121 protein-coding genes and 1 riboswitch are annotated in these 170,422 nt (G+C 46.2%); of the genes, 100 read left to right on the forward strand and 21 right to left on the reverse strand.

What is annotated here, in order from left to right; all coding sequences use genetic code 11:
* From PMI05_RS12040 to PMI05_RS12070, 7 genes are all read left to right on the forward strand, one after another.
* A partial coding sequence (locus tag PMI05_RS12040; RefSeq protein WP_007721642.1) for a substrate-binding domain-containing protein occupies positions 1–307 on the forward strand: 307 nt, incomplete at its 5' end.
* 64 nt (positions 308–371) lie between these two features.
* Positions 372–1,340 carry a sugar phosphate isomerase/epimerase gene (locus PMI05_RS12045; RefSeq protein WP_007721644.1) on the forward strand — a complete coding sequence of 323 codons (969 nt, stop codon included), beginning with the start codon at positions 372–374 and terminating at the stop codon, positions 1,338–1,340.
* Between the two features lie 11 nt (positions 1,341–1,351).
* Positions 1,352–2,416: a Gfo/Idh/MocA family protein gene (locus tag PMI05_RS12050; RefSeq protein WP_007721646.1), complete on the forward strand. Its 1,065-nt coding sequence runs from the start codon at positions 1,352–1,354 to the stop codon at positions 2,414–2,416.
* A gap of 18 nt (positions 2,417–2,434) precedes the next feature.
* On the forward strand, positions 2,435–3,772 hold the full coding sequence (locus tag PMI05_RS12055; RefSeq protein WP_007721648.1) for an ABC transporter substrate-binding protein: 1,338 nt from the start codon (positions 2,435–2,437) through the stop codon (positions 3,770–3,772).
* A gap of 108 nt (positions 3,773–3,880) precedes the next feature.
* Positions 3,881–5,191: a carbohydrate ABC transporter permease gene (locus PMI05_RS12060; protein ID WP_007721650.1), complete on the forward strand. Its 1,311-nt coding sequence runs from the start codon at positions 3,881–3,883 to the stop codon at positions 5,189–5,191.
* A 12-nt stretch (positions 5,192–5,203) separates the two neighbouring features.
* A complete protein-coding gene (locus PMI05_RS12065) occupies positions 5,204–6,031 on the forward strand; it encodes a carbohydrate ABC transporter permease (protein WP_007721651.1) in 828 nt (275 codons plus the stop codon).
* 19 nt (positions 6,032–6,050) lie between these two features.
* The gene (locus PMI05_RS12070) at positions 6,051–6,542 is read left to right on the forward strand and encodes an SRPBCC family protein (RefSeq protein ID WP_007721653.1); all 492 of its coding nucleotides are present in this window, start codon (positions 6,051–6,053) and stop codon (positions 6,540–6,542) included.
* A gap of 78 nt (positions 6,543–6,620) precedes the next feature.
* On the opposite strand, the gene PMI05_RS12075 is transcribed toward PMI05_RS12070, so the two are convergent.
* Entirely contained in the window at positions 6,621–8,030 is a 1,410-nt protein-coding gene (locus tag PMI05_RS12075) for a sigma-54-dependent Fis family transcriptional regulator (RefSeq protein ID WP_007721655.1), read from the reverse strand.
* 231 nt (positions 8,031–8,261) lie between these two features.
* Between PMI05_RS12075 and pdhA the strand changes: the two genes are divergently transcribed.
* From pdhA to PMI05_RS12100, 5 genes are all read left to right on the forward strand, one after another.
* The gene (pdhA, locus tag PMI05_RS12080) at positions 8,262–9,329 is read left to right on the forward strand and encodes a pyruvate dehydrogenase (acetyl-transferring) E1 component subunit alpha (RefSeq protein ID WP_007721657.1); all 1,068 of its coding nucleotides are present in this window, start codon (positions 8,262–8,264) and stop codon (positions 9,327–9,329) included.
* Complete coding sequence (locus PMI05_RS12085; RefSeq protein ID WP_007721659.1) at positions 9,326–10,309, forward strand: alpha-ketoacid dehydrogenase subunit beta; 984 nt, start codon at positions 9,326–9,328, stop codon at positions 10,307–10,309. Before pdhA ends, PMI05_RS12085 begins: the two co-directional genes overlap by 4 nt.
* Positions 10,310–10,326: 17 nt before the next feature.
* Entirely contained in the window at positions 10,327–11,628 is a 1,302-nt protein-coding gene (locus tag PMI05_RS12090) for a dihydrolipoamide acetyltransferase family protein (RefSeq protein WP_007721661.1), read from the forward strand.
* Positions 11,629–13,074: a dihydrolipoyl dehydrogenase gene (gene lpdA, locus PMI05_RS12095; protein WP_007721663.1), complete on the forward strand. Its 1,446-nt coding sequence runs from the start codon at positions 11,629–11,631 to the stop codon at positions 13,072–13,074.
* 131 nt (positions 13,075–13,205) lie between these two features.
* On the forward strand, positions 13,206–13,556 hold the full coding sequence (locus PMI05_RS12100) for a VOC family protein (protein WP_007721665.1): 351 nt from the start codon (positions 13,206–13,208) through the stop codon (positions 13,554–13,556).
* Between the two features lie 142 nt (positions 13,557–13,698).
* Here PMI05_RS12100 and PMI05_RS12105 read toward each other — a convergent pair whose 3' ends face one another.
* Positions 13,699–14,289, reverse strand: coding sequence for an NAD(P)H oxidoreductase (locus PMI05_RS12105; RefSeq protein WP_039960652.1), 591 nt, complete (start codon positions 14,287–14,289; stop codon positions 13,699–13,701).
* Positions 14,290–14,477: 188 nt separating this feature from the next.
* Between PMI05_RS12105 and PMI05_RS12110 the strand changes: the two genes are divergently transcribed.
* Together PMI05_RS12110 and PMI05_RS12115 are read left to right on the forward strand one after the other, a co-directional pair.
* Entirely contained in the window at positions 14,478–14,822 is a 345-nt protein-coding gene (locus tag PMI05_RS12110) for a helix-turn-helix domain-containing protein (protein WP_007721669.1), read from the forward strand.
* A 30-nt stretch (positions 14,823–14,852) separates the two neighbouring features.
* Positions 14,853–15,743, forward strand: a complete 891-nt coding sequence (locus PMI05_RS12115; RefSeq protein WP_007721671.1) for a serine hydrolase — start codon at positions 14,853–14,855, stop codon at positions 15,741–15,743.
* A 63-nt stretch (positions 15,744–15,806) separates the two neighbouring features.
* Here the strand turns inward: PMI05_RS12115 and PMI05_RS12120 are convergent, their stop codons facing one another.
* Positions 15,807–17,192, reverse strand: coding sequence for an MFS transporter (locus tag PMI05_RS12120; protein ID WP_007721676.1), 1,386 nt, complete (start codon positions 17,190–17,192; stop codon positions 15,807–15,809).
* Positions 17,193–17,402: 210 nt separating this feature from the next.
* Here PMI05_RS12120 and PMI05_RS12125 point away from each other — a divergent pair, with 210 nt between their 5' ends.
* On the forward strand, positions 17,403–17,882 hold the full coding sequence (locus PMI05_RS12125) for a MarR family winged helix-turn-helix transcriptional regulator (RefSeq protein WP_007721678.1): 480 nt from the start codon (positions 17,403–17,405) through the stop codon (positions 17,880–17,882).
* Between the two features lie 109 nt (positions 17,883–17,991).
* Positions 17,992–18,486, forward strand: a complete 495-nt coding sequence (locus tag PMI05_RS12130; protein ID WP_007721680.1) for a YdhK family protein — start codon at positions 17,992–17,994, stop codon at positions 18,484–18,486.
* A 90-nt stretch (positions 18,487–18,576) separates the two neighbouring features.
* Here PMI05_RS12130 and PMI05_RS12135 read toward each other — a convergent pair whose 3' ends face one another.
* The 3 genes from PMI05_RS12135 to PMI05_RS12145 all read right to left on the reverse strand — a co-directional run bounded on the left by PMI05_RS12135 (position 18,577) and on the right by PMI05_RS12145 (position 21,764).
* Positions 18,577–19,047 (reverse strand): GbsR/MarR family transcriptional regulator, encoded by a 471-nt coding sequence (locus PMI05_RS12135; protein WP_007721682.1) that lies wholly within the window; start codon positions 19,045–19,047, stop codon positions 18,577–18,579.
* Positions 19,048–19,180: 133 nt separating this feature from the next.
* Positions 19,181–20,575: a M14 family zinc carboxypeptidase gene (locus PMI05_RS12140; RefSeq protein ID WP_238543295.1), complete on the reverse strand. Its 1,395-nt coding sequence runs from the start codon at positions 20,573–20,575 to the stop codon at positions 19,181–19,183.
* On the reverse strand, positions 20,568–21,764 hold the full coding sequence (locus PMI05_RS12145) for an MFS transporter (RefSeq protein WP_007721686.1): 1,197 nt from the start codon (positions 21,762–21,764) through the stop codon (positions 20,568–20,570). Before PMI05_RS12145 ends, PMI05_RS12140 begins: the two co-directional genes overlap by 8 nt.
* Before the next feature lie 278 nt (positions 21,765–22,042).
* On the opposite strand from PMI05_RS12145, the gene PMI05_RS12150 reads away from it, so the two are divergent.
* Positions 22,043–22,891, forward strand: a complete 849-nt coding sequence (locus PMI05_RS12150) for a VOC family protein (protein ID WP_007721687.1) — start codon at positions 22,043–22,045, stop codon at positions 22,889–22,891.
* Between the two features lie 129 nt (positions 22,892–23,020).
* Here the strand turns inward: PMI05_RS12150 and PMI05_RS12155 are convergent, their stop codons facing one another.
* The gene (locus PMI05_RS12155; RefSeq protein WP_007721688.1) at positions 23,021–23,650 is read right to left on the reverse strand and encodes a hypothetical protein; all 630 of its coding nucleotides are present in this window, start codon (positions 23,648–23,650) and stop codon (positions 23,021–23,023) included.
* Between the two features lie 440 nt (positions 23,651–24,090).
* On the opposite strand from PMI05_RS12155, the gene PMI05_RS12160 reads away from it, so the two are divergent.
* Positions 24,091–25,569, forward strand: coding sequence for an Lsa family ABC-F type ribosomal protection protein (locus PMI05_RS12160; RefSeq protein ID WP_007721689.1), 1,479 nt, complete (start codon positions 24,091–24,093; stop codon positions 25,567–25,569).
* 57 nt (positions 25,570–25,626) lie between these two features.
* Here the strand turns inward: PMI05_RS12160 and PMI05_RS12165 are convergent, their stop codons facing one another.
* Positions 25,627–26,592, reverse strand: coding sequence for a DHH family phosphoesterase (locus PMI05_RS12165; RefSeq protein WP_007721691.1), 966 nt, complete (start codon positions 26,590–26,592; stop codon positions 25,627–25,629).
* A 273-nt stretch (positions 26,593–26,865) separates the two neighbouring features.
* On the opposite strand from PMI05_RS12165, the gene PMI05_RS12170 reads away from it, so the two are divergent.
* The gene (locus PMI05_RS12170) at positions 26,866–27,429 is read left to right on the forward strand and encodes a hypothetical protein (RefSeq protein ID WP_007721693.1); all 564 of its coding nucleotides are present in this window, start codon (positions 26,866–26,868) and stop codon (positions 27,427–27,429) included.
* A gap of 126 nt (positions 27,430–27,555) precedes the next feature.
* Here the strand turns inward: PMI05_RS12170 and PMI05_RS12175 are convergent, their stop codons facing one another.
* The 3 genes from PMI05_RS12175 to PMI05_RS12185 all read right to left on the reverse strand — a co-directional run bounded on the left by PMI05_RS12175 (position 27,556) and on the right by PMI05_RS12185 (position 29,270).
* Complete coding sequence (locus PMI05_RS12175; protein ID WP_007721695.1) at positions 27,556–27,927, reverse strand: helix-turn-helix transcriptional regulator; 372 nt, start codon at positions 27,925–27,927, stop codon at positions 27,556–27,558.
* Positions 27,928–28,347 carry an SRPBCC domain-containing protein gene (locus PMI05_RS12180; protein WP_007721697.1) on the reverse strand — a complete coding sequence of 140 codons (420 nt, stop codon included), beginning with the start codon at positions 28,345–28,347 and terminating at the stop codon, positions 27,928–27,930. It lies immediately after the preceding gene.
* Positions 28,348–28,466: 119 nt separating this feature from the next.
* A complete protein-coding gene (locus PMI05_RS12185; RefSeq protein WP_369751204.1) occupies positions 28,467–29,270 on the reverse strand; it encodes a LysR family transcriptional regulator in 804 nt (267 codons plus the stop codon).
* A 210-nt stretch (positions 29,271–29,480) separates the two neighbouring features.
* Here PMI05_RS12185 and PMI05_RS12190 point away from each other — a divergent pair, with 210 nt between their 5' ends.
* From PMI05_RS12190 to tyrS, 8 genes are all read left to right on the forward strand, one after another.
* The gene (locus PMI05_RS12190) at positions 29,481–30,956 is read left to right on the forward strand and encodes a YdiU family protein (RefSeq protein ID WP_007721700.1); all 1,476 of its coding nucleotides are present in this window, start codon (positions 29,481–29,483) and stop codon (positions 30,954–30,956) included.
* A gap of 107 nt (positions 30,957–31,063) precedes the next feature.
* Positions 31,064–31,882 (forward strand): hypothetical protein, encoded by an 819-nt coding sequence (locus PMI05_RS12195; protein WP_007721701.1) that lies wholly within the window; start codon positions 31,064–31,066, stop codon positions 31,880–31,882.
* A gap of 109 nt (positions 31,883–31,991) precedes the next feature.
* Complete coding sequence (locus tag PMI05_RS12200) at positions 31,992–32,954, forward strand: AAA family ATPase (protein WP_007721702.1); 963 nt, start codon at positions 31,992–31,994, stop codon at positions 32,952–32,954.
* Positions 32,955–32,968: 14 nt separating this feature from the next.
* Positions 32,969–33,607: an RNA ligase family protein gene (locus PMI05_RS12205; protein WP_007721703.1), complete on the forward strand. Its 639-nt coding sequence runs from the start codon at positions 32,969–32,971 to the stop codon at positions 33,605–33,607.
* A gap of 135 nt (positions 33,608–33,742) precedes the next feature.
* Positions 33,743–34,804 carry a suppressor of fused domain protein gene (locus PMI05_RS12210; RefSeq protein ID WP_039960673.1) on the forward strand — a complete coding sequence of 354 codons (1,062 nt, stop codon included), beginning with the start codon at positions 33,743–33,745 and terminating at the stop codon, positions 34,802–34,804.
* A 39-nt stretch (positions 34,805–34,843) separates the two neighbouring features.
* Positions 34,844–36,508 (forward strand): DUF6138 family protein, encoded by a 1,665-nt coding sequence (locus PMI05_RS12215; RefSeq protein WP_007721706.1) that lies wholly within the window; start codon positions 34,844–34,846, stop codon positions 36,506–36,508.
* A 279-nt stretch (positions 36,509–36,787) separates the two neighbouring features.
* Entirely contained in the window at positions 36,788–38,320 is a 1,533-nt protein-coding gene (locus PMI05_RS12220) for an ATP-binding cassette domain-containing protein (RefSeq protein ID WP_238543293.1), read from the forward strand.
* Between the two features lie 368 nt (positions 38,321–38,688).
* The gene (gene tyrS, locus PMI05_RS12225; RefSeq protein ID WP_007721708.1) at positions 38,689–39,951 is read left to right on the forward strand and encodes a tyrosine--tRNA ligase; all 1,263 of its coding nucleotides are present in this window, start codon (positions 38,689–38,691) and stop codon (positions 39,949–39,951) included.
* 58 nt (positions 39,952–40,009) lie between these two features.
* Here the strand turns inward: tyrS and PMI05_RS12230 are convergent, their stop codons facing one another.
* From PMI05_RS12230 to PMI05_RS12240, 3 genes are all read right to left on the reverse strand, one after another.
* Positions 40,010–41,221, reverse strand: coding sequence for an MFS transporter (locus PMI05_RS12230; protein WP_007721709.1), 1,212 nt, complete (start codon positions 41,219–41,221; stop codon positions 40,010–40,012).
* A 31-nt stretch (positions 41,222–41,252) separates the two neighbouring features.
* Positions 41,253–42,068: a MerR family transcriptional regulator gene (locus PMI05_RS12235; protein WP_007721711.1), complete on the reverse strand. Its 816-nt coding sequence runs from the start codon at positions 42,066–42,068 to the stop codon at positions 41,253–41,255.
* A 140-nt stretch (positions 42,069–42,208) separates the two neighbouring features.
* Positions 42,209–44,395: a hypothetical protein gene (locus PMI05_RS12240; protein ID WP_007721713.1), complete on the reverse strand. Its 2,187-nt coding sequence runs from the start codon at positions 44,393–44,395 to the stop codon at positions 42,209–42,211.
* A gap of 74 nt (positions 44,396–44,469) precedes the next feature.
* Between PMI05_RS12240 and PMI05_RS12245 the strand changes: the two genes are divergently transcribed.
* From PMI05_RS12245 to PMI05_RS12325, 18 genes are all read left to right on the forward strand, one after another.
* On the forward strand, positions 44,470–44,886 hold the full coding sequence (locus PMI05_RS12245) for a MarR family winged helix-turn-helix transcriptional regulator (RefSeq protein WP_007721715.1): 417 nt from the start codon (positions 44,470–44,472) through the stop codon (positions 44,884–44,886).
* A gap of 3 nt (positions 44,887–44,889) precedes the next feature.
* The gene (locus tag PMI05_RS12250; RefSeq protein ID WP_007721717.1) at positions 44,890–46,080 is read left to right on the forward strand and encodes an MFS transporter; all 1,191 of its coding nucleotides are present in this window, start codon (positions 44,890–44,892) and stop codon (positions 46,078–46,080) included.
* Positions 46,081–46,340: 260 nt separating this feature from the next.
* Entirely contained in the window at positions 46,341–47,489 is a 1,149-nt protein-coding gene (locus PMI05_RS12255; RefSeq protein WP_007721719.1) for an AI-2E family transporter, read from the forward strand.
* A 708-nt stretch (positions 47,490–48,197) separates the two neighbouring features.
* Entirely contained in the window at positions 48,198–51,476 is a 3,279-nt protein-coding gene (gene tycA, locus PMI05_RS12260; protein WP_007721721.1) for a tyrocidine non-ribosomal peptide synthetase TycA, read from the forward strand.
* A 94-nt stretch (positions 51,477–51,570) separates the two neighbouring features.
* On the forward strand, positions 51,571–62,340 hold the full coding sequence (gene tycB / locus PMI05_RS12265; RefSeq protein WP_007721724.1) for a tyrocidine non-ribosomal peptide synthetase TycB: 10,770 nt from the start codon (positions 51,571–51,573) through the stop codon (positions 62,338–62,340).
* Positions 62,341–62,444: 104 nt separating this feature from the next.
* On the forward strand, positions 62,445–81,908 hold the full coding sequence (gene tycC, locus PMI05_RS12270; RefSeq protein ID WP_007721726.1) for a tyrocidine non-ribosomal peptide synthetase TycC: 19,464 nt from the start codon (positions 62,445–62,447) through the stop codon (positions 81,906–81,908).
* A gap of 83 nt (positions 81,909–81,991) precedes the next feature.
* Positions 81,992–83,773, forward strand: coding sequence for an ABC transporter ATP-binding protein (locus PMI05_RS12275; RefSeq protein WP_007721728.1), 1,782 nt, complete (start codon positions 81,992–81,994; stop codon positions 83,771–83,773).
* A gap of 2 nt (positions 83,774–83,775) precedes the next feature.
* Positions 83,776–85,575 carry an ABC transporter ATP-binding protein gene (locus tag PMI05_RS12280; RefSeq protein WP_007721730.1) on the forward strand — a complete coding sequence of 600 codons (1,800 nt, stop codon included), beginning with the start codon at positions 83,776–83,778 and terminating at the stop codon, positions 85,573–85,575.
* Positions 85,572–86,279 (forward strand): 4'-phosphopantetheinyl transferase superfamily protein, encoded by a 708-nt coding sequence (locus PMI05_RS12285; protein WP_007721732.1) that lies wholly within the window; start codon positions 85,572–85,574, stop codon positions 86,277–86,279. The genes PMI05_RS12280 and PMI05_RS12285 overlap by 4 nt, the downstream gene beginning before the upstream one ends.
* A 30-nt stretch (positions 86,280–86,309) precedes the next feature.
* Positions 86,310–87,038, forward strand: coding sequence for a thioesterase II family protein (locus PMI05_RS12290; RefSeq protein WP_007721733.1), 729 nt, complete (start codon positions 86,310–86,312; stop codon positions 87,036–87,038).
* A 51-nt stretch (positions 87,039–87,089) separates the two neighbouring features.
* Positions 87,090–88,676, forward strand: coding sequence for a hypothetical protein (locus PMI05_RS12295; protein WP_007721735.1), 1,587 nt, complete (start codon positions 87,090–87,092; stop codon positions 88,674–88,676).
* 108 nt (positions 88,677–88,784) lie between these two features.
* Positions 88,785–90,524, forward strand: a complete 1,740-nt coding sequence (locus PMI05_RS12300) for an ABC transporter ATP-binding protein (RefSeq protein ID WP_007721737.1) — start codon at positions 88,785–88,787, stop codon at positions 90,522–90,524.
* Positions 90,521–92,395, forward strand: coding sequence for an ABC transporter ATP-binding protein (locus tag PMI05_RS12305; protein ID WP_007721738.1), 1,875 nt, complete (start codon positions 90,521–90,523; stop codon positions 92,393–92,395). Before PMI05_RS12300 ends, PMI05_RS12305 begins: the two co-directional genes overlap by 4 nt.
* A gap of 139 nt (positions 92,396–92,534) precedes the next feature.
* On the forward strand, positions 92,535–92,978 hold the full coding sequence (locus PMI05_RS12310) for a citrate/2-methylcitrate synthase (protein ID WP_007721739.1): 444 nt from the start codon (positions 92,535–92,537) through the stop codon (positions 92,976–92,978).
* Positions 92,975–93,133, forward strand: coding sequence for a hypothetical protein (locus PMI05_RS31355; protein ID WP_007721740.1), 159 nt, complete (start codon positions 92,975–92,977; stop codon positions 93,131–93,133). The genes PMI05_RS12310 and PMI05_RS31355 overlap by 4 nt, the downstream gene beginning before the upstream one ends.
* A gap of 36 nt (positions 93,134–93,169) precedes the next feature.
* Positions 93,170–94,318, forward strand: a complete 1,149-nt coding sequence (locus PMI05_RS12315; RefSeq protein ID WP_007721741.1) for an acyl-CoA dehydrogenase family protein — start codon at positions 93,170–93,172, stop codon at positions 94,316–94,318.
* Between the two features lie 209 nt (positions 94,319–94,527).
* On the forward strand, positions 94,528–95,949 hold the full coding sequence (locus tag PMI05_RS12320; protein WP_007721742.1) for a serine hydrolase: 1,422 nt from the start codon (positions 94,528–94,530) through the stop codon (positions 95,947–95,949).
* 24 nt (positions 95,950–95,973) lie between these two features.
* Positions 95,974–96,810: a M55 family metallopeptidase gene (locus PMI05_RS12325; RefSeq protein WP_007721744.1), complete on the forward strand. Its 837-nt coding sequence runs from the start codon at positions 95,974–95,976 to the stop codon at positions 96,808–96,810.
* A gap of 53 nt (positions 96,811–96,863) precedes the next feature.
* Here PMI05_RS12325 and PMI05_RS12330 read toward each other — a convergent pair whose 3' ends face one another.
* Positions 96,864–97,526, reverse strand: coding sequence for an S-layer homology domain-containing protein (locus PMI05_RS12330; protein WP_007721746.1), 663 nt, complete (start codon positions 97,524–97,526; stop codon positions 96,864–96,866).
* A 240-nt stretch (positions 97,527–97,766) separates the two neighbouring features.
* Here PMI05_RS12330 and PMI05_RS12335 point away from each other — a divergent pair, with 240 nt between their 5' ends.
* The gene (locus PMI05_RS12335) at positions 97,767–98,615 is read left to right on the forward strand and encodes a D-Ala-D-Ala carboxypeptidase VanY (protein WP_007721748.1); all 849 of its coding nucleotides are present in this window, start codon (positions 97,767–97,769) and stop codon (positions 98,613–98,615) included.
* 96 nt (positions 98,616–98,711) lie between these two features.
* On the opposite strand, the gene PMI05_RS12340 is transcribed toward PMI05_RS12335, so the two are convergent.
* Entirely contained in the window at positions 98,712–99,434 is a 723-nt protein-coding gene (locus PMI05_RS12340; protein WP_007721749.1) for a C40 family peptidase, read from the reverse strand.
* A gap of 147 nt (positions 99,435–99,581) precedes the next feature.
* On the opposite strand from PMI05_RS12340, the gene PMI05_RS12345 reads away from it, so the two are divergent.
* The 4 genes from PMI05_RS12345 (at position 99,582) to PMI05_RS12365 (ending at position 103,099) form a co-directional block, all read left to right on the forward strand.
* Entirely contained in the window at positions 99,582–100,268 is a 687-nt protein-coding gene (locus PMI05_RS12345) for a response regulator transcription factor (RefSeq protein ID WP_007721751.1), read from the forward strand.
* Between the two features lie 12 nt (positions 100,269–100,280).
* On the forward strand, positions 100,281–101,645 hold the full coding sequence (locus PMI05_RS12350; protein ID WP_007721753.1) for an ATP-binding protein: 1,365 nt from the start codon (positions 100,281–100,283) through the stop codon (positions 101,643–101,645).
* A 488-nt stretch (positions 101,646–102,133) separates the two neighbouring features.
* Complete coding sequence (locus PMI05_RS12360; RefSeq protein WP_007721758.1) at positions 102,134–102,373, forward strand: thioredoxin family protein; 240 nt, start codon at positions 102,134–102,136, stop codon at positions 102,371–102,373.
* 111 nt (positions 102,374–102,484) lie between these two features.
* Entirely contained in the window at positions 102,485–103,099 is a 615-nt protein-coding gene (locus PMI05_RS12365; RefSeq protein WP_007721760.1) for a MarR family winged helix-turn-helix transcriptional regulator, read from the forward strand.
* A gap of 88 nt (positions 103,100–103,187) precedes the next feature.
* On the opposite strand, the gene PMI05_RS12370 is transcribed toward PMI05_RS12365, so the two are convergent.
* Positions 103,188–104,084, reverse strand: a complete 897-nt coding sequence (locus PMI05_RS12370) for a LysR family transcriptional regulator (RefSeq protein ID WP_007721763.1) — start codon at positions 104,082–104,084, stop codon at positions 103,188–103,190.
* Positions 104,085–104,211: 127 nt separating this feature from the next.
* Here PMI05_RS12370 and PMI05_RS12375 point away from each other — a divergent pair, with 127 nt between their 5' ends.
* The 3 genes from PMI05_RS12375 to PMI05_RS12390 all read left to right on the forward strand — a co-directional run bounded on the left by PMI05_RS12375 (position 104,212) and on the right by PMI05_RS12390 (position 107,226).
* A complete protein-coding gene (locus PMI05_RS12375) occupies positions 104,212–104,895 on the forward strand; it encodes an MOSC domain-containing protein (protein ID WP_007721765.1) in 684 nt (227 codons plus the stop codon).
* A gap of 99 nt (positions 104,896–104,994) precedes the next feature.
* The gene (locus PMI05_RS12380) at positions 104,995–105,564 is read left to right on the forward strand and encodes a cupin domain-containing protein (protein ID WP_007721767.1); all 570 of its coding nucleotides are present in this window, start codon (positions 104,995–104,997) and stop codon (positions 105,562–105,564) included.
* A gap of 360 nt (positions 105,565–105,924) precedes the next feature.
* Complete coding sequence (locus PMI05_RS12390; protein WP_007721771.1) at positions 105,925–107,226, forward strand: alpha-glucosidase/alpha-galactosidase; 1,302 nt, start codon at positions 105,925–105,927, stop codon at positions 107,224–107,226.
* 50 nt (positions 107,227–107,276) lie between these two features.
* Here PMI05_RS12390 and PMI05_RS12395 read toward each other — a convergent pair whose 3' ends face one another.
* Positions 107,277–108,173 (reverse strand): AraC family transcriptional regulator, encoded by an 897-nt coding sequence (locus PMI05_RS12395; RefSeq protein ID WP_007721774.1) that lies wholly within the window; start codon positions 108,171–108,173, stop codon positions 107,277–107,279.
* A 133-nt stretch (positions 108,174–108,306) separates the two neighbouring features.
* On the opposite strand from PMI05_RS12395, the gene PMI05_RS12400 reads away from it, so the two are divergent.
* The 6 genes from PMI05_RS12400 (at position 108,307) to PMI05_RS12425 (ending at position 115,853) form a co-directional block, all read left to right on the forward strand.
* A complete protein-coding gene (locus PMI05_RS12400; protein ID WP_007721775.1) occupies positions 108,307–109,557 on the forward strand; it encodes a sugar ABC transporter substrate-binding protein in 1,251 nt (416 codons plus the stop codon).
* 20 nt (positions 109,558–109,577) lie between these two features.
* On the forward strand, positions 109,578–110,534 hold the full coding sequence (locus tag PMI05_RS12405) for a carbohydrate ABC transporter permease (protein WP_007721777.1): 957 nt from the start codon (positions 109,578–109,580) through the stop codon (positions 110,532–110,534).
* Between the two features lie 21 nt (positions 110,535–110,555).
* Positions 110,556–111,383: a carbohydrate ABC transporter permease gene (locus tag PMI05_RS12410; protein ID WP_007721779.1), complete on the forward strand. Its 828-nt coding sequence runs from the start codon at positions 110,556–110,558 to the stop codon at positions 111,381–111,383.
* A gap of 26 nt (positions 111,384–111,409) precedes the next feature.
* Positions 111,410–113,188, forward strand: a complete 1,779-nt coding sequence (locus tag PMI05_RS12415; protein ID WP_007721781.1) for a glycoside hydrolase family 36 protein — start codon at positions 111,410–111,412, stop codon at positions 113,186–113,188.
* Between the two features lie 104 nt (positions 113,189–113,292).
* On the forward strand, positions 113,293–115,113 hold the full coding sequence (locus PMI05_RS12420; RefSeq protein ID WP_007721784.1) for a PAS domain S-box protein: 1,821 nt from the start codon (positions 113,293–113,295) through the stop codon (positions 115,111–115,113).
* Positions 115,114–115,220: 107 nt separating this feature from the next.
* A complete protein-coding gene (locus PMI05_RS12425; RefSeq protein ID WP_007721786.1) occupies positions 115,221–115,853 on the forward strand; it encodes a YitT family protein in 633 nt (210 codons plus the stop codon).
* 23 nt (positions 115,854–115,876) lie between these two features.
* Here the strand turns inward: PMI05_RS12425 and PMI05_RS12430 are convergent, their stop codons facing one another.
* Complete coding sequence (locus PMI05_RS12430; protein WP_007721788.1) at positions 115,877–117,094, reverse strand: MFS transporter; 1,218 nt, start codon at positions 117,092–117,094, stop codon at positions 115,877–115,879.
* Between the two features lie 350 nt (positions 117,095–117,444).
* On the opposite strand from PMI05_RS12430, the gene PMI05_RS12435 reads away from it, so the two are divergent.
* The 24 genes from PMI05_RS12435 (at position 117,445) to PMI05_RS12555 (ending at position 144,832) form a co-directional block, all read left to right on the forward strand.
* The gene (locus PMI05_RS12435) at positions 117,445–118,290 is read left to right on the forward strand and encodes a hypothetical protein (protein ID WP_007721790.1); all 846 of its coding nucleotides are present in this window, start codon (positions 117,445–117,447) and stop codon (positions 118,288–118,290) included.
* Positions 118,291–118,324: 34 nt separating this feature from the next.
* A complete protein-coding gene (locus PMI05_RS12440; RefSeq protein WP_007721791.1) occupies positions 118,325–119,131 on the forward strand; it encodes a class I SAM-dependent methyltransferase in 807 nt (268 codons plus the stop codon).
* 18 nt (positions 119,132–119,149) lie between these two features.
* Positions 119,150–120,466, forward strand: a complete 1,317-nt coding sequence (locus tag PMI05_RS12445; protein ID WP_007721792.1) for an opine metallophore biosynthesis dehydrogenase — start codon at positions 119,150–119,152, stop codon at positions 120,464–120,466.
* 24 nt (positions 120,467–120,490) lie between these two features.
* Positions 120,491–122,098, forward strand: coding sequence for a nickel ABC transporter substrate-binding protein (nikA, locus tag PMI05_RS12450; RefSeq protein WP_007721793.1), 1,608 nt, complete (start codon positions 120,491–120,493; stop codon positions 122,096–122,098).
* 20 nt (positions 122,099–122,118) lie between these two features.
* On the forward strand, positions 122,119–123,051 hold the full coding sequence (gene opp1B, locus PMI05_RS12455; RefSeq protein ID WP_007721794.1) for a nickel/cobalt ABC transporter permease: 933 nt from the start codon (positions 122,119–122,121) through the stop codon (positions 123,049–123,051).
* The gene (gene opp1C / locus PMI05_RS12460; protein WP_007721796.1) at positions 123,052–123,945 is read left to right on the forward strand and encodes a nickel/cobalt ABC transporter permease; all 894 of its coding nucleotides are present in this window, start codon (positions 123,052–123,054) and stop codon (positions 123,943–123,945) included.
* Between the two features lie 7 nt (positions 123,946–123,952).
* The gene (locus PMI05_RS12465) at positions 123,953–124,774 is read left to right on the forward strand and encodes an ABC transporter ATP-binding protein (RefSeq protein WP_039960682.1); all 822 of its coding nucleotides are present in this window, start codon (positions 123,953–123,955) and stop codon (positions 124,772–124,774) included.
* Positions 124,761–125,504 carry an ABC transporter ATP-binding protein gene (locus PMI05_RS12470; protein WP_039960683.1) on the forward strand — a complete coding sequence of 248 codons (744 nt, stop codon included), beginning with the start codon at positions 124,761–124,763 and terminating at the stop codon, positions 125,502–125,504. Before PMI05_RS12465 ends, PMI05_RS12470 begins: the two co-directional genes overlap by 14 nt.
* Before the next feature lie 43 nt (positions 125,505–125,547).
* Positions 125,548–126,735: an MFS transporter gene (locus PMI05_RS12475; protein WP_007721802.1), complete on the forward strand. Its 1,188-nt coding sequence runs from the start codon at positions 125,548–125,550 to the stop codon at positions 126,733–126,735.
* Between the two features lie 233 nt (positions 126,736–126,968).
* Positions 126,969–128,045, forward strand: a complete 1,077-nt coding sequence (locus PMI05_RS12485; RefSeq protein WP_238543294.1) for a PAS domain-containing sensor histidine kinase — start codon at positions 126,969–126,971, stop codon at positions 128,043–128,045.
* Positions 128,042–128,686 (forward strand): response regulator transcription factor, encoded by a 645-nt coding sequence (locus tag PMI05_RS12490; protein WP_007721808.1) that lies wholly within the window; start codon positions 128,042–128,044, stop codon positions 128,684–128,686. The genes PMI05_RS12485 and PMI05_RS12490 overlap by 4 nt, the downstream gene beginning before the upstream one ends.
* A gap of 132 nt (positions 128,687–128,818) precedes the next feature.
* Positions 128,819–130,018, forward strand: coding sequence for an FAD/NAD(P)-binding oxidoreductase (locus tag PMI05_RS12495; protein WP_007721811.1), 1,200 nt, complete (start codon positions 128,819–128,821; stop codon positions 130,016–130,018).
* Positions 130,019–130,196: 178 nt separating this feature from the next.
* A complete protein-coding gene (locus tag PMI05_RS12500) occupies positions 130,197–131,615 on the forward strand; it encodes a rhodanese-like domain-containing protein (RefSeq protein WP_007721813.1) in 1,419 nt (472 codons plus the stop codon).
* Between the two features lie 31 nt (positions 131,616–131,646).
* Positions 131,647–132,438, forward strand: a complete 792-nt coding sequence (locus PMI05_RS12505) for a sulfite exporter TauE/SafE family protein (RefSeq protein WP_007721814.1) — start codon at positions 131,647–131,649, stop codon at positions 132,436–132,438.
* Between the two features lie 122 nt (positions 132,439–132,560).
* Positions 132,561–132,665: riboswitch (SAM riboswitch) on the forward strand.
* Between the two features lie 109 nt (positions 132,666–132,774).
* Positions 132,775–133,707, forward strand: coding sequence for an ABC transporter permease (locus tag PMI05_RS12510; RefSeq protein WP_007721817.1), 933 nt, complete (start codon positions 132,775–132,777; stop codon positions 133,705–133,707).
* A 4-nt stretch (positions 133,708–133,711) separates the two neighbouring features.
* Positions 133,712–134,659 (forward strand): ABC transporter permease, encoded by a 948-nt coding sequence (locus PMI05_RS12515; RefSeq protein ID WP_007721819.1) that lies wholly within the window; start codon positions 133,712–133,714, stop codon positions 134,657–134,659.
* 13 nt (positions 134,660–134,672) lie between these two features.
* Positions 134,673–135,695, forward strand: coding sequence for an ABC transporter ATP-binding protein (locus PMI05_RS12520; RefSeq protein WP_007721820.1), 1,023 nt, complete (start codon positions 134,673–134,675; stop codon positions 135,693–135,695).
* Entirely contained in the window at positions 135,688–136,644 is a 957-nt protein-coding gene (locus tag PMI05_RS12525) for an ABC transporter ATP-binding protein (RefSeq protein ID WP_007721822.1), read from the forward strand. Before PMI05_RS12520 ends, PMI05_RS12525 begins: the two co-directional genes overlap by 8 nt.
* Before the next feature lie 27 nt (positions 136,645–136,671).
* Positions 136,672–138,303: a peptide ABC transporter substrate-binding protein gene (locus PMI05_RS12530; protein WP_007721824.1), complete on the forward strand. Its 1,632-nt coding sequence runs from the start codon at positions 136,672–136,674 to the stop codon at positions 138,301–138,303.
* Between the two features lie 257 nt (positions 138,304–138,560).
* The gene (locus tag PMI05_RS12535; RefSeq protein ID WP_369751205.1) at positions 138,561–139,811 is read left to right on the forward strand and encodes an aminopeptidase P N-terminal domain-containing protein; all 1,251 of its coding nucleotides are present in this window, start codon (positions 138,561–138,563) and stop codon (positions 139,809–139,811) included.
* A 349-nt stretch (positions 139,812–140,160) separates the two neighbouring features.
* Positions 140,161–141,555 (forward strand): helix-turn-helix domain-containing protein, encoded by a 1,395-nt coding sequence (locus PMI05_RS12540; RefSeq protein WP_007721828.1) that lies wholly within the window; start codon positions 140,161–140,163, stop codon positions 141,553–141,555.
* A 355-nt stretch (positions 141,556–141,910) separates the two neighbouring features.
* Positions 141,911–142,165, forward strand: a complete 255-nt coding sequence (locus PMI05_RS12545; protein WP_007721830.1) for an aspartyl-phosphate phosphatase Spo0E family protein — start codon at positions 141,911–141,913, stop codon at positions 142,163–142,165.
* Between the two features lie 197 nt (positions 142,166–142,362).
* Positions 142,363–143,853 (forward strand): PLP-dependent aminotransferase family protein, encoded by a 1,491-nt coding sequence (locus tag PMI05_RS12550; protein WP_007721831.1) that lies wholly within the window; start codon positions 142,363–142,365, stop codon positions 143,851–143,853.
* A 46-nt stretch (positions 143,854–143,899) separates the two neighbouring features.
* Positions 143,900–144,832 carry a D-alanine--D-alanine ligase gene (locus PMI05_RS12555; protein ID WP_007721832.1) on the forward strand — a complete coding sequence of 311 codons (933 nt, stop codon included), beginning with the start codon at positions 143,900–143,902 and terminating at the stop codon, positions 144,830–144,832.
* 61 nt (positions 144,833–144,893) lie between these two features.
* On the opposite strand, the gene PMI05_RS12560 is transcribed toward PMI05_RS12555, so the two are convergent.
* The gene (locus PMI05_RS12560) at positions 144,894–145,451 is read right to left on the reverse strand and encodes a helix-turn-helix domain-containing protein (RefSeq protein ID WP_007721833.1); all 558 of its coding nucleotides are present in this window, start codon (positions 145,449–145,451) and stop codon (positions 144,894–144,896) included.
* 126 nt (positions 145,452–145,577) lie between these two features.
* Between PMI05_RS12560 and PMI05_RS12565 the strand changes: the two genes are divergently transcribed.
* The 5 genes from PMI05_RS12565 to PMI05_RS12585 all read left to right on the forward strand — a co-directional run bounded on the left by PMI05_RS12565 (position 145,578) and on the right by PMI05_RS12585 (position 151,961).
* Positions 145,578–146,534, forward strand: a complete 957-nt coding sequence (locus tag PMI05_RS12565; protein WP_007721835.1) for a PLP-dependent cysteine synthase family protein — start codon at positions 145,578–145,580, stop codon at positions 146,532–146,534.
* A gap of 130 nt (positions 146,535–146,664) precedes the next feature.
* On the forward strand, positions 146,665–147,687 hold the full coding sequence (locus PMI05_RS12570) for a MerR family transcriptional regulator (RefSeq protein WP_007721837.1): 1,023 nt from the start codon (positions 146,665–146,667) through the stop codon (positions 147,685–147,687).
* 96 nt (positions 147,688–147,783) lie between these two features.
* Positions 147,784–149,403, forward strand: a complete 1,620-nt coding sequence (locus tag PMI05_RS12575; protein WP_007721838.1) for an ABC transporter substrate-binding protein — start codon at positions 147,784–147,786, stop codon at positions 149,401–149,403.
* 27 nt (positions 149,404–149,430) lie between these two features.
* On the forward strand, positions 149,431–150,879 hold the full coding sequence (locus PMI05_RS12580; protein WP_007721839.1) for a serine hydrolase: 1,449 nt from the start codon (positions 149,431–149,433) through the stop codon (positions 150,877–150,879).
* Positions 150,876–151,961 (forward strand): serine hydrolase, encoded by a 1,086-nt coding sequence (locus tag PMI05_RS12585; RefSeq protein ID WP_007721840.1) that lies wholly within the window; start codon positions 150,876–150,878, stop codon positions 151,959–151,961. The genes PMI05_RS12580 and PMI05_RS12585 overlap by 4 nt, the downstream gene beginning before the upstream one ends.
* A gap of 46 nt (positions 151,962–152,007) precedes the next feature.
* Here the strand turns inward: PMI05_RS12585 and PMI05_RS12590 are convergent, their stop codons facing one another.
* Positions 152,008–154,065, reverse strand: coding sequence for a LuxR C-terminal-related transcriptional regulator (locus tag PMI05_RS12590; protein WP_007721841.1), 2,058 nt, complete (start codon positions 154,063–154,065; stop codon positions 152,008–152,010).
* Positions 154,066–154,253: 188 nt separating this feature from the next.
* Here PMI05_RS12590 and PMI05_RS12595 point away from each other — a divergent pair, with 188 nt between their 5' ends.
* From PMI05_RS12595 to PMI05_RS12650, 12 genes are all read left to right on the forward strand, one after another.
* Entirely contained in the window at positions 154,254–154,679 is a 426-nt protein-coding gene (locus PMI05_RS12595; protein ID WP_007721842.1) for a VOC family protein, read from the forward strand.
* Between the two features lie 69 nt (positions 154,680–154,748).
* Positions 154,749–157,412 carry an IPT/TIG domain-containing protein gene (locus tag PMI05_RS12600; RefSeq protein WP_007721843.1) on the forward strand — a complete coding sequence of 888 codons (2,664 nt, stop codon included), beginning with the start codon at positions 154,749–154,751 and terminating at the stop codon, positions 157,410–157,412.
* A 348-nt stretch (positions 157,413–157,760) separates the two neighbouring features.
* Entirely contained in the window at positions 157,761–158,768 is a 1,008-nt protein-coding gene (gene moaA / locus PMI05_RS12605) for a GTP 3',8-cyclase MoaA (protein ID WP_007721845.1), read from the forward strand.
* Positions 158,769–158,778: 10 nt separating this feature from the next.
* A complete protein-coding gene (gene glp, locus PMI05_RS12610; RefSeq protein WP_039960665.1) occupies positions 158,779–160,041 on the forward strand; it encodes a gephyrin-like molybdotransferase Glp in 1,263 nt (420 codons plus the stop codon).
* Between the two features lie 164 nt (positions 160,042–160,205).
* Positions 160,206–162,458, forward strand: coding sequence for an excinuclease ABC subunit UvrA (locus PMI05_RS12615; RefSeq protein WP_007721847.1), 2,253 nt, complete (start codon positions 160,206–160,208; stop codon positions 162,456–162,458).
* 289 nt (positions 162,459–162,747) lie between these two features.
* Entirely contained in the window at positions 162,748–163,410 is a 663-nt protein-coding gene (locus tag PMI05_RS12620; protein WP_007721848.1) for a TetR/AcrR family transcriptional regulator, read from the forward strand.
* Positions 163,397–164,281, forward strand: a complete 885-nt coding sequence (locus PMI05_RS12625; protein ID WP_007721854.1) for an amidohydrolase family protein — start codon at positions 163,397–163,399, stop codon at positions 164,279–164,281. Before PMI05_RS12620 ends, PMI05_RS12625 begins: the two co-directional genes overlap by 14 nt.
* Entirely contained in the window at positions 164,268–165,038 is a 771-nt protein-coding gene (locus tag PMI05_RS12630) for an enoyl-CoA hydratase/isomerase family protein (RefSeq protein ID WP_007721856.1), read from the forward strand. The genes PMI05_RS12625 and PMI05_RS12630 overlap by 14 nt, the downstream gene beginning before the upstream one ends.
* Before the next feature lie 26 nt (positions 165,039–165,064).
* Positions 165,065–166,630: an AMP-binding protein gene (locus PMI05_RS12635; RefSeq protein WP_039960687.1), complete on the forward strand. Its 1,566-nt coding sequence runs from the start codon at positions 165,065–165,067 to the stop codon at positions 166,628–166,630.
* Between the two features lie 25 nt (positions 166,631–166,655).
* A complete protein-coding gene (locus PMI05_RS12640) occupies positions 166,656–167,735 on the forward strand; it encodes a M42 family metallopeptidase (RefSeq protein WP_007721860.1) in 1,080 nt (359 codons plus the stop codon).
* 42 nt (positions 167,736–167,777) lie between these two features.
* On the forward strand, positions 167,778–169,421 hold the full coding sequence (locus PMI05_RS12645) for an ABC transporter substrate-binding protein (protein WP_007721862.1): 1,644 nt from the start codon (positions 167,778–167,780) through the stop codon (positions 169,419–169,421).
* A 31-nt stretch (positions 169,422–169,452) separates the two neighbouring features.
* Positions 169,453–170,422 (forward strand): serine hydrolase (locus PMI05_RS12650; RefSeq protein ID WP_007721864.1); only part of this gene is annotated, 970 nt, incomplete at its 3' end.

The following is a 170,422-nucleotide window of genomic DNA, read 5'->3' on the forward strand; positions in this document are numbered from 1 at the left end:
TGAAAAAAAAATTCGTCCACCAGCCGTTTTTGTCGCAACAGACCTAATGGCGGTTGGCGTCCTCAATTACTTGTACGACCATGGCGTTCGTGTACCAGAAGACATCTCCGTCATGGGCTTCGACAATTTGGAGCTTGCCTCACTTTCCCGCCCCATGCTCACCACCGTGCACAATGACCCGTTCATGTACGGAAAAGCCGCAGCAGAGCAACTACTCAGACAAATCCGCAATGAACCAGTAGAGAGAATGAGCACCGTCCCACACCATCTCGTGATTCGCCAAACTGTAAGCGCTTTACTGAAGTGAGGCAACAAGTCTTACCATATAGAAGAAGCAAACGAGTTTACGCATTCAAAAGGGGTGAAGAGATATGAAGCTTGGCGTATTTACCGTTCTTTTTAGCGAGAAGTCGTTCGAAGAAATGCTGGATCATGTGAAGGCAGCAGGTTTAGAGGCTGTGGAAATCGGCACAGGCTGCTATCCGGGCAATGCGCACTGCAATCTGGATGAGCTGTTGGAAAGTCCGGAAAAAAGACGAGCGTACAAAAAAGCAGTAGAGGATCGGGGATTGATAATCAGCGCGCTCAGTTGTCACGGCAACCCGTTGACACCAGATAAAAGCTTTGCGCAGCAGTCCCACGATACGTTTGTGAAAACGGTACAGCTAGCCGAGATGCTGGAGGTGCCTGTGGTCAATTGCTTTTCTGGCACGGCAGGCGACCACGAAGGAGCGAAGTACCCGAGCTGGCCCGTTGCTCCTTGGCCCAATGAGTATCGAGACGTGCTCCATTGGCAATGGAACGAGAAGCTCATTCCGTACTGGCGCGATTGGACTGCGTATGCGACTGAGCATCATGTCAAGGTTGCGTTGGAACTGCATGGCGGCTTTCTCGTCCACACACCTGGGACACTGCTGAAGCTGCGGGAACAGGTAGGCGAGGGGATTGGGGCAAACTTCGATCCAAGTCACATGTGGTGGCAAGGGATTGATCCGGTAGCTGCGATCAAAATCTTAGGCAAAGAAAAAGCCATCTATCATTTCCATGCCAAAGACACGTATATTGACCAGGAAAAAGTGAACATGTACGGGCTGACGGATATGAATTCCTACGCCAATCTACATGAACGTGCTTGGTATTTCCGAACCGTAGGCTATGGGCATTCACAGCAGACGTGGGTGGATATGATGAGTGCACTGCGCATGAATGGATACGATTATGTCGTGAGCATCGAGCACGAGGATGCCATCATGTCGATTGAGGAAGGCTTTCAGCGCGCTGTTCAAAACCTGCAGCAAGTCATCTTGCGGGAACCAGTCCAGAATCTATGGTGGGTGTAGGAGGGGAAAAAATGACGAATCGACGCAAATGGAAAATCGGAATCATCGGTGCAGGGGGAATTACAGAAGCACACTTGGAGGCGATTAAAGAAGAGCCGCGAGCAGAGGTAGTTGCCATTGCAGATATTTCCGCAGAAATGGCTTCTTATCGTGCGAAACGACATGACATTCCGCAGGTTTTCACTGAGTACGAGACGATGCTTCAAGAGTCTGATACCGACGCGATCATTGTTTGTGTCCCGAACTACTTGCATGCAGAAGCAACCAAAAGTGCGCTTGCAGCAGGCAAGCATTTGCTGTGCGAAAAGCCGATGGCGATGAATGCTCAGGAAGCAGAAGAAATGATCGAAGCCGCGAAGAAAGTAGACAAAATCCTCATGGTAGCACAAAATAACCGATTCCGAAGCGATTCCCTGCAAGTCAAAACATGGCTGAAGGAAGGAAAGCTGGGAAATATTTATCACGCCAAAACCGGTTGGGTCAGACGAAATGGGATTCCAGGATGGGGGAGCTGGTTTACGCAAAAAGAATGGGCAGGCGGCGGTCCGTTGATTGATATCGGCGTACATATGCTCGATTTGACCTTATGGCTCTTGGACCATCCAAAGCCTGTATCCGTCCTCGGGCAAACGTACGCGCAATTCGGGCCTCACAAACGCGGCTTGTCAGAGTGGGGAAGGATCGATGATAGCGGGAAGTTTGACGTGGAAGATATGGCAGTGGCGATGATCACCTTTGAGAACGGATTGTCGCTTACGCTCGACGCAAGCTGGGCTTCTCACATCGAAGAGGAAAACGTTTTCCTTCAACTATATGGACAAGAGGGTGGGGCATCCCTTCGTTTATTGGATAACCAGTTCACGCTTTACCACGAATGGAACGGCGTATCTGCCTCGACAGAATTAACACCAAAACCTCAAAAAGAACGCGTACTCTTATTCCGTAATTTCATCGACGCCATCGAAGGGAAGGCAGAGATTCTCTGCACACCGGAACAAGCCTTGTACATTAACAGATTGATCGAAGCCATCTACACATCCGCACAAAAAGGTGAAGCAGTCAAGTTTCTAACATGAGCATAGGGGGTTACTTAGATGAAAGTTGCGAAAAGACTTACATCCGTTGGACTTACCTTATTAATGGCCTTCTCATTGGCAGCATGTTCTTCCACACCTCAGCAAGCCTCTACAGATACAACCCCATCACAGCCTTCAACACCATCCGCAACTAAAACAGATCCAGCACCGCCCGCAGCCGAAAAAATTAAGCTTGTCTACGCACGAGGAAAAGACGCGACTGATTCCACCAAAAAGCTCGTAGAAGCTTTCCAAAAAGCCAATCCAAATATCGAAGTAGAAATCCGAGAGATGCCTGCCGATTCCGGGCAGAGTCATGATCAATACGTCACCATGTTCAGTGCACAATCATCTGAAATCGACGTGTTTGACCTGGACGTCATTTGGCCGGCTGAATTCGCACAAGCGGGTTATCTCCTGCCGCTCGATCGCCTGATGGAGCAAGATGGAATCGAAACCGGAAAATACATCAAAGGGGCAATGGATGCCGGGAACTTTGGCGGCCAGCAATGGACTATGCCCAAGTTTATCGACGCGGGACTCTTGTTTTACCGCAAAGATCTCGTAACCGAAGCACCAAAGACGTGGGATGAACTGATTACCCAAGCAAAAGCCACGAAGGGCAAGGGCGGCACGAAGTTCGGCTACTTGATGCAAGCCAAGCAATATGAAGGATTGGTTTGTAACTTTGTCGAGTTCAGTGCATCGTACGGCGGAAAAATTTTGGATGAGCAAGGCAAAGTAGCGGTCAACAATCCAGCTACGATCAAAGGATTGAAAAAAATGATCGAAGTCGTCAAATCCGATTTCGTCCCAACCAATATCACCACATTCATGGAGCCAGAATCACATACGGCATTCCTCGAGGGGCAGGCACCTTTTATCCGCAACTGGCCGTATCAGTTCGCGTTGGCGCAGGATCAGGCTCAGTCCAAAATCGTCGATCAAGTCGGGATCGCTCCACTGCCAGCAGGCGATGCAGGCTCCGCAGCAGCACTCGGCGGTTGGATGGGCGGAATCAACAAGTTTTCGAAGCACCCGAAAGAAGCATGGGAATTCCTTAAATTCATGACAGGTCCAGAAGGGCAGGAAATTTCAGCGGTAGAAGGTGGGCTCGCCCCAACCTACCTGCCAGCCTACGATGATGCCGATGTTCAAAAAGCCAGTCCGTTGTTTGCCAACAAAGATTTCGTCGATGGCGTAAGCGCTGCTGTATCTCGTCCAACAACTCCGATCTATCCAAAAATTTCGGAAGTGATCCAAATCGAGGTATCCAAAGCGCTCGTAGGGCAGCAAACAGCCGAGCAAGCGGTGCAAAACATGGAAACGCAGATGAACGACTTGATGAAAAAATAAGCGGCAACAAGTGGGGCTTCCAAGGGGGTCTAACCGGCTTCCTTGGAGGTTGCACAACGATCTGGCAAGCACAACCAAGCTTCTAGCGGGAAGGAAGGTGGTGAACGGATGAATCGATTAACCAAAATGTCTCTCTCAGAAAAACAGATGGGGTATTTGCTGATTTTTCCTGCACTGCTCATCATACTTGTTATCGCGATTTGGCCTGTCATGCGATCCTTTTGGATCAGTCTGCACGATATCCGGTTGAACGACCCGACGAAATCAGAGATTCACTCTTCATACGGACTAGATATGGAGCGCTACGTCAGCACGTTACCCAATCTGCTCCGGTATGTGAAGAGGGAGGTGGACTCTGCAGAAGGGTCATCAAAGGAAAAATTGAACGCGCTCCAAGCGCAAATCGAACAAATGAACACTTCCCTCAACCAAACAGGCGAGATCGCGAGCAGATACCAAATGATCGACCAGCTATTGCTGGACTTTAAACCAGTCCCCACAGAACTCAAATATGTGAGTCTCTCGAACGAACAAACAGACTCAATCAAAACCAGCTTGGCAGAAGTCAGAGCGGTCCTTTTACAAATGAGTGAACAAAAGCTGCTTTCGAAGCCAGAGGGTTCTCTAGGCGTGATCCAAGGCATTGAAGCTTCGATTATCGAGCCCAACTTTGTTGGTTTTGCCTACTACAAGAAGTTTTTAACGGACGCTCGGATGTGGGGGGCTCTGTATAATACTGCGTTTTTTACCGTTATCTCCGTTGCCATTGAATTGGTGCTCGGCATATTGATTGCACTGTTGATCAATCGACCTTTTCGTGGAAGGAGTCTTGTTCGAGCAACCGTGTTAATACCGTGGGCGATTCCGACTGTGATCTCCGCGATGATGTGGAAGTTTTTGTACGACGGGCAAAATGGCATCGTTGCCTATCTTTTTGAGCAGGCAGGGTTGATCTCAGATATGGGGATGCTCCTGACGACCAAGGCTGGAGCCATGTTTTCCGTCATTTTGGCAGATGTGTGGAAGACAACGCCGTTCATGGCTTTGCTCATATTCGCAGGCCTGCAAACGATCCCGCAAAGCTTGTATGAAGCAGCTTCTGTGGACGGTGCCACTCGCACCCAGCAATTTTTTCGTATTACGCTTCCTATGCTGAAATCAACCATTCTGGTGGCGCTATTGTTCCGTACGCTTGATGCATTCCGTGTATTTGATTTGATTTACACGCTGACAGGTGGGGCACCCGGGAACTCGACCGAGACCATTTCCATTTACGCGTATAAAACGATGTTTGCTCAAATGAGCTTCGGGGAAGGCTCAGCGCTTGCAGTCATTGTCTTTTTATGTGTGGCTTTGATCTCCATCGGCTATGTCAAAATATTGGGAGCTGATCTGCTGAGTGATGGCAGTGGCAAATAAGGAGGTGATTGGATGCGCAAACATACGGGTCCCTTGTTTTATGTGGGTTTACTGCTATTCGTTTTTCTTGTGATGTTCCCGTTTTTATGGATTCTCCTCGCAGCATTGAAGCCACCAGCGGAGCTGTTTGGAGAGCGAGCCTTTCATTTTATCATCCAAAATCCTTCTTTTGACAACTTTGTCCGCGTCTTCACAGAAAGACCGTTTGCCCGTTACTTGTGGAATTCAACTGTCGTGGCGACGTTAACTACTCTATACTCCATTACGATTGCTTCCTTTGCTGCATATGCGATTGCCTGGCTGTCCTTTCGGGGAAAGACGATTATTTTAGGTGTTGTACTGGCTGTGTCCATGTTTCCGCAGATCGCTACCATTTCACCAATTTTTATGTTCATGCAATCGATGGGCTTAACGAACAGCTACATAGGCCTGATCATTCCTTATACAACTTTTGCGCTGCCGCTTGCGATCTGGAATCTGACCATCTTTTTCCGCAAAATACCGAGTGATTTGGGCGAAGCAGCCAAAGTAGACGGCGCGAGCATTTGGCAGACGATGACCAAGGTATTTTTCCCACTCGCTATGCCTGGGGTTTTTACGACGGCCATCCTCGTTTTTATAGCAGCGTGGAATGAATTTTTGTTCGCCTTGACGTTGAATACACAGGAAGCGATGAAGACTGTGCCTGTGGGAATCGTCATGTTTCAAGGAATGTTTACAATCCCGTGGGGAGAAATATCTGCTGCCTCGATCATCGTGACGATCCCACTCGTAGTGATGGTATTGATTTTCCAAAAGCGGATTATCTCAGGATTGACTTCTGGGGCAGTAAAAGAATAAAAGGGAGTCATTCTATCATTTGTCCAGCAAGTGTGATTGTGATACGGTGGAAGCAGCAATCAGAAAGAGAGTTGACGGACGCATGAATAATCTTACAAAATTTCAGATTAACAGGCCTGCCCATGAAGTGTTCGAAGCTTTTGTGGACCCAGAGAAAATCGGCAACTTCTGGTTCTCTTCCAGCTCGGCAAGGTGGGAAGAAGGGAAGAACATTACGTTATTCTACGATATTTACAATGCAGAAGTAGGGATTACCGTTCACGAAATTGAAGTGAATAAACGAATCGTTTTCCAGTGGGCGGGAGAAGAAAATACTGTAACGATTACGTTAAAAGCGTTGGATGAAGCCACGACGATCATCGAAATGAACGAAGAGGGCTTTCAAGAAAATGATCCTGCGCTCCTGCAAAAAATGGTCGACAATAAAGAAGGCTGGGTTTACGTCTTAAGCTGTTTGAAGGGGTATCTGGAGCATGGGATCAACACATTAAGAGAAGGGCTTGTGAGATAGCCCCCGAATGTTTGCGAGACCATACTATGTAATAACGAGAAAGCCCGAACTTAAATGTATCGGGCTTTTCCTTTTGCACTATTTTATGCGGAGGCTGCGTTTTTTTCGCACGAGTGTGGATATGTTCACTTGCAGCTTATCCGCACACTGCTGCATGGTGTCTGTCTCTTTTAAGAGTCGTTGGATATACGCACGTTCAAACCGTTCAACCGCTTCTTTTAACGGCAACAGCTCATCCATTTTGGCGAGGTGGAGCGGCAGGGCAGTCTGCTGAGTATTGCGAATGGACGCCGGCAACTGATCAAATGTAATGCGCCCATTTTCACACATATGGAAAGAACGTTCCACCACATTTTTCAGCTCGCGAGTATTCCCTGGCCAATCATAATCCATCAGTGCCTCCAACGCATCTGTTTCGATGCGCATCTCTTGCTGGTACTTCCATTCGAGCTTTTTCAAATAGTAGAAAATGAGAGCTGGAATATCCTCGCGGCGTTCACGCAAGGGTGGAATGGTGAGGACAAGTACGTTTAGCCGGTAGAACAGATCCTGCCGAAAACGCTTTTGTTCGACCATCGCTTCCAAGTCGCTATTGGTGGCAGCAATGATTCGCATGTTAACCTGACGCGATGTTTTTCCCCCGAGTCTGCGAATCCGTCCATCCTGCAATACATTCAAGAGCTTCACCTGTAAAGGAAAAGGGAGGTCTCCAATCTCATCGAGAAAAATAGTTCCTCGATCCGCCAGCTCAAACAATCCCTCCTTCGATTGACTTGCCCCCGTAAAGGCGCCTTTCTCATAGCCAAACAATTCGGACTCGAGTAAATGCTCGGGAATGGCCCCACAGTTAATCTTAATGAATTCCCCTGTACGTCCGCTTTGGGCGTGAATGTAGTTCGCCATGACATCCTTACCGACACCAGATTCTCCTAGCAAGAGAACGGGGGAGTCGTTGGTCGCAAAGCGCTTGGCGAGTGAAGCTATTCGATGCATGAGCCCACTGCGATAAATGATCTGCTCGTCAAAGTCACTATCGGTTTGGATATGCTCCAAAGCCCTTTGATACGCGGAACTGATTTGACGTGTTTCCTCCAGCTCCCTCTGAAGCTGATTCAGCTCTGTGACGTCACGCACATTTCCCACCACAAACAATAATTCCTTGTTTGGATCGAGCAGCGGGGTAGCCGTATTGATCGCTTGCCGACCGTTCGCATAATCGATCACGACACTATGCGTTTGTTTTGTCAAAATCGTACGTACAGCAGAAGAGTCGGGAACAAGATGCATTTCTTTTTGCTCCATAAAGCTAAAATTGTTCAAGATGTCGGCGGGAACTCCCGTGATGTTCAAGTACGCCTCATTGTAGAGCAGGACGTAGCCGTTACGGTCACAGATCGCCAAGCCATCGTGGGATGTACTGAAGATGGTCGTCAGCAATTTTGCAAGCTCATGATTGTCACTGGTCTGGAAATACTTGGTTTGATACATCGAAGTCCTCCTCAGTAGGCTTGTAAACGGAATAGTCAGAATTAATCATCTATGTGCAATTATGCATATGCAAAAATGATCATTTTCGAATCGTTTTGTTGTGAAATCGCTTTCAAATGATTGGCATGCTATTTGCTCTTCTATAGGGACGAAAGTAGAAGCAAGACGATCAGAATCATATCTTCGAAAGACACCGCGGTGTTTTTCATTGAAAAAGAGAGGGATGTTTCCATGTCTTCATTATATCAGGTATTGAGTCCAGCGGGTGAGCTGGTAGGCGATCTCAAGGGGCAATTGGACGAGGCGACGATGATCAAGATGTATGAAAATATGGCGCTGGTTCGCCAGTTTGACCGCAAGTCGATTAACCTGCAGCGACAAGGAAGAATGGGCACGTATGCTCCCTTTGAAGGGCAGGAAGCTTCACAAGTAGGCAGCGCGATGGCATTAACACCTGGAGATTGGCTTTTCCCAACCTACCGAGACCATGCGGCAGCGATCGTCCATGGTCAATCCATGGCAAGGGTGTTCCTTTATTGGATGGGTCACATGGAAGGGAGTATTAGCCCGAAACATTTGAACATCATGCCGCCATGTGTGCCGATCGCGACTCAAATGGTCCATGCAGTAGGGACTGCTTGGGCGAGCAAGCTACAAAATGAAAAGCATGTCAGTATCGCCTACTTTGGTGACGGGGCAAGCTCAGAAGGCGATTTTCATGAGGCATTGAATTTTGCAGGCGTATTTCAAACACCGACCATCTTCTTCTGTCAAAACAACGGCTTCGCGATCAGTGTTCCGTTTTCACAGCAGTCTGCATCGAAAACGATTGCACAACGGTCGGCTGCTTATGACATCCCTGGGGTTCGGATTGACGGCAATGATATCTTCGCTGTTTGGCTGACCATGAAAGAAGCTATGCAACGTGGGTTAGAAGGTAAGGGACCGACATTAATTGAAGCAGTCACATTTCGCTATGGTGCACACACGACCGCAGATGATCCGAAGAAATACCGGGATCAAGAGAGTTTGTCTGAGGAATGGCGCCAAGAACGCGATCCACTCCAAAGGTTACGTGTGTATCTGGAGAATCAAGGGTTATGGAATGAAACGAAGGAAGCAGAGCTGGTTGCACGGGTGAATGAGCAGATCGACGCAGCTCTTGTCGAAGCAGAGAGCTATCCGAAGTCCAAACCGAAAGACATGTTCAAGCACGTCTACGCTGAACCATCGTGGATGGCAACCGAACAGGAGAGCGAGCTCGTCAAGCCATCGAAGCAGGAGGGAATCCCAGCATGAAACGCAAACTGACGATGATTCAAGCAATCACGGAGGCCATGGATCAAAAATTGGCAGATGATTCACGCATAATGCTACTCGGCGAGGATATCGGCGTGAATGGTGGTGTGTTCCGGGCGACGGAAGATTTGATTCACAAGTACGGTCCAGACCGTGTAGTGGACACGCCGCTAGCTGAGGCGGGAATAATCGGGGCGGCAATCGGTCTTGCCATGAACGGGAAAATTCCTGTGGTCGAGATTCAATTCCTTGCCTTTATTTATCCGGGCTTCGAACAAATAGTTTCTCATGCTGCACGCATGCGCTATCGGACTCGCGGTCAGTATCATGTACCGATGGTCATACGCACGCCGTACGGGGCAGGGATTCGCGGTCCTGAGCTGCATTCGGAGAGTGTCGAAACGTTTTTTGCCCATGTCCCGGGCTTAAAGGTTGTGGCACCAAGCACACCTTATGATGCAAAAGGCTTGCTGATTGCAGCAATGGAAGATCCTGACCCGGTCATTTTTTTGGAGCCGACCAAGCTCTATCGCGCATTTAAACAAGAGGTTCCGGAAGAAATGTATCGTGTACCCATCGGAAAAGCGAAGGTCGTCCAGGAAGGCTCGGATGTATCCATTTTTGCTTGGGGAGCGATGCTTCGTGTCGCAGAGGATGCTGCGAAACAGATCGAGCGCGAAAACGGCTTGAGCTGTGAAGTCATTGATTTGCGCACGCTCTATCCATTGGATCGGGATACGATCATAGCCTCGGTCAAAAAGACGGGACGTGCAGTTGTCGTACACGAAGCGCATAAGACTGCTGGGTTGGGTGCAGAGATCATTTCCATAATCAATGATGAAGCATTGATCTACATGAAGGCTCCCGTGAAACGAATTACCGGATTTGACGTGCCTGTCCCGCAATTCAGCATCGAGGATGATTATTTGCCAACGGCTGAACGCGTGAAGGACGGAATTATGGAAACGGCTACGTTTTAAGAGAAGGAGCGAGTCATATGGTTGAGTTCAAGCTTCCAGATGTGGGCGAAGGTATGCATGAAGGAGAAATCGTAAAAGTATTGGTTCGCACAGGTGAATCCGTTCTACAGGATCAGCCATTGCTCGAGGTGCAGACAGACAAGGTGAATGCTGAGTTGTCTGCGCCAGTGACTGGCATCATTCGTGAAATTTTGATATCGGAAGGGGAAACAGTAGAGGTCGGAACTACCCTTCTCGTGATAGATGCAGGAACGGAAGCAAAGAAGGAAGAGACAAAGCTTCCAGAAAAGGTCGTAAACCCGGATAAGACAGTCAATTTTGCACCAGCTCGTGCTGATCACCGCCGCTCATTGGCCACGCCATACGTTCGGCAGCTGGCACGGGAAATGAAGCTGGATATCGAGTTGGTCACGGGTACTGGAGCAGCGGGACGTGTGACGGAAGAAGATTTGCGACAATTCGCCAATCGACTGCAAAAATCAGCACCAGCTAAGTTTCCGACGACGGTTTCTGGCAATGAGCGTCTGTTGGAGGCAAGTACAGTGGCGGTTGAGACTGAACCGGTTGTTCAGCCGAAAACAGGGACAGCTACTCGTGTAGCCACTTCGTCGCAGGGAGATATCGAACGGCTACCATTAAAAGGCATCCGGAAAAAGATTGCCGAGCATATGGTGAAATCAGTTACCATCATCCCGCATGTTACTTCAGTTGATGAGCTGGAGATGGATCAGCTGCGTGCTTTGCGCGAAAAGTTAAAGCCACATGCGGATAAGCGAAATATCAAGCTGACCTTCCTGCCGTTCTTTATCAAGGCGCTGGTCATTGCACTAAAGGAATTCCCGACGCTGAACGCATCGATTGACGATCGTACGAATGAAATTTTGCTCAAGCGCTTTTACCATATCGGCATTGCAACCGATACGCCTGAGGGCTTGATCGTACCAGTCATCAAGGATGCAGACCACAAATCGATTTTTCAACTCGCAGAAGAAATCGATCAACTGGCACGCTTGGCTCGTGAAGGCAAATTGACCATGGAACACATAACAGGTGGCACCTTCACGATCAGCAATGTAGGTCCAATTGGGGGACTGCAAGCAACTCCAATCATTAATCACCCCGAGGTGGCGATTATCAGTTTGCACAAAATGGAGAAGCGCTGGGTCGTGCGTGAGGATGAAGGGGTCATTCGCTGGATGATGAACCTGTCACTTTCGTTTGATCACCGCCTGATCGATGGCGTGACAGCGGTACGTTTTACCAACCGGATCAAGGAGCTGCTGGAAGATCCGAATCTATTGTTTGCGGAGATGGTATAGATGGTAGTCGGCGAAGTAGCAGTCGAAACAGATGTGGTTGTTATCGGTGGTGGGCCAGGAGGTTATGCAGCCGCTATTCGTCTCGGACAGCTGGGGAAATCGGTCGTTCTGATTGAAAAAGAAGTACTGGGTGGGGTCTGCTTGAATCGCGGATGCATTCCGTCGAAAGCATTGATTCATACAGCAGGCGAATACCACAAGCTAAGTAGTCTGAATAAGCTTGGAATCCAACTGCCGGAAGGGAAAGCGACCTTCCATATGCCGAGCTGGCAAACGTGGAAGTCTTCTGTCGTTGCTCAACTGAACAAAGGGGTCGATTATCTCTGTCAGGCCAATGGAGTTACAGTCGTGAAGGGGACAGCGACATTTCTCTCGAGTGATCGGATAGGTGTCGAGACGGGTGGCGATTTTGAAACGTACAAATTTAAACAAGCGATTATCGCGACAGGATCACGTCCATTTATTCCATCATTTTTGAAAACAGATGGAGAATATATTCTGGATTCTACTGATATGCTGGCACTGGATGAAGTACCGGCGACACTGGCCATAATCGGCGGGGGCTATATTGGAATGGAGCTCGGGATGGCGTTCGCCAAGCTTGGATCGCAGGTGACCATCATTGAGGCAACCGAGCGCATTTTGCCGCAAACAGCTGCCCATCTCTCTCAGGAAGTGCTCAAGCAGGCGAAACAGCTCGGGATGACGGTAAAGATCGCGACAAAAGTAGAGAAGGCTGAAGTAGCGAACGGAAGAGTCACACTCGCGTGCACTTCGGAAAAGAACGGTTCCGAAAATATCACCGCACATAAAACGCTCGTCACTATAGGGCGAGTGCCTAACACAGGTGAACTCGGACTCGCGCAGGCGGGAGTAGAAATGGACGAGCGAGGCTATATTTCCGTGACGCCGACTGGCAGTACGAACAAGGCGCATATTTATGCCATCGGCGATGTAACACCTGGCCCTGCGTTAGCCCATCGTGCGACGAAGCAAGGGATTGTGGCAGCCGAGGTTATCGCAGGGCTGCCTAGTAGCGTAGATTCCCCGTATTTACCTTATGTGATTTTTACCGAGCCGCAAATAGCGGGTGTGGGGATGACACGCGAAGAGGCTGAGCTTCAAGGGTACAAAGTCAAGGCAGCGGTGTTCCCTTATCGGGCGAATGGCAGAGCACTCGCCATGGATGAAGGAGAAGGTTTTGCGGAAGTGATAGTGGATCACGAAAGTCATTTATTGTTGGGAATGCACGTTGTAGGTGCTGATGCATCGAACCTGATCGGGGAGGGTGTGCTGGCACTTGAGCTTGCTGCACGTGTAGAAGATGTGGCGTTAACCATGCATCCGCATCCGACTTTAAGCGAGGTATGGCTGGAGGCTGCCGAAGCGGTGTTAGGTCATGCCATTCATATCGTAAACAAAACAAAAGTAGCTGTGAACAAATAGAATGATCGTGAAACCTTAAAGAATAGTGACGGATATTCATGACAATGATCAGCCCCGGTGCCTATCAAGATTAGCATTTGCATGAATGTGCTACGCTTGAATTAATCTCGTGCAAAGGATGTGTGGTCATTATGAAATTGAATCACGTCAATCTTACCGTTACGGATGTTCCAGCTGCTTCGGATTTCTTGGAGAAATATTTTGGCCTGAAAAAGTTAGATACGTCGAATGATGCTCGTGGCGATAATTTTGGGGTCTTATTTGACGATAACGGCTTGGTGTTTACCTTAATGAAGGGTGCCGAAGTCCAATATCCCAAGACATTTCATATCGGTTTCATCCAGGAGAGCGAAGAGAAAGTAAATGAAATTAATCAACGCTTAAAAGAAGATGGTTTCAAAGTAGCATCGCCAGTAAGATCGCATGGTTGGACGTTTTATGTGAAAGCTCCTGGTGGATTTACGGTTGAGGTTCTTGCGTAACGCGTATACACATAGCCGAAAGCCTACTTTTTCGTATAAGAAAAGGGGGCTTTCTTTTTTATTGTTTAAACATCCAGTAAGTCAGAAGGGGTGGGCGATAAAGTTGCAACGCCCACCAATGGCTTCGATAGAGAGACATTTTTTATACCTGGAGGCTCTCTTTTCTCCCATAATGCAATCCCAGGTGATAAGCACGGTCCAACAACTGCTCAATATGCGCAGGATTTTGCGCCAAGGTGTCATAAAGGAACTCAACCCTCGAATCGTCGATCCCGACGTAACTGGAGATTCCTACATTGAGGTGATGCGTCATCATTTGGTCATAACGTCTTTTTTGAAAATGATCTTCAGGAGCAGCTGCGAGACCGATCCACAATGCATGCTTATGATGTAGTTTACGTGAACCATAGGCAAACCCGTTGTTCCAGACGCGATCGATATATCCTTTTAGCATGGCTGGCATGCTGAACCACCAGATCGGAAAAATAAAGGCTAACGCGTCGTGTTTTTTCATGCGCTCCATTTCAATCTCGACCTCTTCGGAATATTTCTTATCTCCATTGTTCCAATCTGGCTCATCTTCCTCCCATAAAACAGGGTGAAAACCACTGCGATACAAATCCAAAACTTCAACCTCATGTCCTGCCTCTTTTAGGCCCTGAACGAAACGTTCTGCAACGGCAAAGGTCAAGGAATTGGTTCGTGGATGGGTAACAACTGTCAGTACTTTCATTTTCATACCCACTCTATCTTTGTAGTCATTTGTACGTCCATCTTCTAAGGTGCTGGTATATCCGAATCATGCACCATATAATGGAATGTGAAAAGTACGCACTTTTTTGTGCTTTCGATACCAAAAAGTAACATAGGAACAAAAAGGTTCCTGAAAAATCGTAAGTAATGAGGGAGGATAGCCAATCGATGAGACCAAAGCTCAAACATACATACCAAATTCCTTCTGAAGCAACGCTAGATGTTTTAGGGGGCAAATGGAAAACCTTGATTTTATGTCAGTTATACTACGGCCCAAAAAGAACGAGCGAATTGAAAAAACAAATGCCGGACATTAGCCAAAAAATCCTGACACAGCAGCTTCGCGAGCTAGAAGAGGACGGAATTGTCATCAGGACTGTGTACAGCCAAGTACCGCCAAAGGTCGAGTATGAATTGAGTGAATTGGGTGAAACGCTCAAACCAATCATGGATCTCATGTGTGAATGGGGCGAACGATACCTTAGGGGGGAAATACCAGGGAAAGAGTCTTAAATACCAATCGGTCGGAGGAGGAACAATCACGTGCATTCACCCTTGTTTCCACTTGCAGACCCTGCAATAACGCGGTTAGATACAGAGCTTTTGAATGGATTTGACAGAAAGATCAGAAAAGAGAAGGTCGTCAGCTGCCTCATCATTCAAGACGGTTATCTGACTTACGAATATCATAAAAACAAGAAGCAAGCGCAAAAACTTCAAAAGATCAATTCTTGCACCAAAAGCTTTATCTCAGCGCTTATCGGGATTGCATTAGATCAAGGACTGATTGCTGGTTTAGATATACCTATCACTTCCTACTTTCCCTATTTAGAGCAAAAGTCTGTCGATCCCGTTAAACGATCCATTACCTTGTTTCATTTGCTCACGATGACACCCGGCTTTGATTGGCCAGAGTTCGGCGAGTGGCAATCATTTCCCCGGATGCTCCACAGTCCGGATTGGGTGCGATTTGTGCTGGATCGACCGTTGCTTGACCAACCGGGAGAGAAGATGAATTACAATTCTGGTTGTTCGCATTTATTGTCTGCCATCCTGCAAAAGGCAACAGGAATGAGCACATATGATTTTGCCAAAAAGTATCTCTTTCAGCCTTTGAACATCGAAGATTCGTATTGGTATTCGGACGGACAGGGGATTCATAACGGGGGAGACGGATTACGCCTTACTTCGCGTGATATGGGAAAGCTAGGATTACTCTATCTGCAAGTCGGTCAATGGCAAGACAAGCAAATCGTTCCAGCAGCATGGGTTCAAGAATCGATTCAGCCAAAATTTCGGACATACGAGAGGATTGGGTCTTACGGCTTGCATTGGTGGAGTGACAGAATCGATCCAAGCGATGACTGGACAGAGGACAACTTCTACTATTTTGCCCTTGGCTTTGGAGGGCAGTACATACTTGCAGCGGAATAGAACGAAAACCAGTTCAGGACACGAGGAGGTCCTTAGAACTGGTTTCTTTTTACATGAAACATTTTACTTGGATGGTTCGTCTGTATGGACAAGAGTTTTACTGGCATGGAATTGCAGTCGATACAGCATCCAAACTCCCATGATGAGAATGGCTAGCAGGAGGAAGATATTGCTGTACACAGATGCTGCCGGATTTGCCAGCGGATTGATCTTCATCGTTGCCGTTTGATTGTCTAGTGCTTTTCCAATCAGGCTCATAGCAACGGCACCTGAGATGAAGTTCAGCATCGAAAATAGTCCCATGCCGACGCCTGTCTGTTCCTTCACGAGCGTTCTCGAAAGTGTATTGGACAAGGCAATTTGCATGAAGGTTTGACCTACATTGCTCAAAATGAGAATGACAGCAATGGTGATTGGCGAGATGCCCACGAAGGTTGAGAGCAGGCTGAAGCTTACGAGCATTAAGAAAGCAGCTAGCGAGACAACGAAGAAGTTCCCGCGTTCATCTGCAAGCAAACCACCTTGGCGTCCCAAGAGTGCAGAGGCAATTGCGGCAGGGAAAAGTACAAAGCCGATGTTTCCAGCAGACAACTGATTGATTGCGCTCAAAAATTGTGGGGTCATGAACATGACACTAAAGCTCAGGGCTGTCGATAGAAAAGCGATGAACAAGCCTACTGAAAAGCTTCGGTTGCGGAATAATGCAGGTTGAATAAAGGGATGTTCGGCAGTCCGAATTCGGAGGATGAACATGGCCAACAGCACAATTCCCCCTGCGAATAACAGTCCGCTACTCTCAGTAATCGACAGGAGAAACAAAGCAACCGTTGAAGCCAGTAGTCCTCCTCCGAGAAAGTCTATTGATCCAGGTGCTCCCTTTTCATCGTCCAAATATTTGCGGAAGAAAGGGAGAGTAAAGAGCGGTAGCAAAGAAATAAGAAACAGCATGCGCCAGCTTCCAAAGCTAGCCATTAGGCCCGCCACCACCGGACCAACCGCATTTCCCAAGGCGAGTCCGACAGCAGACGTACCAAGTGCTCGTCCTCGTTGTTCAGGAGCGAAATAGCGAATCGGAATAATCATGGCGGTCGCTGGCAGAACCGATGCTCCAGAGGCTTGCAAGATACGTCCAAGAATGATCATCCAATATTCCGTGGCGAGCATCCCTGCAATGGAACCGACTGCGAAAATAAGGAGACCATATGTCAGAAGGTCCTTGAGCCTATATTGGTCAGCGAGCTTGCCAAAAACAACCGAGCCGATGGCATAGACGGTCATGTATCCTGTCATAATCCAACTAACCTGCGAAGGCATCAGATGGAATTCCTGTGCAATTTCCGGTAAAGCTACATTAAACATCGTTCCATTCATGACCGAAAAAATCAAGGTGACGACAAGGACTCGAAGGAGCTTGTTGCTATTCTCCATGGCAAAATCGGAGTGATTCATGTGTATTCCTCCATTTCCAGGGTAGTTCTCAAAAGGCATTCAGACCGCTCGAATTTGCAAATAGCGTAAGATTCGCTACAATAATGAGAATACCGACGAAGTTAGTGCGTTTCCTCATAGTGAGTTTCCTCACTAAATAACTATAAAATAGTGAGTAACCTCTGTAATAGAGGGTATTCGTTTTTCGCACAATTGTCAAGGAGGTCTACCATGTTCCCCAATCAAATGAGTCCACCAGCGATTGATATCATTCACATCCTGATTCGTGCCACCAATTCTATTCAGCGAGAATTCGAGACCAAATTGGCTGCGCTTGATATTCCATACCATATCTCTGGTCCAAGGCTACGTTTGCTTTCTATCGTTTCAGAAGCTGGAAAAATTCGCATGAACGAGCTCGCCGCAAAATTGGGTGTAAAGCCGCGCACGGTCACAGATTTTATTGATGCCTTGGAGCGTGACAAGCTGCTGGTGCGGATCCCTGATCCGACTGATCGCCGTGCCACCTTGATCCAGCTCACGGAATTAGCCCAATCCAGCATTGATCAAGTTTTGGCACTGCAAACGGATATTGCCGAAAATATTCTCGAGGATTTGCCAATTGAGCAGCGGAAGCAATTCTACGCTCTGCTTTTACAGTTGATTGAAAACAAGGATTTGTCAATCCCGTCCAAGGATGCATTTAAGTAAAGCAACAAACAGGATGAAAGTGGATAAGGAAGGTCTTGTGTACCCATAATACCTTACATCAAGAGGAAAACGACTACGGACAGACAACAAAGAATTCGAGGTGTTTGGAATGAAAAAATGGAAACTGATATCACTTATGCTGATTACCGCGATGGGGTTAAGTGCATGTGGCGGTGCTGCTGCACCGGATGTGCTGGAGCAAGTAGAGATTGTACCGAAACCTACGTTTACAGTAGGGAGTGAAGTCATCTTGAAAGCAAGTCACCAACCGGGGATGCAAGGGGCGAAAGCGAAAATTGTGGGGGCTTACGACACAACCGCCTATTCAGTGACCTATTCGCCTACAACGGGTGAGCCCCCTGTGAAGGGTTATAAATGGATCATTCAAGAAGAAATCAAGAACCATATCAAGCAACCGTATAATCCGGGAACGGAAGTCGTCTTGAAGGCGGATCATGTGAAAGGGATGCTCGATGCATCAGCCAAGCTTGATACGGCAAATACAACGACTGTGTATATGATCGATTACACTCCCACGACAGGGGGAGGAGAAGTTAAGAACTACAAATGGGTGACAGAAAACGAGCTATCACTAGTCAAATGATCGATGCCATCTCTATAAAAAAAGGCAGCCGTGGCTTTTTCAGCGCCAAAGCTGCCTTTCTGCTTTTCCATTGATACGAGCTGTTTGATGTTACATGCGACGAGACTTCCACTCAGCGAGCATTTGGTTGAGAGATTCCCTGTATAAATCAATTGCTTCCAGCGTCTCATTGAATCGCTGCATAACTAGCTCACTTTGCTTCAAACTATCAATTTGGATTCCTTTTTCTATGACATTCTTTAATGATAGGATTTGCTCTAACCCCTGTATAAGCTCTTCTTCGATTGCGTCTGGTGCCATGATGTAATAGCTCACACGGTCTCCTGTCACACTCTTTTTTTCCGCGAATCCAATTTTTAAAAGAATGCGCATATTGGTAGACACACTTCCTAGACTGACTTGCAATGTAGTGGCTATCTGTTCGGATGAAAGGGGTTCCTGAGAGACCATCAACAGTCCTATAATCCGGCCAGCAATTCTGGATAATCCTTGATTTTCGTGATGGAGAGCCATTTCTTCAATCAATTGCATCGTTTCCGCCGTTAATTTGTCCAACTTCATGACTCCTTTTTCCTCGTTTTGCCCGATTTCCATGCTTTTGTCTATTATACTACCAATCGACATCGCTTTCTTCAGAAAATACCAAAAGAAAATGCGCCTGCTCTGCTGACAGGCGCTCACGTCATTCATTATTTTATGGCGTGGCAGTGCTTTCATGGGTTTGACGAAGGTAATCCATGATCATCAAGGCAGAACCTAGCTGGACACCGCACAATTCGCGCAGCGGACGCATCGACCAGTTAAAAAAGGAGAGTAGCTCTTGCAAGCCTTGATCCAGCCATTTTTCTGAATCTGCTCGAATCTCTGAAAGGGTGATGTTGTCGGGCTGGGCGTCCAGCATACGGATCATCATGCTGCAGCAGCATAGAGAGCTCCATAAAGTGCGTAGTTTCAAGTCAAACATTTCAGCAACTGTTGCGAAGCGCGCTAAAGCTGCATCACTTTCAGCTGATTGTAAATGATGGGATCGAATTTCCTCCATACCGATCAGAAAATCCTCTACAGTTCGCTGAAATTTGGTTGGTACCGTTATGAATGCCTGTGCGCTTTGGTACTGTTTGGATAAAAAAGCAATCTGTTCACCTTCCAGTTTAGCTATATCCAGCGTAGCATCCTTGTAGGTATGAGTGGTTTCAGATTTATCTTCCATCCTAGGATCGGTAAACAACGATATTTCCGAAACAAGGCAAAAGGTATGGTAACGTGCCCCAGCATAATCTCGGGATGAGCCCCCCATGAGCATTGCTTTCGCAGGGTCTTCTCCAGTAGGTAGGATGCTTTGGTAGTAATCGTACATAGTAGACAACTCAGGCAGCTGATAAAAACCGTCTTGGATAGGGGGCATGAATGGTGCCTCCGGTTCGCCGATCATCAGCGGTAATTGATGATCATGGGTCAGTTTTACGATCTGTTGGCACAATGCGTCGGGAAGAGGAGTCGATACATAATAAAACGTTCCAGTTTGATCGGAGCTGTGCAAGCTGTTGAGGAAATGCGGCTTGGCTTCATCAATCGCCCGCATAAATGCTACGGTTTCAGGAATGGGCTCGTTGAAGCTGAACGTTTTATACGCATACGGGAATGTCCATTCAACTTGTTCGAGTATACTGGGACGATAGTAGCTGCGGATGTAACGATCGGGAGAAAATGGACCGCCGTACCAACCTTCATTCAGTCGGCAACCATCTACATCGATTTCTTTGATGATATAAAAGGTATAATCCATTTGCTCTAATAGGGCAGTATCCTCACATAGCTTTTTGCTGAGATACTCTAGCGATAGAGCTCCAATCGGCTCATTTGGATGCGGACAACCGACGAACAACGCGCGATGTTGGCCATTTCCAATTCGCAGCATGAGGATGGGGTGTCCTTCTGTTGAGTGACCGATGGTACTGAGCGTAACAAGATGTGGATAGGCGGCTGCTAATTCACGGGAAGAGGTGTCCAATTCCTCTATGGTTAGAAAATGTGAGAAATCAGGCATTTCTTGTAGCAGTTTTTGAATGGAATTAGTCAAACTACTCACTCCTTTTGAGATGGATAAGAAAGGCTGAAACAAAAGAGATTCCTGCACCTACTAGCAACAGGGAAAAACCGGCTTGAAAGGAGTACGCCTGAATGAATGCGCCCATCGCGATTGGTGTAAAAATACTTGCCACCTTTCCTCCGGTTAACAGAATTCCAGTAGCAGTGCCCAAAGCATCTGAGGGAATGAGACGCATGGTAAGTCCAATAATAGGTTGAGTGGTAAGGGATAGAAAAAACAAAGAAATAGACTCAAACAACATAAACAGGTTGACATCGTCAGATAGGATCATAAGCGTAAGGAAAATCGTTGAGACCAGAATGGACGGAATGACCATCATTCGAAACTTTTGATGAAAATAACGGTCAAATAACCAACCGCCTACCAAATAGCCAAGCATGGAAATGAGAAGAGGAAGTGATGCATATAAGCCAGTTTCGGTAATAGCGAGATGTTTTTCAGTTGTTAAGTAGGTAGGTACCCATGTCATGCATCCAATCATCACGATATTAATCCCGCTGAGCATACCTGTTAGTTTCCACAAATCCATGTTACGTAAAAGAGATAGTAAAGGGATAGGTTTCGATTTTGATGCTGAGCTTGAATCTGAGCTTGAAGGTTGTTCCATTACGAAAGGACGGGGAAGGAATATCAAGAGAATGGGGGCCAAGAGCAGGCCGATTGATGCTGTAACAAAAAGAGCTTCCTGCCATCCCAGTAGTGCAATCAATGGTGCTACGAGAAAAGGGGCAAGTCCAGACCCAAGTGGATCGGCTGATGAAACGATGGATAATGTGGTCGTACGGGTGTTTGCAGGTGTTCGTTCGGCAATCGCTTTATACATAGCAGGCATTAGTGGGGCATCGATAACCCCCAACAAAAAACGGACAACGAGTAAGGCTGCAAAACTTGTGACCGCTCCTGTAAGCGCAGTCAAAATTGCCCACAGTACCACGCTGATTATAATAATTTGCTTCGATCCTCGTTTATCAGCAATGATCCCTCCAGGAATGGTAAAAATCGCGAAGCCTAAAAAATAAACACTCATGATCGCACCTTGCTCCACTGGATTCAGATGTAATTCCTCTCCAATCAATGGTAGCGCAATCATGATGCTGTACGTGCCAAGAACCCCTACAAGCATAGTGATAAACAAGAGCACAGCACTAATCAAAGCAGACTTTTTCATGTGCATCACTTCCTAAAAGATGTTATGTATATTATATTAATTTTTTTCAGTTATTTTAGTCAATACTGAAATTACTGAAATGAATGAAAATATTGTCTCCGGTGAAACGTATTGCTCTTTTTTTCGTGACATTCCACAAATAATATATTATAGTAACTTTATTACAAATAGTAAGTAAAAGAAATGCAAGTTCATCACTGAATAGAGACAGTCGTTTATGGTCAGCTTGACTGTAGTACGAAAAACAACATTTTATAAAAACGAGGAGGAACACTCCCATGAATTTTCATCAAAGCCCGAATACATTTGTCCGACAAGTCAATCTCAAGGTGCAAAACCTGGATCGATCCCTGGCTTATTATCAGGAGGTGATCGGATTTAAAATCTTGAACCAATCTGCCACAAAGGCGGAACTGACTGCGGACGGCAAAACAGTGCTGCTATCCATTGAACAACTCCATGACGCTCTACCGAAACAAAATCATACGACAGGCTTGTATCATTTTGCGCTATTGTTGCCAAAACGCTCTGATTTGGCTAGCGTTGTGCGACGCTTCTCTGCGTTGAATTTGCGTATCGGGTCTTCGGATCATCTCGTTAGTGAAGCGTTATACTTATCGGACCCGGATGGAAATGGCATTGAAATTTACGTCGATCGTAATCCTAATCAATGGAGCTGGCATGAAGGCATCGTAGACATGGCAACAGAACCATTGAATTTTACAGATTTGCTGTCCAGTGGGGAACAGGTCGTCTGGAAGGGTCTGCCTGCTGGTACCATTATGGGACATATTCATTTGCATGTATCGAAGTTAAATGAAGCTGAACATTTTTATACCAAAGGACTTGGCTTTGAGGTAGTGAACCGATATGGAGCACAGGCACTGTTCATCTCCACTGGAAAGTACCATCATCATATCGGGTTGAACACGTGGGCCGGTGTCGGCGCTCCACGGCCACATCCTAAGAGCCCAGGACTCGAATCGTTTGTCCTGGTGCTCCCGAATGAGGAAGCGAGAAATCGTGTAATCACTCAGTTGAGAGAATTCGGTGCATCTGTTCAGGAGGAGAGCGGTCATTTTGTTACGGAGGATCCTTCTGGCAATCGGATTCAACTGCACATGTAATTGGAAGCCGCAGGAGAGTTTTCCTTTCAAATAACGAAAACGACCTGTGGGTTGCACGAATGGTTTTCCATCGTGCTACCTACAGGTCGTTTCATTATCTCATTTCATAACAGATGGTATCTGTTATGATTAGTACTTTCTTGTGAGAATTCGAGAATGCTCTCCGTCCACAGTGATTTCCCAGCCTCTTGGTATTTCATAAGCAAAGGATGGCGAAGGATGCTTGATCGCTTCAATGCTGGATTCAGTGGGGATACTGGTGATATTTACGATATGTTTTTCATAGAGACTAATATTTACCACGACCCAGCCATATGGTACAGACTGGCTGGTACCGACCCATTTATTCTCCAGCTCTTGAGGTTGGTACCGTTTTTTATTTTCATTTCTGATATCATAATAAGCCTGTCTCTTGCTGTTATAACCTCGACCGATTTCTACCCAACCAGAAGGGATGTTATAGCTTAAGCTTCTTTCCACTTGCCCATAATTAGCGCCATTAATATATTTCACTACTTCATATCCAAGCTGTGTTCCACGATGTGGCTCTTTTTCAATCGAAATCCATCCATTCGGTAAGAAAGTATCGTATGTCACTACTAACGTATCACCGTATCGCCAGTTTCCTTCAAAAATATTTTTTTGTGGACGAACGATAGAGTCTTTTCCCTTTGCTCCCGCATCTGCTGCTTGTGTCGGGACGATCAGGAATGAGGATGCCAAAACGAGAATACCCAAACTTTTTGCCAATTTTTTCATAGCTTTTCTCCTCCATATGTATGCAGAAATAAAATGAATTCAATTACGATTAGATTAATTCAAAATATTTTTGTAAATTCCTTCTCTGAATGGAAAAAATTAATAAAAATCGCGATGGTCAATGGAACTCCTATGCAGCACCGGGTAAGTTAAGTAAAATTAAGTTGCAACTAAATTATGGTTATGATAAAATCCAGTTAAATCAATGACAGGAGCTGAAAGGTATAATGGATTCTTTTCTTGCTTAAAAAATAAAACAGAAAAGCGATACTCATCGCATGTTTTATTCTTTCTACGCAAGAAAGTTACATTATCTTTTCACTCAATCAATATATCCTTATCTAACTCCATTTTGAGTTGGATTTGCTGTATTTATTTGAGCTACAAGAGAGGGTAACTTTCTTGTAGCTTTTTGATTTTTTTTACAGGAGGATGATTGTATGTCATTAATCAATGTGACGAACCTGACGTTTGCCTATGAGGGCAGCTTCGATAATATCTTTGAAAACGTGAGCTTCCAACTCGATACAGATTGGAAATTGGGCTTTACGGGAAGAAACGGGAGAGGGAAGACGACCTTCCTCAATCTGTTGCTGGGAAAATATGATTACAGCGGAAAGATCACAGCGCATGTCAGCTTTGAATACTTTCCTTTCCAAGTCGAGCATAAGGAATATCTTACGCTTGATATTATCGAAGAGATTATCCCAGACTATCAGCTTTGGGAATTAATGCGTGAGTTCTCACTCCTCAAGGTATCGGAGGATGTCCTGTATCGCCCCTTCGAATCCTTGTCCAACGGTGAGCAAACGAAAGTAATGCTAGCTGCCTTATTTCTTAAGGAAAATAGCTTTCTTTTAATTGATGAACCAACGAATCACTTAGATATGCATGCACGACAGCTCGTCAGTGATTACCTCAATAGTAAAAGCGGATATATTCTGGTGTCGCATGACCGAGCATTTCTTGATAACTGCGTCGATCACATCCTTTCCATCAATAAGACCAACATCGAAGTTCAAAAAGGCAATTTCTCCGATTGGTGGGAAAATAAACAGCGTCAGGATAACTATGAACTCGCTGAGAACGAGAAGCTCAAAAAAGACATTAAACGCTTATCGGATGCAGCGAAACGAACAAGCAACTGGTCGCACGCCGTGGAAAAAACGAAAAATGGTACCTTAAATTCCGGTTCCAAGGTAGATAAAGGATATATTGGACATAAGGCAGCGAAAATGATGCAACGCTCCAAATCGATTGAGCAAAGACAGCAATCCGCAATCGATGAAAAATCGAAGCTCCTGAAAAACATTGAAAACCAGGATAGCTTAAAGATTTCACAGCTTGCTTATCATAAAAATGAACTGGTCGAACTGGAGAAGGTTTCGATTTATTACGGAGAGAAGCTGGTTTGCTCAGATATCAATTTTAAGATTGAACAGGGGGAGCGTATTGCGCTGGCAGGCAAGAACGGCTCTGGAAAATCCAGCATTCTCAAGCTCATCATCGGGGAAAACATCAATCATACGGGCACCTTTCGAAAGGGGAGCCAACTGAAAATCTCTTACGTATCCCAAGATACTTCCCATCTAAAGGGGAATCTAACGGACTTTGCCCGCGATAATGGGATTGATGAAAGCCTGTTTAAATCGATTTTGCGAAAGCTGGACTTTTCCCGCGTGCAATTTGAGAAGGACATCTCCGCTTTTAGCGGCGGTCAGAAGAAGAAAGTATTGATTGCGAAAAGTCTTTGCGAGAAAGCCCATCTCCATATTTGGGATGAGCCGCTAAACTTTATTGATGTCATTTCGCGCATGCAAATTGAAGAGCTGCTTCTCGAACACTCGCCAACGATCCTTTTTGTGGAGCATGACAGGGAGTTTTGCAATAACATTGCTACGAAGATTGTTGAACTGTAATGTACAGCAACTGGAAACAAGAAGAGCCAAAGCAATTGCTTGGCTCTTTGTCTTGTTCTAGTTCGTTTTCAGAGCTGGGTACACGAAGGCTTTTAACGTAACGCCCGTAAAGGAGCAGCCTGAAGCTTTTGGATGACCGCCGCCCCCATAATGCTGTGCGATCACCGACAGATCCACATCATCTCGAATGGTACGAAAACTGATTCTGCCTTTCCCGGGATCGAGCATCGCGACGAAATCGATCATCTCGGCATTCTTACATAGGAAATTTCCTGTTGTGGAGTGATATTGTTCGAGGAACACAACGCCGACTTGATACGTTTTTGGCTCTTCTAAATCGATTTCTACGGGGATCACCTTCATTTGCTTCAGCTTTTTTTGCTCAAATTCATCGATTCGTTTTTCTTCTGTGTAGATGAGAATCGATTCTATTTCGTTAAAAACGAACTGATCCGTATGTACATCATCACCACGCAAGCGTCCGAGCACGTTTTGCACAAATGTATCCCGTTCGACCATATAGAATAAAATGTTGAGCTGGTTTGCTTGAACAAGCCCAGTCGCATCCCAGTCCCACGTATCAAAAGAACGAACCAGCTCCACATAGTCAGAGAGAATACCTGTAGGGGTCAGATGCCCCTGGTTTACTAGGTAATCATAATAAAGGCTGGTTGCCGAGGTCTTTTTTCCCGCTTCTTCCGTGATAACGTTTGCCCATTCGTACTTGGAAGCCAATGGCAATGCGGTAGGGTGATGATCAATCAAGACAAAAGCATGCCCGTCATCGACTTTTTTCTGAATCAGTGAACCCACCTCGTCACTGACACTCACATCGGTAATCACAACATACATATCGCGGGTAAGCTCTTCTTCCATAAACTTTTGTACTTCTTGATTGACCGTGTACGGAGTCACTCCGCAGGAAACGACTTCTTGATTGGAAAAAGCAAGATGACTCAGGATCGCACACGACTCGCCATCCAAGTCCTTATCACTGAAATGAACAACTTTTTGATGATTCATTTGGCATCTCCTTATGACACGAGTCCGTCATTTCTATTTTACTACCACGAAATATTTTCCCCATTCTACCCATCATCATTAAGGTATGTTTGCCTGGAGACTTCAACTGGTGATTATTTGCAATTTTATTTTGATTATAATATAATGCATGGGTTAAAAACACTCCATGTATCAGTTCAACCGCACGGGCGTGTCCGCGATTGTTCGCGATCGCCCTTATTTTAATTAACCGAGTAGAGCAATGGAGAGAAAATGTAAAAGGTGGTTCTCAACATGAAAAAGTCTACATTGATCCCAGCAGCACTTCTGCTAGCAGTCCTGACCGCTTGCGGCAACACGCAAACTGCTGAGCAACCAAATACTCAAAATCAAGCCCAGCAGCCAGCTGGTGAAGCAACGACACAAAAGCCAGAAGAAGCGAAGAAAGAGGAGCAGCAAGTACTTGTGGCTCCGCAAGAAATCGTGGTATACAAGCAGGGAGAGAAAACATCCCTGAAGCCAGAAGATGAAAAGTTCAAGGAAATTCTTTCTTTAACAGATAAACGCTTTGCGACACCGGCTTACGAAATGCGTTTTGATGAAAGCACGCAAGCGGTGGAAAAGGACAAGAAGGAAGCATTGGCTGTTGAATTCAATTACGCTGAAGTAACAACAAACACATTGCCGGCTCATGTAGGCACAGATAACAAAGCGGAAGTGAAGGCGAAGACATTGTTCTTCGTATTGAGCGGTGACAACAAAGACCATATGTTTGGTTCAGAAGATGGCAAAACGTATGGAACCGCACCGTTGCAATTGACCGAATCAAGCGAACTGACTGAGCTGTTGAATAAGTAATCGACTGTGTAATCAAACAACACCAGGCTGTCGAGATAATCGGCAGTCTTTTTGCTATTTCTTTCGATGGATCAAAAATCCCCCTTGATTTGCGTAAAACAATCAAGGGGGAAGAGCAAGACACACCTATTTCCTTTGTAGATCCGGCTCTGTTTGCACGACCGTAAGCTCCGTTTGTCCATCCGTCTCCACCAAATGCTTGAGCATGGACAGCTTGTTGTTCCAGAACTGTTCGTAAAAGGAAAGCCACTGTTTTACTTCGGTCAAGGGACCAGGATGCAACCGATAGATTTTCTCCCGACCTACCTTATGTCCCGTGACCAATTCTGCATCCGCAAGAATATGGAGATGCTTGACCACAGCAGTTCGGCTTATGGGGAAATGAGAGGTAATCGCTGAGATCGGCAAATCTTTTTCAGCTAGCAAGCGAAGTACTTCTCGACGAGTAGGGTCAGCGATCGCTTGAAATACATCAACTTTTTCTGCTGAAGCAGACATTTAGCCTTCCACAACCTTTTTCAGACGCTCGTGAACAATACCAACCCAACCTTGATTCATTCTGTCGCGGATCACTGCGCTCTTCTCGTTTGCTTTTCCTATGATCTCATCCGCTGCTTTCCAACCACCATGAATCAGGGTAAACTCCGTTTTATCACGCAAGTCTTTCAACAGAAACGAGACTACCCAACCGTCTGTATCCCAAGCAAAAGAAAGGCGATGAGGAGCTTCTACCTCCAACACTTTGCATGGCGAAGGTCCAAAAGGGGATTGGATATGAAACTCATGACCTACCACCGGCTGGAAATCGTTGGGCATAAACCATGTAGAAATCGCTTCAGCAGTCGATACTTTTTCCCATACCTTTTCGATAGGCGCCTCGAAAACGATCGTTTGTTTAATATCTTGCACTTGCTCCACAAAAATCTCTCCGTTTCGTTTTTGTAAATATAACACCTTTAGGTTTTACTTAATGATAATATAACACCTTTAGGTATCATGTAAATGGTAATTTTCCTCCAATTGGCGCTACCTATTCATTATTTGATTTGATTCGCTTGGGCTTGAAGTTCTTTTAAAAACTCCTTGCCTGCAACGGAATAATTTTGGTTTTTTAGCTTGATACAATAATAAGAGAGCTTTGGTTCTTTTGCGATGAGTGGCCTAACAACAATATCCTCACGCTGAAAAAAGGGATCGGATTTGGTTGTTAAGTCCGATTCAAGGCATAATGCCAATCCTTGCGAAATAAAATGCTTTTTTGTTTCATAGTTTTGCGACTGGACCAGGAAGTTTATTTTGTGATAGTCCCCAAAGATATAAGCGTGAAATTTTTTGGTGTCGCCCACGTTCGCGGAAGCAACAAAAGGGTATTTATGCAATTCCTCCATGTAAATTACATCTTTCTTTGCCAATGGAGAATCTTTTCGAAAACAAACCATCATGGAGCTGTCAATGATATGTGTGGCTGCCAGTTGCTGATTTTCTTCCTGGGAAGAGGGGAAAGAGTAGACGACTCCAATATCTGCCTCACCATTCAACACATCTTTCCGGACTTGAAAAAGATGTGTTTCTTTTATTTGCAAATGTACTTTCGGAAATTTTTCGTTAATGGCAGCCAATGTTTTCGGGACAATACTCCTACACATGCCCGGAACAGCAGAGATGGAGAGTTGTCCTTCGATTTCGGAGGCTTCACATTTTGCCTCGCTTTTAAATTCCTCAATACGGTTTATTATGTCCTGCGCTCTTTCGATTAGTTTTTTTCCTGTTTCGGTTGGCTCCAGTCCAGTTCGTGAGCGTTCGAAAATCTTTACACCGAGTTCTTCTTCCAGACTGCTGATCGCAAGGCTATTACAATGGTTCTCATGGTTTTAGTGGGCATCATATTGTTAACACCGAACTAAAACGTCGAGGAGAAATCTGGTGTTTTTTTGTTTTTTCACCTGACCAATGTGCTCCAATCTTGCATGAAAAGGGTATAATAAATTGGCAAAATGTATCAAGTGTACAGTTACTTCCATTCAAATACATCAATCGAAAAAGGAGATACAATGACAGACAAAAAAACAACGATCAAGCCGGGATGGAACTTCGACAACAGCTATACAACCCTGCCGAAATCATTTTACTCCCGACTGAGCCCACCTCCTGTGCATTCACCGAAGCTCGCTATTCTTAACGAGTCATTGGCAAAGTCGCTGGGGCTGAACGCAGAAGCTCTCCAAAGCGCCGATGCTGTAGCCATGCTCGCGGGAAACGAGGCACCAGAAGGCGCAATGCCTCTCGCACAAGCATATGCCGGACATCAGTTCGGTCATTTTACCATGCTGGGTGACGGACGGGCCCTCCTGCTTGGCGAGCAGATTACACCCTCCGGAGAGCGCTTTGATATTCAACTGAAAGGTTCCGGCAGAACACCTTATTCACGCGGCGGCGATGGTAGAGCAGCCCTTGGCCCGATGCTGCGCGAATACATCATTAGCGAGGCCATGCATGGCCTCGGGATTCCTACTACACGGAGCCTTGCAGTAGTGACAACCGGCGAGTCTATCTATCGTGAATCCGAGTTGCCTGGTGCCATTTTAACGCGTGTGGCTGCCAGTCATATCAGAGTGGGCACGTTCCAATTCGCGGCAAGGTGGTGCTCGATCGAAGATCTCCGAGCGTTAGCTGATTACACCTTGCAAAGACATTTTCCAGAGATAGAAGCAGAAGAAAATCGTTACCTTCTCCTGCTGAAAGGAGTCATCAAGCGTCAAGCGGAGTTGATTGCCAAGTGGCAGCTTGTTGGCTTTATACACGGGGTTATGAACACCGATAACATGGCGATCAGCGGCGAAACCATTGATTACGGTCCTTGTGCTTTCATGGACTCGTATGATCCTGCAACGGTATTTAGCTCCATTGACGTTCAAGGCCGCTACGCTTATGGAAATCAGCCGTACATTGCCGTGTGGAATCTTTCTCGTTTTGCGGAAAGCTTATTGCCGTTGCTGCATGAAAATGAAGAGCAGGCTGTGAAAATTGCCGAAGATGCCCTTACCGAATTTAGCAAGCTGTATCACAGCAATTGGCTTACAGGTATGCGGGCAAAGCTTGGATTGGTTAACGAAGAGGAGCAAGACGAAGCGTTGATCGAAGGTCTGCTCAACATGATGAAGGAGCACCGTGCAGACTATACGAATACATTCCGTGCGCTCACGACAAATCAACCAGAAGCTATCGTGCTGTTTGGCACGAAAGAATTCACGGAGTGGCATGAGCAGTGGAAAGCCCGACTAACGAGACAGCCAGAAGACACCGCAGCGACACAACAGTTGATGAAAAAGAGTAATCCGGCAGTCATCCCTCGGAACCATCGTGTAGAAGAAGCGTTGGAAGCAGCATGGAAAGAGGGCGACTACACCGTGATGGAACGGCTTTTGGCAGTCCTTTCTGATCCATATGCGTACACGCCTGAACAGGTAGAATATACGACTTTACCAGCGGAATCAGCATGTCGTTACCAAACGTTTTGCGGAACGTAGTAGCAACGCAATCAGAGTCCAACGATCTTTCACACGTTGGACTCTTTTTTCATACATACGATCCGCGCTAAAATATGGAAAGCAAAGAAAAAAGGAGCAATCGTTTTATGGATAAAAAAGCAAAGCAAATCTTGATGAAAACATTTTGGAGCAGCAACGGGTGGAAGAGTCGCCCATACGATTTTTCGGGAGAAGATTTCGAATACGCAAAAAGCAAAGGTCTCATGTTTGACCCGCTAACGATCAGTCACGAGGAGTGCATAGATAAAATCATTGCTCTGCATGAAAAAGTGACGAAAGAACAAGTCGCCGCAGCATTTTTGCACAGTCTATCGACGCGAAAGGCGTACCTGCGCAGCGCCTTGTCTAGCTGGGCCTTAACAGAGGCATTGACAGCCCATACGTTCGAAAGTAACGTCGGCAAATATATAAATCCAGAAAACGGCACCTATTTCGCTATGTACGGAGACTGCCATCTTTGCGACCGCTACCATATTGCAAGCCGAGAGCAGTATACGGATGAAGATTTGAATGTATTGAATTTTGAAAGAATCAAGTGGGGCGGCATCCGCCTGAATTACCTTTTGTACGTCATGCTTGATCTGGAGCTATTAAGCAAAGAAGATAATCTTACGGTACAGGAAGAAGATGTAGCCATTCTCCGTCAAGTGCTAGCCATTATCGCGAGCAGTGAACCAACCGATGCCGCCCGTCAATTGGAGAAGCGCCTCCATGGTATCTTTCCATCTAGCAAGAACGAACGTGATGTGTTCATGGAAATTCTTGCATCCGCAGGGATATTGGCTCCAAGCAAGGACAGACCAGGGCGTGGCGGGAAGAATGACTTTTTCGCTGTCGTGAATTGGCGGGGGGAAGATAGCTATTCCGAGCAAGCTGTACAAAATTTCTTTGGTCCGTGGCTGTAAAGAACGGAAAATCTAGGAATAAAGAAGGGTGCCATCTATACGCGAAGTGTGTATAATATTGGAAAAGCATGTCGAAATTATGCTTTTATTGAAAGGAGGTGAGATATAAGTGAAAAAGAAATTAATCGTCCTGTCAGGCATTGTGGGCAGTGGCAAAAGCAAGTGGGCACAAGAAATTGCCAAAAAGGAACGGGCAACCATCGTGTCTACGGATGAAATTCGCCAGAACTTATTCGGTGATGAGCGAAAACAAAAAAAGTCCGCGCAAGTATTTTTTGAGGTTTATTCGAAAATCGCAACGGAGCTGGCGAATGGAAAGAATGTCATCCTAGATGCAACTAATATTGACAGAGAGAAAAGAATGAAGGTCCTTGCCAAATTTCCCGATGTCCAAAAAGAATGCTATTACGTCGATGTTCCCTATTCTGTATGCCTGGAGAGAAATCGATCCCGAAAGAGAACCGTAGACGAATACATCGTGGCAAAGATGCGGAAGAACTTCCATTTTCCCATTAAGAATGAAGGCTGGGATCACATTCATCTCCTGCACGAACCAGTTCCTTATGCCATTGAAAAAGAAGAGTTCGTTCAATTGCTTCAAAATGAACCCTCCTATGAAGAGCTGTTCGACAGGTTGAATGCCATTCCGATTTTCAAAGAAATGTATCAGTTCAATCAGGAAAACCCTTATCATCAGTACCCTTTGTGCAAGCATACTTATCATGTTTTCGATTACGTAAACGCCTTTTACACGGAAGAAGACAAATTTCTCATGCAAGTGGTCGCCTTGTTTCACGATACAGGAAAACCATTTTGCAAAACCTACAAGCCGATGAAAGGCCATTACTCCTACTACGGACATGAGCATGTTTCTGCGCAAATTGCTTGCCATTTCTTAAAAGAATTAGGATTCGAAGATGATTTTATCTTCGAAGTCGTCAACCTGATTCAAATGCACATGAAGATTAACTACGGAACGCAGCAAGATATTTCCGAGATTTATCATTTGTTGGGCGATGAGTACCTATGGAAGCTGTACTTTTTCAAGGAAGGAGATGCCTATGCCAAATAAGGAGGTGAATAACGATGTTAAAAAAATACCCGAGAACCTTTCATTTACCCTGGTCAAGAAGTAGAACCGACGATGATAAAATCTTGCGAACGATTTGTCATTTCGAGGGAAAAGAAGTAGTCGTGACAGAGAAGCTGGATGGAGAAAATACCACGCTGTACCGAAACCATATTCACGCAAGGTCACTGGATAGCAAAGATCATGCCTCTAGACATTGGGTAAAGATGCTGCACGGGACGATTTCGTTTCATATCCCGGAAGGCTGGAGAATTTGCGGGGAGAATGTATATGCGCTGCATTCCATTTATTACGAACACCTAACGAGCTATTTCTATGTTTTCTCAATCTGGAATGAAAATAATGAATGCTTGTCATGGGATGAAACGGTAGAATGGGCCGATCTACTTGGCTTAGAAACAGCACCAGTCTTATACAAAGGGATTTGGAAGGAAGAGACCGTAAAAAGTTGCTACACCAAACAATCTGTCTTCGGCGGAGAACAAGAGGGGTACGTGGTACGAGTAACGGAGAGGTTTCCGTACGAAGATTTTAAAAAATCTGCCGCCAAGTTTGTGCGCAAAAATCATGTGCAAACTGATCAGCACTGGTTATCGAAGCCAGTCGTTCCGAATGGGGTAGCACAAACCGATTAAAGACTTTTGAATAGAAGGGAATGAGAACGATGTAATTTTCTAAGTGGTATTGACCGTCTAATAGAGTATCCAAATTTCATTTTGGCTATTGTTAAGACAGTCATTATATAGGAGGTAAGAGAGATGAGCGAAGAAATGAGCGAAGAATTGTCGTCAGCGGGCTGGGATGCCATTGATCAGGAGATGAGAAAGATTTATGGAGAGCAGGAGCCTAAGCATTACGGGACGCTCATCTCGTATGCGCTGGGTGGTCAAGATCCATTGGATGGAATAAGCGCCTACAAATCAGACGAGCCTTACCCGCATTGGCATTTTGTGACCTATGGATTTACAGAGTTGTATGAAAAAGAGTCCGAGAATGAAGAGGAAAGCGGTTTTGGCTTTGAATTGACGTTTCGATTGGCGCGAAAGGACGACGAGGAAGAACCACCTGCCTGGGCGTTGAATCTGCTTCAAAATATGGGGCGTTACGTCTTCAACACAGGCAATGTGTTTCAAGCGGGTGATCATTTGGATGCAAACGGTCCGATATGCTTGGACGCCGATACCCAACTGACTGCGCTTGCTTTTGTCACGGACCCACAGCTTGCCGAAATCGATACGCCGAATGGTCGTGTGCAATTCATGCAAATGGTCGGGATCACAGGTGATGAACTCGATGCGATGATGGCTTGGAATACACGTGGCGTACTCCAATCTGGCTTGCCGTACATGCCTTCTTACATAACCGATCTCGAGCGGGATTCTCTTCTTCGCAACGCTACAGTTTCTGATGCTGTTCAAAAAGGAATGGAAGAGGAAGGTTCCAACACTGCCTTTTTGTTTGTCAGCCAGCTAGGATGGGAGCCTGGTAAAAAGGGCTTCTTGAAAAAAACGCCTTCGACCCTGAGGTTAGGAGCTAAGCAAGCGGAAGTCATCGGAAAAATTCTCCGCGGACGTATGCGAAAAGGGGAAAGCCTGAGCCTGGTGGGATCTGATGTCCGAGTTGTATTTGAGGCAGGAGAAAAGCCTGGATGTATTCCAGGAGAGGATGTTATTCGCATTGTTCTTGATGATGCGACAACGATTGCACTTACCAAGCAGCTACTTCCAATGGAAAGCAGCTTTGAGATCCCTTCCCTGAATGGAATTGCCATCAACATTGTGAAAACCAATATTACCGATAGCGAGGGCAATGTCGTCAAGGTTATAGGTTAAGTCGGCAGCGCTGTTTTTGGCGAGGAGGAGAGTTAGTCAATGCATCAGGCAGCAGAAGCTTTTCTAAACGAAGTATGGACTTCCATCCAAGAAATTTATAAAAAAGAGAACCAGCGGATCAACGAGATCAACGACTGGAGTCTATTGCAGGCGGGAGTCAAAGACTATTTGAGAGTGGCGTGGAGAAAAGGAAAACTCAATTGGGCCAATGGCAAAATCCACGTGGATGTCCATGAACCATTCAGTTGGAGTGACGACTCATACAAATACGATGCGGGCTCTTACATGGAGGAGCTTACAGAGGAAATGCTCACGCAAGAGTTTTTTCCCGCACTGTGTGAACGAATGGAATCCCTTTTTCATTCCACCGACTATGATTCTCACTTTTTTGATTACCGCTTCGAGCTTGTCTTTGAATTTGAGTGGAAACAATCTGTGCAATGCCATTCTCGCCATTTCGTAAACGAGCGAAAACGCGAGAGTCTAAAACAAGCACTGGATCAATTTATCGAGACAAAAATTAAAGCGGAGCTTCCTGTACGTCCGAAAGAAAAAGACGATTTTTTCTTCGCCCAGTGTCTCGTCAATCCCGATTTAATGGAACAAAAGCAGGAGGTTATCGAACCGCTCATCCAGTGCCTTAGCGAAAAGCTGCGCTCCAATAAAGAACGCAGTGATTCGTGGATATACCACTCTACTTTGGCTTTAAGAGGCTGGGCGGATAAGCGTTTTTTAGTCAAATTTTTCGATCGTACCGGGCATTATGGATTGGATTGGGTTTTGAAACCTGAGCAGGAACGTCAGGAACCAAAAACAGAGGAGCTGGACTTTTTCCTGTACGTCGCTCTCGCAATAGGTAACAAGGAACCGGACACTCGCAAGAATTATCTGGACCTCGCTGTTCAGCTTGGCTCCAAGCAGGCTGCGGACTTTGTAAAACGGGGCAGCGGTCGCTTTGAAAACGAGTATAAAAGCAGTCTGATTCAAGCAAGCGCCAATGACGTTTTGCAAGCGATCGACATCCGGATCGTAACTGAGGAAGAAGCCGCGTACGGTGAAGCCATTGATTTTATCAACGGCCTTTTGCGTGAAGGCTTTCCCAAAGGGTACAAGCTCAAGCTGAAGAGCAGCGATAAGCACTACCTACCAGTAAAAAAGCTGGCGAAGTCAGGTCTCCACCAGTTTTTTGCCAATGCTTCTCATTATCCTGCGTTATATCCGAAAATCGCGGAATATGCTGAGCTTGCGATGGAGGAGTTCGCATGGTACGGGGATGTAGAGCCTAGTGAGAAATCGGTCATGCCTGGCACTTATGCTGTCTTGGCTCTCGGATTGTCTAGCAGCGATTATTTTCCACTTGTTCGTCGCTATATGGAGCTGGTCGACACGGAGCATCAGTCTGCCCAGGACGATTTTGCTATTGCTTTTATGGAGGCGCATGGTGTAACCGTAGAGAATATGCCGGTACTTGTCTCTCTGGTGCTTGGCAGTAGCGACTCGGCGAAGCCTTTGAAAAATATCACCATCGATCGTGCAGAACTGGTGGATGCCCTCATAGGAGAGCTTGCAGCGATGGAGGATTACCTGCGGGAAACCGTTATTTATCGCCTTTTTGGCGGGAACAAGAAGCTCGCACAGGCAGTAAAAAAGGAATCTTCCCCCATGAAAGACAAGCTTGCACAATTGCTATCCTTGGTCGAATAGCTTGATTGACATTATTTAGAAGGCCATGCTATATTGAGGACAACTAATTGGAACGGAGGGTGAATCATTTGCGCAATTGTTTATTTATTGGAAAAGCCAATCCTATAATAAATAAACAAGAAGCCAATTTCACCCGCAAAATTATATCTTGAATTCCTGTATGATCTATTTTTCATATAGCGATTTCTAGTACGAGAGCAAGATGCTTCTGTTTATTGGACAGAAGCATCTTTTTTTGTTGTCTAAAAAGGGGGGGTGATACAGATGAACAAAGAGTAAATGACGAGAAACGTAAAAACGAAATGGGGAATCCAAATGGTTGAACTGCACAATATCACGATTACCACCAAAAAAGACGACAGGACTCTCATTCAAAACTTGCATCTGACCCTGCAACTCGGCGACAAGATTGCTATCATCGGGGAAGAGGGAAATGGAAAAAGCAGCTTATTAAAATTGATTTGCGCGGACGAAATGATTGCCGAGTACTGCACATTTGAAGGTAACGTGTTGCGAAACGAATGTTCCATCGGTTTTCTTGCACAGGAGCTATCGGACGAAGAAAAACAAATGAACATCGTCGACTTTTTTGCCGAAAATCAATGGAGCAAAGAACTGGTGAGAGCGATGGATGATCTCGGCATCCATGCATTGGATTCAGATAAAAAGATGGGTGTTCTGTCCGGTGGTGAGCGTTTCAAATACCGCTTTTTAAGTCTGCTTGCTCATAAGCCTGATGTTCTATTGCTGGACGAACCGACGAATGATTTGGATATTCAAACGATGGAATGGCTGGAAGAGTTTATTCAACAGACATCTATTCCTGTCATATATGTATCGCATGACGAAACGTTTATTGCGAATACAGCAAACGGTATCCTTCATATGGAACTGACGAAGCGCAAACAAGTACCTAAATATACATTTTCAAGAGAACCATATGAGGTGTACCTTGCGAATCGGGAGAGCAACTTGAACAAACAAGAACAGATAGCCAGAAAGCAAGCTTCTGATCATAGGAAGCAAATGGAGAAATGGCATGACATTTGGAATAAGGCAGAGCATCTGCATCGGAACATACGGTCAGATCCGCGACTGCAAAAGAAAATCAAGTCTCTGAAAAATCAAAGAGAGCGCATGGAGAAAGCATCGGAAACGTTTGTAGAGGCACAAAGTGTGGAAGAAGCAAGCGAATTCCGATTTGATTCTGCGGTGCATGTGCCCGGTAGTAAACAAATCCTCGACTTTTCATTGGATGTACTGCAAATAGCGAACAAACTGCTATCGAAACAGATTCATTTATCTATCAAGGGGCCAGAAAAAGTCGCGATTATTGGGGAAAATGGGATCGGAAAAACGACGTTGTTGAAAAAGATCATGGATGAGTTAGTCCAGCAATCGTCATTAAAGATCGGGTACATGCCCCAAAACTATGAAGAGCGGCTGGATTCTACCAAAACACCGATTGAATACTTGGAAACAACGGGAATGAAGGATGCGATTACAAAAGCGTATACGCATTTAGGCAGTATGAAATTTACAAAAGATGAGATGCTTCAACCCATTAAAAACTTGTCTGGGGGACAGAAAGCGAAATTGCTCCTGGTAAAAATGATTTTGGATCAATGCGAAATATTGATACTGGATGAACCGACCCGAAACTTCAGTCCTTTGACGACTCCTGTTCTGTGCCGCGCCTTAATGGCTTTTGACGGTGTGATTATCAGTATTTCGCATGATCGACGGTATTTACATGAAGTCGCAACAACTGTTTATGAACTAACTTCCGACGGTCTCACGAAAATAAAATAAGGGATAGGAGCGGAATCATTGCTACATGGTTGACATTGCTATTTGAATTCAATATACTGACTTTAATTTCATATGAAACATACGTTGAAAGAGCCCAGTAGCAGCTTATTCCCTGTCCTAGAAAGCCGGGGGTTGATGGAACCCGGTACACAATAAGCGAGCGAATTACACTCTGGAGTATCTCGGGTAATGCCGAGCGGAATCGCGAACGATAACTCGCTTCGAGTGGCATGAATGGCCTGCGCTAACGCTTGGGTCCATTGGTGCAAGATGGGTGGTAACACGGTTATTCAATCGTCCCTATGTCTACAATAGACAAGGGGCGATTTTTTGTTTTTTACCATAGGAGATTGAAGGAGTGTATGGCAGTGAATATTATCGACGAACTCGAATGGCGCGAAGCCATCAATCAGCAAACAGATGCAGAAGGACTGCGAGAATTAACGAATGAAAAAGCAGTCTCGTTATATTGTGGTGTCGATCCAACAGGTGACAGCATGCATATCGGTCACTTGATTCCTTTCATGGTACTGAAACGCTTCCAGCTCGCTGGTCATCGCCCGGTCATTTTGATCGGTGGTGCAACAGGTACGATTGGCGATCCGAGTGGCCGTCAATCCGAGCGCTCTTTGCAAACACTGGAACAAATTCAGGAGAACGTAGACGCGCTCACAGCACAAATGAAGAAGCTATTCGTAACAGAAGGCGACAACCAAATCCGTTTGGTGAACAACTACGACTGGACGCACAAAATCAATGTCATTGAATTTTTGCGGGATTACGGTAAAAACTTCAGCATCAATACGATGCTTGCCAAGGATGTTGTGTCGAGCAGACTGGAAAGCGGCATTTCGTTTACGGAGTTTTCCTATCAAATTTTGCAATCGCTGGATTACCTGCATCTGTACAAACATGAAGATGTTCAGCTGCAAATCGGCGGTTCCGACCAATGGGGCAACATCACTAGCGGTCTCGATCTGATCCGCAAAAAAGAAGGACCAGAAGCAAAAGCATTCGGTCTCACTATTCCTCTGATGCTGAAGGCAGATGGTACGAAATTCGGGAAGACAGCAGGAGGAGCCATCTGGCTCGATCCAAACAAAACAACACCATTCGAATTCTACCAATTCTGGGCGAATACCGATGACCGCGATGTTGTGAAATACTTGAAATACTTTACGTTCCTCTCGAAAGAGCAGATTGAAGAGCTGGCTGAAAAAGTACAGTCTGAGCCACATAAACGTGAGGCGCAAAAAGCGCTGGCTGAGGAAATGACGAGATTTGTCCACGGCGAGGAATTGCTGGAGCAGGCGAAGCGCATTACAGCTGCTTTGTTTACTGGTGATATTAAATCGCTGTCGGCAGATGAGATCGAGCAAGGCTTCAAAGAAATGCCGACCTTCGAATCAACCCTCGAAACGAAGAACATTGTCGACTGGCTCGTCGAGGTCGGCATTGAGCCATCCAAGCGTCAAGCACGTGAGGATATTACAAAAGGCGCTATCTCCATGAATGGCGAGCGCGTTACCGATCTGGAACTGGAAGTAACGCCAAGTCTCGCTATCGGCGGCCGCTTCATCATTATCCGCAAAGGCAAGAAAAACTACAGCTTGGTAAAATTGTCTCAATAGATGAAGGAATAAGAAGCTTCCCTGGAAACATGAAGGGAAGCTTCTTCTTGTATCTGTATTATTTTCGTGTTTGACAGTCCTCCAACGTATGAGTGGGGAAGGACGTCGCATTGCGATCTAAACTGTAGCTGATAAAAGTCAGCAACGATGCCGCTATCGCGACAATCGCACCAACCCAGGAAACATCAATGAGTTCCCGGTTTGTCGTGATAAAACTACCAAATGCTGATCCGAGGGCGATCCCGACATTGACTGACACAGGAGTTAATGAAGAAGCCAAATCTCTGGCAGCCGGGTAATATTTATCCGCCAAATCAATAAAATACAATTGCATCGTGGAATTCATGATATAAACGACCAAGGCCATAAATGATAAGCTGATGAATCCACCGAGTAGGGAATGGGATGAAACATAAAGCGATGCAAGAATAACTGCTTGCATCAGATACACATACCGGAGCTTTCCAATCCCATTACGAGCTGCCAGTCTTCCACCAATCAGGGTGCTAAAGATCGAAATGACCCCGTACAGTAAAAATACGAGACTAATATATTGGTTCGGTACGAAGAGCACTTCTTGCAGCAAAGGAGTTAAATACGTAAATACCGTGTAGGTTGCCGCGATACTTAATGCCGGGATAAAGAACGCGATGATGATACGTTTATTGGTCAGTAACCCGATTTGTTTTTGCAAGGTGCTGTTCGATCCCTTCAATCCTTTTGGGATGGTCGCTGCACTTGCTTGGAGAGAAATGACGCCTAGTAGAGCCGCAAACCAAAAGGCCATTTGCCAACCACCCCATTGCCCAATAAAAGTACCAAGTGGCACCCCAATAACGCTGGCGATTGTGAAACCCGCAAAAATGATAGAAATAGCGGGCCCTCTTTTCTCAGCAGGCATCGTTTCACTGGCAACCGCCATGGCAAGTGCAATCAAAACCCCAGTCACAACGGCAGTCAAGATTCTGGAAACAAGAAGCAACACATACGTCTCGGATAGGGCAGTTAGAATATTCCCTGCAATAAAGACGCCGATCAACGTAAGCATAAGCGGATACTTGGCAAATCGGCTAAATAACGCCGTTAAAATTGGTGTACCGATGGCAAACGAAATGGCAAAGGATGATACGAGCGATCCTACTGTTGAAATCGATATGCCCAATTCGGATGCCACATCACTAAGCAGCGAGATGATCACAAATTCACTCGTACCCAGAACGAAGGTCAATAAAAATAAAGTAAAAGTTAAGAACTTTTGCTGTCTGTTCAAAAGCTGAATCTCCTCTCCACATGTTCGAACGTTACGCTTTTTCTACGGCAATCTGGAGCTCGGCGACATAAGAGTCCGGATCTTCGGGATTTTCACGACGAACACAAATTTCACGACGCGGTTCATTCTCTTTGATCCGATATCCATTTCGTTCAATCCACATCGCCAATTCGACACTCGCAGTGCAACGGCACGTCGTCCGGCAATGATGGATGAGCGTAGCCATCAACGGAATTTCCGGCAATTGCTTAACGGTAAAAGGAGGTTCGGGCTGTAAATCGTGAGAAAGCAGACGCGCCACTTCCACATCCATGTTGTCATCGCATTCCTCACAGCCATGCCAAAGAACCATTCTGGAAAGAGAAGATTGACCTAAACGCCCCAAGGAATCGTCCAACATTTGAAATAGCTCCGGAATTTTATTGAACGGAGTTCTCTGACGAAAGGATAGGACAAGTTGAGGTTCTACTTTTTTGAGAATAACATCATGGGAAGATAGGCTTTTCTCTTCATTTTCAATGGCGTACAGACGATCCTTGATGAGATTCAGTCTTACTTGCTCTTTATCTAGAATGGATTGAATCTCGCTTTGCTTGATTCGAAACATCCCCCTGATTTGTTCGAGTGGGATTTGCTCGCTCATCATCTGACGAATTTGATCCAAGGAGAACCCCAATTCTTTATAAGCCAAAATCCGATTAAGCTGAAACATTTGGTCAGCCGAATAATACCGATAGCCTGAAAATTTGTCGGTATGAGCTGGCTTGAGCAAATGGACTTGGTCATAGTAACGAAGTGTTTTGACGGAAACTTGACTAATTTTCGCAAATTCACTGATTTTAAACATGGTCCAACCTCCTTACTGACGTTTTTTCTGTACCGAGTATAACTTTCCAGTTAAGGGGAGAGTCAAGCGGCAAGGGAAGGGGAATGGGCAATGAAAAAACCGGTGGGTTTCGATACCACCGGTTGTGACTGATTTTTATTTTAATTGGGGAGTGCCATACTATCCACTTTGTTCGCAGCAATAACCGCAACTGCATTCGGCTCCAAATCGAACCAAAAGATAAGATCGCCATCCGCTTTCTTCTGCGACGGCTTCATCCCGTTCACATAGACTTCCGAAACTTTTGTCGCCATGGAAAGACCAGAAATTTTGAGCATGCCATCATTGTGCAGAACAATAGAGCCGTTTGGTGCATATTCCATTCTGACTTGAGAGAGGGCGAGCCAATAATCCATGATTTCACGCACGGTCGACAAATGCAATTTGCCTTGATCGCGCAGCGCATTCATTCGTTTCAATAAGCGGTCAAAATCGGGATGAATGATCCAGTTACCTTTGGCATCTCGAATGACAAATTTCCCGCCTTGCTTTTTGGAAGGAATTCTTGCCAAGTAGGTATGATTGATAAAAACCCCACGATTTTGAATGAGCTGCTGGAGATTTTGTTCCCGATACAGATACAGTGTATCTTCCGGAATGGGGGCAGCCGACCAGGAATAAAACGGGCCAGTCACAGTCGGATGCGTCCAATAAAGAGGGGTGCGCAGGGCGTCGCCTCTTTGGTTTTGGTACAGATCAAGTCCATTATTTGGATTGGCGATATCTTCTGAGCTGTAGTGCCAGAAATACGAGGTGCCGTATTTTTCCCATTGATGCGCTAAGTAATTCGCAGTTTGGTTGTCGAGCGCGTTAAACGCAAAGCTGGACTTCAAATACCCATGGTCAATCCATGTACGGCTTTGGAAATGATCTTTCATTACTTGCAACGCATCTTCCGTAGTCTTTTGATAGTGCCTTATTTCGTAAGGATAGAGGGTATGTAAACCAATATCATTACCGTTCCGATTCAGATCATCCAGAAACTGCAAAAATTCAGGGCTTTGCGCAATGGCGACATTGACAGGCGATTTCGCTTGAAAATACGGATTTGAGTAAAACACGCTTTTCGTAACCGGAATCCGGAGTTTGACAAAACCGCCTGTCGCTTGTGCCGACGATGTAATCTTTTCGGAGCCGAAATAAACAGCCCGATTCGTTTGTAGCGTCTGCTCGTCAGCATGCTCTGTCCATACGTGCGTCGCTAAAAAGCCAGAAGGCTGACTCATGAATCGCGGCATGAACTTCGGGTGATACCCAACTACCAGGGAGAATGAATTCGTCCGTTCATCATTTGCACGATATTCGGAAGCGTGGCGGACTTTTCCGACTTGATTCGTAGAGCCTTGCTGTACGTACCTGTGATCATTCATGTGATCCAGATTCACGATGAGCTGTTTTTGCGTTGCATTCAATTCAAGTGACGAAACGTTGGGGGCATGGTACAAAAAAGCTGCTTGCTTCCCTTGACCAAATTTCGCGCCTTGGCGATCTAGCCAGTAAGAAGCTTGGAATTTCTGTGTGTCCACTTTCCGATTCTTGCGGTATACCTCTGTTACTTTTGGCTTGAATTGCAGGGCGAACGCCTCTCGAAAAACTTTTGCCACTTGCTTGTAGCTGGTTTTTACGGTGACATCGATGGTAGGGCTATTTTTTTGCAATTTATATTGAGTAGTAACCACTGCAATCGGAGTATGACCTGTGACGATGACCGTGTTACCATTAGCCGTCTCCTGTTGTTCCACTTTTGCGTCATCCCATTTGCGAACCCATTGGCTACCCCGTTTGATAAAAATGTTCCGGTCGATGACTTTCGTCGTAGCAGGAGAGAAATACACGTCATTTCCACGGACGGCAGTCACTTTAGCCTGATGGACAAGTGGAGCATTCATTCTGCCGCCAAACGATTCGGAGCGAATTTCGATGGCTACCCCTGGCTGAAATCGTGCACTTTGATCCAACGTTATTTGATTGGCTCCTTTCGGAAGGGAAGGAGTCATTGCATTGTAGATGGTGCCATATTCGGCTTGGTATTGAATAGAAGAGAGGATTTCATTTTTCGCAAGATCGGTAATGCGGACATTGCCTGCCTCATCCCAGCTAAACACATAATACGGATTTTGAAAGGAGGATTCCTTTGCAAGCGTAGGTAATGGAAAATAAAATACCAAGAAAAGCAATAATAAGAAGTGAATGACGAAAAGCCTTTTTACCAGCATGATTTTCTCCTTTTGAATGATGATATAGGTTAGACGAATGTGCACGGAAAAACCCACAAGGTAACCCATCATGATTTAGACCTTCTCAAACAGCAAGAAAAGATATATAATTAATTAAATTAATTAACTAATACAAAGGAGCTAACATGTACCCGTTCTTTTCAAAAGTCGCATTCACACATCGTATGTACAATAACCAATTGCAAGAGGAGTTACTTCCATTCGGTATAACCGTCACGCAATGGGCGTTAATTCGTTATCTGAAAAACAACGGTTCGGCTACTTTTAGCGACGTCGCCGATTATTGGCAAGTAGAGAAGCCGGCCATAACACCCATTGCACAAAAATTAGCTGCGCGTGAAATCATATCGATATCATCAGGTGCAGATAAACGGCAAAAAATTATGTATTTATCAGAGAAAGGTGAAGCGCTACATAAGACGATTATGGAAGCGACTGATCCGTTCCTGGAAGAAATATTGGAGGGCATCTCACCAGAAGAAAGAGACGCAGCTGCCGCAGCTCTAGAAAAAATAATCATGAACCTAAAGAGAAGAGGGTAAGCAGTGAAAAAGGATAGGCTTTGGACGAAAGAGTTCGTTATTGTTTCTTTCATCAATTTTCTTTTGACACTTATGTTTTTCTTACTAATGGTTACGATTGCTTCGTATGCCAAAACAGAATTTCACGCTTCAACCAGTTTAGCCGGATTGGTCTCTAGTATCTTTATCATTGGTGCTTTGATTGGCCGACTACTCACCGGTAGAGCCATTAGTCATATTGGTACGAAAAAAACGCTTTGGATTGGGTTAGCATTTTTTGCTGTCACCTCGTTGCTTTACTTTTTTGCCGTCCATATCAGCTTTTTACTGGTAAATCGATTGCTGCAAGGGATTGCCGTTGGTATTGCGAGTACAGCAACAGGTACCATTATTGCTCAAATATTGCCAGCATCACGCAAGGGTGAGGGAATTGGCTATTACAGTTTAAGTGCGATTTTAGCCACCGCGATTGGTCCTTTTCTCGGTATGATCTTATTGCGGCTTGAAAATGGTTTCACCTGGATCTTTACGATGAATGTTGTGTTTTCCCTGATTTGTTTGCTGTTTTATGCCATGGCAAAAATCAATGTTCCGCTTCCTTCCACGAGTGTGAAAGAGGAAGCAAAAGGTTCTATGCTTTCGAAATTCATCGAGCCAAAAGCCTTGCCGATTTCATTCATTGCTTTATTAATCGGCTTCAGCTATTCGGGTGTCTTGTCATTTCTATCGTTTTATGCGGAAGAAATTAATCTCTCCCCAGCTTCGAGTTATTTCTTTTTGGTGTATGCCATTGTCATTATCCTCTCGCGACCATTCTCAGGAAAACTAATGGACGCAAGAGGGGCGAACATCGTGACATACCCCAGCCTGGTGATATTTGCTGTTGGGATGCTTCTATTCAGTCAAGCCTCAACTTCCTGGATGCTGCTGCTATCTGCTGCATTGATTGGAGTAGGCTTCGGTAACTTTAACTCCATTGCCCAAACGGTGGCTGTGAAGGTGACAGCTCCGCATCGCTTTGGATTAGCAACCTCTACTTACTACATTATGTATGATCTAGGATTAGGAATCGGGCCCTATCTACTCGGATTTATCGTACCGCATACAGGATATAATACGATTTTCGTCGGAATGGTTGCTTTCATCCTTTTCAGTATCCCACTTTATCACTGGCTACACGGCAAACGAGATCGGGAATTGATACGTGCTACCTAACTTATCCAAGTAAAAAAGGGGGAGTTTGGCCCCCTATAGTAGAAATGCAGGCTGCCGTTAGTCGGTAGCCTGTTATCTTTTCCAGCAGTGTTTTTGTTACGCATGTTTATGGAAAGTTAGAGGGAAGTTTTAGTGAAAGTAGAAAAATGATAACGAACGGTTGAAAAACATAGTATACTTTTGGGTGGACATATTAATGGAAAAGTTTATGAACAAACAGGTCAACTTAGAACTCACAAAAGTTAGGAGTCAGCTAGAAAATGATGGAGAAAGTACACTGGCGAGATATAAAGAAATACATAATGATCGCAACTTACACCGTATTGCTGTTTGCAGTGGTCTGGAATTTTCCTTCTGTAAAGTCATTTATCTATGAAATATTTGACTTGTTAGATCCTGTGATTTATGGGATTGCCATTGCTTACATCTTGAATATTTTAATGAGATTTTATGAAGAAAGACTCTTCTCACCCCTTAACCGCGGTAACAATCGAATCTGGTTAAAAGTGAGACGCTCTTTTTCAATCCTGTTAACACTGGCGACTGTCCTGGTATTTTTTACATTTCTCATGTGGTTTATTGTCCCTCAGCTTCTCACGAGTATTTCCATGCTCGCGGCAAGTATTCCGAATGACATGCAATCATTAAAGGCTTTCGTTGATGGTTTTGCAGAGAGGTTTAACTTGTCCGGTGATTTATGGAATACACTTATGGTGAAGTGGAATGAAATTGTAAATAAGTTAGGCCATTTTTTCCTAACTTCGATCCCTGTATTACTGACGTACACGAAAATGTTTACCGTTAGCTTTATCGATGTCATCATGGGATTGATGTTGTCCGTCTATTTGCTTCTCTATAAGGAAAAGTTGACGCTCATTGCGAAAAAACTCGTTTATGCCTATTCGTCAAAAGCAAAGGCGGATCGGGCTGTAGAAATTGGACAAATCACCAATCGCGCATTTAGTGGCTTTATCTCAGGCCAGCTAACAGAGGCTCTCATTCTTGGCGGGCTTTGTTTTGTAGGTATGTGGGCGTTTAACATGCCGTATGCACTCCTTGTGAGTGTGATCATTGGCGTAACGAGCATCATTCCGATTTTTGGTGCTTATATCGGGACGATTCCGAGTGCCTTTATTATTTTAATGATCGATCCAGTAAAGGCTATTTGGTTCATTGTCTTTATTCTTGTCTTGCAGCAAATTGAAGGTAATTTTATCTATCCAAGAGTGGTAGGTAATTCAATCGGATTGGATGGCTTATGGGTGATAGTAGCCTTATTGGTTGGGGGAGCATTGTTCGGGTTAATGGGAATGCTGCTTGGAATCCCTGCTTTTGCCGTCGTATATACCCTCGTCAGAAGCACGACGAACAAGCGACTGAAGGACAAAAGTATTTTCCTGAAAGAATAGGTGTCCACTGTTTCGATTCCGCAATGAAATCGTAAATCAAAAGGCTTACACTTTCGAATGAAACCAGAAAGTGTGAGTCTTTTTTGTAGGGATTGAAGAGTGGCTTAGGTAAAAAGTAATATGAATGACAAAAATTTCCTATTTTTTAACTGATTTCCAAAACACTCTCTGTTATAATGAATAACAGTTTCTCAAACAGGTGCATATGAATACGTTATTCTGCTGGATTGTAAGGAGGTGTGCAGGCCAGCACATTTGTTTTCAGGTAACGTATTTACATCGTTCGAAATGGTCAGGAATCATGTCCTGAATCCATTAGGCTAGAGGACTAGAGGACATGTTTTGACCAAAAAATGGAAAGTGACTTTTGTCCTGAAAACTGCTTTGAGCAAACAGGGAATTATCCCCATTGTGAAAAAATGTAAAATCGCGGAAAATTTGTAGGTGAAAATTGGTTCATGACCATAGTAATATAAAGTTGGGTAATACTTACAAAAAAGATACAAAAACCCACATATTTTGTTACATTGGGCCATTATATTAAATGGTGTTGATGAGGGAGTTTCCAATGTGAGCCATTCGTCACTGAGGCTTCATCTTCAGATTTAGCGGACCATTTCCTTGTAGTGTCGTTCACTTGTTTGGCCATCACATTGTATTGTCACACTTCATGATAGACAAAAGTTTGCCAATTATCGGAGGGGACATATGTTAGCAAATCAGGCCAATCTCATCGACTTGGAGTGGGAAAAAGAACAGGTAGCCTTGTTTAATGATACAAAGGCTGAATATCCACAGGATAAGTCGATTCATCAGTTGTTCGAGGAACAGGCAGAAGCTGTGCCACACCGAGTTGCTATCGTTTATGAAAATGAGCGCTTAACTTACCAGGAGCTCAACAGGAAGGCCAACCAATTAGCAAGAGCACTGATCGAAAAAGGGATAACAACAGACAGCATTGTCGGTGTGATGATGGAGAAATCCATTGAAAATGTTACGGCTATTCTGGCCATCCTCAAGGCTGGCGGAGCGTATGTTCCTATCGATATCGAATATCCCCGAGATCGGATTCAATATATCCTGCAAGACAGTCAAACCAAAATCGTCATCACCCAGAAAAACGTCAGCCAACTTGTTTATGACGTCGGATACCGTGGTCCTGTAATCGTGCTCGAGGAAGAACAACTGGATACTCGCTCAGATTCCAATCTTTACTTGCCAAGCAAGCCTACTGACATGGCGTATGTCATCTATACTTCAGGCACAACCGGCAAGCCGAAAGGAACCATGCTGGAGCATAAAGGGATCGCGAATTTGCAATCATTCTTTCAAAATACGTTTGGTGTAACACCTGCAGACAGGATTGGACAGTTTGCCAGCATGTCTTTTGACGCATCGGTATGGGAAATGTTCATGGCTTTACTTACCGGTGCCAGCCTCTACATCCTTTCTAAACAGACGATTCATGATTTCATCAGTTTTGAAAACTATTTGAATGAAAATGAATTGACCATCATCACGTTGCCACCCACCTATTTGACTCACCTCAACCCAGATCATTTTACTACACTTCGCATCATGATTACGGCAGGTTCAGCTGCCAACTTCCCTTTAGTGAATAGATGGAAAAACAAAGTCAGGTACGTGAATGCATACGGACCTACGGAAACAAGCATTTGCGCGACGATTTGGGAGGCACCTTCCAATGTGCTCGTCAACCAAACGATCCCAATCGGGAAACCGATTCAAAATACGTCCGCTTATATCGTCAATGAAGAGCTACAATTGCAGCCAATTGGCAGTGAAGGCGAATTATGCATCGGTGGAGTCGGTTTAGCCAGAGGATACTGGAATCGTCCAGATTTGACCGCCGAAAAATTTGTAGATAATCCGTTCGTACCAGGAGAGAAGATGTACAGGACAGGAGACCTGGCCAAATGGCTGCCGAATGGAGAAATCGAGTTTCTCGGCAGAATCGACCATCAGGTGAAAATCAGGGGTCATCGGATCGAGTTGGGAGAAATCGAGTCCGTTTTGCTGAAACATGAACAAATAAAAGAGGCAGTAGTAATCGCTAGAGAAGACCAACACGCTCAACCCTATTTGTGCGCTTATTTTATTTCGCAACTGGAAGTAACTCCTACGCAGATCAGAGAATACGCCGCTCAAAAGCTTCCTGCGTACATGCTTCCTTCTTATTTCGTGAAGCTGGATAAAATGCCGCTCACGCCGAATGACAAAATTGATCGCAAAGCATTGCCAGAACCTGATGTTACTTCTGAGACAAATCCTGCTTACGAACCTCCCAGAAATGAGACAGAATCGATTCTCGCAACCGTGTGGCAAGAAGTATTGGGAATCGAGAAAATCGGGATTCGCGACAATTTTTACTCACTAGGTGGGGATTCCATTCAAGCGATCCAGGTCGCTGCTCGTTTGCATGCCTATCAACTAAAGCTAGACACGAGAGATTTACTGAATTACCCGACAATTTTACAAGTTGCTCTCTATGTCAAAAGTACGACGAGAAAAAGCGAGCAAGGAGTCATCGAAGGCCCTGTTATTTTAACACCAATTCAACAATGGTTCTTTGAAAAGAACTTTACGAATATGTTCCATTGGAATCAATCGTATGTGTTGTATCGCGAACAGGGATTTGACCCTGAAGCTATCCGAAAGGCCTTGGATAAAATCCTTTCGCATCATGACGCGCTACGCATGGTCTATCGAAACGAGACTGGGAGAATTGTTCAACAGAATCGTGGATTGGGTAGCGAATTATACCATTTCCTTCAATATGATCTGACCTCGCATTCGGATGCCCAGCAAGCAATCGAAGAAGAGACGAAACGTTTGCATGGCAGCATGAATTTACAAGAGGGACAGCTGGTAAAGGCAGCTCTATTCCATACGCTCCAAGGCGATCATTTGTTTTTGGCCATCCATCATTTAGTCATGGATGGAATCTCTTGGCGCATTCTGTTTGAGGATCTAGCAACTGCATACAGTCAGGTACTAGCAGGAAAAGAAATCGTTCTCCCAGAAAAAACGGATTCTTTTAAAAATTGGGCAGTGTGGCTGAACGAGTATGCGAATAGTGATGAGTTGGTGAGAGAAATCCCGTATTGGGAGAATCTCGAATCAGGAGCTAGGAATGCTTCCCTTCCAAAAGACTATGAAACGGTGGGCAGCAAACAGAAGAGTATCCGTAACATACAGGTCGGATTGCTAGCAGAGGAAACCGAACAATTGTTGAAGCAGGCAAATTCTGCTTATCAAACAGAAATCAATGATTTGTTACTGGCAGCGTTGGGGCTGGCTGTTGCAGAGTGGAGCAGGCTTGACCAAATCGTGATTAATCTGGAAGGGCACGGACGCGAGGATGTGATCGAACACGCTAACGTGACAAGAACAATCGGATGGTTTACGTCCCAATATCCAGTTTTACTAGATTTGAGTCAAATGAATCACTTACCTGACCATATCAAATGCACGAAAGAAAACCTGAGGAAGATCCCCAATAAAGGCATTGGCTATGAAATTTTAAAATATATGACAGAACCAGAAAAACGACGTTCCTTGTCCTTTATCTTGCAACCCGAAGTGACGTTTAACTACTTGGGTCAATTTGACTCAGGCCTCAACAATGAATTGTTTACCCGTTCTCCGTATAGTTCAGGTAACTCGCTGGGTGCGGATGGAAAGAACAATCTGAGTCCCGATTCAGAGATTTATACCGCCTTGAATATTACAGGAAGAATTGAAGGTGGCGAGCTTCTCATCACATTTACGTACAGCGAGGAGCAGTTTAGAGAAGAGTCCATTCATCAACTGAGTGAGAACTATCGAAAACATCTTCGGGAGATCATCAATCATTGCTCGCAGAAAAAAGAAGTCGAACGGACACCTAGTGACTTTAGTCTAAAAGGACTTGAAATAGAAGAAATGGACGACATCTTCGAATTACTTACTAATACGCTTAACTAAATAAGCGCTTGCTACTATTTTTGGGGGTTAAACATGCTCTCATCTTACATTTTTATGTAAATATGACAAATAATGTGGATATCGAGGTGCCGGAATGAGTGTTTTTAGCAAAGAACAAGTACAAGATATGTATTTATTGACGCCCATGCAAGAGGGAATGTTATTTCACGCCTTGCTTGACGAAGAACACAACTCTCATCTTGTACAGATGTCCATTTCGATTCAGGGCAATCTTGATGTTGGTTTGTTTACCAATAGCTTGCATGTGCTGGTAGAGAGATATGATGTGTTCCGCACGCTGTTTCTCTATGAAAAATTAAAGCAGCCTTTGCAGGTTGTCTTGAAGGAACGGCCCATTCCCATCCTATTTTGCGATTTAACTGCATACGACGAGCAAGAAAAACAGCAGCGCTACACACAGTACAAAAGGAATGACCAAGAGAAAACCTTTCATCTGGCGAAAGATTCGTTGATGAGAGTGGCTATTTTCCAAATGACGGAGAGCGAATACCAAATCATCTGGAGTTTTCATCACATACTCATGGATGGTTGGTGCTTTAGCATTATTTTTGATGATTTGCTTTCCGTCTATTTATCCTTAAAGAACGGGGCTCCGATTTCCCTTGACCCAGTGCAGCCATACAGCCAATTTATTCGTTGGCTGGAAAAGCAAGATAAAGAGGCTGCTCTCGCATATTGGAGAGACTATCTGGAACAATTTGAACAGCAAACTTCCTTGCCGAAATTTGGGAAGTCTTCTAGCAAAGCCTTTCTACCAGCACAATATCGTTTTGTGCTGGACCGCATGCTGACGCAGCAGCTTTCTGCGATAGCAAGTCAAAATCAAGTGACATTGCCGACTGTGATTCAAACCTTATGGGGGATTCTCCTCCAATCCTATAATGCTACGAATGATGCGCTATTCGGCTCTGTTGTATCCGGGCGACCTGCTGAAATCGTAGGAATCGACAAAATGGTTGGGTTGTTCATCAATACCATTCCATTCCGCATTCAAGCGAAAAACGAGCAAACCTTTGCCGACTTGTTACAGGATGTGCACCAAAAAACACTGCAATCCCAGCAATATGAGCATGTGCCTTTGTACGATATTCAAAACGATTCCGTATTGAAGCAAGATTTGATCGATCACTTGATGGTCATCGAAAACTATCCGTTAGTCGAGGCCTTGCAGAAAAAAGTAGCAACACAGCAAGTAGGCTTTACCATTTCTGATGTCGAGATGTTTGAGCCTACCAATTATGACATGACCGTCATGGTAATGCCCAAAGAAGAGATTGCGATGCGGTTTGATTATAATGCTGCTGTTTTCGACGAAGCCTTTATCCAAAAAATGGCTGGGCACCTTAAGCAGATTGCGGCTTGCGTGGCAAACAATCCGAAGCTCACCCTTCAACAGGTTACTTTGCTGACAGAAACTGAAAAACAACAGCTAATGGCCAGAAACCTTGATACGTCCGCTGCCTATCCAACGAAAACCATGCACGAGCTCTTTATGGAACAAGTGGAAAGGACACCTGATCAGATTGCTGTCGTTTTCGGAGAACAGCAGTTGACGTATCGGGAGTTAGATGAAAAGTCCAATCAGCTCGCCAGATTTTTGAGAGGAAGAGGGATTGCAGCAGACAGTCTCGTTGGAACGATGATGGATCGTTCGATCGAGATGATTGTTGGAATTCTTGGGGTTTTGAAAGCTGGCGGTGCGTTTGTACCGATTGATCCAGAGCTGCCAGAAGAACGAATTGCCTACATGCTCGAGCATAGCGGGATTCAATTGGTAGTGACCCAGCAGCATCTACTAGAGAAAGTCTCTGCCTCTACTGAAAAAATAGATATCAGCACACCAGCCATCTGGGAAGAGAGTAGTGCTTCTGTAGAAACGATCAATCATCCAGATGACTTGTTTTATATTATCTACACTTCAGGAACGACAGGTAAACCAAAAGGCGTCATGCTTGAGCATAAAAACATGGCAAATCTGATGCACTTTACGTTTGCCAAGACCAACATCGATTTTCATGAAAAAGTATTGCAATACACCACATGCAGCTTTGATGTTTGCTACCAGGAGATTTTCTCCACGCTGCTTTCCGGGGGACAGCTCTATCTCATCACGAATGAGATGAGACGTCATGTAGAAAAACTGTTTGTCTTTATCCAGGAAAAACAGATCAGCATTTTGTCCCTCCCTGTATCCTTCTTGAAATTTATCTTTAACGAAAAAGATTATGCGCAAAGCTTCCCGCGTTGCGTCAAGCATATTATCACAGCCGGAGAACAGCTCGTCGTCACACATGAGCTACAGAAATATCTGCGGAACCATCACGTATTTTTGCACAATCATTACGGGCCGTCTGAAACACATGTGGTAACCACCTACACAATGGACCCAAGCATGGATATACCAGAGCTACCACCAATCGGAAAACCGATCAGCAACACAGGCATTTATATCCTGGATGAAAAGCTCCAGATGAAACCAGAGGGTATCGTTGGGGAGCTGTATATCTCTGGTGCGAACGTAGGAAGAGGGTATTTGCACAATCCGGAGCTGACTGCGGAGAAGTTTCTCGAAAACCCGTATCAATCAGGAGAAAGAATGTATCGAACGGGTGACCTCGCTCGTTGGATGCCAGATGGCAATATCGAGTTTTTAGGGCGGATCGACCATCAGGTAAAAATCAGGGGTCATCGTATCGAGCTGGGAGAGATCGAATCGCACTTGCTCAACCACGCCTTGATTAAGGAAGCTGTGGTCATCGATAGAACGGATGAGACTGGCGGTAAATATTTGTGCGCCTATGTCGTTTTGACAGAGGAAGTGAGCAACGAGGAACTGCGTGCGTACTTATCACGAACGCTGCCTGAGTATATGATCCCTTCCTTCTTTATGAAGCTGGAGCGGATTCCGGTTACACCTAATGGAAAAACAGACAGAAGAGCCTTGCCCATACCTGAAGGGAATGCTTTTAAGGGAGCGGATTACCTCGCTCCGACAACCGAACTGGAACAGAAAATGGCAGCGATTTGGGAAAGCGTACTCGGCGTGTCCCCGATTGGCATTCAGGATAATTTTTTCACACTGGGGGGCCATTCGCTAAAAGCGATTCATCTCATTTCCCGGATGCAAAAAGACTGCCAAGCAGATGTTCCGCTTCGCGTGTTGTTTGAGAGACCAACCATTCAAGAAATCGCCAAGTATGTGGAAGGCGAAGAGGAAGTAACCTATCTCGCTATTCCGCGGGTCGTCATGCAAGAGCATTATCCTGTATCCTCTGCGCAAAAACGCATGCTCATTTTAAACCAGCTTGATCCGGCTAGTACGGTGTACAATCTGCCCGTTGTGACGGTACTCGATGGGGAATTGAATGTGCAGCAGCTGGAGCAAGCCATTTCCAATCTGGTGAGTCGTCATGAATCGCTGCGAACCTCCTTCCATACCATCAACGGTGAGCTGGTTCAACGCATCCATCAGGAATGCAAACTACCAATCGCCCACATGGAAGCGACAGAAGATGGTTTGAATGAAGTCATCACGGATTTCATGCGTCCGTTTGATTTGGAAAAAGCGCCATTAAGTCGAGTTGGACTGGTCAAACTGGGAGAGCGTCGCCATGTCATGATCATCGATATGCACCATATCATCTCGGATGGAGTGTCATCGCAAATCATCCTGAATGATCTTGCGCAGCTCTATCAAGACAAATCCTTGCCAGAGCAACGCATTCAATATAAAGACTTTGCGGTTTGGGAAAAAGGTCTGGCACAGACAGACGAATACAGCAAACAGGAAGCGTATTGGACCGAGCGATTCGCTGGAGAAGTTCCTGTCTTGAACCTGCCTTTGGACTACTCTCGACCGTCTATTCAAAGCTTTGAGGGCGAACGTTATCTATTCCGCTCTGAAAAACAGCTGCTGGATGGCTTGCAACGAGTGGCGGCCGATACTGGTACTACGCTCTACATGGTGCTCATGGCAGCCTATCATGTTTTGCTCGCAAAATACTCCGGGCAAGAAGACATGGTAGTTGGAACCGTGACAGCTGGAAGAACGCACCCCGACACAGAAAGCATCACGGGTATGTTCGTCAACACGCTGGCAATGAGAAATCAGCCGGTGGCAACCAAAAGCTTCAAGCAATTTTTACGAGAAGTGAAGGACAATACACTCTCTGCATTTGAGCATGGGGAGTACCCGTTTGAGGAACTCGTTGAAAAGCTGGCGGTCAATCGAAATCGAAGCCGTAATCCATTGTTTGACACGTTGTTCATTTTGCAAAATATGGATGCCAATCCGATCAAGATCGAGGGCATGACAGTGACGCCTTACGTGCCAGAGGGCAAAATGGCGAAATTCGACTTGTCGCTCGAAGCAACCCAAGACCACGCAGGACTCATGTTCTGCTTCGAATTTTGCACCAAGCTGTTCAAGCAGGAGACCATCGAACGCATGTCGCGTCATTACATCCAAATCTTGCAAGAAGTCATCCGGAACACGGACTTGGCTCTCTATCAGATGGAGATGCTCACCGAGGAAGAAAAGCAGGAGTTGCTGGTCCATTTTAATGACACATTCAAGCCTGTTCAATTGGAAAGCACACTTCCACAGCTATTTGAAGAACAAGTAGAAAAAAACCCTGATCAAATCGCGCTGGTTTGCGGGGACAAAAAGTTGACATATCAGGAGCTCAATAAGAAAGCCAATCAGCTTGCTCGTACATTACGGAAAAAAGGAGTAACGGCTGACCAACGAGTTGGGATTATGGCAAATCGTTCCTTAGAGATGGTGATTGGAATCCTAGCCATTCTCAAGGCTGGCGGAGCATATGTGCCTATCGATCCAGAATATCCGAATGATCGCATTGCCTATATGCTGGAAGATTGCGAAGCCCGTCTGGTGCTTACCCATGAGCATCTTGGAACAAAGATTGCTGCTGGGGTGGAATGCCTGTATCTGGAGGATAAGAATAACTATTCTCGTATCACCACAAACCTTGACCCGATTCATACGGCTACCAATCTAGCTTATCTCATTTACACATCAGGTACGACAGGCAGGCCAAAAGGGGTCATGGTGGAGCACCGAGGTATTGTCAACAGTGTGACGTGGAACAAAGAAGAGTTTGCCTTATCTGTCCATGACAGAGGTTTGTTGGCTCTATCCTTTGCCTTTGATGGTTTTGTCCTTACCTTCTTTGCATTGATTCTATCCGGTTCAACTGTTGTCTTAACGAAGGATGAAGAAGCCAAAGATCCGATCGCGCTCAAAAACCTGATCTCAACATGGAGTTGCAGCTACACGTTGTGCGTGCCGAGTTTGTTCCAGGCGATTTTGGAATGCAGCACCACCGACGAGATCAGTCCGATGAAAATGGCCGTGCTCGGGGGAGAAAAGCTATCGCCGAAGTTAGTTGAGATGTGCAAAGAGATGAATCCGCAGATGATTGCTGTCAATGCGTACGGTCCGACAGAAAGCAGTGTTATCGCCACCTATCTGTGCGATACGCTCCCGGATGCTCCGATCACCATTGGACGGCCGATAGCAAACACAAGCATATACATCGTGGACCATTCGCACCAGCTGCTACCAATCGGGGTAGTGGGAGAGATATGCATAGGTGGACTCGGTTTGGCACGTGGTTATTGGAACAAACCAGAGCTTACCGATGAGAAGTTTGTTTCCAATCCATTTGAGCCAGGTGAACGCATGTACAAGACGGGCGACCTTGGCAGATGGCTCCCTGACGGTACGATTGAATTCGCAGGACGCCTGGATGAACAAGTAAAAGTGAGAGGATACCGGATTGAGATCGGGGAGATAGAATCGGTTCTTCTCAGCTATGAAACGACAAATGAAGCGATTGTCGTTGCTTATCAGGATGGAAGCGGGGACGCGTATCTGACCGCCTATTTCACCGGTAAAGACAACATCTCGGAAACGGCACTTCGAACACATCTATCTCAAGAACTGCCAGCGTATATGGTACCGCCCTATCTGATTCAACTGGATGCTTTCCCGCTCACGCCAAATGGCAAGATCGATCGAAAAGCGCTGCCGAAGCCTGAAGGAAAGCCTACAACAGGCGTGGAGTATGTCGCGCCTGCCAATGAAGTAGAGGCAACACTAGCAAAGATTTGGGAAAACGTCCTTGGCATCTCCGGCATCGGAGTGATGGATAACTTTTTTGAGCTGGGTGGACATTCTTTGAAAGCTATGACGGTAGTGGCGCATGTGCATCGGGAGTTTCAAACCGATCTTCCTTTGAAGCGTTTCTTTGAACAGCCTACCGTTCGAGCCTTGTCCAGGCTGATAGCAAACAGTGAGAATGCGCCAGATGCATCGATTCAACCAGCAGAACCACAAGATTACTACCCGGTATCATCTGCCCAGCAGCGGATGTACGTGCTCCATCAGTTGGAAGGGGCGGGTATCAGCTACAATACGCCTGGAATGATCATGCTAGAGGGGCAACTGGATCGCGATCAATTGGTGCATGCTCTGCAAGCATTGGTAGATCGTCACGAAATCTGGAGAACTTCCTTTGAGATGGTAGGAGATCAGTTGGTCCAAAAAATTCATGACCACGTGGAAGTGGAAATGGAGTATCGGAGTGCAGAAGAACATCAGATCGATGAAATTTTCCATGCGTTTGTCCGTCCATTTGATCTGGCTGTTCCGCCACTGCTGCGCATGGGTCTCGTGCAAATCTCGGATGAACGTCATCTTCTCTTGTATGACATGCATCATATTGCTTCGGATGCCTCGTCCGTCACGATTATTTTCAATGAACTAGCGGAATTGTACCAAGGCAGACAATTGCCGGAGCTGCGTATCCAATACAAAGATTTTTCTGTCTGGCAAAAACGTTTTAAAGAGTCAGATGACTTCAAGAAGCAGGAAGAGTACTGGCGTCACGAGTTTGAGGGGCATAACACAGTGTTGGAGATCCCGACAGATTTTCCACGACCAGCTGTGAAAAGCTTTGAGGGTGATCAAATCGTACTCGCTACCGATAGACCTCTGCTGGAAGCTTTACACGCGTTGGCTGCAGAAACAAAAACGACCTTGTTTATGGTCTTGCTAGCCGCTTACAATTTGCTGCTCTCGAAGTATGCGGGGCAGGAGGATATCGTTGTCGGAACGCCAATCTCCGGCAAGACGCGCGCCGAGCTCGAGCCGATTGTCGGTATGTTCGTCAATACGCTAGCAATCAGAAACACACCGACAGCAGAGAAGACCTTCAAGGAGTTTCTGATGGAAGTCAAGCAGAATGCCCTGGATGCATATGATCATCAGGATTATCCGTTGGAAAGTCTGGTTGAAAAGCTTGGCATTCAACGTGATCCGGGACGCAATCCACTTTTTGATACCATGTTCATTCTGCAAACCGACGAACTGTACCAAAAAACAATGGGTCAACTGACCTATCATCCCTATGAATCGACGAGCGCGCTTGCCATTTCAAAGTTCGACCTGTCTTTTCACCTGACTGAACGGGAAACTGACCTGTTGCTGCGACTGGAGTACAGCACCAAGCTGTTTAGAAGAGACACCGTAGACAGAATGTCGCGTCATTTCATGCAAATTCTACGCAACGTTACGGCAGAACCTGATAGGCAGCTTCAAGAGATTGAGATGCTGACGGCAGAAGAAAAGCAGTTGTTGCTAGTGGAGTTCAATCATACAGACAGAGAGTTCACGGAAGACCAGACCATACAACAGCTCTTTGAGGAACTGGCAGCGAACACGCCTGATCAAACGGCTATTGTATTTGAAGAGAAGAGCATGTCATACCAAGAGCTCAATGAAAGAGCGAACCAGCTAGCCGCGGTTTTGCGGGGAAAAGGAGTAGGTCCTTCGCAAATCGTCGTCATGATGGTAGAGCGTTCATTGGAAATGGTCATTGCAACACTCGCCATTTTAAAAGCTGGCGGAGCCTTTTTGCCTGTCGATCCTGATTATCCCGAAGAAAGAATTCGCTATATGATCGAGGACAGTCAAGCGAAGCTCGTGCTTACCCATTCTCACTTGATCCACAAGGTGTCCAGTCAGGCAGAAATTATCGATTTGGACGACGCGGGGAGCTATTCGTCGCATACAGACAATTTGCTTTGCATCAACAAGCCGTCAGATCTTGCCTATATCATTTACACGTCCGGTACCACTGGCAATCCAAAGGGAGTCATGCTGGAGCACAAAGGGGCAGCCAATCTACAGGCGGTTTTCAAGAATCAAGTCGGCGTAACCCCACAAGATCGGCCAGGACATTTTGCGAGTATCTCTTTTGATGCATCGGTGTGGGATATGTTTATGGCTCTATTGACAGGAGCGACCTTGTATATTATCTCGCGTGATACGATCAACGATTTCCGCAAATTTGAGGAATACGTCCACAAAAACGGAATTACCATTCTCACGTTGCCGCCGACGTATGCCATTTATCTTGAGCCTGACCGTATGCCGTCATTGCGTATCCTGATCACTGCTGGATCGTCAGCATCTACCGCGTTGGTAGAGCAATGGAAAGAGAAAGTGACCTATGTCAATGGCTACGGTCCCACAGAGAGTACGGTTTGCGCGACACTCTGGAAAGCTTTGCCGCATGAACCAGTTGGTCAGTCCATTACGATTGGCAAACCGATTCAGAATACGAAGCTCTTCATCGTGGATGAACAAATGCAATTGAAGACAGTCGGTCAAATAGGTGAATTGTGCATCAGCGGGGTGTCGCTAGCCAGAGGATATTGGAATCGACCAGAACTGACGGCTGAAAAATTCGTCGACAATCCGTTTGTGCCAGGAGAGAAGATGTATCGTACTGGAGATCTGGCTAAATGGCTTCCGGACGGAAATATCGAGTATCTCGGCAGAATCGATCATCAGGTGAAGGTACGCGGTCATCGGGTAGAGCTGGGCGAAGTCGAAAGTGTTCTGTTGCGATATGAGTCCATTATTGAGGCAGCAGCCATCACACATTTGGATGACCAGGGGCAACCTTACCTGTGCGCATACTATGTGGCCGATGGGGAAGCAAATCCGGCACAACTGCGAGAATTTATGGGAAAAGAATTGCCAAATTATATGGTTCCCTCCTTCTTTGTTCAGTTGGATAAGATGCCGTTGACACCGAATGACAAAATTGACCGCAAAGCATTGCCAAAGCCAAGCCACGAAGAGAAATCGGGCAGAGAATATGAAGCACCGCAAAACGAACTGGAACACTTACTTGCAACGACTTGGGCAGAGGTATTGGGAATTGGGCAAGTGGGAGTGAAAGACAACTTCTTTGAATTGGGCGGAGATTCCATCAAAGCCATTCAGGTATCCACGCGTTTGCACACATCCGGCTGGACGCTGGCGATGAAGGAACTGTTCCAATATCCGACCATTGAACAAGTTGCTGCCCATGTCATTCCGAACAACAGAGAGAGCGATCAGGGAGTAGTAGAAGGCGAGATTGGCTTGACCCCCATCCAGAAGTGGTTCTTCGAGCGTAATTTCACTGACCGTCACCACTGGAATCAGGCTGTCATGCTGTTCCGAGAGGATGGCTTTGATCCGGGACTTGTTCAGCAGGCATTCTATAAAATCGTCGAGCACCACGATGCGTTGCGCATGATATACAAACAGGAGAATGAGACAATCACGCAAATCAATCGAGCGCTGACAGGTGAGAGATTCCGCTTCCATTCGTATGACTTGAAAGACCATGCAAATAGCACAGCTCATATTTTAGAGTTGTCTGATCAGATCCAAAGCAGTATCGATTTGGAACAGGGACCACTCGTCCACTTGGCACTCTTCTCCACAACGGAAGGGGATCATTTACTGATTGCCATTCATCATCTGGTTGTGGATGGCGTCTCTTGGCGCATCTTGTTTGAAGATTTTTCATCTGCTTATTCGCAGGCCCTCCACAATCAGGAGCTCGTCTTGCCGAAAAAGACAGATTCATTCAAGGATTGGTCGGCTCAATTGCAAAACTATGCGGAGAGTGACGAGCTTTTACGTGAAGCTGCGTACTGGCACAACCTCGAGAGCACGAGCATGGCAGAAAAGTTGCCAACCGATTTTGTTACAGCAGATTGTAAACAAAAGCACACTCGTACGGCGAAGGTAGAGTTAACAGCCCAAGAGACAGAAAACCTTTTACGTCACGTTCATCATGCCTATCACACAGAAATGAATGACCTGTTGCTGACAGCGTTGGGATTAACGGTGAAAGAGTGGGCGAATACCGACTACGCTGTCATCAACCTGGAAGGTCACGGTCGCGAAGATATTCAGAATGAAATGAATGTGACCAGAACGATTGGGTGGTTCACATCTCAGTTCCCTGTCGTGCTTGATATGGAAAAATCAAAGGACTTGTCATACCAAATCAAGCAAATCAAAGAAAGCTTGCGCCATATTCCGAAAAAAGGAATTGGCTACGAGATTTTACGCACGATGACGGCGGATCAACTGCGTTCATCCCTGCAATTTAGCCTGCAACCGGAAATCAGCTTTAACTACCTCGGGCAATTTGATTCGGATGTAAAATCTGGCGGGTTTACTTTCTCGCCACTTGGTACGGGTCAGCTTTTCAGTCCAGAATCGGAGAGAGTATTCTTGTTGGATATTTCCGGCATGATCGAGGATGGAAAGCTCCAGATCAGTTTTGGCTACAGCAGTCTCCAGTATAAGGAAGAAACCATCGCGAAATTGGCAGACAGCTATCGGAATCACTTGCTCAGCATTATTGAGCATTGCCTATCAAAAGAAAGTGGAGAATTGACCCCGAGTGATCTGGGTGATGATGACCTTTCCATGGAAGAACTGGAGAACATCCTGGAATTAATCTAATCAGGCGACATGAGAAATGCTATTCCTCCAATAAAAGCTGGGACATTTCGCTTTTATTGGAGGAACCCTCTTTAAATCGATAAATCACAGAGTTGAGGTGCAGAATGAATAAGCAGGAAAATATTGCAAAAATTTATCCGTTAACCCCATTGCAAGAGGGTATGTTGTTTCATGCTGTCAAAGATACAGACAGCAGCGCCTACTGCCTCCAGATGTCCGCAAAGCTCCAAGGTGATTTTCACCTACCCATTTTTGAAGAGAGCATGAACAAGCTCGTAGAGAACTATGAGGTTTTGCGCACTGTGTTTGTTTATCAAAACCTGCAGCGACCTCGACAGGTTGTTTTTAAAGAGAGAAAAGTTACCGTTCATTTCGAAAACATTGCTCATTTACCTATAGATGATCAGAACGATTACATAAAAGCGTATACCAACCAGCATCATACGTTTGAGCTGACGAAAGACGTCTTGATGAAAGCAGCCATTTTCCAGACGGGGGAGAACCTGTATCAGTTCGTTTGGGCATTCCACCATATCATCGTCGACGGCTGGTCTTTGGGCGTATTGCTTCATAAGCTGCTCGCGTACTATGCCGCCATTCGTAAGGGCGAGGCCGTTCCGCGGGAAGCGACCAAACCATACAGCGAATATATCAAATGGCTGGATAAGCAAAACAAAGAAGAAGCACTTAATTACTGGCAGAACTACTTGGAAGGCTATGACCATCAGTCTGATTTCCCTAAAAAGAAGAATGTAGCGGAAGATGGCAATTATGTACATGTGGAGAATCTTTTCACGGTCGCACCTGAGAAGATTCAGCAGCTGATGCAGATTGCCAATCAGAATCAGGCTACGATGAGCAGCGTTTTTCAATCTCTTTGGGGTATTTTGGCGAGCAAGTACAAAAATTCGGACGATGTGGTATTCGGTTCTGTTGTGTCAGGTCGTCCGCCAGGGATCCAGGGGATTGAGAGCATGGTTGGATTGTTCATTAACACGATCCCAACCCGCGTGCAAACGAACAGAAAACAAACCTTCAGTGGGCTGCTAAAAACAGTTCAGAAGCAAGCCTTGGCTTCTGCTTCTTATGATTTCGCTCCGCTGTACGAAATTCAGAGCAAGACGGTACTGAAACAGGAGTTAATCGATCATTTGGTGACGTATGAAAACTACCCGGATCATGCTACGAATGATCGGGAGGATTCCTTAGGCTTTCAATTCAACGTGGAAAATGGGGAAGAACAGACTTCCTATGATTTTAACGTTGTGGTAGCAGTCGCACCTTCGAATGAGATGTATGTGAAGTTGAGCTATAATGCATCGGTTTATGAAGAGTCATTCATGAACCGAGTAGAAGGGCACTTGAAAACGATCATTGAGCAGGTCATTCACAATCCGAATGTACTGCTTGAAGATATCGGAATCATCACGGATGAAGAAAAACAGCAATTGCTGGTAGCTTATAACGACACGACCGCCGATTATCCACGCGATAAAATGATTTTCGAGCTGATCGCGGAGCAAGCAAGACAGACGCCTTCGAAAGTTGCAGTTGTTTGCGGGGAAGATCGCCTTACTTACCAGGAGCTTCAGGAGCGTTCCAACCAGTTGGCCAGAGCTCTGCGTGGGAAAGGAATTACCCAAGGCAGTTTCGTCTCCATTATGGCAGAGCATTCACTCGAGCTGATCGTGGCTATTATGGCAGTTCTAAAATCAGGCGGTGCCTATTTGCCGATTGATCCCGAGTATCCGATAGACAGAATTCAGTATTTACTGGATGACAGTCAGACCACCATTCTCTTGACACAGTCTCATCTTCAGGAAAAAGTCGAGTTTGAAGGCGACATCCTCTACCTAGACAATCCTTCCTTGTTTGAAGGAGACCGTTCGGATCTTGACACAGCATGCACACCGGACGATTTGGCGTACATGATCTATACTTCCGGGTCCACGGGGAATCCAAAAGGCGCGATGATTACCCACCGAGGTCTAGTCAATTACATTTGGTGGGCGAACAAGGAGTATGTCCAAGGGGAAGCTGTAGACTTTCCGCTGTACTCTTCCATTTCGTTTGATTTGACTGTCACCTCGATCTTCACGCCGCTTCTGTCAGGCAATACGATCTATGTCTACAGAGGAACAGATAAGGTACAGGTCATTTTAGACATCATCCAAGATAATCAAGTGGGAATCATCAAGCTGACGCCAACACATTTGAAGCTAATTGAAGAAATAGATGGAACAAACAGCAGCATCCGACGGTTTATTGTCGGTGGTGAGAACTTGCCAACCCAATTGGCGAAGAGAATCTATGAGAACTTCGGACAGAATGTCAAGATTTTCAATGAGTATGGACCTACCGAAACCGTTGTGGGCTGCATGATTTATTTGTATGACCCTAAAAAACCGATCCAAGAATCGGTACCAATCGGAGTTCCTGCAGACAATGTCCAGCTTTATTTACTCGATTCCTCTATGCAGCCGATACCCGTTGGGTCAATTGGCGAGATGTATATATCCGGAGATGGCGTAGCGAAAGGATATTTCAATAGACCAGATCTGACCCAGGAAAAGTTCATCGATAATCCGTTCCGTCCGGGGACCAAAATGTATCGAACAGGCGATCTGGCGAAATGGCTCCCAGATGGCAATATGGAATATTTGGGAAGAATCGACCATCAAGTCAAAATTCGTGGGCATCGGATTGAGATGGGCGAAATTGAGACGCGATTGACGCAGCATGAATGGATCAAGGAAGCCGTCGTCATCGCTGAAAAGGATGACAGTAGTCAAAATGTGCTCTATGCCTACATTGTTTCCGAGCAGGAGTTGACCGTTTCGGAATTGAGGGAGCATCTGGGAAGTACGCTTCCTTCCTACATGATCCCGTCCTTCTTTATCCGTTTGGAGGAAATTCCGCTGACAGCCAATGGAAAAGTAGAGCGGAAGAAATTGCCGAAGCCTGACGGTGCAGTTGTAACGGGAACAGCGTACGTCGCTCCTCAGAATGAAACGGAAACAAAATTGGCTGAGATTTGGCAGCAGGCCCTGGGAGTTAGCCGTGTAGGCGTTCACGATCATTTCTTTGATTTGGGCGGACATTCACTGAAGGCTATGACAGTCATCTTTCAAGTCTCTAAAGCGTTGGAAGTGGATTTGCCAGTAAAGGCACTGTTCGAGAATCCGACCGTATCCCAGCTCGCTTCCTTTATCTCGAAGTCGGGGAAAAGCAAGTACACAGCCATTCAACCGGTTGAGGTAAAAGAATTTTATCCCGTATCTTCTGCTCAAAAAAGAATGTACATCCTTCAGCAATTTGAAGGAAGTGGCATCAGCTATAACATTTCAGGGGCAATGTTCCTGGAAGGAAAGCTGGATTACAATCGTTTTGCTAGCACGGTCCAACGACTGGCAGAGCGCCACGAAGCTTTGCGTACCTCCTTCCACCGTATCGATGGTGAGCCTGTACAGAAAGTGCATGACGAGGTAGAAGTACCAATCCTGATGCTGAAGTCTACGGAAGACAAGGCGGAGCAGATCATGCGCGATTTTGTCCGTCCATTTGACCTCGGAATCGCTCCGTTGATTCGAACAGGCTTGGTCAAGTTGGGCAAAGACCGTCATTTGTTCCTGCTAGACATGCACCATATCATCTCGGACGGTGTTTCGTCCCAAATTTTGCTGAGTGAATTTGCCAAGTTGTACCAAGGGGAAGCCTTGCAACCTCTTTCTCTCCAATACAAGGATTTCGCTGCTTGGCAAAATGAGCTGTTCCAGACGGACGTGTACAAGAAGCAGGAGCTCCACTGGTTAAATACGTTTGCTGATGAAATTCCTTTGCTCAATCTGCCGACTGATTATCCGCGTCCAACTATTCAAAGCTTTGAAGGGGATCTGGTTCTTTTTGATACAGGAAAAGAATTGACCGAGCGTTTGCGCAAGGTAGCAACAGATACGGGTACAACCCTGTATATGGTCTTGCTCGCGGCTTACCATGTACTGCTGTCCAAGTATTCCGGCCAAGAGGATATCATTGTCGGTACGCCTGTCGCTGGTCGTTCCCATGCCGACGTGGAAAACATCATGGGGATCTTTGTGAATACGTTGGCGATGAGAAATCATCCTGTGAGCGACAAAACCTTTACCCAATTCTTGCATGAAGTGAAACAAAATGCGCTGGCGGCCTATGACAATCAGGACTATCCATTTGAAGAGCTGGTGGAAAAGCTGGCGATTCAACGTGACATTAGTCGAAATCCTTTGTTTGACACCATGTTTTCTTTGGAAAATGCGAATCAGCAGTCGCTGGAAATCGACCAGCTTATAGCAGCTCCGTATGAGTTATTTAACAAAATTTCAAAGTTCGATCTTGCTTTGAATGCGAGTGAATCGCAGTCCGACATTCAATTCCAATTCGCATTTGGAACGAAGCTATTCAAGAAAGAAACCATCCAAAGAATGACCCATCATTATCTGGAAATCTTGCGTACCATTCCTGCACAGCCGAATGCCAAGTTAGCAGAAATCGACATGATGACGGAAGCAGAAAAACGTGCTCTCATTCTGAACGTCAACGATACTTTTGTTGAACGTTCCGCTGATCAGGTTTTGCATCAATTGTTTGAAGAGCAAGTATTGTTGACGCCAGATCAAGAAGCAGTAGCCTATGACGGATACACCTTGACCTATCGCCAGTTGAACGCCCGGGCCAATCAAGTAGCTCGTTTGCTGCGGAGCAAAGGAACTCAACCAGATACGATGATCGGAATTATGGTAGACCGTTCCATCGGGATGGTCGTGAGCATGTTGGCCGTGTTAAAAGCAGGTGGTGCGTATACGCCAATTGATCCTAGCTACCCGCCAGAAAGAATCCAATACATGCTCAGCGACAGCAAAGCTCCGATTCTACTGACACAGCGTCATTTGAAAGAGACAGTAGAGTATGCAGGAGAAATCATCGACGTAGACGATGAAGCGATTTATACAGGTGACGACACCAATCTTGACAATATCTCTGGCAGGGATGACTTGGCTTATGTCATCTATACATCTGGATCGACCGGAAATCCCAAAGGGGTTATGATCGCGCATCAAGCGATTTGCAATCACATGCTTTGGATGAAGAATGCCTTCCCACTGACTACAGAGGATGCTGTCTTGCAAAAAACGCCGTTTTCCTTCGATGCTTCCGTATGGGAATTTTATTTGCCACTGATCACGGGAGGACGCCTGGTACTGGCAAAGCCAGACGGACATCGCGACATCGAGTACTTGACTCGCATGATCAGAGAAGAGAAGATCACGACTTTACAGATGGTTCCTTCCTTGCTGGACCTGATCATGACTGAACCGGAATGGAGCTCTTGCACGAGCTTGCAACGCGTTTTCTGCGGTGGAGAAGCATTGGCACCTGCACTTGTTTCGCGCTTTTACCAGACGCAAACGGCACAGTTGATTAACCTCTATGGCCCTACAGAATCCACGATTGATGCAACATACTGGATTTGCCCTCGTTTGCCGGAATATGGCGTGATTCCCATTGGCAAACCGATTGATAACGTCCGCTTGTACGTCGTAAATGCGAGCAACCAGCTCCAGCCTGTAGGAGTTGCAGGAGAACTGTGCATTGCTGGCGATGGTTTGGCCCGCGGCTACTGGAATCGTGAAGAACTGACAACAGCCAGCTTTATTGACAATCCGTTTGAACCGGGTAGCAGAATGTACCGAACCGGAGACATAGTAAGGTACCTAGCCTGCGGCAATGTAGAATATCTCGGACGCATCGACCATCAGGTCAAAATCAGAGGCCACCGGATCGAACTGGGTGAGATCGAAGCAAGGCTTTTGCAGCATGAATGGATAAAAACGGCCATTGTCCTTGCCCGTCCAGATGAAAAAGGGCAAAACAACTTGTACGCCTATATCGTTGCCGATCAGGAAATCAAGACAGCCGATCTGAGAGCTTACATGGCGTCCCATTTGCCATCTTATATGGTTCCTTCTTATTTTGTTTATTTGGAGAAGCTGCCGGTCACGGCAAATGGCAAGGTAGATCGCAAAGCATTGCCTCAACCTGAGGGAGCATCCTCATCTGAAACCGTGTATGTAGCGCCACGCAATGAAGTGGAAGCCACTCTCGCAGACATTTGGCAAAGTGTTCTTGGCGTAAACTCAATCGGGGTACACGATCACTTCTTCGAGTTGGGCGGACACTCCTTGAAGGCGATGAACGTCATCTCTTTGATCCAGCGTACACTTCAAGTAGATGTGCCGTTGAAAACGCTGTTTGAATCGCCCACGATCGCTGATTTGTCGGCATACATCGCTACTGCGAGCAAAGGCAAGTATACGAAGATTGAACCTGTCCAAAAGCAGGAGTATTACTCGGTGTCTTCTGCACAAAAGAGAATGTTTATTCTCAGACAAATGGAAGGTGCAGAGATCAGCTACAACATGCCAGGCATCCTGTACATTGATGGCAAGTTGGATACAGAGCGTTTGCAGCAAGCGCTCAAGCGTCTGGTGAGACGCCATGAATCTCTGCGTACCTCGTTCCACTCCATGAAAGGAGAGACTGTTCAGCGCGTACATGAAGATGTCGAGCTGGAAATCTCGTTGATGGAGTCAACAGAGGGAGAGCTCAAACAAATTGTCGAGCAATTTATTCAACCGTTCGATTTGGAAAAAGCTCCACTGATTCGCGCTGGACTGGTCAAACTGGCTCCGGAACGCCATCTTTTCATGCTGGATTTGCACCATATTGTGGTGGATGGTGTATCGATTGGCATTCTTGTTCAAGAGCTTGGCGAGCTTTATCACGGGGAAGAGCTGCCAGAATTGAGCATTCAGTACAAGGACTTTGCCCATTGGCAGAATCAATGGTTCGAGACGGGAGAGTTTGCTGCTCAGGAAGCCTACTGGATCGATACTTTTACGGGAGAAATTCCTGTATTGAATCTTGCAACGGATTATCCGAGACCTTCTGTGAAAAGCTTCGAGGGTGAGCGATTTGTTTTCAGCTCCGGTGCCCTTTTGAAAAAAGAATTGAATCGACTTGCTCATGGTACAGGAGCTACGCTCTACATGGTTCTGCTGGCTGCCTACAATGTACTTCTCTCCAAATACTCTGGACAAGAGGACATTATTGTTGGTGCACCTACTGCTGGCAGGTCCCATGCTGAAACGGATTCGATCATCGGTATGTTTGTCAATACACTGGCATTGCGAAACGAGCCTGTAGGGGCTAAGTCCTTCCTTAGCTTTTTGGGAGAAGTGAAAAACAATACGCTAAAAGCCTTTGAGAATCAGGATTATCCACTAGATGAGCTGATCGATAAGCTGAACATTCAACGGGATCTGAGCCGCAATCCTTTGTTTGACACCGTATTTATTTTGCAAAATATGGATCAGAAGCCGTTCGAAATGGAGCAACTTACGTTTACACCTTATATGGCAGACGTGAATCAGGCCAAGTTTGATCTGTCATTAGAGGCGTATGAAGAAGATGAGGAGATCATCTTTAGCGTTGATTACTGCACCAAATTGTTTACAAGAGAGACGATTGAAAAAATAGCGGCACATTTCATCCAAATCCTTCATGCCGTTATTGAGCAACAAGATATTACTTTGTCCGAAATCACTATGCTTTCCGATGAGGAAAAGCATCGCTTGTTAGTAGAATTCAACCATACGCATAAGGAATATCCACAGAATAAGACACTACATGAGCTATTTGAGGAGCAAGTGGAAAAAACACCACAGGCTGCTGCGGTTGAAATCGGCGATAAGCAGATGTCCTATCACGAACTGAATGAGCGAGCAAACCAGCTTGCTGTTACCTTGCGTGAACGGGGAGTAAAGGCTAACCAATTCGTAGGAATCATGGCAAACCGTTCTGTAGAAATGGTTGTGGGAATCATGGCCATTTTGAAAGCAGGTGGAGCCTATGTGCCTATCGATCCCGAATATCCGGAAGATCGTGTGGCCTATATGTTGGAGGATTGCGAAGCCCGTCTGGTGCTTACCCAAATACATCTTGGAGCTAAGCTGGCTTCTAGTGTGAGCGTGGAATGCCTGTATCTGGAGGAGGAGAAGAATTATTCTCCCAACCGTTCGAATCTTGATCCGATTCAAACCGCTTCCGATTTGGCTTATGTCATCTACACATCAGGGACAACAGGTAAGCCAAAAGGAGTAATGATTGAGCATCGTGGCATCGTCAACAGTGTGTTGTGGAAGAAAGAGGAGTATCAGTTTAGCGTCCATGATAGAAGTCTGGTGCCCTTATCCTTTGCGTTTGATGCCTTTGTTCTATCCTTCTTTACACCGATCCTTTCCGGTTCAACCGTCGTCTTGGCGGAGGATGAAGAAGCCAAAGACCCAGTATCTCTCAGAAACCTCATTGCAGCTGCGAGATGCACCCAAATGACATGCGTGCCAAGTTTGTTCCAAGCGATATTGGAATGCGGTTCTGCTGCGGATATCAGCTCCCTGCAAACCGTTACACTTGGGGGCGAAAAAGTATCTGCTCAGCTCGTTGAGAAGAGCAATCAGCAGAATCCGCAATTGGTCATCGTCAATGAATACGGTCCGACAGAAAGCAGTGTCGTCGCCACTTGGCAGCGAATTTCGCAACTGGATTCTGCGATAACGATCGGACGTCCGATTGCCAACACTGGCATCTATATCGTGGACAAATTCCATCAGCTACAGCCAATCGGCGTCGTCGGGGAAATTTGCATCGGTGGCCACGGTTTGGCACGTGGATATTGGAACAAGCCGGAACTCACAGCAGAGAAGTTTGTTTCCCATCCCTATTCGGAAGGCGAGCGCATGTACAAGACTGGCGATCTAGGAAAGTGGCTCCCTGACGGAAAGATTGAATTTATCGGTCGCTTGGATGAACAGGTAAAAGTAAGGGGATATCGGATTGAAATCGGCGAGATTGAGTCGGTTATGCTCTCCTTTGAAAAGCTGACTTCAGCTGTCGTGATTGTCCATGAGGACGAACAGGGCCAATCGTCGCTTGCTGCTTATTACACGGCGGAAGAAAAGCTTGAAGTCTCGAATCTTTGGTCGCATCTGTCGCAAAGCTTGCCGTCTTACATGATTCCTGCGTACCTGGTCCAGCTCGATCTTCTCCCGCTTACGCCTAATGGAAAGATCGACAGAAAAGCCTTGCCGAAACCAGAAGGCAGACCTGTAACGGGTGCAGAATATGTGGCGCCAGCAAGTCCTGTGGAAAACAGGCTGGTAGAGATTTGGGAACATGTGCTTGGGGTAAACGACATCGGTGTTCTCGACAACTTCTTTCAGCTAGGTGGGCATTCCTTGAAAGCCATGTCGCTCGCCGCACAGATCCATCGAGAGTATCAAGTCGAGATTCCACTCAGAGTACTCTTTGCGACGCCTACCATCCAGGCATTGGCACAGTATATCGAGACAAGTGGAAAAGACACACATGTACCGATTCAGGCTGTACCGCGGCAAGAATATTATCCCGTTTCCTCTGCACAAAAGAGGATGTTTGTCCTGCGCCAGTTTGAAGGCACCGGCACAGTCTATAACATGCCAAGCGTGATGTATATCGAAGGAGATCTGGATCATACGCGCTTTGAAACCGCGATACAGGGGCTTGTCAAGCGACACGAATCGTTGCGGACATCCTTCCACACAGTGAATGGCGAGCCTGTTCAGCGTGTACATGAGGCAGTCGAACTGGATGTGCGCTATGAGGATTTGACGGAAGACCAAGTCGAGCAAACCATCGAATCATTTGTGCAGGCATTTGATCTCGAGAAGGCTCCGTTGTTGAGGGTCGGACTCTTCAGCTTGGGAGAGAAGCGACATCTCTTCCTGATGGATATGCATCACATCATTTCGGATGGCGTCTCTGTCGGAATTATCATGGAAGAATTCTCGAAGCTGTATCGAAACGAACATTTGCCAGAGCTCGCTGTTCAATACAAAGATTTTGCTGTTTGGCAGTCTGATCTGTTCCAAACAGACATCTATACAAAGCATGAGAACTACTGGTTGAATTCCTTCGCGGGTGACATTCCGGTACTGAATCTGCCCGCCGATTATTCTCGCCCGCTAGTTCAAAGTTTTGAGGGAGATTGCATTTCGTTCCAAACAGACAAAACGTTGATGGACGATTTATACAAGCTGGCTCATGAGAACCAAACCACGCTGTTTATGGTCTTGCTGGCAGCTTACAATGTGCTCCTTTCCAAATACAGCGGCCAAGAAGACATCGTAGTGGGAACGCCGATTGCTGGCAGATCTCATGCGGATGTAGAAAAAGTCTTGGGGATGTTTGTCAATACAATGGCTTTGCGAAATTACCCTGATGGAACGAAATCGTTCCAGGCATTTTTGGAAGATGTCAAACAGAATACGCTGCACGCATACGCCCACCAGGATTATCCGTTTGAAGCATTGGTCGAAAAACTGGAAATCCAGAGGGATCTCAGCAGAAACCCGCTGTTTGACACCATGTTTATTTTGCAAAACCTGGACCAAAAAGCTTATGAGCTGGATGGGCTGAAATTTGAAGCCTACTCCGGAGATGGGCAGCAAGGCAACGCCAAATTCGACCTCACACTGGAAGCGCATGAAGATGAGACAGGAATTCATTTTGGTCTCGTGTACTCCACGAAATTGTTCCAAAGAGACACGATGGAAAGAATGGCAGGTCATTTCCTCCAGGTGCTACGAGGAGTCATTGCGGACCAAACAGCGGCGTTGCGTGAAATCAACTTGCTCGGTGAGGAAGAAAAACACATCGTAACTGTTGCATTCAACAACACGTTTGCCGCGTATCCACGCGAAAGCACGATTCAGGAGCTGTTCGAGGAGCAAGTGGAAAGAACGCCCGAGCATACTGCAGTTGTGATGAACGAACAGATGCTGACGTATCGGGAGCTGAACCAAAAAGCGAATCAGATCGCAAGTGCTCTTCGCCGATTGGAAGTAGGAAGAGACAGCGTTGTAGGTATGTTGGCAGATCGTTCTCTCGAGATGATCACAGGCATTATGGGGATCATCAAAGCAGGAGGCGCCTACCTGGGGATTGATCCAGAGCATCCATCCGAGCGCATTTCTTACATGCTCGAAGATGGCGGTGTGAAGGTTGTCCTTGTTCAAAGACATCTGTTGCATCTCGTCGAAGAAGGTCTCATCCCAATCGTTTTGGAAGACGAGAGCCTGGAGCAAGAAGATGCGAGTAACCTGACCAACCACAATGACGCCAAGGACTTGGCCTATGTGATGTACACGTCGGGTTCAACGGGCAAACCAAAAGGAGTCATGGTCGAGCATCGCAATGTCACCCGATTGGTGAAAAATACGAACTACGTTCAGGTACGCGAAGAAGATCGCATGATTCAAACGGGCGCTATTGGCTTCGACGCCATGACGTTTGAGATTTTCGGAGCTCTGTTGCATGGTGCTAGCTTGTTCCTCGTGAGCAAGGATGTTCTGTTGGATGCGGAGAAGCTTGGAAGCTTCCTGCGAGAGAATCGGATTACAACGATGTGGTTAACTTCACCACTGTTTAACCAGCTTTCGCAAGACAACCCAGCGATGTTTGATGGCTTGCGTGCGTTAATCGTCGGTGGCGAAGCACTGTCGCCGAGACACATCAACAAAGTTAACAGCGCCCATCCCGCTCTGGAAATTTGGAACGGATACGGCCCGACAGAAAATACAACCTTCTCTACATGCTATTTGATTGAGAAGGAATTCGAAGACAATATTCCGATTGGGAAGCCGATAACGAACTCCACTGCTTATATCGTGGATCGCTACAATCAGCCGCAGCCAATTGGGGTGCCGGGTGAATTGTGCGTAGGGGGAGACGGGGTAGCCAGAGGCTATTTGAACAAGCCAGAATTGACTGCCGAGATGTTTGTTCCGAATCCGTTTGTTTCTGGTGAAAACATGTACCGCACAGGGGATTTGGCGAGATGGAAGGCGGATGGAACGATTGAGTATTTGGGACGTATCGACCAACAGGTAAAGATCAGAGGCTATCGGATCGAGCTTGGGGAAATCGAGACTGTTCTCACCAATCTAGCAAAGGTAAAAGAAGCTGTCGTTACGGTAATGGATGATACGAACGGCCAAAAAGCTCTCTGCGCTTATTTTGTTCCAGAAACGGAACTCGACGCAGCAGAGTTGAGAGAAGCTATTTCCAAAGAATTGCCTAGCTACATGGTGCCATCCTTCTATGTCCAAATGGATAAACTGCCTTTGACTGCAAACGGAAAGCTCGATCGCAGAGCATTGCCTGAACCAACTGGTGATCGGGTTCAAAGCTCCACATATGTCGCCCCACAAAACGCGACTGAGACGAAGCTGGCTGAAATTTGGCAAGAGGTACTGGGGATTCATGCGATAGGCATTCACGACAACTTCTTTGAACTGGGCGGACATTCCCTGAAGGCTATGAATGTGATCACGCAGGTGCACAAAGCATTTCAGGTCGAGCTTCCGTTAAAAGCACTGTTTGAATCTCCTACGATCCATGAACTGGCTGCCTATATCAGCTCGAGTGAGATTGAACAGTTCAAGACCATTCAACCAGTAGAGCAAGCAGACTTTTACCCAGTTTCGTTCGCTCAAAAAAGAATGTACATCCTGCATGAGTTTGAAGGAAGCGGGATCAGCTACAACGTGCCAAATGTGCTGATAATAGATGGCCATCTGGATTACGAACGTTTTGAACATGCTATCCGAACACTGGTAAAACGACATGAATCCTTGCGAACATCCTTCCATTCGGAAAACGGGGAACCAGTACAACGAGTACATGAGGATGTCACGCTGCTCATCGGTATTTCCGAGGCGACAGAAGACCAAGTAGAGCAACGCATTCAGGAGTTAGTCCAGCCGTTTGATCTGGAAGTGGCTCCGCTGTTCCGGGTTGACTTGATCAAACTGGGAGCAGAACGACATTTGTTCTTCATGGATATGCACCACATTATCTCGGATGGCGTATCGCTTGCAGTCATCGCCAAGGAGTTTGCGAGCTTGTACGAAGAAAAGCAGCTCCCTGACATGCGCATCCAATACAAAGATTTTGCTGCTTGGCAAACGAAGCTGTCCCAGTCTGAGCGTTTCCAAAAACAAGAGGATTATTGGACGAATGTCTTCGCAGGGGAGATCCCGTTACTCAACCTGCCAAATGACTTCCCAAGACCTACTGTTCAAGGCTTTGAAGGCGACACAGTAGCAATCGGTACAGGGAATCAAATGCTTGCGGAGTTGCGGCAACTCGCTGCAAATACGGGCTCAACACTGTTCATGGTGCTTTTGGCAGCCTACAATGTGTTGCTGTCTAAATACGCAGGACAGGAAGAAATCGTAGTCGGCACACCGATTGCAGGTCGATCCCACGCAGATGTGGAACGAATCGTCGGCATGTTCGTCAACACACTTGCCTTGAAAAATGTGGCAGGGGGCAACCTGACCTTCCGCGAGTTTTTGGGTGACGTGAGACAAAATGCGCTACATGCGTTCGAACATCAGGATTATCCGTTTGAACATCTCGTAGATAAGCTGCAAGTGCGGCGCGATTTAAGCCGAAATCCACTGTTTGATACGATGTTCAGTCTGGGGCTTGCGGACTCATCTGCCTTAGAAATTGCAGGACTCAACATGTCCGCTTATCCGGTAGATGGCAAGATTGCGAAATTCGATATCGCTCTGGATGCAATGGAACAACAAGATGAGCTTCTCGTGCAATTCAACTATTGCACGAAGTTGTTTGCCAAAGAATCAATCGACCGCATGGCAACTCATTACGTCAATCTTTTAAGGACGATCATTGCCAATCCAGATTGCAAGCTGGCAGAGATCAGTGTCTTGTCAAATGATGAGATGGAGCAAATGCTGCATGATTTCAATGCAACAAAAGCCGCTTATCCGACGAATAAAACGTTCCAGGAGCTATTCGAAGAGCAGGTCGAAAAAACTCCGAACCAGGTAGCTGTGATTTTCGAGGAAGAACAGCTAACGTATCGGGAATTAAATGAAAAAGCAAACCAGCTCGCACGTGTTTTGCGCCAAAAGGGAGTCAAGCCAGAGAGCACTGTCGGAATCATGGTAGACCGCTCCTTGCACATGGTAGTAGGGACGCTCGGTATTTTGAAAGCCGGCGGAGCCTATGTCCCGATTGATCCAGACTATCCATTGGAGCGTCAAGCATTCATTTTGGAAGATAGTGATGCGAAGCTGTTCCTTACTTTGCAAAAGTTGAATACGCAGCTTGCATTCCCTCACGAAACTCTTTATCTGGATGTAGAGGGGCAGTATCAAGGAGAAGCGAGCAATCTGGAGCCTGTGGCACTGCCGGAACACGCCGCTTACATCATTTATACTTCCGGTACGACTGGCAAGCCAAAAGGGGTCGTGATCGAGCACCGGAGCTATGCGAATGTCGCTTTTGCATGGCAGGATGAGTATCACTTGGACACCTTCCCGGTTCGCTTGCTGCAAATGGCGAGCTTCGCCTTTGACGTATCGACTGGCGATTTTGCCAGAGCATTGCTCACAGGAGGGCAGCTGGTAATTTGCCCGAATGAGGTCAAAATGGACCCTGCTTCCTTGTACGAAATCATCAAGCGGTATGAAATTACGATTTTCGAAGCGACACCAGCTTTGATTATGCCGTTGATGCATTACATTTACGAAAACCAGCTCGACATCAGTCAGATGAAGCTCCTGATTCTCGGAGCAGACAGTTGTCCAGCAGAAGACTTCAAGACCTTGCTCGCGAGATTCAGCGAGACGTTGCGCATCGTTAACAGTTATGGCGTAACAGAGGCGTGCATCGATTCCAGCTATTACGAAGAAACAGATGTCTCATCCATTCGCTCGGGAACCGTACCAATCGGAAAACCGCTGCCGAATATGCAGATGTATGTGATGGATCAACAATTGAATCTTCAGCCTGTTGGAGTCGTGGGTGAGTTGTGCATCGGGGGAGCAGGGGTCGCTCGCGGTTATTTGAACAGACCTGAGCTGACACTGGAGAAGTTCGTACCGAATCCATTTGCTCCAGATGAGCTGCTGTATCGTACAGGTGATTTGGCGAAGTGGCGCGCGGATGGCAATGTGGAATTCCTGGGTCGTAACGATCATCAAGTGAAAATCAGGGGTGTCCGTATCGAGCTGGGCGAAATCGAGACACAGCTCCGCAAGTTGGACGGAATCTTGGAAGCAGTTGTCATGGCAAGAGAGGATCACAGACAAGAAAAGTATTTATGCGCGTACATGGTGGCAGACCACGAGATCGACACAGCACAATTACGCCAGGAATTACTAAAAGAATTGCCTCAAGCGATGATTCCATCGTATTTCGTATCACTTGAAGCACTGCCCCTTACCGCAAATGGGAAGATCGACAGACGTTCCTTGCCGGCGCCGGATGTATCCATGCTAAGAACGACGGAGTATGTAGCACCTCGTACGGAATTGGAAGCACAATTGGCCCGCGTATGGGAGCAAGTGCTGAATATGGAGCAAGTAGGGGTTCTGGATGATTTCTTTGCAATTGGCGGTCACTCCCTGCGTGCGATGAGTGTGATTTCGAGCATGCATAACGAATATCAAGTCGATATTCCGCTTCGTGTTTTGTTCGAAAAACCGACGATTCAACAGTTGGCTGCACACATCGAAGAGACAGCAAAAGGATATGTCATTTCGATTCAACCAGCACCTGCGCAAGAGTATTATCCTGTTTCATCGGCTCAAAAGCGCATGTATATCCTCCATCAATTTGAGGGAGTCGGCATCAGCTACAATATGCCTTCGACCATGCTGATCGAAGGGAAGCTGGAACCGGAACGATTAGAGACAGCGTTCAAGCAGCTGATTGAGCGACATGAAAGTCTTCGTACGTCTTTTGCCGTTGTAAATGGAGAGCCTGTTCAGAAGGTTCACGAGGAAGTTTCCTTTGAACTTTCGTATACAACGATCACAGAAGACCAAGCACAAGAGGTCCTTTCAACCCTCGTTCAACCATTCGATCTGGGGGTAGCGCCGTTGCTTCGCGTCCGTCTTCTGCATATCGGAGAAGATCGTCATGTGCTCTTTACCGACATGCATCATAGCATTTCCGACGGTGTATCCTCCGGCATTCTCCTGTCTGACTTAGTGCAGCTGTACCTAGGGGATGTTTTGCCAGAGCTACGAATTCAGTACAAGGACTTCTCTGTATGGCAACAGGAGCTTTTCGAATCCGATGCCTTCAACAAGCAAGAAGAGTACTGGGCTCAAGTGTTTGCAGACGAAATTCCAGTGCTAAACCTGCAAACGGATTTCACCCGACCAAGCATTCAAAATTTCGCAGGGGATCAGTATACCATCGGAACCGGTAAACAACTCATGGAAGGCTTGAACCAGCTGGCTCGAGAAACGGGAACGACACTGTACATGGTGCTCCTCGCGACGTACAACGTACTGCTTTCCAAGTATTCCGGGCAAGAGGACATCATCGTCGGCACACCGATTACAGGCAGATCCCATGCTGATCTAGAACCAATCGTCGGTATGTTTGTAAACACATTGGCGATGAGAAACAAGCCGCATGCTGGGAAAACATTCACCGAGTTGTTGCTGGAAGTCAAGCAGAATGCACTGGACGCTTACGTTCATCAGGATTATCCGTTTGAGGAACTGGTGGAAAAACTCGACATTCCGCGAGACTTAAGCAGAAACCCGCTCTTTGACACTATGTTTACTGTGCAGAACAACATGGATGACTCCATCGACCTGCCCGGCTTGACACTTGCTCCTTTCATGACTGATCAGGCTGGCAACCATTCCAAATTTGATTTGACGTTGATTGCCACAGAAGAGCGTGAGGAGATCAGCATTGGCGTGGAGTACAGCACAAGCTTGTTTACGCGAGAAACGATTGAACGGTTAAGCAACCACTTCATGGCTATTGCACATATCGTTGTTCAAAATCCGCATATCCGCTTGAGTGAAATCGACATGCTCAAGGCGGAGGAGAAGCGACAAATTTTCGAGAAGTTCAATGATACAGCTGTCAGCTATGTACAAGACAAAACGCTGCATCAATTATTCGAAGAGCAAGTCTCGAAGACGCCAGATCAGGAAGCTATTCTCTTTAACGGTCAGACACTGACGTACAGCGAGCTCAATGAGCGGGCCAACAGACTGGCAAGAGTTCTGCGCACCAAAGCAATTGGATCAGATTGTCTTGTAGCAGTCATGGCGGAGCGTTCACCAGAAATGATCGTTGGCATCCTTGGTATTTTAAAGGCAGGCGGTGCGTATGTTCCGATCGATCCGACGTATCCGCAAGAACGCATTGAGTACTTGCTGGAAGACAGCAACGCAGCACTGCTTCTCTGCCAATCTCATCTGTCAGAACTATTGTCTCGCGTGTCGAGCGGGCTTGACTGGCTTGATCTGAACGCAGAGCATGACGTCGAGATGGATGGCTCCAATCTCGCATCACTCAATCAACCGACCGATCTCGCCTATGTGATCTATACATCGGGGACGACTGGTAAGCCGAAGGGCGTCATGATTCCACATCAGGGAATCATTAATTGCTTGCAGTGGAGAAGAGATGAGTATGGATTCGGACCGGGAGACAAGGCGCTGCAGGTATTCTCTTTTGCCTTCGATGGGTTTGTAGCCAGCTTGTTCGCTCCGCTTCTCGGAGGTGCTACTTGCGTCTTGCCGAGAGAGGAAGAAGCCAAAGATCCGGTAGCGCTGAAAAAACTGATTGCCTCAACGGAAGTCACACATTATTACGGTGTACCGAGTCTGTTCCAAGCGATTCTGGATTGCTCGACTGCTGCAGATTTCTCTCCTCTGCGTTGCGTAACATTGGGAGGCGAGAAACTACCTCCGCAGCTTGTGCAAAAAACGAAAGAAAAGCATTCAGCAATCGAGATCAACAATGAATACGGTCCGACCGAAAACAGCGTCGTCACCACCATCTCTCGTTCAATCGAAGCAGGGCAGGACATCACGATTGGGCGACCGCTAGCCAATGTACAGGTTTACATCGTAGATACACAACATCATTTGCAACCGATCGGCGTAGTGGGAGAGTTATGCATCGGAGGACCCGGACTTGCAAGGGGTTATTTGAACAAACCAGAGCTCACACAAGAAAAGTTCGTTCCGAATCCATTTGAGCCAGGAGAACTCATGTATAAAACGGGTGACTTGGTGAAATGGCGGACAGATGGCACGATCGATTACATTGGTCGGACTGACGAACAGGTGAAGGTGAGAGGGTACCGCATCGAGATCGGAGAAATCGAAAGCACCATACTCGCTTACAATGGCATCGATCAAGCAGTGGTAGTTGTGCAAGAGGATGAACTAACGGCCGGACAGTATCTTTGCGCTTATCTCGTCCCAGTAGCAGAGGTACCCGTTGCCGAGCTGAGAAGGCATCTGGCGAAGGAACTGCCTGCTTACATGGTTCCAAGCTATTTTGTTCAGTTGGATCAACTGCCGCTTTCGGCCAATGGAAAAGTGGATCGTAAAGCGTTGCCGAAGCCACAGCCATCGGATGCGACTACTCGTGAGTTCGTGGCACCAAGAACTGCGACTGAGCATCAATTGGCATCCATTTGGCAGGAAGTTTTGGGAATCGAGCCGATCGGCATTACTGACCATTTCTTTGAACTAGGTGGACATTCATTGAAAGCAACTCTGCTGGTTGCGAAGGTGTATGAGTACATGCAGATTGAACTGCCGTTGAACCTCATCTTCCAGCATCCAACGATTGAGAAGGTAGCGGATTTCATCACGCACAAGAACTTCGAGGGCAGCTTCGGAAGAGCTATTCTCTTAAATGAAGAGACGGCGAGAAAGGTATTCTGCTTTACGCCGATTGGAGCCCAAAGTGTCTATTACCAGAAGCTTGCTGATGAAATCAAGGGCGTCTCTTTGCATAGCTTTGATTTCATTCAAGAAGACAATCGACTTGAGCAGTACATCGAAGCCATCGTCGAGATTGATCCAAAAGGACCCTATACGCTCATGGGATATTCCTCGGGAGGCAATCTGGCTTTAGAAGTCGCAAAAGAACTGGAGCACCAAGGATATGTCGTGACCGACCTCATCTTGTTCGATTCGTACTGGAAAGACAAGGTGATGGAGAGGACTCTGGCAGAAACAGAGAGTGACATTGCCCAGTTATTTGCCGAAATTGGAGAAAACATCGAGATGTTCAACATGACTCAAGAAGACTTCAATTTGTACGCTGCCAATGAATTCGTCAAGCAAAGCTTCATTCGGAAAACGGTCAACTACGTGATGTACCACAATCAACTGATCAATACGGGTGCAACGAACGCAGCGATCCATCTCATTCAATCAGAGCTGGAATCGGGCGAGGAAGATCTAGTCGCAGTCAAATGGAATGAATCCGCTTGGGCACAGGTTACGAAACGACTGATGACGTACGAAGGGTACGGAATCCACTCCAGAATGTTGGGAGGAAATTACGTGTCAATGAATGCCTCCATCCTCCGAGACATCCTGCAAGAGCTGTTCATTCTGAAATAAGATCGCGGCTTTGTGATGATTCCCCTTTGGAACATGTTTTCCAAGGGGAGTTCATCCATTACATCCTTGGAGAGGAGCAGCAAATGATTTTTACCAAGCAAGCTCAGCACAGAAAGAAAGATCCAGTGTTTGGCTGGGTACTCTCATATGTAAAGCCTTATCGAGGTTGGGTCATGATCTGTATCATTACCTCGCTTCTTGTGGCTGTGGCAAACATTTGGATGGGAGTCCTGATCAAAACCATGGTCGAACATACGAAAGACTTCGACAAGCTGGTCAGCATTGCCCTCATCATTTTTTGTCTGACCATCGTCGGTTTTCTCTCGAAATATTTCATCACGTATTCGGCAGCTAGATTCAGTTCAAGAGCCATGAGAGATTTGAAAAACAGCATGGCTGCTCATCTCGAAAAAGTTCCCATGTCCACCATGGATAAATATCATTCCGGTGATCTCGTTTCTCGCTTAACAACGGATGCCCAAATCTTGCAAAGCTTTTTGCAAAAACATTTTTTTCAGCTTTTTTATCTGCCAGTTGTTTTTGTCGGAGCTCTTGGACTGTTGTTGACGATCAATTGGAAGTTAATCATCTTCAGTATCGCAATCCTTCCCGTCGCCATCGCTATCACAGGGTGGATGAGCAAACCGCTTCAAAAATATTCGGAACAAATGCAGCACCATCTGGGTCAAACGAACGCCATCGCGCAGGATACGCTTTCCGGGATTCACATGGTCAAAGCATTTCAATTGGAAGGCGTTCTGTATCGTAAATACCATGCGGGTATGAAGCAGGTATTGAAAAATGCGTTCCAGGCAGAGAAGAAGCGCGCGTGGATGACAGCACCAGGGATTTTATTGTTTTCTTCCCCAATCCTGTTTTTTGTCGCTTATGGTGGGTACTTGATTCAGGCGGGAGAATTGGATCTAGGCAGCTTGGTCATTTTCAGCTATTTGCTTCACTTTATCATCGAACCACTTTCACTCGCACCCGTGTTGTTTGCCCAAGTACAAGAGACATCAGGTGCGGCAAAGCGGCTTCAAGAAATTTTTTCACAGCCAGTCGAACAAAATGATCAGCCAGCGATTCCTGTTGATCCAGAGGCGATTCCTGTACAGTTTGAGAACGTTACGTTTGCCTACGATCAGGCAAGGATTCTTAATAACGTTAGCTTTACGCTACATCCGAACAAGACCATTGCGTTAGTAGGTGCCAGTGGGAGTGGAAAGAGTACCATCATGAAGTTGCTTTGCGGGTTCTATCCAATGGAACCGGGCAACGGAAGACTGAATGTTTTCGGGCATTCCATGGCGGATTGGAATATGACGGACATGCGGAGCTATCTTTCCATGGTTTCTCAGGATACGACGCTATTCCCCGTGTCTATTGCGGAAAATATCTCGTATGGCCGCATTCATGCGACACAAGACGAGATCATCGCAGCGGCAAAAGCGGCCAATGCTCATGACTTCATTATGGAGCTGCCGCAAGGATATCAAACAAAAGTAGGGGAGCGTGGCTCTCGTTTATCTGGCGGACAGAAACAGCGCATCGCGATTGCTCGAGCAATTTTGAAGGACGCTCCAATTTTACTGCTGGATGAACCAACGTCTGCCTTGGATACAGAATCGGAAGCTTTGGTCCAAGAAGCGTTGGAAAATGTGATGAAAAATCGGACGGTTCTCGTCATCGCTCATCGACTGTCCACGATAAAAGACGCGGATGAAGTGCTTGTTTTGGAGCAAGGACAAATTGTTGAGCGAGGTACACACTACGATTTGCTTACCCAAGGCGGCGTTTACACCAGATTGTACCAAAAACAGTTTGCCACAGAGATGCACAGCTCGCTGGCTGCAGGGGGGGTATAGGCATGTTCATCCAGAATTTGATGCGGGAACTACTTCAACTGCTGTCGTTTATGAAATCGAAAAAGCGAGCGTATATTTTAGGACTCGTGGGTGACGGAATCGGTCAAGCAGCTGTATTGGTATCTTTACCTTTCGTGTTCAAGGATCTGACGGATTTTGCGAACACAAAAGACCCTGCTTTATTAACCAGAGCAATTGCCACCATGGCTGTAATGTTCCTCTTGCTGAGTATCCTGTCTCCATTTTTCAGCTACATCTATCGACGATGCGTCCGCGAGCTCATTGCGAACATTCGGCTGCATGTCTATCAACGTTTAAGCAAGCTGCCTTTCGATTATTATGAGCAGCACCATTCGGGAGATACGATGTCGAGACTGGGCAACGATGTTGTCCTCATGGAAAACGCGTACGCAGAGCAATTGAAAACGTTAAGCATCATCCTGCTGTCGCTGATCGGTTCAATCATAGGAATGTTTGCTATGGATTGGAAAATTGCCGTCGTCCTGTTGCTCGTTAGCACATTGACTCTTTATGTGAATACGCTGTTTGCCAAGTCAGTCCGGCGCATTGGAGACCGAATGCAACAGCAGATGGGGATTGGGACAGAAAGATTAAACGATTTTTTGTCTGGGTTGCCCATCATCAAAATGTTTCATTTACATAACGTTGTGACCGCACGTTACACGGAAGCAAACGAAGAAGTAGCTTCGTCTGCCATCAAGCAAGGGCATAAACACGGATTATTGGAAGGGACCAATTTTTTCATCCAATTCTTAAGCTTCGGGGGAATGCTTGTTTTTGGAATCATGATGGTTTCCAAACAAATGATCGGATTGGGCGTGCTGGTCGCTTTGGTTCAACAACAGATGCTTGTTACACTGGCATTTCTCCAGCTTGGCCAAGTCATTACAGCATTGCAGAGCTCGCTAGCTGGCGCTTCTCGAGTCGTCGATTTTCTGAATGAACCTCTCGAACCAGAAGAGTACCAGAAGAGTCTCGACAAACACCAGTATTGTGAAAGCATGCTGAAGCTGGAGCAGGTCGTTTTCGGGTACAACGAAGCTACAAATGTGCTGGATGGTGTTTCGTTGCGAGTCGAGCAAGGCCAAATGGCTGGGCTAGTCGGAACGAGTGGAAGTGGAAAAAGCACCGTCATGAAACTTCTGCTAGGGTATTACCCACCTGCGAGCGGCGCTCTTTATTTACTCGGCAAGCCCATGGGAGCTTATTCTCTTGCAGAAATTAGAAGTTTGATCTCATACGTGCCTCAGGATGCCTTTTTGTTCGAAGGAACCATCGAAGACAATATTCGTTACGGCTGCCTGGATGCTTCGGAAGAGGATGTCATCAAAGCAAGCAAAGCAGCGTATGCGCATGATTTTATTATGGAACTGTCTGATGGCTACCAGACCAAAACGGGAGAACGCGGTGCCAAGCTATCTGGCGGACAACGTCAGCGAATTGCCATTGCCAGAGCCATCCTGAAAAATGCACCGATTCTTCTACTGGATGAAGCAACCTCCGCATTGGATGCAGAATCGGAATATTGGGTGCAGCAAGCATTAACCGCACTCATGAAAGATAAAACGGTACTCGTCATCGCTCATCGCTTGTCAACGGTAGAGGATGCCGATGTGATTTACGTGATGGATCAAGGAAAGGTCATCGAGCAAGGTCGCCATGTTGAGTTAATGGAGCACAACGGCACGTATGCCAAATTGTATGAAGTGCAGCAGCGAAAGGATCGAGCAGAACAAGTCAGTAGTCTTGAATTGACAGAAAGAAGAGTGAGCACTACATGATTGCCATTTACGCTTTGAAATGTCCTGCTGTCATGGAGAAAGAGTTGTTCGACCGTTTTTTGCAAGCACTACCCGAAGAAAAGCGGGAACGGGTCAACCGTTTCAGAAATCCGGCTGATTCCTATCGGGCGTTGCTCGCGGACGTGCTGGTACGCTCTCTCATTTGTGAAGCCTACGAGATTTCCAATGACGAAATCGAGTATGACTACAATGCATACGGAAAACCTTTTTTGAAATCATTTCCCCACTTTTGCTTTAACGTCTCGCATTCCGGAGATTGGGTGGTCTGCGCCACACATGACTCGCAAGTGGGGATTGATGTGGAGCAAATAGGTCCGATTGAGTTGGATATTGCCACTCATTATTTTGCACCAGCCGAAGTAGAAGATCTCTTGGCAAAACATCCGGATGAACAGCTTTCGTATTTCTACGACCTTTGGACCTTGAAGGAGAGTTATATAAAAGCGAGAGGCATGGGGCTGTCTATCTCATTACAATCATTCGCCATTAGAAAAAGCCTAGACCAATCGATTACGATATCGCAAAATGATTCGCGCGATGCTTGGGCATTTCATCAGTATGAGATCGATCCAGGCTATAAATTGTCAGTATGCGCGACTACCAATCAGTTTTCTGCTCAAGTAGTCATGAAGGATGTACAAGATTTGCATCAGGCCATTTTTCATAGAAAGATGTCGAGGTAATTACGGAATGAGGAAAGGGCGGGGAAAGAGATGAAATTGTTTTGCTTTCCGTACGCAGGTGGACTTCCCAGTATCTATTACGGTTGGAAGCGGGCATTGTCGCCAGCGTTATTGGAAATTGATCCATTCGAGGTAAGGCCTTCACTTCAGAGTGATAGCGTGGTTCTTTCCACTTCGTTTTATGAGGTCTTGGAGGATGTATACAAACGGATCACACCAGAGCTGGGGGAAGAACCTTTTGCCTTTTATGGCCACAGCATGGGCGGCTTAATCGCTTTTGAACTGACGCGAAAGCTGTTGCAGAATGGAAAGCCACTGCCCCAGCACTTGTTCCTGTCTGCATCACGCGTGCCACATGCGTATCACAAACTGGTGAAAACATACAACCTGCCGCATAACGAGTTCATCGAATCGCTACGTACACTTGGGGGTACTCCCAATGAAGTTTTGGACAATCACGAGCTCTTGGAGTTATTTTTGCCTAATATTCGCGCTGATTTCCAGGCCGTGCAAACTTACGAAATGAATAACGAGCTGCCTCAGCAAATCCCTGTCAACATGACAGTTTTGTTTGGGAAAGAAGATTCGATTGAAATCCAAGATATTGTGGCATGGCGAGACTATTGCGGGCGAGAATGCAAATTTTACCCCATGCCTGGTGGGCATTTCTTTATTCATCAGCAAATGAATACGATCCTTGTGATCATTCAAGACACATTGAAAGTAGAACAGGCAGTTGCAATCCGTGCCCAATTCTAACGATTGTGCACGGCAACAATAAATCCTAAGGTGAAGGTTGGTGTTCTTTTCATGAATCAGAAAACACTATCTCGTTTGCTGGCAGCCGTTACATTATCAACGGCGCTAGTCTACCCGCAAGCTGCAAGCGCAGCGGCTCCACCTCCGGCTTTGCATGACGACAATCCAAGTGGTCATTTTGGTGACTGGTACACAGGTGCGGTTCCTCCCAATGCATCCAAAGACAAGCCCGTGATCCTGTTTGTCCAAGGTCTGCACTCCACCTACAAAACCTGGTATACAACAGATGGATTTTATGATGCAGCCTATAACGCTGGGTATCGTACCGCATTTGTTCAACTGAAGGACGCGGATGGTACTGGTGGCAACATGTGGACAAACGGAGCTAAGCTCGCCGAAGTCATTAAAAAGGTTGCAGATTATTACGGTGTTTCCAAAATCAATATCATTGCACATTCCAAAGGTGGCATCGATACACAGACAGCACTCGTCCACTATGGCGCGCATCCGTATGTTAACGTTGTTCACCAGCTTTCCACGCCAAACAAAGGTTCAGAATTGGCTGACATGGCGTACAGCAATTGGGCGGGATGGCTCGCCGACATTCTTGGCAAAAAAGACGATGCGGTGTATTCCCTGCAAACGTCATATATGGCCAACTTCCGTGCGCAGACTGACAGCCGTAGCGAAATTAGTTCAACAAAGACATACATGGCAGCTGGAACAGGCGATGATGGCATGTTTAGTGCTACCTGGTTTGCTCATGCAGTTCTTCCCGGTGAAGATGATGGTGCTGTTTCCGTTGATTCTGCCTTTGGTTTAACTTATGGGATCAAGAGCTTTACAAAAGACATTTCCCACGGTCAAATAGCGAAAGCCTCACAAACATGGGATTTGGTTCAGCCGAAATTGCAAAAGGCGTCCATTCGTGAACGTGCAAATAAAGTAAGCAAAGACGACAAATCAAAATCAACTAATGTAGAAGAGAGCTCCGTCATTCTCCGTGGCGGCGAAGTAGAAGACAACGTCTCGGAAACATTTTTCCTGGAGAGCGGAATCAATCAGTTGAATCTGGATACGATGACTTCGTCGGAAGACACCGTTGTGACGCTGATCAGTCCGTCTGGCAAAGAGTATGAAGCGGACCTCAGTGAAAAAAGCAAATCGGAGGATGAACCCGAGATATTCCAAGGTGCTGTTCATCACTTCATTGAAGTAGAGGAGCCTGAAGCAGGCGAATGGACACTTGAAGTGGAGGGCTCTGACGACGCCTTTTTCATGGTTGCTTCGGTGGAAGGCGGAGAAGAAGCGAAAGTAAAGGCGAGCAAGAAGGTATTCAAGAAAGGCGACAAAGCGAAGATTTCCGTCGACCTGGGCAAAAACGAAATTGATCAATCGTTACTGGAAAAAGCAAACCTGACTCGTTCGCTGAACGGCGAAAAAGCAAGCGTCATTGATGAAGTGAAGTTTGCCGTAAAAGAAGATGAGCTTACTGGTAATTTTACCGTGCCGACTAAGCCAGGCGTTTATAATCTTTCCTTTGACGTAACCGGCATCAATGAGGATGGCGAACCGTTTACTCGCTCTATTAATTACAACTTTGCGGTAACAAATAGTGATGGAGAATTAGAAAAATAAGAGCAAACCATTTCACGGCCCTGAAAAAGGGTCGTTTTTTTCTGCATACAACCGCATCCCAAATGGAAATTTAGTATGGAAGAGGCAGGAAAGGGAGCGTGCATCCGTATGATTAGGCTGTTTCGATACTTAACGTCCTACAAATGGCCAATCGCAGCGATATTGGTGCTTGTATTCGTCCAATCGTTATCCGATCTGTACTTGCCAACATTAATGGCGGATATCGTTGATGTCGGGATTGTGCAGGGGGACACCTTCTTTATTTGGAAGGTTGGCGGTTTTATGCTGCTCGTTGCTGCTGGTGGGGGCTTTTGTGCCATTGGAGCCAGTTACTTCTCGTCCAAGGTTGCCATGAGCTTTGGTCGTGAGCTGCGTTCCAGGGTATTTAACCAAGTAGAACACTATTCCATGCAGGAGATCGACCTAATCGGTACAGCCTCGCTCATTACGAGAACAACGAACGATATTAACCAAGTACAGCAGGTTTTGATCATGATTTTGCGTATTATGGTGGCTGCTCCCATGATGTGTATTGGTGGAATTATCATGGCTTCATCTAAGGATGCCAAGCTGACGCTTGTTCTTGCAGTAGCTGTTCCCATTCTAGCTTTAGCCATTTTTCTGATCGCACGAAAGGGGATGCCTCTTTTCAAAGCCATGCAAAAGAAGCTGGACAAGCTGAATTTGGTCGTGAGGGAAGGCCTGACGGGAATTCGTGTGATCCGCTCGTTTAACCGCATGGATGTGGAGAAAAGGCGTTTTAACGAAGCGAATACCGATTTGACGCAGACAGCGATTAACGTGAATCGAATCATGGCTGCCTTGATGCCGATTATGATGTTGACTTTTAACTTGTCTGCCGTTGCCATTCTTTGGTTTGGTGGCATTCGTGTCAGTAATATGGACCTGCAAGTTGGTGATCTGATGGCATTCATCCAATATGCGACACAGATTATGTTCTCGTTGGTCATGCTGTCCATGATCTTCGTCATGGTTCCCCGCGCTTCTGCATCCGCTATCCGAATTAACGAAGTGTTGGATTTACATTCGACCATAAATGATCGCCCAGAGCCTGTGACGCGAACGAAAGCGACAACTTCAGGCACGGTGGAGTTTCAAGGTGTCACATTTTCTTACCCGGGTGCAGAGCATCCCGCATTGACCTCGATCACCTTTACAGCTCTTCCGGGGCAGACTACCGCGATTATCGGAGGGACAGGCTCTGGTAAATCGACGATACTCAATCTGGTTGAGCGCTTCTACGATGTGACTTCCGGAGCCATTCGGGTAGACGGCCTTGACATACGTGACCTGCCTCTAGAACAATTGCGAGCAAAAATTGGCTATGTCCCACAAAAAGTGCTGCTCTTTTCAGGCTCGATCGCCGACAATATTCGCTTCGGTAAAGAAGACGCGACAGATACCGAAATCGAGCACGCCGCCAAAATTGCGCAGGCGGGCGATTTTATTGCGAGTATGAAGGGCGGATACGAAGCACACATTTCCCAAGGTGGTACGAACGTCTCCGGTGGACAAAAACAGCGGTTATCGATTGCACGCGCAATTGTCCGTCAGCCGGCCATCTACATGTTTGATGACAGTTTTTCTGCGTTGGATTTCAAAACAGATGCGTTATTGCGAGCCGCATTAAAAGAAGAAATTGATAAGAACCAATCCACGTTAATCATCGTGGCTCAGCGGGTTAGCAGCGTGATGGACGCAGACCAGATTATTGTGCTGGATGAAGGCTCGATTGCGGGTATGGGGACACATGAAGAACTCATGAAAAACTGCGCAGTCTATCAGGAAATCGTGCGATCCCAACTGACAGAGGAGGAGATCGCATGAGTGAGCCGCGAGGAGGTAAGCAAGCGCCAAAGGGTGGCGGCCACATGGGTGGTCCGATGGGAATGGCGATGCCAGGAGCGAAAGCAAAGGACTTAAAAGGTGCACTCAAGCGCTTGATCGGCTACTTTCGGCCACACCGTGTACAGCTGATCATTGTGTTTCTGGCTGCCATTTTGAGTACGCTCTTTGCCATTGTTAGTCCGAAACTGATGGGGAAGGCCACGACGAGTCTTTTCGCAGGCATGATTGGTGTTATGCAGGGACAGCCAAAGGAAATCGTATTTGACTTTGCGTATATCGCAAATATCCTGCTCCTTTTGATCGGATTGTATGTCATCAGTGCGCTGTTTAGCTATTTACAGCAATATGTGATGGCAGGCGTTTCACAGAAAATCGTCTATGACATGCGTGAGCAGGTAAATGAGAAGTTGTCCCGTCTGCCGCTGAAATACTTTGATTCGAAAATGCATGGGGATATTTTGAGCCGTGTCACAAACGATATTGATAATATCAGCAACACGCTCCAGCAAAGCCTGACACAGCTCATCACTGCCATCGTGACGATCATTGGTGTCATCATTATGATGCTGACGATTAGCCCATTATTGACGCTCATTCTAATTTTGACATTGCCGCTCAGTGCCATTGCTACGAAACAGATCGCCTCGAAGTCACAAAAGCATTTCATCGGACAGCAGAGCTCGCTTGGTGAATTGAATGGGCATGTAGAAGAAATGTTTACGGGGCATCAGGTTGTAAAGGCGTTTGGATATGAGAAGAAGTCACAGCAGACATTTGATCAAATCAATGCAAAGCTGTACGAAGCCGGATGGCGGGCGCAATTTATTTCAGGGATTATCATGCCGGTAATGAGTTTCATCGGAAATATCGGATACGTGCTTGTCTGCATTGTCGGCGGGATTCTCGCTACGAACGGTTCAATTGAAATCGGGGATATCCAAGCATTTATCCAATATACTCGTCAGTTCACGATGCCAATTGCGCAAACAGCGAATATCGCCAACCTGATCCAGTCGACGATCGCTTCAGCGGAGCGGGTCTTTGAGGTTTTGGATGAAGAAGAGGAAGTACCTGAAAGCAAAGAGCCAGTCACGATCGCAGCGCCTAAAGGCAAAGTGGAATTTCAGCATGTCAAGTTTGGTTATAAAGAAGGGCATTTGCTGATGCAAGACATCAATCTCGTAGTAGAGCCTGGGCAAAAGATTGCGATCGTGGGCCCAACAGGTGCGGGTAAGACGACCATGATTAATTTGCTTATGCGCTTTTATGAGCTCAATGGCGGAGCGATTCTGATCGATGACGTCGATATTACACGCATGAAACGAAGCGATCTTCGCTCCCTGTTCGGCATGGTCTTGCAAGATACGTGGCTGTTTAACGGAACGATCCATAATAATTTGGCCTATGCACATCCTGACGCTTCCGATACGGATATCATTCGCGCAGCGAAGGCAGCTCGCGCCGATCACTTTATTCGTACGCTACCAGATGGGTACAAGACGGTGTTAAATGAAGAAGCCTCCAATATTTCCCAAGGACAAAAACAGCTGTTGACCATCGCTCGTGCTATTTTGGCAGACCCAACAATTCTGATTTTGGATGAAGCAACAAGCAGCGTTGATACACGTACCGAGGTGCATATCCAGGAAGCGATGAATGAGCTGATGAAGGGCCGTACCAGCTTTGTGATCGCACATCGACTGTCTACGATCAGAAATGCAGACTTGATCCTCGTCATGAACAAGGGAACGATCATTGAACAAGGAACACATGACGAGTTGATGGAGCAAGATGGTTTTTATGCGGATTTATACAACAGTCAGTTTGCAGAGTCCACATCAGCAGGCTAAAAACGTTACTTTACGCGAAACCGCCAAGTTAGGGCGGTTTTATTGTTGGGAGAGGAAATGGGCAAGATGGCACGGTAATTGCTTGTAAATAAATCAAGCAGGTAAACCAGTTCTATGAATACGAAAGCGAGGGAAGAGAATGGAATTCCAGACAAACATCGGTGTATCAAAATCAGACAAGATTTATGTTCATGGCTATGATTTGACAGAAGAATTAATTGGACAGATCACCTTGGCGGATATGGCATTCCTAGGGGCAGCCCACCGGAAGCCTACCCAAAATGAATCGAAAATGTTGAATGCGTGCATGGTTGCTATATGTGAACATGGATTTACGCCCAGCTCGATTTCCGCACGCTTGACCTATCTGGGAGCACCAGAAGCTGTGCAAGCTGCAGTCGCAGCGGGATTGTTGGGAGCGGGTTCAGTCTATCTAGGAGCTATGGAATACGTTGCCCAAATACTCCAAGAAGGGTTGCAGAAGTACGGTGCCGTTTGCGACAGGAAAGAGGTCGCCAAACGAATCCTGGAGGAGCGTGAAGAAAGAGGACTGCAAATGCCAGGGTTCGGGCGAGTGTCGTGAAATCATTTGCAGTCGCGGCGAGGGCCGTCGGACTGATTGCCCACATTGTGGAAGAAATCGAATCGGGCAGGAAAGATTGCATGGCACAGAAGCTATACGACTTTGTGGAGGAGAATACCCTCTACACTAATCGCATACCAGACGAAGTGAAGTAGTAAACCGACATCACAGTAAGAGGGGGAGCGGAAGACATGAACGTTACATTCAGCAGTGAAATAGAAGAGCTGCGCAAAGCTGTGCGGAGTTTTATCAGTGAGAAGGTCGACCCAGTCGCTGATCACATTGAACGCGAAGATCATATACCAGATCAAATCATGGAGATGTGTAAAGAATTAGGATTGTTTGGACTGAGCATCCCCGAACAATACGGCGGACTGGGTATTGATATGCTTGCAAAATGCGCTATTTTTGAAGAGATTGGGAAAACAAGCAATGGATTTACGACCGTCATTGGTTGCCATAATGGCATCGGTTCTGTAGGGATTGTCGAAATGGGCACTGAGGAGCAAAAACGAAAATATTTACCGCGCATGGCTACCGGTGAAATGATTGGTGCTTTCGCTTTAACAGAACCAAGTGCAGGATCAAATGCGACTAATTTAAAGACAAGGGCTGTACGAAAAGCAGACAAGTTCATCCTGAATGGCTCCAAACATTACATCACGAATGCGCCCATCGCTGGCATTTTTACGGTCATGGCTGTCACGGATCCGTCCATGGGAGCAAAAGGGATTACCTCCTTTTTAGTCGAAAAAGATTTCCCAGGCTTCCAGATCGGAAAAATAGAGGAAAAGATGGGCTTAAGGGGCTCCCACTCGGCTGAAATATTTTTTGAAGATTGCGAAGTGCCTGTAGAAAACGTCCTTGGCCATGAGGGAATGGGCTATACCAATGCTCTCAAAATCCTAGCGAATGGACGGGCGGGATTGGCAGCCAGAAATCTCGGTTCTTGCCAAAAACTACTGGATATGTCCATGAAATATGCGATGGAGCGCATCCAATTTGACAAGCCGATTTTTGAACAACAAATTATCCAGCACTACTTGGCAGAAATAGCACTGGACTGTGAAACACTGCGTGCGTTTACGCATCATGTCGCATCGCTCGTGGACCAAGGCAAGAATGTGATCAAAGAAGCCGCGATGGTGAAACTGTTTGCCTCCGAAGTCTATAACCGTGTGGCAGATAAAGCGGTACAAATCCATGGGGGGATCGGATATATCAAGGAATACCCAGTCGAGCGTTATTACCGGGATGCGAGAATTACCAAGATTTATGAAGGTACCTCGGAAATCCAGAAGAACATCATCGCAGGTCGTTTACGTAAGGAATACTCGTAATCAAGTGATAAGAACGAATGCTGGATTTGACTGCGCTTTGTTATTAATATTTTTTATTTTCAGAATTATATATTGTCGTTTTTTCATCTGCCGCTTATAATTCTACTAGCGCATGAACTTCACATCCTTATTTTTATGAAGTATATACTTCGGAATGAAACCTGAAATTGCTTTCCTGTTTGTAAGTAATGAACCTAAGGAGGCATGACATGAAGATGAATGAGTGGGAAGCGTCGTTTGAAGCATACGTTCAAAGGCTGATGGATGATTTTCAAGTTCCCGGTGCGATTATTGCTGTAGCCAAAGACGGAGAACTCACTTATGGAAAAGCGTTTGGTTATCGGGACCGCGAAAAGCAAGCTCCCATCGATCTGGATACGGTATTTGGGATCGGATCGATTACGAAATCGTTTACATGCATGGCGATCATGCAGCTTCAGGAAGAAGGAAAGCTTTCCGTGCATGATCCGGTTATCACCTATTTACCTGAGTTTCGCACACCGAACGAAGCACAAACGAAGAGCATCAGCATTCATCATTTCATGACACATACCCTCGGATTTCCACCACTTCCAGCTCTCGTTCCCGCAATGCTACCCAGTTTACAAGCCGATCCGACAGCAGAAGAATTACTCCAACATTTTGAAGCGCACTGTAAACACCCAATCGATACCTTCGAAGACCTCATGGCATATATAGAGAAGCTGCCCTTTGAATTGTTGGGACCTGCTGGGACAGAATTCAGCTATTCGAACGAAGCTTTTGGCTTGCTTGGGGCGATTATTGAGCGGGCCAGCGGCAAAACATACGAAGCCTATGTCCAAGAGCATATTTTACAGCCACTTGGTATGGAACGCACGGTTTTTCATGTGGAGGAATTAGGCGAGGACGACAATACTACCATGCTGTACACACCTCGAATGAATGATGGTGTTCGTGAAGTAGTACGTGCCCCTGGTTGGTGGGATGCTCCCTCCATGCGTGCAGCAGGCTTCCTCAAATCGTCCGCTCGTGACATGCTTCTGTATGCGGATGTTTATCGGACAGGCGGGCTTTCAAATGGAGCGAGAATCGTCTCGGAAGATAGCGCCTCACAAATGACTACCCCTCATGTCCGTATTGATTTGAGCCGCAGCTATGGTTACGGACTTGGCGTGTTTCCTTTTTCCGAAGAGTACACCTTACTTACCCATACTGGCGGCTTAAAAGGGATGACCGCGCAAATGTTCATCGTCCCAGAGGCGGGAGTAACTGGCATTCTTTTGACCAACATGGATGATGCCCCCATTTCCAATCTGACATTAGGTTTGTTGAACAGCATGTTCGGTCGCCCGCTCGAGACGCAGTTCGCCACGTTTTCCGAATGGGAAGTGCCGCTTGCTTACTTGCAGCAATGCCCCGGTACATATAAATCCGGAGAAGGTGACGTAGTAGAGATTAAATTCGATGAAACACAGAGACAGCTCGTACTCGTTTTAGGCAGTGATGTGTTCCCACTGCGTTCCGTTGGCGAAGATACGTTTTTGTTCACACGCCACAACATCGATTCACTCATCCGCTTTATTCGCCATCCAGACGGTGAGATCAAGCGCTTGGCGTTTGGGTCGCGCCAAATGTCGAAAGCAGTCTAATCTAAAATAGGGAGGCAGTTTCGCATGAAGGTGTTTATTTCGTTGGACATGGAAGGGATCTCTGGACTAAGCGAATGGGAGGATGTTATCCCCGGTCGCAGACATTACGAAGCGGGGAGAAGACTACTGACACAAGATGTAAATGCGGCGATTGAGGGTGCACTGGAAGCAGGAGCTACCGAAATTATCGTCAATGAGTCTCATGGACCGATGAACAATATCATTCTGGAAGAATTGCATCCCCAGGCAGATGTCATCCGTGGTTTTTTCAAGCCTCTCTGTATGATGCAGGGGATCGACAGTAGCTGCGATGCCGCATTTTTCATCGGTTATCATGGAAAAGCGGGAACAGGAGATGCGGTACTCAATCATACATTGTCTGGCCTAGCTATCCATCGGCTGATCTTAAATGGCAAAGAGGTGGGCGAAGCAGGTTTAAATGCAGCAATCGCGGGAGCCTTTGGTGTCCCTGTCGTACTCGTTACCGGAGATTCCCAGACGGCCAAAGAGGTCGAAGAAGATATCCCTGGAGTCTTTACGGTCGCTGTGAAAACAGGGATAACGGGACTCTCGTCGCAAGCGATGCATCCCGTTCGTGCGAGAGAGCTAATCCGTCAGCAAGCAAAAGAAGCATTGCTCCATCGCAGTACAGTTAAACCGCTCGAGCAAAGAGCAGAGAATACGATAGAAGTCGAGTTTACGAAATCACAATTTGCCACAGCAGTCAGCTGGATGCCAGGAATTGAACTCATTGAAGGACGAACGGTACGCTTCCATTCGGCTGATCTTGTTAGCATGATGCCCGTCTTGCAAGCCATGCTGTTGATAACCGGGCAAGTGAATCAGATGATTACTGGTTAAGTAAACCAAAAATGCAGCCCCCTTATCACGAGGATCGCTGCATTTTTTTCGTTTTAGTTCAGTGGCTTATGGCTTTTCAAATACGCAAGGGCATTATATATCATTTCGGCTGCTTCTTCACGCGTGACGGGCTTTTGCGGATGGAGCTTGTTTTCCTTGTCCAATTCGATAATATCTCTTGCCAAAGCTCGTTGAATGGAGCCTTGGTAATCCACGGTGAGTTCATGGTCATCTCGGATTTCTACTGGTACTAGTTTGATCATCGGAAGATTGCCCTTGGTCTCCATGATTCTCATTAACTGGTGAATGAACTGCTCTTTGGTCCATTTAGCATTCGGATCGAGATCAGCTGGTAACTCCAAACCGTTCGCAGCCGCTATGATCAGACTCTCTGCATACCAAGCATCGTTATCTGCTTTGGAAAAAAAGTCAGTAGCTTGTGGAGCCTTTACAAAACGGATCTCTGCCAGACTCAAATCAAAGGCATTTACAATCAGTTGAATACCTTGAGCAGCCGTTATCGTTTCGTTAGGTGCAAATTTGCTATCCTCTACGCCTTTTATCACACCTTGTTGCTGTAAGGCAAGAATTTTATCTTTCGCTCCCGATTGGGCAAGATCCGTAAAAGGAGTCGTTGCAGCAAAGCTTGGTTGGGCGAATGATACAGTTAAAACAGCAAGGATGGAAAGAGACATCATATTTGTTCTGATATTCATGGTAGCCACCTCGTCAATTTTTGAAGTTTCACTCCATTTGACGAGGAACAAATGATAACGTTTCAGCTTTCTTTCGTACTCCTATCAATTTACAAAGAACCACTGCGAAAATTTTCTGTTTGTTTACAACAAAATGATTTAAGAAAAATTTTATCTTTTGCCCACGATTTCATTTATCATTGCCTAATATCATCATATTGAAAAAGAATAACGTGTGTTTGAAACATGGAGGAAATGGAAATGAAAAAGCGATTTCTCTTACTAAGTATCCTTTTATTGCTACTGGCCTATTCATTTTTGCAACCTCTTGTAGAGGATGTATGGCAAAAACAGCCGAATGCTACAGCTTTCCCGAAATACAAAGAGATTCGCGTTGAACAAGACCAGATTTATCAGGGCGATCTGTTATTGGTCAACAAGAAGCATCCGATCCATTCAGAGGCGGTGCCATCCGATGTGATCCATCTGTCTTCGCACAAATATTTAGTGGAGGGCTATCGCTTGCAAGACAATTCCATTGAATTGTCTGAGAACGCAGCGGAGGCGTTCAACGAGATGGTCCATGCAGCAAGCAGTGATAATGTAGCGCATTTTATGATCAAAAGAGGCTATCGAAGTTTGGAAAAACCGGGAAAACTGGCTGATGAGAAGGGACATGAAGACGAAGCATTGCCAGATTATTTTAGCGAACATTATCTGGGCACAGCTTTGGACGTTGCATCCACACAAATGAAAATCGACCAATCCCCAGAAGGGAAGTGGCTACAAGAAAACGCTTGGAAATACGGGTTCATTCTTCGCTATCCAAAGGAAAAAGTCTCAATCACTGGCATCCCTTACAATCCTATGCATTACCGATTTGTAGGTTTGCCGCACAGCGCCATTATGCAAGAGCGTCAATTATCCTTGGAGGAGTACGTGAATTACTTGCGAGAGGCAAAGGAAATGTCAGGGACGATAAATGGTGGCGACTACAAAATTTATTATTATCCAGTGGCGACTACCATCATGATTCAAGTACCTACCAATGGGAAGTATGTGCTTTCTGGTGACAATCAGGGAGGTGTCATTGTGACAGAGTTTTTGTAGTTTGCAGAGAGCGAATCAGGCCGCTAGTTTTGAAGAGATATGAAAAAAGACTGCTGAAGCTCTCAGCAGCCTTTTTTGTTGCGCCCAAGAAGATGATTAAATTACACGTCTTCCAAGCTCAAAGCGTTTTTCCCAGGAAGTCCCTTTGAATTTGGTTGTCGTAACTCCCGGCTTACCGTACGTATGCAGCAGCTTATTGTCTCCAGCGTAAATGGCAACATGGGTAATCCGAGAAGACGAGCTGCCGTAGCTGCGGAAGAAAACGAGATCTCCTTTTTTCAGTTGACCCTTCGAGACTTTTTGACCGACTTTGGACTGTTGACGTGAGTCTCGCGGCAGACTTACTCCGACCTCTTTAAACACTCGCTGTGTAAAGGAAGAGCAATCAAATGTACGCGTCGTTTTTTTGCTAGAACCAAATTTATAAGGTACGCCTTTATACTTCAATCCTTCTGAAATGACCTGATCGGCAATGTCGGAAGAGGAAGCCGATTTACTATCTATCTGTTTATTCTGACTACCATCATTAGTACTTTCCTCATTGGCTGTCATGTCATTATTCGTACCATCTTGCACCATTTGATCAAATTGTTCAAAAACAGCCTGTTCATTGCCCTGATCTGCAACGGATTCTTCGATATTCTGTTGCAGGCTCTGATCATTCTTATGCTGATCCTGCTGTTTATCCTGATTATGAGTAGTTGTGGAGGTGAGACTAGTCTCAGAAGCCGCGTAGGCTTGTCCGTTCATGAGAAGAGAAGTTCCCATTAAAATAGCTACGACCGTAGTAGTTGTACCTTTCCAGTTTCGCTTTGTCATGATGTTCCTCCTTCTGAATCGTTGATGTTGTTGTGTGTTTCTCATCCACGCTCTTATCGTACAGGACAAAACTAAGATTCCCGGTAGAATTTCATGAGAGTTTTCTGAGAAAACTGTTGGTAAGATATTCAAACGGAGATGATATGCATGCCTACGCCAGATGGAAAAGGCTATTTGCTGCTCGTGGAAGATGAGCATAACTTGGCAAGATACTTACAGTTGGAGTTGGAGAATGAAGGATTTTCGACGGATATTGAATACGACGGGCTTTCCGGATTAGAAAAGGCACTAACGATTGAGTACGACCTCATCCTGCTGGATGTCATGCTGCCCGAATTATCGGGGATAGAATTATGCCGACGAATTCGGGAAACCAAAGATGTCCCCATTATCATGATCACGGCTCGTGGAGAGGTTCCGGATATCGTGACGGGATTAGACAGTGGGGCCAATGATTACCTGGCGAAGCCGTTTGCCATCGAGGAGTTATTTGCCCGGATTCGAGCCTTATTGCGTCAGCGGGAATCAAAAGCGAATCAAGAGATAGTGGTTGGCCGATTGCGTATCCAGCCCAACGCGCGGCGAGTGTTCCTCGATGAAGAGGAAATCATGTTGACACCACGCGAGTTTGATTTGCTTTATTATCTGGTTCAAAACAAGGAGCAAGCAGTCTCGCGAGAGCAAATTCTTACAGTCGTTTGGGGTTTTGACTTTATGGGGAATACCAACATCGTGGATGTGTATATTCGGTATTTACGGAACAAGATTGAAAGTGATCCATCCGTCAAACTGATTCATACCGTGCGAGGAATTGGATATACACTACGAGATTAAAAGGAGAACGCAGTGCTTACACATCGCAGATACTCACTCAAATGGAGACTCACGCTGTTTTTTAGCTCTGGCATGCTGGTCTTGCTTCTCTTTTTGTCCATATTTATTTTTTTCAGCACCTCTAATCTCGTCCATCAACATGAGCAAAAATTACTCAATCAGAAGGCAACCGCCATCGCAGCCGATTTGAAAACGGAAATCACCGAAGAAGCATCGCTGACGATTACCTATTTGACGCGTTTGTTAACGAATTACGCTGACGTCAATCAATTCATAAACATTAGCGACCAAAACGGCAAGGAAATCGCTTCGATACAGGGAGCCAATTGGACAAAAGAGCCGGAAGACTATTATGTAAGAACCTTGGTCGCAAAAGAACCTGTGCAGCTGCCGTTCACATCCGAGCTTTTGTTTGTGCAAATATCTACTACGACAGAAGCGCTTGAATGGTATTTTTCCATCTTGCTCACGATTCTTTTTCTCTCTTCCTTTTTTACCTTGCTTCTTTCGGCGATTGGAGGCTATTGGTTGAGTAACTGGGGACTTAAGCCTCTCGATCATCTTATCCAGCAAATCCATTCCATTTTCCCTCAACGGCTCTCCCAACGAATTCACCATCATCGCGTAGAGACTGAAATCTACGAGCTGATCCATGCCTTTAATCTGTTGTTAGATCGTATGGAAGAAGCAATGGTCTATCAGCAACGATTCGTCACAGATGCATCTCACGAGTTGCGAACACCGCTCTCGATTATTGAAGGGTATGTAAATCTTCTGCAAAGATGGGGGCAGCACAAGCCAGAAGTAAGGGACGAAGCACTCGCAGCTGTTCAACAGGAGTGTAAACGACTTTTCAAACTCATTGATGACCTGTTGGCGCTAGCCAAATTGCAGCATACCTCTCAACTAGGATCAGCGAAAGTCGTTCAGCCATTGACCCCTCTGCTCCTTGAAGTAAAGCAAGCGTGGGTACCCATTTTCCCTCCACAAATTAAGCTACTTTTTGAATGGGAAGAAGCTCTTGTCCTTTTGATGGATCGGGAGCGGATTCGACAGTTATTGGACATTCTTTTGGACAATGCACGGAAATACACAGATGAAGGACAAGTGAAGGTACGAGCATATGGGGATGAAGAAGTTGTGCATATTGTGGTAGAGGATACAGGGATCGGTATTCAAGCAAAAGAGATTCCCCACCTTTTTAAGCGATTTTATCGCGTGGACAAATCCCGCACGCGAAAAAGGGGAGGTAGCGGGATCGGTCTGGCCATCGCCCAAGCGATTGTCGCAGATCACGAGGGTAGCATTTCTATTGCTCCTTCCACGGAAAGAGGCTTGATTGTTCATGTTATGTTGAAAAAAGCGGGAATGGATTGACGACACGAATGATTAACCATGGGGCTCTGTGAGCTTTTTCCAAAAAACAGGTCAGAGCGGGCGTGCATTCCAGAGCCTTCGTTTCTCAAGGGTTTTCAGCATCCCCAGTATGTCATTATGATCAAAGACATCACTTTGGATGACTATTTGAATCAAAATACTCAGAGTCGTTCCTTTGAATTATTAGTTCCACCTATCGGGCTTTTTGATAATCGGGATCAGCAAAAAGTCCTTGAATTACTTTCTTTTACAAATGTAGCTCTTCCTGTTTTGGTTTGTTCAGATGACATGGATTTCTCTTGTACAGTTGTCACTAGGAATGTAGAGGAGGCGAAGGATTGCATCAGAATTTGTGAAGCGTTCAAAGGCTTCATTCATCGTGATTCCCTATGATAATCATAGGGAATTTGTAATTGTTCCGAAAGATGGTCGCACCTATAATCAAATACGTAGCAATGCTACATAAAATCGATAGGAGCTGATTCCAAATGTTAAAAGCTATTTTTTATCACGCAGGTTGCCCAGTATGTGTTGATGCGGAGCAAGTCGTCCTTGATTACCTGGATCAAACAAAGATCGATATCGAAATTGTCCACCTTGGTACAGAGCGGAATCGTATTGAGGAAGCAGAGAAGGCTGGTATTCAATCAGTACCTGCTCTCGTGATTGGCGGAAACGTCTACCACATTAACTTTGGGGCAAGCTTGGAAGATGTGAAAAAAGGCTAAATGAGAAAAGGAGGTGCTTTATAGGCGCCTCCTTTTTCCTATGCTTTTACACGACCATGTTTGGCATTTACAATGGATAGAAGAATGGAACATGGAAGGTAAGATAAGCTCATGATGTTTGATCCCCAACAACGTAAGGAAAATCGCTCAGCTCGTATCATGATGGCGCTATTTCGTATGTCCCAGGCGATAAAAAAGGTGACCCAGGCAGAGAGTGATGAACAGGGATTGTCACCCGTACAAATTCAGGCGTTACTGTTCACTTTGTACACGAGAAGCGACGTGGCTTCCATTGGTAACTTTGCCAAGGCAATCGGAACGACGCATGTGACAGCCGTAAAGATTATCAATGGACTCGTAACGAAAGGACACATGACGAAAGTACCTAAAAAAGAAGATCGACGAGTGACCCTGCTTCAACTGACTGCAAAAGGGGACGAAGCTGCATCGAATCTTGAAAAATGGGGGCATACACTGGAGGAAGCCCTTCATTCTATTCCAGATGAGATACTGGAAGATTTCGAGATCGGGCTCGGCTCCGTGATAACAGCGATGCAAAGACGTGGTCATTTGGTTGTAGCGGAGCCCTGTTTAGGCTGCATTCATTTTCGGCCAAATACAGGTGATTCCCATACACCTCATTATTGCTCGTTCATTGAAAAGTATCTCACGCATGAAGCATCCTTGAAAGAATGCCCCGAGCATATTTCCACCGGGAATGACTAAATAATGATAGGCAATACCTATCGAAATGATAACAACGCTGCTATTGAACAATGATTTGCCTCGTCATAAACTGATCTTGACTCTCGCATCATCGAACATCATCGCGTTTTACCGTGGCAATTAACTGCTCCATAAAGACTCGGCTTGCTGCACACAAATACTTGTTTTTCCGGTATACGATACCGATTTGCGCCGTGATAGTGGGCTGTTGGATCGGAATCGTGCGAATCCGTTTATCATCGATATAGTCGAGGTAGCCTTTCGAAAGTACCGTGACACCGACACCTTGTCCGACCATATTCGTAATCGATTCCATTGTGGTCATCTCCAAAACAGGTTGTGCCGAGAAGCCCAGCTCCTGACACTTTTCATCAATCAACTGACGCAAAAAGTACGTGTTGGGCAATAAAATGGAGGGGGTTTCTTTCAAAATCGCAAGTGAAACAAACGGTTCCTTCGCGATCGGATGATCCACCGGTACTCCTAATGCCAGATTTTCTGTATAGAGCGGAATGGTTTCCAGGTCGTCATGCTCCATAGGCAAAAAAACAATACCGAGATCGAGTTCGTTTTTCAGAAGTCCTTCGTAAATATCACCGGTTCTCAACCCGAAAATAGACAATTCAACCTTCGGATAACGCTGGTGAAACTCGATAACAGTAGGCGGGAGCAAGTAATTGACTACCGTTAGCAGTACGCCAATTTTTAATGCGCCTCTGCTTAAGCCTTGCAGCTCACTAATCGCTGCACGTGCCTGTGACAACTCATGAAACACATTATAGCTATGGTGAAGCAATGTTTTTCCTGCTTCCGTCATAACCGTTCGTTTGCCGACGCGATCAAACAAGGGCATACCGATTTCATGCTCAAGCAGACGGATTTGCTGACTGAGTGAAGGCTGCGCAATACCCAATTTCTCGGCTGCGCGAGTAAAATTCAACTCCTGGCACAGTGCCATAAAGTACTCTAATTGCTTGAGCTCCAACGACCATCCCTCCGGATATTTATGCTCGAACAATAGGTTTTTCCTATCATTATAGAACAAATTATTATGAATTTGTATGAATGTAGTGCGCATTGCGCATTTCCATAAAAGAATGAGGTGATCGTTTGTGAATATCGAAATCATTTCACTGAATGTAGGTAAACCCAAACAAGTACAGTATCAAAACAAAGAGGTTTCTACCGGAATCTTCAAAAGCCCTGCAACAAAAGCTCTTTATCTATCCTTTTTAAATTTCGAGGGAGATGGACAGGCAGATCTGGTCCACCACGGGGGCAAGGAGAAGGCTGTATGCGTCTATCCGTATGAACACTACCCATTCTGGGAAGCTGAATTACAGAGAGAGCTGGCAATCGGTGCCTTCGGAGAAAATCTGACGATTCGGGGATTAGTTGAGACGGACGTATGCATCGGTGATACCTTTCAGCTAGGGGAAGCAATCGTACAGGTTAGTCAACCGAGACAACCCTGTTACAAATTGTCTGTGCGTTACGGTGTACCTGAAATGTTGGTTAAGGTCCAAGAGACCGGCTATACTGGCTTTTATTTTCGCGTGCTAAAAGAAGGGCTTGTATCTCATACGGATGGATTGATCAGACTCTCTTGTCATCCAAGAGCGATAACGGTCTCCTATGCAAACCGAATCATGCATCAAGAGAAAGACAATATCGATGGCATGAAAAAACTGTTGGAAGTAGAGGAGCTGTCCTCAAATTGGCGAGCGACCTTTACCAAACGATTATCCGGCGTAGAAATTGATACCCGTGAAAGGATGACCGGCAACCAATCATAACTACAGGTATATAAATATTTGCTCTTCAGAATAGTTACCTGTCATTAGGTAGCCACATAGGCTAAAGGGTAAATCCTTTACACTGGAGAGGAGAATGAGATGTACAACAACTCTTACCATTACTATCAATGGTATTATCCTGTTCTTGCCGGCTGGAATAACAACCATTTTCACTATGGTTGGAGTCCTCATTATTACAGCTGGAGCCATGCGAATGGGAATAGATACTGGAATCGTGATCAGAATACTATCGAATTGAGAGATTATGGACCAAAACCATTTGTCGTGAATATTGAGCAAGCGACAAAGCAAAACAACACATTCCGTACGGCATTATGGACAGGGAAGCACCTGCAGGTGACGCTGATGAGTATAAATGTTGGAGACGACATCGGTTTAGAAAATCATCCGAATACGGATCAATTCATCCGAGTAGAAGAAGGTCAAGGACTTGTTCGGATGGGGGATAGACAAGATCATTTAGATTTTGAACAAAGAGTAAATGATAACGATGCGATCATGGTCCCTGCGGGCAAATGGCACAATGTGATCAATACGGGTAATACGCCGCTTAAAGTATATTCCATCTACGCGCCACCTCATCATCCATTTGGCACCGTTCATGAGACGAAAGCCAGTGCCATGGCTTCTGAGCATAGCCCTCAATAAGGAATCGAATCGTTAGGAAATGGTGCCAGACATCACAGAAACCACCTCTAGAAATGGTCAGGTGGTTTTTCTGTTTGGACTCCAGCTTGTCTTACATAATCCGACCTGTATCCACTTTGAGGCAACGACTCAAAAAGATAGGGGAAGGTATGGCGAGCACGCTTTACCAAATGATCAATGAATCGAGCTTTTTCTTATTCCCTGGTCTAGAACTGGAATATATACAGCAATTTTTTATCATTGGATACGGTTTTTTTACCCTTGCTGGTGACATTTCGCTCCATTACGCTAAGAATGTACAAATCATTCTGTTTTATAAATCGCAATATTTTGCATTGCAAATCCGATAGGAGGGTAGTCATGCCCAAAATCACTTTTTTAGGAGCGGGAAGTACTGTATTTGCCAAGAATGTGTTAGGAGACTGCATGCATGTTTCTGCGTTAGAAGGTTCAGAGTTTGCTCTGTATGATATTGATCCCCAAAGGCTCAAAGACTCTGAGAGTATGTTGAACAATTTGAAGGAAAGTACAGGTAGAAGGGTGACGGTCAAAGCCTATACCGACCGAAAGGAAGCATTGCGTGGAGCAAAATACGTAATAAACGCCGTACAGATCGGTGGTTATGACCCCTGTACCATTACCGACTTCGAAATCCCCAAACGTTATGGTCTACAGCAAACGATCGCAGACACCGTGGGTATAGGTGGTATATTCAGAAATTTAAGAACAATCCCGGTATTACTTGATTTTGCACGTGATATAGAGGAAGTTTGCCCGAATGCCTGGTTTCTCAACTATACGAATCCCATGGCTGCTTTGACGGGTACGTTGCTTCGTTTTGGCGGGATCAAAGCAGTCGGTCTTTGCCATAGTGTCCAAGTATGCGCGCCTTATTTGCTAAAGTCTCTTGGAATGGAGACAGACCATCTTCAATATAAAATTGCGGGGATCAACCATATGGCATGGTTGCTGGGGATCACACGAGATGGGGTAGACCTGTATCCAGAGATAAAACGGCGTGCAGCGGAAAAACAAAAGGCGGGACACGATGATATGGTTCGATTTGAGCTCATGCTTCGCTTTGGTTACTATGTGACAGAATCCTCCGAACATAATGCGGAGTACCACCCTTACTTTATTAAAGGCAGATATCCAGAGCTGATCGAACGCTTTCATATTCCATTGGACGAATATCCGAGACGCTGCGTAGAACAAATAAACAAATGGGCAGCCATGCGGGAAGACTTGGTGAACAACAAGCAAATCAGTCATACTCGCACCCTAGAATACGCATCTTACATCATGGAAGCAATGGAAACCAACACGCCATTTACGATTGGTGGTAATGTTTTGAATACTGGGGGACTCATTAGCAATCTTCCGGAAAAGGCTTGTGTAGAAGTACCTTGCCTGGTAGATCGAAACGGTGTTACCCCCACGTATGTTGGGGAACTTCCTGAGCAGTTGGCCGCTCTCAATCGCACGAATATTAATACGCAACTTCTAACTATCGAAGCAGCGATCACAAGGAAAAAGGAGAACATTTACCATGCGGCACTGCTCGATCCTCACACAGCTTCAGAATTATCCATCGATGACATTGTGTCTTTATGTGATGATTTAATCGAAGCCCACGGAGATTGGCTCCCGCAATTTTCATAACGAGGCAAATACAACCCGACAGCTTTCTTGTCGGGTTTCTTCCTGTTCTCTTACTCGATCAGAATATGTGCGGTCGGCAAGGTGTTTTTGCATTCTCGAAATTGACCGGGGGATGTCCCAATGAGCTTTTTGAACACTTTGTTGAAATAGTTGGCATTTGCGTATCCGATTGCTAGAGCAATGTCATTGACGGAGAGGTTCGTTTGGGTTAGCAAATCCATTGCTTTTTCAATCCGAAGCTTGGTGATGTATTGGAGGGGAGTCGTATTCAAATATTCGCGAAACAGATTGATGAGGTAGTATCTGGATAATCCTGCCGCGTTAGCGATATCTTCCAGCGATATGGTTTCCTTGTAATGAGCTTGGATAAAACAAACGGCTTCCGAAATCCGATCCGGTACCTGCTTGCTCGGATTATCTATGTTTTTCATAAACCGATAGCACTCCATCACGAACTCGTACGCTTTTGCTGAAGAACAGTAAAGATCAGTCACTCGTTTTTCACAAACTTCCTGATAAATCTTGAGCAAAAGCTGGATGAGCTTCGCTTCTGGTGGAATCGTTAAGACAGGCCCCCCGTTCGCTTGTATGTACTTCCAGCATTCAGTAGCTTGGCTGCCAACAAGCGTGATGTAAACAAATTCCCAGTGATCACTTTCTCCGGAAAAATAGTACCGATGACAGCTAGGTATTTCCACCACAAAGGTTTTTCCTGCCCGTAATGGGTATGATTTTTCCCCGATATCCAGGCGTCCGCTCCCCGAAATGGTGTATTGAAAGACATATGTCCCGACATCGCTTCGATTTAAGCCATCCCAATCGTAACTGGCAGAAGTCTGCCTTTGCCATCCAATCGACCATATATTCGCTGTTTCATTTCGAGAATCGTCCTGAAAACGAAATCCGTAGCTTCCATAGTTGTTTTTCTTACTGATTAAATACAACAATATATTACCCTCCGATCGCACTTTATTACGATTGATAGCCGCTGGAGCTGGATTTAATATAAAACTAACACATTTTATCAGAAAATTCACTACATATTAAACGCAACAATATTTTTCTCGAGGAGGAGACTACATGAAGAAATTTGTACCTACCATCATTTGCGTGCTATTACTTTCCTCATTTTTTGTATCCGCTTGCAGCAATGAAATGGCTTCACCTTCGTCGGATCAGGTTACGCTTCGCTTCGCTACCTGGGACACAGGGGAGAGCTTGAAGTATGAACAAGAAATTGCGAAGCTGTTTGAACAGAAAAACCCCCATGTCAAAATCCAAGTGGAATCCTATGCGGAAGGCTATGATGATAAAATTGCCGCCTCCTTTGGTACCAAGAACCCGCCCGATGTGATGTATATGTGGAATTATCCTAACTATTATCAGTCGCTGCTGCCCTTGGATGATTTACTCTCAAAGGATACGGCGGCTAAGTCCATCACGGAAGACTTCTATGAAAACATCTTTAACTACCACAAGTTTGAAGGGAGCTCGTACGGATTACCTGTTGGCTTTGTCACCCGTGTCATTTACTACAATAAAAGACTTTTCGATGAAGCTGGCGTTCCTTATCCAACAGAAGGATGGACATGGGATGATTTTCGTTCCGCAGCCAAACAGATGTCCAATCCGGCCAAAAAACAATACGGATTTGTTTTGAAGCAAAAAGATAATTCTTATGCCTTCCAAGAGTTCGTATGGAGCAATGGTAGCAATTTCATCAGTCCGGATGGGAAGAAGCTGGAAGGGTTCATGAACAGCCAAGAAACAAAAGAAGCGATCTCCATCTTTAGCGATCTGATCAAAGATGGAAGTGCCATCGTAGTGGAGAGCGACAGATACACCGAGAGCTTTAAGTCAGGCAAAATCGCCATGATCGAAAACGGGGTTTGGCCATTGGAAGGATTTAAAGAAGCAGGACTCGATTTTGGTACGGTGGAATTGCCAGCCTTTCCAGAAAAGCCAGTAAAAGGTGTAATTCATACGGCGGGAGTATCCATTGCAAAGGATACCAAGCAACGGGAAATTGCGTGGGAGTTCGTCAAATTTTTTGTCTCTGCAGAGGGAGCCAAAATACGCAAGGGTGACATGCCAGCACTAAAAAGTGTCGCCAAGGAAACAAAAGTAGCGGAAGACCCATTGCGTAAACCCTTTTATTCCATGCTAGAGAAAGCCGATGAGGTACCAGTTTTCCTCCTGAATTCAAAATGGAACGAAATTGATAAAAATCTGGATTATGCCATCTCATCTGTTTTACTCGGAAAAGCCCAAGCAGATCACGCCTTGGATGAAGCGGTGAATGTTTCGAATCAGTTTGTTGAAACGAAGTAACAAAGGGGCGATTCTGCAAGATGATTTCGACCAATATTCAGACGAGAGAGAAGAGAGAACAAATTGAAAAGGGTGCTATATCACAAAAGAATAGGCGGGGGAATCTCACACCCTACCTTTTCATTTCACCTTGGATCATTGGCTTCGTTGCTTTTACACTGGGACCTCTTTTCTTTTCGCTTGCCATCAGTTTCTTTGATTATCCGATAGTCGGTACTCCGCAGTTTATTGGCTTTGATAATTACGTGCAGATGTTTACGAATGACCCGATTTTCTGGGAGTCCTTAGGGGTTACCTTCAAGTTTGCTGCAATCCTGGTTCCGTTAAATATCTTCATATCCTTGCTGCTTGCCCTACTTTTACATCAGAATGTCGGTGGCTCCACCTGGTATCGAACGATCTTCTATCTGCCGACCGTAATTGCAGGAGTTTCGCTGTCGCTTATCTGGGCCTGGGTCTATGACGGAGAATACGGCCTTCTGAATTATTTTTTGTCATGGATCGGCATTGAAGGTCCGCGTTGGTTAAGCGATCCGGAGTGGTCACTCTTTGCCATTGTCTTTGCGGGATTATGGGGGCAAGGTGTCATGATGCTGGTTTTTCTATCTGGACTAAAAAACATCCCCAAAGAATTGTATGAAGCAGCAGAAATAGACGGCGCTGGAGTCTTTTCCAAATTCTTCTCCATCACACTGCCCATGCTCAGCCCAACCATGTTGTTTAATCTGATCACTGCGGTCATCAGCGCATTTCAGCAGCTAACGTTTGCTTTGGTCATCACCAAAGGCGGGCCGTTGCGGTCGACCTATTTTTACGCCATGTACGTCTATGAGAATGCATTCCGCTATTTTAAGATGGGGTACTCAGCGGCAAATGCCTGGTTTATGTTTCTGATTATTTTGTCACTGACCTTCGTTTTGTTCAAAACATCGAAAACCTGGGTGTATTACGAAAATGAAAGGAAAGGGAAGAAATAAACGAACGTAGGGGGAGGTACGATGATTCAACCCAATCGTGTTTATAAACTGATGATTCATTCCGTATTATTTTTTTTTAGCTTTTTATTCCTTGCTCCATTTATCTGGATGTTTTTGACGGCTGTGAAGTCACCCGAAGAAGCGTTTGTTTATCCGCCCGTATGGATTCCTTCCGAATTTCATTTCAGCAATTTCCTGAAGGCGTGGAACAAGCTGCCGTTTACGACTTTTTTGCTCAACTCCGTGCTCGTGACAGGGCTTGGCGTGATCGGACAGTTACTCGCTTCATCCCTTGTTGCTTATGGGTTTGCTAGATTTGACTTCAAGGGGAGAGATACGTTATTCATGATTCTTTTGGCATCCATGATGATTCCCTGGGATGTGACCGCTATTCCTCAGTACATTGAGTTTAATGCACTCGGTTGGATCGATACATTGCTGCCTTTGATTGTCCCGACGTGGTTTGGAAGCCCCTTTTTTATCTTTTTATTCAGACAATACCTGTTGACAATCCCAAAAGAACTGGAAGATGCCGCACGGATAGATGGCGCCAACTCCCTGCAAATCTACTTCAAGATCATTCTTCCGTTGATGTCTCCTGTGCTCGTAGTGGGAGGTGTGTATCAGATGATCAATTCCTGGAATGATTACCTTGGCCCATTAATCTTCTTGAATGATCAAAGCAAATATACGCTGACGCTTGGCCTGATGCAGTTTAAAGGGATGTTTGATGTGGATGTCATATCCGTCATGGCAACGACTCTCTTGATCTGCATTCCTCCCATCGTTGTTTTTTTCCTGGCACAACGATACATCATGGACGGAGCATCTACTACCGGATTCAAGTAAACTGATCATAAAAAGGAGGAGGAACGATGCTTCATCACTTAGAGGCATATCATGACCCTGCAATTCGGGTCAAATTGCAAAACGAACGTACTGACGGCGGCATCTCCTATGTACATGTCCGAATGGAAGCGGATGAGGAAATTTCATTCCCACAGGTTCAACTCGAATGGCATTACCCTGCGGTCAATATACAATCGTACTGGCATCCTGGCAGTTTTCGCAGCAAAAGTCTCGGAGTCGATTGGGGTAAAGGCTTCTCTTCCAAAGGAACGGTTGTTGCGCCCGTTGGTTGCTTTCTCAGCTCGGATGGACGTAATCGCCTCGCCATTGCTTATTCCAATGCAATAGAGACCGTCACTTTTAACATGGGGATCCGTGAAGAGGACGGAACGATTCGCTGTCAAATCACGCTTTTTTCAGAGCCTTCCAAACCGATGAAAAGGTATGAGGGAACCATTCGTATTGATCAAAGAGACATTCCTTATGAACAAGCGATTCAGGCCATATCCTCTTGGTACGAGAGTATGGATGCCTATCGGCCATGCATGATACCCGATGCGGCAACATTCCCGATGTATTCCACATGGTATTCTTTTCATCAAGAGCTCGTTGATAACGAGATCGAAGAACAATGTAGAATGGCAAAAGAGATCGGGTGTGACACCGTAATCGTGGATGACGGATGGCAAACAACCGATAATCAAAGAGGATATGCCTATTGCGGGGATTGGGAGGTCGCTCATCAAAAAATCGGCAACATGAAAGAACATGTGCAAAGAGTTCAGGCCATGGGAATGAAGTACATCCTGTGGTACAGTATGCCTTTTATCGGTCTGCATTCGAAAGCGTGGGATACCTATAAAGATAAGATGCTATTGTATCGAGAGCATCTGCAAGCAGGTGTTTTAGATCCAAGGTATCCCGACGTTCGGGAATACTTGATATCCACTTATGAAACTGCTCTGAACGAATGGGGCGTCGATGGCTTCAAGCTAGATTTTATAGATGAGTTTGATTTGAACAAAGCGAATGAAAAAGCTTTCAAAAATGATGGGAGAAGAGATTTTGACTCCGTTCAAGAAGCGGTTGAATGCTTGCTTGAAGGAATCTTCGCGCGGTTACATGCCAAGAAAGCTGATGTCATGATTGAATTTCGTCAGAAGTATATCGGTCCCTTTATGAGAAGGTTTGGGAACATATTTCGGGTTGCAGATTGTCCGAATGATGCCGTTACCAATAGGGTGGGGACGATCGATTTGCGGTTGTTATCCGGTAACACCGCTGTTCACTCAGACATGTTGATGTGGAGCCCGGAAGATAACGTTGAAAATGCGGCTCTACAGCTCATTAATGTTTTGTTTGCGGTTCCACAATTTTCGATGCGCTTCGAGAAATTGCCGCCGGAGCATTTCGAAATGACAAAATTCTGGTTGAAGTTTTGGAGAGAAAACAGAGATGTCCTTTTATTTGGAGACTTACGCGCAGAAGCTCCCGAGTTGCTCTATCCTAATGTTCACGCGCGGAATCTATCGAAAGTAGTCATGGCAGTCTATGGTAGTCCATACGTGAAGGTGGTTGAGCCAGGCAATAAAAAGCTATTCATTATCAACGGGACGTTACACCACGAACTGGTTTTGGATGCAGACAGAGAGTTACCTGACAGAGTAGTAGAGGTTTATGATTGTTGCGGCAACCTGGTACATATGGCTCCGTTGGCAGTTCAGAAGGTGCCGCATCGTCTGAAGGTGAAACCGTCGGGATTAGTGATAATTACATGTTTGAAATGCGATACCGCTCCTTTTTAAGGGGCGGTTTTTTTTAGTGGGATAGATATTTTCTCAAGGATATTTTCAACAGGCATAGAATATTAACATTATTCACAATCTTCGTTTAAGGAAGGTATAAACATATGGATAAAGAAGCTCAGAGAATCGACCTTAGACAAGAACAGTTCAACATGAAAGAGCTGCTTCAGTCACTTGTTGAAACGACTATGGACGCGATTTCAGTTAGGGACATGCATGGTAAAATACTTTTTGTGAATAGTGCTTTTGAAAAAATCTATGGTTGGACGTATCAAGACCTCCTGAATGACCCGTACTGTCTCGTACCTGAAGATCTTATTGACGAGACAAAGGAAATTTTCCACGAGGTTAAATATGAAGGGAAAAATATTACGGGCTATGAGACCATGCGTCAACGAAAAAATGGCCAGATCGTGCAGGTAGGTCTAACAGCTTCCCCTATAAGAGATACAGAAGGAACGATTGTAGGCACTTCAGTTATCGCAAGGGATATTACGGACCGCAAAATGGCGGAAGAGGCTCTCGTGACAAGCGAGGCAAAGTACCGTATCCTCGTAGAAAATACAAGCGATGTTATTTGTCAACATGATGTAGACATGAATAATCTTTTTGTATCTCCTTCTATCGAACACCATTTGGGATACACACCGGATGAATTTCTGCAAACGAATAGTTTTGATCTCATTCACCCCGATGATGTGAAAATCGTGAAAGACCTGCGTCCCTTACTCTCCACGAATCCCCAAAATGTACAAATGGAGATCAGAATACGTCATAAAAATGGATCGTGGGTGTACTGGGAGTCGCGTTGTGTTCCGATTATGTCTGAGAACAAAGAGGTTGATAGCTTTCTATTCGTTTCACGCAGTATCACTGAGCGAAAACAGTCTGAAGAAGCTTTGCGCAAGAGCGAGGAACAGTATAGATTCATTGCCGAACACACAGCAGACTTCATATCCGTGATTGATAAGAACGGTCACGTATCGTATGGTTCACCTTCACATCTGAAGAAATTAGGTACGAACCAAATTATCATTGAAAACATACATCCAGAAGATGCATCACTCGTCTTTGAGCGATTTTCCACTATGCTTCAATTCGATATACCTATTACATGTGAGTATCGATACAGAGTGGAAAACGAGAAATGGATCTACCTCGAATCGAAAGGAATGCCTTTTTTTAGCTCGGATGGCGAAAGTCAATACTTTATCAACGTTACACGTGATATTACGGAGAGGAAGCAGAACGAAGAACTTCTCCGCAAAACAGAGAAGCTGTCCGTAATCGGTGAATTGGCTGCAAGTATCGCGCATGAAATAAGGAATCCTCTTACGTCATTGAAAGGCTTTATCCAGTACTTGCGGCCAACGCTATCGGAGGGCGTTATTTTTACAGACATTATGTTGTCCGAGCTAGATCGCATCAACTTTATCGTGAGTGAGCTGCTTGTATTGGCCAAACCGCAAACTCTGAATGTGAAGCGGATTCTTTTACACCCTCTCATTGAAAGTGTGGTAAAGTTTCTCGAATCAGAAGCGAATCTAAACAACATTTCGATCAACACCATATTCAGCCATATACCGATAGCGATCAAAGGAGAAGAAAATCAAGTAAAACAAGTCTTTATCAATATTTTAAAGAATTCCCTGGATGCTATTACGGCGAATGGCGAAATCAGCATAGAAACCACATGCCTACGTGATAACCAAGTGCTGATTCGATTTACCGACAATGGATGTGGCATTTCCCAAGAGCTGCTACCTAGACTCGGCGAACCTTTTTATACCACGAAAGAGAAAGGTACAGGCTTAGGCTTACTTGTCAGCAATAAAATAATGAAAGATCATCAAGGTACCATCACCATCTCAAGTGAGGTTAACAAGGGCACTATCGTGGAAATCATGTTTCCCATTTCGAAATAGGAAGGTGATCCTATTGAATACTCAAATCGTTCGCAATAAGGTACCATTCACCAAATCTCCACCTACTTGCGCTGAAAAAGTCAGAATTTTTAGAGGGGAAGAAAATCATGTGGAGGAAGTTACTGCTTCATCCGCTTGCAGTTCGATACAGCGTGTTTATGATCGGACTGGCGGTCATGGCGTTTGGTATTGGCATGATGATTGAGGCTCATTTAGGTGTTGCACCGTGGGATACACTGCATATCGGATTACAGAAGACATTTGGACTGACCATCGGCATATGGTCGCAGATCGTGGGAGCCTTGATCATTCTCGCTTCCTACATCATTGGCAAGATTCGGCCGAACATGGGTATGTTTTTAAACATGTTTTTCTTCGGGCTGTTTATTGACTTATTCATGTGGCTGAACTGGATTCCTACAGGAGAGACCGTTATAGAACGAGCCATTTTGTTTGTTGTCGGTCTGCTCATCTATACGGTCGGCACGGGCATGTATATTTCTCCACGATTAGGAGCCGGTCCACGTGACAGTTTTATGTTAGCGCTACATGAGCGAATGGGATGGGGCATCGGTAAAGTCAGGATCGGTATAGAGTGCACGGTCATGGTGTTGGGCTTGTTGCTTGGTGGGCCCGTTTCGGTGGGAACCTTTGTGACGGCCCTTGCGATCGGACCGCTGATCAAGCTGTTTATTCCGATGTGGGAGCGAATCCTGGCAAAACCGTACGGAACGGCTTAACCAGCGCAAAAGAAAAAGGGTGCTCAAATTGAGTACCCTTTTTCACTTTGTTGCTGCTTGCGTTCAGCCATATAGGATGCGATTCCCAAAATCAGCCCCAGTGCTACGAGTACAGCGCCGACCCATGGGAGAGAGGTAATATGAAGATGAGTAATAACCCATCCGCCAATGAAAGCACCAGCTGCATTTCCTAGATTTCCGGCAGAATGACTGGAGGTAGAAGCAAGCGCTGGCGCATTCTGTGCGAGATTCATCACACGCACTTGCAGCCCTGGAAATACAGCGAAAGAAGCAGCGCCCCATAGAAAAATAGTCAATACGGCAGCTATTGGACTGTACAGGGTAAACGTAAAGAGCGTGAGAATGATGCAAATAGTAAAGTAAAGTCCGAGTATGGAGGGCATCAGCTTCCAATCCGCAAGCTTTCCGCCCACGATATTTCCGATGGTCACTCCACAGCCAAAGAGGACAAGAATCCACGTTACATGATACTCAGCAAAACCGGTAATTTGCGTCAGCAGTGGCGTAATGTACGTAAATACGGTGAATAGACCCGCGTTGCCCAGTGCTCCGATCAGTAGGTACAGAAGGAGCTTGGGCTTGAGAAGAGCGGTAATTTGCCCAGTGATACTCCCGGTATTTTCTTGCCGCATTTTGGGGACGAAAATGAGTATTCCGATGAGTGCTATTACTCCCATGATTGCTATAGAGCCAAATGAGGCTCGCCACCCCATGTGTTGACCAATGAAAGTCCCCAAAGGTACACCAATAATATTGGCGATCGTCAGGCCTGCCATCATAATGGAAACGGCTGCTGCACGTTTTTCAGGACTTACTAGACTAGAGGCTACAACAGCCCCAACTCCAAAGAATGTCCCGTGTGTCAAAGCGGTGATCAGGCGTGCCCCCATCAGTATTTCGTAGTTGGGAGCAAAAACAGAGATTCCGTTCCCGAGAATAAATAGAACCATTAGTAGACAGAGTAGCTTCTTTTGGGGAATTCGGTGGGTGAGGACTGTCAGTATCGGTGCACCGACTGCTACCCCTAGAGCATACATGGTAATGAGTTGACCCGCAGAGGAGATACTAACTCCCAAATCCTCTGCAACATTCGGGAGCAGACCCATAATGACAAATTCCGTCATCCCAATGGCAAAAGAGCCCACAGTAAGAGAGAGCAAAGAGATAGAAGACTTTTCCTTGTTGGCCTGTTTCTTGGTAGTAGTTTGAGATAATTCCATGAAGTCAATACAACCTTTCTGTAGTGTATAATCCCGTTTTTGGTGCGGGTAAAGATTACATGTTCCATATTGTTAAGTCAAGGTATTCTTTTTGCATATTTGTAAAAAAACAAATACCTAAATCTGAGGAATCTTTGACCTTATAGCAACTCAGCGTGGTAATGAACAATGAGAAGAGGAATAAAGAATTACAAGTGGGCAGTTGACAGATAACCAAATTGTGGATATGATGTACTCGTCAATAATCGTAATCATTACGGTTTATTTTTTTCTAACTCAAATCGTAATGATTACGTTTAATGCGAAATAATTAGCTGTTCATTAAAAATATGGTAAGAGGGTAGGTTGTGATGAAACGGGAAATCGATTTTATAAAGTTTAATCCCACACAAAATATGACCATTCTTGTGAAAAATAATCATCAAGCGGAAGAGTATACGCTCATCGCCTCAAAAATGATGTCCTATGATAGTGTCCATGCTGAACAAGTGGGGTTTATCGAAAAACCGAATCATGATGGAGCGGCAGCCCATCTGCAAATGGCCGGGGGCGAGTTTTGCGGAAATGCATGCATGGCATTAGCGACGTTCATTGCGCATGAAAATGGGCTACAGCATAATGATTGGACCAAAATTGTTCTGGAAGCTTCGGGAACAGATCATTTCGTTGCTTGTCGGGTAAAAAGAATCGAAGACGAATATTACTGCCAAGTTTCGATGCCGCTTCCTAAAAAGATCGAGCAGCAGTCAATCCACTATGATGGCGACGAAATAAACATGGTGATTGTGAGGTATCCTGATTTCTTTCACATCGTGATTGAAGTGGACCAGTTCAATGAGACGGTAAGAAAACGTGCGCAATCTTTAGCCAAGCTGCTTGGAGTAACTGTAGGGGCGAATTTGATCGGTGTGCTACTGTATCAGCCTGCTTCGAATGAAATGGCTCCGCTTATCTTTGTTCCGCCATTGGATAGCATGATCTGGGAAAGAGGCTGTGGGTCTGGTACTGCTTCACTGGGAGCCTATCTGGCTTGGAAAAAGCAAGGCGATATCGCTACTCCAATCAGGCAACCGGGAGGTACGATTCATGTAACGGCCAATTGGCAAAGACATGAAGTAACAAGCCTACATATTGAGGGGGCAGTCGGAATCGTGGCACGAGGAAAAGCATTCATCGAGATACAAGATTCCGTTTGAGGTTTCGTACTTTATTTAGCAAGGGGAGAACTGAATGAATAGACCAGAACAGTTGCAACAACATTTGACTACATTTCTTGAAAGGTTCACCCATTTAGCAGATCAATATGACGGCACCATCGATCACAGCTCAGAGTTAGAGAAGATCATAGATGAGTATTCTACATTCATAACGGATGGAAGAAACAAAGAAGCCTGGGCGCATCTAGAATCGTCAATCGTAAGCCAGTCAAGTCAGCTTGTGGAGGATGTAAGGAAATCATCGGCGACTTGCGTTGCCATTATGGAGAAATATCGTGCGCTGAAGCTGCTGGATGGGATTGCCGACAAGACCGACTACTTTCAAAACATAGAATCATGCATTGAAGAAGAATTTGGGAGTTTCCAAGTTACTGTTGATTCAAAGGTGTTGATGGTTGGCTCAGGCTCATTTCCCATGACGCCATTGTTGATTGCGAAGCGAACTGGAGCGGAAGTGGTTGGTATCGACATTGATGAGGAGGCTATCAAGCTAGGGCGGAGTGTTGTAGAAAGGCTGGGAAGTGAATTGCCTATCCGCTTGGAGAACGAGTTTGTGGAACGACTTGATGTGACGAAGGATGCAACCCATATCATCTTTAGCTCGACGGTTTCAAATAAATATGACCTGCTGGAACAATTGCATCCATTGACAAATGAACAAGTGATCGTAGCAATCCGATACGGTAATCAAATGAAGTCTCTTTTTAACTACCCCATGAGAGAGGTAGATGAGCGGAAATGGACGCTGATTGAAACCATCTTGCGTCCTGACCATGTGTTTGATATCGCTTTATATAAAAAAGCATCGGCTGCATGCTGATTGTAAAAGGAGGTTTCTATGGGTGCTATGAAACGAATCTTGCTATTGGGAACTGGTCCAGCTTCCATTCAATTGGCTGTCCTGCTAAAAAAACAATGGGATTGCTACATTGGGATCGTTGGGCGTGAGTCTGTTCGTTCCGAATCGTTTTTTACGGAACTTAAGCAAAATAGGCAGCAAATTCGCGTAGATGTTCAAAATGAAAAGCATCAAAAGATAGAAGGCGAATGCCAAATCGATCATGTATTCCATGGATATGAGACAGTTACAGGGGAATGGGATACCTTCCTATTATCTGTCACTACAGATGCTTACATAGAGGTTTTACAACAAATCAATGATCCTGTTTTACAGCAAATAAAGTGCATGGTTTTAGTTTCCCCGACCTTTGGCTCCAACAGTTTACTACAACATTATCTAAACAGGATTCATTCAGATGCGGAGATTATCAGTTTTTCTACTTACCTTGGCGATACACGCTGGTACCACGATAAGCCTTCCAATCGTGTGATTACGACTGGGGTTAAGAAAAAAGTATACATTGGCTCGACGCACTCACCATCCCAGAATGTAAAAAGACTTTGTGAATTATATGAGCAAGTAGGTATTGATTTGGAAGTCATGAACTCTCCGATTGAGGCGGAAACGAGAAACATATCCCTCTATGTGCATCCTCCATTGTTTATGAATGATTTCTCGCTTCGCGTGATATTTGGAGAGGAACCAATCAAAAAGTACGTATACAAAATGTTTCCAGAGGGCCCCATCACACAATCTCTCATTCGCGATATGTTGAGCCAATGGAAAGAGATCACAAATGTGGTGGAAAAGCTCAATATGAAAGGAGTCAATTTGCTGAAGTTCATGACGGATGATAACTATCCGGTGAGGCTGGAGTGTCTATCACGTGATGATATCGAAAACTTCGTTCATTTTGAAACCATTCATCAAGAGTATTTATTGTTCATTCGGTATACCTCCCTGTTGATCGATCCTTTTTCGGAGCCAGACTCAGATGGAAGATACTTCGATTTTTCTGCTGTCCCCATCCGGAAAATGTTTATCAATAGAGAAGGGTATTGGGATATCCCGCGCATGCCAAAGGAAGATTACTATCGGATAAAAATCATTCAGGGCATTGCTAGATACATAGATATCAGTTGCCCTACCATCGATACATTCATTGAAACGTACGAGCGTAAAATTGCGGAAGTTTCGCGAACACGTAAGGACGAACGGTTATCAGATGCATTCGTGGTGCAAAGCTTTGAGGAAGATTTGAAGATGATAGGCAGTGAGATCGGCAAGGGTATCGGAACAAGGAAACTGTACTAGCACGTATCTTCAGGAGGAATTGGTATGACAAGAAGAATGGGATATTTAGTAAGGACTTTCATGGTCACAATCGTACTGCTGGTTGGCTGCAGTAACGGAGATACGGCAAAAACGGAGACAATCGATACAGAGAAAAAGATCGTGTATGCCACTTCGAAAGATATTAACGATATGAACCCCCATTTTTATTCCGGCTCCATGCCAGCACAAGGGATGGTGTACGAATCGTTAGTAGAAAATACGGAAGATGGGATCAAACCGTTGTTGGCTGAATCTTGGGAAGTTTCCGGCGATGGAAAAGCGTACACGTTTCATTTGAGAAAAAACGTGACATTCCATGATGGAGAGCCATTTAATGCAGAAGCAGTGAAAAAGAATATAGAAGCGGTGCAAAGCAATGCAACCAAGCATTCGTGGATCAAGCTCTCCACCAAGATCGTGGACTGCAATGTACTCGATGAATATACGGTGGAACTGGTCTTATCCGAACCGTATTACCCGACACTGGTCGAATTGTCGATGACAAGACCGTATGTATTCATCTCGCCCCAAAATTTTGTGAACGGGGGAACCAAAGATGGGGTTAGTGGTTATAACGGAACAGGCCCCTATAAGCTCAGTGAGCATAAAGTCGATCAGTATGCCGTATTTGAAGCGAATGAAAAATACTGGGGCAGCGCGCCCAAAGTGAAGAAAATCACAGCCAAAGTACTTCCCGCAGGAGAAACTACTTTCTTGGCCCTGCAAAAGGGCGAAGTGAACTTTGTATTTACGGATGATCGAGGCGCGAATAGCCTCGATGTAAAAGCCATGAATCAGTTCGTTGAATCAGGTGAACACCAAATGATTCGCAGTCAACCAATGAACACAGGCATAATTGTCGCCAATAGTAGCAAAACCGATAGCCCTGTACATGAAACGGCTGTGCGCGAAGCGTTTTGGCATGCGATTGACAGAGAAACCATCAGTAAACAAATATTTGAAGATACTGAACAACCAGCCTATACGCTTTTCTCTTCGAATGTTCATTACGCCAACGTGAAATTAGAGAAGCGGGGATACGATTTGGAGAAAGCGAAGAAGATTTTGGAGGAGGCAGGCTGGAGTATCGGGAATGCGGTCGAAATCAGAGCGAAAAACGGAAAGCCATTAGCCATGAAGCTTTATTATGATGTAAATTCGTCTACTCAAAAAACGCAGGCTGAATTAATTCAACATACGGTAAAAAGGATTGGGGTTCATCTGGAGATTATCGGCGAAGAGTCATCTTCGATTGCGAACAGAAGGTCTACAGGTGACTATGATCTGCTCTTCAATCAAACGTGGGGACTCGCGTATGATCCGCAGAGCACAATCGCTGCTTTTACTTCCAAGTCTTCCTATTACCATACGACAAGAGGCATCGCGCAAGCTAATGAGCTCTATAAAAAAATAGAAGAAGTCATGGTGACGACTGATGAGGAACATAGAAAATCGTTATATACCGATATTTTGACCATTGTCCATGAGGAAGCCGTATTTATTCCGATTACGAATGGAAGAGTCACGATCTTGGCTCCCAAAAACCTGCAGGGCATCTCGTTTAAGCAAACGCAATTCGAGCTTCCATTTGAGCGGATGTACTTTGAATAAATACACAAGAGGAGCGTGCTATGGGCAGGTATATCACCAAAAGGTTACTACTATCGATTCCTTTGGTTCTGATCATATCCTTTGTGACGTTTGCCTTTATTCATCTATCTCCCTTAGATCCCGCTGAAGTGGTGCTGCATTCGCAAGGCATACCCCAAATAACGGATGAGTTACTTGCGCAAACAAGAGCGAAACTTGGGATGGACCAACCCTTTCTGACTCGTTACCTAAACTGGGTTGTCTCATGCTTGCAGCTAGATTTTGGAGATTCATATATAACGGGAAAACCCGTGTGGTCCATGCTAGGACCAGCCTTTCTCCATACAGTAAAGCTGACACTGGTTTCGACATTCGCCATTGTTGTACTGTCCATCGTATTGGGGGTAGCTTGCGCATTGAATGCGGGAAAATGGGTGGACAAATCAGTCAGAGGTGTTTCGTTTTTCTTGACATCGATGCCTTCCTATTGGCTCGCAGCTTTACTAATTTGGTATTTTTCCGTCAAGCTGGATTTGCTTCCGACAAGCGGAATGGAGTCGTTTAAAAGCTATGTATTGCCCGTTGCTGTGATTACAATCAGCTATGCTGGCATCTATTTTCGAATCATCAGAAGTTCCATGTTAAGCAACATGAATGAAGACTACGTTCTCTACGCCAGAGCATGCGGCTTACCGGAGAAAAAGATCACGATGCACATTCTTAGAAATTCATTGCAGGTGGCCATTTCCGTAATAGGCATGGCGATTCCCATTATTTTGGGAAGTACAGTCGTCGTGGAAAACATCTTCGCTTGGCCGGGACTCGGAACACTAAGCGTCAAATCCATTTTAAGCAGGGATTTTCCGATCATCCAAGCTTATGTCCTTGTGTTGGCAGTCGTCTTTATTCTGTTCAACACCGTTTCCGACATCATCAATGTGGCATTGAACCCCAAACTCAGGGATGGTCTCTAGATGAAGCGATTACAAAATGTGTGGAAAGATAAGGTCGCTGTCCTATCCTTATCGATTATCACGGTCACAGCAGTGGCAGGGATATTTGCGCCTCTCGTTGCGCCGCATGATCCCGAAGAAGTACATATGGAGCTTCGATTTGCATCCGCATCATGGGAATATCTTTTGGGCAACGACCACCTCGGGCGATGTGTTTTATCCAGACTCATTTACGCGATTCGTCCCAGCATGCTCTGGGTCTTTGTTGCGCTGCTTCTATCTGTATCGATTGGGTCGATTGTAGGCGTTCTTGCGGGTTACTTTCGTGGAAAAACGGATGCTATCTTGATGCGCGTTTGTGATGTGATCCTTTCATTTCCGGGATATGTCATGACCTTGGCGATCATCGGCATTTTGGGAGTAGGTTTTGAAAATATGATCATCGCCTTTGTATGGATCAAATGGGCGTGGTTTGCTCGAATCATCAGAGCGTCAGTCATGCAATATGCGGAATCCGATTATGTAAAATTCGCAAAGGCAATCGGCGTAAGCAATATGGCAATCATGATCAGGCACATTGTTCCGGTTGCATTGCCCGACATTGCCGTCATTTCTAGCAGCTCCTTCGGTTCGATGATTTTGCAAATATCGGGGTTTTCCTTCCTCGGCTTAGGCATTCAAGCACCGGAAGCAGAGTGGGGCATGATGTTGAATGAAGCGAGAGACGTCATGTTTTCACGCCCGGAATTCATGCTAGCTCCCGGTTTGACCATCGTGATCGTTGTTTCGGCCATTAACTATTTGTCTGATGCACTTCAAGTGGCTTTCGATCCCAAATTAATGACTTCTACATATCAGCAGCAAGGGTTAGAAACAGCCTCTACCGTTAAACTCGAAGGAAAGGGGGTAGCATGACAGGATGATGAACATTTTGGAGGTAAAAAACCTGAAAATCTGGGACAGTCGCAATGATCGATTGCTTGTTCCAAATAGTTCATTCTATGTGAAGCAAGGAAGCTGCCTGGCTATTGTTGGAGAAAGCGGAAGCGGGAAGTCGGTGACTTGCAAGGCCATCATGAAATTGAATAAAGTCGGGATTCGCCAATCGGGAGACATTCTGTTACGAGGAGAAAACCTCATGGAGCTCTCTGAACAGGAGATGCGGAGAAAGAGGGGGAAACAGCTTTGCATGATTTTGCAGAATGGCATGCGTGCCTTTGATCCCTCGTGCGTGGTGGGCGTTCATCTAAAGGAAACGCTTGTGGAACATTTTGGATGGAGCCGTGACGAAATCATAACCAAAATGAAAAATGCCATGGAAAGCGTCATGCTGAAAGACCCGCTAGAGGTGATGAATAAGTATCCGCACCAGTTGTCGGGTGGAACGCTGCAACGAGTCATGATTGCGCTCGCCATCGTATTGGAGCCGGACATTCTGATTGCTGATGAACCCACGACAGCACTCGATACCATCTCGCAGTTCGAAGTCATTGAACAGTTCCTGCAATTGCGTGAACGAATGGGTTGCTCCATGATCTTCATTTCTCATGATTTAGGGATTGTCAAATTACTAGCAGATGAAGTCCTCGTCATGAAAGAAGGAGAAATTGTTGAAAAGGGGACGACCCAAGCCATCTTCTCTGAACCGCAGCATTCATATACCCGTTCCTTACTCTCCACGAAGCTGGCGATGAATCAACATTTTAAGAGAGTCATGGGAGGAATTAGTGTTGCTGAGCATTGAGTGCGTGGAGAAATCATATCGGAAAGGCGGATTGTTCTCAAGGGAAAGAGAGCATGTGTTGAAAAACATTAGCTTTGAATGCAAGTCTGGGGAGTGTCTAGGCATTATCGGAGAAAGTGGAAGTGGTAAATCAACACTAGGACGATTGCTATTGGGGATTGAAAAGCCTGATCGAGGTACCATCTTGTTTGAGGGCAAAAAAGTAGAGGACCGAAAAGTGAGAGCAGGGAACATCAGCGCTGTGTTTCAAGATTACACTTCCTCCATCAATCCATTTTATACGGTTGAGGAGGCAATTCGGGAGCCTTTACAAATGAAAAGAGAGGCACGGGTAGATGCTCTAAGCGAGATTGACCATTTATTCTATCAAGTGGGGTTGGATCCTTCCTATCGAAAAAAATATCCGCATGAGTTATCAGGGGGAGAGGTTCAGCGGGTATGCATAGCGAGAGCCGTTTCAACTGAACCCAAATGCATCCTATTCGATGAAGCAATCAGTTCTTTGGACGGCTCTGTGCAAATGCAAGTGCTTGAATTACTGAAGAATTTGAGAAAACGTTATGACATGAGCTATATCTTCATTACCCACGACATACAGGCTGCCGCCTATCTTTGCGACAGAATCATGATCATACGAAATGGTGAGATCGAAGAGATCGTGAAGGTTGACCAATTAAAAGATGTTCAGTCCGGCTATACGAAGAAATTGTTGCAAATGATAATTGCGTAATGGAATTGGCAATGAAAGTGAACAGAGGAAGGAGCAAGGAGCTATGAGAGGGGCTCTTTCTTGGCCATTTTTGCGATTGTACATCTTGACTCTATTGTATTTTAGCGCGAACTCTATTCTGAATGTCATTATTCCCTTGAAGGGTGCAGAGTTGGGTGCGACCAATACAACAATCGGAGTCGTTATGGGAGCGTATCTGTTTACAACCATGTTTTTTCGGCCATGGGCAGGCCAAATCATCCAAAAACATGGACCAATCAAAATACTCCGCACGATTCTTATATTCAATGGAGCGGCTCTTATTTTATATACGTTCACCGAATTAGAGGGCTTTATCGTTGCACGTATTCTGCAAGGGGTGTGTACCGCTTTTTTCTCCATGGCCTTACAGTTAGGGATTATTGATGCGTTGCCGGATAAGGATCGTTCACAAGGGATTTCCATGTATTCCTTATGTGCTTATTTACCTGGTATTCTTGGTCCACTACTCGCTCTAGGCATCTGGCAAGCAGGGGATAGCCATTCTTTTACAGTTGCCATGGTCACCATTGCGATCCTTACAGGAGCGGTGGGCTATAGTGCCAAAATGGACAAAAAAGTAGCCGAGCCAGTTCAGGGGCAGACAGATAAGGGAGCAACCATGTTTGGTTCCGTAAGCTATTTAGTCAAAAACTCTCGTTTACGTAAATGCAGTGTCTTGATGCTTGTTGCATCCATTATTTTTGGAGCTGTGACTACCTTTATCCCGTTGTACGCTGTACAAATCGAATATGGGAATGCAGGAATTTACCTCATGCTTCAGGCAGGCACCGTTGTATTATCCCGGTTTGTTTTGAGAAAGCAAATCCCGTCAGACGGCAAGTGGCGTTCATCGTTTATGATGGGAATTATGTTCACTCTTGCAGCAGCGGCGTTAAGTGTAAGCTTTTCTATCCTGGGTGGGGCAGCCTTTTTATACGTAGGCGCCATATTAATGGGAATTGCTCAAGCCCTTCTTTATCCTACGTTAACGACGTATTTAACCTTTGTTCTGCCGAAGACGGATCGCAACGTGTTAATCGGGTTATTCATAGCGATGGCCGATTTGGGTGTTTCTTTGGGAGGAGTCATCATGGGGCCAGTGGCTGATTATTTCTCCTATTCCTTTATGTATATGATTTGCGCAATCTTAGGAGTGACGATGATCATTTTTGCCTATGAACGAAGCACTACTTCTGTTGGGGTACAATAAGAGAAATCGTTATAGGACACGTAGGAGAATATTCAGATGGCAAGCCGAGTACATGCTAGGGGATCATACCTAGTGGTTACTCGGCTTTTTCATACGCAGATGCGAATCAAGACACAGTATCTATTTGATCATCATGTAGCGTCACATAAGATAGGGGAAGGTACCTATTTGAAAGGTGCTCTCCGTCTCTTACGATTGGATGATAGAAGAAATACGATCAGTATGGAGGACCAATGATGGATCAAAGTCCGACTTTTTTTGACTGCTATGGAGATGAAGGGAAGGCGATGGATAACGGTTATCTGAAGCAAATTTTCGACCACTTGCAGGACGGAATTATTCTCATGGATCAGGAACGAAAAATTATGGTGATGAATCCATCCGCAGAAAAAATGACCGGTTGGAAGCGAGGAGAAAAGGTGCCGTTCTGCTCCTACTGCCAGAGCAGAGAGCTGGAAGAGGGAGAAGAACGATGTTATTTGCTCGCCAAACGGGAGGTTCCGTATTTTCTTTCTGCGATGCCCACGTATGAAGGACGGTATGTTGACATGGAAATGAGCACGGCTGTCATCTATGAAAATGGCGAACAAGACATGCAGGATGTACTTCTGGTCTTGAAAGATATGACGGTCAAGAAAAAAGAAGAGGAGGTCAGAATCTCCAAGCAGGTGCTGCAAAAAACACTAGAAGCCCAGGAAAACGAACATAAGCGTCTGGCCCAGGAGCTGCACGACGGCGTAGGACAGTCCTTGTATTCCGTTTCGGTTGGCATTCAAGCGATTCAAACGCGTCTCAACCAGGAAGGACAATTCCGGGAATTCATGCAAGAGATTGTGAATGAGCTGGAAAAAGCGATACAAGACGTCAAGCTGTATTCTTTACAGCTGCGTCCGTATAGTCTTGATCAACTGGGGCTGATTCCTACGGTTCGGCATCTTGTTTCTAGCTTGAACAAAGCACATCAGGATGTTTCTATTACGTTTTCCTACAGCAATGTCAGTGATCATTTTCAGCCAATTTTGGAAATCAATCTGTACCGTGTCATCCAAGAAGCCTTACATAATGCACTAAAATACGCGAAGGCGACACTCATTGAAGTCATCTTGTACAAGGAAGACGACCAACTGACTTTGCAGATTCAGGACAACGGAATCGGATTCGTTCGCGATCAGGTTCGGGTCGGTCTGGGACTCAAACATATGGAAGAACGAGTGGATCAGATGGAGGGGATTCTTCAGATTCAATCCGTGATCCACGAAGGTACATCGATCAAGGTAACAGTAGTGGAAGAAGGAGGGAGAGCAGAGTGATACGAGTGCTTTTGGTTGACGATCACACGATGATTCGGAAGGGATTGCGTGTGCTTCTCGAAAGTTACTCTCAAATAAAAATTGTCGGAGAGAGTCATACGGGCAACGATGCTATCCTTAAAGCCAATCAGCTGGAACCCGATGTAGTGCTGATGGATTTGTCATTGCCCAATGGGCTGGATGGGTTTACAGCGAGCAATGAGATTCGCAAGTCGAATCCTTTCGTGAAAATCGTCATATTGACCATGCATGACGAGGAGATTTTTGTCCAGAAGGCTATTACCGTCGGAGCTCATGGGTACATTTTAAAAAACAGCCATGGCGAGTTGCTGTTTCAAGCCATTGCGGAAGTCTACAGAGGTAAGCGCTTTTACAAGACTTCCGTATCGCAAGAAATCATCGATCTATGGCTGAAATCGGATGCCAAAACGATGCCTTCTGTTTTAACGCTACGAGAAAAGGAGCTTGTCAGACTCATTGTGCTTGGCTATACGAATAAGGAAATGGCAGATAAGCTGTTGATCAGCGTCAAAACCGTGGAGAACCACAAAACGAATATCATGCAGAAACTAGGACTGGATTCCAAGCATCAATTAATCCAATACGCCATTAAAAATAAATATCTCGATTTGGCATTTTAATGGCATGGATCAAAAAGTAGGGGACTTCCCCTATATGGAAAAAATGACAGAGGAATAAACTGAATATAGAGACTACACCTCGTCAACCATCATCGTACGATTGGAAACCATATCGTCGTCGAAGGAGGAACTATGGCAAAACAAGCTCATTATACGGTAGTCATCGTGGGAGCAGGCTCAGCCGGAATCTCTGTTGCTGCCCGTATCGTCCGTGCTTTCAAAAGGCTCAAGGGACAAGTCGCCATCATCGATCCCGCGTCGAAGCATTATTATCAGCCTTTGTGGACATTAGTCGGAGGGGGTGCCGCGAAAAAAGAGCAATCCGAGCGTGACCTCTCCTCTCTGATTCCCGCAGGCGTCGAATGGATTTGCGATGCGGTCACCATGTTTCAACCGGAACAGCACACGCTTAGTACGAAAGAGGGAACCATCCTCTCCTACGACTATCTTGTTGTTGCTGCTGGTCTGCAACTAGATTGGGAGGGGGTAAAGGGCCTGAGGGATGCCGTCGGGAAGAATGGCGTTTGCAGCAACTACGCATACCAAACGGTAGAAAGTACATGGGAAGCTATCCGGAGTTTTAAGGGCGGAACTGCCATTTTTACCCACCCGAATTCACCCGTAAAATGCGGCGGAGCCCCTCAGAAAATCATGTATCTGGCTGATGATTACTTTCGCAAGTTACATGTTCGCAACCAATCAGAGATCATTTTTGCATCGGCGAAGGGAAGTATTTTTGACGTTCCCACGTATGCTAATACTCTCAATAACGTCATTCGTCGCAAAAACATCGAAACCAGATACAAGCATAATCTAATGGAAGTGCGGGCAGATACGAAAGAAGCCGTATTCGAGAATCTTGACACTAAAGAGCAGGTAGTATGGAAGTATGACATGCTTCATGTGACGCCTCCCATGAAAGCGCCTGATTTCATTGCAAACAGCGCATTGGCAGACACAGGAGGCTGGGTCGATGTCGATCCATTTACGCTTGTGCACAAAAGATTCCCCACTATTTTCGGCATTGGCGATTGCGCGAATCTTCCCACGTCCAAAACTGGGGCTGCTATTCGCAAACAGGCACCTGTCGTCGAAAAAAACCTCCTCGCGCTGATCAATGGTACTTCATTGGCTGCCAAGTATGACGGTTATACATCCTGCCCGCTTGTAACGGGGTACAACAAACTGGTTCTGGCCGAATTTGATTACAATCTGATGCCGTGTGAAACCTTTCCTTTTGACCAATCTAAAGAGAGATTCAGTATGTACCTGATGAAAAGAGAACTGCTTCCCATCCTTTATTGGAATGGCATGCTTAAAGGATTGATGTAAGGCAGTCTTGAAAGAGAGGAGGAGAGCATCATTTTGAACGCCAGGAAGGAACAGAGAAGTTTTACAAACTCATGAAAGATCCTACCGTCCAAAAGACACTTCGCTTTACCGAATCGCTGCTAGAAGTAATCGCGGAAAAATCAAACAAATAATAGACGTGTAAGAGGAGGAGTGCACTATGTTGTTACGTTATTTTTATGATGAAAAACTGGCTCATGCATCTTATCTGGTCGGCTGCCAAAAAACCGGGGAGGCAATTGTGATCGATCCCGGCCGTAATCTGGCTCCTTACTTTGAAGTCGCAAAAGCAGAGGGAGTAACCATTGTAGCCGCCACCGAAACCCACATTCACGCTGATTTTGTATCTGGTGCCAGGGAACTGGGCGCAGCTTATCAGGCGAAGCTGTTTTTATCCAATGACGGCGATGAAGATTGGAAATATCAATACTTGGAAGGTTTGAACCATCAGCTTGTCCATGATGGGGATCGCTTTTTTATCGGGAACTTGCTATTTGAAGTTATGCATACGCCTGGCCATACACCCGAAAGCATCTCCTTCCTTTTGACAGACCTCGGAGGGAATGCAGATCGCCCCATCGGGATCTTCACGGGAGATTTCGTCTTTGTCGGCGATATCGGCAGACCAGACTTGCTCGAAAAAGCGGCGGGAATGAAGGGTACGTCCGAGTCAGGTGCAAGGGCCATGTTCCAGTCCCTCCAAAAATTCAAGCAACTGCCGGATTATATGCAGGTATGGCCAGCTCATGGCGCAGGAAGCGCTTGCGGCAAAGCACTGGGGGCCGTGCCGTCTTCTACCGTCGGCTATGAAAAGCTCTTTAACTGGGCGATGTCACACTCCAGTGAAGAGGAATTCGTCACGGCACTCCTGGATGGACAACCAGAGCCGCCATCGTATTTTGCAGTGATGAAACGCGTGAATAAGGAAGGTCCTGCCTTGCTCAACGAACTCCCTGTTGTTCAAGAGTTCAACTCGTTTGAACAGGTAAAGGAATCGCCGGAAAACGGACAGATTGTCGATACGCGTCCTTTCCAGAAATTTGCGAAGGGGCATCTGGCGAGAACACTTCACATTCCTTTTAACAAATCATTTGCCAACTGGGCAGGCTGGATTGTCGATTACGATCGCCCGGTTCACATCCTGGCCACCCCAGATGAGCTGGACGTGATTTTGAAAGCCTTGCATTCCGTAGGGATTGACCATGTCACAGGCTTTATCGACAGCGGCAAGCTGATGGAAAGTGAAATGTCTTCGCTCGAGACAATTGAAGAGGTAACACCGCTGGAGATTGCAGAACGGGTGAAAAAGGGAGAGGTTCACGTAGTAGATGTGCGTAATCTGGCTGAGTGGAAGGAAGGACACATTCCGAATGCACAGCACATCATGCTCGGTACTCTCGCCATGCGGCTGGATGAGATTCCTCACGATAAGCCGCTTCTCGTGCAGTGCCGTTCCGGTGCCCGATCCGCTATTGGCGCAAGTATTCTTCAGGCAAACGGATTCAAGGATGTAATGAATTTGAGCGGCGGAATCTTGAAATGGCAAAAAGACGGCTTGACAGTTGTAGAACGAGGATAAAACGAAGCGAGGTGTTGCAAAGGGTGAGCCTATGACTATCGACCTTGTGATCACACTGTTTGTTATCGGTTTCGCGGGATCATTTATCTCTGGTCTCGTCGGAATCGGTGGCTCTATCATCAAGTATCCGATGCTTCTGTACATTCCGCCCGCCCTTGGATTCGTTGCTTACACAGCTCACGAAGTATCCGGAATAAGTGCAATCCAAGTATTTTTTGCCACCCTAGCTGCTGTTTGGACTCTACGAAAAGATAAGCTTATTCATTACCAGCTCGTTCTGTACATGGGAAGTGCCATTATCGTAGGAAGCTTGCTTGGAGGGTATGGAGGAAAATATCTATCGGCAGAAGCCATTAATATTGTTTACGCCATCCTGGCCACCATTGCTGTAATCTTGATGTTCCTGCCAAAAAAGCGAATGGACGAATGTGAACAGAACGAGGTTATCTTTCATAAAACAACAGCCATATTATCCGCTTTGATTGTCGGAGGGGCTTCCGGAATTGTCGGGGCAGCTGGCGCTTTTATTTTGGTTCCCATCATGTTGATCATCCTCAAGATTCCGACAAGAGTTACGATTGCTTCATCTCTTGCCATTACCTTTCTTTCTTCCATCGGTTCGACTGTAGGGAAATGGATGGCGGGGGACATATTGCTGTGGCCATCCGTGATCATGGTAATCGCCAGTATCTTGGCAGCGCCGCTCGGTGCGAAGGTCAGCAAACGTTTGGACACACGGATTCTCCAAAGCATTCTTGCCTTGTTGATCCTAGCCACCACAATTAAGATCTGGGCTGATATCCTCATATTCATACGTGTGTGAAGATTTACTTTTTTCATAAATAAAATAAAGAAGAATCAATTGTTATTGAACAGGATTGACATATCCGAGTAAAATGATAAGATAAAAAAGAATTTTACGATGAAATTAAATTTCATAGAACATTCTTATCTAGAGTGGTGGAGGGACTGGCCCGATGAAACCCGGCAACCTTGGTCTGATTGACCTTACGGTGCCAATTCCTGCGGAGTTATTCTGCGAGATGAGAAGGTGGGAACCGTGCAATTGCCCCTCTTCTTTTCGGAGAGGGGTTTTCTATATTTATAATTCGTAGTATTCATATCATTTTACTTTGTATTATGTGAAGGAGGAAACAACGTGCTTCATTATGCGGTCAAGCGTGGCTTTCTCATGATCGTTACCCTGTGGATTATTGTCACGGTAACGTTTGTGACCATGCACCTGATTCCGGGTGACCCGTTCGCGTCTGACGCCAAAATGCTACCAGAAGAAGTGGTAAAAAACATGCGGGCGGAGTACAACCTGGATCAGCCAATCACGATACAGTACCTGCTCTATCTGAAAGGATTGCTGCAATTTGACTTGGGGCCCTCTATCCAGTCTAAGACGAGGGATGTGAACACGCTGATTGCAGAGGGATTTCCCGCTTCGGCTGTTCTGGGACTCCAGTCGTTTATTGTCGCGCTGGCAGGTGGAATCACACTGGGAATCGTAGCGGCACTCTATCACAATCGAACCTTGGATTTCTTGTCTATGTTTGCAGCCATCGTTGGGATCTCCATCCCCAGTTTTATTCTGGCGCCACTTATGATCAAGTACTTGGCGGTCAAATGGGAGCTTCTTCCCGTTGCTGCGTGGGGGAGCTGGGAGCATTCGATACTTCCAACGCTTGCGCTCGCTATCGGTCCGCTCGCCATTATCGCCCGTTTCGTACGAGCCAGCATGCTTGAGGTTTGGCAACAGGAATACATAAGCACGGCGGAGGCGAAAGGGCTTGGCACCTTTTCTATTGTCGTTAGACACGGGATGCGAAATGCCATCCTGCCGGTTCTTACCTTTATCGGTCCGCTGTTTGCCAACCTGATGACCGGAACCTTTGTGGTGGAAAAGATTTTCGCCATTCCTGGGCTCGGCAAATACTTCGTGGAAAGCATTTTTAACCGCGATTACCCCGTTATTTTGGGAACGACAGTGTTTTACAGCTTTGTGCTCATTTTTACTTTGTACATCATCGACTTACTGTATCGGGTGATTGACCCGCGCATCAGATTGACGAGTGGAGGGAAGTAGCGTTATGGCCAATCCGGCAACACAACTGGATTCCCTGTTTCGACCAGTAGACCGAAACAGGCTATCCGAAGAAATTCGGGAACGTCCCAGTCTTGGGTATTCGCAGGAGGTATTGCAGCGGGTATTCCGCAACAAGCTGGCAATGCTCGGGTTCTTCTTGCTCGCAACAGTGGTGATCCTCTCGATCATCGGACCGATGCTCGTCCCCCACAACCCGCATGAACAGTCATTGACGAAGGGTAATCTGCCGCTGTCGGGCGAGCACTGGTTTGGAACGGATGACTTGGGTCGGGACATGTGGGCACGTACCTGGGGAGGCGGTCAAATCTCTTTGTTTATTGGTGTAGCGGCAGCTGCCATCGACTTAGTGATTGGTGTATGCATCGGCGGGATTTCCGGTTACATGGCAGGGAGGAACAAGCTGGGCGACCGTGTGGACAACATCCTGATGCGGTTGGCTGAAATTCTGTACAGCATTCCTTATCTGCTGGTGGTAATCCTGCTGATGGTGGTTCTGGAGCCTGGTCTCACAACGATCATTATTGCCCTTTCGCTAACTGGCTGGGTCGGAATGGCCCGCCTGGTCAGAGGACAAATCATGCAGATCAAGCGTCAGGAGTTTGTACTGGCTGCAGAAAAGCTGGGTACCTCTCATGTCAAAATCATCATCAAACATCTGCTGCCGAATACGATCGGCGTCATCATCGTCAACCTGACCTTTACGATACCGCATGCGATTTTTGCCGAATCGTTTCTCAGCTTTCTTGGACTGGGTGTGCAAGCGCCAACCGCCAGCTGGGGAACCATGGCCAACGACGCGCTAGCGGTTATGCTGAGCGGACAGTGGTGGCGGCTGTTTTTTCCGGGATTCATGATTTCCCTTACCATGTTTGCGTGCAACGCGCTCGGGGATGGTTTGCAGGACGCACTGGACCCGCGGATCAGGAAATAAGGGGGAGTACAACGTGAAGCCTTTGTTAGAAGTAGATCAGTTGCGCGTCTCCTTTCGCACGTACGGTGGAGAGGTGCAGGCAGTAAGAGGGGTTTCCTTTTCTGTGAAGGAGGGAGAGACGCTGGCGATTGTCGGGGAAAGCGGCTGCGGAAAAAGTGTGACTGCACGGGCATTGATGGGGATGATTCCTCCGCGATCCGGTCAGGTAAAAGGCGGCAGCATTCGGTTTCGCGGGCGTGAACTGACGGGGCTAACCAAGTTGGAATGGCAGCAGGTTCGTGGCTCGCAGATCGGTATGATTTTCCAGGACCCGATGACCTCGCTGAACCCCACGATGAAAATCGGCCAGCAGATTGCGGAAGGGCTGATCAAACATCGAAATCAGACGAAGACGGAAGCAAAGGAAGAGACGTTGAAACTGCTGGAGAGGGTAGGCATTTCGGAGGCGGCGAGGCGATTTGAACAATATCCGCATGAGCTAAGTGGAGGTATGCGGCAGCGTGTCGGAATCGCCATGGCGCTTGCCTGCCAACCGCAGTTGGTTATCGCCGACGAGCCGACGACAGCACTCGACGTGACCATCCAGGCGCAGATTCTTCGCCTGATGAAGGAGTTGCAGGAGCAGTTGAACACCTCGATCATTTTGATCACCCACGATCTGGGAGTTGTCGCAGAGGTGGCCGATCATGTAGCAGTAATGTACGCAGGCGTAGTGGTGGAGAGCGGCCCGGTTGGAGAAATCTTTGACAACCCGCGCCACCCATACACACAAGGGCTGTTGCAGTCTGTACCACGTCTCGTTGCAGGTAAAAAAGAGCGGCTGATCCCCATCGAAGGGACACCGCCGGATCTGTTTCGTCCGCCTGCCGGTTGCCCGTTCGCTGCACGTTGCCGATTTGCCATGGAAATTTGCTTAGAGCATATGCCGCAATCGAATTCGTTTTTTAATCAGCATGAGGCGAGCTGCTGGCTGAACGACCCGCGTGCCCGAAAAGCAGAAGCGTGGATGGTAGCAGGGAGGGAGACACATGCTTGACAACATTGTAGGGGTGGAGAATCTCGCTAAATCGTTTGAGATTGGCGGCGACCAACGGGTTAGAGCTGTTGACCGAGTCTCTTTTGAAATCAGGCGAGGGGAGACGCTCGGAATTGTTGGGGAAAGTGGCTGCGGCAAGTCTACGCTTGGCAGGACGATAGTGGGCCTGTACCCAGCTACTGCGGGTCGAATCCTGTTTCAAGGCAAAGACATTGCCAGGATGGATAGACGCGAGCGACGGGAAGCAAACCGCCACATGCAGCTGATCTTCCAAGATCCCCAGGCCTCACTCAATCCGCGTTTACGAGTGGGGGACATCATCGCCGAAGGAATCGACTCCTATGGATTGGCAAAAGGCAAAGGGCGAGAAGAACGCATCTATCGACTGCTAGAGCTAGTAGGATTGCACCCAAGCCACGCAAAACGCTTTCCGCATGAATTCAGCGGCGGACAGCGTCAACGTATCGGAATCGCCCGTGCGCTTGCGGTGGAGCCCAGCTTTATCGTGGCAGACGAGTCCATCTCCGCACTAGATGTGTCCATCCAGGCGCAAATCGTCAATCTTTTAGCCGATCTTCAGGCAGAGCGGTCCATCACCAATCTGTTTATCGCCCATGACCTGTCGATGGTGAAGCACATCAGCGACCGGATTGGTGTGATGTACCTGGGGCGGATGGTGGAGCTGGCACCGAGCGAGGAGTTGTTTGCTACGCCGCTACATCCATACACGCAGGCATTGATCTCGGCCATGCCGGTCTCCCATCCAGCCCAGCGAGAAGAGCGGAAGCAGATTGTACTGACCGGAGAACCGCCAAGCCCGATTCATCCGCCAAGCGGTTGCCCGTTTCGCACCAGATGTCCGGTTGCCCAAGGCGTTTGTGCCGAAACAGCGCCGGATTGGAAGGAGGTGAGGCACGGACACTGGATCGCTTGCCATCTTGTACAGTAGATAGAGGAGAACAAGGAGGAAATCATAATGAAAAAGGGATTGCTCGCTTTTGCCGCATTGCTGGCGCTCGCTATACCTGCGCTTTCTGCGTGCGGCAGCGATAAACCGGCTGCGTCTTCCGATCAACAGACGGGAGCAGCCGTCAAACAAGTCATGACCGCTAATCTGCGGGGCGAACCGTACACATTAGACCCGGCATTCGCTTCCGATACCACCTCGTACTGGGTGATTGACCATCTATACGAAGGAGTGTACCGATACAGCCAGAATGGAGACATCAGCGAAGGCGCAGCAGAAAAGGTAGAAGTCTCCCCGGACGGAAAAACCTACACGTTTACGCTGCGCCCCGAGATGAAATGGTCGAACGGCGATCCGTTGACGGCGCATGACTACGAATACTCCTGGAAACGCGTGCTGAATCCGCAGACTGCCGCCTATGAACCATCCGCACTCTACTACATACAAGGCGCGGAGGCATATAACACGGGCAAAGGTAGCGTGGATGACGTTCAGATCAAGGCAAAGGATGACCGAACACTCATCGTCGGATTGAAAGACCCAATCACCTATTTCCCGAAAATCATGATAAGTCGCGCCTATCTGCCGGTGAACAAGAAAGTCGTGGATGCAGACAAAAACTGGGCGGCTGAAGCGAAAGGCATCGTGACCAATGGCCCGTACACCGTGGAGAGCTGGGACCACAACAGTCAACTGACAATCGCCAAAAGTCAGAGCTACTGGGAGAAAGAAAAGGTAACGATGGAAACCGTCCACTTCAAGATGGTGAACGAAGCGACCACCTACTACCAGATGTTCAAAACAGGAGCGCTCGACCTGATTGACTCCCTGCCGATTGACGTAATTGAGCAGGAAAAAGAAAAAGAAGAGTACAAATCATTCCCGGACTACAGCATTTATACGTACACGTTCAACGTAGAGGAAAAGCCATTCACTAATGCGAAAATTCGTCAGGCCTTTTCCTACGCGATCGATCGGGATATCCTGACGAAAAACGTGACCAAGGGAGGCCAGCTCCCGGCGTACGGTTATACGCCATTTGGGGTGAAAACTCCTTCGGGCAAGGACTTCCGAGAAGAAGTAGCGCCTTACTATCAGTTTGATCCGGCTAAGGCGAAGGAGCTCCTGGCTGAAGGCTTGAAGGAAGAAGGCTGGACAGAGCTTCCGTCAATTACATTGAAATACAGCACCGCGGAAAACCACAAGAAGATCGCCGAAGCGCTACAAGAAATGTTCAAGCAAAACTTGGGTGTGCAAGTGAAGCTGGAAAATCAAGAGTGGAAAACGTACATCGATACGTTCAAGCAGAAAAACTTCCAGGTTGCCCGCATGGGTTGGGGCGGCGATTACCTCGATCCGCTCGCGATGCTGGAGCTGTATACAGGGAAAAGCTCCCGCAACTTCACCAACTGGGCCAATCCGAAGTTTGACGAGCTGATTGAAAAAGCAAAGGTTGAGCAAAAAGAGGAAGCACGCATGAAGCTTCTGCACGACGCTGAAACCATTTTGATGCAGGACATGCCCGTCATCCCGGTTTATTTCAATAACGAAAACTACCTCAACAGCATAAAGGTCGAAGGCATCCGCTTCAGTGTAACCGGGACACCGGACCTGCGCTGGGCGAAAAGAGTGGCAGAGTAACGATTAATAAAATGCGGTTGTAATCTACGATAACAAGGAGCAGCTGGCCTAAAGCATCTGCTCTTTGTTTTATAGATGAAAGTATCCTAAAATATAGAAGAAAGGAGGATACATGACGATCTATCAATGTTAAATCGGTAGATGATTGTCAGACTATACTGAACTATTTGCGATTAAAAGCGTCTTTCCTTTCCTATGCTGGATCAAGCCATGAAGAAACTCACGAATGAAGGGGTATAATACAAATGACAATAACTATGGATTCAAAAGAGTTCATCAATCGCCGTCAAAAACTCGCGGAAAAAATGCCTGACCACAGCGCACTTGTCCTATTTTCAGGGGTTGTCAAGACACGCAGCAATGACGATAAATATCCATTTTCACCGAACCGCAACTTCTATTATCTAACCGGCATTGCGCGCAGTAACCTCATTCTTATGATCACGAAACGCGCTGGCATCGTGACCGAAACGTTATTTCTTCAGCGCCCAAATGAACTGGAAGCGAAATGGACAGGAGCCGTCTTATCAGATCAAGAGGCGAAAGAGCAGTCTGGTATCGAACACTTCGACTATCTCGATGAGTGGCTGGAGTCATTTGGAACCTTTACGAGGCGCTGCGAAGGCAAGTACTCGCTCTATCTCGACTTGTATCGCTATCTGTGGAGCGACGAGCAGACTCCTGCAGAGACTTTTGCCGAAGACGCGCAGAAGAAATACCGGACCCTGCAGATTCACGATGCGGGCCCATGGCTGAAAGAACTGCGTATGGTGAAAAGTCCGGCAGAGATCGAAGAAATCAGACGTGCGATTGCGATCACGGATGAAGCAATCCGGCGCATGTGGTCGTATGCACGTCCTGGCATCATGGAATATGAGCTAGAGGCGCACTATGATTTCACGTTGAAGTCGCATGGTGTTCGCGAGCTTCCTTATTTACCTATTATTGCTAGTGGAATCAATGCTACTGTCTTGCACTATGAAACGAATAATCAGCGTGCGGAAGATGGTGACTTGGTCCTCCTTGACCTCGGTGCAACATCGAACTACTATGCGGCGGATATTTCGCGAACGTTTCCTGTGAATGGTCGCTTTACAGAACGTCAGAAAGCGATCTATCAACTCGTGTTCGAAGCAGAAATCAAGACCATCGAAGCAGTCAAGCCTGGTATCACACTCACACAACTCAATGATGTCACGAAACAAGTCCTGACAGACGGCCTGCTCCGCCTCGGCCTCATCCAAGAAAGCAATGAGCTCTCCAAATACTACTATCATTCCGTGGCTCATCACCTAGGATTGGATACGCACGATGTCTCGGATTACAGTGCTGCTTTGCAACCTGGTATGGTGATCACGATTGAACCTGGTCTGTACATAGAGGAAGAAGCGATTGGCATTCGGATTGAAGATAATGTGTTAGTAACAGAAGACGGCTGCGAGGTGCTCTCATCGCAAATCCCGAAGGAAATCGAAGAAGTGGAATTGTTGATCGGCAAAAAGGAATAGCGAACGATTCGAGCGTATGGATTCATTCATTACGGTCACTTGCTTCGATTCAAAACTCTCGTAGTTTTCGATATAAGGGCTTCTCGCAATCCCAAGAATCTGTGCAGCCGCACGCATGCAACGGGCTGTGATGCTCGTTATACATGGCCAGGCAATTTCCGTGAACTACTTAATGTGGTAGAGTGAGCATAACAGCATCCCGATTTAACCATAACAATCTCTGTTATGGTTATTTGCGTGTGAACATCTCTTTACAAAAACTATTAAAATGATAAAGAAATATTTCGTGCACCTTCCATAATAACCTATTTGATTGTAAAATAAAGGAAAAATAAAAGGGTGATCCATTATGGGGGGACTGCTAGGGACATTGCACCAGTCGCTGCGGTCAGAAATCGAACAACATCGGCGAGCGCGCGGTTATACATTGTCCAAACTAGGGGATTTAACTGGTATTAATCCGGGAACATTGAGCGAGATTCTAAATGGGAATCCACCTCGTGCTATCACCATAAGTCAATTAGACGCGCTCGCTGCGGTGTTTGGTTACGAGCCAGGCTGGATGTATGAACGATATCCCGATGAATGTTTATATGAAGGAAAAATTTCGCGCCCCCGATTGATACCTTACTTGATTCGAAGCGCTGAGAATGGGCGAAAGGATTGCATTGAAGCTGTTGCCTCCCAATTATTGGAGAATCCCAAAAATATCTCCATCCTTTTTACTGTGGCAGAGCAATTATATGAGGATGGAAAACTGGGAAAGGCGGTGCCATTCTATGAGTATGTAATTGAGAACGAGAAAGATAGCTACTCTACCCAGTTTGTGATGAGTCACTACCGGTTATTTCAAGCAATTCTCGGGACAAATGCTGATGAAAATGAGAAGGCTGTTATTCGATTTTCTCCATATCGAAAGCGATTACCAGAAACGGATCAATTAGACGCTTTATTAAGTTTGGCTAAGGTTTGTTTCACTTTGCAAAAATGGAGTGAATCAGAAACTTATGCAGATGAGCTACGAGAGATTTCCAAGATTATCTATCAAGATGAGCTGCAAAAGCGCAGTAAAAATCGAGCGGCAGAGTTGATAAAAACAGAACGTCCGCTCGTCTACTACTACGGAATGGGTTATTTATATAAAGGCTTGGTCCTACAGATGCAAGGCGGTTATTCCAAATCCAAAGAATTTGTACAAGCTTATGCCGATTTACATTGGTTTGAACTCCTTGACGATGAAGGGATAAGAATCGTTGAACGGTTTACAGTCTTTGCGAAGGCGAATTTTTACACACTGGAAGTATTAATGGGGAATGAAGAAATCATTAAGGATTATACCGACTATCTGGCGGAGCAGCCTGTTGAAATACTTCCGGGCCTCGTTACGATTATGGAAGCTGCAAATAAATATCATTTTTGTGTGGATGAGGTTTTATTACGCCTCTCTGAAGATATTGCTAGATTCCATGAACGAACATTGCTGGTTAATATGGTTCAGCATCTCCAATATCGATATCAGAAAGCAAAATATGATTTTACAAAGGGACGCATTGAAAGTGGACTCAATGAAACCCTACACTGTTTAGTTCTAGCGGATTTGATGAATCGACATTATGATGCTCTGCAATGTGTACAGTTATTTGAAAAATATCGCCATCTTGCCTCGCCATCACAAATTCTCCAATATCATGCAATTGTAGTTGGAGCGAAGAAGGCCGAAGCTACATTTATAAATGAGTTGTAGGACGATGTATCAACAATCACTAAAAAGATGTTAAGTAGAGAGGATGAAAAAGAATGAAATATGTATTCCTAGCCCTTCTTCTAACGTTTGGGTTTAGCAGTGGCATCGTTTACGAACCTCAAAAGTCTGACATATCACACGTTATTAATTATCAGCATGGTGCAGATTTTTAGGATTAGTTGATAAGACACAGAAAAAAACATCCTTTCGATAGGATGTTTTTTTCTATTCCATTTTTTCTTAGTTGGTAAATTCTTGCATATTCATTTATAGTCTTATTAATGTCATAATTTGTAAATCATAGGAGGTGCTTAACATAAAAGCTTTCGCAAGTTCATTAGAAAGGGACGTCCCTGTGCACCTAGGAACATCCCCGAAAAGAGAATTAGAAGGTGCCCCGAAAAGCAAGTGCACGATCTGGGGCGCGGGAATAGAAGCAAGTCGCCACCACTTGGATCTAGAAACAAGCATCGAACAACTACGACAACAAATGATTGAATTGGCAGGAAAACATGGTCTTACAAGTGACGTAGTTTTGGGTGTAAGCCAGCAATTGGACAAATATATTGTGATGGCACAAAACACCCATAAAGAAGATAGTATCTGGTGAAGGATTCACTATTGGCCTACTAAAAAATGATCGCAAAAGAGGAACCCTTAGCAAAATGGGTTCTTTTTTACTTTCATTTTTACCGCTGGGTGGATGCTGGCCGCTACAAAGGACCACCGAAGGATGAAAAATCCAGTGCGGTGGTTCTTTTTTTCTCTCGTCTCCCATGCCATCATTATAGACGGGGGCGATGAAGGATGTTCCAGGATTTCAAGCTTGTTGGTGACCGTCCAGTCGCGATACAAGTGAAAGAATACGTCAAACGTTTAATAATCAAAGGCGCGCTTCAGGGGGATCAAAAGCTGCCCTCCACACGAGAAATGAGCAGTCTGCTAAAGGTGAGTCGCAATTCGGTGATTGCAGCCTATGAAGGCCTAGAGGATGACGGATTTGCGTATGCGATTCCCGGCAAAGGCAGCTATGTTACCGCTATGGAGGGCCATTTGGCTGCGGATAAAGGAGGAACTGACGGCACCGACTCCTGGCAGATCGACTGGAAGGCACGAATGAACGACTATGCTGTATCCGCTGCAGAGCTGGATATGATGAAGCAGGGTATTCGCGCCAAAAAAGGAACCATTTCGTTCACAAGCATCGCGCCGGATGAGCAGTTGTTTGATCTGGGGGATGTAAGGCGAGCCTTTATGGATCGGATGGCAATCGAAGGCCAAGTGCTACTCAACTACGGTTATGCCAAGGGCTACAAGCCACTAATCGATTACTTGATGCGTTATATGGAGAATAAGGGCGTCGATTTAAGTGGCAAGGATATGCTGATTACAAGCGGATTTACAGAAGGTTTTGACATAGTACTGTCGGCACTGCGCCCTTCTACCCGCCGCGGGGCAGCCATTTGTGAAAATCCGACCCATCATACAGCGATCAAAAATTTGAAGCTGCAAGGATTTGAGATTACCGGCATTCCGATGGAGAGTGATGGTATTGATGTGGAGGAGCTTGAGGCGGTATTGCAGAAGCAGACAAACAGCTTCGATCTGGCCTATTTGACTCCTTCCTATCACAATCCGACAGGCATTGTCATGTCGCCAGCGAAGCGCAGTGCCGTAATGAAATTACTGATGCGCTATCAGATTCCGGTGATCGAGGATGGATTCAATGAAGAGCTGCGCTACTCGGGAGCGCATGTTGCGCCATTAATCGCGACAGCAGGGCAAGGGAACGGAGTCATCTATATTGGTAGCTTCTCCAAGGTACTGTTCCCCGGATTGCGAGTGGGTTGGGTGCTCGGAGACAAGGCACTAATCGATAATCTGGAAAGCATTAAGCGTGCACGCACCATTCATACATCAACCATCGATCAATCGATACTCTATCAATATTTTCTGAATGGAAATTTCGATAAATATGTAAAAAAGGCCCGTATGGAATACAAGCGCAAATATGAGCTGACGAAGGCATGCTGTGAAGCACATCTCCCCGAGGCGAAACTGTCTGGCGATGGGGGCTTGCATTTGTTTCTTACCTTTCCGTCAGTCGTAAATACACGCCAGTTGCTAGAAGTTTGCACAGAACACGGTGTCATTTTTACACCGGGGGACAAATTTTTTATTCAAGAAGGAACTGGGACGAATACCTTGCGACTTGGTTTTTCACGAGTAACAGATGAAAATATCGAGCGGGGTATTCAGATAATCGGCAAACAGGCGCTTCTCTTTCTTAAGGCATAACAATTACAAACCGCACAACCATTCGAAGAAAAAATGAGGTGTCAGTATGAAGATAGGCGTTATTATGGGTGGTATTTCTTCTGAGCGTGAGGTTTCTCTGAAGACTGGTCAAGAGATGATCAATCATTTGGATCGCACTCGCTATGAGGCAGTTCCCATTGTCGTTACGCAGCGAGCGGATTTAATCACACAGATTCAGCAGGAAGGCATCGATTTCGCGCTATTGGCGCTGCATGGCCAATATGGTGAGGATGGTACGGTACAGGGAGCGCTGGAGACACTGGGTATTCCATATACAGGAAGCGGTGTCCTGGCAAGTAGCTTATGTATGAATAAGCAACTGTCCAAAATGCTGCTGAAAGAGGCAGGCATTCAAACGCCTGCAGGACTTTACTGGAAGGATGTTTATGATCCTCAGGCGGTAGAGCAATTGAGTTACCCGGTGATTGTGAAGCCGAACATGGGAGGATCCAGTATTGGTGTCCAGCTCGTGCATAACGAGAAGGAGCTACTGTCAGCAGTTCAGGAAGCCAGCCATTTGGATCAGGGAATCTTAATTGAGACCTATTTGAAAGGGACGGAGATTACCTGCGCGATTCTGGATGGCGAGGTACTACCGATTATCGGCATTCGCTCCGCGCATTCAGAGTGGTTCGACTACCGAGCGAAATATGAAGACGGCGGTGCGGAGGAGAAGGTAATCGAGCTTCCTCCTGTTACTCAGCAGCGTGTGCGCGAGGCGGCGCTCGCGAGCTACCGACTACTGCAGTGCAAGGTCTATGCAAGGGTCGATATGATTTTGTGTGAGGATATGCCTTACGTGCTAGAAGTGAACACCTTACCGGGGATGACTGCCAACAGCCTGTTTCCAAAGAGTGCAGCTGCAGCAGGTATGACTTTTACACAAGTGCTGGACCGTATTATTGCGAGCTCGCTCCATGAGAGGAACCAGGAATGGGGGAACACTGCTAACGGATAGCAAATATGCTAGTGGTCTAACGGAAGAGAAACCCTACATGTAGTGGGGTTTCTCTTTGTTTTCATTGACTGGAGTAGTGAATGACTACGGAACACTTTACGATACGATCTCCGTTGTTTCGATAAATGTGAGGCCTGTCTGCTTTAAAAATAAGAGTATCCTCAGGCTCAACTATATAAACTTGTTCATTGACAACAACCTCTAGCGTGCCTTCATTTACGAGAATGAATTCCTCAACCCCTGTTGAATGCGGTTCTGCTATATGCTCGCATCCTGGTTCAAGGGTTACCGAGAAGATCTCAAACTGTTGTTCTGGATTGTACGGTACCAGCGGATATACACGATACTGTCCGTTATTTTCAATAATCGGATTTACTTCCTTCTTTTTTACGATCGTAACATTCGGCTTGAATTGACTAACGAGTGAAGAAAAGGATAAGCGCAACCCGCTAGCTATTTTCCAAAGGGTTGTGATAGTTGGAGCCGACTTGCCTCTTTCAATTTGTCCTAACATTGTTTTGCTAACTCCTGTTATTTCAGAAGTTTTATCCAAGCTCAAGTTTCTTTCTTTCCGAATACGCTTTATGTTTTCTCCAATATTTGTGTGAAATTCTTCCATAAAATGCCCTCCATCGAGTACGGACGCTATATTGCACGTATGTACGTTATACTTTACAATCGAGCTATATATAGATTGAAGCAGACACTATATAGTCCAAAATATACGAAAAGAGGCGCTATGTCTATGGAGAACACGATTTTATCAGGCGTTCATCAAGCGATTGGTAACACTCCCATGGTTCGTCTTTCTAGGCTAACAGAAAATCTCGATGGAAATATTTTCGCCAAACTGGAATATTTAAATCCAGGCTTTAGCAAAAAGGATAGAATCGCCTTGCAGATCATTGAAGAGGCTGAGAAGGCTGGAATACTAAAACCAAATGATACTGTGGTGGAATTAACGAGTGGCAATACAGGGACAGGGCTTGCGATTGTTTGCGGAGTCAAAGGGTATAAATTCGTTGCTGTCATGTCAAAAGGAAATTCAATGGAAAGAGCGAGGATGATGCAAGCACTGGGAGCAGAAGTTGTTTTAGTAGACCAAGCGCCTGGTTCTCCTATCGGGCAAGTATCTGGTGAAGACCTTGCTAAAGTGGAAGAAGTTGCGCAGCAAATAACAAAAGAAAGAAATGCGTTCCGTGCAGACCAATTTCATCATATTGGCAATATTCATGCTCATGAATTTCACACGGGGGAAGAAATTTGGAAACAAACGAATGGAAAAGTAGACGTTTTCCTTGATTTTGCTGGTTCTGGTGGCACTTTTACAGGTTGTGCAAAAACGTTAAAAAAGTATAATCCCAACATTCGGTGTTATTTAGTTGAACCTTACACCGCACCGTTCTACTCTGGAAAAGCTGCTACTAACCTCAATCACAAGATCCAAGGTGGGGGATATTCTATGGATTTACCTTTTCTGGATAGGAACTTCGTTACAGACTACATCCATGTTACAAATGAAGAAGCGACACAAGTTGCTAGAGAGCTAGCAAGAAAAGAAGGAATATTCGCAGGATTTTCTTCAGGAGCAAATGTTGCGGCTGCCTTACAGCTTTTGAAAGGAAAAGAAAAAGGCGCAAATATTGTGTTGACGATTAATGATTCAGGTCTCAAATATCTAAGCACAGATCTCTATGAATAACTTCAACTATCCAATCATGTAAACCTTCGAGTTTACGAAGCCAGGTGTCAACAACCACCTGGCTTTTTCATGTTGCCACTTGAACCTCAAGTTACTTGAGGTTATATAATTGGTTAGGAGGTGTTGTAACATGCACGGAAAGGCGAGGAACAGATTAGACACCACACAAAATCAACAGACTGATCTAACAACAAAGGACGTGAAGTTCTTCATAGGACAAGTAGCGAAAATGACAGGATCTTCTGTACCCACTGTTCGTTATTATGACGAGATCGGCCTGCTTTCACCTGCTGAGATAACTCCTGGGGGTCATCGTATGTATACGGCAGAGGAAATATGGCGGTTAAAACTGATCCTAACCCTTCGCTATTTAAACTTTGGTATTGATGAGATCAAGAGAATGTTAGCTGGGGATATACCTGTTGATATGGCGATAGAATGGCAAATTGAAGCTTTGGACATCCAAATGCGTACTCTTGCCAGCATGAAATCCATTTTGGAACAAACAAAGCAGAGTAAGGGTGACAGTGATTCTTTGAGCTATATGCACGAGCTAATTGAATCAATTTCTACAAATGCATTGGAACGAGAAAAGTTTATTTTGGAAAAAATGTTTTCGTCCGTTTTTCCTGAACAATTTCCGTTTGAATGGCGAGAAATTTTTTTACTAGGGGTTAACGTATCTTCGTTGCTGGAAGGCAAGCTTTCGGCAGCACAAACGGCTGCATTAGATGAGTTGGAGGAAATGTTTAATGATCCACAGATTGTCCAAGAGATGAAGCAGGATGTTATGACCTTCCTAGAAGTAGTTCAACTGCCTAAGATCAGTGTGGAGATGTGGAGCGCCAGATTGCTTAAAAACCATCAACAGTTGTTGAAGGCAGCGGAGCAACATGCAACTCCAGACAGTCCTGTAGTACAGGCGAATATTCAAGAGTATGTCTCGATGTTTGCCGATGTTGACGAACTCCCTGTCTCGCAGTCATTTTTCCGTCGGTTTGCAGAAAAGTTGCTTTCAAGCCAATCAGAAAATATCGAACGTTTCAGAAGAATTTGCTCAATCCTGTATCCTAGTCTGCAACCGTATATGAAAACAAATGAATTATTCTACCAAGGATTACAGTGGAAGCTTCAACAACTGGATGAAGAGTAATGTACTCTTTGTTACTGCTTGCGAAGGAGGTGAAATCATCTGTCATCATCGGAAGTTCTTTCAAAAAGAAAAGGGTAGGAGGTGGCATGCTGACACATGAAGAAAAACAAGCGAAAAACGTACAGTGTCTTTTGGGGGGGATTCGTCACTCTATGTATGTTCTTGGTCGTTGGTTGCAGCACGCAAACAACTGTGCCAGCTGAGCAACAGGAGAGTACTGAACCCAAAACGGGCGGAACCATAACAGTAGCGTACCCTTATGAACCGGATACGTTAGATGCTCACATGTCTGCTGGATCTGCTGGGGTCTATACCTGGTTGCTCGGTGGATCACTGCTATATAAGGATACTGCCTCAAACGAATACAAGCCCTCTCTGGCAAGTGACTATAAAATTTCTGAGGATGGCAAAACGTGGACCTTCACTATTCGTTCCGGGATTACCTTTCACGATGGAACACCTCTGACTGCAAAAAGTTTTAAGGAAACCTTCGATCGTGTTCTCAATCCGCAGACAAAAGCAAAAACAGCCGCTGAAGTAATGGCTCCAATAAAAAGTGTGAAAGCGCCAGACGATCACACCCTCGTTCTGGAACTTCATGAACCCAATACTGCCTTCCTTGATTCGCTTGGGAATTATGTAACACAGCCGCTATCGTTAAAAGCGATTGAAAAGGCTGGAGAGGACTATGGCCAGAGTCCTGTCGGAGTAGGCCCGTGGAAGTTTGAGAGCTGGAAAACGGGCGAAGGTGTCACCTATGTTAGAAATGAAGCTTTTCAGTGGGCAGAGCCATATTATGAAAATCAAGGTCCTCCAAGAGCAGACAAACTTGTCATAAAAGCGATTGCTGAGAGCCAACTCAGGTTGTTAGCGCTAGAGAGTGGTGCTATCGATGTAGCGACGGAAATCCCTGTGAAAGACGCGAATTATTATCGGAATAATTCGAAATATGAAGTGATTGAGCGCTTACGCCCAGGTCTGGGCTTATTGATGGAGATGAATCTGAAGAGACCACCGTTTGAAGATATTCAGGTGCGAAAAGCATTTCAAATGCTCGTCAATAAAGAAGCCATTATTCAAGCTGTTACGCAGGGAGAAGGCGAAGTAGCCCATACACTGTTATCTCCATCGACGCTAGGGTATGACAAATCCTTAGAGAAGTACGGGTACGCGTATAGTGTGGACGAAGCTAAGAAATTGTTGGACGATGCTGGTTGGAGAGTAAACGGAAATGGTGTGAGAGAAAAGGACGGAAAAACACTGAGTCTGAAGTTACTCAGTACCGCAGATTTTGACACAGAAGCCCAATTGCTCCAAGCCATGCTGGGAGAGGCTGGTATCAACATAATGATTCAGAATCTTGAAATAGCAGGGTACATGCAGGAAGTCGTCAAAGGAAATTTTGATATAACGTTGATATCGGGCGCCTATGATGACCCTGATATTTTATACTTTTATTTTCATTCCAGCGGTGTCTACAACCTGTCTGGTGTAAAAGATGACAAGCTGGATGCCCTCCTTTTAAAAGGGCGTACAACCATACAGACTGATGCCAGAAAGCAAGTGTATATGGATGTACAAAAGCAACTGATTGAGCAAGCGTATGTTGTCCCTCTCTATTACGAGAAGGCCTTTACTGTCATAAACGCTCGAGTAAAAGGAGTAAAGTGGACATCTGTCATGCCGACATATAATGACAGTTGGATCGAGAACTAACTACATGCCAACAAAGGAGAGAAGCGCATGCAAAATATCGGATGGATTGATTCTTTTGAAAAATATGCTCAAAAAATGATAACAGACGGTCAGGTTCCTGGTGTTTGTATGGGATTAGCAAAAGATGGTCAAATCTTCTATCATAACGGATTTGGCTTCCGTGATGTCGAACGGCAGTTAGGAGTTACAATCGATACGGTATTTGGAATTGGATCCATAACAAAATCCTTTACCTGTGTGGCGGTCATGCAATTACAAGAAGCTGGTAAGTTATCCGTACATGACCCTGTTGTCAAATACTTGCCGGAATTCCGTCTGAAAAATATTGATGTGGGGCAGATCACGATTCATCATTTTATGACGAATACGAGTGGAATTCCTCCCTTGCCAACGTTTTTGGCAAGTGTAATGCGAAGCTTGGAAGCGAAGGAGTTAGAAGACTTTCCATTCCTGCAAAACCAGACAGATGAAACGGTACCAATCGATACGTACGAAGACCTGATGAGTGTTATTTCTACATTAGATTTAGAGCTTTTAGGACCACCAGGTACAGAGTTCAGTTATTCCAATGATTGTTTTGCCTTGCTGGGAGCGATCATTACGCGCGTCAGCGGGATGTCGTATGAGGCTTATGTCAAGGAGCATATTATAGATCCAATAGGGATGGAGCACACGAGCTTTTTTCTGGAAGAGCTGAATGGCTATGAGAATATTACAAATCTGTATATCATGCAAGACAGAGGTGACCACAAAGAAGTGATTCCATCTCTGAATTGGTGGGATACTCCCGCTTGTCGGGCGGCAGGATTCTTAAAATCAACGGTGCGGGATATGCTGCAATATACGGACATGTTCTGCAAAGGTGGGCTTACAGCAGGGGGAAAACGTATCCTGACACCTGAAAGTGTACAACAAATGATGACCCCTTATTATCCGACTGATATGGTACCTGGTCAATTTTACGGGTATGGCTTGGTCATAACCTCAGACTACTACGGAAAAACGCTAGTTGAACATAGTGGTGGTATTAAAGGGGTTACGGCTCAAATGTGCTTCTTTCCCGAAACAGGACTGGCCGGAGTGGCACTGTCCAATCTAGAATTGTCGCCGGTCTTGGCGGTTATGTCCGGTGCGCTAAATAGTTTGGAAAACCGCCCTCCTGAATCCTCCCATCTGGTTAGCAAGATTGATTTCCTAACCGAGGAAGCTATGGATCAATACGTAGGGGATTATCAATCGAGTGAGTTTGGGACATTGCCGATCCGATTGGAAAATGGTCAGCTGATGCTCTCCTTTTTGGGAGAAAACTACGTAATGAGACCGTTTGCTGAAGATATCTTTGTAGTCCGGGCTTTTGGAACCGATGTCTCCGCACGGTTTATCAGATTGGGAAATAATGAAATTGTGCGAATGGCTTTTGCTGGAAGACAATTTACTATGCAAGATAAAAAAACGAGTGGGGGAAACGAAAAATGACCCAGCGAGCCAACGTTAGTGATGCGAGATACCACCAGCTTGATGAGCTCTTCTCTACGCTTGCCGAACAAAACAATTGGAACGGCAACATCTTGATCTTAGAAGAAGGGAACGCTTTTTATCAAAATTCCATAGGAATGGCCAATCTGGAAACGGCTGAAAGATTGTCACCAGATTCGGTATTTGAACTCGCATCGGTTTCCAAGGCGTTTACAGCAATGAGCATCATGATCTTGCAAGAGCAAGGCAAGCTCGACTATACAGATAAAATTGACGACCTCCTTCCAGATTTTCCTTATGCCGATATTACGGTAGAGAATCTACTCGTACACACATCTGGTTTGCCTGATTACATGGAGTTGTTTTCTGAATCTTGGGATAAAACGCGAGTGGCTACGAATCAAGACATACTCGAACAGCTAATCAAGCATCGACCCGATGTGTTGTTTCAACCCAATGAAAAGCACGCTTACAGTAATACCGGCTATGCTTTATTGGCTTCTATCGTAGAACACGTAGCTGATACACGCTTTGCCGATTTCTTGCAGCAACAGATTTTTCAACCACTAGGAATGCAAAACACGAAAGTGTACAACCGAAGATATTCTCCTGAGTTGATCCAGCATTACGCCTATGGATACGTGTATTCTCCTCAATCTGAAGCATTTGTGTTACCGGATGAATCAAGTGAGCACGATTTTGTTATTTATCTGGATGGCATTCAGGGAGACGGTGCGATCAGTTCAACATTGGATGACTTACGTAAGTGGGACAGAGCTCTTTACACAGAAAAGCTGGTAAAAAAAGAAACGCTAGAGAGAGCGTTTTCCCCCGTGCAGCTTACTGACAATAGTATATCTAATTATGGTTATGGCTGGCGGCTACGTGAAAATCAGGTGACAGGAAAAGTCGTGCATCACAGTGGAGGCTGGCCGGGGTATGGAAGCTACTTGATACGATATATTCAAACAGATAAAACGATTATTTATCTCACAAACGTGGATCAGGAACGTGAGTTGACGGAAAAGACTGTAGGGGCAATCGAGAATATTTTATTTGAACGACCGTATATCATGCCCTAGCCATTAAAAAAGAGGAGCCGCCATTGACGGTTCCTCTTTTTTCGTCCTACACAAGCATTTTTTTCACCAACTGTGTCCGGTTGCTGACATCCATCTTTTCAAAAATCGATTTCAAATGCTTTTTTACAGTGACTTCACTCAAATACAAGCGGGCAGCGATTTGCGCGTTCGTCAATCCCTCCAGCACAAGGGCGGCTACTTCCTGTTCTCGTGCCGTCAGCATGCTCAATTCTATCGTGGTGACTATGCCTGGTGATGGCGGTGGAGCAGCAGCTGGAATCGCTTCTTCTTCCAGGGGCAAATCCGCATCCAATCCGGATCGTTTGAGCAGCTTTTGCAAATAAGCTGGGAGATGCTCGCCTTGCGTATCACGGAAAAATACGAGGGTGGGTGTTACTCCGTCATAATTGGTGTGGGTGGCGAATTGGGCAATATCAAATCCCAAACTTTCGTGGGCGGCTTTGAAAAAAGGAAACGGTGCAGGTGAACACAACAAAAATTCTCCGGTGAACATCAAACCATGCAGCATATGACCGATGGCTGTATGTTGGGAAACATCCTCATAATCGTCTTGATGAATGGTGTGAATGACCCAACCTGCCCGTGAGTGTTCTGGCACGCTGAACCGTTCTAGCTCTTGTTTGGATAGAGCGGTGAAATAGGAACGGGATCCAGAATGTTCCATCAGGTAAGGAAGGGTTTTTTCGTTGATGGGAACAACTGCGGCAAGAGCCGAAATCGCTCCGTTTTCATTGCGCAGAACGCGAAGCACGTCGTATCCCAGCGAGAATAAACGGTCATGATCAAGCCAATTCAATGGGTACAAGGTTTGCTCCGCTGTCAGGTGAAAATCAAAATGGCGGTTTGTGTGCGGATCAAACAGCTTGATCGTTTTAGGGGAGGGAGAGTGCCGCTGATTGCGGATATACTCCAGCAGTTCTTCCCGATGACCAGTGTGGATCGATTCGAACGGTTTGGGTAATGGATCGAACCAATTTAAAAAGGCGCGGATAAGTGCGTCACCTAAAAAGAAGGTAAGCTCCAATGCCTCTGGTGTGCGGACCGAATGGGCTGACTTGGTGAACTTGTCATAATAGTAGTGAACGGCCCGCTTCTGCAAATCCGCAAAATGAAGCGGAGTCCGTGCCCGCATATCCTGAGCAATGGATTCTCTCATCAAGGAATGAACCGTCCAGCCGCTGTCCACTTTCCGTACAAATGAAAATCGGATCAATTGGAAAAACTCGGACGCCGTAATTTCCCTTTTCAATAAAAAAGACAGATTATCTTGATTGAAGTGCCGTAATACAGCAGCAGCTTCCACAAGAGGACGCAAATGCTCGCCGGGAACTTCGCGCAGCCATTGGCTTACGACGAACGGCAGCGTATCCATCTCCTCTTGAAAAGCACCGTTTCCTTCCTGATCTCTCGGCTGCAAGGTAAAGGACAGCAATGACAGGGTAAGGGGATGCCCTTTGGAGCGTCGCCACATTTCTTGGATGATAGGCGGTTCAAAAATGTGACAGTAATGCGCATACCGCTCGACAGCATCGTAAGGAAGATGGGACAAAGGAACCCTACTGATGAAGTGCCGCCAACCGGGTGAAAGAAGCCAAGCTTCAGACAGCGGATGCCGCCCTGCGATCACGATCAGGATATTCGCGCTTAATCGTTTGAAAAAATATTCGCGGAGCCAATGGTCCAAGCCGTCCAAGTTCTCATAAATGTCAAGAAAGAGGACGAGTCTCTGATCAGCTGCTTTTTCATTCAGCTTCGAAACACATTCCTCCAACAATTGGGAAGGATGCTGCTCTTCTCCCTTATGATAAACGTGCAATGCCTGCAAAATTTGTAGGCAAAAATCAGAGGGCGTATGCCAAAATTGCTCGCTGTCCAAAGAGAGAGTAGCTGCTTGACGCAGATGAGCCTGCCGCCTGAACTCGTCGAGCAAATAGCTTTTTCCCACGCCTGCGGTCCCGAAGAGATTCATGATTTTTTTGGAGCGCCGCTCATCCGCAAGCAACTTCAAAAAATGAAGGACTTCCTCGGTTCGTCCTACCAACAGACGACTTTCCAGCTCTTCAAGGCTATCCTGATAATTCATAGCATCACCTGCTCCATCACAAGGTTTTACCTTTTTCTTCCTACGATTTTACTACGCTTCTTTTATACTGGGTACTCATATTTATCGCACGGGTATCCTTTTGGATGCATCCTTTCGAGTAATATCGAGCCCCGTATTCTCGGTGTTAGGATGAAACAGGCGAGTCAATACGAAAGGATGGAGGGAACATGTCAAAGCTAAGCCGCTTGGGTCACATTTCCTTATATGCACATGATGTTCGCAGATTGGCCTCTTTTTATGAAACCGCACTTGAATTGGCAGTGGTGAACCCTGGCGACGAAACGGCATGCTTGGCGATTGATCCGCAATCGGGCAGGCACGATTTGCTCATCCTGAACAATCCGCATCATGTGCATCTGGCATTTTGGGTGGATACGTTGGATCACTTCAAGGAAGTGTGGAGGAGGCTGACGGATCACGGAATTTTGGCACATGGTCCGTATGTGGAGAGCGAATTTGCACGTTTTTCTTTTCTTGATCCAGAAGGCAATCATGTGGAGATCATATGGGCGCATCGAGGAGAAACAGCACACCCACAAAGAAGAAAAATCAGCTTTCGGGAGTTAGAGGAATTCGGCGTTAGCCAAGAATGATCGTCCGTGCAATGGAGACTGGCTCGCACAAACTATTTCATTCATTGTGATAAGGGAGAGGAAAAAAGAATGTCAAATTCTACAAGCACATTCAATGCAGGGGGAAATACGCTCGGGATTACGACCGTGGCTGTGAATCCGGCATCCTTCCAAGCAGCACCCCAAATGGTTCAGGATCGAATGACGTATCACAAAGCGGTGCTGGAGTCATTCGGAATTACATCCTTGTCTAGTTTGGGGTCGCTCAAGATTCGCGGAACGGTTGTACCTCAGTCGGGATTGACGAAACCAACCCCCACTCTCGTCAGTGGGAATACCATGATTCAGTCAGCGTATCGAATCGACTCAGCCAAATCTACACCAACGTTGCAAATGTTGAGTGGAAAAGCAGAACTGTTGCAAGTAATCCCGTTTCCTAAAAAAATGACGGTTACATTAGCTGTACCGTCTCCTGCTTCGGCATTAAATATATCGGTAGACACCGCCTATTGGGCAGCATCGGAAATTTATATCGAGGATGGAACCAATGTTATTTTGAAATATCCGCAGCGCTACTTGATCATCATCGCCGAGAAGTTGACGGTCGGACAAAATGTTACATTTACATGGGAGCGTCCTTACCGCTATGTTCCAGCCAAACGACAAAAACCAATAACACCGCCAGATGCACCGATGTCTTCGACACTCTCCGGCATTCCGGGGACACCTGGAACACATGGATTGCCCGGAGACCGTGGATTCGACGGCGCTGCTGCTCCTGAACTCGAATTATGGGTCCTCAATATGGCGGGACGTCCGCATTTTGACTTGAAAGGGCAAGATGGCACACAAGGTGGGCCTGGGCAAGACGGTGGAGATGGTGGCAAAGGAGGAAAAGGCAAGCCGGCCGAATTGGATTGGGCAGGTTTCTGCAAAGCCGGAGCAGGAGCAGGCGGAAATGGAGGAAGTGGCGGTGCAGCTGGCTATGGAGGCCCGGGTGGTAATGGGGGCGTTGGTGGTCGGCTGACCCTGTACGCTCCACAAACGGTCATCCAAAATTATTCGCAAGGCTTTGCGATCACGACTGAAGGAGGCAGTCCGGGGGCAGGCGGAATCCCTGGCAATCCTGGAGCAGGCGGACCGGGTGGCGCCGTGGGTGACACCAAGAATGGAAAATTCGGTACGGCATGCGGTCCCGGGCCGAGAACGGCAGGTCAACCAGGAGCCCAAGGTTCATTCGCCGATGCCGGTCGTGTCGGATATGCGGGAGGCAGATTGTCTGATCCTGTGAGCTTTCGAGCCATCGACGCAGATGAATTCAGACGCAAGCTCTTGGAGCCGTCGATCAGCCATGTCTCTCCGCTCTATGCATTCGCAGGTGATACAGTGACGCTAGAAGGAAGTCGTTATACCAAAACCGATGTCGTGCTAATCGATGGCAATGAAGCGAAAACTCAGGTAGTAAGTGATACCATGCTCCATTTTGTCTTGCCTTTCGTGACAGGAGGCTCCCATACGCTCCAAGTACGACAATCAGATATGACTCTTTCCAGCAAGGCATCCGTTTTCGTGAATCCACGAGTCATTTCCGCCCAACAGGAAAATCAAGTGAAAACGCGGGTGAGACCCGGACAAAAAGTAATCGTGAACGGAAACGGCTTTTCCGAAGGGACACTGGTCTTGGTAAACAACCAAGAAATGCCCGAAGTACGGATGGTAAGCTCGACGCAAATGGAATTTACTATGATTCGACCTGCCGATGTGGAGAGCAATCCAGCGGGTGAGCATGTGAGCCTAAAAGTACGGCTATCCGATGGCACACCTTCCAATGAAATTCCACTGACACTAGAAACCTTCCATATGCTCGTGATGGGCGATTCCGTGAGCTGGGGGCAAGGCTTGCAAGATCATGAGAAGTTTTATTCCATCGTGGGTGCAGCCGTTCAGGCGAGAGAAGGAAATATCAAGCAATATACACAAGTACTCGCTCATTCCGGCGCCATTATTGGAGAGGGTAAGGATGACATAGTCGCCCCCGTAGACGGCGAGGTACCTAAATCATTCCCAACGATCCTGCAGCAATGTGCGTTCTTCAAAGGCGAGGCTGACTTGGTGGATCTGATTCTGTTGGATGGAGGTTTGAACGATGTCGATGTTCGGACAGTTCTGAATCCTTTCCATCCAGCCGACTTGGGGAAATTACATTATGACTATTTCTTTGTGAGCATGAAGAAATTGCTGGTCGAGGTGACGAAAAAATTTACACAAGCCAAAATCATCGTTACGGGTTATTATTCCCCTGTGTCTGAAAAGAGCGATATGACTGCGGTCGAAGCACTGTTGATCGGTGTGGGGGCCATTGTTGGGGGAGTCGGCGGCGGTGCAGCCGGAGGAGTTCTCGGTATCGCTGAGTTGGAAAAGGTATACAAGCGCTGTGCCCAGCTAGAAGCAGAATCAAAGCTCTACCTGCGAAAAGCCATCGATGAGAGAAATGCGGAACTCGATAAACCGCGTATCTTTTTCGCCGATCCGAATTTTGGTCCAGACCATGCGGCGTTGACGGATGATCCCTATGTATTCGGCATCAATTTGGACCTGACTCCACAAGACCTGATCGCAGCTGAGCGCCTCGTCTCTTGCACAGAAGCAGGGTGCACGGGCCTAGATTTCGAGATTTGCAAGCGTGCCTCCATCGGTCATCCAAATCAAAAGGGAGCCCAGGCGTACGCAAACGCAATCTTGCCTCTTCTGTAAGCAAGCAATAGAATCATAGAATGATAGACACAGATACGCTGTCGGAGGAACTGATGTTCCCTGACAGCTTTTTCATGTGCCCAATCCTTCCATATAAAAAGTTGGATTATCGGTAGAAAGTGTTTTACAAGCGCTCCCAAAAATCCGTAAGGGGGAAGGGGGAAACATTCGTGATTCAACCGGTGTGCGTTTTATCACATGTCCTGCATGATGAATATGGTACTTTGAAGGCAGTGGAAGATTCCATCGTGACAGAGTCACCGATTACGATCATGTCTGACATAACATAACAGATCTCTTCATCGACGAAACAAGGGGCGTTCATAATGCTGAAAGGGGGGAGGTCCAGTGATTCCAAGTGAATTGGTGGACACTTTTGGTCGTGTCCATGACTATCTGCGGATTTCAGTAACAGATCGTTGCAACTTGCGCTGTGTTTACTGCATGCCTGCTGATGGAATGGAATTTGAACCTGATGAAAATATCCTGTCTATAAAAGAAATAACAGAAGTTGTGAGGGTTATGGCCGACATGGGGGTCAAAAAAGTAAGACTGACAGGTGGAGAACCCTTGGTCCGCAAAGGCATTGAAAATTTGGTATCCGCGATAGCCGGAATTCCAGGGATCGACGATATCGCTATGACTACTAATGGTATTTTCTTGGCGAGAAAGGCCCAAAAATTAAAAGAAGCCGGCTTGAACCGTGTGAATATTAGTCTGGATACATTGAAAGCGGATCGTTTTTCCTTGATTACCCGCGGTGGAGATGTCCAGCGAGTTCTGGATAGTATAGCTGCATGCCAACAAGTAGGGATAGAACCGATTAAGTTGAACGTCGTTCTTATGAAGGGGATCAACGATGACGAAATAGAAGATTTTCTTCAGCTCACGATCGATAGTCAGTTACAAGTTCGCTTTATTGAGTACATGCCCATCGGCCACAACGATTTGAGGTGGAAGCAGTCCTATCTGCCATTGTCCACCGTATTAGAACGCTGCCATCATTTGGGCTGGAAAGTGGCTGCGAGTCATCATGTGCGAGGCAACGGACCCGCACAAACGTTTCGGATAGAAGGCGCCAAGGGGAGTTTTGGGCTTATTCATCCCGTGAGCGATCATTTCTGCGAAACTTGCAACCGACTTCGTTTGACAGCGGATGGAAATATAAAACCATGCCTATATTGGTCGGATGAGTTTAACGTTCGTAAGTGCATTGGTAATGATGATGCGGTACGCGAACTCTTTTCCCGAGCCTTGCATATCAAACCACTGAATCACGAAATGGCCAAAGCTTTCGTCGATGAGAGTCAGACGCATGTACCAACAGTTAGGCGCATGTCTCAAATTGGAGGGTAGTGTAGATGACATGGATAGAGTAGAAAGCGTGAATCGATTTCGCCGAAATGCGGTTCAAGTCGTGGAAGCACAGCGCAGAATTGAGCAACATCTGAACTATCTCGGTGTAGAAGAAGTCTCATTGGAAAATGCCTACAGTCGTACATTGGCGGAGGACATCATTGCGTCTGACAACATGCCTCATTTCCGGCGTTCCGGGATGGATGGTTTTGCGATCATGTCTAGTTCAACTCGCGGGGCATCCCCTGAGTCGCCCGTCCTTTTGGAAATGATCGACAATATTCCGTGTGGAGCTCTTCCTACAAAAAAATTATCGCAAAAAACAGCCTCCCGAATCATGACGGGAGCCATGGTACCTGAAAATGCAGACGCAGTCATCATGCTGGAAATGACAGACGACTTTGAAGAGCAGGGCAAAACATACATCTCGATTAAAAAAGAAGTCCATCCTGGGCAGAATCTGACTCCGATTGGCCACGAAATCGCAAAGGGTGCTTGTGTCCTTCAAAAAGGTACAGATATCCTCACTGGTGAGACCGCATTGTTGGCTACATTCGGTTTCTCCCGCGTCAAAGTATATAAGCGCCCAACCATCGCGATATTTGCAACAGGCTCAGAGCTTTTACCTATAGATGCGCCACTTTGCTCAGGTAAAATCCGAAACAGTAACTCTTACATGCTGGCAGCACTTATTCGGGGGTCAGGAGGGATTCCGTTACTGATGGGTTCCATCCCAGACGAAGCGGATCAGGCACAAGCTCTTATTCTTGAAGCATTTTCCGTTGCGGATTTCGTGATCACATCAGGTGGGGTATCGGTAGGCGATTACGACATTCTCGTAGATATTTTTGAAAATTGGAATGGGAAGGTCCTGTTTAACAAAGTAGCGATGCGACCCGGAAGCCCTACGTCCGCAGGGGTTTGGAATGATCAATTTTTGTTTGCTTTGTCAGGCAATCCGGGTGCATGCTTTGTTGGTTTTGAGCTCTTCGTTCGTCCTGTAATTTTGGGTATGCAGGGTATTCAAAATCGTTACTTGCAGGACTTTACGGCTTTTCTAGGCGAAGACTTTACAAAGGTAAATGCATATCCGCGGTATGTTCGCGGAAAGTCGTATATAATCGATGGCAAAGTATTCGTAAAACCTGTCGGGATTGATCAATCAAGCGTTACGGTCTCCATTAAAGATTCCGATTGCTTGATCAAGATTCCACATGGAGGGAAGGGAATGCTACAGGGTGATCTTGTCACCGCCTTGATGCTAAAAGGATAATACTCACCTTGCGGGCGTTATAGTGAAAGTAGCGACCGTCCCTTGGAAATAATACGTAGGAGAGCGTGGGTTGGAAGCGAGAACAGCCAGGTACGAAAGATCTCCTTCTGAATGGTATAATGTAAATATAAGTAGAAATGAATACTATCGGAAGGATGTTTGGCATGAGCGAATCTAATCAGGAGTATATCGTAATCTCCGGTGCGCGGGAAAACAATCTCAAGAACGTATCCTTGCGCATTCCCAAGCGGAAAATTACGATCTTCACCGGTGTATCTGGATCCGGCAAGTCATCGATTGTCTTCGATACGATCGCCGCAGAATCCACGCGATTGCTGAATGAGAACTTCAGCATGTTCGTGCGCAATTTCCTGCCCCGCTATCCGCAGCCGGATACGGACGCGATCGAGAACCTGAGCATGGCGGTTATCGTGGACCAGAAGCGGCTGGGCGGAGGTTCCCATTCCACGATGGGCACTATTACCGATATTTCCCCCATTCTCCGCCTGCTCTTCTCCCGAATAGGTCAGCCCAATGTTGGACAAGCGCATATGTTCTCCTTTAATGACCCCCAAGGCATGTGTCCCGAATGCAACGGAATCGGTCGCAAATTAGGCATCGATATCAGCAAAGCGGTGGAAATGTCTAAGTCTTTGAATGAAGGGGCAATCATGCTGCCGGACTATAAGGTAGACGGCATGGAATGGAATATGCTCGTGCAGACGGGCTTTGATCCTGACAAGAAGCTGAGCGATTATTCCGAAGAGGAACTTGAGCAGCTGTTGTACGCCAAGGCGAGAAAAGTGGAGATGCAATTCGCCGGGAAAGCCGTGAATATTACAGTAGAAGGCGTCATTGAGAAGTTCACCAACAAATACATCAAGCAGGATCTAAAGACGAAATCTGAGCGTACACAAAAAGCGGTTGCGCCGTTCATTTCCGAAGGTTCTTGCTCCAGCTGTCATGGTGCGAGACTCAATCAGGCCGCACTCAACTGCAAAATCAATGGCCTCAACATTGCAGAGATGTCCTCCATGGAGGTCGGTCGGCTAATCGGGGTCATTCAGGAGATTGACGATTCAGTCGCCACGCCGATGGTCAAGTCGCTGACGGAACGATTGCAGCATCTAGTGGATATCGGACTGGATTACTTGACGCTGGATCGTGAGACGGATACCTTGTCCGGCGGTGAGTCGCAGCGTGTCAAGATGGTGAAGCATCTGAGCGGCAGTCTGGTGGATGTCACTTACATTTTTGATGAGCCCAGCGTTGGTTTACATCCCCGAGATGTACACCGGTTAAATGAATTGCTTCAAAAGCTGCGCGACAAGGGCAATACCGTCATTGTCGTCGAGCATGATCCCGATGTGATCAAGGTGGCAGATCATATCGTCGACGTCGGGCCGCATGCCGGCAGCCACGGGGGTACCATCGTGTATGAAGGAAACTTCCAAGGCCTGCTGGAATCAGAGACGCTGACAGGCACCCACATGAAGCGGCCGATCCAACTGAAGCAAGATTCCAGGAAGCCGTCCGGCAAGCTGTCCATCGAGGATGCCACACTGCACAATCTGCGGAACGTGAGTGTAGATATTCCAACCGGAGTGCTGACAGTTGTTACGGGTGTCGCAGGCTCAGGCAAGAGTACGCTGATTAACGATGTATTCCTCAGCAACCATCCGGATGCGATCGTCATCGACCAATCGGCGGTAGGCGTGTCCACGCGCTCGAATCCAGCGACCTACACAGGGATTATGGATGATGTGCGCAAGGCGTTTGCTTCCGCGAACAAGGTCAACCAAGGCTTGTTCAGCTTCAACTCCAAGGGGGCTTGTGAGAACTGCCAAGGTCTAGGTGTTGTGTATACAGACCTTGCATTCCTTGAAAGCGTCAAGCTGCCGTGCGAAGTCTGCGGAGGTAGACGGTTCAAGGAAGAAGTACTTGCATACAAACTGAACGGCAAGTCAATTGCAGAAGTGTTGGAAATGACGGTCGAGCAGGCATTGGAATTTTTTGAGCTAAAAGAAGTTGCGCGCAAGCTCCAGGCGATGAGTGATGTGGGGCTGAACTATATTACACTCGGCCAACCGCTCAGCACGCTCTCGGGCGGGGAATGTCAGCGCATCAAGCTGGCAAGCGAACTGCACAAGAAAGGCAGCATCTACGTGATGGACGAGCCGACGACTGGCTTGCATATGTCCGATATCGGTCACCTTCTGGAGATCATGAACCGCCTCGTAGATGCAGGCAATACGGTAATCGTCATCGAGCACAACCTTGATGTGATCAGCCAAGCGGATTGGATTATCGATATGGGACCGGACGGTGGTAGCAACGGCGGTCGGGTGGTATTCGAGGGTACACCTCCGCAGATCATCCATGCGGAACAATCGATCACGGGAAGATACTTGAAGTAATGCATCAAATCCACTTTCGTAATGTATGGGATTCCGACATAAAAGCTGCTATGGCATAACGAATTCAGATCTCCTCATGGGAAACCGGAGGAGATTTTTGTAATGCCAAGATAAATATCAGAAAATAAAAAATAATCTTGACATTGAATTGGGCGATTAGTAAAGTGGTGATTACAAGCAACCTATCGATCGATCGATCGACAAAAAGCAGATGATGTAACCGCCACAAGTAACTGGACATGAGAGACTCTCGTTTCCTGCAATCATCAGTAGAAAGGAGCGCGCTTTTTTGACGAAAGAAAAAATATTTCAAGCAGCATTACGGCTATTCGCAAGAAAAGGTTTTGAAGCAACCAGCATACGTGATATCGCTCTGGAAGCAGAGGTAACTTCCTCCACCCTCTATCATTACATGAAAACAAAAGAGGATCTGCTCGTTGCCATCATGCAAGAAGGGTTACAGACCCTTCTTGGGAATGCAAAGGAAGTGCTCGCTGAGCTTGAAGCGCCCGAACAACAATTAGCAGCGTTTGTACAGCTTCATGTTGGCAGCCATGCCATTGACAAGCTAACAGCGTTAGTAGTAGATACCGAGTTCCGTGCGCTGACAGGAAATACACGCGAAGAAATAGTCAGGTTGCGCAGTGAATATGAGCTGCTCTGGCAGCGTATTTTAACGAACGGATTGGAAGAGGGCGTATTTACGATAAAAAATACCAAGCTTGCCATCCTGGCTTTGCTTCAAATGTGCACGGGTGTCGCCCATTGGTACTCGCCCGATGGCCCAAATTCATTGGAAGAAATCAGCTTGAATTTTTCTGATATGGCGCTTGCACTCGTTCAGGCAAAACGAAACGGTCAGCAACTGACTGTCTCCGATTTGGATCTGCCTGAACCCGCTCGTTTTTTTATGAAACCATGGCTGGGGGCTGCTGCGCATGAACATTCTTGATGCCCGTGTCCGCTTGCCACAGCAGTTCCGTGAGGCACGCATAGGTGAAATGCGAAATGAGTACGTCGCTCAATATGATGCGGTGTTACAAGTAAGATCGACTATCGCGAAAACACTCGACGATTTGATTCAAGAAATGAAAGAATCAGGAGTAGACCACGCCATTATGCATGCAGAATACGAATTCGGCGAGGATGGGGATGCGCTGAATGAAGCATTGGCAAAAGTCATATCCGCTCACTCCGAGCTCTTCTCAGGATTCGGTACGATTTCAATGGAGCATTTCAGACCGATGCGCGCTGTCCAACAAGTAAGCCGCATCAGTGAGCTGGGCTTTCTGGGAGTAAACATCCAGCCTGCATTTTTTGATATGCCGATTGATGATCGCAAATTATATCCCGTATACGCAAAGGCTGCCGAGTTAGGCTTGGCAGTTGCCATTCATACGGGAATTAATTATTCGATGATTCATCCCATCCGGAATGAACACCCGCTGTTGCTGGATCAAGTCGCCTGTGATTTTCCAGAATTAACATTGATCGCGTGTCATGGGGGGTGGCCCTGGGTGCCTGAAATGGTTGCCGTAGCGCGCAAGCACCCCAATGTTCTGATGGATCTGGGCGGGCTTTCTCCAAGGTATTTGGGGGTGCAAGGAGCAGGGTGGGAGATGATGTACAGGTTAGCAAACAACCTCTTGCAAGATCAAATCCTCTTTGCAACAGACTGGCCTGTCTTTCCTCTGAAACGCGCGATTGCAGAATGGAAGGAATTAAGCATAAAGCCCGAGGTGCTAGAGAAGGTACTCGGTTCGAATGCAAAAGCATTGTTTTCCAAAATAAAGGCGGAGGTAAAAAAGAATGACAACACGTAAGGCGGTGGTAGAGTGTGAGATCCATCAAGAGATAGGCTGGATTCACCTGAATCGCCCCGAGCGGTTAAATGCGGTGATTCCACAATTGGTAGAGGAGCTGTATGGATCGTTCGATAAGTTGGAACGGGAAGGAGTAAGGGCAGCAATACTAGCTGGCCGCGGGAATGCTTTTTGTGCAGGACATGATTTGCGTCATGAAGAAAAGCCTGCAAATGAGGCTGAGCTCCGTCTTAATTTACAGAAAATTCAGGATATAACACGAAAGATCCAGCGTGTTCCTTTTCCGGTAATCGCTGCGGTCCATGGTTATGCATTAGGAGCAGGGTGTGAGTTTGCGCTCGGATGCGATTTGATCATCGCCGCTCATGATGCCGAATTCGGCTTTCCGGAAGTGAGTGTGGGACTTAGTGTTACCGGAGGGATCTCGCATATCCTTCCCATCACGATCGGACTGGTCCGGGCGAAAGAATTGCTGTTTTCGGGCGAAAGGTTTAGTGCAACGCAAGCACTGCATCTAGGACTCATCAACAGGGTAGTAGATCATAAAGTGTTAGTTGAAGAAGCTGACAAGTGGGCGAAACGGTTAGCTGAGCTCCCGCAAGTAGCGCTTGCAAAAGCCAAATTTGCGTTAAATCGCGGGGCACAATGCGATCTGGAGGCAGCTTTTGAATTGGAGATCGAGCATGCGCTGGCAACCGTGCAAACGATCGAATCCAAGCAGGCGGCTGAAGGGTTCCGAAAAAAAGGATCGGTATAGAGAAGGAGGGCTGACACCTTTTGGACATGCAAGAAATCAAGTCTTTGACGGCACAGGCGGCCAAACGATGGGGAGAAAAAATCGGGCTTGTCTTTGATGAATGGAATGAACAACTGTCATTTAAGGAGATAGAAGACCGTTCCAACCAGATCGCCAACATGCTCCAAGTGCTGGGTGTAGGCTATGGCGATCGGGTAGCCGTCATGCTGAGGAACCAGCCGGAATTCCCGCTTACCTGGCTGGCGTTGGCAAAACTGGGCGCGACTATCGTGCCGATAAATGTAAATTACAAAGAGTACGATGCACAGTATATCCTCCACCACTCCGAAGCAATCGTTATCGTAACTTCACAGGAGTTTCTATCCCTGCTACAGAAGATCAAACCTTCCTTACAAACCCTCAAAACAATCCTCTCAGTAGACCAATCAGACGATCCCAACGTTGTCGATTTCAGAACGATGTGTGAAACAGCGTCCACGACTCCAACAGCGCCTACCGTTTTTCCTGAAACTTTAGTCAACATCCAATATACATCTGGCACGACAGGCTTACCCAAGGGGTGTATGCTTTCACATGAATATTGGCTCACCATTGCAAAAAAGATGGTCGAGCAGCATCCCAATTTGACCAATTCAGATGTACTGTTAACGGCGCAGCCCTTTTACTACATGGACCCGCAATGGAATTTGCTGGGTGCAATCGCTGTGGGGGCAAAGCTTGTGGTTCTCGATCGATTTCATCCTTCTACATTTTGGCAGAAAGTACGGCATTATGGCGTTACTTTTTTCTACTGCCTGGGAATCATGCCCACGCTAATGGTCAAAGCACCGCGCTCGCCATTAGACAGGGAAAATAACGTTCGTACCATCCTTTGCTCGGCCATTCCCCCGCATCTGCACCGTGAATTGGAAGAACGATGGGGCGCGCCATGGTATGAGGTTTTTGGCATGACAGAAACAGGTGGAGATATTTCGGTAAAACCACACGATCATGACCGATTGCTCGGAACAGGCTGCATCGGAAAACCGGATAAAGACCGGACCGTCCGCATTGTTGATATTCACAACCGCCCTGTTTCGAGGGGCGAGGTTGGCGAGCTCCTCCTACGGGGCTTGGGGATGATGGATGGCTACTATAAAGATCCTGATGCGACTTTCGCTGCCTTTCAGGGGGGCTGGTTCCACACCGGAGATTTGGTGCGAATGGACGAAGACGGATACATCTATTATGTCGGCAGAAAAAAGGAGATGATTCGCCGGAGCGGGGAAAATATTTCGGCTGCTGAGGTTGAGGAAGTCATGAAAATGCATCCGGCCGTGCAATATGCTGCCTGCCTTCCAGTGAAAGACGAAATACGCGGGGAAGAAATCAAGGCATACGTGGTAGTGAAAGCGGGCCAAATGGTGCCTCCTCATGAGTTGATCTCTTATTGCACCGAGCATCTTGCTTACTACAAGGTTCCACGATATTGGGAATACCGCAGTGAATTGCCTCGTACCCCATCTGAGCGTATAGCCAAGCATGTACTGGCGAACGAAAAAGCAGATCTTCGCATCGGTTCCTATGATCGCATTGATGATAGCTGGAGATAACATGCAAATGGAGAGGAAGATATGGATGAATAGTTGGGTAAAGGTACTGAAAGAGCTGACAGAGGCTTCCGGAGTTCCCGGACAAGAACAGGAAGTGCGAGAATTAATGCATACGTACTTGGAACCGCTTACAGAAGAAGTGTTCACAGATAATCTGGGAAGCATAATCGGGCGAAAAACAGGCCTGGCCAATGGACCCAAGATCATGATGATGGGCCATATGGATGAAGTAGGGTTCATGGTAACACGTGTCATGAAGGACGGATTCATCGCCTTCCAGCCGCTTGGTGGCTGGTGGTCGCAGGTGATGCTGGCACAGCGCGTGAACATTAAAACACGCAAGGGAGATATTGTCGGCGTAATCGGGTCAAAACCGCCGCATCTGCTGTCTTCGGAAGAACGAAAGAAAGTGGTTGAGATCGAGCGGATGTACATCGATATCGGAGTATCCAGTGTAGAACAGGCAAAGGAGCTGGGAATTCGCCCAGGTGATCCGATTGTACCGATCTGCCCTTTCACGGTGATGGCGAATGACAAGATGTATATGGCAAAAGCGTTCGATAATCGCGGCGGTTGCCTGACAGCCATTGAAGTACTGAGACAGTTGCAAGAAACGGATCACCCCAACATCGTATTTAGCGGCGCTACTGCACAAGAAGAAGTGGGATGCCGCGGCGCATTCACGAGCACGTATATGGTGCAGCCAGATCTATTCATTGCATTGGAGACGGGGATAACGTTTGACACGCCAGGAAGCGCCGACTCTCCTAATTTGCCTGATATCAAGTGCGGTGGCGGGCCTACGATTGGTTTATTCGACGGCTCGCTCGTGCCCAATCGGAAATTGCTGGATCTGTTATTTGATACGGCTGAAGAGGAAGGCATCCCGTATCAATATGCTGCTATTGCAGGTGCGGGTACGGACGCAGGAGCTGCTCATATGGTTGGCAAAGGGGCTCCATCCATTGTCATTGCAATCCCTGCGCGTTACATTCACAGTCACGCTTCAATTCTCCATCATGATGATGTGGAAAATACGGTGAAATTGCTGACGGCTCTCGTCAAAAAACTGGATCAAAAAACGGTTGACTGGCTCAGATCGTAGGAGGCGAGGATATATCCCAAACAAGGGAGAGTGGTGTCATTCATGGGGATAAGAAAGCGGGAAACCGCCACGTTTGTGAGCATCGTCCTTTCCTGTTTCGTACTGCTGGCAATCGTGTCCGGCTGCGATGCGCCTGCAACGAAACCAGGTACTGATGAAGGAAAAAAAGATGTCAAAATAGCCGAGCAAAAGGGCGGAACGATCACCGTTGCGATCGGCAGTGAACCAGATACACTGGATGTCCACAAATCGACAGCGTTAAGCACGGAGGGGGTCGCACTCAATCTAGGGGCGGCTCTCCTTTACAGAGATCCCCAAACAAATGAGGTCAAGCCCCATCTGGCCGAATCGTACTTCATTTCGGAAGATGGGAAGACATGGACATTTCGCATTCGCCAAGGCGTTACCTTTCATGATGGGACACTGCTTACTGCACAGGCGTACAAGCGAACATTTGAGCGGGCCATGTCTCCGGAAATCGCTCCGAAAGGCGTAGGAATGGTTCTTGGTATCATCAAATCGATCAAAACACCAGATGATCAGACCCTTATTTTGGAGTTGAATGAACCGTCTGCCACGCTCCTGACCTATTTCACTTCCGCGAGCTGGATGCAGCCGCTCTCGGTGGACGCGGTGCAAAAGTTTGGGGATCAATACGGGAGGAATCCGGTCGGTGTCGGTCCATGGAAGATGGAGAGCTGGAAATCAGGAGACTCTATTACGCTGATTCAAAATGATGTGTATCGCTGGGCAACGCCCTTCTTTAAAAATCAAGGACCACCGAGGCCGGACAAATTAGTTCTGAAATTGATTCGAAATCCGCAAACGACTGTCGCTGCTTTGGAAAGTGGAACTATCGACATCGCTGATCTGCCTGCGAAAGACGCGAAGAAATTCAGGAACAACAATCGTTTTACGGTACTTGAGCAGACAAAGCGCGGCCTAGGGCTGTTTGTCGAGCTGAACTTGAATAACGAGATTTTACAAGATAAAAACGTACGCAAAGCGTTGCAAATGGCAGTAAAGAAAGAGGCTATCGTGCAGTCGCATCTGCAAGGAGAAGGAATTGTTGCAGATGGTCCGCTGCCAGCAAATTTGTTCGGATACGATCAATCCATTGCCCAATATGCATACAAATACAACCCCGAGGAAGCGGTGAAGCTCCTGGAAGAAGCCGGATGGAAACTGAATGCACAAGGGATAAGGGTGAAAGCAGGAAAACCGCTTTATCTCGAATTGTTGAGTATGGAAGTATGGTCTCAACCTGCCCAGTTGATGCAAGGAATGTTCAAAGCGATTGGGGTAGACGTGAAAATCATTACTCTGGAAGGTAGCGCAGTCGACCAGTTAACTGCGGCCGGCACATTTGACTTGGCGCTGGATGGATACGTCGCTGATGACCCTGATATCTTGTTTCCGTTCATGCATTCAACTCAGATCGGTGGGATGAATCGTTCAGCCATCCATGACAAAACGATCGATTCCTTGCTGGAAAAGGGACAGGTGACGATGAAGAGCGACGATAGAGCGAAAATCTATGAAGATCTTCAGAAGCGCTCTGTGGAGGAGGCGTTTTGGATTCCCATTTACACGGAAAAACGGTTTGTCGTGGTAAACAACCGTGTTCAGGGACTGATGCTTGATCCATCCGGACTGAAATTGTATCAGGACGTGTGGGTTAAGTAAGCGTGGAAACAAAAAACAAGGAGAACAGGTCATGAACAATCAGGAATGGATCGTGAGTTATGAGGAGTTTGTCCGAGAAACAATGATGGGAAGCAAGGTACCTGGGGCTGCAATAGGAGTGGCCAAAAACGGACAGCTCGTTTATGCCAAAGGCTTCGGCTATTGTGATGCCGAGCAAGGTCAGGTAGCGACAGTTGATACTATATTCGGAATCGCTTCGATTACGAAATCGTTCACCGCTATTGCGATCATGCAGCTGCAGGAAGCCGGAAAACTGACGGTTGCCGATCCTGTTTCCCGTTTTTTGCCAGAGTTTCATGTAAGAACGGGAAGTGGAACGGAGGCAATCACCATTCACAACTTTCTGACCCATTCCTCCGGTTTGCCGCCGTTATCTTGCGTCGATGAAGCACTCAAGCGTGGAATGAACACCTATGAGGAATTGATGACCTATATGGCACAACTGGAATTTACTTTATTGGGCGCACCAGGTACAGAGTTCAGTTATTCCAATGATTGCTATACGCTACTGGGAGCAATTATTGAGCGGGTAAGCGGCAAGCCATATTCGACGTACGTGAAGGAGCATATTCTCCAACCAGCAGGAATGCAGCATAGTTGCTTTTCTTTCGTGGAGTTGCACGGGTACGAAGATAGGAAACCACTATTTGAGACACTGCCGTTTCAATCATCCGGCGGATTAAAATCAACGCTCATCGACATGATGAGATACACCGAGCTGTTTCGAACGAAAGGTTTGATTGGCAAGGAACGAATTCTTCGCACGGAAAGTGTGCAGCAGATGACCACCCCTTATTTCCGATGCGAACATAACCAATATTACGGGTATGGTGTAGCGATTACACCCAATTTCTACGGTGCTTTGATGCTGGGCCATAGCGGCAGAGAGAAAGGGATCCAAGCCTACATGAGCATCATCCCCGAGAACGGATTGGCTGCCGTGGCGCTCACCAATCTCAGCGGTTCGCCGGCTGCCGCAT

This window comes from Brevibacillus sp. BC25, from assembly GCF_000282075.1.
In the GTDB taxonomy this organism is placed as follows: Bacteria; Bacillota; Bacilli; order Brevibacillales; family Brevibacillaceae; genus Brevibacillus.

What these genes read in the sequence shown, in the direction of transcription:
- PMI05_RS12045 (WP_007721644.1), top strand. Translation starts at nt 372, where the DNA reads ATGAAGCTTGGCGTATTTACCGTTCTTTTTAGCGAGAAGTCGTTCGAA.
- PMI05_RS12050 (WP_007721646.1), top strand. Translation starts at nt 1,352, where the DNA reads ATGACGAATCGACGCAAATGGAAAATCGGAATCATCGGTGCAGGGGGA.
- PMI05_RS12055 (WP_007721648.1), top strand. Translation starts at nt 2,435, where the DNA reads ATGAAAGTTGCGAAAAGACTTACATCCGTTGGACTTACCTTATTAATG.
- PMI05_RS12060 (WP_007721650.1), top strand. Translation starts at nt 3,881, where the DNA reads ATGAATCGATTAACCAAAATGTCTCTCTCAGAAAAACAGATGGGGTAT.
- PMI05_RS12065 (WP_007721651.1), top strand. Translation starts at nt 5,204, where the DNA reads ATGCGCAAACATACGGGTCCCTTGTTTTATGTGGGTTTACTGCTATTC.
- PMI05_RS12075 (WP_007721655.1), bottom strand. Translation starts at nt 8,030, where the DNA reads ATGTATCAAACCAAGTATTTCCAGACCAGTGACAATCATGAGCTTGCA.
- pdhA (WP_007721657.1), top strand. Translation starts at nt 8,262, where the DNA reads ATGTCTTCATTATATCAGGTATTGAGTCCAGCGGGTGAGCTGGTAGGC.
- PMI05_RS12085 (WP_007721659.1), top strand. Translation starts at nt 9,326, where the DNA reads ATGAAACGCAAACTGACGATGATTCAAGCAATCACGGAGGCCATGGAT.
- PMI05_RS12090 (WP_007721661.1), top strand. Translation starts at nt 10,327, where the DNA reads ATGGTTGAGTTCAAGCTTCCAGATGTGGGCGAAGGTATGCATGAAGGA.
- lpdA (WP_007721663.1), top strand. Translation starts at nt 11,629, where the DNA reads ATGGTAGTCGGCGAAGTAGCAGTCGAAACAGATGTGGTTGTTATCGGT.
- PMI05_RS12100 (WP_007721665.1), top strand. Translation starts at nt 13,206, where the DNA reads ATGAAATTGAATCACGTCAATCTTACCGTTACGGATGTTCCAGCTGCT.
- PMI05_RS12105 (WP_039960652.1), bottom strand. Translation starts at nt 14,289, where the DNA reads ATGAAAGTACTGACAGTTGTTACCCATCCACGAACCAATTCCTTGACC.
- PMI05_RS12110 (WP_007721669.1), top strand. Translation starts at nt 14,478, where the DNA reads ATGAGACCAAAGCTCAAACATACATACCAAATTCCTTCTGAAGCAACG.
- PMI05_RS12120 (WP_007721676.1), bottom strand. Translation starts at nt 17,192, where the DNA reads ATGAATCACTCCGATTTTGCCATGGAGAATAGCAACAAGCTCCTTCGA.
- PMI05_RS12125 (WP_007721678.1), top strand. Translation starts at nt 17,403, where the DNA reads ATGTTCCCCAATCAAATGAGTCCACCAGCGATTGATATCATTCACATC.
- PMI05_RS12130 (WP_007721680.1), top strand. Translation starts at nt 17,992, where the DNA reads ATGAAAAAATGGAAACTGATATCACTTATGCTGATTACCGCGATGGGG.
- PMI05_RS12135 (WP_007721682.1), bottom strand. Translation starts at nt 19,047, where the DNA reads ATGAAGTTGGACAAATTAACGGCGGAAACGATGCAATTGATTGAAGAA.
- PMI05_RS12145 (WP_007721686.1), bottom strand. Translation starts at nt 21,764, where the DNA reads ATGAAAAAGTCTGCTTTGATTAGTGCTGTGCTCTTGTTTATCACTATG.
- PMI05_RS12150 (WP_007721687.1), top strand. Translation starts at nt 22,043, where the DNA reads ATGAATTTTCATCAAAGCCCGAATACATTTGTCCGACAAGTCAATCTC.
- PMI05_RS12155 (WP_007721688.1), bottom strand. Translation starts at nt 23,650, where the DNA reads ATGAAAAAATTGGCAAAAAGTTTGGGTATTCTCGTTTTGGCATCCTCA.
- PMI05_RS12160 (WP_007721689.1), top strand. Translation starts at nt 24,091, where the DNA reads ATGTCATTAATCAATGTGACGAACCTGACGTTTGCCTATGAGGGCAGC.
- PMI05_RS12165 (WP_007721691.1), bottom strand. Translation starts at nt 26,592, where the DNA reads ATGAATCATCAAAAAGTTGTTCATTTCAGTGATAAGGACTTGGATGGC.
- PMI05_RS12170 (WP_007721693.1), top strand. Translation starts at nt 26,866, where the DNA reads ATGAAAAAGTCTACATTGATCCCAGCAGCACTTCTGCTAGCAGTCCTG.
- PMI05_RS12175 (WP_007721695.1), bottom strand. Translation starts at nt 27,927, where the DNA reads ATGTCTGCTTCAGCAGAAAAAGTTGATGTATTTCAAGCGATCGCTGAC.
- PMI05_RS12190 (WP_007721700.1), top strand. Translation starts at nt 29,481, where the DNA reads ATGACAGACAAAAAAACAACGATCAAGCCGGGATGGAACTTCGACAAC.
- PMI05_RS12195 (WP_007721701.1), top strand. Translation starts at nt 31,064, where the DNA reads ATGGATAAAAAAGCAAAGCAAATCTTGATGAAAACATTTTGGAGCAGC.
- PMI05_RS12205 (WP_007721703.1), top strand. Translation starts at nt 32,969, where the DNA reads ATGTTAAAAAAATACCCGAGAACCTTTCATTTACCCTGGTCAAGAAGT.
- PMI05_RS12210 (WP_039960673.1), top strand. Translation starts at nt 33,743, where the DNA reads ATGAGCGAAGAATTGTCGTCAGCGGGCTGGGATGCCATTGATCAGGAG.
- PMI05_RS12215 (WP_007721706.1), top strand. Translation starts at nt 34,844, where the DNA reads ATGCATCAGGCAGCAGAAGCTTTTCTAAACGAAGTATGGACTTCCATC.
- PMI05_RS12220 (WP_238543293.1), top strand. Translation starts at nt 36,788, where the DNA reads ATGACGAGAAACGTAAAAACGAAATGGGGAATCCAAATGGTTGAACTG.
- PMI05_RS12235 (WP_007721711.1), bottom strand. Translation starts at nt 42,068, where the DNA reads ATGTTTAAAATCAGTGAATTTGCGAAAATTAGTCAAGTTTCCGTCAAA.
- PMI05_RS12240 (WP_007721713.1), bottom strand. Translation starts at nt 44,395, where the DNA reads ATGATGGGTTACCTTGTGGGTTTTTCCGTGCACATTCGTCTAACCTAT.
- PMI05_RS12245 (WP_007721715.1), top strand. Translation starts at nt 44,470, where the DNA reads ATGTACCCGTTCTTTTCAAAAGTCGCATTCACACATCGTATGTACAAT.
- PMI05_RS12255 (WP_007721719.1), top strand. Translation starts at nt 46,341, where the DNA reads ATGATGGAGAAAGTACACTGGCGAGATATAAAGAAATACATAATGATC.
- tycA (WP_007721721.1), top strand. Translation starts at nt 48,198, where the DNA reads ATGTTAGCAAATCAGGCCAATCTCATCGACTTGGAGTGGGAAAAAGAA.
- tycB (WP_007721724.1), top strand. Translation starts at nt 51,571, where the DNA reads ATGAGTGTTTTTAGCAAAGAACAAGTACAAGATATGTATTTATTGACG.
- tycC (WP_007721726.1), top strand. Translation starts at nt 62,445, where the DNA reads ATGAATAAGCAGGAAAATATTGCAAAAATTTATCCGTTAACCCCATTG.
- PMI05_RS12275 (WP_007721728.1), top strand. Translation starts at nt 81,992, where the DNA reads ATGATTTTTACCAAGCAAGCTCAGCACAGAAAGAAAGATCCAGTGTTT.
- PMI05_RS12280 (WP_007721730.1), top strand. Translation starts at nt 83,776, where the DNA reads ATGTTCATCCAGAATTTGATGCGGGAACTACTTCAACTGCTGTCGTTT.
- PMI05_RS12285 (WP_007721732.1), top strand. Translation starts at nt 85,572, where the DNA reads ATGATTGCCATTTACGCTTTGAAATGTCCTGCTGTCATGGAGAAAGAG.
- PMI05_RS12290 (WP_007721733.1), top strand. Translation starts at nt 86,310, where the DNA reads ATGAAATTGTTTTGCTTTCCGTACGCAGGTGGACTTCCCAGTATCTAT.
- PMI05_RS12295 (WP_007721735.1), top strand. Translation starts at nt 87,090, where the DNA reads ATGAATCAGAAAACACTATCTCGTTTGCTGGCAGCCGTTACATTATCA.
- PMI05_RS12300 (WP_007721737.1), top strand. Translation starts at nt 88,785, where the DNA reads ATGATTAGGCTGTTTCGATACTTAACGTCCTACAAATGGCCAATCGCA.
- PMI05_RS12305 (WP_007721738.1), top strand. Translation starts at nt 90,521, where the DNA reads ATGAGTGAGCCGCGAGGAGGTAAGCAAGCGCCAAAGGGTGGCGGCCAC.
- PMI05_RS12310 (WP_007721739.1), top strand. Translation starts at nt 92,535, where the DNA reads ATGGAATTCCAGACAAACATCGGTGTATCAAAATCAGACAAGATTTAT.
- PMI05_RS12315 (WP_007721741.1), top strand. Translation starts at nt 93,170, where the DNA reads ATGAACGTTACATTCAGCAGTGAAATAGAAGAGCTGCGCAAAGCTGTG.
- PMI05_RS12320 (WP_007721742.1), top strand. Translation starts at nt 94,528, where the DNA reads ATGAAGATGAATGAGTGGGAAGCGTCGTTTGAAGCATACGTTCAAAGG.
- PMI05_RS12325 (WP_007721744.1), top strand. Translation starts at nt 95,974, where the DNA reads ATGAAGGTGTTTATTTCGTTGGACATGGAAGGGATCTCTGGACTAAGC.
- PMI05_RS12330 (WP_007721746.1), bottom strand. Translation starts at nt 97,526, where the DNA reads ATGAATATCAGAACAAATATGATGTCTCTTTCCATCCTTGCTGTTTTA.
- PMI05_RS12335 (WP_007721748.1), top strand. Translation starts at nt 97,767, where the DNA reads ATGAAAAAGCGATTTCTCTTACTAAGTATCCTTTTATTGCTACTGGCC.
- PMI05_RS12340 (WP_007721749.1), bottom strand. Translation starts at nt 99,434, where the DNA reads ATGACAAAGCGAAACTGGAAAGGTACAACTACTACGGTCGTAGCTATT.
- PMI05_RS12345 (WP_007721751.1), top strand. Translation starts at nt 99,582, where the DNA reads ATGCCTACGCCAGATGGAAAAGGCTATTTGCTGCTCGTGGAAGATGAG.
- PMI05_RS12360 (WP_007721758.1), top strand. Translation starts at nt 102,134, where the DNA reads ATGTTAAAAGCTATTTTTTATCACGCAGGTTGCCCAGTATGTGTTGAT.
- PMI05_RS12365 (WP_007721760.1), top strand. Translation starts at nt 102,485, where the DNA reads ATGATGTTTGATCCCCAACAACGTAAGGAAAATCGCTCAGCTCGTATC.
- PMI05_RS12380 (WP_007721767.1), top strand. Translation starts at nt 104,995, where the DNA reads ATGTACAACAACTCTTACCATTACTATCAATGGTATTATCCTGTTCTT.
- PMI05_RS12390 (WP_007721771.1), top strand. Translation starts at nt 105,925, where the DNA reads ATGCCCAAAATCACTTTTTTAGGAGCGGGAAGTACTGTATTTGCCAAG.
- PMI05_RS12400 (WP_007721775.1), top strand. Translation starts at nt 108,307, where the DNA reads ATGAAGAAATTTGTACCTACCATCATTTGCGTGCTATTACTTTCCTCA.
- PMI05_RS12405 (WP_007721777.1), top strand. Translation starts at nt 109,578, where the DNA reads ATGATTTCGACCAATATTCAGACGAGAGAGAAGAGAGAACAAATTGAA.
- PMI05_RS12410 (WP_007721779.1), top strand. Translation starts at nt 110,556, where the DNA reads ATGATTCAACCCAATCGTGTTTATAAACTGATGATTCATTCCGTATTA.
- PMI05_RS12415 (WP_007721781.1), top strand. Translation starts at nt 111,410, where the DNA reads ATGCTTCATCACTTAGAGGCATATCATGACCCTGCAATTCGGGTCAAA.
- PMI05_RS12420 (WP_007721784.1), top strand. Translation starts at nt 113,293, where the DNA reads ATGGATAAAGAAGCTCAGAGAATCGACCTTAGACAAGAACAGTTCAAC.
- PMI05_RS12425 (WP_007721786.1), top strand. Translation starts at nt 115,221, where the DNA reads ATGTGGAGGAAGTTACTGCTTCATCCGCTTGCAGTTCGATACAGCGTG.
- PMI05_RS12430 (WP_007721788.1), bottom strand. Translation starts at nt 117,094, where the DNA reads ATGGAATTATCTCAAACTACTACCAAGAAACAGGCCAACAAGGAAAAG.
- PMI05_RS12435 (WP_007721790.1), top strand. Translation starts at nt 117,445, where the DNA reads ATGAAACGGGAAATCGATTTTATAAAGTTTAATCCCACACAAAATATG.
- PMI05_RS12440 (WP_007721791.1), top strand. Translation starts at nt 118,325, where the DNA reads ATGAATAGACCAGAACAGTTGCAACAACATTTGACTACATTTCTTGAA.
- PMI05_RS12445 (WP_007721792.1), top strand. Translation starts at nt 119,150, where the DNA reads ATGGGTGCTATGAAACGAATCTTGCTATTGGGAACTGGTCCAGCTTCC.
- nikA (WP_007721793.1), top strand. Translation starts at nt 120,491, where the DNA reads ATGACAAGAAGAATGGGATATTTAGTAAGGACTTTCATGGTCACAATC.
- opp1B (WP_007721794.1), top strand. Translation starts at nt 122,119, where the DNA reads ATGGGCAGGTATATCACCAAAAGGTTACTACTATCGATTCCTTTGGTT.
- opp1C (WP_007721796.1), top strand. Translation starts at nt 123,052, where the DNA reads ATGAAGCGATTACAAAATGTGTGGAAAGATAAGGTCGCTGTCCTATCC.
- PMI05_RS12465 (WP_039960682.1), top strand. Translation starts at nt 123,953, where the DNA reads ATGAACATTTTGGAGGTAAAAAACCTGAAAATCTGGGACAGTCGCAAT.
- PMI05_RS12475 (WP_007721802.1), top strand. Translation starts at nt 125,548, where the DNA reads ATGAGAGGGGCTCTTTCTTGGCCATTTTTGCGATTGTACATCTTGACT.
- PMI05_RS12485 (WP_238543294.1), top strand. Translation starts at nt 126,969, where the DNA reads ATGATGGATCAAAGTCCGACTTTTTTTGACTGCTATGGAGATGAAGGG.
- PMI05_RS12495 (WP_007721811.1), top strand. Translation starts at nt 128,819, where the DNA reads ATGGCAAAACAAGCTCATTATACGGTAGTCATCGTGGGAGCAGGCTCA.
- PMI05_RS12500 (WP_007721813.1), top strand. Translation starts at nt 130,197, where the DNA reads ATGTTGTTACGTTATTTTTATGATGAAAAACTGGCTCATGCATCTTAT.
- PMI05_RS12505 (WP_007721814.1), top strand. Translation starts at nt 131,647, where the DNA reads ATGACTATCGACCTTGTGATCACACTGTTTGTTATCGGTTTCGCGGGA.
- PMI05_RS12515 (WP_007721819.1), top strand. Translation starts at nt 133,712, where the DNA reads ATGGCCAATCCGGCAACACAACTGGATTCCCTGTTTCGACCAGTAGAC.
- PMI05_RS12525 (WP_007721822.1), top strand. Translation starts at nt 135,688, where the DNA reads ATGCTTGACAACATTGTAGGGGTGGAGAATCTCGCTAAATCGTTTGAG.
- PMI05_RS12530 (WP_007721824.1), top strand. Translation starts at nt 136,672, where the DNA reads ATGAAAAAGGGATTGCTCGCTTTTGCCGCATTGCTGGCGCTCGCTATA.
- PMI05_RS12535 (WP_369751205.1), top strand. Translation starts at nt 138,561, where the DNA reads ATGGATTCAAAAGAGTTCATCAATCGCCGTCAAAAACTCGCGGAAAAA.
- PMI05_RS12540 (WP_007721828.1), top strand. Translation starts at nt 140,161, where the DNA reads ATGGGGGGACTGCTAGGGACATTGCACCAGTCGCTGCGGTCAGAAATC.
- PMI05_RS12550 (WP_007721831.1), top strand. Translation starts at nt 142,363, where the DNA reads ATGTTCCAGGATTTCAAGCTTGTTGGTGACCGTCCAGTCGCGATACAA.
- PMI05_RS12555 (WP_007721832.1), top strand. Translation starts at nt 143,900, where the DNA reads ATGAAGATAGGCGTTATTATGGGTGGTATTTCTTCTGAGCGTGAGGTT.
- PMI05_RS12560 (WP_007721833.1), bottom strand. Translation starts at nt 145,451, where the DNA reads ATGGAAGAATTTCACACAAATATTGGAGAAAACATAAAGCGTATTCGG.
- PMI05_RS12565 (WP_007721835.1), top strand. Translation starts at nt 145,578, where the DNA reads ATGGAGAACACGATTTTATCAGGCGTTCATCAAGCGATTGGTAACACT.
- PMI05_RS12570 (WP_007721837.1), top strand. Translation starts at nt 146,665, where the DNA reads ATGCACGGAAAGGCGAGGAACAGATTAGACACCACACAAAATCAACAG.
- PMI05_RS12575 (WP_007721838.1), top strand. Translation starts at nt 147,784, where the DNA reads ATGAAGAAAAACAAGCGAAAAACGTACAGTGTCTTTTGGGGGGGATTC.
- PMI05_RS12580 (WP_007721839.1), top strand. Translation starts at nt 149,431, where the DNA reads ATGCAAAATATCGGATGGATTGATTCTTTTGAAAAATATGCTCAAAAA.
- PMI05_RS12585 (WP_007721840.1), top strand. Translation starts at nt 150,876, where the DNA reads ATGACCCAGCGAGCCAACGTTAGTGATGCGAGATACCACCAGCTTGAT.
- PMI05_RS12590 (WP_007721841.1), bottom strand. Translation starts at nt 154,065, where the DNA reads ATGAATTATCAGGATAGCCTTGAAGAGCTGGAAAGTCGTCTGTTGGTA.
- PMI05_RS12595 (WP_007721842.1), top strand. Translation starts at nt 154,254, where the DNA reads ATGTCAAAGCTAAGCCGCTTGGGTCACATTTCCTTATATGCACATGAT.
- PMI05_RS12600 (WP_007721843.1), top strand. Translation starts at nt 154,749, where the DNA reads ATGTCAAATTCTACAAGCACATTCAATGCAGGGGGAAATACGCTCGGG.
- glp (WP_039960665.1), top strand. Translation starts at nt 158,779, where the DNA reads ATGGATAGAGTAGAAAGCGTGAATCGATTTCGCCGAAATGCGGTTCAA.
- PMI05_RS12615 (WP_007721847.1), top strand. Translation starts at nt 160,206, where the DNA reads ATGAGCGAATCTAATCAGGAGTATATCGTAATCTCCGGTGCGCGGGAA.
- PMI05_RS12625 (WP_007721854.1), top strand. Translation starts at nt 163,397, where the DNA reads ATGAACATTCTTGATGCCCGTGTCCGCTTGCCACAGCAGTTCCGTGAG.
- PMI05_RS12630 (WP_007721856.1), top strand. Translation starts at nt 164,268, where the DNA reads ATGACAACACGTAAGGCGGTGGTAGAGTGTGAGATCCATCAAGAGATA.
- PMI05_RS12635 (WP_039960687.1), top strand. Translation starts at nt 165,065, where the DNA reads ATGCAAGAAATCAAGTCTTTGACGGCACAGGCGGCCAAACGATGGGGA.
- PMI05_RS12640 (WP_007721860.1), top strand. Translation starts at nt 166,656, where the DNA reads ATGAATAGTTGGGTAAAGGTACTGAAAGAGCTGACAGAGGCTTCCGGA.
- PMI05_RS12645 (WP_007721862.1), top strand. Translation starts at nt 167,778, where the DNA reads ATGGGGATAAGAAAGCGGGAAACCGCCACGTTTGTGAGCATCGTCCTT.